Below are 178106 nucleotides of genomic sequence, written 5' to 3' on the forward strand. Positions count from 1 at the left end.
CGATATCGATACCGGCGACACCCTGACCCTGAGTACCGGCACCCTGCCCGGCTGGCTGCACTTTGATGCCAGCACCGGCACCTTCACCGGTACCCCCACCAACGGTGATGTCGGCACCACGCCGGTCACCGTCACCGCGACGGACTCCCACGGCGCATCCGTGTCCACCACCTTCGACCTGGTGGTCAACAACACCAACGATGCCCCGCTGCTGAAGCCAATTGTCAAGGTTTTCGTCGACGAGGACGGCACCACGGTCACAGGCCAATTACACGCCTCCGACCCCGACGTCGGCGATCACCTGAGCTACAGCCTTGCCCGTCCGGTCAGCGGCCTGACCCTCGATGCCAACGGCTCCTGGTCGTTCGACCCGGGCCATGCCGACTACCAGCACCTGCACGAGGGGCAGCAGCAGACCCTCAGCATCCCGATCACCGTGACCGACAGTGCCGGTGCCCGGGATACACAGGACCTGGTGATACACCTCACCGGAACCAACGACGCGCCGGTCCTGAGCCTGACGCAGACAAGCCATGCCACGGGTACCCTGCAGCAGAGGGATATCGATACCGGCGATACCCATACCTTCAGCACAACCGCAGGCACGGGCCTGTTCGGCAATCTGACGGTCGACCCGGACACCGGCGCCTACAGCTACACCCAGAATCCATCCGTGGCCGGCATGGCACTGGACAAGGCAACCGGTAACTACAGCGGCACCGACGTGTTCGAAGTCCAGGTAACCGACCATCAGGGGGGCGTCGACACCCTCTACGTAAGCTTCCACGCGCAAGCGCAGGTTTCGGCTCCGGTCACACCCGGCGGGCAGCCAACGATTATCACGTCGGTACCCGGGCCGGCGGTTATTACCACCTCCATGCCTGCCACAAGCAGCGCGGTTATGACGCCGCCCGTCAATAACGTGACCATCGACCTGGCGGTCTCGAGCGACAGCGGACAGTCTCAGTCGGACAATCTGACCCGGGATACGACGCCAACACTCACCGGTACCACGGACATTCCGTTTTCCCGGGTAGACATTCTGGACGGCAACCGGGTGGTTGCGACCACTACCTCCGATGCCAGTGGTCATTACCGGGTCGATAGCGCGGCGCTCACAGACGGAACCCACAACCTGGTCGCCGAGGCCACCGCGCCCTCGGCGACCCAGGCGGTCAGTTCCGGCACTCTCGATATCAATATCGATACCACTGCCCCGGTCCCGACCCTCGCGGTCGATGCCATCACCGCGGACAATGTCATCAACGCCTACGAAGCCGGCGGCAGCGTCGACGTTACCGGTACCGTCGGCGGCGAGTTCAACGCCGGTGACAGCGTCACCCTGTCCGTCAACGGCAGCCGCTACACAGGTGCTGTCGATGCCGCCGGCAAGTTCAGCATCGCCGTGCCCGGTTCGGATCTCGCCGCCGGCAGCCAGGTACAGGCGTCGGTCAGCACCACCGATGCCGCGGGCAACTCCGCCTCGACCAGTCTCGACCACGGCTATGCCGTCGATACCGGGGCCCCGGCGTTGACCGTCAATGCCGTGGCGCTGACCAACGACAACACCCCGGACATCACCGGCACCACTGACGATCCGGGCGCGACCATCAGGGTCAGCGTCGGCGGCCACACCTATACCGCCACCAACCACGGTGACGGCACCTGGACCCTGCCCGGCAGCCAGCTCACCTCGCCGATACCGGACGGGGCCAGCAACCCGATCGCGGTTACCGCCACCGACGCCGTCGGCAATAGCGCCCAGGCCTCGGCCACCGCGGCCATCGATACGACACCGAGCGGACAGCCAACGATCGTCACCCCGGTTAAATCGCCGATGATGACAAGCAGCGGAGCCCATGGCCAGTTCGGAGCTGTCGACCCCGATATCGGCGACCAGCTCCAGTGGGGGGCACAGGATATCGGGCAGCAGCACCCCAGCTCCGGGAGTACCAGCGGACACTACGGAACCTTCACCATCGATCCGCACACCGGAACCTGGAACTACCAGACAGACCAGAACCGCTTCCCGCAAAACTCGGCAGGTTCGTTTACCGACAGCTTCCTGGTCAAGGTGACCGACCAGCAGGGTAACACCGACTACGAGCGGGTCGATATCGTGGGCAACTACGAGAACGTCAAACAGGGCCAGGGACATAGTTTCGGCAACGTTCATTTCGAAGCACATATCACTCATGTCGACACCAGCCAGGTTCAGGACCCGTCGCTTATCGCGTCCGCGGACGAGGCCCAGGAATCGGACATTGAGGAAGCGAACGTCATGCTGCGGCCCGACCCCAGCGCTGACGTACCCGGGGATTCCTCAACCCAGGGTTCCGGATCGCCACTCGACGACTACCTGCAGTTTGCCAGCCCGGCGCCGGCTACGCCTGCGGATGAGACAGCCCCGTCGCCGCTTTCGGATTATCTCGACAGCGCAGGTGTCGACACGGCCGCCGCGCCGCCCCATGACCCCGGCGCGGACCCGGCCACCCAGGACCCGCTGCTGCAGCCCGATGTCGAGCTACATCCCGCGCATGAAAACGCCGACACCTCGGCCGACCATAGCGTCGATGTGCCGCTCGATCCGGATATTCAGCCCGCTGTCGACGATCAGCACCATAATGAACAGGGTGTGTAGCTCGCAGAACCCAGAAGGAATGACCCGCCGGCGTCAGCGGACCCGGCGGATACCGGATTCAATCAAGGACCCGATATGACAACGAGAATCCACAGCATGAGGCCCGATATACTGGCGATATCCTGCGCCATTCATGTGCTGGCGCTGGCATTGCCGATGTCGCTGCTGCAGATCTACGACCGCATCCTGCCAGCGCAGGCGTTCGGCACCACCACCGTACTGGTGATCGGCGTGGCGATCGCGCTGCTGCTCGAAAGCTTCCTGCGCTACGGCCGCAACGCCCTGTTCGCCCACCTGGGCGCCCACTACGAAGCCGACACCCGCCTGCAGATCGCCGACAAGCTGCTGCACAGCGACGTTCGGGAAGTGGAGCGGCGCGGCGCGGCCTGGATCAACGATGCGATGCGGGCCATTTCGGTGCTGCGGGATATTCGCACCGGCAACGCCTCGGTGGCACTGTACGAGATTCCCTTCGTCTTCATCTATCTGGGTATCATCGCCTACATCGGCGGCTGGCTGGCGCTGATTCCCCTGTCCCTGTTCGCCATCGCGCTGTTCGCCAACCTGATCATCAAGCGCGCGACGGAGCGGGAAATCGCCGCCCAGGAGCAGGTCGACGGCGAACGCCGCAACCTGCTCTGGAGCGTCTTCAGCGGACTCGGGTATTTCAAGACCCTGGGAATGGAGTCCATGCTCGGCCATCAGTACGCCCGCATCAATGCCGGATACATGGAGGCAAGCACGAAACTGCAGTCGACCACCGCCTGGGTCCGGGAGCTGTCGACCATGCTGAGCCAGATTTCTACGGTGCTGATCGTCGCCTTCGGCGCGCTCGAAGTCATGGCGGGTACCCTCACCACCGGCGCCCTCGCCGCCTGCTCGATGCTGGCGGGGCGCTCCATAGGTCCGGCGTTTGCCGGGCTTTCGTACCTCTCGCGCCTGGCCCAGGCGTCGGATGCCCAGAGGCGCGTCGACGAGCTCATGACACTGCCGCCGGTATCCATCGGCAGTACCCGCGAGACACCGCTGGCGACGGTCACCAGCGGCGAGATCCGTCTCGACGCAAGCTACACCGGCAACGAGGAACAGATCGCCACCGGCGAGATCGTGCAGCTGGTATCCGACGATTATCTGATGCCCTCCCGGCTGCTGTCGGATATCGCCGGCTTCTCGTCCATCGAGCCCGGCCAGATCAGGGTCGACGGGCATTCGATCACCGACTTCGCGACGGATGCCTACCGCGCGGCGGTGGCGCTGGTGACCGAACGCCCGGCGCTTTTCTACGGCTCGATCCTCAACAACATGACGCTGTTCGACGCCCGCTACAACCTGCAGATCCGGGAACTCAGCGATCAGCTGGGGCTCGACGCCTACCTGTCGACGCAGCGTTACGGCGTGCTGACAGACGTCGGCCCCCTGTCCGCCGCCGATCGTATCGACAGGGGCGTGGCACAGCGCATCGCACTGATCCGTGCGCTGGTCCGCAGTCCCCGAATACTGCTGCTTGACCACGCCGACAGCGGCCTGGATCTCGATGGTCTCAAGCGTCTTGCCACCCGGCTGGAAGCGTTGCGCGGCCACACTACCGTGCTGATTGTCACCAACAAACCGCAGATCGCCGCTATCTGCGACCGTACGCTGCAACTGACCGGAGACAGCACCCATGGATGAGGATGCCGTGAAGAGCACTGGCGGTAACGCTTACTGGAGCGAGCCCGAGCGCCTGCGCCAGTTCGAGGAAGTACTGGGTCAGACTCGGCTGCAGCGGTCGCCTATCGCCCGCTGCCTGCCGGCGCTCATGGTCTCGCTCGACTGGTTCGGTGCTCCGCAATTGCTGGCGTCGCGCCTTCCTCCGGCCAACGAAGCGCTGGACTTCGACGCTCTGCGCGACCTGATGACCGGCATTGGCTTTCGCTGCGACCGGCTTGGGCGTCACGGCGGTACCGGGTCCAATCGCCATCTTCCGCTCGCGACCCTGGCGCTGGAAAAAGAACGCTGCCTGCTGTTTCTGGGAGAGCAGGACGGTCGCTACTGGTGGTTCGACGGCACGGAACTGCTGCCCGACTGGGAGCCCGGGAACGCCACCCGCCTCTACCGTTTCGCGCGGGACCCGGCATTCGTACCGCCGGACGCACCGCAGCAGAAATGGCTGGCAGGTCTTGTGGCCCAGGTACGCAACGAGTTCACCGGCATTGCCGCGATCAGTCTCGTATCCAATATCCTGTTGCTGGCGATTTCGCTGTTCACCATGGTGGTCTACAACGACATCATTCCGTCCGGCTCCACCACCACGCTCTGGAGCCTGGTGCTGGCAGCGATGATCGCGATTCTGGGCAGCGCCGTTTTGCGTATCGGGCGCACCCGGGTGCTGTCGTCGATGAGCGGCTGGGCCGGCGATCGTATCGGCGCCACTGTCATGCGCAAAACCCTGGGGTTGCCGCTGGAGACCTCTACCCGCCTGGGCACCGTCAACAACGTGACCCGCATGCGCACGCTCGAGAACATACGCCAGTTTTTCGGCGGCGGTGCCGGCGCTTCACTGATCGACTACCCCTTCGTACTGGTGTTTCTGGTCGTGATCGCGCTGCTCGGAGGCTGGATTGTGCTGGTGCCGATTTTTGGCATGATACTGCTCTTTGTCGCGGCGAAATTGCTGCATTCACTGATCGATACCCGCTCGCGCCGGGTCGGTCGGCTTACCAACCGGCTGCAGGAGGAACTGGTCGGTATCACCACCAACCTGCGCGCGCTGCAGGGCATGAAAGGCGCCGACAACTGGTTACGGCGCTTCGCGGATCTCTCTGCCCAGGCGGCCGAAGCCAACCGCGACCTGTCGCTGGCCAATGCCTACCTGCAGAGCGTCGGCCATGGCCTTGGCATGCTGACCGTGCTCGCGACCATGGGCATCGGCGTGGTACTGGTGCTGGAAGGTGTCATGACCACCGGCGGGCTTATCGCGACCATGATGCTGATCTGGCGAGTGACCACGCCGGCACAGCAGTTCTTCATGGCCAGCATCAATCTGCGTCAGCTGATCGATGCCACTCAGCAGCTCGACCGACTGATGAACTCCATCGGCGAGCGCCTGCAGCCGCACATGGTCTCGCCGGTCGACCAGCTCGAGCCGAGAATCGGCGCCGACCGGCTGTTCTACCGCTACGCCGGCGAAACCGACGCGGCGCTCAACGGTATCAGCTTCGAAGCCCCGGCCGGCGCCCGGATCGCCGTCATCGGGCCTAACGGCGCCGGCAAGACCACACTGCTGCAATGTCTGGCCGGGCTGCGTACCGCCCAGAATGGACACGTCACCCTGGCCGGACGCGATATCCGCCAGTTCGACCCCAGCGACTACCGCGCCTGGATCAGCTATTTTTCCGATGAAACGCCCCTGCTGCCGGTGACCCTCAGAGAGTTCTTTCTGCTTCGTGATCCGGCCGCCGATGACGACAAGATCTCGGCAGCCATCGAGCGCGTCGCCGGATCGCAGTGGTGGACCCTGTTCGACGCAGATTCGGTGGAAGCGGCGCTGGAACAGCGACTCGATCCCTGGCGCCTGGATCAGAACGGACTGGGATTACGCCGGCTGATCGGTCTGTCCGTGGCCCTGCTCAACGAACCTGCCTTGCTGCTGCTCGACAATCCCAGCGGCGGCGTCAGTCCCAAGTTCGATGCGCGACTGCTGCCACTGCTGGATGAGCTGCACGGCAAAACCACGGTGATTATCGCCACTCACCGCCCCGATATCATCAAGGGCGCGGATATGGCATTGATTCTGGACCACGGCAACCTCGCCCACTTCGGGCCGGTGAATCAGGAAGAGCAGGCAACGGCGCCTGAAGTCGTACTTGAAGGAACCCCGACATGAACAAGCCCACCCCCGACATCACCTCGCTGGCCTTCGGCGACAACCGCCCGGTCCGGGACATCGCCACCCTGCTGGACAACGGTCAGATGACCAGCCCCCTGCGGCGCCTGCTGCTGCTTATCGTGCTGCTGGTACTGGTTTTCCTGGTCTGGGCCGCGCTCGCCGAAGTCGACGAACTGGCACGGGCGCGCGGCGAGGTACAGCCGATCACCGGCGCCCAGCTGGTGCAGAGCCAGGAAGGCGGCATGCTGACCGAAATCCTGGTACGCAAGGACGAGTTTGTCAGGGAAGGCCAGCCGATCGCCCGCTTCGCCGCCACCGACCTGCAGCGTGACCGGGCCCAGGCGCTTACCCGTCAGGCTGCAGTGCAGCTGGACCTGGAGCGCTGGGGTGCGATCGCCGAGGATCGCGAGCCCGACTTTAACCAGTTCGACCAGTATCCGGTGCTGATGACCGAAGGGCGCGCCCTGTACGAAAACCAGATCCAGCTGCAGGAAGCCAGAACCGACGCAAGGCGCCGGGCGTTGGAAGAACGCAAATCCAGTCTGCAGGGACTCGAAACTCAGTTGCCGGCGGCCAAGGCCGAGCTGGCAGCCGCCGTCAATGTGCTCAACCGCACCAAGGAAGCGGCGGTGCGAGGCCTGGTCCCCAAGATCCGCCTGGCGGAATCCGAGGAACACACGGCCAGCACCCGACGTCAGGTCAGCCAGCTGGAAGCCCAGATCGAGGACGCCCGCAAGGCGATCGCTACTTCCGAAGCGGAGCTGCAGTCGACCATCAGCGAATTCCGGTCGCAGGCGCGGGAAGCCCGCAACGAGCTGGTCGAAAAGCTCGACGAGCTGCACGCCGAGATCGTCGCGCTGGATACCCGACAGGGACGCAGTGAAGTGGTATCGCCGGTCGATGGCTTCGTTCAGGAGATCCCGCAATCGGAAGCCGGCGCGGTTATTGCCCCAGGCGGCACCGTCGCCCAGATCATTCCGAGCGACAGCGGCCTGCTGATGGAGGTAATGGTATCGCCGCGGGATATCGGTTTCGTCGAACCTGGCCAGGCTGCCAACATCAAGATCGATGCCTTCAACTACAGCCGCTTCGGCTCCCTGGAAGGCAGCGTGAAATCGATCTCGCCAACCGTATTCCGATCCCAGCCGGACAGCCCGCCCTTTTACAAGGTACAGCTGGAGCTGGCGCAGGAGTATGTCGGCAGCGACAGCCGCCACCGCCTGATTCCAGGCATGACCGGTGAGGCCGATATCGCCACCGGGCGCAAGAGCGTGCTGCAGTACCTGCTCAAACCGGTGTTCATCACCGCCGACACCGCTTTCCACGAGCGTTGATGGACGGAGCGGAGCCAATGCCGGCTCCCGGTCTGCGGGCGAACCGGAAGTCAGACCAGATCCTATTCGCCCGCAGGCCGTGCTCCTGCGATAGCGGCTCTGCAGTAGGACCAGCGTTCCTGCCCTGCCTGCTGATGCTGGTAACGGCAATGCTCGGGGGCTGTAGCAGCTATGCGCCGAACCCCGGCGAGACCGGTTATCTTACACGCGTCCAGTCCCAGGTGCAGGGCAACGTCAGAGTGGAAACCGCGGTGCTGTCCCGCGCCGAAAGCCGCCGGGTGTTCGGCGTCGATCTTGGACTTAGCCAGATCCAGCCTGTCTGGATCAGCATCGAGAACCGTGACCCGCACCCGTACTGGCTGATCTCGTCGGCACTGGACCCGGAGTATTTTTCGCCGCACGAGGTGGCCTACAGCCAGCGGCGCTGGCTGCGCAAGAACTTTAACGATGCGCTGGAGGCGTATTTCGCCAGCACGAGCTTCTTCAACCCCATCCCGGCCGAGTCGACCCATTCCGGCTTCATCTTCGTCAATCTCGACGAAGACGAAAAAGAACTGGACGTCGACCTGATCAGCAGGCACGAGACCAAGTTCTTCGATTTCTACGTCGAGCTTTCCGGGCTCAAGGCCCATTCATTGACGCGCGCCGAATCGCTGGTTCCGGAGTCCGACAAGGTCGACCTCGACGAAGCCGGCCTGAAGGAGGTGCTGCAATCACTGCCCTGCTGCACACGCGGCCAGCACGGAGAAGTCAACGGAGATCCGCTCAACCTGGTGATCATCGGCGATGCGTCCCAGCTGTTTCCGCCCTTTGTCCGACGCGGCTGGCACTATTCCGAGGAAAGCTACCTGGGTTCCGTTTGGAAGACCATCAATTCCTTCCTGTTCGGCAAACACTACCGATACTCCCCGGTAAGTTCGCTCTACTTCCGGGGCAGGAAGCAGGATATCGCGTTGCAGAAGGCCCGCGGCACCATCCACCAGCGCAACCATTTGCGACTCTGGATCACCGACTACCGTTACAACGGCAAGGATGTCTGGATCGGCCAGATCAGCCGCGATATCGGCGTGCGCTTCACCCTCCGTTCGCCGACCCTGACCACGCACAAGATCGATCCCGATATCGACGAGACCCGCACGGCCTTCATCGAGGACATGCTGTTCTCCCAGGGCCTTTCCAGAATAGGTTTCATCGAGGGCGTCGGCGCAAGGTCGCCCAGCGCACCGGGCGAAAATCTGACGGGCGACCCCTACTATACCGACGGTCTGAGGGCGGTACTGGAGTTCGACTCGCGACCGAACAATATCGAAGACGTGCGCTTTTTCGACTGGGCCTCACCGCCGAAAAGGAAAGTTTACGTCGACTAGAACCGCGCATCGGTGACGCCGCCGCTCTCCCGGAACTGACAAGAGACAAGACAGCGGCTAACCGCTACGCGGAAGCCGAAATTCCGGTGCAGGAACCCGGTCTTGGCCGAGCCGGATGCAAGACCTGCGGGTAGCAAGCACAACCTCATTCGCCCACAGCACCCGCGCCAGTGGGTCTGTCACCAGATCCTCGTGCGTTTCTCGGGCGCTCTCCACATCGGATCATCGGCACCGATATCGAACGCCTCGAAAAACGCGTCCAGATTGACCAGAGGGCCCGTAGCCCGCAGCGGACTCAACGCATGGTAATCGGTTTTGGCCAGCTCCCGCACACGTTCCGGCCGCGCCTTCGACATCCACAGCTGCGCCCAGCCGATAAAGCAGCGTTGCTCGGGACTCAGACCATCGATATCAGCGGGCCGCCCCTGCTTCGCCATGGCGCGCTCGAGCGCGTTGTAGGCCAGGGTGATGCCGCCAAGGTCCGCAGTGTTCTCGCTGATGGTCAGGGCTCCGTCCTGCACCACGCCGGGCATGACTTCGTATTCGTTGAACTGGTCGATCAACTGACCGGTGCGGCGCTCGAACTCGGCGGCGTCCGCCGGTGTCCACCAGTCACGCAGATTGCCTGCGGCATCGAACAGGCGGCCCCGGGAATCGAAACCGTGGGTCATCTCGTGCCCGATGGCAGCGCCGATGGTGCAGTAGTTGACGGCGATATCGAGGTCGGGGTTGTAGAATGGCGGCTGCACGAAGGCGGCGGTCACCTCGATGGCGTTGTAGTTGCCCTGATAGGCGGCGTTGACATCAACGGGCGTGGTTTTGCCGGGCACCGCGAAATGGTCGCGCCGTACCGGCTGCCCGAGCAGTTCCAGATTACGCCTGATGGTAAATTCAAGCGTGCGCTGAACGTTACCGAGATAATCGTCCCTCGCCACCCTGACGCCGCTATAGTCGATCCAGTCGTCGGGGTAGCCGACGTCTACCTGCATCGCATCGAGCTTGGCGAGCGCCTCGCCGCGGGTCCGCTCGGTCAACCACGGATTGGTTGCCAGGCGCTCGCGAAACTCGTCCTTGATATGGCCGACCATCTCTTCGACCTCGACACGAGTGGACGCTGGAAAGTAGCGCTCGACGTAGAGTTGCGACAGCGGGTGGGCCAGCAACGCCCGCAGCTGTCCAATGACCTCCCGCTCCCGCGGCAGCGAGGCGTCGAGCCCCTTACGCTGACGAGAGAATGACTCGCTGGCTTCCCGGTAGGGCGTCGACAACAGATCCGCGCCGTTGCGAAGTATTGTCGCCCGCTGCCAGGTCGCGATCTCGGACGCCGGGCGCTGCGTCAGCATCCGGTTGAGCGCCCCCAGGGCCCTGGGCTCCCTGACAATAAGCGTTTGCGGCGGCGTCAGACCCAGTGACCGCATCATGATCTCAAGGTCGATTGTGTTCAGCGCCGCATCGACCTCGTCAAAGTCTATCTTGTTGTAGAACGCCCTCGGATCCGCCGCCTGCAGCGGCGTCAGAGTTGCGTTGGCCAACGCGGTTTCGATATCCAGTACCGTGCGCGCACCGGCCCGTGCCTGCACTTCGCTGTCGCCCGCCAGCCGAAACAGCTCGGCGAGAAATCCGAGATAAAGATCACGTATCCCCTGCGCCGAGTCGTCAAAGTACTCATTGCGATTCAGGCCGAAGGTGCCGGGAGCCAGATAGAGCGCATTGATGTCGTTCTGCAGCAAATCAGGACCCACCGCCAGGTTGATCATCGACGAGCCGCCGAAGACCAGCTCGTGCCGGGCCACCAGTCGCGCCCTCGTAGCCGGTGCGGAGACGTCTGCGGCCATCATCAGGTCCTGCTCCAGTGGCTCCAGGCCAAGCGCATCCAGCCGATCGAGGTCCATCGCCGAATTGTAGAAATCCCCCACCAGCTGGCCGGGACCTTCCGAGTCCGGCGACTGCGCCGCCTCGTGCACGATGGTCAGCAGTTTACGGTCGACCTCATTGGCTAGCAGGCTGAAGCCGCCAACCCCGCTCTGGTCGGCGGGTATTTGCGTGCGCTCCAGCCAGCCGCCGGCGGCGTAATGATAGAAGTCCTCGCGCGGATCGACGTCGCGATCCATGTTTTCCACCGAGAAACCCAGCGGCGCTTCGTTCTGCACCGACTCGCCGGTTTTGACGTCACCGCCGCCGCAACCCACCAGCCCCCCCAGTCCCAGGATGCCGATCATCGTTCGGATTCGCATCTTTACCTCCGCCCCATCGATTCGACGCAGCCCTTAGGGCCGTCAGGATTCGTCCGCCGTCCTCGCTTGAAAATAGGAGCCGCCGCTGTCGGGCTCGGCAATCAGGCTGCTGACCTCACTGCAGAGCGCATCCCGATGATCGGCATGCTCGGCCAGCAGCACGCCGAACACCATGCCATAGTTACCAAGAAAGGCGCCGTTCCAGATGATGTGTTCTTTGTCGGTTAACTCACCCCAGTTCTCCGGCTGCAACTCCAGCATAGCATCGCGATATTTCTCCATATCGAGCTCCACATCTTCGCACAGGTCCACCGCCACGCTGTGATACGCCAGGTAGACCAGTTTCGAGGCGGCGTCCTCGGAGAAATGTCGCAACAGTGTCTCGTTGACGACCTCCCAGGCCGCGCCTTCATGCCCGGCAAAGGCGGCATCGTCCTGCTGAGTATCCCCGTCGTCCAAAGCGGCGGTGCTGCAACCGGCCAGCAGCAGCGCACCGATCCCGAATAGTACTGACTTCATCGTTCTTCCCTCCTAATGGAATTCCCGCCGGGTCCAGCGTGCGCTGTAACCAGAACCCGCCTGGTAACACTGGCGCAAATTGCGGTAGCAGGTGACGCCGCGTTTCGGGTGCCACTGCTTGGGACGATTACTTCGATGCCGGTCATCGTCGTGCCGATAGCGGTAGCTGCCATGGTAATGATGATCGCGATCTCCATGTCGGCCTTGCTCGTATCTGTGGCCGTAGCGGTGATCGTCCTGGTGTTTCTTTTTGTCCTTGCGATCCTTGTGCGCCTGTATCGCCATCGTGCCGATAATCACGGCGGTAATTGCGGCGGCGGCACCTGCCGCTTTCATGTTGTCGTCATCGTCGGACTCTGCCCGAACCGGCATCGCATTCAGGCTAGCGAGCACCAATGACACGGCTAGAATCGTACTGAGTAAAGTTCTCATCTTTGACCTCCGTTGAGTTCTGAGCGCCCCTCCTGGAGCCATCTCGAACAAGGGGTAACGCGGGCCTACTGAGCAGGGCTGCAAATACCGTTGGCCCCGCCCGGCGCCGTGTAGGACACATCCGCCGAACTGTCGGGCATCAGTGTCAGCGATATGGTCACGCCGTCTTGCTTGCCCTCGTAATAGGTATCGCTGAATTTTTTCATATCGGTTTCGTTACCGTTGATATAGATCGGCCCGCCTTTGGCGATGTGGACGTCGATATCGCCGGGACAGCTGTAATTGAGCAGCGGAATACCGCCGGACTGCTCTGAGCCCGCGGCAGGCTGGCAGATGCCATGGGCGCCCCCGGATCCTGTATAGGACACATTCGCAGTACCATCGACGTTCAGACTCAGCGAGATGGTGACGCCGCTGCCTGTGGCCTCGTAATAGGCGTCACTGAACTTTTTCGTTTCGGCTTCGCTGCCGTTGATGTAAATCGGACCACCTTCGTCAGTATGCAGCTCGATATCACCCGGACAGCTGTAGTTGAGTAAAGGGATACCCTCAGCCCGGGCACTCCCTGCCCATATCCAGCCAAGAGCGAACAGCAGAGCAAACAGCAACGTTTTTGTCATGGTCGTGTTCTCGATATCGGTCGATGGGGAATGGTGCCCCTGTAAGGGGGCCGCCGGTAGCGATGCAAAAAGGGTCTGTGCTTTCACCCGGCTGTGCATGGTTCAGCCGCCGAACAGCAAAGCATCGGGGATTTCGTAGCGTTCGACCCCGCCGATCCGGATCAGCGTCAGGTCGCCGCTGCGCTCGAACGACAGGTCGAGGCCGGGATCGGTACCGACCGGCCGGCCTTCGCGAAAATCGAGATAGCGTTCGCCACCCGTTGGCAGCGTGATCCAGACGCTGGCGGTGCCATTTTCACCGCGGGATACCCGGAACGCACAGCTGCCGGTCGGCTGGCCAGCGGCCGTCGAGCAGGGCACGACACCGCTTGCCTGGCGGCCGTCGGCCCCCGGAGGCGCCGATTCGACCAGGTAGTGACCGTTGACCCAACCGGAGAAACGCTGCTCGTCTCCGGCCTCGATGCGGCACCAGCGGGACGTGCCGACCATGGTGCAGCCGAGGTTGCGAACCCGGTCGCCATTGGCGAGCCCGCCGACGACCGGGTTGGCGGTGCCCGCGCCGGCACGCACGTTCAGCGTATCCCCGGCAGCGACATTCGCCACGGCCCAGTAGTCGGGGCCTCCTGCAAGACCGTCTGCATAATCGGCTGTGGGCTGGAGCTGCGCCAGTTCAGCATCGCCGATGCTGACCGACAGGCGAAAGTTCGCGGCCTCGTCGCGGCGGGCGGCACTGCGCATCAGGTACACCCGGATGCGATAGTCCCCATCCGCAGGCAGGACGCCTTCGTAGTGATTGCCCGCGTTGGAGCCGATATGGATGGCAGCAGGGTCATTGCCCTGCATCAGATTGAAATAATTGGCGTCGTTGCTGGTTTCAAGGGCGATACGGATCTGCTGGCCCGATTTGGCCCGAAGAAGATAATCCTTGATGGTATCGCCTGACAGCTTTCCTTCGATGACAGCGCCGCTGCTGCCTGTCGCGAACTGAACCCGCTCTTCGACGATATCGGCGGCTGAGAGTGAATCACAGGCAAATATGGCAAGCAGGGCCAGAATGCGCACGGTTCTCAAGGCAGTAACTCCCTGTGTCGACTAAAGACTAAGGGACTGCTATCCGGATACACCCGAAACCCTCGGTGGATAAAAAGAAGCGTAGACGAGAATCCGGAGACCGCGCCTGGCCTTTCACATTCGCGTTTCGGGCAAATTCAAACAACATCAATCCGGGTGAGCACCCATTTCCTCGGATTCGAGAATCTCCGTTTCGGCTTGCGCCGACTGCTCCCACTTCCCCACCGCATCCAGCCCCAGTATCTGATGCATGTAGGCTGTCGACACTTCGGACACCGCAATGCCGTAGGTCCGGAAGCGAAAAACAACGGGAGCGAACATGCAGTCTGCGATAGAAAATGCACCAAACAGCCAGGGACCTGCGTCCGCATAGCGCTGCCGGCATTGCGACCAGATCCGGTCGATTCTGGCGATCTCCCTTTGCAGGGATTCGGTCAGCTCCACCTGTCGCCCAAGCGCGCGGCAGTTCATCGGCAACCGGTTTCGGACCTCGGGAAATCCCGAGTGCATTTCAGCACTGACCGCCCTTGCCTGCGCCCGCGCCTCAGTCCCCCGGGGCCAGCCCTTACCGTCCAGGTAACGCTCGGAGACGTATTCGCAGATCGCCAGCGAGTCCCAGACCGTCAGGTCGCCGTCCCGCAGCACCGGCACCTTGCCTGCCTCGCTGAAAGCGGCGATACGGGTAGCCGTATCGGGCAGGTCCAGCGGGATCCGCTCTTCGTCGAACTTGATACCGTGGTAGGACAACAGCAGCCAGGGGCGCAGCGACCAGGACGAATAGTTCTTGTTACCGATAATGAGTTCCATTATTACCCCTTGCAGCAAATGCCACGACCGCCATCAAGAATAGCCGATGACAGCTACCCGGGCCTGGCGATGTTCATGCCGATGTCATGGACTTGACGCCGTCAAAGCTGCTAGAACTGAATACTGTTCAGCCAGCGACACAAGACACCCTGGTTATGGCGCCGTGAGGCCCGAATTCGTTCCGCCCGCGAAACGAGGAAACATGGAAGATGCGTAAACTGATCCTGACTCTTGCACTATCCCTCGGTTTTACGGCCATCGCCGCGAAAACCCCGTTCTGGGGCGATACCGAACCACTGCCACCGAACACTCCGGCCGAGCAGATCGGCGACGGCCAGTTCACCTGGATACCCGACCTGGCACCGCACGGCCCCATTGCGGTGGTCGTCAGCCTCGACGAGCAGCGCGTCTATGCCTATCGCAATGGCGTCGAGATCGGTGTCAGCAGCGCCAGCACCGGCAAGCACGGACACGAAACCCCAACCGGCGTTTTCCAGACCCTGCAAAAAGACAAGGATCACCACTCGAGTACCTACAACAACGCGCCGATGCCCTACACCCAGCGTCTGACCTGGGATGGCATTTCCCTGCACGCCGGTGGCCTGCCCGGCTATCCCTCGTCCCACGGCTGCGTACACCTGCCGTCGGAATTCGCCCGACTGCTGTTCGAGGCCTCCCCCATGGGCATGACGGTCGTCATCGCCAACGAGCACTCGGCGCCGCAGTCCGTCGCCCATCCCGGCATGCTGATGCCCGTAGACACACTTTCCGGCGAATCCCGCGAGAATACTGCGTTGAGTGATATGGAAATCGAACACTGGTCTCCGGAAAAATCGCCCGAAGGACCGATCAACATCGTCGTCAGCGGCACCAATCAGCGCGTTGTTGTACTGCGAAACGGTGTCGAGATAGGCCGGGCCCGCATCGAAGTCGTCAACCCGACGCTTGCGCTGGGTACCCATGTTTATGTAGCGGGCCACCATAACCCCGGCGATACGGTGCCCTGGCATGCCGTCGGGTTAATCGGTCACGAAACCGACGAAGACCATCAACTGGACGTCAGCAGTATCGAGCGTCTGCGCCTGCCGGAGCGTTTTACCGCCCGCCTCCTGCCTCTGATCGAATCAGGCACCACCTTGCTGATAACCGACGGGGCCATCTCGACCGACACCCACGCCGTCGAGATCCAGGTGGTCAATTCCGATCCTCCCCATGAGGACATCAGCTCCTGAAGCGGGGCTCTGTCATAGGACCATTTCGCTTTTCACTCGGGCAGGCCGGAAACGGCCGCCCGCTTTCACCGCACCCTGTTGCAGTCGACGGGGTCACTACGGATCCTGATAGCCGCCGCAGGAGCATTCTGGGCTGCCCACGGGTCGTTTGAAGGTATAGGCCGCGGGCTCGTAGATCAGCGCTTTGCGCGCTTCCTTTTCATTGCCGCCCGCCAGGCTGAACGGCAGCGACACCGCCCAGACCGTGGTGCCGATCAACGTGGCCACCAGCCCGGCCGGGCGGCAGATCAGTGTCTCGACCACCATATCGCAGGCATCGAGACGGTACGCCGCACCGCGCTCCTGCGCGCGTAACGGTAGAGAAGTGCTTATCCCCAGCAGCAGCACGACCAGCCACAGCGAGGGCTTGGGGCGTTTGCAAACGAAATGTTCCATCATGGTCGAGGCCTTTGCTTGAAGGTATTGCCGGTAAGCCGCCCAACGGGGCCGGTATCGGAAAACTACCGACATGGCGGCTCAATCCTGAATCACTCGATCTGGGCCAGCAACCCACGGATGGCATCGAGGTCGCAGTCATCTTGACCGAGGCTGCACACATCCTCGAGCATGCTGCGCGCATCTTTGCCACGCCCCTGTTGCAGCCAGAGCCGGGCGAGGCAAAGCAGCGCACGCACCTCCTGAGCACGGGCGCCGGTACGCCTGCCGGTCTCGATAGCCCGCTCGAAACAGGCCTGTGCCAGCAGCTCATCGTCAGCTTTGGCCGCTTGCTGCAACAGCAGTTCGCCTTCCAGCCGCTCGACTTCGGAACGATACATCCACTCGCCGGTTGTGGCTATCGACTGCCGGGCATCATCGAGTACACGCAGACCCTCCCCCGGCTCTCCCGCCCGACCAAGGGCTTCGGCCAGCAGTGCAAGAAAGTGCGAACACCAGAGCTCTGCGCCGGTGTCGCGAAATGCCAGCAAGGCTGCGCGAATCTCGGCGCTGCCGGCCCGGGCTCGCCCCTGCCGCGCGCGCGCGGCGCCCAGCAGCACCCGGGCCCAGGCCCCCCAGAACGGGTAGCCCTGCTCCCGGGCGAGTGCCGCGGCAGCGCCGGCGTGCTCGCATGCCCGGTCAGCGTCGTCGAGCTCGATATCGGTCTCTGCGACAAGCACCAGCGCGTAGTTTGTCACGTAGGATATGTTCAGCTCCCGTGCCAGTTGCAACGCTTCTTCGGCGCACTGACGCGCGGCTTCGCCGCAGCCGAGATGCGCCAGCACCCAAGCCAGATAACCCCGTGCAAAGACACCGGGATCGAGACCGTAGCGATAAAGGTGCGCCTGATGCTGCCCGCGGTCGTAGAGCGCCACCGCCTGCTCGAAATGGAGTCGGGCTGCCCTGGGATCACCGAGATTGAAGCAGCTGGATCCCATGGCCCGATGCGCCTCGAGCAACAATGACGGGTCCTGTCCGCGCCGTGCCAGCGCCAGCAGGCATTCGGCATAATCACGACCGCTGTGCAATTGCCCTCTGACGTGGTGGAAATTACGCAGCCCGATCAGCACCGGAAACAGCTGATGCTCGGTGCCGGCACCACCTTTGAGTTCAAGCGCACGACTGTAGTTGGTCCCGATATCGGGGGCAGCATATCCCTGGGCCGCTATGAGCGCCGGGCCGAAGTCGAGGCGGATGGCGAACTCGATGCCGTCGCGTTCGCCACTAGGGGGCAGTTTATCCAGCAGCTTCAGCGCCGACCCGAAGTGACCGACGGCTTCCGGGACAGACGACTGCAGCATCGCCTGCCGTCCGGCGCGGTGCAGATACTCGACTGCCTTGTCGAGGTTGCCGCTGCGGCTGTAGTGGTGCGCCAGTTCCTTGCAGTGCGCGTCGATATGTCCGTCGAAAAGGCTTTCGATCGCCCGCCCGATGCGCTCGTGAAGTTCGCCCCGCCGTTCACGCAGCATGGAGTTGTAGGCTACTTCCTGGGTCAGGGCATGCTTGAAGCTGAATTCGACCTCGGGAAACGCCGCGCGCTCATAGAGAAACTCGCCGCTTTGAAGACGGTTCAGCTGCTGACGCAGGCGTTGTTCCGGCAACCCCACCACCTGCAATACCAGGCTCCAGGGAAACTCCTTGCCGATCACCGCCAGGGTCTGCAACAGCGACTTTTCATCGGACGCAAGACGGTCCATGCGCGCGCAGAGCACACCCTGAACCGTGGTCGGGATACTCAGGGATGCCAGCTCACAGACCAGGCGGTAGTGTCCGATGCGGCCCTCGAGTACCTGTTCCTCAACCAGAGTTTGCACTACCTCCTCGAGAAAAAACGGATTGCCCTGTGTCTGCGCCTGTATTCTTGGCTTGAGTGGCGCCAGCGACGCATCGGTGCCCAACAGGGATTCGAGCATCTCGGCGGCTTCCCCCCGATCCAGCGCCTGCAGACGAATGTGCGCATAATGGACATCCGCCGGCCAGCGGTGGCGATATTCCGGTCGGTGGTTCAGCAATAGCAGAATGGGCGACGACTCCATCGCTTCGGCGAGGACGTCCAGAAACGTCTGGGTTTCGCCATCCAGCCACTGCAGGTCCTCGAATATCAGCACCAGCGGCTGCCTTGAACTCTCCTGCAGCAGTAGTTTCCGAATCGTTCCGAGGGTTCGTCGGCGCCGGGTCTGCGCATCCTGCTGCGACAGCTCCGAGCCGGGTTCTGCAATACCCAGCAAATAGCAGAGATACGGGAGGTGCGACCCGGTTGCCAATCCCAAAGCTTCCAGTCTGGACTCGATACGCTGGCGGCGCCGGGCCTCGTCATCCTCGGGGCCGAACTGCAGATACTGTTTCAGCAATTCGATCAGGGGCAGATAGGCAAAGGCCTTGCCGTGGGATACCGAAAAGGTTTCCAGTACCCGGCAGCCTCGTTGCGCCCGCCGCTTGAACTGCAGAAAAAGGCGCGACTTGCCAACGCCCGGTTCGCCAGTCACGGCAACGATACGGCCGTTTCCCGCTTCGACCTGCTGCAGTTCCGCCTCCAGCTGAGCCAGCTCCGGCCGGCGACCGACGAAACGCGCAAGACCGCGCCGTTCTGCCAGCTGCAACCGGGTATGCAGAGGACCGTTCCCGAGCACTTCATAAGCGTTGACCGCACAGCTCATACCCTTGACCACCTGAGGGCCGAGCTCACGGAACTCGAAGTACCCCTGAACCAGACGGAAGGTCGCTTCGCTGACGACGATACTGCCGGCCGGCGCCAGGCTTTCCATACGTGACGCCAGATGAATCGATGGCCCCACGGGATCGTAGTCGACCTGAAGGTCTTCGGTGCGCACCGACCGAACCACGACCTCCCCGGTATTGGCGCCGACGCGGATTTGCAGTGCAATCCCCTGCTCGGTCCGGATACGCCCGGCGTATTGCTGCATCGCCTGCTGCATCCGAAGCGCGGCGAAAAGCGCACGCTGCGGATGATCCTCGTGGCCAATCGGGGCCCCGAAAAGCGCAAGTATGCCGTCGCCGAGGCATTTGGCAACGTACCCCTCGTAGTGATGCACCGCTTCCATCATCAGCGCAAGAATGGGATCGATCAGACGACGGGCGTCCTCAGGGTCGAGATCCGCCACCAGGCTTGTGGAAGCGGCTATGTCGGCGAACAGCGCGGTGACGATCTTGCGCTCACCTGCGGTTGCCCCCGTAGCTGCCTGCTCGGCCCGGATACGGTCGACCAGGTGCGCCGGCGTATGATGGATGGGGGCTGTATCGGGGAGCCCGGCAGGAAGAGGATTACCGCAGTTATCGCAGAAACGGGCGCTTGCCCGCAGTGTCGTACCGCAGGCAGGACAGCACTTGGCCAGATCGGCTCCGCAACCGGTGCACCGGAGCACCGATCCTGGGTTGTCGCATCCACAACTCTGGCAGCGCATGGCGATTCGCCTGAAGGCCCTCCGGACAGCTGTGCCGGGGGTGATTCCCCGCCGGGCTCCCCCTCAGCATAGCGCAGGCTGCGGCTGCCGTTTGCAGCTGTCGCCCCCGACCTGCGAGCTCGAAAGGCTAAAACGAAAAAGCCATTCCCGGGAGAATGGCTTTATAAAGTGGACTTCTTACGCGAAGTGGGACTGGATCTCTTCGACGGAGGCGAAGGTCTTGCCCTCGAACACCGCCCGACCGGTATTTTCCAGGTCGAGAACCAGGCGATAAACAATATTTTCAGTCATATCCATCACTCACAGGACTCGGCAGGATCCCGCAGCCTTGTCCGATTAAAGATTGTAAAGGCGCAACCGGTCACTTCCTGTCACCGGAACTCGGAAAACTTGTATACAACAAAAGGTGCGACAAATGTAATAGTGACAAGATTACATGTCAACACTACCGTTATTTCCGATTTTAACCGACAGTTTACAGCAGGGATGCCGGCGGCGGTGTTGGGCTGGCTTGCGCCTAGTCGGGGCCTGTCGAGGTAGCGACGGTTTCGCACAGTGCGATGGCGTCGAAGAATACCGGCCCGTAGGACAGTTTCTCGCCGGCGCGCAATGGATGATCTTTGAGAACGCCAGCGATATCCTGGCTCTGCGGCGATCTGGCCGGTGTGTTGAGGGCGTACACCCCATCGCCCGAAATCAGGGTCAGACGCTTGGGGGGGAGGCAGCGCAATACCGCCCGTTCAACGGTAAAAGGCCAGGTTTTGTAGTCCTCGGGCGTAACCAGACGGGCGTTGTCGAAGGCGGAGGCGATATTGTCAAGGCGCCGGGCGGCGTCGGGATGAACCCTCACCTGATCGACGCAACGGACGCCATCCGGGCAGAGTTTGGTGCCGATGTGAATCTCGCGGTTGTGGTCATCGCGCCAGCTCAGGCTTTCGGCAGTCCCGCTGACAGCCGCCCCGGGCGTAACCACCTTCAGTTCCAGCAGCTCGAGCAGTTCACCGAAATCGCCGGCGGTCTCGACCTCGCCCGGCAGCGACGGGGTCAGAACACCGGTAAACCGATACAGCTCGTCACCATTCTCGGTGATGCTTAGAACGAAGCCTGCGTCGGTTTCGCGCTGCAACAGCAGTACTATCGCTACCGTCGCCGCCATGGCGCCGGCTGCGCCGTACATCCATTTTTTACCGCTGACCATTTGGGCTCCCTTTTTGCATCTGCACAGGCCGCTACTTTACCCTCTGATATCGGGGTAACGAAAGGCGCGGCCGCAATGACCGGCGTCCCGGCGCAGAATGCGACGGCCGGAGCCCACTGCAAGCTGCAAACGGGACTCCGGCTGTCGGGTGCCTTCTGGGGTGCGTTTACTCCGATGCGGCGATAAGGCTGGCGTTGCCACCCGCCGCAGTGGTGTCGACGCACAGGTGCCGCTCGATGACGTAACGCTCGGCGCCATCGCCACCGCCGAGCAGCGGCAGCAGAGCGCCGTCGCGCCGCGACAGCGCCACGCGGTACTGGCGCAGCCTGGCTTCTGGCGCCGAACTGACCACCGCTTCGAAACCGGCAACGGTTTCCAGCGCCTCGGGCTTTAGCAGACCGTCGAGACCAACGACCGGAATGCCGGTGGCGTTGGCCGACGCCAGTGCCGTTTCAGCCCCTGGCGACACGACGACAGCGGCATTACCCTGCGACAGGGCGACCCCGGCCTGTTTCATCGCGGCGTCCAGGTCGGGACCCAGGCAGACCACGACACCGCGCGGACAGCAGCGCAGCAGGTTGAGCTCGCCGGTCGGTCCCGGCAGTTCCTCGGGCCTGGCGTCCAGCGGCGCCGGCACATCCCCGAAGATCGGCTGCAGCCGCTGCACCCGCTCCTGCTCCCTGATCCAGACACTGCTGTCCAGACGCTCGATGGCTTCGCGCAGTTGCTCCGCGGTGACGTTCTCCGCGCCCGACGCCTGCACCGGCTCGGCTTCGCCGGCCTTCATGAAGCGCCGCACGTACATCGGGCCACCGGCCTTGGGACCGGTGCCCGAAAGTCCCTCGCCACCGAATGGCTGTGAGCCGACGATAGCGCCAATCTGGTTGCGGTTGACGTAGGTGTTACCCACCTTAATACGGCTGACGATGCGCTCGACACGTTTGTCTACGCGGGTGTGCAGACCGAAGGTCAGACCGTAGCCCCTGGCGTTGATACAGTCGACAACCTTGTCGATCTCGTCCGCCTCGAAGGTGGCGACGTGCAGCACCGGGCCGAAGATTTCCTCTTCCAGCTCGTCGATACCCTCCAGCCTGATCACCGTCGGCGGCACGAAGAGCCCCTCCGCCGGTGCCTCCAGACGTTTGAGCACGCGCCCCTTCTGCCGGAACTTCTCGCAATGTGCCTCGATGCCCTGACGGGCATTTTCATCGATCACCGGGCCGACATCGGTCGACAGCAGCCAGGGGTCGCCGATACGCAGCTCGTCCATGGCGCCGAACAGCATTTCCAGCAGGTGGTCGGCAATGTCCTTCTGTACATAGAGCATGCGCAACGCCGAGCAGCGCTGGCCCGCACTCTGGAAGGACGACGCCAGCACATCGCGCACCACCTGTTCCGGCAGCGCGGTCGAGTCCACGATCATGGCGTTGAGCCCGCCGGTTTCGGCGATCAGCGGCGCATCCGGTGCCATGGACGCGGCCATCACGCCATTGATGTGCTGCGCCGTGGCGGTGGAGCCGGTGAAGCAGACACCGGCAATGCGCGGATCGGAGGTCAGCGCCGCGCCGACAGTGCTGCCGCCGCCCGGCAGCAGCTGCACGGCCGCTTTCGGAATACCCGCCTCATGCATCAGCTCGACCGCGCGCGTGGCGATCAGCGCGGTCTGCCCCGCGGGCTTGGCGATAACGGCGTTGCCCGCCGCCAGCGCCGCCAGCACCTGACCGGCGAAGATCGCCAGCGGGAAGTTCCACGGCGAAATGCAGGCAATCACGCCCCTTCCGGCACCGAACGACTGGTTGCGGATAGCCTCGTTGGGATAGTAGCGGGCGAAGTCGACAGCTTCGCGAATTTCCGCCACCGCATCCAGCAGGCTCTTGCCGGCTTCGCGGGTCGCCAGCGCGAACAGCTCGATGGCATGCTCCTCGAACAGGTCGGCGACCCGGCGAATACGCGCGGCTCTCTCTTCCGCCGGCAGTGCTGACCAGGCCTGGAAGCCGGCCTGGGAAGCGGCGATGGCGCCCTCGATATCCTCCTGACAGGCCTGAACCAGGTGCCCGACCAGATCAGAGGGTTTCGCCGGGTTGCGGACTTCCGTGACCTGGTCGCTGCGGACCTCGCAGTCGAGCACGGGACCACCCTGCCACTGCCGGGTTTTGAACGCCGAGCGCGCACTCTCGATCGCCTCGATCTCGACCGGATCGGTGATGTCCCAGCCTTTGGCATTGCGGCGCTTGTCGCCATAAATCGCGCTGGGCAGCGCAATGGCCTTGCTCGACAGTTCATCCCCCAGCGCCTCGACGGTATCGAACGGATCGCGGGCGATCTCCTCGGGCTTGATGCGGGTATCGACGATCTGGTTGACGAAGGAGCTGTTGGCGCCGTTCTCCAGCAAACGCCGGACCAGATAGGCCAGCAGGTCCTGGTGCGCACCGACCGGCGCGTAGATGCGGCAACGCGCCTCACCTTTGCCGACGATGGCGTCATGCAGGGATTCACCCATACCGTGCAGGCGCTGAAATTCGAAGCAGTCGCGTCCCTGGGCCAGCTCGAGGATGGCCGATACCGAGTGCGCATTGTGCGTCGCGAACTGCGGATAGATGCGGTCGGTCATCGCCAGCAGCTTCTTGGCGCAGGCAATATAGGACAGATCGCTGTTGACCTTGCGGGTGAACACCGGGAAATTCGCCAACCCCATCACCTGGGCACGCTTGATTTCCGCATCCCAGTAGGCACCCTTCACCAGGCGCACCATGATGCGGCGATCCAGCTTCACCGACAGGGCGTACAGCCAGTCGAGCACATGCGCGGCGCGCTTTCCGAACGCCTGAACCACGATACCGAAGCCGTCCCAGCCCGCCAGCGACGGGTCGGACAGCACCGCTTCGATGACGTCCAGGGAAATATCCAGCCGGTCGGCCTCTTCGGCGTCGATATTGAAGCCCATGTTCGCAGCCCGGGCCTTGCGTGCCAGCTCCAGCGCGCGGGGAACCAGTTCCTCCATCACCCGGTCCTTCTGACCGAATTCATAACGCGCGTGCAGCGCCGACAGCTTCACCGAGATACCGGGGTTCTTGCGGATATCGTCGTGTACACAGGCCGGCGCCAGAGACTCGATGGCATTGGCGTAGGCCCGGTGATAACGCCTGGCGTCGGCATCGGTGCGGGCCGCCTCTCCGAGCATATCGTAGGAGTAGGTATAGCCACGGGACTCGTACTTCCTGGCGCGCTTGAGCGCTTCGCCGATGTCGCGGCCAAGCACGAACTGGCGACCCATTTCCTTCATCGCCTGCGCCACGGCGGTACGCACCACCGGCTCACCGAGGCGCTTGACCATGCCGCGCAGCGTCGTGACCAGCCCCTGCTGATCCAGCGGCGACAGCAAGCGTCCGGTGAGCAGCAAACCCCAGGTGGCGCTGTTGATCAGCGAGGATTTGGACTTGCCGCGGTGGCCGCCCCAGTTGCCGGACGAAATCTTGTCTTCGATCAGCGCATCGATCGTAGTCTTGTCCGGCACGCGCAACAGCGCCTCGGCCAGGCACATCAGCGCCACGCCTTCTTTGGTGGTCAGCCCGTACTGGGCGAGGAACTTCTCCATCACCGTGGGGGTGGAGTTGGCGCGCACATCCCGGACCAGGGCTGCAGCGCGGGCCGAAATACGGGCGCGGACGTCCGGGGAGATGGCGGCACCGGAAGCCAGTGCCTTGACGACCTGAGCCTCGTCCGCCAGATAGTGGCTGCGGATATTCTCGCGGCAAACGGCCATCGACAGTGTCTTGTTATTCATCCGCCCGTTCTCCTCTGTGATGAATTTTGGATTGATCCATTCTACGCATCCAGCAAAAGTCGATTTCCCTATTAACTATTATTTAGTAGATATCTTGTTTATTTTTACCCGACCAAAAATTACTATTTCACTACAAAAAATGATAAAAAAGACGTTTTTCCCATCGACACCCAACATCCCGGACAGGCTCCTTCAGCGCGCTCAGACGCACTGCAACCGGGGACGGGTGCGTACCGGCCCGACTACCCGATGAGACAAAGTATGGACAAGGTGGACAGAATAGACCTGAAAATCATTGATGAACTCCAGCGCAACGCCAGGATCACGGTGACCGAACTCGCCTCCCGCGTCGGCCTGTCGAAAACCCCCTGCCAGCTGCGCATCAAGCGCCTGGAGGAACAGGGCTATATCACCGGATATACGGCGCTGGTCGACCAGAGCAAGCTGGGGCTCGACCATATCGCTTTCGTCCAGGTGACCCTGAACAACACCAGCAGCAAGGCACTGGCGGCATTCAACGAGGCCGCCAGCAAGATCGCGGAAGTGGAGCAGTGCCACATGATCGCCGGCGGCTTCGATTATCTGCTAAAGGTACGCACCCGTGATATGGCGTCTTATCGAAGCGTACTGGGCGAGAAGCTGTCCACGCTGCCGCACGTGCTGCAGACGACGACCTTTGTGGTGATGGAAAACGTCAAGGAAAGGGGTCTTTAGGTGCGCAGGTCTGGTCTTTGCTCCGGCCGGGACGTCGGCCGGAGCCCCGGTCAAGCGCAGGGCAGCAGCAGCTCATGCCCCACCACCCTGTCGATCAGACAGTAGGAGACCCGGGATCAGCCTGCGGACACCCTGTTCGAGCGCCCCGAGATCCTGCGCCTGGATGGGTCCACACTGCCATTGCTGGATTTCGCCGCCGACCAACGCGGACTTGGCGGCCGCGCTGAATCTGAGCGAGAGCCACTTTTACCTTCTGTGCCAGCGCATGCTCGGCGTCACGCCGCAGCAGCATACGATGAAGCGCCGGCTGCTGCATGCCCGCAGACTGCTCCTGGAAAGCCGGCTGTCACTTGCCGAACTGGCCCTGGAAACGGGATTTGCCGACGCATCCAGCTTTTCCCGTGCCTTCAAACGCCATTTCAACGAGACGCCCGGCAGTGTCCGGCGCACGCCGCGATACAGGCCCTGAGGTCGTTTGATCGCCCCTGAGGTCGTTTGATCGCTAAGCCGCGAAAGCGCGGTCAGGCCGACGGGAGGGCCTGCGCCTTGCGCCGGTAACTGAGAATCTGGCCCTTGTAGGGCTTGTCGAGATAGCCCACATCGGTGGGTACCCTCTGACTATGACGGTAGCCCAGGCTGACCATCTTCTTGCTGAAACGGGCGTGATGCCCGCGTCCGGGATCGACCAGAATCACGTCGCAGGTCGGCTTGGCGTGGACATCGATAAAGCCGGACAACAACTCGACATGACCGGCCTCGTAGAGCAGATCGCTACCGATGATGATGTCGAAGGTCCCCAGTCCGCAGTCATCGTCCCCCCACCCGGTGCGCACGAAGGGTATACAGTCGCCCCCGTTCAGGCGCACGTTCTCGGCCAGAAAGGCCCCGGCCTCGGGATGGTAGTCGGTCGCGGTAATATCGGCGTGACGACTGTTGAGCAACAGGCTGCTGAGGCCGATGCCGCAACCCACCTCGAGAACGCGCTTGCCGTCGACGTCATAGTCCGCCATCAGGTGCGCCAAAACTTCGCTGGACGCCCAGACGATACCGAACAGGGCCCAGTTGGAGGAATGGATACCGAGTTTTTCGGCAACACCGTCGACATCCCGATACTGCTGACGGTCACGCAGGGTGCGCAGATGAATATCGACATCCCCGAATTCGAGGGTCTGGTAACGCAGGCGCAGTTTGGACATCGATCACCTTATTGCAGAATGATACGCAGCAGTGATCAAACGAACTGAGTTTCGCCACGGGAATACTCCACCATACAGCCTTTTACGTATGCTGTAACCCGCCCTGGCCTTAACCGTCCGGCGTCAGCTTTCGCTGCAGCAACTCGCAGGCCTGCGCCCAGGGTTCGAATGCCCCGGCATCCTTCAGATGGTCGAGCCCCAACCGGGTCAGCGTGTTGGGAGTGGCGATGCCGTCGCTCAGCTCCCGCAGTCCGAGATGGGATCTGCCGGCACCGAGTGCCGCTGCGCCCTGGGTGGCCGCCAGCGTCAGCTCGCGGGCCTGCTCCTCTGTCAGCCCTTGCTGTGCCAGCCAGTCACTCACCGTTGCGAAAAGATCCAGTAACCAGCCGTTGTAGCAGGCGGCGATGGTGGCGAGCTCGAACTGCTGCTCGTCTGCCATGCCGATAATGCTGCCCAGCGGCGCCAGCAGGTCCCGTATCCCGCTGTCATCGGGAAAGATCGGCACCGCGCCTGCGCCGAACTCGGCGCAGGACAGCGGCATGGCCCTGACCAGAGCGATATTGGCGGGAAAACGCGCGGCCGGTACCCCGGCGATACAGGATATCACCGCCTTGCCGTCGGGAAAGCGGCATTCGTCGAGCACCGCCTCGAGCGCCTCCGGGCGAACCGCGAGCATGACCAGGTCGGCGGCATCGATGACCGCCTGATTGCTGTCCATTACCTCGCACTGCAGGTCGGCGGCCATGGCCGCGGCCATGCCCCGGTTGCGGGGCGATATCAGGATGCGCCGGCGGTCGCCACCGCTTCGCAGCCCGGCGACCGTATAGCGGGCAAGATGACCGGCACCGATGATGCCAAGTATCGGAGTCAAGGTTGTGGTGCTCCTGGTTGGGGGTGAGTGGTTAGTGGTGACGCGTTAGGCGTTAGGCGTTAGGCGTTAGGCGTTAGGCGTTAGGCGTTAGGCGTTAGGCGTTAGGCGTTAGGCAGTCTGGTTGCGGGCTGTTCGCTGTCAACTGTTACCTCAAAACCGTTCGCACCGGGAAAGTGCCCGTAAGTTTGGGTGCGCAGCTGCCACACCAGGCGTAGGAGCCCACTCTGTGGGCGAACAGCCTTGCAGCACGCTGCCAATCTTCAGTTCGCTCGCGGAGCGAGCTCCTACGCCTCCATCAGCAACCGCCCCTTACGCCTGACGCCTAACGCCTAACGCCTCACATCATGCTCATGAGCACAAACGCCCGCCTTTATGGCGGGCGCAAGCGTTGCTCGAACAGGCGTATTACAGTACGCGGTCGGTCTCGCTGTACAGCGACTTGCCGTCCGGCCCGGCATTGTCGGAGTACAGCGTCACCGTCTGTCCCGAGCGCAACCGGATCGACAGATTCTTGTGCGAATCCGCCGTATCCTTGGGCAGCAGGTGCTCGATAACGGCCATTTCGTCCAGCAGTTCCTGCTCGGTTTTCTTCATCCGCTCGCGGCTGAAATCGCTGATTTCGAGGCCCTGGATGATCTGGTATCGCCCGTAGTTGCAGCGCACCGGGTAGGAATAGATGATGCCCTTCTCGATCCCGTAGCTGCCGTCGCTGACGATCCCCATGCTGACGAACTCGCCGGGCTCGGTACCCAGGCACCAGTCGCGCATATGGTCGGTGATGGCCTGTGCCGCGGAGGGGGCGCTGGACACGCCGCGGGCCTTGATGATATCGCCGCCGCGGTTCTGCACCTGCGGGATGTATTCGTCGGCATACCAGTCCTGGCTGATCTCGTCCATCGCCGGGTGTCCGTGGATGGTGGCGTGACTCAGATCCGGATACTGGGTCGGAGAATGGTTGCCCCAGATAATGACGCGGGCGATATCGCGCGGATTGGCGCCGGTCTGGGTCGCGAGGATGCCACGGGCGCGGTTCTGGTCGAGGCGCGTCAGGCAGGTGAACTGGGACGGACTCAGGTCCGGTGCGTTGCGGCTGGCAATCAGCGCGTTGGTATTCGCCGGGTTGCCCACCACCAACACCTTGACGTCACGGTTGGCGTGTTCGTTCAGCGCCTTGCCCTGGCGACTGAAGATTTCGGCGTTGACCTCCAGCAGGTCGCGACGCTCCATGCCAGGACCGCGCGGCCGGGCGCCGATCAGCAGCGCGTAGTGTGCGTTGCTGAAGCCCTCTTCGACATTATCGTGCAGCGTGATGGTGTGCAGCAGTGGATAGGCGCAGTCTTCGAGCTCCATCGCGATACCGCGCAGCGCCTCCATGGCCTGCGGCACCTCGATAAGCTGCAGAATCACCGGCTGATCCTTGCCCATCATTTCCCCGGCGGCGATCTTGAACAGCAGATTGCTGGCAATGCTGCCTGCGGAACCGGTAATGGCGATACGTACTGGTCTTCTCATTGTAGTCCCCTTGATTTGCACTCTCGGTCGAGCCTTTGCTCACTGGCACTCAGTCTAGGCGCTCTTGCCGACGCCTTGATGACAATATCCAACGGCATATAAAAAGGTAGTAGAATCAGCCGATTGCGCCACTATTCGGGGACAGTCGGTTCAGGCCGCCTTCCGAAACAGCCGGAAAAAGTTCTCGCTGGTGCGCTCGGCCAGCTCCTCGATACGAATTCCCTTGAGATCGGCCAGACACTGGGCGACCGCTGGCACGTAACGAGGCTCGTTTTTCTTGCCGCGATACGGCACCGGCGCCAGGTAAGGCGCGTCGGTTTCGATCAGCATGCGCTCAAGCGGCACCTGCCGCGCCACCTCGCGCAGCTCCTCTGCATTGCGAAAAGTCACGATCCCGGAAAACGAGATGAAGTAGTTCATCTCGATGGCGGCCATCGCCATCTCCAGGCTTTCGGTGAAGCAGTGCAGCACCCCGGCGCTGCGGCTGTCGCCGTGGGCGTCGATCAGTCGCAGCGTATCCTCGCGGGCATCGCGGGTGTGCACGATCACCGGCAGCTGCGCCTGCGCCGCGGCCTCGAGGTGACGCTTGAAGCTCTCCTGCTGCAATGACGCCGAATCCGCGTCGTAGTAGTAGTCCAGACCAGTCTCGCCAATCGCAATCACCTTCGGCCGCGCGGCTTCCGCCACCAGCCATTCGACGTCCACCAGCCCTTCATCCGAATGCAGCGGGTGGACGCCCACCGAGGCGTAGATCCCGTCCCGGGACTCGACGCTCTGATACAGCGCCGGAAAGGACGCCATATCGACCGACACGCTAAGCAGCTTGTCCACCGACGCCTCCCGCGCGGCCGCCAGCATGGCGTCGAAATCATTGTTGTACGGTGTCAGGTCGAGCTTGTCGAGATGGCAGTGGGAATCAATAAACATCGGATCTACTTGGCCGGGAAAACCGGCCGAAAAACTTTGCGAGTGAAACGTCACCGCTTGCGGAGACGCTGCGAATAGAGACTTTCAGAGCGTATGGGTGCGGCGCCCGCTGTTGAGCGAACCCGCCAGATAGGTTTCGATCTTGCGGACCAGTGCGGAATCGTCCTGCGACAGCTGGATGCCGATACCCGGCACCCGCCCGCCCTGAGCCGCCTTGGGCGTTACCCAGATGACCTTGCCGGTCACCGGCAGCTTGTCCGGCTCGTCCATCAGGCTGAGCAGCATGAAGACTTCTTCGCCGAGCTGATAGGCCCGGGGGGTCGGGATGAAAAGCCCGCCGTTGGTAACGAACGGCATGTAGGCCCTGTAAAGATCTTCCTTGGTTTCGATTGCCAAAGACAGTATACCGTGACTGATGCGCGGCACTACGGACATCGAACGACGCTCCCAATCAGTGTTTTATTGCCAGTTCTGACCACCGAAGCAAAATCCTTTCCAGCAACAACTGCCGGTTGGGGTTCTGGCGCTGCATCAGACTCAGCCGCTCCTCGTGCACCAGGTCCGCCAGCCGATACAACGAATGCGGACCCGCTCTGCGTGCCACTGCGAGCAGCATATTGCGAACATCCGTATGTCGCAAATAGCTCTCGTCGCCAGTGGCTCCGACCCGAACGATATCTAGAATCCAACCATACAACCATCCCAGCAAAAGCTCCAGGTCTTCTTTGGACAGCTGCTGCGCCACCTCCAGCGCGGATCGGCGCTGCTTGAGAATGTCGGCGAGCCCGGCAAGAAACTTGCGCCGCAACGTCACCAGATCCTGCTGCACGTACTCCAGCGCCCGGATCGGCGAACCGAGACTGATACCCAGCAGCTGACGCGCTTCAGCGGCGTCGATCTGCAGGCGCCCGGCCAGCCATTCGGCCGCCAGGTCCGGCACCGGCGGATGACAGTCGATGCGCTGGCAGCGGCTGCGGATCGTCGGCATCACCTGCCCCAGCCGGTGACTGACCAGCAGCAGCACCGTTTCGCGCCCCGGCTCTTCCAAGGTCTTGAGCAACGCGTTGGCCGCCGACACGTTCATCGCCTCCGCCGGCTCGAGCACCACCAGCCGGTAGCCGCCCTGCTGGGCCGTACTGTGCAGGAACACCGTGAGTTCCCGCACCTGGTCGATACGGATCGGCTTGCCGGGTTCCTCCGGCTGCAGCTCGTAGAGGTCGGGATGGCCGCTGCTGTCGTGCAGCACGCAGCTGCGACAGCGACCGCAGGCTTCCCCGTCCCGGGGCGCCTGACACAACAGGTACCTCGCGAGCGCGCCCGCGAAGGCGCGTTTACCAATGCCCTGAACGCCGCTGACGATCAATGCGTGCGGCAGGCGCCCGGCCTCATGCAGCCGGGTAACGTGACGCCAGCGCTCCTGCAGCCAGGGATATACCTCGACGCTGCGCGCCTCATCCATGGGCCGCCCCCAGCAGACGATCGAGCCCGGTCCCGATCTGCGCCTGAACAGCGGCCAGCGAAACCGAGGCATCGATTACCGCGAAGCGCTCAGGTTCGGCCTGCGCGCGCGCCAGATAGCTGCTTCTGACGCGCTCGAAAAACGCCCGCTTCTCCTGCTCGAAGCGATCCGGCGCCGAACGCGCCCGCGCCCGCGCAAGCCCCAGCTCGACCGGCAGGTCGAGCAGAAAGGTGCAATCCGGTCGCCGGCTTCCCTGCACCAGATCCTCGAGCACGGCGATTCGTCCGCTATCGATGCCGCGCCCGCCGCCCTGATAGGCGAAGGTGGCGTCGGTAAAGCGGTCGCATAGCACCCAGGCACCACGCGCGAGCGCCGGTTCGATAAGCTGTGACAGGTGCTGCGCGCGCGCCGCGAATACCAGCAGCAGTTCGGCATCCTCGGAAACGGCTTCCTCACGCGGCGTCAGCAGCAACTGGCGGATCTCTTCGGCCAGCGGGGTACCGCCGGGCTCCCGGGTCAGCACGACCTCGATACCGCGCCCCTCGAGGGTGCGACGGATGAAATCGATATTGCTGCTTTTGCCGGCACCCTCGGTGCCTTCGACCGTCAGAAAACGACCGCGAGCCATGGCCATGAATCAGTTCTCCGGCGTCGAGCGATAGTTGGTCCGGCGCTTGAGCTGAAAGCGTCGCACGGCGGAGTTGTGTTCCGACAGCCGGCTGGAAAAGTGGTGACTGCCATCGCCCTTGGCGACGAAATACAGCCAGGGGCCCGGTTCGGGGTTCAGCGCCGCCTCGATCGCATCCTTGCCAACCATGGCGATCGGCGTCGGCGGCAGACCGTCGATGACATAGGTGTTGTAGGCCGTCGCCTCGCGCAGGTCGGCGCGACGCAGGTTGCCGTCGTAGCGATCGCCCATGCCGTAGATCACCGTGGGGTCGGTTTGCAGACGCATGCCCTGCTGCAGGCGGCGCACGAAGACACCGCTGATACGCGGCCGCTCGTCGGCGACCGCGGTTTCCTTCTCGACGATCGAGGCCATGATCAGCGCTTCGTAGGGTTTGGCGTAGGGCAGATTCTGCTGGCGCGACTGCCAGGCTTCCTGCAATGCGGAATCGAGTGCCTCGTGAGCCCGCTTGAGCAGATCGAGGTCCGACATGCCGCGATAGAACTGATAGGTTTCCGCCAGAAACATGCCCTCGGCACGCGGCGTTTCCCCGTCTATCTCGGCCATGATCTCGGCTTCGTCCCTGCCTTCCAGGGTCTGCTCGAGGACAGCATTTTCCTCCAGCGCCGCGCGCAGCTGACCGAAACTGGTGCCTTCGACGATGGTAAAGTAATGCCGCAGAATGTCGCCGCTGACCAGCTTGCGAAGCAGATCCTCTGCGCTCTGGCCAGGCTCGACCTGATATTCGCCGGCCTGGACGCGGTGCGCCAGCCCCTGCAGCCGGGCATAGAGACGAAGATACAGCGGGTGCTCGATAACACCCTGTCCTGCGAGTGCATCGGCGATATGACGAAACCCCTGCCCTTTTTCGACCACGAAGGTTTGCGCCTCGTCGATCGGCAGCGGACGGGCGATTTCGCGGTTAAGGTGATGCCAGCCGCCGAGGGCGAGCACACCGGTGACCAGTGCACAGCCTGTCGCCGCGACCAGACTTTTTTTCAGCACGCGAGATAATCCTCCTTCAACAGCCCCTGCAGACGCCGGGTCACGGCGCCTGGGGCCCAGCTTCGCGCGTCGAGCGCGACCACCGGCCAGATATCGATCAGGCTGTTGCACAACATGACTTCATCGGCCGCTTCCAGCTGCGATAGCGGATAGCGGCCCTCTTCGACTTCGAGACCTATCTCAGACGCCCGACTGAGCAGGTGGTTCCGCACCACGCCCTCGACACCGCACAGATCCAGACGCGGTGTGCAAAGCCGCCCCTGACTCACCCACAACAGATTACTCATGGTGCCCTCGACCAGATAACGGTCCTGGTCCAGCAGCAGTCCTTCGCGAATGGCGGGATCGCGCCATTCGGCCCGGGCCAGCACCTGCTCAAGGCGACTGAGATGCTTGATCCCCGCCAGCCAGGGGCTCTGCGCCAGCCGCAGCTGACAAAGTCTGATGCGTACACCATGTTGCGCGGGATCGTCCGGATACTCCGGTCGCTGCGACAGCATCAGCACTCGGGTGGGCGCCGGGTCCGGCGGCGGCAGGTAGCCACGACCGCCGACACCGCGGGTGACCAGAATCTTCAGTACCCCGTAACGCGCCAGCTCGCCATCGCTTCCCAGACGGGCGATATCGGCCCGCAGGGAGGTCAGCAGCGGCTGCGGGGGAATCGCGAGACGCTCACAGCCGCGCCGAAGACGTTTCAGGTGCGCGTCCAGCAGCAGCGCCCGTCCGTCCAGCAGCTGAATGGTTTCGAACAGCCCGTCGCCGTAGGCAAGGCCGCGGTCGCCGAGCGGCAGGCTGTCGCCCACCTCGCCGTCGACCAGTGTCAGGGTATCAGAGATCATTAAGCTGTCCGGGCGCGCCTGGATGGCGCGCCCACTGCGGTCAGATGCGGCGGAACACCAGGGTGCCGTTGGTGCCACCGAAGCCGAAGGAGTTCGACATGGCGACATCGATTTTGCATGGCTGCGCGACGTTGGCCACGTAGTTCAGGTCGCACCCTTCGGAGGGGTTGTCGAGGTTGATCGTCGGCGGCGCGACCTGATCGCGAATGGCCAGGATGCTGAAGATCGCCTCGACCGCACCGGCCGCACCCAGCAGGTGACCGATCATCGACTTGGTCGAACTCATGCGCAGGTTGTACGCGGCATCACCCAGTACCTGCTTGGCGGCGTTGGACTCGGCGATATCACCCGCCGGCGTCGAGGTGCCGTGCGCGTTGATGTAATGGATCTCATCGGCGTTGAGGCCGGCGTCGCGGATGGCGTTCTCCATTGACCGTGCCGCGCCCTCGCCCGACTCCGGCGGAGCCGTCATGTGGTAGGCGTCGTCGCTCATGCCGAAGCCGACGACTTCCGCGTAGATATTGGCGCCACGGGCCTTGGCCGCCTCGTACTCCTCGAGCACCAGGATACCGGCACCGTCGCCAAGCACGAAACCATCGCGGTCGCGGTCCCAAGGACGGCTGGCGGCCTCAGGATCGTCGTTACGGGTTGACAGTGCGCGGGCAGCGGAAAAACCGCCGATGCCCAGCGGCGTATTGGCCATTTCCGCACCGCCGGCGATCATCGCGTCGGCATCGCCGTACTGGATCATGCGGGTTGCCTGACCGATGTTGTGGGTACCGGACGTACAGGCGGTGGTAATGGCGATATTGGGACCCCGCAGCCCGAAACGAATCGCCAGGTTGCCGGCGATCATGTTGATAATGCTGCCCGGAACGAAAAACGGCGAAATGCGGCGCGGGCCACTGGCGTTCAGGACATCGTGATTCTTTTCGATCAGCGGCAGGCCGCCGATACCGGAGCCAATCGCACAGCCGATACGGTGCGCGTTGCCGTCGTTGATTTCGAGACCGGCGTCTTCGATCGCCTGGATCCCTGCAGCCATCCCGTACTGGATAAAGAGATCCATCTTACGGGCTTCTTTGACATTCATGTACTGGCCGACATCGAACCCCTTCACCGGGGCGGAAAAGCGCGTCGCAAATTGAGTGGCGTCGAAATGCTCGATAGGCGCCGCGCCACTCTTACCTGCAAGGATGTTGTCCCAGGTGTCCTTTACCGTATTACCGACCGGCGTCAGCATGCCGATACCGGTAACCACCACTCTCCTGCGAGACATTGCGATCCTCCAGTTCCTCTGGCAGTAAAAAAGAAAAGCCGCACGATTCAGGAACCGATGCGGCTTTTCGGTTGTTCTGGTTCGGGTCGATTACTGGTGCGCGTTGATGTAATCGATCGCCAGCTGTACGGTGGTGATTTTCTCGGCTTCTTCGTCCGGAATTTCGGTTTCGAACTCTTCTTCCAGAGCCATCACCAGCTCAACGGTGTCGAGCGAATCGGCGCCCAGATCTTCGACGAAGGAAGCTTCGTTGGTCACTTCTTCCTCTTTAACACCCAGCTGTTCTGCGATGATCTTCTTAACGCGCTCTTCAATGTTGCTCATAACTAATCCTATATTCTTTTCAACCCACGCACCCCAAGATGCGAAACGGGATTTTATCGGGACCGCTCATCCCTAGCAAGGGCGGCGGCATTTATTATCGCCGTAAACTGACCGCCAATTATCAACAAATTGCCGAAAAAAACAATTCTTTGTGTGCGGTCAATTATTTAGGGGGATTGAAAGCAGGCCCGAGCAGCGGCTTCGGGACCTGCAAACAGGCCCCTAACCCATGTACATCCCGCCGTTGACCTGGATGGTCTCGCCGGTCACGTAGCCACCGCCCTCGCTCGCCAGGAAGCCCACCACCGAGGCGATTTCCTCCGGCTGACCCAGACGGTTCATTGGAATCTGCGCCTGCAGGTGAGCCTTCTGCTCGTCGGGCAGCGCCGCGGTCATGTCGGTTGCGATAAAGCCCGGCGCCACGCAGTTGACGGTAATGTTGCGCGAGCCCACCTCGCGCGCCAGCGCCCGGGTGAAGCCTTCCATGCCCGACTTGGCCGCCGCATAGTTGGCCTGCCCTGCGTTGCCCATTGAAGCCACCACAGAGCTGACGCTGACAATACGGCCCCAGCGCGCCTTGGTCATGCCACGCAGGCAGGCCTTGGCGACGCGGTAGATCGAGGTGAGATTGGTATTGAGCACCGAGTCCCACTCGTCGTCCTTCATGCGCATCAGGATATTGTCGCGGGTAATGCCGGCATTGTTGACCAGTATCTGGACCGCGCCGAACTCGTCCTGTATCGCCTTGACCACCTGATCGATGTCACCCGCATCGGCCACATTCAGCACCAGCCCGCGGCCCTTGAAACCGGCCTCGGCGAGATAGGCACTGATCGCCTCGGCACCTTTTTCGCTGGTCGCGGTACCGACGACCACGGCACCCTGACGACCCAACTCCTGCGCTATCGCCTTGCCGATACCCCGCGTCGCGCCGGTGACCAGCGCCACCTTTCCTTCAATACTCATCCTGCGGTCCCTTTTACTGATTACTCGCCAAGAGCCTTGGCAAAGCCTGCAGGCTCGTTGATGGCCGCCACATTCAGCGACCTCTGCACTTTCTTGTTGAGGCCGGACAGCACCTTGCCGGGGCCGCACTCCAGGGTCGTTTCCACGCCCTGATCGATCATCGCCTGTACCGATTCGGTCCAGAGCACCGGACTGTAAAGCTGCGCCAGCAGGTTGTCCTTGAGCTGCTCGACAGACTCCGGCACCCGGGCATCGACGTTCTGCACCACCGGGATCTGCGGCGCCCGCACTTCGATCTGAGCCAGATCGCGCGACAGCTGTTCGGCCGCCGGGCGCATCAGGGCGCAGTGAGACGGCACGCTCACGGGCAACGGCACCGCCCGCTTGGCACCGGCGGCCTTGCAGGCGTCGATGGCACGCGCGACGGCGTCCTTTTCGCCGGCGATCACCACCTGCCCCGGGCAGTTGTAATTGACCGGGGAAACCACCTGCCCCTGGGCCGCCGCTTCGCAGGCGTCGGCGATGGCGGCGTCATCCAGCCCCAGAATCGCCGCCATGGCGCCGGTGCCGGCCGGAACGGCCTGCTGCATGTAGCGCCCGCGCGCCTGAACCAGGCGCACGCCATCGGCGAAGCCGATAGCACCGGCACAGACCAGCGCGGTGTACTCGCCCAGACTGTGGCCGGCCATCACCGCGGGCAGGGCACCGCCCTGCTCCTGCCATAGCCGCCACAGGGCGACACCGGCGGTCAGAAGCGCCGGCTGGGTAATCTCGGTCTTGTTCAGCTCCTCTTCGGGCCCCTGCTGCACCAGGTTCCAGAGGTCGTAACCCAGCGCCTCGGAGGCCTCGGCAAAGGTATCCTGGATTACGGAATGGGATTCGGCGAGCTCCGCCAGCATACCCAGATGCTGCGAACCCTGTCCTGGGAATACGAAAGCAAGCGCTTGTGACATGGCGTCCTCATGATTGCTGTAATACTGCCATGCAAGCCCCCCTCGGGGCCCTGCACGGGTGCGGTAGTTTACATCAAACGGTCACGAATGGCAGGCGCTACGGGCGCCCTGGGGCAACCTGGGCTGCCCTGGGGCAGCCCACAAGGAGTATAGACAATCAGACCAGTGAGGCTGCGAGCTGCTCGCTGATACGGGAAGGAACGTCGGTTTCGACTTCGGCGACCGCCTGATCTATGGCGAAGCCGAAACATTTGCGATTGGCGCCGCCGTGACTCTTGACGACGATACCCTGCAGGCCCAGCAGACTGGCGCCGTTGCGGCGGGACGGATCGAGCTGCGCCTGCAACTCCCTGAGAACCGGACGCGCCAGCCAGGCCAGCAGGCGGCGGTAGGGGTTGCGGCTGAAACTGCTGCGCACCTTGCGGCTGATCAGGCGCGAAACGCCTTCGGCGCTCTTAAGCGCGATATTGCCGACGAAGCCGTCGCACACCACCACATCGGCGCGCCCGGCGAACACATCGTCACCCTCGATATAACCGATATAGTTGAGCCGGCCATAGTCCTCGATGAGGCGGGACGCCAGCTTGACCTGCTCGTTGCCCTTGATTTCCTCTTCGCCGATATTGAGCAGCCCCACCCTGGGAGCCTCGATGTGCTCGACAGCCCGGGTCATGATCGATCCCATGACAGCGAACTGCAAAAGGTGGCTGGCGCCGCTATCGACGTTGGCACCGAGATCCAGCATGTAGCAATGGCCGTGCGTGGTGGGCACCGCAGTGACGATCGCCGGCCTGTCCACGCCGGGCAGGGTTTTCAGCACGCGCCGCCCCATGGCCATCAGCGCACCGGTGTTGCCGGCACTGACACAGGCATGAGCGCGACCATCGGAGACCTGCTGCATCGACCTGTACATGGAGCTGTTACGCCCCTTGCGCAGCGCCAGGGAAGGCTTCTCGTCCATGCCGATCACGTCGTCGGCGGGCACGATTTCGAGACGCCCGGATAAGGAATCCGGAAGCTTCTTGAGATAGGGGGATATGGCATCGGGCTGGCCGACCAGGAGAATAGTCAGACCGGGGTAGCGCTTCAACGCCTCAACGGTGGCGGGAACCGTGACGCGGGGACCGAAGTCCCCGCCCATCGCATCGACTGCAATGGTGAAAAAGCGGGACAAACTTATTCGTCGTCCTGCTTGCTGATCACCTGACGACCACGGTAGAAACCGTCGGCGCTCACGTGGTGGCGACGATGGGTTTCACCGGTAGTAGCATCAACAGACAGAGTCGGGTTGCCCAGCGCATCGTGGGAACGACGCATGTCGCGCTTGGATCGGGACTTTTTGTTCTGCTGTACTGCCATGGTTGTGTAACTCCTGTTTCAACTCTTCTCAGAGTCCGACTTCAACTTCGCCAGAACACTGAATGGGTTCGGTTTTTGTGCCTTCTCGTCTTCCGGGGCGGGTTCCCCGAAAGAGGTCTGAATACTGCAGTCGTCGTGGTAAGGCACCACCGGGAGGTTGAGAATCAGCTCTTCCTCCACCACAGACCATAGCTCGACATCTTCTTCCTCAACGACCAGCGGATCGTAATAGCGCGGCAATTGCTTCGCCGCTTCCTCGCTGGGCGCGATTGCCAGATTGAAGCTGGCCTGGACGGCTACCTCGACGGGCTCCAGACAACGCTGACACGCCATGTGGACCCTGCCTTCGGCACTGCCCGTGACGGTGCGGATCCGCTGCTGATCCCGCGAAAACAGAAGGTCCACGCTGATATCACCCTCTTCGCAGTTTTCCACGAGATAGGATTTCAGACGCGGCAATCCGTCGACGCTGGCCAGACCCTGAATTCGCACCTCCCGCTCGGCAAGCTTTCGCGGGTCAACTTTTTTCGGTAATGGTCCGTACGACATAAGCGCGCAATTCTAGGGAGCGACTGATCGGGTGTCAATGAGTCTCTGGGGTTTTCCCTTCATAGATTCAACGACTTTTAGCGGATAAATCCGGGCTGCTATTCTACGCTGCCCGTAATGCCCTGCAACCTTTTAATGATGGCTTTTGATGACAAAAAACCTGATTCTCGGTTCCAGCTCGCCCTACCGACGCGAATTGCTCGACCGCCTCGGCCTCGAGTATCGCTGCGTCAGCCCCGATATCGACGAAACACCCAACCCCGGTGAGCCCCCGGAGGCACTCGTTCAGCGGCTGGCGCTCGAAAAGGCGCGTGCGGTCGCGAAGCAGGCCGACAACGCGCTGATCATAGGTTCGGATCAGGTCGCCGTGCTCGACGGCTCCATTATCGGCAAGCCGCTCTGCCACGACAACGCCGTGAAACAGCTCAGGCAGGCCTCCGGACGAGCGGTATTGTTTCTCACCGGCCTCTGCCTGCTGGACAGCGCGACCGGTGAGTACCAGCTCGAGGCGGTCCCGTTTCGCGTGCACTTTCGCAACCTCGACGACGCAATGATCGAACGTTATCTGCGCCGGGAACAGCCCTACCAGTGTGCGGGAAGCTTTATGTCCGAGGGCCTTGGCATTGCGCTATTCGAGCGTCTGGAGGGCGATGACCCCAACAGCCTGATCGGTCTTCCACTGATCCGGCTGATCCGGATGCTGGAACACGGCGGGATCGCGATACTCTGACCGCGCTGCGGCGGAGCCGCCTGTGGGAGCGGCGCCCCCGCCGCGAATATCCGACTGCGGTCAAGAGCTTCGCCGCGGGGCGCGGCTCCTACGGGCACATACGACCGCCCCACCATTCGTGGGACCGGCGCCCCCGCGGCGAATACCTGACTGCGGTCAAGAGCTTCGCGGCGGGGCGCCGCTCCCACGTTTCAGCGCAGTAGCGTATTGCTGTCGAGCCCCAGACGACTTGCCAGCGCCCCGCCGAAGCTGACGCCGAAGCGGTCGATCAACTCGTCAAGTGGTGACGGCTTGGGACCGTATTCGATCATCTCCTCGGCGCCGACCACATCCCGCGCCACCGCGCTGCTGCTGGCCAGGCCGTCGATCAACCCCAGCTCCAGCGCCTGTTCGCCTGACCAGACCAGGCCGCTGAACAGCTGCGGATCGTCCTTGAGGCGGTCGCCGCGCCCCTTGCGCACCTGGTCGATGAACTGCTGATGCGTGGTTTCCAGCACGCTGAGCCAGAACTCGCGTTCGCTTTCCTTGAGCGGGCTGAACGGATCGAGGAATGCCTTGTGCTCGCCGGCGGTCAGGGCCCGGCGCTCGACGCCTATCTTGTCGATCAGCTCGACGAAGCCAAACCCCGCCGAAGTCACGCCGATGGAACCGACCAGGCTGGCCTTGTCGGCATAGATCTCGTCGGCCGCCGCGGCAATGTAGTAGGCACCGGAGGCGCCGATATCGGCAATCACCGCATAGACCTTCTTGTCCGGATGCAGTGTGCGCAGGCGCTTTATCTCGTCATAGACGTAACCGGCCTGTACCGGGCTGCCGCCGGGACTGTTGATGCGCAGAATCACCGCCCTCGCCTTGGGCTCCTTGAAGGCATCGCGCAGTGCGCCGACCAGAACGTCCGCACTGGCATCCTCACCGTCCGCGATCGGCCCACGCACGTTGATCAGCGCTGTATGGGTCTTGGCCACCACATCCGGCGTAATGTCCCGTCCGATCAGAACGATACCCAGCAACGCGAACAGATAGACGAATGTCATCAGCTTGAAGAAGATGCCCCAGCGCCGGCTGCGACGCTGCTCGGCATGCAGCCCCATCAGCAGCTTTTCGATCAGCCGCCATTCACGCTGACCGCCTTCCTTTGCCCGCTCCAGGCTGGCGCTGAGTTTGTCATCCTTTTTTTCGTCCCAGGGGTTATCCGCCACCTTGCACTCCTGACTGTTAGCTTTGTAGGGATTGCGCCAGCATCAGACCAGTGCGCCGGATTCCCGGCCACGGGCCTGCGCCTGACCGATCAGACAATACGCGAATCGAGCCAGCGCTCCAGCTCCAGAAAATGATCGATTTCCAGTACTGGATTGTAGGGTCTCAGGCGGGAAATATGGTGCGCGCCGTAGCTCACCGCCACACCGGACACGCCGGCCCTGGCGCCCATTTCCAGGTCGTATTCGGTATCGCCAACCATCAGCGCCGCGGCCGCCTCCACTCCGGTGACGTGCAATATCTCGTGCAACATCTGCGGATGCGGCTTCGACGTCGTTTCATCCGCACAACGGGTAATCTCGAACAGCGGGCCGAGGCCGGTTTCCTCCAGCACACGATCGAGCCCACGGCGACTCTTGCCGGTCGCGACGGCCAGGCGAAACCCCTTGTCCCTGAGGCTCGACAACGACTCCCTGGCGCCGGGAAAAAGCGTCGCCGGGGTGGCGTCGGCGTTGAGGTAATAATGGGCGTAACGTTCGCGCATGCCGTCGACAAGCGACTCGGAAATACCCGGAAACAGCGTCCGGATCGCCTCCGGCAGGCCCAGCCCGATGATATTGTGTATCGCATCGACGCCGGGCGGCTCCAGGGAAAAATCCGTCGCGGTGCTCTGGACACTCGAGACGATTCGCGCCGCGGAATCGATGACGGTGCCGTCCCAGTCGAAGATCAGCAATTGGTACAAGGTCTCAACCTCTTTCCTGTTCTGAGCTCAAAGGCGCCAAAGCATGCAGCAAAGCCGCGGCACGTTCAAGACAACGCCGGGTTAAGGGTTACGGGTTACGGGTTACGGGTTACGGGTTACGGGTTACGGGTTACGGGTTACGGGTTACGGGTTACGGGTTACGGGTTACGGGTTACGGGAGCAGCGTCCCCAACGACCGGCAACTGGCAACTGGTAACTGGTAACTGGTAACCGGCAGCTTGTCGATGACAGCCGTATTAACGTATATTAGAAAAACATCTTATTCGGACAAGGCCATGCAGCTCAGCCGCTTCACCGACTACACACTGCGCGTGCTTTTTTACGTTGCGATGAACAACGACCGACTCAGCACGCTGAACGAGATCGCCGATTTTTACGGCATCTCGGTCGAACACCTGCGCAAGGTCGTGCATGCACTGGCCAAAAGCGGATACCTGAAGACCTTTCGCGGCAAGCACGGCGGCATCCGCCTGAACCGGACACCCGAGGACATCAACGTCGGCGCGGTGGTACTGCAGGCGGAAGGCGCCGAGCCGCTGATCGACTGCTCCGGGCTGGACTGCACCCTGAGCGGCGTCTGCAACCTGCAGCGCGCCCTGGCCGACGCCCAACGCGCCTTTATGCAGGAGCTCAACCGCCACAGCCTGGCAGACATGCTCGACAACACCGCCATGAAACAGCGCCTGATCGGCAAGGCGGTGTAGGTTGGGTGCAGCGGCGAAGCCGCGTAACCCAACACCCTGCCGTGCCGACTGACACCAATCGATCTGCACTACGATCGATATGACGGCTCCGCATGGTCGTGCTTTTGTAGGTTGGGTGCAGCGGCGAAGCCGCGTAACCCAACACCCTGCCGTGCCGACTGACACCAATCGATCTGAACTACGATCGATATGACGGCTCCGCATGGTCGTGCTTCTGTAGGTTGGGTGCAGCGGCGAAGCCGCGTAACCCAACACGCTCTCTGCCACCGGTGACCAATCGATCTGCACTACGATCGATATGACGGCTCCGCATGGTCGTGCTTTTGTAGGTTGGGTGCAGCGGCGAAGCCGCGTAACCCAACACCCTGCCGTGCCGACTGACACCAATCGATCTGCACTACGATCGATATTGCGGGTTCCGCGATGCCCAAACGAAGCAGATGACATTACGCTGGTGCCGATGCATCGCTAGACCCACTCTCCGATTCGAGGCTTCGGGTTCGCTGCGTGGTGCCATTCACCGCTCACTGCCCTTTTCTTCCCAGCCGCTTGAGTAACTGCGGGCTGGTAGTGGTGTACTGCAGCTGCGCCTTTTTGCCCGGTTCGAGCCGTTCCTTGATGGCAAAGGCCGCCAGTGCGGCCTCGTGGAAGGCGCTGAGGATCAGTTTCTTTTTACCCGGGTAAATATTGATATCGCCGACCGCGAACACCCCCGGCACCGACGTTTCGAAGCGTTCGGTATCGACGCGGACCTGATTGCGTTCCATATCCAGTCGCCAGTCCGTCAGCGGCCCGGGGTTCGGCACCATGCCGAAGAACACCAGCAACTGATCCAGCTCCAGCCAGCGCGTCTCGCCGTCGGCCAGCGTGACCTGCACGGCGTCGAGGCGTCCGGCATTTTCCCGGTAATCGCTGGCCTTGCCGAACAGGCACTGCATTCTGCCCTCGCGGCACAGCTGCTGCATCCGCTCCACCAGCGCCGGCTGGGCACGAAAACGTTCCGAACGGTGCACCAGCACCAGCGAGCGCGCCTCCCCGGCCAGCGCCAGCGCCCAGTCGAGCGCCGAATCGCCACCGCCGAAGATAACCAGTTGCCGGTCACGCAGGTTACTGCGATCGCGCACCGCGTAATGCAGTTGACGCCCCTCGAAACGGTCTATCCCGGGCAGTTTCATCCTCACCGGCCGGAAAATGCCGGCACCGGCGCAGATCACCACGGCTCCGGCATCGATTTCGACGCCGGCAGCGGTTCTGGCGTTAAGTCGCTCGCCGTCGCGATTGATCTCGGTCAGGGTATCGCCGAACAGAAAATCGGGGGCGAAGGGTTCGATCTGACGCAGCAGACTCTCGGTGAGTCCGGCGCCGCTGATCACGGGAATCGCCGGGATATCGTAGATGGGCTTGTCGGGGTACAGCTCGGCGCACTGACCGCCGGGCTGCGGCAACGCCTCGACCACCGTGCACGCGAGGCCCTGCAGGCCGAGCTCGAAAACCTGGAACAGCCCGGCAGGACCGGCGCCGATCACGAGGACGTCAGTGCGCTTCATTACCCTTCCCTCTGGCCGTCAGCAGGCCATCGGCACCGTATGCCCGCTGCAGCCACTCGAACAGCTCCTGCTCCTCGAACCGCACATGGGCCTTGAGACGGTCGGCAAAGGCCCTGCGCGCCTCAATCGCTTTCGCCGCCATCAGATCCCGCAACTCCCGGTGATCGGAGAGCAGGCGCCGCCGCAGGCCGGGCTCCGCGCCCAGCAGCGGCAGCAGCCACCGCTCCTCCTCATCGAAGTGCGACTGCAGCGACGGGATAAAGCTGTCTTCCAGACTAGCCCAGCAGTCGCCGAGTTCCCCGTCGGCGCAACGGGCGATCTTCGCCGCCACCGACAGCGCCCGGTGATGATCGCGGCTCAACGGCTTCAGGGCCTCGAATCGCTTCATGCCCGCTCAGCCTTTTTGCGCGGCGCCGGTTTCCTGTTGGGACGGTGCCGGACGCGGCCGGATCAGCGGCCGCCGGGGCGCGCCCTTATAGCCGCTGGCGCTGTGGACCGGATGCAATGCCGTGCCGGTGACGTCCATCCAGTTGCGATGCTGCCGATCATGATCATCGTTGCTTGCCATCCCGCCCTCCATAGATGTATTCAGATTATATCTTTTGGCAGTATAGACCCTGGCGGTGCCGGCGCTCAATGCCGGGCCGGCAGGGAGGGCGTCAGTCGTCCGCCAGCTCGAGCTTTTGCGGTGCGACCAGCAGGCCGTTGTTGTCGCCGTAGATGTAGTCGCCCGGGCGGAAGGTGACGCCGCCGAAGGTCAGCGGCACGTTGAGGTCACCAAGGCCGCGCTTCTCGGTTTTCATCGGATGGGTGCCCAGCGCCTGTACACCGATATCAAGATTGCCAATGGCATTGACGTCGCGAACGCAGCCGTAGATCACGATGCCTTCCCAGCCGTTCTGCTCGGCCTTCTCCGCCAGCATGTCGCCGAGCATCGCGCGGCGCATGGAGCCTCCGCCATCGACAACCAGCACCTTGCCGGCACCCGGCTGCGCGACCTGCTCGCGCACCAGGGAGTTGTCTTCGAATGCCTTGATGGTGACGATTTCGCCGCCAAAAGCCTCGCGGCCGCCAAGGTTCGCGAACATGGGCTCGACGACCTGGACCAGGTCGGGGAACTGATCACAAAGTTCCGGCAGAAGGTCTTCCACGCTTATCTCCTTATCGAATTTTGATTTCCTGAGGGGTTGCCACGTCCGGCATATTCATCGATTACGGCCACAATAGCACTACCACTTGCGAACGAAAACGCCGAAAATGCCCGCAAAACTGAAGGAGCCAACGCATGCATATCTGGGTCGACGCCGATGCCTGCCCCAAAGTCATCCGCGAGATTCTGTTCCGCGCCGCACAGCGCACCGGCACCCGGCTGACGCTGGTTGCCAACAGTTACCTGCCGACGCCGCCGGGTGCGCTGATCGACGCCGTGCAGGTCAGCCAGGGATTCGATGTCGCCGACAACACCATCGTGGCAAAGGTCCGGCCCGGCGATCTGGTCATCACCGCCGACATACCGCTCGCCGCCGAGGTGATCGATAAGGACGCTCAGGCACTCAACCCCCGCGGCGAGCTTTACACCAGGGAAAACGTGCGCCAGCGGCTGGGCATGCGGGACTTTCTGGAAACATTGCGCAGTTCCGGCATCCAGACCGGCGGCCCGGCGGCGATGAACGCCTCGGAGCGGGCGCAGTTCGCCAACCAGCTCGACCGGATACTGGCGAAAAAGCGTAATGGGTGACGGGTTACGGGTTACGGGTTACGGGTTACGGGGTGAGACCCCACGCCTTACGCCTTACGCCTTACGCCTTACGCCTTACGCGTACCCGGTCGCCAGGCCGGCCAGCATCGCCAGCGGCACCAGCCAGATCACGCCCAGGCGCAGTCCGCGCAGCAGGAAGAAGCCCAGTACCGCCAGCGCCATATCGCTCCCCGACGCCACCGCACTGACGAACACCGGCTGATAGAGTGCCGCCAGCAGCAGACCCACTACCGCGGCATTGACACCGGCCACAGCACCGGCCAGCGGCGGATTGGCGACCAGCCGGTGCCAGCGCCCCTGAACGCCCAGCAGCAGCAGGAAGCCGGGAAGAAACACCGCCACCGTCGCCAGCAGCGCCGCCACCACCGGCTGCCCCGACCCGAGCTCGTAGCCAAGGAAGGTGGCCAGGGTGAACATCGGCCCGGGCACGGCCTGAGCCGCCGCATACCCGAGCAGGAAACGATCCGGCGACAGCGAGTCGCCCACCAGTCCCTGCAGCAGTGGCAGCACCACATGGCCGCCGCCGAACACCAGGCTTCCGGCGAGGTAGAAGTCGCCGAACAGCGCGGCGAGCCCCGACGACGATATCAGCAGACAGAGCAGCAGCAACAGCACGAAGGCGCCCAGTGTCCAGACATTGAAATCTCCGCTGTCGGTGGCGCTGACGGCGCCGTTGCGGTCGGCCAGCAGCGCGGCGCCGATAGCCGCCGCCCCCACAAGCACCAGGAGCTGGGTCAGTATGCCGGGCAGCGTCAGCAGCAATACCGCACTCAGTACGGCGATCGCGGCACCGCCGCGACGGTTGCAGAAATTGCGCGACATGCCCAGCACGGCATCCGCCACGACCACCAGCGCCAGCAGCTTGAGGCCGTGCAGCACGCCGTCGAACCAGGCCTGACCGAGCAACCAGCCGCCACTGCCGGCCAGCAGCAGCATCAGCAACAGCGATGGCAGGGTGAAGCCGACGAAGGCACATAGCGCGCCGCCGAGTCCCGCACGGCGATAACCGATGGCAAAGCCCAGCTGACTCGAAGCAGGTCCCGGCAGAAACTGGCACAGCGCCAGCAGATCGGCGAAGCGTTTGTCATCGAGCCAGTTCAGGCGCTCGACGAAATGATTGCGAAAGTATCCGATATGGGCGGCGGGACCGCCGAAGCTGATGCAGCCGAGCATCAGAAACTGTAAGAACACCTGCCACATGCGTCTGTATCCATCCGTTCGCTTCAGAACCGGCTCTTATACCACAGTCGTATGAACCCCCGCTGTCCGGCAGCCGCGCCGCCACATTCTATACTGAAGCCATGAAGACCCGGCTGTCGCTCAGATCCCGTTTCTGGCGCCTGCTGCCGGTGATGTTGCTGCTGCTCGGCCTGACCGGCACGCTGAACGCCCTACCCGCCGCCGCTCCGGCCGCCGGTGGCGTATGGCTGCTTGACCTCAGGGGAGTCCTGGGGCCGGCCAACGCCGACTATCTCGGCCGCGGCGTCGAGGCGGCGGCAGAGTCCAGCGCCCGGGCGGTGATCATCCGCATCGACACCCCCGGCGGCCTGGATCTGTCGATGCGCGATCTGATTCGCACCCTGCTCGCCTCGCCCGTTCCGGTGATTGGGTATGTCACGCCGGGCGGCGCCCGGGCCGCCAGCGCCGGCACCTACATTCTGTATGCCTGCCACGTCGCGGCGATGTCGCCGGCCACCAATCTCGGCGCTGCGACGCCGGTACAGATCGCCTCGCCTTCACTACCCGCACCACAGCAACCCGAGCAGGGCGACCCGCCCGAGTCCCGGGAATCACCCGCGCCACAGCCTGGCAGCGCCATGGAGCGCAAGCTGGTGAACGATGCCGTCGCCTATATCCGCGGACTGGCGGAGCTGCGCGGACGCAACGGCGACTGGGCGGAACAGGCCGTGCGCCAGGGCGCCAGCCTGTCCTCGAGCCAGGCGCTGGAAAGGAAGGTTATCGACCTGATCGCCGAGGATCTCGATGACCTGCTGGCGCAACTCGAGGGCCGCGAAGTGATCATCGACGGTCAGACCCGGATCCTGAGCCTCTCCGGCGCGCCGCTGATCGAGCACAAACCGGACTGGCGCAGCGAATTCCTGGCGGTGATCACCGACCCCAACGTCGCCTACGTGCTGATGCTGCTGGGTATCTACGGCCTGATCTTCGAGTTCTCCAACCCGGGCATGGGCCTGCCCGGTATCGTCGGCGCAGTCTGCATCCTGCTGGCGCTGTACGCCTTCCAGGTGCTGCCGGTGAGCTACGCCGGCCTGGGACTGGTGATTCTCGGCCTGGCACTGATGGTGGCCGAGGCCTTCGCGCCCAGCTTCGGCGTGCTGGGCCTCGGCGGCCTGATCGCCTTTGTCGTCGGCTCGATCATTCTGATGGATACCGAGCTGCCGGCCTTCCAGATCGCCCTACCGGTCATACTGGCGCTCGCTTCCGCCAGCGCAGGTCTGCTGGTACTGGTGCTGGGCATGGTCTGGCGCGCGCGCCACCAGCCGGTGGTCTCAGGCCGCAGCGCCCTCGTCGGCCAGACCGGTGCGGTCGAGCAGCTGCACGACGGCCAGGCGCTGGTCCGGGCAGCCGGTGAGCTCTGGCAGGCGGATTCTGACGAGCCGCTGCAAACCGGGGACGAGGTGCGCATCCTTGACGCCGGCGGGGTACGCCTGAAAGTCGAAAAACTGCGGAGGCGAACATGACTTTTTACTTTACCGGCACGCTGGCGGTGCTCGTCCTGATGCTGCTGCTGTCGATGTTCCGGATACTGCGCGAGTACCAGCGCGGAGTAATTTTCCTGCTGGGACGCTTCTACCGTGTCAAAGGGCCGGGGCTGATCATCGTCATCCCGATCATTCAGCAGATGGTGCGCGTCGACCTGCGCACCGTGGTGATGGACGTGCCGACCCAGGACGTGATCTCGCGTGACAACGTCTCGGTGCGGGTCAACGCCGTGGTCTATTTCCGCGTCGTCGACCCGGAACGCGCCATTATCCAGGTGGAGAATTTTCTCGAGGCCACCAGCCAGCTGTCCCAGACCACGCTGCGCTCGGTGCTGGGCCAGCACGAGCTCGACGATATGCTGGCCGGGCGCGACAAGCTCAACGCCGATATCCAGGTGATCCTCGACAAGCAGACCGACGCCTGGGGCATCAAGGTGTCCAACGTCGAAATCAAGCACGTCGACCTCGACGAGAGTATGATCCGCGCCATCGCCCGCCAGGCCGAAGCCGAACGCGAGCGACGCGCCAAGGTCATACATGCCAAGGGCGAGTTCGAAGCCTCCAGGCAGCTGCTGGAGGCCGCCGAAATTCTGGCGACCCAGCCCCAGGCGCTGCAACTGCGCTACCTGCAGACGCTGACCGAGATCGCCGGCGAGAACAGCAATACCGTGGTATTCCCGCTGCCGCTGGATATCGTCAGCGCCTTCAAGCCGCCACCGCGCGAGTAAGCCGCCAACCTAGCTTTCACGACAGAGCGCTATCCAGCGCTCCAGGCCGGCGCTGCGATACTTCTGCCGGTGCAGCACGAAATAGAACAGGCGCCGGAAGTCGCGGCCGGGTACCACCAGCGGCACCAGGTCGCCGCGGCGGAAGCTGTCTTCGAGGGTCACGCGGGACAGGCAGCCGATACCCAGCCCGGCCTGCACCGCGCGCTTGATGGCTTCGGTGTGCTGCAGCTCCAGCAGCACCTTCAGCCGGGGCATCAGGCCGTGCATGGCGCGATCGAATGCCTGACGGGTGCCGGAACCCGATTCGCGCAGGATCCAGTCGGCGTCGAGCAGCTCGTCGTCACCCAGGCGACCGGCCGAGGCCAGCGGATGCCCGGCGGCGCAGAACACCACCAGTTCGTCCTCGCGCCAGGGCTGCACCTCGAGGTCCTGAAAATGCACCTCGCCTTCGATCAGGCCGATATCGAGCTCGAAATTGCGCACCTTCTCCGCGATGGTCGCGGTATTTTCGACGTCGAGGCTGATACGCGCGTCCGGATGCGCCGCCATGAACCGGGCCATGATGGCGACCGCCAGGTAGTTGCCGATGCTGAGCGTGGCGCCCACCTTCAGCGGCCCCGCCTCGGCATGCTGCTGGAACGCAAGCTCCAGTTCGCCGGCCTGTGCCAGCAGCGCCTCGACCCTCGGCTGCAGCAGGCGTCCAAGCTCGTTCAGCTGCAGGCGCTTGCCGACCCGGTCGAACAGCTTGATATCGAAATGGGTCTCGAGTTCGCGCAGCGCGCCGCTGGCGGCCGACTGCGACATCGCCAGCTCTTCGGCCGCCCGGGTGAGATTCTGGCTGTGTGCCGCGGCCAGAAATACCTGCAGTTGGCGCAGGGTGTATTTCATAATCGGATTTTCCGATAACGGTTATTGAAATTAACATTTTTACAGCGAGTTATAGATAACGCTACCCTAGCTGCCATTAGGTTATAAGCATCACCAACAGGTGCAGGAAAAGGCATAATGAGCAATCTCAATCGCGAAACCGTCACCAGCGTACACCACTGGAACGAAACCCTGTTCAGCTTCACCACCACCCGCGACCCGGGATTCCGTTTCAAGAACGGTCATTTCACCATGATCGGCCTCGAGCTCGAAGGCAAGCCGCTGATGCGCGCCTACAGTATCGCCAGCGCCAACTATGACGAACAGATGGAGTTCTTCAGCATCAAGGTGCAGGACGGCCCGCTGACCAAACACCTGCAGAAGCTGCAGGTGGGCGATGAGGTCCTGATCAGCCGCAAGCCGACCGGCACCCTGGTCGCCGACCATCTGCTGCCGGGCCGCCACCTGTACCTGCTCAGCACCGGTACCGGCCTTGCACCCTTCATGAGCATCATTCGCGACCCCGAGATCTACGAGCGCTACGACAAGGTCATCCTGACCCACGGCGTGCGCTACGTCTCGGAACTGGCCTACCAGCACACCATCATGGAAGAGCTGCCGAACAACGAATTCTTCGGCGAAGAGGTTCGGGAAAAGCTGCTGTACTACCCGACCGTCACCCGCGAACCGTTCCGCAACCAGGGCCGCCTGACCGATCTGATGCGCAATGGCAAGCTGTTCGACGATCTCGGCCTGCCGCGCCCGAACCTGGAAGACGACCGCTTCATGATCTGCGGCAGCCCGAGCATGCTCAAGGAAACCTGCGGCATCCTCGACGACTGGGGCTTCAGGGAGTCCCGTCACGGCGAAATGAGCCACTACGTTATTGAACGGGCTTTCGTCGAGAAATAAAGAGTGACGCGTAACAGGTGACAGGTAACGCGTTTTCATACTGAAAGGCGCCGGATCACTCCGGCGCCTTTTTTGTTTTGTCTTTGTAGGAGCTCGCTCCGCGAGCAAACAACCGTCGGGCAGCACCGAACGTTCGCCCACGGAGTGGGCTCCTACGACGGACCAAGTGCCACCGCAGGGACCGCGTCCCGCGGCGGGGCGCCACTCCCACAATTAAGGCCGCCCGCCGGGGTTGCTCATCGCATTGTAGGAGCACGCTCCGCGAGCGAACAACCATCGGGCAGCACCGAACGTTCGCCCACGGAGTGGGCTCCTACGACAGACCGAGCGCCACCGCAGGGACCGCATACCGCGGCGGGGCACCGCTCCACAATTCAGGCCGCCCGCCGGGGTTGCTCATCGCATTGTAGGAGCTCGCTCCGCGAGCGAATAACCGTCGGGCAGCACCGAACGTTCGCCCACAGAATGGACTCCTACGACGGACCAAGCGCCACCGCAGGAGCCGCGTCCCGCGGCGGGGCACCGCTCCCACAATTCAGGCCGCCCGACGGGGTTGCTCATCGCATTGTAGGAGCTCGCTCCGCGAGCGAATAACCATCGGGCAGCACCGAACGTTCGCCCACGGAGTGGGCTCCTACGACAGACCGAGCGCCACCGCAGGGACCGCATAGCAGGAGCGCGCTCCGCGAGCGAATAACCGTCGGGCAGCACCGAACGTTCGCCACGGAGTGGGCTCCTACGACAGAACGAGCGCCGCCGCAGGAGCCGCGTCCCGCGGCGGGTCACCGCTCCACAATTCAGGCGGCCCGGCGCGGGTTGCTGAGCTGTTCGAGCAGCGCCTGCAGCGGATGCGGGATCTGCTGCTCGTCGAAACGTTTGACCTGACTGCGGCAGGAGTAACCGGTGGCCACCAGCTTGCCCTGGTTGTCGGCGTCGTTGACCTGCTCGCGCCAGCTCAGGTCGTAGATACGGCGCGAGGTCTGATAGTTGCCGCTCTCGTGGCCGTAGGTCCCGGACATGCCGCAGCAACCGACCGACAATACCTCGAGCTTCTGCCCGAGGGCGGCAAAGATCGCCTGCCAGCTGCGAATCGACGGCGCCGCCGAGGTCTTCTCGGTACAGTGCGCCAGCAGCCGGAATTCGCCCGCCGGCAGTCCTGCGGCCAGGGTTTCGAGAACGGCACTCTGCTCCACCAGCCATTCCTGAATCAGCTTCACCTCCGGACGCTCGGCCTCCGGCAACGCATAGGCGTACTCCTGGCGGTAGGTCAGCGTCATCGAGGGGTCGATGCCCACCAGCGGCAGCCCGCTGTCGGCCAGCGCCCGGAGCATGCCGGCGTTGTCCCGCGCCGCCTTCTCGAATGCCGACATGAAACCGTGCACGTGCAGTGGCTTGCCATTGGGCTTGAACGGCGCCACCAGCACGTAGAAGCCTAGCCGGCCCAGCAGATCGACGACATCGAGCACCAGATGGCTCTCGAAATAGCTGGTGAAGGCGTCCTGCACGAGCACCACCGCCTTGGCGCGCTGCGACGCGGTCAACGTCCCGATGCGCTGCGGCGTCGCCAGCTCGACACCGCGGCGGCGCAGGCCCTGCAGCAGATCGTGGCGGCTGATCTCGGGGCTGTCGACCATGCCGATCTGGCGGCGGAACAGCCGCTTCATCACGCCGTTGCGCATCGCCCAGTTGTACGGTGCCGGGAAGCGCGCCAGCGCCGGGATCATGTATTCCAGGCTGCCAATCAGGTAGTCCTTGGCCGGACGCAGGTAGCGGCCGTAGTAGACCTCGAGAAAACGGGCACGGAAGTCCGGCACGTTGACCTTGATCGGGCACTGGCCGACGCAGGACTTGCACGCCAGACAGCCCATCATCGACGCATGGACCTCGTTGGAGAAGTCGTACTCGCCGCGCCCCTTGCGCAGACTGTTGCGCACCCGCGCCGGCAGGCTGCGGACAAAGGACGTCGACTTAAGCCTCTGGCTGGCGTCATTGAGATCGACGCCCTGACTGGCCATCAGTCGCAACCACTCGCGTACCAGGGACGCGCGCCCCTTGGGCGAATGAATGCGCTCGCGGGTGCCCTTCCAGGATGGGCACATGGCATCGTTGGGGTCGTAGTTGAAGCAGGCGCCGTTGCCGTTGCAGTTCATCGCCGAATCGTAGCTCGCGCGTACTTCGGCACCGATCTGGCGGTCGTGCTGGCCACGGGTCGGCACGGCGTCGATCTTCAGCAATTCGGCACCGTCGATCATCGGCGTCGCGATCTTGCCCGGGTTGAGCTGGTTGTGCGGGTCGAAGGCACCCTTGACGCGCTGCAGCTCCGGATAGAGATCACCGAAGAACTCGGGCGCGTATTCCGAGCGCACCCCCTTGCCATGTTCGCCCCACAGCAGCCCCTTGTACTTCTGCGTCAGGCGCACCACCTCGTCGGTCACTTCGCGGATCAGGCCTTCCTGCGCCTCGTCCTTCATGTCGATCGCCGGACGCACGTGCAGCACACCGGCATCGACGTGACCGAACATGCCGTACTGCAGCCCGCGCTCATCGAGCACGCCACGAAACTCCATGATGAAGTCCGCCAGGTTTTCCGGCGGTACCGCGGTATCTTCGACGAACGGGATCGGCCGGCGCTCGCCCTGGGCGTTGCCCAGCAGTCCCACCGACTTCTTGCGCATGCCCCAGATCTTGTTGATCTCGCCGGCACCGTAGGCCACGGTGTGGCCGAAGCTCCTGCCCGGCTGGCCGCTGACCGACTCGAGGTGTGCAACCAGCTTGTCGACCTTGGCGCGAACCTCCGCCTCATCATCGCCGGTGTACTCCACCAGGTTGATGCCCTGGATCTCCGGCTCGCCCTCCCCGTGCGGGAAGTAGTCGCGCACCGAGTCCCAGACGATATCGCCCATCGCCAGGTTCAGCACCTTGGAATCGACCGTCTCGATCGAGGTCGGCTCCCAGTCCGTCAGCGCCTTGGCATCGCGCAGCGAGGCTTCGAAGCTGTCGTACTTGATATTGACCAGCGCCGCGTGCTTCGGGATCGGCAGTACGTTGAGCTTGGCTTCGGCAATAAACGCCAGCGAGCCTTCGGCGCCACAGAGCACCGAATTGAGGTTGAAGCGGCCGGCCTCGTCACGGATATGCGCCAGGTCGTAGCCGGTCAGACAGCGGTTGAGCTTGGGGAACTTGGCCTCGATATCGTCACGGCGGGTTTTGTGGATCTCGTCGATCAGGCGGTGCACCTCGCCGACACGGTCGTCGCGCGACTTGATCGTCTCCAGCGCCTCGTCGTCGAGGGGCTTCGACTCCCAGAAGGTGCCATCGAGCAGTACCGAGCGCAGTTCCAGCACGTGATCGCGGGTCTTGCCGTAGAGGCAGGACCCCTGGCCGCTGGCGTCGGTGTTGATCATGCCGCCGATGGTGGCGCGGTTGCTGGTCGACAGCTCCGGGGCGAAGAACAGACCGTGGGGCTTGAGGGCGGCGTTCAGCTGGTCCTTGACCACCCCGCCCTGCACCCGTACCCAGCGCTCCTCGACGTTGATCTCGAGAATCCGGTTCATGTGCCGGGAGCAGTCGACGATCAGGCCATCGGTCAGCGACTGACCGTTGGTGCCGGTACCGCCGCCGCGCGGACTCAGGCCGATGCGGCGAAAACGCGGCTCCGACGACAGCCGCGCAATCAGCACCAGATCTTCGGCGCTGGCCGGATAGAGCACCCCCTGGGGCAACAGCTGATAGATGCTGTTGTCGGTCGACTGCACCACCCGGTTGGCGTAATCGGGGCTGACCTCGCCGGCGAACCCCTGAGTCTTGAGCCGCTCGATGAATTCGAGATACAGCGGTTGGGTGGTATCGGTATGCGCGATGCGTGGGATCATGGCGTGCTCGGACCTCGTCGCCGCCCCGCGCCATCCCTGTGACGCGAAGCTGAATTTGTCAGTTTGAGCGCTATGATGCAAAATCCTGATTTATCATTCAAACGGTAAAATTTTATTAATTAATCGCCTATGTCGAATAATCTATCGATCCGCCACCTGCGCGCCTTCGTTGCCGTGGCCCGACATGGCAGTTTTACCCGTGCCGCCGAGCATCTGCACCTGACGCAGTCCTCGCTGACCGCGACCATCAAGCAGCTGGAGCAGCAGAGCGGTCTCGTGCTGCTCGATCGCACCACCCGGCGCGTGCTGCTCAATGCCGAAGGCGAACGCTTTCTTCCGGTTGCCGAACGCCTGCTGTCGGATTTCGACACCGCCGTCGCGGACCTGCAGGCGGTGGCCGAGCATCAGCAGGGACAGGTCGGCATCGCCGCGTCACCGTCGACCATCTCGCGCCTGCTGCCACCGGTTGTGAAACGCTTTCATGATCGCCACCCGCAGGTGGGGATTCTGCTGCGGGACCACAGCGCGGCGGGTATCGAGCAGCATGTGCTTGCCAACGATGTCGACTTCGGTATCGGCGGCAACCACTCGGACCAGCCGGACCTGAGCTACACCCCGATCCTGAGGGACCGCTTCGGCGTGGTGCTGGCACCGGACCATCCGCTGGCGCGCGAGAACGGAACCCTGGACTGGCAGGCGCTGGCCGGAGAGGAGCTGCTGATGCTGTCGACCGACACCGGCATACGCGCCCAACTGTCGCGTTATCCGGCACGTCAGGACATAGGACTGCAACTCGACCGCCCTACTCTCGAGGTGTCGAATCCGGCCGGCCTCGCGGCACTGGTCGAGGCGGGAATGGGGCTGTCGGTTCTGCCGGCGCTGGCCGCCGGCACCCGCTCCTTTGCATCACTGCATTTCCGGCCGCTCGCCAACCCGGCGCTGCACCGCGATCTATATATCATCCGCCGCCGTGGCCGCTCCCTGAGCCCCGCCGCCGACAGCCTGCTGGCCATGGTCAGGGAAACGTTCTCGTCCATGACGCTGCCGCCTTTTGTCGAAGCGGTTCCGGATGACGGGTGACCCGGGGACATCTTAGGCAGGTTTCGTTTCTCTCAAAGTGCCCTACGACGGATCGAGCCCCGTAGGGCACCCGGAGAGTAGCGAAGCGTGCCGTTATCCATACGCCTTGGCCGGCAGCCACAGCACGAGCTCCGGCACGAATACCAGCACCAGCAGGCCGATCAGCTGCAGCACGATGAACGGAATCACGCCGCGGTAGATCTCGGTCAGCTTCACCCCCGGCGGGCAGACGCCCTTGAGGTAGAACAGCGCGAAGCCCACCGGCGGCGTCAGGAAACTGGTCTGCAGTGCCATCGCCACCAGCATCACGAACCACACCAGCTGCGGGTTGTCGACCACACCATAACCGTCGATGGCGATATCCAGCGCCGAGATCACCGGCGCCAGCAGCGGCAGCACGATCAGGGTGATCTCGATCCAGTCGAGGAAGAAGCCGAGCAGGAAAATCACCGCCAGAATAAAGAAGATGATGCCGTAGGGACCGAACGGCAGCCCGGTGAGGAAGGACTCGATCAGCTCGTCGCCGCCAAGCTCGCGCAGCACCAGGGCAAAACAGCTGGCGCCGATGAAGATCGCGAAGATGTAAGCGGTGGTGTTGGTCGTGCCGGCGACCACGTCCTTCAGCACCTGCAGGCTGAACTTGCGGTTGTAGACCGCCAGCAGCGTGGCGCCGAGGGCGCCGACGCCGGAGGCCTCGGTCGGGGTGGCGATACCGGTGAAGATCGAGCCCAGCACCACCAGGATCAGCAGCAGCGTCGGCAGCACCGCGCGCAGCACGTTGAACAGCACCGCGAGCGTCACCGGCCGGGCATCGGCCGGTACCGGCGCGGCAGCGGGCCTGAGCAGGCCATAGCCCAGGATGTAAATGATATAGAGCGCGCCGAGCATCAGTCCCGGCGCCACCGCCCCCATAAACAGGTCCCCCACCGACAGCGCCAGCTGATCGGCCATGATCACCAGCATGATGCTCGGCGGTATCAGGATGCCGAGGGTACCGGCCGAGGCGATGGTCCCGAGCGCCAGCGGCATGGCATAGCCCTGCCGCGTCATCGCCGGCAGCGACATCACCGCCAGCAACACCACCGAAGCGCCGATGATGCCGGTCGAGGCCGCGAGGATGATACCAATGGCGGTAACGGTGACGGCAAGGCCGCCGCGAACGCGGCCGAACAGCTCCTGCATCGAGTGCATCAGCTTTTCGGCCACGCCGGACTTGTCGAGCATGATGCCCATGAAGATGAACATCGGCAGCGCCACCAGGATCCAGTTGTCCATGATCTTCCAGAGGCGGTTCACGACCAGCCCCAGGGTGAGGAAATCCAGCCCGGTGAAGGTATCCAGATTGGCGTCGGCCCACTGGCCGACGAAGGCGAAGATGATGCCGATGCCGCCCAGCACCCAGGCCACCGGAAATCCGGTGAACAACAGCGCGATGAACGACAGGAACATCGCGATTACCAGAATTTCATTGGCTTCCATTATGTTTATTCTCCCGGGCCGTCGGTCACAGCAAACGACAGGAACCAGCCTTCACAAGCCACAAGAATGTCATTAGCGTCCATTGCGCCTACTCCCCCCGCACCAGCAATACCGCCTCACGGTACAGACGCGACAGCACCGCCAGCGCCAGAAGCGCCATTGTCAGCGGGATCGCGCTCTTGATCAGCCAGCGCCATGGCAGGCCGGAAGGCGCCGAGGAGCTTTCGTTGATACGCCAGGAGTCGGCGACGAAATCGAGGCTGTGGATGAAGATCACAGCGATAAACGGCAGTAACAGGAACAGAATGCCGAGAATCTCGATGATGCGTTTGGTTCGCGTTTTGAATGCGGCATGAAACAGATCCACCCGCACATGGGAATCGGTAGTCTGGGCGTAAGCCAGACCGAACATCACGCCAACGGCGTAAAGATGCCACTGCAGCTCCTCGAGGGCGATCAGGCCATGCGAGAAACCCTTGCGCAACACCACCTGCAGCATGATGACGAGCACCAGCAGCACGTAGCACCAGCCAATGCCGAGCGTGAGGCGACGTATGGCCGAGTCGATACGGTCCGACAGCGCAACCGCCGGCAGTTTGTTATTGTCGTGCACGGAAAATACCTTTGTTACGCGTGACAGGTGACACGTGACGGGGCACGGCGCCGCTTTTACGCGTCACACGTCACTTGTCACCCTGAGGTCAATTCGCCTGTTTGCGCGGCAGGAAGGCGTTGCTTTCCCACAGGTCATAACCTGCGCGGAACTGGCTCAGGTCATCCCAAACTTTCTTGAAGAACGGATCTTCGGCGGATTTCTCGGCCACGACCTCATTCCATTTTTCCTCGAAGGTATCGAGCATCTGCTGATTCCAGTAGCGGATCTCGACGCCGTTCTTCTTGGCGTCGGCCATCACCGGGAACTGCATCGCCTCACCCTCGGCGATGGAGTTGGTCACCGACGCCATGCAGGTGGTCTCGAGGGTCGCCTGCTGGCCCGGGGTCATCTCGCCCCAGGTATCCTTGTTGATCAGCAACTCGAAAATGGTCGCCTGCTGGTGCCAGCCCGGGAAGTAGTTGTACTTGACGATCTTGTTGAGACCCAGGCGGGTATCGATCGCCGGCTGCGAGAACTCGGTGGCGTCGATGGCGCCCTTCTCCAGCGCGCCGAAAATCTCGCCGCCGGGAATCTGCACCGTGCCCACACCGAGCTTTTCCATCACCGAGGCGCCGAGCCCGAAGAAACGCATGTTGAGGCCCTCGAGATCCTCGGGTTTTTCGATCGGCTTGGAGAACCAGCCCGAGGTCTCGGGCGACAGGATCGCGCAGGGAAGCACATGAACGTTATAGCCGGCGCTGTCGTACATTTCCTGGTAAAGCTTCAGGCCGTTGCCGTAGTACAGCCAGGCCATATACTCACCGGCCTCAGGGCCGAAAGGCACCGCCGAGAACAAGGCCGCCGCCGGTATCTTGCCCTGCCAGTAACCGGCGGTGGCGTAGCCGGAGTTGACCTTGCCGGAGGATACCGCATCGAGAATTTCCGGAGGACTCACCAGCTTGCCCGGCTCGTAGACCTTCATGCGGATCCGTCCGTCGCTGACCTTGTCCAGGTGATCGGCGACCCAGGTGATGGTGGTACCGAGCGCCGGCAGATTGGTACCGAAGGCAACCGGCGTTTTCAGCAGGACCTTGTCGGCGGCAAGGCTCGAGGTGGCGGTCGCCGCAACGGCGGTGGCAACGGCTGCGCTCAGAATCATCGATTTTATTGTTTTCACGTGTCGCTCCAGTTTGTAATTGTCGTATCCAAAGCGGGTCCGGGCTTGAGCTGCGCGGAACCAGAGTATTCCCGTATGGGAAATCGGTAAGTCGGTGAAGGCCCGCTCAGTGCGCGGTCCAGGCGCCGTCGATCGGCAGCGCCGCGCCGGTGATGCCGGCTGCGGCGTCGCTGCACAGATAGGCCGCCAGCTCGCCGATCGCCTGCGGCGCGATCAGCGAAGGATAAGGGGTTTTGGTGTGAATGAGCCCGAGTTTCGCTTCGTCGAAGCTGACGCCATGCTCTTTGGCGTAGTTCTCGAACTGCTGATTGAGCAGCGGCGTGTCCGTCCAGCCTGGGCAGATAGCATTGGCGGTAATACCGTCGGCGGCGTGCTCCAGCGCCATCACCTTGGTCAGCCCCACCAGTCCGTGCTTGGCGGCGCAATAGGCGGACTTGTTGGCCGAGGCGACGAGACCGTGAACGGAGGCGATGTTGATGATGCGGCCCCAACCGGCCCGCTGCATGGCCGGCAACGCCAGTCGGGAGGCATGGAAGGCGGCACTCAGGTTCACCGCCAGGATCAGGTCCCACTTCTCGGGGGGAAATTCGGCAGTCGCTGCGGTGAACTGGATTCCGGCGTTGTTGACGAGGATATCGACAGCGCCGAACTGCTCGACGCACGACCGGTACAGTCTTTCGACCTGACGCGTCCCGGACAGGTCCGCCTGGCAGTAATCGGTGCGAACACCGTGCTCATCGGCCAGCTTGCGGGCGATGAGCCCGCCCAGTTCGGCGTCCTCCAGACCATGCAGCATGATCTGGTAACCCCGCTGCGCCAGAACCCCGGCGGTCGCGAGACCGATGCCGCTGCTCGATCCCGTGACCAGCGCCGTGCGTGTCTTGCTCATTCCTGTCTCTCCGTTGTTGTTATCTTTTCGTATCCTTACAGCACAGGTTGGGCCAGAAAGTTTAAATCTTTGTTTTATCTTGATTTATTAGCATATTCTTTGAGAGAAGCAAGGCATAACTGTCAAATTTTACTTACATATCCGACAAACACATACAGACACTTCTGTCTGGATAACAGACAGTCGCCCGGCGGCTGCAGCGGATCGGGTTGCCTGTGTTTGCAACCGGCATGACCCGGATAACAGAGGGCTACTCAGCCTGCGCCTGGTCGCCTCGGCGTCACCGGCGTCAGTAATCAACCTTGCCCCGCAGCGCCTTGGTCTTGCCCTGGCGTGTCTTGCTGTCGAGCCGGCGCTTTTTCGAGGCTTTCGTCGGTTTGGTGGGACGGCGTTTCTTGCGCTCGACCATCGCCGCCAGGATCAGCTCGCGCAGCCGGTTCAGCGCGTCCTCCCGGTTGCGTTCCCAGGTCCTGTGCTGCTGCGCCTTGATCACGATGACCCCGTCCTTGGAAATCCGGGCATCGCTGAGCTGTGAAAGTTTCTGCTTGTAGGCGTCGGGCAAAGAGGAGTTGACGAAATCGAACCGAAGGTGCACGGCGCTTGCAACCTTGTTGACGTTCTGCCCGCCCGCCCCCTGGGCGCGGATGGCGTTGAGTTCGATTTCGTCGTCGGGGATGGCGACACTGCTGGAAAGTCTGAGCATGAATGGTGAGTTGTGAGTTGTGAGTTGTGAGTTGTGAGTTTGATTTCAGCCCTTGCCGCCATCATTCAGACGGTCCGTGTCGGCCGCGAGTTGCTGCAACGCATCGGACACCTGCACCACCGGCGAGGCCGGCTGATCCAGTTCGCGCCAGGGCGCCGGCAGCAGCTCGAGTTGTTCACGCACCCGCTCGCGGATTCTCTCGAGCGGTTCGGACGCCTGCAGCCGCCGCCCGTTGTTCATCACCGGCTGCAGCAGCGCAGCGCCGCCGCTGACCGGCTCGCGGGCGGTACACAGCCGGTCGAACCGCAGCAGGCCGCTCTCGTCGACGTAACGGTACAGCTGCTTGGCTCCCGGCCAGGTCGCCTTGCCGCTGGAGCGCTTACGCCTCGGTTGCCCGTCGTATTCCTCGAGCTTGTAGGCGCAGTTGAGATAAGGCGCGTCGGCGCAGGTGGTCAGATGGGTGCCGATACCGTAACCACCGATCGGCACCTCGCGTTTGACCAGGCTCCGGATCAGGTATTCGTCGAGGCTGCTGCTGACGAAAATACCGATTTCAGGATGCCCGGCCTGATCCAGGATGACGCGCACGCGACGCGCCTCATCCCCCAGCTCACCGCTATCGATGCGTACCGCCTTGATGCGCACGCCACGGGATGCGAGCTCGTCGGCCAGTTTTGCCACCCGACGCGCACCACGATCAGTGTCGTAGGTGTCGATCAGCAGCACCAGGTTGTCCGGCTGACTGTTTGCGAAAGACCGAAACGCCGACATCTCGTCGTCGTGCGCCTGCACGAAAGCGTGTGCCATGGTGCCGAACAACGGGACACCGAAGCGCTGCCCGGCCAGCACATTCGAGGTACCGTCGAAGCCACCGATATAGGCGGCGCGGGCGGCGTGCAGGCCCGCCTCGGCACCGTGGGCCCGGCGCAGGCCGAAATCGACCAGCAGCGCATCCCCTGCCGCCATGCGGCAGCGCGCGGCCTTGCTGGCGATCATCACCGGCAGTTGCAGCAGGTTGATCAGCCGGGTCTCGATCAGCTGCGCCTGCGGCAGCGGTGCCGTGATGCGTACCAGCGGCTCGTTGCCGAAGAACAGCGTCCCCTCCGGCAGCGCATGCACGGAACCGGTAAAACGGAAGTTAGCCAGATAATCGATCAGATTGCGACCAAAGAAGCCGCTTTGTCCGAGATAGTCGAGCTCGGCTTCGCTGAATCGCGCGCACTCGAGAAATTCGAGCAGCTGCTCGAGGCCCGCAGCCAGCAGAAAATTGCGGTTATCAGGCAGCTTGCGGACAAAGAACTCGAAAACCGCCTCGGCGTGCATGTCACGATCCAGATACCCCTGCAGCATGGTCAGCTGGTAGAGGTCGGTCAATTGCGGGCTGTCGCAGAGCAAATCGCGGTCAGACATTGGCATCCGCCAGGTCCTGCGAGCTGATCAGCTTCGCGCCGGCCACCCGCATCTGCTGCAGCGCGTGGTCAGCATCGCCGGCTTCGACCCCGACCGCCCGGATCGCATCCTCCAGCACCCGGGCATCGAATCCCTGAGCACAGGCGTCCAGCACCGTCTGCAGCACACAGTAATCGGTCGCCAGCCCACCGATAAAAAGTCGCCGCACCCCGGCCCGGTGCAGCCGGTCGGCAAGGTCGGTACCCTGGAACCCGGAATAAGCCTCCTGGGTTGCGGTATCGCCCTTGGACACGATCATCGCATCCTCCGGCAGCGCCAGCTCCGGAGCCCAGTCGGCGCCGTGGGTATGCTGCACGCAGTGCGGTGGCCAGGGGCCGCCCTGCTCGCGAAATGAGCAGTGGTTGAGCGGGTGCCAGTCGCGGGTCGCGACCACCGGCAGCCCGTGATTTCGAAATATCCCGATCATGCGGTTCAGCGGTGGGACCACCCGATCGCCCTCCTCCACGCCGAGATGGCCGCCGGGCAGAAAGTCCTGCTGAACGTCGACCAGCACCAGCGCGTCGCCGGCGCCCAGTTTCAGTTCATCTCGTACTCGCATTTCAGATTCCCCCAGAGCCGGATTGCTGTCGTCGACCGACTCACGTTAAGCCTAGTGCATGCGCACAAAACCGCGATCCGCTGGGCACCCCCTGCACACCCACAGGGCAGCGGCAGCAGCAACGCCAGTCGCACGCCACTTGCGGTCTGGCTGTCTGGACGTCAGCTCCCCAGCATCAGGATCAGCCCGGCGGTGACCAGTGCCACCAGCAGTGTGCGCAGGCCGCTGCGCCAGATCGAAACACCGGCAATGCGGCCAAGATAGACACCGAGCAGGAACATCAGGATCAGCGCCACCAGCAAAGACAGCACCAGCGGCGAGGCCGGCAGTGGCAAGCCGGCCTCGGCCAGCCACAGCGGCGTTATGATCAGCAATGCCAGCAGCAGCGGTGCGGCACCATTGGCCAGCGCCACCACCCAGGGTACCCAGCGCGCCGCCCGGCCATGGGCGCTGTCGCCAAGATCGCGGGCCATGGCCTGTTCGAGTTCGGCCAGCGAGCGCTGCCGTTCGGCCGACTCGCTGATAAGCGCACTGCTGACCCCGCTCACGGCAAGCGCCACGGTGGCGCCGACGCAGGCGCCGATCACCACCTGCAGCGGAGCCGGGTCGCTGACGGCAAAGCCCAGAATGATACCCAGCATCGTCAGCGCACCGTCGAAGCCGTTGACGATAAAATAACGCCGGACAATGCCGCTGGAGTGACTGATACGGAGCAGGAACGCCAGCTGTCTAACGTGCTTCAAGCCGTACTTACTCCGGTTCGGCTGCGTCGGGCGAGCCCTCGAAGTCGACCTCATCGACGCTGTGCAGCGACGCCCCGAGGTCACTGATCACCTGATGCACGGCGTCAAAATCGATACTCGGCGCGGATATCTCGACCGCCAGCGTCTCAGTATTCTTGTCCATCTCCAGAACCTGCAGCCGTACCCGGTAACCGCCGATATCCGACAGCACCCGGGCCAGTTCCAGAACGCTGGGATCCTGAGGTTTGAGCACATCCAGCACCACCCTTGTCAGCACCGCCATCGAGCATCTCCCGTCAACTTTGCACTGCCCGGACAATAAGCATAGTCACCCTGGCTGCACCGACCCGCGCCTGCGAGCGGCGCCGGCGGTCCTGCCGGCCGTCGTTGCCCCGGCCACGCCGGCTGTCAGCGTGAATCGCATCGCCTCCTCCATGGACATTTCTACCGGTCTGATGCGGCTACGCGGAATCAGCACCGCATAGCCGCCGATCATGTAACTCAGCGGCAGATACACCAGCACGCAGTCCTCGTCGCGGAAGGATGCGGGCAGCTTTTCGGTTACCGCCTGGGTCACGAAGCCGATCAGCTGCATATCGCCAAAGGTCACCGCCACCACCTGTTCGAACTCTTTGTGGGCGTCGGGGGAAAAATAATCGAAGAAGTCACGTATCGCCCGGTAAACCGATTTAATCAGCGGCATCCGGTAAAGCAGGTCTTCGGCGGCGGCGAAAAGCTTTTGCACCACATAGGCGTGCATCAGGATACCCACCGCCAGTGTCATCAGCAGGGCCGCAACCAGCCCCATTCCCGGCATATAGAGCGCGTCCGGCAACAAAAACCGTATCAGTCCGCCGAGCGCAAGCTCGATCGACATCAGCAACCAGTAGAACAGATACAGCGTGAGCATGACCGGCAGCAGCGTCAGCAGCCCGGTGAGAATGTTGCGACTCAGAAATTTCAGCATGGACAGGCTCCGACAGCGAGAACTCGTCACTCAAGCATAGCTGCTGTACCGGGCCGGATTACATGATCTGCGACAGCCTGACTGTCGCTGAAGTGCGACTCCCAGGCACCGGCGCCGGGCGAAAAAACATAGGATTAACAAAGGATTTCCGGAATTTTTTTGATGCTGATCTAAACTGACCCAAGACCGTAAAACCGTCTGTAGAAGGATCTTTTCCAACCGGCAGCCAGGAAGGCGCTTCGGCTGTAACCTGATGGCAGACATGCCGGGTTCGAGCGCGTTCTGCACTGCAAAATTTTCAGGAGTGCGAGATGAAAACGTCAGGTACCAAGGCAGGCAGACTCCTGCTGGCGGTTGCGACCGCGGTTCTGCTGCCGCTCGGCAGCGCGGCGGCCCAGACCGACAAGCCCAATATTCTGGTGATCTGGGGCGACGATATCGGCTGGCAGAACGTCAGCGCCTATGGCATGGGCACCATGGGCTACACCACACCCAACATCGACAGCATCGGCATGGAGGGCATACGCTTTACGGATCACTATGCCCAGCCGTCCTGCACCGCCGGACGAGCCGCCTTCATTACCGGTCAGTACCCGATTCGCTCGGGCATGACCACCGTCGGCCAGCCCGGGGACACCCTCGGTCTGCAGGCGGCCTCCCCCAGCCTCGCCGAGGTCCTCAAAGAAGCCGGCTACAGCACCGGCCACTTCGGCAAGAACCATCTGGGCGACCGCAACGAGCATCTGCCAACCGTGCATGGTTTCGACGAGTTCTTCGGCAACCTGTACCACCTCAACACCCAGGAGGAAGCCGAACAGCGCGACTACCAGCGTTTCGGCAAGGCCTTCTCCGGCGATCTCGAAACCTACGAATCGAAATTCGGCACCCGCGGCGTGATTCACTCGTTCGCCACCGACAACAACGATACCACCGAAGACCCGCGTTTCGGCGTGGTCGGCAGGCAGACCATCGAGGATACCGGCCCGCTGACCCAGGAGCGCATGAAGAACTTCGATGCCGGCGAGGTCATTCCCAAGGCGTTCGACTTCATGAAAAAGGCCAAGGATGACGACAAGCCGTTCTTCGTCTGGCTGAACACCAGCCGCATGCACCTCTATACACGCCTGAACGACGAGTGGCGCTACGCCGCGGAGAACTACACGTCCGAAGCCGATATCCACGGCTCCGGTATGCTGCAGCACGATCACGATATCGGTCTGGTGCTCGACTTCCTCAAGGATAACGAGCTCGACGACAACACCATCGTCTGGTACTCGACCGATAACGGCCCCGAGCATACCTCCTGGCCCCACGGCGCCACCACGCCGTTCCGTGGCGAAAAGATGACCACCTACGAAGGCGGCGTGCGTGTGATCTCGATGCTGCGCTGGCCCGGCGTGGTCGAACCCGGCCAGAAGCTCAACGGCATCCAGGCGCATCAGGACATGTTCACCACCCTGGCCGCCGCGGCCGGCGTCGAGAATGTGGCCGAGAAAATGAAGGAAGAGAAAAAGCAGTACATCGACGGCGTCAACAACCTCGCGTACTGGAAAGGCGAAAGCGACCACTCCGCCCGCGATCACATTTTCCATTACTACGAGAGCAAGCTCACCGCGGTGCGCATGGGGCCCTGGAAGTTCCACTTCTCCACCAAGGAGGACTACTACGCCAACGTCGTTCCGCGCACCGTGCCCCTGGTGTTCAATATCCGTATGGACCCGTTCGAGAGCTACGACAGTCCGGACGCCTACGGTCACCTGATGCAGAAGGTCTCCTGGCTGCTGCAGCCTATGGGCCAGCTGATGGCCCAGCACCTGCAGTCGCTGGCCGAGTATCCGCCGGTCCAGGGCGGCAAGAGCTTCGATATGTCGAACGTGGTGCAGGACTTCATCAACAAGTCGATGCAGTAACGACAGGCGCCATGCTTCTACAGCAAGCACCAGCGTGCCGCCTTCCCGGCGGCACGCATCTTTCTGGATCTGGCTCTGCTACCCTGCCTTGAATCCCGCCGACTCCAGCAACGCCACTCCCTGCCGGTAACCCAGGCCGCCATTGCCGTGCACCATGCCTAACCGCTCGGGCCCTTCGAGCAGCCGATGGTGCATGCTGATCAGGGCATTCAACGCCGGATTGTTCCAGGCCCCGCGACCAAGGTTCATGCCGCCGGTAATGGTAATACTGTGCTGTTCCAGAAATCCCGGAATATCGTCCAGCACGTCCACCAGGCCACTGGCCAGCAAAAACGCCATCGGCACCACCGGATAGCAGGTATAGGCCTCGAGCAGCGCCTCGCCGGCGCGAAATCGTGCGGCGAAGTCAAGGTCGGCAGCCTCGCAGCAGTCCCGGTAGGCCTCGCGCAGGTGACCGTAGCCGGCGATGTGCTCGATGTGCCCGGGACCGTCCGCATCGAGCCTGCCCAGACCCACCGCCCGAATCTCCACGGATGTTTCCAGCGCAACACCCAGTTCCCGCGCCAGCCTCTCGTCGACTATCAGCAGCCTTCCCTCGAAGTCGACCAGCGGGTTGGCACAGTCGACACCGCGGAACAGCGGCGTAAGCGGACGATACCAGCGCTCGTCCGGCAGCGCCTCGGGGCTGAAATCGCCCGCCAGCGCATTGCGATAACTAAGCTTGTAGTTCTCGAACAGGGCGCGGGATATCTCTCGAAAAAGGTCCGCATCGACCCCGTGGCGGCGCAGGAACTCACCGGCCAGATCGGTATAGGCCTTGGTCAGCGGGTAGTCCGGGCCGTACACCGACATCAGGCGCAGCCGCTCATCGCGCTCGTAACCGCTCTTGATGTGGTCCTCCCCGCGGATCAGCACCGCCCTCTCGCCCCCGATAACAAGCTCGCGGGCGCGGGCCAGGGCTTCGATCGGCGCACAGCCACTGCGAAAGTGATCCTCGGGCTCCGGGCTGTGCCAGTCGGCGCTGAGCGGTTCTATCACCAACTCCCGGATACGCAACCCCAGCGAACGGATACGGTCCTCCAGCATACGGCACTGTTGCTGACACCCGACGGCGTCGACGGTTTTGGCGGCGGCAACGATCAGGGTACGGGTCATCGACTGGCTCCTGGAAAATCCCACAGCATATCAGGGTTTACCCCTATTACTATCCTGATCGCCGGTCATCGACCTCGTACAGCTCCAGCGGCAGGCCATCAGGATCCTGAAAGAAGCAGAAACGCTTGCCGGTATAGGGATCCTGGCGGACCGGCTCGACCGCAACGCCGGCGGCCCGAAGATGCCGCACCCAGGGTTCTAGCGAAGCCACCGCCAGCGCCAGATGGCGCAGCCCCTGCGCTTCCGGGTAGCTCGGCCTTGGCGGCGCGGAAGGAAAGCTGAACAGCTCCAGCTGTCCGCCATCGGGCAGCGCCAGGTCCAGCTTCCAGGAATCCCGCTCGGCACGGTAGTGCTCTGCCAGTACCTCGAGACCCAGCAGCCCGGTGTAGAAGTCGCGCGAGCGCGCATAGTCCGAGCAGATAAGCGCCACATGATGTATCCGCAGCAGCGCAGGCACAGCGTCTTTCATGGTATCGACCTCAGCTCCATAACTGACGCAACGTGTTCACGCCGCGCTCGAACCAGTCCGCCAGCGCCAGTTCCGGCAGCCAGGCGAAGGCCGGGTGCCAGGCATCGGTATCCGGACTCAGCCAGATCCCCACCAGGGTCGCCAGCAGCAACCCCATCGAGGCCAGCGGCTGGCCCCAGTCGGTCAGCTTCAGCGCCGTGCCGAAGGAGCGCTTGACGCGCATACCGGAGAGGTCGACGCTGTAGATCTCGTCGAGCAGCAGGTGCACGGTGGCGCCGAAGAACACAAAGCCGGCGACGCCCCAGGCGGCCCGGGCCCCCAGCCCGAACAGGTGGTAGCCAATCAGCACCGAAACGGCGGCGAACAGCAGATTGGCCAGCAGGCTGTGCAGCAGTCCGCGATGCACCGTGTACTGCTCGAACAGCCAGCGCAAAGGGTACAGCACCAGCAGAAAGGCCGCAGCGGCCAGTATCAGCACCTGCCAGTGGGGCAGTGTCGTCATCCAGAACAGTACCACCAGCCCTGCGGCCAGAGCGCCAAACAGTCGAAACACCAGCCGGATTGAGATCGAATCGTCGGCATCGATATCGGGGAGGAGCCCCCCCAGCGTGCCGGCCAGCGCGTAGATGACGGCCTCGCGCATGTCGGCGAATCCGGTCATGGCGGCGGTGGCAGCCAGTGGTGCGCTCAGTGCCGCCGCGACGGTGGTATGGGTCTTGAAATCGGCCATTACTCCATCCCTGGTTCAACGATTACGGACCTATTGTACGCTGGCGGGGGCGCCGCCGCAGGTCCGGATATCGAAAAATAAATACATTTAACTTCAAAAGCTTAAAACCGGAAAGATGAACACTACTTTAAGTACTGTGGGGCGTTGGAAAGCGGTCTTTTTCGATGGACAGCAGTCGCTTGATGGCGCCTTTCGGTCCGGCTGCGCCGGGGACATCGCGGCGCGGACCACCAAAAGCCGCCGCTATCTCGCGGATGAAATCCGGGAATGGGGTCTACCGCCGGCTACAGCGAGCGTCCGGCCGCCGCCAGATAGTCAAGCACATCGAACACCCGTCCGACGTACTTCTCCCGCAGCTGAAAATCGCCTGGCCCATCCCGCGACAGGTCCTGCTGCACGGCTCCGAGCAACTTGCGCAGACGGCGCTGGTGCCACCCGAGTCTGGCCTGCACCGGATCGGCGACGGTTCCGATAAAGGTGGCGACCACGGACAGGGCCATCGCCACCCCCGCGACCGAGACCAGCACTGTGGTTGTCGAAGGGACGACCGGCACCATGGCGTAGAACCAGGAGCCGACAACGGGCCCAAGCCAGAACCCCGCCACCGCGGTGGACTTGGCGACCGAGGCCGCGATGGCACTGCCGGCCCCGAAACTGCCCCAGGCGGTCTGCCCCAGTGCAAGTTGACTCGACAGCACCACCATCAGATTGCCGGCAAGCTCGGAGGTGCCGGTACGGGACGCACCGTATTCGGCAAGGCGCAGATCGAGTCGGCGCCGAAAATCGGTATCGGCCTGACGCCCGGCCAGGCCGCCCAGTCGGGCGTCGATGAGGTCCTGGAGGAAAGGGTCGGCGAGTATTTCCGCCATCAGCGCATCGCGAGCTCTGCTGTCAGCTGCATCGCAGGGCAGCTCCAACAGCTCCGTCACCACCAGCCTGCCGATCTCACGGTCCAGACTGGTGATCAAACCCGGGGGCACCTGCGCCAGTTTCGCGGCGACTGTGCGCAGGCCGCAGATCCCGGCCAGCAGCCCCAGCACGGCGATCACGAAGCGGGGCAAGGACCAGGCGATATTGAGCGGAATACGAACCAGGTCCCAACCCAGGGCCTGCGCATGCAGCCTCAGACTGCCCCTGAAGGAAAAGTGACGCCTGACAAAGGGGTCAACGCGTCGCTGCCGTGCGTCCATGTAGCGGCCGATCGCCCTGTCGATCGCCGCCTCGACCCGCGCCTGGTCATCGGCGCTAGGTTCGTGCCGGGCCAGGTTCTCGACCTCGACATCAGACAGATCTTGATACCCCTCGCGGTACATCACTCACTCCCGAGGTTCGTTCTCCCACGACGGGGCGCCCTGCAGCCCCGCCGGCTTCTGCATGGGGACAGCGTCGCCACCTTGAAGTTTCGCAGCAGGGTGTGCCGCGCCCTGACCAGGCACATACCTCCCTGCCCCGGCCGCCTGGCTGCGGACACTGTGGCAGGAAGGTATGAGAGCCCGCGGATCAGTTGGGCCAGGCGGGGGTTAGCCTGATCACCGACTCGATGGCGCCGTTGAGGCCCGAACGCGTCAGCCGCATCGGCTTGTACTCCCAGGACTGGTAGAGCTCCAGCTGATCTTCGAAGTGCGGGCTTTGCGAGTCGCCGCTCTGGCCCGGAGCCATCACACTCTGACCGATGAAGTTGTTTCCGGGCCCGTGCTGAATGATGTAGTTGTAGGTACCACGATTCATCCAGACAGTGTCGGGCACTGCACCCAGGCCGATCGGCTTCCAGTCGATCGTTGCAACCGGCTGCAGCCAGCCACCGGGATCGGAGGAGGCATACTCGGTGGTTAACTGATTCAGGGCATCGACCAACGCGGCCGTAACGGCCTGCTCGGCTGATTCGCCATCCAGGTAGTCGTGCTGCAGCGGCAGGGCGACACCATCGACGAGCAGGCGATACACCAGGTTGCCCAGGGTACTACCGAGCGCAGGCATCACCTGCGGGCCCAGTTCATCGCCGAACACCCGTGTTGTCAGGGCCGGCCACCAGGTGTTGAAGATAGCCACTGCCGGACTGTCGTAGTAGCCATCCCCACCCATGGGCTCGAGGTCGAGCTGCTGCATATCCCAATTGCCCAGAAGCTCGGCAATGGCGGGCAGTCTCGGATCGGCGCCGGTATCCACACGGCTCAGAAGCTCTCCCAGCAAGGGCGGAGCGAAGATGTTGCGCGCGGCGTTGGAGGGTGTCTGGTTGGTCCAGCCGGCGAATCGGTTAAGTTCCTCCAACGTTTCGATGGTGGCGGTGCCGGGCTCGAGCTGCGACAGGTAGTCTGTCAGCGTGGAAGCCCGGTGCACCGGTCCCCAGTTCCAGAAGTCCATTCTGGAGTTCTGCCAGCCGGCGCGGGGTTTGTTGTTCCAGGCGCTGATCCAGCCCTGCTCGGGGTTTACGGTCCGCGGCATGTCTTCCCAGGGCACGAAACCCTGCCACTCGGCGTTTCCGGTGCCGTCATGTGGCAACCAGGGATTGTCGTCCGGCGCCCGGAGCGGTATTTCGCCCAGGTGCCAGTAGGCGATATTGCCGCGCCTGTCCGCCGACACGAGGCTGAGGTTGTACGGGAAGTTCTTCAGGGACTCCTGGGCCTCCTGCACCGAGCCGGCGCGGATCATGCCAAGGTAGGCCTCATGGCTCTGCAGGTCCTTGCCCCTTCCGGCAATCTTCAGACTGAAGGCGAGGCCCGGTGCGGTGCCCAGTACCGGGCCGTGGACAGACTCGCAGATGGTCTTCCCGGTATCGGGTGCACCTGCCACACCGAAGGTTTCCAGGCGGCAGTCGTAGTCCAGCCACTCGCCATTGAACCTGTACTGCTGCGGGTTATCCGGATTCACCACTTCGGCGTAGATATCCGAGTTGTCGGTACCGCCGGTCACCGTGGTCCAGGACATGTCCGTCGATACCCCGACAACCGTCAGCGGCAAGCCGGCAACCCCGACACCGAAAGTGTCATAGCCGCTATAGTGAATGCCCATCTCGTGGCCTAACTGGGGGCTGGAGTAGCCCACCTGTGGCCCGCCCATCAACAGCGGGCGTCCGGTGGCCGACAGTTTCGGTCCGATCACCGCGGCATTTGACGACGAGCCGCTACCCATGCCGACACGGCGCAGATTGGACCGCAGATCATCGAGTCGCGATTGAATCTTAGTAAAATCAGCGGCAGGCAGTACCGGTTTTCCGTGCCCAATCCCGGCACCCGGGTGAGCCGGGTTCAGGGCGCCATTGGCCGGCACTATGGTGGGCGCGTCCGGGTCCTCCAGCCAGTGTGTGTCGGCGAAAATCTTCGCCCCCTCTTCGGGTCCGTTGATCGCGATCAGCTGCTGCAGCTGGGCGGCATTGGCGAGCTCCTCGCCGCCGCCGGTGGCGACATCGAGCCACAGCATCTGCAGGATATTGATGCTGTCGGTAGGCGACCACTCCTCCGGCTCGAAGCCGAAAGCGGAAAACTCCTGCGGCAGCGTGCCGGTCCTGATGGCTTCGGCAATGTAGGCGTTGATGCCGTCGGTGTAGGCGGTGAAAATCAGTTTCTGTTCTTCCGTGGCGGCCTCGAATTGCGCGATTCGGCCTTCTTCGGGTCCGGTCAGGGTCCGCAGGGTGATATCCCCGCCGAGCGCCGGGGGGCCGAACAGCTCCGCTGTCGTGCCTCTTGCGGTACGACGCAGGAGCTCCGCCTGCCACAGGCGGTCCTGCGCCATGGCATAGCCCACGCCGTACCACAGCGAGGCGTCGGTGGAGCCGTAGACGCGCGGCGTGCCGTAGTTGTCGCGCAGGATGGTCACCTCTCCCTCTTTGGGCGTGGCCGCCTCGACGCCCGTTGCGAAAGCCAGTGGCAGGAGCGCACAGGAAAGCCGGACCAGAAATCCTGGCTTGCGTAGATGATCGAGCATATTCAACCTCCCGGTTGTTGTTATTGACAGGGAAACGACTGCACAAATGAGAGCCCTGCCGGGCTTAGCACCACTCTCCCAGAATCGCCACTAAGGCGGTTTGACCCTTGTTGGTCAGGGTCTGGGTGATCGGACCGTCATGCCAGATATGCGAGCCTGGCGAGAATGAGATAACCCGGCGGGAGCCGCCCGGTTCTGCGTATTCCACGTTCGCGTCGGAAATGGATACCGTCAGGCCGGAGAAGCCATAGGTAACCGGCCCGGTCGTCTCGCCGGGTTCCAGCTTGATCATGTAGAGCCGCAGCCGTTTGGCCCCGGACAGGTTGTCCAGCAGGCTATGGAAAGGCGCCTCCAGTGGCGCCTCTGCGACCGTCTCGGGCAGCTTTTTGACCTCCGCTCCGATCATGTGCATCGGACCACTGCCGTCATTGCGCACCCTGTGAATCAGGGGCTCGCCCTTGTGCGGCCGGCACAGTGAAAGTCCCGCCGGAAGGTTATGCACCTGCGCCTCTTCGGCTTGGTAGCCCTGGTCATGAACGATGACGTCGCGGACGGTGACATACATCGTGTCTTCATCGTGCCGGTGATAAAGCGAGTGCTCTCCCGGCGCGAAGCGAACGTCATAGACCCGCACGAACTCATTTTCGAAGCGGTGGAAATGCTGCGGCTCGTCGATGACATCCACATAATCGCCAGCCAGTTCTGCATCGGCACTGCGGCCCTTCAGGTAGCGGGGGGCCCGGGTGGTGGTATCCATGGTCTGCTCCGTTCACGCCATTTGGGGAAGAGGGTTTTTGTGCTGCACGTCGAGCGCGGCCGCCTGCCGCCGGTCGCGTACTGCGGCGAATTCGCCGAGCCGGTCGAGCGGGTAGTGTTTCGCGGCCTGTGCTTCCAGCAGATCCAGGGTCCGGCTATCCACCGGCGGCAGGTCCATGGCGGCGAATAGGCTGCCGACGATCTTCTCGACCATTTCACGAATTCCGCCGGCGCCACCGCCGAAATGGCACGCCAGCATCGGGCCGATGGAGGCCAGACGAACGCCGACCGAGTTCAGCACGACCTTGTCGATGCCGTCGATGTCGACGACGCCTTCACCCACGAGATGTATCGCTTCGCGCAACATCGCCATCTGTAGGCGGTTGACGACGAATCCGGCAACCGGCTTGTGCAGGCGGACCGGAACCCGGGCGTTACTCTGGTAAAAGGCATTCACCCGGTCGATAAGCGCCTCGTCGACACTCTCGGTTCCACAGACTTCAACCAGTGGCATCAAATGCGGGGGATTGAGCGGGTGGCCGATAAGAACGCGGGCCGGATTCTGCATTTTTTCGCCGATATTCGCGGGCGGGATCCCGGATGTGGACGAGATCAGCAATGCATCCTTGTCGGCAATGGCTTCCACTTCGGCAAAGATATTCTGCTTGAACCCGGGATTCTCGGGCCCGTTTTCCTGCACGACAGTGGCGCCTTCCAGTGCCACTTCGAGTGAGCCGTGAAAAGAAATGCGGCCCAAGGCAACATCGACCTCGTCGGTGAGCTGACCGATCATTCTGCGCAACGGCGCTATCGTATCGGATTCGAAGCCTTTTCTGACGTCGAACAGCCTGACCGAGTGCTGATTGACCGCAAAGAGTGCGGACCAGGCTATACCGATGGTTCCCGCTCCGATAACGGTGACGGTTTGACTGTTTTCTGACATTCTAAGGTTCCTGTACCAGGTTACGGGACGTCTCTGCTGAGGTTACGGTTACGACTGGAAGTGTCATTGTTACAGCGACGTCCGCCCGTATCTGTACGAAACGTCACAATGTGTGGAGGGGGGACTGCGCGACGGACTCGCACAGCCGGAGCCGAGCGCTGGATAGCCATACCGAACACCAAGGCCTTTAAAATAGGCCCCGATTTGCGCCCAAAATATGACAATGTGTCGATAAAAATTCGAATATGAAGAAAGTTAGCGCGCTGCACAGCTGGGTCGACAATCTTCCCACCGACGTCCGGGATGCCGTCTTGCAGCGTATGCGTCCCCGGCACTACGGTGACGGAGAAGCCGTTTACACCCAGGGAGAACAGGGGCGTGAGCTTTATCGGGTCGCGAGTGGTCTGATACGTTTCTGCCATTTCACCCTGAGCGGGAAGGAATTTCAGTCAGCGGTGTTTCGCCCGGGAGATTGCTTCGGCGAATTGAGCATGATCGACGGCCTGTACCGAGCAAACAGTGCATACGCCCAGGGGCCTGCTGAACTGCTGATATTGCAGGAGCATGATTTTAAAGCGCTCTATGCCGCGCATCCCGAAATTGCCGTTCAGATAAACAGACTGCTGTCCCATCGACTGCGGATGGCCTACTCCTTTATCGAGGACGCCAGCTTGCTGGCGATTCGCGACCGCCTGGTTCGACTCTTGACCCGCCTGGGATACAGTGTCGGAAAAGCGGATGCGCAAGGGGCAACAGTCCTGAAGGGTTTCACGCATGAAAACCTGGCGCGCATGCTCGGCACCACCCGTGAAGGTATCAGCCGGGAGTTGAAGCTCCTGGAGGACTTGGCGCTGATACGCCGAAACTATGGCAGGATCGTTATTCCCGATATCCAGGCACTCCTGGAGCATTGCGATGTGCTGGGCGTTGGAGAGATCATAGTCCCCTATTACGAAGAGTAGTGACCCAGTTCGGCGCCCGGCCGCATCAGGCGGCTCGGGACCGAGGTATCAGGCCGCCAGGCCCTATACGGAGTTACGCCCAGATTCATCGGGCGGATGCGCCCAGCGCCGGCGCGACTCCGGCCCGGCGGTCGTCGATGGGAGCACCGGGGACCGGGTCAGAGCAGGGCTGCCAGCATCAGGCCACCGAGCAGCCAGACCAGCGCCACCATGACCAGACCGTTCATCACTTTCTCGGACAGCGGCGCACCGTCGTGATGGTGATGATGTTCGCCTTCGCCATGGTGCTCGCAGTGACCGCCGTCGTCGCCGTTGTCGCCGTTGCCTGCGGATTGCCTGGACAGCACCACCAGCCAGGCAGATACGGCGATGAACACCAGATTCAGAACCAGGCCGTAATCGACGCGGAAAAAATCCCGTTCGGTAATCGCCGCTCCGCTCGCCTGCGGCAGCCGGTCGAACAGCGCGAAGCCATAGTGCAGCAGCAGCGATACGCAAACCAGCCCCGACAGCAGCAGCACCAGGATGTACAACGCCATTTTCCAGCCGTAGTAGGCGGCGTTGATGCGCAGCACCGGCAGCACCACCATATCGGAAAAAATAAACGCCATGACGCCGGCGAAACTGACGCCGCGATCGTACAGCAACGCCGCCAGGGGGATGTTCCCCATCGAACCGATAAAGGTGAAGAAGGCCGCGACCGGCCCGATCAGCGTCTGCGCCAGCACCTCGAAAAAGCTGGCATTGGCGCCGGTTTCACGACCGGAACCGACGAACAGAGTCTGGAAAAAACCGTCCGGCACGAAGGCTGCGATAATGCCGGCAACGGTAAAGCCGACCAGCACGTCCTTCCATACCATCTGCCATTCCATCACATAGGTGCGGCCGATCCGGCGCCAGCCCTCCCGTGAACGGATCTTGTCGCGCCAGCCGCCGTCGGCCTGTCCGTCCTGCTCCTCATCGCCGTCAAGTCTTTGCCGTGCCTCGCGAATCAGCATCTTCGGGCGCGTCAGCCTGACGAACAGCCAGGCAAACAGAATCAGCAGCAGCCCTCCGAGATACTCGCCGACCACGAACTGCCAGCCCAGAAAGATCGCTATCACGATACCGAGCTCGATGACCAGATTGGTCGATGCCAGCATGAATGCCAGTGACGGCACCAGGCCAGCCCCTTTCTGGAACAGCGCCCGGGTCGTCGACAGCGCCGCGAAGCTGCAGGAGCTGGACACGAAGCCGAACAGCGTACCCAGCGCAACGCTGCGCGGACCTGCCGTGCCCATTGCCCGCTGCATGCGCTCCTCGGTCACCAGCACCTGGATCAGACTGCTGATCAGATACCCCAGCACGAATGCCCAGAGCGCGCTCCAGAAAAAGCCGCTGCTGATCACGGCCGCCTGATGCCACTGCTGCAAAAGTGTCGTCATAGTGCCTCTGATGCAATGGGGTTCGCCGCACGCCGGCGTCAAAGTCCCTTAACCATAGCGCATCGCGGGATTGCGACGCCCTGCTGCCGTCAGACCCGCAGCAGCGATAGCCCGAGGCCTGCGACGGCGCCGATCACCAGCAGTAGAAAGCCTTTTCCGACCGGTGCCCGCAGCGCCTTGCCACCGACCACGACGACAATACCCAGTTTGAACAGCAGATTGGCGACGAACGCCACCACCACAGCGATCAGCGCGACGCTGGCGGATATGTTTCCCAACGAGTAAAGCCGCAGGTTCGACACCGTTATGGCGTCGACATCGGTCAGGCCGGAGAGGAAGGCGACGATATAGACGCCGGTATCGGAAAAGACATCGTTCATCCAGGCGACCAGCAGCAGCACCAGTGCGAAGCTGATGGCAAAACCCACCGCCACCTTCAGCTCTGCCGGGTTGCCGACTTCCAGCTCCGGCAGCTCGGATTGCGTACTGCCCCCGCCCAGCCGGCGATACATCAGCACCGCGTATACCAGCCCCGCCAGGAAGCCGGCGATGAGCCAGGGCAGCATCGGTCTAAGAAGCGAAAGCTGCAACACCGCCACGACGATGCCGATGCGGATGAAAAGCGTCAGATGGGACAGCAGGATAATGGTCGCCGACAGCTCGGTGAACCCGCTCTGACGTCGACAGTAGCGGGCGTAGATCAGGGTGGTGGCAGTCGTCGATACCAGTCCCCCTAGCAGCCCCAGAACAAGGATGCCGGTTTTGCCGCCGAGCAGCCTCAGCACCACGTAGCCGGTCAGGCTGATGGCGCTGATCAGCACCACCAGCCAGCCGGTCTGGTACGGATTCAGGACCGCATAGGGACCATAGGTTTCATCGGGCAGCACGGGCAGCAGAATAAACGCCACGGCGGCGAACTGAAAAAACGATGAAACGTCCCTGCGGGTCAGCCGGTGGGGTACCTCGTGGAGTTCTTCGCGGTAGTACAGCAGCGCGGTCATGGTGATCGCCAGCGACGCCGGCAACAGCTTGTGATCCCCCCACAGCATGTATCCAAGCCCGAAGGTGAGGATGGCCGCCAGTACCGTGGTGGTGTCGGGTTCATCCGAACGTGACTTGAACTGCGCCACCAGCAGGCTGGCGATCACCAGCGCCAGCATCAGCAGCACGAAAGAGGGTCGCTCAAGCTGCAGGCTGACGTAGCCGCCGACCGCGCCCGAGAGCGATATCAGGGTAAAGGTGCGCAGCCCCGCAATACTCTCGGCATGGCGCTCCCTTTCGAGACCGACCAGAAAGCCGATGCCAAGGCTCTGCCCAAACAGCAGCAGATGCGCCAGTTGCTCGCCGTAATCGCCGTTAACGTCCGTTCTCCCTGTTGCACAGGCAAGTGCCCGCTATCAGCGCTCCCGGGGCGGCCATTACCGCGCCGGGTCCCCGCACCTTGCCCCGCGGCGGGGCTATTCGGTTTCACCAAATTCCGAGCGGATCTCGAGTAACGCCGGAAGCGAGTCGACAAAGTGTGGTACCAGCCCCGGATCGAAGTGGCTGCCCGCCTCCTCCTGCAGAAGCGATACCGCACGCTCCACCGGCCAGGCATCCTTGTAGGGACGTTTGGTCGTAAGCGCATCGAATACGTCCGCGATTGCAACGATGCGCCCCTCGAGGGGGATATCCTCGCCCCTGAGCCCCTTCGGATAACCGCTGCCGTCCCACTTTTCATGATGGGTTTGCGCGATAACGCTGGCCATCTTCAGCAGCTCGGAGCCATGGTCGCCGATAATCTGCACGCCGAACTCGACGTGTTTCTTCATCGTCTCCCACTCATCGGCATCGAGCTTGCCGGGCTTTAGCAGCACGCGGTCCGGAATACCGATCTTGCCGACATCGTGCATCGGCGCGGCCTCGAACAGCCGTCGGGTCCACTCGTCGGGCATGCCGACCGCTTCAGCGAGGATTCGCGAGTAGTGGCTCATCCGAATGACGTGCCGGCCGGTTTCGTTATCCTTGTATTCAGCAGCACGACCGAGGCGGCGAATGATCTCCAGACGGGTCCGGTTCAGTTCCTCCGTGCGCTCAAGCACTTTCTGTTCGAGCGCACGGTTCTGATCGTACAGCGCCAGATGGGTACGAACCCGCGCCTCGACAATGGGCGGGCTGACCGGCTTGGTGATGTAGTCCACCGCGCCGAGTTCGAAGCCAAGCTGCTCATCGGCTACTTCGCTCCTGGCCGTGACGAATATCACCGGGATGCCGGCGGTCCTGGGATTGCTTTTCAGTCGCCGTATGACTTCGTAGCCGTCCATTTCGGGCATCATGATGTCGAGCAGGATCAGATCCGGCGCGGGGGTGCGTTCGGCAATCTGCAGCGCCTTGGCTCCGTTCAGCGCCGCCTTGACCCTGTAGCGCGACCGCAAAATGCCATTGATGATATCGATATTCTCGGGTGTATCATCCACAACCAGTACGGTTGCTGCCCCGTGCTCCTGATTCATGACGCCTCCACGCGTACCCGGCTCCACCCCCGATCCGACCCACGTTCGGGACACCGACATTTTAGCTTTAGTATAGAAACTTCAGCGCCGCGAACGAGCTGCGACCCTGCCGCCGGCTGGAGGCCGGAGTGGCAGCGTCGCAGGCGACCGAAGACCGACCACCGGTCGTCGGGCTCTGGCACTATGGCGCGCGACGGAACGGTCATGCCGACCCGGAATAGCCAACCCCTTCGGCGCCACCGCTACCCGAGGGCGGACCTCAGTGCCGAGAGCGCCTCGCCGGCCTCGTCGAAATCGTACTCTTCGAAGCACCTGGCAATTCGGTTCAGTGCCGCACCATGGCGCCCCATGCCCGGTAACGCGCGCAGGGTATCAAGCACCTCCACCGCCTGGGTATCGCTGTCGTCGATCAGCTCGCCGAGCTCGTCGAGCAGCGCCACGGCGCGGTCCCGGTCAACAGGACCCGACTGCCCGGCGCCCTCAGGAGAATCCGCCTCCTGCTCGCTACCGAATCCATCGAGCGCGGTCATAACCGTAGTCAGCTCCTTAGTCACCGGCTCAAGCAGCGCCTCCAGATCGGCCGGAGGCCGCTTCTCCCTGCACGCTTCCTCCAGCGTCGCCGCTGCGTTTTGAAGCCCCTTGGCACCCACATTCGCCGCAACGCCCTTGAGGGTATGCGCGAGCCGTTGAGCCAGGTCGGGGTCATCGGATGTCAGCGCAGCGAGAAAGCGGTGCTCGAAGTCACGCTGCCCGTTTCTGAACTTGAGCAGAAGTTTTCGGTACAGCGGCAGATTGCCCTGGGCGACGGACAGCCCCGACTCTGTATCGATACCGGACAACTCCGGCAGCGGCGTTTCCTGCTGCGCTTGCTCGGCGGGCTCTTCAGCCATCCCGGCGGGATCGGACGGGACTATCCACCTGGCCATCGTCGAGAACAGATGACTGACGTTGATCGGCTTGCTGATATGGTCGTTCATGCCGGCGGCAATGACTTTGTCACGGTCTCCCACCATTGCGTTGGCGGTCATCGCCAGGACCGGGAGTTTCGCCCATTTGTCCTTAGCGCGGATCTGGCGCGTGGCCTCGTACCCATCCATCACCGGCATCTGGCAATCCATAAGCACGCCGTCGAAATCGGCTTTTTCCAGCCACTCCAGGGCCTCCAGCCCGTTATTGGCAACGTCCACACGCAGCCCGTTGCTGGTCAGCAACTCTAGCGCCAGCTCCTGATTGACGTCGTTATCCTCCACCAGCAGTATGCGGGCGCCCCGCAGCTTCTTCGCGGCTTCATTTTGGCTGCTGTAGCGTCGCGCAGCCGTGGTGATGCCGACGCTTTCACGCCCGAGCGCCACCATGATGGCATCGAGCAGGCTGGAAGGCGTTACGGGTTTACCCAGAAAGCCACTGACCCGAACCCCGTCCGCGGCCTGTCTTGCCTCTTCGCGACCGTAGGCGGTCACCATCACCAGCGCCGGCAGCTCGGGCAGGCGGTCATCGTTCTGAATCGCCCGCGCCGTTTCGATACCATCAAGACCCGGCATTTTCCAGTCGAGCAGGACCAGCCGGTAAGGCCTGTTTGCGTCCTGTCTTTCCAGCAGACGCAGTGCGGCCTCGCCGCTCCGGGCCTCGCTGACGTGCATGCCGAAAGACTCCAGCATGGTGCGCATGACCTCCCTTGCGGCAGGATTGTCATCCGCCACCAGTACATTCATCTCGCCCAGTATCGCATCCTCCGTGACCGCCGGCTCAGCATGGCTCTGCTTGCGCAACCTGACGTTAAAGTGAAACCGACTGCCGCGCTCAGGCTCACTCTCGACCCAGATTTCACCGTCCATCTGCTCGACGAGGGTTTTGCTGATGGCAAGGCCCAGGCCGGTTCCGCCGTACTTGCGGGTAGTGGAAGAGTCGGCCTGTGTAAATGCCTGGAACAGCCTTCGCTGCTGCTCTTCGGTCATGCCGATGCCGCTGTCCTCGACGTCGAACTGCAGCCGGGCCTCGTCTGCGTTGTCGTCGATGAGGCGCACCCGAAAGACAATCTCACCGGCGTCGGTGAACTTCACCGCATTGTTGCCCAGATTGATCAGTATCTGCCCCAGCCTGAGCGGATCGCCGATAAAAGCCGTGGGCATCTTCGCCGGCATGTCGAACAGCAGTTCCAGCTCTTTTTCCTCCGCCTTAAGGCCCACCAGGTTGGCGAGATTGTCGAGCACGTCCTCCAGACGGAAGGCGATGGTTTCGAGCTCGAGCCTGCCCGCTTCGATCTTGGAGAAGTCGAGAATGTCGTTGATGATTCCGAGCAACGACTCGGCCGAGCGGTGCACCTTTTCAATGTAGTTTCGCTGCTGACGATCGAGATCTGTCTGCAGCGCCAGGTAGGACATGCCGATGATCGCGTTCATCGGCGTACGGATTTCATGTGACATGTTGGCCAGAAAGTTCGACTTCGCCCGGGTCGCCTCTTCCGCTACTTCCTTGGCATTGGCAAGTTCCATCTCCGCACGCTTGCGCTCGGTGATATCCCGCGACAAACCCAGTACGCCGTCTTCGCCCTGCCCGGCGGCAATGGAAAACGGCACTTTCATGGTGTCCAGCAGTACCTGACGGCCATCCGGGTAGGTAACCCATTCCTCGTTGCGGCTGATTTGACCTGCCTCCGTCATCGCCCTGTCGTGCTCGCGGAAACCGAGCGCCACCTCCCGGGGAAAAATATCGAAATCCGTCCTGCCGACGATCGCGTCACGCTTCAGTTGCAGAAAGTTCTGGAACGCCTCGTTCACCTCGATGTAAACGCCTTCGCCATCCTTGGCGAAAACAAGATCGGGGATATTGTCGAGCACGGCCCTGAGCAGATTTCGGCTTTCCGCCAGCGCTCGCTGCGCCTCCCTGCGCTCCGATATATCACGCAGCGAGCTTGCCAACCGCATGCCCTCGTCAGTCGGGATCGGACTGACGCTGACCTCCACCGGTATACGCCTGCCGCTTTTGGTCTGCGTCTCCAGCTCCAGACTCCGGCCGCGAGACCGAGAGGCCGTCTGGTCGCGGACGAGCGACTGATAAACGTCTCGGCCGGCATGCCATATCGTGGGAATCAGCAGCTCCACCGACCGGCCGATCATTTCCGTACGATCGTAACCGAACAGCTCCTCCGCGCGCTGATTCACCATGGTAATAAGACCCTGCTCGCTGGTAACCAGCATGGCATCCGGCGCAGACTCCATCAGCGTATGGAACTGCTCCTGACTTTTCTGCAGCTCCGCCGTGCGTGCTTCGACCTTGTCTTCGAGTTCATCGCGGGCGCGCAGCAGCGCGCGGTTGGCCCGGTCGCCGATCCAGGAGTTGAGCGCCATCAGCCCCAGCGCAAGAAAAAGCGAAATACCGAGCACCGAATACAGCGTGTTCCTGGAGACGCGGTAACCGGCCAGAGCCTCCGCCTGATCGATTTTCGAGGCGATGCCGATCCCGAGCTGCGGATCCCACAACCAGGCACTGAGCACCGGCTCACCGAAGTAATCGCGCTCCCCCGTCAGCCGGAGCCCCGACGTCTGCGCCATGATGCCCCGAGCCACCGCGGTCATGGGCAGTTCACCCGGTGCCGGCCGGGCTTCGTCCAGGCGCCTGCGATCCTGCCCGGGATCGACCAGGGGAAGGTTGAGGATGGACGACTGCCCTTCCCGCAAAAGGCCTGCCGTCACCAGCTGCTCTCGCAGCCGGCTCTCGGAAATCATCACGCCTTCCCGGTTCACCGCATAGGACTCGCCAGAACTGCCGATGCGTCCCTTGGCCAGAATGTTGGAAAACGCCTCGCGCGGGTCCATACGTGCGACAACGGCGGCAATTGTGCGCCCCCTGTAGTCCCTGACCGGCGCGGCGAAATAGAGACTCGCCCGGCCATCGTCGCTGTCACGGCGGGGCGGAATGAATACCCCCCCGGCTTCGTCAATACGATCGAAAATTTCTTCCTTCACCGACGTCACCGGGAAGCCGTTGTCGAATACCGGAGTTCCGTCGGCCAACACCATGGCCAGCTGCCAGTTGCTGTCGCTGAGCCCGGGCTCGGCCAGCAGACTTCTCAGGTTCGCCCGAAAGTCCCGGGTGCCGGAACCGGCGCCGCCCACTTCGGCAAACAGTGTCCCCAGATCCGACTCGCTGGCAATCAGAGACACCATCTGCAAACGCGAGTTGATCCAGTAGCGCAGGTTGTCATGGGTTGCATGGAGTACAGTCTCGAGCGCATCGCCACTTCGCTGCAGTGCGATATCTTTCTCGCGCTGCAACGAATACCAGGTCACGGCCATGATCAGCACCAGTATCGAGCAGATGGCGAGATTGCCGAACAGGCGCAACATACCGGACTGATAGAACTGCTGCGCATCCCCTGACCGTCGCCCTAAAAGCCAGGCAATCAGCAGAAACACACCGGCCAGTCCCAGGGTGATGGCGACCATCCGGAACAGCGGCAGCACCTCGCCGTGCTGCACGCCCGAGGCCGGGGCGCTCAGCGCCAGATCCGCATCGATCCATCTATTGCGAATGGCATCCCGCTGGGCCGGGGTAATATTCGCCAGCGCCCTGTTGAGAATATCGACCAGCTCCGGCCAATCCTTGCGAACGCCAATCCCAAGTACGTATTCATAAGCGGTGTTGAAATTGATCTTGAGGTTGTCGATGCCAAGACTCTTGACCCTGTCGAGCGCGGTAAACTGGTTGGCCAGCATACCGTCCAGAGTGCCGTCCGCTACCTGCAAAAGACCGTCACTTATGCTATCGACATGCACCGGCGCGACATCCGGGTATTGATCGCGGAGCCAGCCTGCAACCGCATAACCCTCGATCACGCCCAGTTTCAGCTCCCGGAACGCCTCCAGCCCCACGAGCGATTTCGTATCACGGCGCGTGATAACCGAGGTGGGTATGTTCAGGTAAGAGTCTGAGAACAGAAACCGCTGGCGCCGCTCAGCGGTCTGCGACAGACCCGGTATGACGTCGACCTCGCCCCGCTCGAACGCTTCCATGACCGCTTGCCAGCTCGCCCTTGGCCGGTACTCGATCTCGACGCCGATCTGATCGGAAATCAGGCGCATGTAATCGGCCACAAGGCCCCGGTATTGCCCCTGGCGATCGGCGTATTCGAACGGCCGCCAGTCGGGATCGCCGCCGATTCGCACCACCGGATGCTGCTGAATCCAGCGCCGCTCATCCGGTGTCAGCGCAACATCGCGCGCGCCCGCGCGCTCGACCGGGTCTTCGGCAAAGGCCGGCACTACTGCCGCTGCCAGCATAAGCGTCAGCCAAAGCAACAGGCCGCCAAACCGGTTCCTTCCCGCCTTCGGCGACCTCATGGCGGTGCCTCCGCGGCCGCAGATACGGCGCCGAATCCGTAGCGCTCCAGGATGTCGCGATAGGCGGGCTGGGTCAGAAAATCGTCAAGCGCGCTGTTGAGGCCGTCGCGAAGCGCCTCTGCCTGGGGGTAGCGACGCGATATCGCAATCGTTACGGGCAACTCGAAAACCGGCGGGGCCAGCACCCGAAAGGCCCGGGACACACCCATATCCCGCGCCTGGTGCTGAAAAAACTGACGATTGTTGAGTGCAATGTCGAACTGACCCGCCAGCAGTCCTCGCAGCTGATCGGACGAACTGTTGACGCTGACCCTCTCCAGATCCTCTGCGTTGTCGAAGGCGGGCCCGTAGGTCCAGCCAAAAATGGCGCCGAACCGGTAGTCCTTGAGCTTTTCCAGATCACCGTCATAGCGGATCGGACTGTCCGCCCGGACGATCAGATCCTGCGTTTCGACGATATGCGGCGTGGTGGTGAACAGCGCAACCTTGCGACGCTCTTCGGTGGCGGTCAGGTTGACCGTCAGATCCTCGCGGCCGGCATCGAGTTCCGCCAGCAGCGTACGCATACTGGGCAGCTGCGTGGCCTCGACGTCGTACCCGAGCTCACGCAGCAGATGCTCGACGATTTCGAACGAGACACCCCTGAAATCGCCATTGTCGTCGCGGTAGTAAAACGGCGGATAGTCGTCCGGAATTGCCACCTTCACGACAGGCCCTGCCTGCAAAACCGGCGACAGGCCAAAGCCGGCCACCTGTATCAGCGCCAGTAAACATACAGCCCGCCCTTTCCTGACCTTCACCGTCCCTGCCCCTGCTGTTACCGGCTTATCAGGTGATAATAGTCGCTTGGCTACAGCCGCGCTTATCGCAGCGACCCGGTTTAGTGTCCAACGGGCCTGTCCTTCAGGCGGTAACTGAGCTGCGCCCGGCTCATGCCCAGCATCCGCGCCGCCGCCGTAACGTTGCCGTCGCTGCGCGCCATCGCCTCGTCGATCAATAACGATTCGATGTCCGACAGAGAGGTCTCCAGGCTATCGTTGTCGCCGCAGAGAAAAGCGCTCAGGCGTGCCAGCGGCGCGTATTCGCCGACCTCCCAGGACTCGGGCATGGCGACATCCTGCTGCCCTCGCGGCGACCCGGCGCCGGCCGCGACGGGCGCCGGAGCTGGTGTTGCAGACGCCGGCGCGAAGGCGTCGTCCGCCACAGGATCCCGCCAGGACAGTCGTTCATTTTCGCCGCCAAGGGCGAGGTGGTTGATATCCAGCGCCTCGCCGTCTTCGGCGACGATCACACCGCGTTCGATCAGGTTCTGCAGCTCACGGATGTTGCCGGGAAACGGGTAGCTCAGCAGCGTATTGACCAGCCGGGTGGTAAAGCCGGTCAGGCGCCGTTCGTACTGGCGGCAGTAGTGCTGCAGGAAATGGCTCATCAGCAACGGCAGGTCCTCGCGTCTTTCCCGAAGCGGCGGCAGGTGGATCGGGAAGACGTTGAGGCGGTAGAACAGGTCCTCCCGAAAGCGTCCCGCGACGACCTCGCTGCGCAGATTCAGGTTGGTCGCGGCGACGATACGCACATCGACGCGAAGCGTCTTGCTGCCGCCGATACGCTCCAGCTCCCCTTCCTGAATCACGCGCAGTATCTTGCCCTGCGCCGACAGGCTCAGGGTCGCGATCTCGTCGAGAAACAGGGTTCCGCCGCTGGCACGCTCGAAGCGTCCCCGGCGCTGACGGTCGGCTCCGGTAAAGGCGCCTTTTTCCACCCCGAAAAGCTCCGCCTCCACGAGATTCTCCGGCAGCGTGGCGCAGTTGAGCGCGATCAGCGGCTGCTCCGCGCGGCCGCTCTGCCGGTGCAGCGCGCGGGCGAACAACTCCTTGCCGACACCCGACTCGCCGGTCAGCAATACCGTGGCATTGGTCGGCGCCACCCGTGACAGCAGGCGGGTGGCGGCAAGAAAGGCCGGCGAGCCGCCCACCATGTGGCGATGCGACGCCGTCGCACCCCGGGGCTCGGTGTACAGCGCCACCTCGGTTTCGGCGAACATATCGTCATCGGTAGCGCCCCACTCCTCCGCCGGTTTGCCGATGATGCGGCAGTGCTCCTGGCCGCAGCCTCTGCACTCCACCTCGTGAAAGACCACGTCACGGCCGAGCAGCGTGGAGGCGTAACCGCTGGCGTAGCCCAGCTGCATCCAGCATACCCCCTCGCTGCTGACGCCGTAGCTGGCCAGGTGTTGCATCGCTTCCATCGAGTCGTACCAGAGGAATTCGCCGTAGAATCGCCCCCGGGCGTTGTCGATTTCGAACTGCACCACTTCGATATCGATCACGCCCTTGAGCTTGTGCAGGCGCGGACCGGCGGAAAACAGACTCACGTCGTCCCCGTCAGGCCAGAGCGCGGTGACCTGGGCCGCGTCGCGCGCGCCGGCCTGCCAGCCCATCTGCTTGAGAAAACGCCGCGTTGCATCCATGCCCAGGCGGTCAACCAGCTCGCGTCTGATCGTGCCGAAGACGTCCGCCTGCATCAGCATCACCTGCTGGCCGGCCAGCCAGATGTCGTTGCCGGCGTCACCGATGCGAAAGCTCGCCGCCAGATCGTCGGCCGAGGGCCTGCCGCCTTCGGTGAACTGGCGTTGACTGTGGACCTTGAGCCGGGCGTTGCGCTGCCTCAGGTGAGCCAGAAACTCCGCTTTCAAGCCGGTGTCACGCTTGGGCTTCATGTCGATTTTTATCCAATCATTAACGTATTTTATTAATAAAATTCTACCACTAGGTTACAAGCAGCGCAGAACCTTTTTCACTTCCAATCGTTATCCTTTGATTTATATGGATATTTAAATTACCCATCGATCTGGCATCTCATTTGCTTAACAGCCTGTTGGATTGACTGATCCCATTCAGGGCTGGCAGGAACCCATGCTCAGGTTCAACGACGCCAGCGCCCTATAAGAAATCGCAACGGGCCTTATGTGGGGGTACACCCACAGCCCTGCCGGAGACGCCCCGGCAGACCGGCCCGGAACCCGAGAGATGCCAATGAACGTGACAACCAACGCCTACCAGAACCTCGAGCTGCAGCCCATCGCCGGCGAATGGCGCCGGGGCGGCAGCGACCGCACGCTTACGCTGACCAACCCCTACGATAACGCCAGGCTGCTGGAGATACCCCAGGCCAACCGCGCCGATCTGGACGCCGCCTTCGACAAGGCGCAGGAGGCACAGTCCGTGTGGGCCGCGCAGCCCGCGGCGGAACGCGCACAGGTGCTGCACGAGGCGGTGCGGATTTTCGACCAGCGCCGCGACGAGATCATCGACTGGCTGATCCGCGAGTCCGGCAGCACCCGGCTGAAAGCCAGCATCGAGTGGGGCGCAGCCCGCGCCATCACCCTGGAGTCCGCCAGCATGCCAAACCGTGTCCACGGCCGCATTCTGGAATCGGGCGTGCCCGGCAAGGAAAGCCGCGTCTACCGCAAGCCGCTCGGCGTGGTCGGCGTCATCAGCCCGTGGAACTTTCCGCTGCACCTGACGCAGCGTTCGGTGGCACCGGCGCTGGCGCTGGGCAATGCCGTGGTGGTCAAACCCGCCAGCGACACACCGGTTAGCGGCGGCCTGCTGCTGGCGCGCATCTTCGAAGAGGCCGGCCTGCCGGCGGGTCTGTTCAGCGTGGTGGTCGGCCAGGGATCTGAAATCGGCGATGCCTTCGTCGAGCACCCTGTCCCGGCACTGGTGTCCTTTACCGGCTCGACCGAGGTGGGCCGCAATATCGGCCGCATCGCCAGCGGCGGCAGCCACCTCAAGCACGTTGCGCTGGAGCTCGGCGGCAACAGCCCCTTCGTGGTCCTCGCCGATGCCGATCTCGAGCAGGCGGTCAACGCCGCGGTGTTCGGCAAGTTCCTGCACAACGGCCAGATCTGCATGGCGATCAACCGCATCATCGTTGAGCACCCGCTCTACGACGCCTTCTGCCAGCGCTTCGCCGCCCGGGTGCGCGAACTTGCCGTCGGTGATCCGAACCTGATGGAAACGGCCGTCGGTCCGCTGATCAATGCGCGCCAGCTAGAGGGTCTCCAGGCCAAGATCGCCCTGGCCCGCGCCGAGGGAGCCCGCACGCTGGTATCCGGGGAGGCCCGGGGCAATATCCTGCCACCGCATGTCTTTGCCGACGTAACCCCGGCGATGGATATCGCCCGCAACGAGATCTTCGGCCCGCTGGTCGGCATTCTGCGCGCAGACGACGAAGCCCATGCCCTGGCGCTTGCCAACGACTCCGATTACGGCCTCTCCAGCGCCGTTTTCACCGCCAGTGCAGAACGCGGCGCCCGCTTCGCCCGGGGCATCAGGGCCGGCATGACCCATATCAACGATATCCCGGTCAACGATGACGCCAATGCCCCCTTCGGTGGCGAGAAGAACTCCGGCATCGGGCGCTTCAATGGCGACTGGGCGATCGAGGAATTCACCACCGACCACTGGATCACGCTGCAGCACTCGCCGCGGCATTACCCCTTTTGACGGGCGGGAGACGACAACATGATGACGACAACGAAACCACAGCCCCTGCGCCAGCTACTGCTGGGTTGCGCACTGCTGCTGAGCGCGACTGCCGCTGTGGCCGAGAGCAACCGGGCCGATGGCGAGCAGGTTTACACCAGGGTCTGCGGCCACTGCCACGAAGCGGGCGTCGGCCCGGTAATCAAGGGTCGCAACCTGCCACCGAGCTACATTACCGCGATCGTGCGCCATGGCTTTCGGGCCATGCCCGCCTTCCGCTCCGCCTTCATCGACGACGCCTCGCTGCAGGCGGTCGCCGAGTACGTCGGCAACAGCCCGGCTCCCGGAAACAAGGGCAAGGGCAAGGAGTGAACCATGGATCCTAAACGTCGCTTCCTTCTCAAGGGCATGCTGGCATCCGGTGCCGGCGGCGCCCTGCTCGGCAGCGCCGGGCTCGCCCAGGCGGCGCTCGGCGCCAATCGCACCGGGCGCGTCCCGACCCTGCTGCTAAGCGGCAGTACCGAGATCGAAAACAGCTTCGGTGCCGGCGTCAGAGCCGCGCTGCCGCCGGGGGCCGATTTCCGCCCGCTGCGAGCCGGGCATGTCGATGCATTTGCCGAGGCGTGCCGGTCCCTTAGCGGCAACCGGCCCTTGCGCCTGATCGGCATGCTGGACGATGCCAGCGGCGAACTGCTGATCGCCCGGGCAAGACATGCTGGCGCCCGCGTGAGCTGGCTTGGCCTGCACGCCGTCGACAACCGCCAGACCCGGCATCAGATCGTCAATGCACCGGGCACCCGGACTGCGGTACTGGCTCTGGGCGAGCAGCTCGGAACATCCGCGGCCGGCTTCGCGCTGAAATCCGAACAGCCGTTTTCCGAGGGCCGCGATCTGTCCCTGGCAGGCCGGCGCGCCGGCGCCACGACCAGCGACTGGGCGACCCATCTCGGGCATGCGCTGGCAGAACCCGGACGGCCGGTCGACAGCGCCGCTCTTGCGGCCCGAAGCGCGCGCCTCGAAGGCCGCTTTGTCTCATTCGTAATCGAGGTTTGAAACCATGAGTCAGCAAACCAACAAGGTACTGCCCCAGGGCGTCGCAGAATCCGACTTTCGGGCGGCGCTTGAACAATTCCGCGCCCTGCTGGGCGCCGAGAACGTGCTGGTCGAGAGCGAACAGCTGGTCTCCTACACCAAGATCATGATGCCCGGGGATGTCGCCCGCAATACGCCGTCGGCAGCGGTCACCGCCACCAGCGTCGAGCAGGTACAGGGCGTGGTGCGGATCTGCAACCGGTACCGCATCCCGGTCTGGACGGTTTCCACCGGCAACAACTTCGGCTACGGCAGTGCCGCGCCGGGCCAGCGCGGCCAGATCGTGCTGGACCTCAAGAAAATGAACCGCATCCTCCATATCGACGCCGAACTCGGTACCGCACTGGTCGAGCCGGGGGTGACCTACCAGCAGCTCTACGACTACCTGCAGGAGCACGACATTCCGCTGATGCTGTCCTTCCCCGCCCCCTCGGCCATTGCCAGCCCGCTTGGCAACACCATGGACCGCGGCGTCGGCTACACGCCGTACGGCGAGCACTTCCTGATGCAGTGCGGCATGGAGCTGGTTCTGGCCAACGGCGAGATCTACCGCACCGGTATGGGCGGCGTCGAAGGCGACAACGCCTGGCAGGTGTTCAAATGGGGCTACGGCCCGACGCTGGACGGCATGTTCACCCAGGCCAATTACGGCATCTGCACCAAGCTCGGCTTCTGGCTGATGCCCAAACCGCCGGTGTCGATGCCGATCGAGATCAAGTTCGAGGAAGATACCGACATCAGCGATATCGTCGAGTTCATCCGCCCGCTGCGCCTGGCCCAGGTCATCCCCAACGCCGTGGTGATCGCCGGTGTTATCTGGGAGGCCGCGACCTGCAACACCACCCGTGCGCAATACACCACAGAGCCCGGCGCCACGCCGGACTCTATCCTCAAGCAGATCCAGAAGGACAAGAACCTCGGTGCCTGGAACGTCTACGCCTGCCTGTACGGCACCCGGGAACAGGTCGAGGTCAACCTGAACATCGTCAGGGGCGCGCTGCAGCAGCTTGGCAAAGGCAAACTGGTTACCGAGGAGGAAGCCGGCGGCACCCAGCCGTTCGACTACCGCGCCAAACTGATGACCGGCGTACCGAACCTGCAGGAATTCGGCCTCTACAACTGGCGCGGCGGTGGCGGCTCGATGTGGTTCGCGCCGGTGAGCCAGGCCCGCGGCAGCGAGTGCGACAAGCAGTATGGCCTTGCCAAGCAGATCCTCAACAAGCACGGCCTGGACTATGTCGGCGAGTTCATCGTCGGCTGGCGTGACATGCATCACGTTATCGACGTGCTGTACGACCGAACCGACGACGATGAGCGTGCGCGTGCCGAAGCCTGCTTCAACGAACTGCTGGACGAATTCGAGAAGCGCGGTTACGCGGTTTACCGCGTCAACACCCAGTTCCAGGAGCGCGTGGCGCAAAGCTACGGCACCACCAAGCGTCGCGTCGAGCACGCCCTCAAGCGGGCCCTCGACCCGAACAACATTCTGGCGCCCGGCAAGTCGGGCATCGATCTGAACAACGGCTTCGAGCTCTGACCCTCGAGGTCTGTACAAGCACTGAGTTCACGCAATAGTGTCGCCGCGATGTTCGCGTTCCGCCGCCGGGCGGCACGCGGCCTTCGCGGCCGCAATCGGGACAATAACGAATACAATGAAAACCAGAATTCTTCCCACTGCCCTGGCGGCTCTGCTGCCCCTGAGCGCCAGCGCCGGCCACTACAGTCCCGGCGTCGAGGCCCTGCGCGCCTCTGTCGTGCCGGGGCCAGGCCTTTACTACAAGGGCTACGCCGTCCACTACAGCGCCGACGAGCATTCGGCACTGCCGGCCGACAGCAAGGTCGAGGTCAATGCCATCGCCAACCGCCTGATCTGGGTGACCGACCACAAAGTCCTGGGCGGCGACGTGGCGCTGGAAACCATCATTCCGGTAATCCGCACCGATCTCAGCATCGCCGGCGGCGCCGTCGAAAGCGACGAATGGGGCCTTGGCGATATTATGCTCGGCTCCGTCCTGGGCTGGCACGGCGAACGCTGGGATACCGTCGCCGGCGTCGGCGTCTGGACCCGGACCGGACAGGACGACGAGCCCGCGGACCCGGGCCTTGGCTATACCGAAACCATGATCACCCTGGGCGGCAACCTCTACCTGAACGGGGCCCGGGACCTGGCGTTCAGCGCACTGAGCCGCTACTCGCTCGCCGATGACAGCGATATCGACGACGAATTCCTCGTCGAATGGGGACTCAGCAAACAGCTGCCGGGCGGTCTGGAGGCGGGACTCGCCGGCTACGACCGCTGGCAGGTCGAGGGCGGCGACCGGGAAAAACACGGTATTGGCGTGGCAGCGGCCTACTTCTGGCCGCAGCTCATGGCGGGACTCAATATCGCCGTCTACGACGAGTACGACGCCGAACAGGACTTCGAGGGCTACCAGCTGCGCGCTACCTTCACCAGGGTGTTCTGACCTTTCCTGAACAGAGCACAGGGACGTGCTCAACGCCGACAGCAGGCCCGCAACCGCGCAGCCCCCCCACACCAGGCACTACAGCAACGCCGGCCCACGAAAATGTCACAGGCGCCCGCTACCCTGGCCGAACACTGCATCTGCCCTTACAAGGTTGCAAAGCGCCATGAACCGTTCGCCACTGCTGGACAGCCTTCGTATTCTGGCCATAGCGCTGGTCCTGATTGCCCATATCGGGCAGCTGCTGGGCCATGCCAGCGGCGATTTCTTCGGTCTGAAGAACTTCTATTTCGTCAGTCTCGGCGGCCTCGGCGTAAGCCTGTTTCTGGTGCTCTCCGGCGCTCTCGCGGGCCTCGGCAATGCATCACGGCGCAACGGTTACCCGCATTACCTGCTGAAAAAAGTGATGCGGATATATCCGCTCTACTGGCTGTCCGTGCCGCTGGCGATGCTGGGTTACGCGCTCGGGGCCGGGCTGCTTGCGGGCGACGTACCCGAGATGTTTCCCAACGGCTTCGCCACCGACCTGCTCGGCAGCCTATCCGGGTTCTACGCCTGGATCGGCCTCTGGGGCGGTCCCTACAACCCGCCGAGCTGGTATATCTCACTGATCATGAGCCTTTACGTACTGGCGCCGGCGATGCTCTGGTTTATGAAACGCTGGCCGCACCGGACCCTGGGCGCACTGCTGGCCATCAGTCTGGCGGCGCGCTATTACGTCGGTCAGTGGGGACTGCCCTTTATGGTGCCATCCCTGTTCGAGCAGGTCGAAGGCTGGCTCTATCGTCAGTATGGATTCATGCCCGGACGCCCCGGCGACTGGTTCCCGCCCTGCCGCCTGTTCGAATTCGGTCTTGGGATTTATCTGGCGCAAAACCTGCCGCAGGCCCTGTGGTCAGGATCTCGATTGCCGTTCGGCAACGCCACGCGATTGCTCGCCGATCTGTCGTTCCCGCTGTTTCTGATCCACTACCCCTTTCTGTTTCTGGTGCCGTCGTTGATGGCGCAGGGGCTGAGCGAATGGCTCGCCATTGCGGTTTATCTGGCGCTGATCCTCGTGGCTGCATTTCAGATCAACACACTCGAACAGCGAATCAGGAGCGGCCCCCTGTTCAGTAGGCGGCAACCGCAGTCATTCCGGGCACCGGAAGCCAGGCGCTAGACTGTTAACAGAGTTGCCTGGAGGATCGACCTATGACCGCTCAGCTCCCGGCCCGTCCGCGCTGGCGGCGGGCAGGCCTGCAACTGTGCCTGATGATGCTGGCAGCTGTCAGCGCCGGCTGCAGCCTGATGCCGCAGAATGGTGATAACCGTTGCGCTACCGCGTTCGAGAAGTCCGACCGGCAGATCGCCAGCGCCGGCGCCCGGGATTCCGGTCCCACGCCCATCCCGGGATTTCGCTACCTGCGCACCGACCGTTTTCTTGCGTCCTTCCGCGATGAAGTCGATCAGGCCGCAAAGGCCGAGGCCTGGATACGACGCCTCGCCGATCTGGACCGCCGGACCCGGCGTCTCGAGCTTCGCAACGCCGGACTCCAGAGCCAGCAGTACAACCTCGACGCATGTCGAGAGCAACTGGTCGACGAGTTGCTGCGCTCGGAGGCGCAACTGGCACAGCTAAGCCATCGGGTACGGGTACCGGATGATTACGTAACCGCCTGGCAAATCCTGGGACTGGCGCCGTTGACAGCGCTGCCTGTTTCGGCGCGCATCGCCCTCTGGCATCGGGAAACCAGGACAGCATTCGCCACCGCATCGGCAGCCATGCCGAGCCGTAAACCTCTGTTACGCTGGTATAGCGGCAAGGAACCGGGCCCAAACCGGTCTGCGCTGCCACGCGACGCCCTCGGTATTCCCTTTATCGATGGCGCCGCGCTGGATGCGCTGTTCGAACGCCATGCGCCGGTGTGGGAGGTGGAGCAGAATGATGACAACGACCGCATCGGCACTGCGGTCTGGCACGGGCGGGCGCAGGTCGATCCCGCCACCGCCACGGAATACAGGCGCCTGTCCTTTACCCGGTACGGCGGCCAGACTCTCCTGCAGCTCAATTATATTGTCTGGTTTCGAAGTCGCCCCGGGAACGATATCTACGCCGGCAATATCGACGGCCTGACATGGCGTGTGACGCTGGGGCCTGAGGGCGCGCCACTGCTCTATGACAGCATTCACAACTGCGGCTGCTATCATCTTTTCTTCCCGACGCCCCGCATACGCAGGCGACCAAGTCTGGCGCCCGGCGAACCCCCACTGGTACTGCCGTCGGTACCGGGCAACGGGACTCTGGTGGTGCGTCTCGACAGCGGCCGTCACTTTATCCGGGGGCTCTACAGGACTGGCGGCACCGTCCCTCACCTGCCGCTGGCAACGGCCAGTTACGACCGCTTGCGCAGCCTACCGGCGGATCCATCCGGGCCACGCAGCTTCTTCGGAGTTCATGGCATCGTTGCCGGCAGCGAACGGCCGGAACGTTTTCTCCTCTGGCCAATGGGCGTACGGTCGCCAGGCGCGATGCGCCAATGGGGTCATCACGCCACTGCCTTCGTCGGCCGGCGTCATTTCGACGACCCTTTCCTGATCGAGCGCCTTTTCGAAGAGGTGAAGAGGTAAAGCAATTGAACTGAGCCGCCCCGGCTGCCGACTCCTGTGCCAACCGGGCCCGTTCGTCGACATTTCCTGAGCCCCGGGCTCGGCCCTGAGGTTCCGACACGCAAACCAGACGCAAGAGCAAGAGCAAGAGCAAGAGCAAGAGCAAGAGCAAGAGGCAAGAGGCAAGAGGCAAGAACCGATCCGAGCCTCCTGACCCAAGCTTCCAAAAATGACAAAGGGCCCGGAAAACGGGCCCTGGATGGCTAGGGTCGACAGCGTTGCCCTCCCATCGGCAAATCGCGCTTACCGTTGAATCAACAGCATGTCGACGCCAACCGAGTTAACCGGCACAGAGGTGATCGGCGTGTCGTCATAGAGGTAACCGACCAGGTACAGCGGGCCCACTTCATCACCCTTCACGAGCGGGCCATAGGTAGAGTCGAGAAGCGTAGCAACATCCGGCGCGTAGAACACAGCGTCGAGATCGTCGTAACCGTCCGGGTTCAAGGTATGGAGCTCTTCGCCCGTCGCCGGATCGATCGCGCAGCTGGCGGCGCCGAGGTCGCTGGACGGATCGCCACGATCGGCAATGCTGTAGCTGTGCACGCCTGGAGCCGTGCAGTCGGTACCCGCAGCGTCGGTGCACAGCTGCAGGGTATCGACATCGATATCGGCAACGTCTACACCGTTACCGAAGATGGTGACCGGCAAGCCGCCTTTCTTTTTCTGGTTGAAGGCATTGGGGTCGCTGCAGAACTTGATATCGATGTCCACCTCCGCAACATCAGCTGTATCGACTCGAAAGTACGCCGCACCGCCACCGAAGGGGCTGACGGTGACGTTGAGGCCGATTGAGTGGTCGCCCCCGGCCAGCGGATAGACACGGGAACTCGAAGCCGGGTCCGGCAGGCAGACTTCCGGGTCGCTACCGCAATTGCCACCTACCGGCACGAGCGGAGTCAAGCCGAGCGAAACGTTGTGGTCAAAGACCTCGAACTGGTCACCGTAGTCGAATGCGTCGGTTACCGTCAGGGTGCCGCCGCCGAAGGGCAGCGTGAAGGTCCATTCCGGCGGGTCAACAAGGTACACCGAATTGCCGCCGCTGCTCGGGACGCAGGTTACACAGGGGCCTACGGAACCGGCAGCCCCAAACGAGAACTCGAGCCAGGGGCCGTTGATCTGGGTATCGATCGGGCCAATGAAGGCCGGGCCCGCTATGGCCGCACCGGCGGCGGCGCCGTCCACACCGTTAGCCGAGTCATCTGCCTGCGCCGCCAGCGGCAGCCCGAGTGCAACCAGGGTGGAGAGACAAAGTATCTTTCGCGACATAAGAAGCTCCTAGATGCGCCACGGCATCCTGTTTTTTATTTATCGACTGGACCGGGGCAATCTCGGATAGCTTCGCGGGCAGGAGTTTGGGGTGAACCGTGCATCCTTGCCACTTCACACTACAGGCCGTGAGTTTGTCCCTCGGAAAACAAGAATAGTTTGATATTTCCCGATCGCAAGCCTGAAAAATTTACAAAGCCGAAATTTCAAAAAATACTGTTCTTTAAGAATACGTCTGGAACGATTCCTCAGGCGCCCCGCTCATCTCACAATGTATAAGAACTGGTCCAATCATCTAAAAAAAGCTATAGAAAGTAAATCTAACTAATTGATATATATAGCTTTAATAAAGCCACCACCGTTTTCCCTATCTACTTCAATCCCTTATACGCCCTGAGCGGCACCTACTTTATCGGTAGAGCTCACTTTCATTCAGCTGTCGATGTATTGAGTAGATAAAGATCTAATCATCATGTCGCTTTTAAGCAACAGCTGCCTGTCAAAGTATTTATGTCGCTTTTTGCCAACACTTACCCTGAGATAATAAACCGTCATATCCGCTCTAACCCCGAATCCGGAAAACCAGGTATTGCTTTTTCACACGCCGGATAAAACGAAAGACAATCACAAGACATTCCCATTGAACCGCATGGCTATCGACGATAACCATTTACACCGCCGGGACCACTTTTCAGAACGGCCGTAACCCGCTAAGATCGGCCGATCCTGAACGCTTCGTAATCATGGAAAGGGCCCCCCACCCCGCCAGCGCCTCCCGCCGTAGTCACCCGCTATGACTCCGCCTGTCACCAAGGCGGGGGGTCAGTCCGACACAATTTTCCATAAACAGGTTCATAACAGCATGACACTGGCATTTCTGGCCATTCTGGCCGGGCTCGGGCTCCTTGTCTGGAGCGCCGACCGCTTCGTCGAAGGTGCGGCCTGCACCGCGCGTTATTTCGGGATGCCGCCGCTGCTGATCGGTATGGTCATCATCGGCTTCGGTACCTCTGCGCCGGAGATGGTGGTCTCGGCGCTGGCCGCCTCCCAGGGCAATCCCGGCATCGCGCTGGGCAACGCCTACGGCTCGAACATCACCAATATCGCGCTGATACTGGGCCTGACGGCACTGATCAGCCCCATCGCCGTCCACTCCCAGGTGCTGCGCCGGGAGCTGCCAATCCTGGTGCTGGTCACGGCCTTCGCCGCCTGGCAGCTGCTTGACGGCGAGCTGAGCCGACTCGATGCACTGGCGCTATTGGGCGTTTTCGCCGGTCTGATGGTCTGGACGCTCCGGCAGGGCATGCAGCGCACCAGGGATACCCTGGCCCAGGAAATGGATCGGGAGCTACCGAGTCACGGGATGCCGCTTGGGCGCGCGCTGTTCTGGCTCGGTCTCGGACTGGCGCTGCTGATCCTGAGCTCCCGCGTACTGGTCTGGGGTGCGGTGGAAGTCGCGCGAGGTTTCGGTGTCAGCGACCTGATCATCGGCCTGACCATCGTCGCGGTCGGCACCTCGCTGCCGGAACTGGCATCGTCGATCATCGCCACGCGCAAGGGCGAGCACGATATTGCGCTGGGCAACGTGCTCGGTTCGAATCTGTTCAATACCCTGGCCGTCGTCGGCATCGCTGGCCTGATCAGTCCAATGGCGGTCAGCCCCGAAGTACTCGAGCGCGACGTCCTGGTGATGGCGGCGCTGACCCTGGCGCTGGCGGTTATCGGTGTCGGCTTCAGGGGCGCCGGCCGCATCAACCGCGTCGAGGGCGGCGTGCTGCTGCTATGTTTCGCAGGCTATACCGCCTACCTGCTCGGCACCCAGTTCTGAGAAAGAGTGTATTCACCACTATTCAGAGCCAGAATAGCGGGCCGATGAATAAACCCCAAAGGCATGACGCAAACTGTCTCTGTCTACTCGACGTTTTGCTTGAATCATTTAAAATACGAAATGGTTGCCAGCAATCAAAGCAAGACAGGATGGCGTCGGAACGGATGACCGGTCTGCGTCCTTTAGGGTCTTCCAGGCTTCTTTTTTTACCACTTCCGATATTACCAACTTTTCTACAACCCATTGCCGAACTTCCGATTTTTCTCACTATATGCCCTTGATTGTCCGGCAAGGCAAGGCGATTCATAGAGACAACCTGTCTCTACTCTAGGAATTTTTCCTAAAACCGTTCCAGACCGATACTTTTCAATTGCCTTATGGTATAAATATCCAGCGATTTTAGCTGGAGAGCAGAAGGCATCATTCAGGTAACCAGGCTCTATCGGCTGATACCGTCCCTGGTTAACCCCTATACGGTCTACTAAATATCACATTCGTTATAGAAAACGTAAAAAAATATAAACAAAAGAAGTTGATCTGAAATAACATGAATATGCTTACACGGCCGTCGATGCCTGAAACAATCGACAAGGCCATTGCCATCGAAACCTCTCATATTAAACGTTACAGAAAATGGTCTTTGCGATTTCGTACATTTGCTCCCGAGCTCGCGGTCATACTGCAGGCTCAGGCAGACGAAATGGAAGAGCATAGGGAATTGCTAACGCAATATGCCGGCAAATCGATGTATGAGACTGTAGCGTTTCATGAAGCCAACAGAGAAGATGACACCATCAGCGACCGTCATTTTTTCATCGTCGATACCAGGTCAGCAAAAGACGCTCTGGCGAAAGCGATTGTGCTAAAGAAGGAAGCTCGTGACTTCTATAAGGAATGCACGATAAACGAGCTTGGCGATTCAAGCCTGATAAATCTTTATAGCAACCTCTTTACCTCCAAGGAAATCCATACCCAGATACTGGTTGAGGCGAAAGATCGCTTCCGCGCAAGAGGCTGCAGCACCGAACAGGCTGAGGCGCTGGGATAACCGTCTGATTTCAGGGTTTATCCGAACCTGTACGTTCTCACACCCTGCCTCTAAGGAAATGCGTATGTCCCGAACCTGGATGACTGGCAGAAGGCGCTACAAGCGCTTTCTCCTGATGCTGGTGATGATGGCGCAGTTTCCCGTGATCACCCATGCTGAGGACAGTCTGGTCTGTAGTCATTCCGTTTGCATCGGTGACAGCATAGAAACACTGGTCAGGTCTGCCGGGCGCCCACACCACGTAGAACGTAAATTGGAGTGTCTCGGCTCACCCTGTAAACAAATGGGATTTCTCGAGCAATGGACCTACCTGCGCGAGAACAGCCGATTTACGGTAGAACTCTTCAATGACCGTGTCACGTCGATCTTGCGCGAGACCGCACTGTAACGATCAGACATAGCGGGCGCGCGTGGAGCAGAGTGCCCCTCGCCCAGTCCATTCTCGATAAAACAATGCCGCACCCTTGCCGGCAGCGAACGGCTTCACGGCGGGGCCTTGCAAAGCCCTGCTAAACTTACTTCCTGTCTGCGGTTCCGCGTTACAGGAGGACGGGGTGATGCAGGACCCATGGAGCCAGCTGTCGATCTCGTCACGCCATGCGCTGCAGTGGGCTGCGGCGATGGCCCGCTACCGGGCCGAGCGCAGCGGTGGCGACCCGGAGTCGTCGGCGGTCGATGCGTTCGATCTGCTGGTCGGGATGCTGCTCGAACACCCCTTGGACGCCGAGCCGCTGGTGCTGCTGCAGCATTTCCAGCTGGTGCCGGGCCAGCTGCTTCCGCCGGACTATCCCCGCCCCGCTCTCGAAACACTGGAACGCCATCTGGACGGGGTCTGGCCCGACAGCCAGCCGCCGCTGGAGCAGGACGTCCAGATGATCGTGCAACAGGGCACCGAACTCGGGCTCTCCACCGGCAACCCGGACGTGGCGGAGATGCGCGCCCTCTTCGCCGCAATGCTGGAATCCTCCAACCCGGTGGCCTCGGCCATTGGCGAGCTGCTGTCGCAGCGCAAGAGCAGTCTGAGCGAAATCGCCCGCTCGCTGCGCGAGTTTATCGAGGGGGCGACCGGCACGGATAGCTACGGCGAATTCCTGCGCCAGCGTCATCCCTTCGTGGCGCAGCCTGTCGATATACCGAACTACAAGGCCGACCACGGCATGCAGATCGAGGCGACGGACGATCGTGTCGATATCCGCGCCGAGGTCGATGCCTTTGCCTATCTGCTGGCGTCCCGTGGACTGAATCCGCCGCTGGCGGTGGGGCTCTTCGGCGACTGGGGGTCGGGCAAGTCGTTTTTCATGGAGTCGCTGTGCAATCGCATCGACGCTCTGACCGCCGACCCCGCCATTGCCGACCGGCCACAGCGCAAGGTGCCGTTCTGGAAGCGCATTATTCAGATCCGCTTCAATGCCTGGCACTACGTCGAGGGCGAGCTCTGGGCCAGCCTGGTCGATCATATCTTCAACCAGCTGCGGCTGCGCGACGAGCCGGAGGACCTGGTGCAGCAGCGGCGGCGCCACTGGCTGGAAAAACTCGACCACGTGCGGGCGCGCATGATCCGCCTCGAAGCCCAGCGCAGCGAGGCCGAGCGCGAACTGAAGGCAAAACAGCAGCAGGCCGAGCTGCTGCGGCGCCAGCGCGATTCCGAGCAGGCGAATCTGGAACGGCTGCGTCATCGCGCCACCGCGGATATTCTGATCAGCGACAGCCTTTCGCAGGTCAAGCAGGCGCTGGCGCCCTACTGTCTGTCACTGGGCGTGCCCACCGCCGACGAGGTCTACCGCAAGTTCGACGAGGCCCGCAGCGAGCTGGGCCGGGCCCATACGCTGCTTGGACTGATGTGGCGCGACTCCGACCATCGCGCCTTGCTGATCACGGCGCTGATCGGCGTACCGGCGCTGGTCTGGGTGCTGTCGCTGCTCGATTTCCCGGCGGTCACCACCGCCTTCGGCGGCCTCGCCGCAACGGCGGCGGCGGCGCTGAAGGTGCTGGACCGCGCCACCGTGCTGACCCGCAGCCGCCTCGACCGGCTGGAGCAGGTGCGCGGACAGGTCCGGGGCGAAGTCGAGCGGGAACAGGCGGCTATCAACAGCCGGATCAAGGCCGCGGAACACAGCATCGAGCAGGCCGACGGCTGGCTGAAGAAAGTGCTGGACGAACAGCAAAGCCTCGCCGACGAGCTCGAGTCGCTTCAGCAAGCACTGGCGCAGGAAACTCCCACCCGGGTGCTGAATGACTTCGTCGCCGAACGCGTCGGTTCGGGCGACTACCGCAAGCATCTGGGAATTCCGGCGCTGATCCAGCGCGATTTCGAGCAGCTGTCGCGGCTGGTGGCACGGCAAAACGATGAAATCCTCGCCGACGACAGCGGCATCCTCGAGCGTGAGGCCCAGTGTTTCAACCGCATTATCCTCTACATCGACGATCTCGATCGCTGCCCGGATGACCGGGTTATCGAGGTACTGCAGGCTGTTCACCTGATGCTGGCGTTCAAGCTGTTCGTGGTCGTGGTGGCGGTGGACTCGCGCTGGCTGCGACACGCACTGACCAAGCATTTCAAGGCACTGACGGGTAACCAGGCGGGGAAGCGTCATGCCACGCCGGACGACTATCTCGAGAAAATTTTCCAGATTCCCTTCTGGATACAGCCGATTGGCGAAACCGCCCGGCGCAACATTATCCAGGGCCTGCTGCGCGATCACCTGCAGGCCGCCGACGGTGACGGCGACGACAGCCGCAGTGGTGACAAGCCGACGCCGGGAGACGCGCAGTTACAGGCGCTGAAGCTGCTGGATCCGGCCAGCGCACCGCCCGCGCCGGCAGCTGCGGCGCTGTCGATCACCGCGCAGGAACTGAAGTTTCTGGATCAGCTTGCGCCGCTGCTCGGCGAAACCCCGCGCTCGACCAAGCGTTTCGTCAATCTGTATCAGCTGGTCCGCATCATCTACCGCCTGGATCCGCAACAGCCATCCCCGGCTTTGCCGCCGGAGCACGAACTGCTGGCGCTGGTGCTGGCGCTTGGCGAGGGACTGCCCGACCTCGGGCCCCGGGTGCTCGAGGCGGCGCGCGCTACCACCGACCAGACGCCGCTTCACATTCTGATCGACGGTATACGGACACAGGCCGGCGCAGACGAACTCGAACGGCTGGAACTATGGCTGGCGTCGCGCGACGACTGGCGGCAGATACCGGCCAGCCGGATCGCCGACGCCCTGCAGAAGGTCGACCGCTTCCTGTTCCGAATCGAGGGCAATTGAGCCGTTCAGTCGATGGCTTTCTTGACCGCCTTTTTCACCGAGGGCTCATCCTTGTGGCCGAGCTTGTCCATCGCCTTGCCTGCACCCTCCGGGGCCATATCTTCGACCTTGTCGGAAGCCATATCCTTGGCGGCTTCCGCCGGCGTGCAGCGCCCGCCGACGCCGATGGTGGACTTGGCGACGGCACTCTTGGCGGCCTTCTCGGCGGTGCAGTCGGGATCGAGCAGGCCGGCCGATGCCGACGATGCCATCAGCGTTGCGGTCAGTACCAGAGTCAGTTTTTTCATGGGGCCTCCTGGGCCTGAAAGGCTATACCTGAGTATCAACAGCGGTCTCGCCGGACGCCCTCAGGCGTCCACCGGTGTCTCGCGCCGCGCCGGCTCCGGCTGTGCGCTGCCACGTTGTTCTATCGCCGCCACCAGCCGGTCGATATCCCGCAGATGCAAATCGCGCTGCGGGAACGGAATCTCTACGCCGGCATTGTTCAGTTCAGCGTAGACGTAGAATAGCAGGTCGGACTTTACCGCCATGACCTCACCGATATCCTTGAGGAAACAGCGCAGCTCGAAATCCAGCGAGCTGTCGCCAAGCCCCATAAACAGCACCTGCGGCACCGGATAGGCACGGATGCCGTTGTGCGAGCGGGCCGCCTCCAGCAGTATCTCCTTTGTTTTTTCGAGGTCGCTGCCATAGGCCACACCGACCGGCAGGATCAGGCGACCCATCTTCGACGACAGCGTCATGTTCTTCACCACGCCAGCGATGAGGTCCGAGTTCGGTACTATGACATCGTGGCTGTCGAAAGTTTCGATGCGAGTCGATCGCACCGAAATCTTGCGCACGTAGCCGGCGTAGCCGGACACCTCGATCCAGTCGCCCTCCTTGATCGGCCGTTCGATCAACAGAATGATGCCGGAGACGAAATTCGACACTATGGTCTGCAGCCCGAAACCGATACCGACCGACAGCGCACCGGCGACGACGGCGAGGCTCGCCAGGTTGAGGCCCGCGGATGACACCGCCACCAGCGCCGCCAGGGTTATCCCGAGATAGCCGACACCGGTCACCAGCGCGGTCCGGGCCCCCGTGTCGAGTCGTGTTCGCGGCAGCACCGAGGTCCGCAGCAGACGCTGCGCCCACCTTGTGATCAGCAGACCCGAGGCGAAGACCACCACCAGCATGATGATACTGTCGAGCGACAGGTTTATGTCACCAAGCTGAACCCCGCTGGTCAGCAGACGCCAGGCCTCGGCGATATCGGTCAGCCTTGCGCCCCAGGTCAGCGCCAGCACCGGCAACATCGCCAGCGACAGGAAAAATATCACGATGATCGGCAGCAGTGACGTCGAGCCTTCCCTGGAATCGCCATCCTTGCCGACCAGGGCGTCGAGCACGATCATCACCAGCCGGTACAGGAACAGCGCAATACCGAGCTCCGCCATCGTCATGATCAGCGGCACGGCCATCTGACGTGAAAGGTTGACGTACCCCAGCAGCACCACAACCGGCGCCACCACGGCTGAAACTCTCATCAACGTGGCGATAAACCTCAGGAAACTCTGCTCGGGATGATGCTCTTCCTGTTCCTGAGTGTCCGTGCTTGCGTCGCTATCAGGCCGCTCCGTCTCGGTGCCCTGGCGCAGCAGCACCGCAAAACGCCAGAGCATCGTGCTGGCGATGAAGATCACCGGCACCGACATCACCGACAGCGTCAGCTCCTGGAAGTCGTAGTCGTACGACTGGGCCTTCATGGTCATGTCAAGAGCCAGCACAACTCCGAGCCAGTGACAGAGGCGAACACCCCGGCGGGCGAGCCGGTCGTCGAAGGGCAGCAGGCGGTTGGATGGCTCTTGCGGTGAGAACAGCGTATGTCCCAGCCAGTGCGCCACCACGATGATCAGCGCCAGAACCGGCAGCAGGGTGACGGTGGTACTGAGGGAAGCGGGCGTCACATCCAGCAGCGGCACGACCTGCACCAGCATCAGCGCGCCAAGCGCCGGCAGCAGGAAGCGCATCAGATTGAGCAGGGTCGAAAAGAACCAGCGCCGCGACAGGCCCACGGCCCGGCTGGCGGCGTCCTCCAGCCGGTTGACTGCCCGGGGCTGCACGACGATCAGCACCAAAAGCCCGGCTACCGCCAGCAGCAATGCCTGCAGGTAAACAGCCTCCAGGTGGGCACGCTTGGCCTCGCTCTGCAGATTGCCCTCGAACTCGCTGCCCAGCACCGAGACATAGGTCAGCAGTTCGGCTCCAGCCTCGGCCCAATGGGTCGGCACCAGCGGCGACGGGAAGCGCTTGAGCAGTTTCAGCGCTTCCTGTTTGCGAATCTGGCTGTCGATTTCGCGAATCAGAAAGTCGGCGCGCTTGAGCGTTTCCCGCGCCCTGCGCACAGGCTCGTTGGCCTGCGCCAGCCTGTTCTCGAGCTCGGCTCGCCGCGCGGCGATATCCTCCGCTTCGGTTTCGCCCTCGGCGGGCGCAGGACCCAGGCTATCGAGCTGAGCCTGCATGACCCGCGCTTCGACACTGCCCCCCTGGACCAGATTCGTCGCGGCATCGCGCAGCCTGACGACGTCGGCACGCTGGGCATTGAGCTGCTCGACCGTCGCCGTGCCGCTGTCGAGCAGCGTCTGGGTCTCCTGGACGATCGCTTCCTGCTGCGCCCGGTCAGGACTGGCCTGGGACACCGCCGCCGCGGTCTCCTCCGCGATTGCAGGCGCCCCGCTCAGCGTCAGGCATAACAGGCACAGTACAGCCACCAGTAGCGAAAAGGGGCGAAAGGAATTCACGGTATCCGAACCGAAACGGCGCTCGCGCATGGGGTCATCCTCCAGAAACTGCACCGAAAGCTTATACCCTGCGATCAACCCCCGACAAGGCAACCGGTCGCCCAATCCCCTTCCCCGACGGCTCGCCGGCTACCAGAGCAGCAGCGCCGTATCGCCACTGGCCCAGTTGAGATAGAGCCGTACACGCAGCACGTAACGGCGTCCGCGCTGCAACCGCACATCGATACGGGAGTTCAGGCCAGTGCCGCTGTCGTCGTCCGCCGTGACATACCGCAGGTCACTGCCGACCTCCTCGAACAGCACCATAAGGGTGTCGGACTGACCGAAGGTCTGAATATGATATCGGCCGGTGGCGCGGGGCTCGATAACGTAGTTTTTCTGCTCCCCCGGGTTCAGCGACAGCATTTCCAGCCGGAAGGGTTCCAGCCGCGGGTTGCGGTCGTCGTCCTGCGGCGGATAGAAGAAGCGCGCCTGGCTGACATCCTTTTCCGACAGCCCGAGCGCCGGCCTGAGCCCGGCGCGGTACTGCTCGGGCCGCTCGATCAGCCCGGCCGGAAAGCCATAGTGCATCACCGAATCCGGATCCCATTCCGAACCCTCGACCTCGTTTTCCGGCAGCTTGCGCAGAACGTTGTGGAAGGTGGTTTCGCGCGGCCAGTTGTTGGGCTCGCCGCCGAAGAAGTCGTATACCGCCTCCTCGTCCCAGACGATGCCGGCGAAAGGGTTCTGATGCTCGTGGGGAAAGCCCAGGGTGTGCCCGATTTCATGCACCGGCGTATCGACACCGCGCGGATCCCGGGTCAGATCCCAGCCGAAATTCATGGTGCGCTCGCGCTGCCCCGGAATGTCGAGAACGTCGCGCCCGACATAGGACCAGGCGCCGTCCCCGGCGAGAAAGCCGATGCGAATTTCGGCATCGTCGATACTCGAGACCTCCTCGAACTCGAGGCCTATACCGACATTGCGCCAGACGTCGAAACCCTCGCGCACCATATCCTGCTGATCGGCGCCGCCGGCATAGCGGCCGGAATCGAAGAAGTAATAGTGCAGCCGCGTGCCGTTGACCCACTTTTTGTCGATCCAGCGTATAAGGCGGGCGCGGTGCGGCGATACCTCTGCGCCGAAAACGCGCTCCGGCACCGACGGCATGGCGCAGAAGCGTTGTACCTCGCCGCCCTCTTCCCTGCCCCCGCCCGAGCCCGTTGCTTTGTTGCCAACGCGGTTCTCGAGACTGTCGATGCGCTGTGCCAGCTCATCCAGACGACTGGCAATCGATTTGTTGGTGTCAGCCATGACCTTAGCCTCCTGGCCAATGCCCTCCGATGGCAGCTCGAAAGCGGATCTGTGTTTGCGGTTGGCGCCGCCACCGAACGGCTATCTGTTGAGGCGAGTGCACCGGCACCGGCGCAGATCGCCGCCTTTTCGAGGCTCATCGCGTAGTTGCCGGAAAAAACTAAATCACAGGATGGTTGTGAGCGACGCATCGGTACGCCGGTTCCGTCACTGATGCGGCCAGGGCGTCGCTCCAACCATCCTACTTTTGGCCCGTGGTTTCACGCTAACCTGCGAAGAACCTTTTTTAACAGTAGGTAACGACAGCGGGCCTGGTGGCCGGCGAGTAGACAGTGTTCTTCTAGTGGGATTTAAAGCGGCAATAAAAAGCGAAAACGCGGCGGGTATTGGCGACACCTTGAGCTCTGTCGCGCGAAAGACAGGACCGGGGGGCGGCGGCCGCGCCCGTCCCGGTCCCTGTTCGGTCAGTTCAGCCCGGCCCTCGCGGCGCGGGCGGCGTGCAGTTTCTTGTAGCTGTCGATCAGGCGCAGGTGCTTGTCGAGCCCCTCCAGCTTCATGCTGGTCGGCGTCAGACCGTGGAAGCGAACGCGGCCGTCGACCGAGCCCACCACGGCGTCCAGGGTCTCGTCGCCGAACATGCGTCGCAGGTTGGCGCTGTAGTCGTCCAGCTCCAGTTCGTCGTCCAGAGCGATTTCCAGCACCGCGTTCACCGCGCGGTAGAACAGCTGACGCTCGACGGTATTGTCGTTGTACTGCAGGAACGCCTCGACCCGCTCCAGCGCCTCTTCGTGCTGCTGCAGCGCCAGATTGATCAGCAGCTTGAGCTCGAGGATATTGAGCTGGCCCCAGACGGTGTTCTCGTCGAACTCGATTCCGATCAGGGTGATGATATCCATGTAGTCGTCGAGCTGGCTCTCTTCCAGCCGCTCCAGAAGATCGGCCAGCCGGTCGTCGTCCAGGGCATGGATATTGAGAATGTCTTCCCGGTAATCGAGCGCCTTGTTGGTGTTGTCCCAGACCAGGTCATCGACCGGATAGACTTCGGAATAGCCCGGTACCAGAATCCGGCAGACCGGCGCGCCCAGATCTTCGTAGACCGCCATGTATGACTCCTTGCCCAGATCGGCGAGAATGCCGAACAGGCAGGCGGCCTCCTCCTGGTTGCTGCCCGAGAAATCCCACTCGACGAAGTCGAAGTCCTGCTTGGCGCTGAAAAAGCGCCAGGACACCACGCCGGTCGAGTCGATGAAGTGCTCGACGAAGTTGTTTGGCTCGGAAACGGCAAGGCCGTTGAAGGTCGGCGGCGGCACATCGTTGAGACCTTCCAGACTGCGCCCCTGCAGCAGTTCGGTGAGGCTGCGCTCGAGCGCCACGTGCAGGCACGGATGGGCACCGAAAGAGGCGAAAACGCCACCGGTCCTCGGGTTCATCAGGGTGACGCAGGCCACCGGAAAACGGCCGCCCAGGGAGGCGTCCTTGACCAGCACCGGAAAGCCCTGGGCTTCCAGCGCACGCACGCCTTCGAGAATATCGGGATACTGCTCCAGCACGCTCAGCGGCACGTCCGGCAGCGCGAGTTCTTCTTCGATGACCTGCTTCTTGACCGCCCGCTCGAAGATTTCCGACAGACACTGCACCTGCGCCTCGCACAGGGTGTTGCCGGCGCTCATGCCATTGCTGAGAAACAGGTTCTCGATCAGGTTCGACGGAAAATAGACCGTCTCGCCGTCGGACTGGCGCACGAAGGGCAGCGAACAGATGCCGCGGCTTTCGTTACCGGAGTTGGTATCGATCAGGTTGGAGCCGCCAAGCTCGCCGTCCGGGTTGTAGATGGCGAGGCAGTGGTCGTCGAGAATCCCCTCGGGCAGCTCGTCACCGGGGCCGGGCAGGAACCACTTTTCGTCCGGGTAGTGCACGAAGGCGCTGTTGGCGATCTCGTCGCCGAAGAACTGGTCGTTGTAGAAGAAGTTGCAGCTCAGGCGTTCGATGAACTCCCCGAGCGCCGAGCAGAGCGCGCTTTCCTTGCTGGCGCCCTTGCCGTTGGTGAAGCACATCGGCGAGGCCGCGTCGCGGATGTGCAGAGACCAGACATGGGGCACGATATTGCGCCAGGAGGCGATCTCGATCTTCATGCCAAGCTGCGCCAGGATGCCGGTCATGTTGGCGATGGTCTGCTCCAGCGGCAGGTCCTTGCCGGTGATGTAGGTGGCGCTGTCATCGGACGGCGCCGCCATCAGCAGCGCCTGGGCGTCCTCGTCGAGATTTTCGACGGTTTCGATCTCGAAGCCGGGGCCCGTCTGCACCACCTTCTTGACCGTGCAGCGCTCGATCGAGCGCAGGATGCCTTCCCGGTCCTTGTCCGATATGTTCTCGGGCAGCTCGACCTGAATGCGGAAGATCTGGTTGTAGCGGTTTTCCGGGTCGACGATATTGTTCTGCGACAGGCGGATATTGTCGGTGGGAATATCGCGCGCCAGACAGTACACCCGCACGAAATAGGCCGCGCAGAGCGCGGACGACGCCAGGAAATAGTCGAAGGGACTCGGCGCCGACCCGTCGCCCTTGTAACGAATCGGCTGATCGGTAACGACGGTAAAATCGTCAAACTTGGCTTCAAGTCTGAGATTTTCGAGAAAGTTGACCTTGATTTCCATTGAACCTGTACCGGATAGGTGGGTTGCGGCGCGCCTGGGCCTCGAATGGGCGCCATTATCCAGTTTTTGCCGCCAATAGTCTTGGGTATCCGCGCGCAATTGTCCTCCCCGTCAACCGGATTCGGTATTCGGGCACGGAAGGCGCCGACGGGTTATACCGCATCGCGGATCCAGCGGATGGGGCCCGCCAGGAAGCAAAAGAAAAGGCGCCCGAAGACGCCTTGAAATGCAAGCGCCGCCCGTTACAGCGGCAAAGGTAACGCACCGTCATATACCTGACGGCAGGGGAACTTTCGCCAACACCCAGCGGCCGGTTACACCCGCCAAGGTCCTGCCGATGAGCGCAGCGAAAGGGAGACGGGCGGCCCGCAGGGACCGCCCGGAGGTCTGCGGCCTCAGTCTTCGCGGTAGGCGTCGACCGACGGGCAGGAGCAGATAAAGTTACGGTCACCGTAGACATTGTCGATACGGTTGGCCGCAGGCCAGAACTTGGCGCGACGGGTCGCTTCGGTCGGGAACACCGCCTCGTCGCGGCCGTACGGACGATCCCACTCGCCGACCAGGTCCGCCTGAGTGTGCGGGGCGTGGTGCAGCGGGTTGTTGTCCGCACTCCACTCGCCGGCCTGGACGCGGGCGATCTCGGCGCGGATCTGCACCATCGCCTCGATGAAACGATCCAGCTCGGCCTTGGACTCGGACTCGGTCGGCTCGATCATCAGGGTGCCGGCCACCGGGAACGACATGGTCGGTGCGTGGAAGCCGTAGTCCATCAGACGCTTGGCGATATCCTCTTCGGTGACGCCGGACGCCTCCTTGATCGGGCGGATATCGACGATGCACTCGTGCGCAACGCGGTCGTTGCGGCCGCGGTACAGGATCGGGTAGTGCTCGCCCAGCTTCTCGGCCAGATAGTTGGCGCCGAGAATCGCGATCTGGGTCGATTGCTTCAGGCCCGACTTGCCGAGCATGCGCACGTACAGGTAGCTGATCGGCAGGATCGCGCCGGAGCCGAAAGGCGCGGCCGAAACGGCGCCGTTCTGGTTCTCAAGGCCCGGTACCGCGCTGACCTGGTGGCCCGGCAGGAAGGGCGCCAGATGGCTCTTGACGCCGATCGGCCCCATGCCCGGACCGCCGCCGCCGTGCGGGATGGCGAAGGTCTTGTGCAGGTTCAGGTGCGATACGTCGGAGCCGATCAGGCCGGGCTTGGACAGCCCCACCTGGGCGTTCATGTTGGCGCCGTCCATGTACACCTGCCCGCCGTGCCGGTGCACGATATCGCAGATCTCGACGATCTCCTGCTCGAACACGCCGTGGGTCGACGGGTAGGTGATCATCAGGCAGCTGAGATCGTCGCTGTGCTGCTCGGCCTTGGCGCGCAGGTCGGCGACGTCGACGTTGCCGTTGGCATCGCACTCGACGATCACCACCTTCATGCCCATCATCGCCGCGGACGCCGGGTTGGTGCCGTGGGCGGACGACGGGATCAGGCAGATATTGCGCTCGCCCTCGCCGATCGACTCCTGGTACTTGCGGATCGCCAGCAGGCCCGCGTACTCGCCCTGGGCGCCCGAGTTCGGCTGCATGGAAACGTTATCGTAACCGGTGATCTCGACCAGCATCTGCTCCAGTTCGTCGATCATCCGGCGGTAGCCTGCGGTCTGGTCGGCCGGCGCGAACGGGTGAATGTTGGCGAACTCCGGCCAGGTGATCGGGATCATCTCGGCGGTGGCGTTGAGCTTCATGGTGCAGGAGCCCAGCGGGATCATGCCGTGTACCAGCGAGTAGTCCTTGTTCTCGAGCTGCTTCATGTAGCGCAGCATCTCGGTTTCGCTGTGGTAGCTGTTGAAGGTCGGGTGCGTCAGGATGGCGTCTTCGCGACGCATGTCCGCGCTGATGCCGGTGGCGTCGCCAGCGACGATGCGGGCGTCGATCGCGGCAACGTCGAGGCCGTGTCCTTCGCCCAGAATGATATCGAACAGTTCGGCGACGTCGGCCGCGGTGCTGGTTTCGTCGAGGCTGACACCGATGCGGTCGTCACCGACCAGGCGCAGGTTGCAGCCGGCATCCAGCGCGCGCTGATAGATGGCGCCCTGCTGCTCGCCGACGGCCAGCGTCAGGGTATCGAAATAGGTCGCGTTGGGCGCAAAGCCCTTGTCTGCCAGACCCCTGGCCAGGATGGCGGTCAGACGATGAATGCGCTCGGCGATGGTCTTGAGACCTTCCGGACCGTGGTAAACGGCATAGAAGCTGGCCATGTTCGCCAGCAGCGCCTGGGCGGTACAGATGTTGGAGGTCGCCTTCTCGCGGCGAATGTGCTGCTCGCGGGTCTGCATCGCCATGCGCAGTGCCTGGTTGCCGCGGACGTCGACGGACACGCCGATGATACGACCCGGGACCGAGCGCTTGAGCTTGTCGCTGGCGGCGAAGAAGGCCGCGTGCGGGCCGCCGAAGCCCATCGGCACGCCGAAACGCTGCGCGGAACCCAGTACCACGTCGGCACCCAGCTCACCCGGGGACTTCAGAAGCACCAGCGCCATCGGATCGGCGGCCACCGCCACCATCGCCTGCTGGCCCTTGGCGGCATCGATGACCGACTTGATGTCGGTGATATCGCCGTAGGTGCCCGGGTACTGCAGCTGCACACCGAAGACATCGTGCTGGTCGAGTTCCGCCGGGCTTGCAACGACGACGTCGTATCCGAAGTATTCGGCGCGGGTCTTGATCACGTCGATGGTCTGCGGATGGACGTCATCGGCGACGAAGTAGGTATTGCACTTCTTGCGGTTGGAGCGTTTGCACAGCGTCATGGCCTCGGCCGCCGCGGTGGCTTCGTCGAGCAGGGAGGCGTTGGCCAGGTCCATGCCGGTCAGGTCCATCACCAGCTGCTGGTAGTTCAGCAGCGCCTCGAGACGGCCCTGGGCGATCTCCGGCTGATACGGGGTGTAGGCGGTGTACCAGGCCGGATTTTCGAGTACGTTGCGCAGGATGACGTTCGGCACCAGGGTGTTGTGGTAACCCATGCCGATATACGACTTGTTGACCCGGTTCTGCTTCGCCAGCGCGTGGAGGTAGGACAGAGCCTGAACCTCGGTTTCACCATCGGCCATATCCAGGGCATCGTCCAGACGGATGCTGTCCGGCACGGTCTGGCGGATCAGCTCCTCCACCGACGCCACTCCCAGCGCCTCCAGCATTGCCTGCTGCTCGGCCGCATCGGGACCAATATGACGACGGGTGAAATCCGTGCGCTGTTCGAGTTCAGTCAAAGTACGGGGTTCAACAGCCATTACGCTAACCTGTGTGCTCTGTGCCGTCCGCGCAGGAGACGCGGCCGGCAACGGGTTCAGTAAGTGCGGGGCGCCTCAGCCCCCCGCGTTTTGCGGGAAAACCGATCCGGGGACAGTAGGATCAGCCTTCCTCCGCAACCGTGGCCTCGTAGGCATCCGCTGCCAGCAGTGCGTCGAGCTCCGACGCATCGCTGAGTTTCAGTTTCGCAATCCAGCCATCCTCGAAGGCCGACTCGTTAAGGGTCTCCGGGGCGTCTTCGAGCGATTCGTTAACGGCGACGACTTCGCCGGAAACGGGGGCGTAGATATCGGATGCGGCCTTGACCGACTCGACCAGCGAGAACTCCTCGCCCCGGGCCACTTCACGACCCACTTCCGGCAACTCGACGAATACCACGTCGCCGAGCAGTTCCTGGGCGTGGTCGGTGATACCGACGGTCACGGTGCCATCGCCATTATCCAGTACCCACTCGTGAGATGCAGTATATTTCAGGCTGGACGGAACGTTGCTCATATCAAAAAATCCTTCAGACAAACAAGGGGGACGAGCGGAGCCGCGCTGGCGGCCCCGCAAACGGAATCACTTCTGTTAACGGTAGAGCGGGAAACGCTGGCACAGCGCCTCGACGTCGGCGCGCACCCGGGCCTCGACGTCCGGGTTGCCCTCAGGCCGCTCGACCAGTCCATCGAGGACGTCGTTGATCAGGTTGCCGATCTGGCGGAACTCGTCGGCGCCAAAACCGCGGGTGGTGCCGGCCGGGGTGCCAAGGCGGATGCCGGAGGTGACCATCGGCTTCTCCGGATCGAACGGAATGCCGTTCTTGTTGCAGGTAATACCGGCCCGCTCCAGCGCCTCCTCGACCTGATTGCCCTTGAGCCCCTTGGGACGCAGGTCCACCAGCATCAGGTGGGTATCGGTGCCGCCGGTGACGATGTCGCAGCCACGCTCGACCATCACTTCGGCCAGCACGCGGGCATTGTCGACCACTCGCTCGATGTAGGCCTTGAATTCCGGCTGCAGCGCCTCGCCGAACGCCACCGCCTTGGCGGCGATCACGTGCATCAGCGGCCCGCCCTGCAGGCCCGGGAACACCGCCGAGTTGATCTTCTTGCCGATCTCGGCGTCGTTCGAGAGGATCATGCCGCCACGGGGACCGCGCAGGGTCTTGTGGGTGGTGGTGGTCACCACGTGGGCGTGGGGCAGCGGATCGGGATGCTGGCCGGTAGCCACCAGGCCCGCGATGTGCGCCATGTCCACCATCAGGTAGGCGCCGACCTTGTCGGCGATGGTGCGAAAACGCGCGAAATCCAGCTGACGCGGAATTGCCGAACCACCGGCGATGATCAGCTTCGGCTTGTGCTCTAGCGCCAGCTTTTCGACGGCATCGTAGTCGATACGCTGGGTATCCGGCGACACGCCGTACTGCACCGCGTTGAACCATTTACCGGACAGCGCCGGACGCGCACCGTGGGTCAGGTGGCCGCCGGCGTCCAGCGACATGCCGAGGATGGTGTCGCCCGGCTGCAGCAGCGCCAGCATCACGGCGCCATTGGCCTGGGCGCCGGAGTGCGGCTGCACGTTGACGTAATCGCAGCCGAACAGCTCCCGGGCGCGCTCGATGGCCAGCGCCTCGGCCTTGTCGACGTACTCGCAACCGCCGTAGTAGCGGCGTCCCGGGTAACCTTCGGCGTACTTGTTGGTGAGTACTGTGCCCTGCGCCTGCATCACCGCTTTCGAGACGATGTTCTCGGAGGCGATCAGCTCGATCTGGTTGTCCTGGCGGCTGAACTCCTCGTCAACCGCCGCCTGCAGCGCGCTGTCCGCGTCTTTCAGGTCGCGGGTGAAGAAGGCCGCGCTTGCAGCATCACGGTAGAGGTCTTGCTTGCTCATGGCTCGATATTCTCTCGCTTCGGTGATACCCACCCGGCCGCCGGGGCCGGAGACCATGACGTGCGGACAACAACCGTCGCCCGCGACGCCACCTGTTCACAATATACTCAGCAGGCCACCACGTTGACCGCCAGACCGCCGGTCGAGGTTTCCTTGTACTTGTCCTGCATGTCGAGTCCGGTCTGGCGCATGGTTTCGATCACGCTGTCGAGGGAGACGTGGTGCTCCCCGGTGCCGCGCAGCGCCAGCCGCGCGGCATTGATCGCCTTGACCGCGCCCATGGTGTTGCGCTCGATGCAGGGCACCTGCACCAGCCCGCCGATCGGGTCGCAGGTCAGACCCAGGTTATGCTCCATGCCGATTTCGGCGGCATTCTCGACCTGCTCGATGGTGCCGCCGAGCACCGCGCACAGTGCCCCCGCCGCCATCGAGCAGGCAACGCCTATCTCGCCCTGGCAGCCGACTTCGGCAGCGGATATCGAAGCGTTCTGCTTGTACAGCATGCCAATTGCCGCGGCGGTGATCAGAAACGTCTTGACGCCCTCGATATTGCTGCCGGGTATAAAGCGATCGTAGTAGGCCAGCACCGCCGGAATCACGCCGGCGGCACCGTTGGTCGGCGCGGTGACCACGCGACCGCCGGCGGCATTCTCCTCGTTCACCGCCATGGCGTACAGATTGATCCAGTCCATCACCGTCAGATGGTCCTGCAGACTGCGCTCGGGATGCTTGACCAGGTCCTGCCACAGCAGGTGCGCACGCCGCTTGACGTGCAGACCGCCCGGCAGCTCGCCCTGATGCTCGCAACCCTGACGAATGCAGTCGTCCATCACCTTCCAGATATTCAGCAACCCCTGGTGGATCTCCTCGTCGGAGTGCCGGATACGCTCGTTCTCCAGCACCAGCTCGGCGATGCTCAGCCCCGCCTCTCTGGCGCGCGCCAGCAATTCGACGGCGTTGCGAAACGGATAGGGCTGAACCGGGCCTTCGGTGTCCGGTGCGCCACGGCCCTGCTCGTCCGCTTCGGCATCGCTGAGCACGAAGCCGCCACCGACGGAATAATAGACATTGCTGTAAAAGATGAGACCGGCGTCGTCGAGCGCGTCGAGGCGCATGCCGTTGGGGTGTTTGGGAAGCGACTCGCCGAAATGGAATTTCAGATGCGCGCTCTCGACGAAGGCGATCTCCCGCTCGCCACCAAGCAACAATGCACCGCTGTCACGAATCCGGCTGACGTACTCCGGAATCAGGGCGGCATCGACGCTGTCCGGCTTCTCGCCGAGCAGACCGACCAGCACCGCGGTATCGGTGGCGTGCCCCTTGCCGGTCATCGCCAGGGAGCCGTACAGGCTGATCCGCACGCCCTGAACGCGCTCCAGGGCATCGCTCTGCCTGAGCTCTTCGATAAAGCGGTTGGCGGCGACCATGGGGCCGACGGTGTGCGATGAAGACGGCCCCACACCTATCTTGAACAGATCGAAAATGCTTAGTGACATGAATCGCCTCCCATCCGCAAACCGCAGCACAGTGCAGCCGTAAGAGCCATTCAGAGATGACCGCAGCCGCAGGACACACAGCACGACACGCCTTCGGAAAAACGCTATTCGCGTTACCGGACGCGTCACTAAAAACGTAGCGCGTTTTCGGCATCCCCGTTGACTGCTGCAAGACTAGCAACAGAGTTTCCACGTTTCAACACAAAATTTCCTATTGGAAACTTACATTCACGATCCGGCGCCCAACCCGCGGGCAGGCGCCTTTCTTTCCATCAATACGGGCGTTGTGTAGTATCGGGGAAAAACGAATCGCCGGATCATCAAAATCCTGGCACAACGCGACACCGCGCCCCCCCGGCCGGCCTGTCGCCACGAAGCGGAATCCAGGAGTTCAGCCATGCCCGATCAACCCCGCTTCCTGCAAAGACGGGAACACCAGGAAATCGAGATTAGCCGAGGCGACTCGCGTGAGGCCACGGTCGAACCGCTGCAGCTGGGCAAGCGCGTTCGGGAAATCCGTCTGAGTCAGAACCTGACACTGGAAGAAGCCAGCAAGCGCACGGGACTTGCACGCTCCACGCTTTCCAAGATCGAGAACGAGCAGATCTCGCCGACCTTCACCGCCGTCCAGAAGCTCGTCCAGGGACTGGGCATCGACATACCCCAGCTGTTCACCCAGCCAAGACAGAGCCGCAGCAGCGGCGGGCGCCGGGACATCACGCGCAGCGGTGAAGGCAAGCCCCACCCGACGCCGACCTACGAACACGAAATGCTGGCCGACCAGCTCACCAACAAGCGGATGATTCCGTACCGTACCACGGTGCGGGCCCGCAGCTTCGACGAGTACGGCGACTGGGTCCGCCATAATGGCGAAGAGCTACTCTACGTGATTTCGGGAAGCATCCGCTTCTACACCGAATTCTACGAGCCCATCGAACTCCATGAGGGCGACAGCGCCTACTACGACTGCGAGATGGGACACGCACTGGTGTCCACCAGCGAAGAGGACGCGGTGATTCTTTGGGTGACCGCCTGAGAAAGATCGGTGACGCGTTAAGCGTGTTACCGCTTTCCACGTCTCCACCGAGTGCAATCCCGACACCAGTCGCTCTGTAATGCGCTCGATTTGACGGGTTCCCTGGAAAGCGCTCCTGCATTTTAAGGCCGGCCGCGTCCGGCATTTCCACCGTCCCTGACGGTTTCGCGACGCCCAAACCCAGTGCCATCCGGATCGGATATGCCACTGCATCGCTCTACCCATCCTCTGATGCGACACTCTGCTGCCCCGCTGCGACACCGAAGGTCTATTTTTATATTGCAATCACGGATACGTTCCGCTACTTTCGTTTCCTATTGGAAACTTGATCCACCGAAACGTCACCACCACTGAGGCAACGGCCTTGCGGTTGGCGACGCGGACCGACTAAGACTCAACGGAGGCATTCCATGGCAGAACAACAGACCGGCGACCTGCTGAAAACCCCGCTCTATGATCTTCACCTGGAACTGGGTGCCAAGATGGTCCCCTTCGCGGGCTACGAGATGCCGGTACAGTACCCGCTTGGCGTCAAGAAAGAGCATCTCCAGACCCGCGAACAGGCTGGCCTGTTCGACGTGTCTCACATGGGTCAGGTGCTGCTGACGGGCGAAGGCGCGGCTGCCATGCTGGAGTCCCTGGTACCCGTCGATATCATCGACCTGCCTGCCGGCAAACAGCGTTATGCCCTCTTTACCAATAATGAAGGCGGTATTCTCGACGATCTGATGGTCACCAACTACGGCGACTGCCTCTATGTTGTCGTCAACGCTGCCTGCAAGGCTCAGGATATCGCCCACATGCGCGCCCATCTGACCGATGGCGTCGAACTGACGGAGCTGAATGATCGCGCTCTGGTCGCGCTGCAGGGCCCCAAAGCCGCCGAAGCCCTGAGCCGCCTGGCTCCCGAAGTCGCCGAGATGGTGTTCATGGACTCGCGTCGCATGAAGATCGACGGCGTGGACTGCTTCGTCAGCCGCTCCGGCTACACCGGCGAAGACGGCTTCGAAATTTCCATCCCGAGCAGCGACGCCGTGCGCCTGACCCGCCTGATGCTGGACCAGCCCGAAGTCGAAGCCATCGGCCTTGGCGCCCGCGACTCCCTGCGCCTGGAATCTGGCCTGTGTCTGTACGGGCACGACATCGACACCACCACCACCCCGATCGAAGCCAGCCTGATCTGGGCGATCTCCAAGTCCCGTCGCGCCGACGGCGCCCGTGCAGGCGGCTTCCCGGGCGCCGAGATCGTGCTCGGCCAGATCGCCAGCAAGGACTGCGCCCGCAAGCGCGTCGGTCTGATCGGCGAGGGACGGGCACCGGTGCGCGAGGGCACCGAACTGTTCGACGCCGATGGCAACAACATCGGCCGCGTCACCTCCGGCACCTTCGGACCGAGCGCCAGTGCCTCCATCGCCATGGGTTACGTCGCAACGGCGTTCAGTCCGCTGGAGACCGTCGTTTACGCCGAAGTCCGCGGCAAGAAACTGCCGATGACCGTCAGCAGGATGCCGTTCGTCGAGCAGCGCTACTACCGCGGCTGAGTTCAGGGGAGACAGGGCCCATGCAGACTGCTTTTGCGACCCCCGGCAGCACCAACCCGCTGGTCCACCTCGAACTCAGACGCCGCCTGACGGACTCCGGCATGCGCCTGGAGCTGTCCGAGCAGCCTCTGGTCAGCGAGCTGGCGCTGGAGGTCGACGCCGACGAGGCGTTGCTGATTGCGCTGGGAGAACTGCTGATGATCGATCAGCCGCTGCGGGTTCAGGCCATCGCCCACTGCGCCGACCTGACCCTGCTTTGGCTCGACAACCGGCATTGGCTGCTGCTGCCGACACCGGGCGACGAGCGAGCGGCGGCCGAGCGGCTGTCCGCCCGGCTCTTGCCCGACGCCGTTCGCGAAGACGGGGAAAAGCTGCAGCTGTCCGATGCCTGGCTGAGCGAGCTGCCGGACAGCTTCCAGCTCTGGCAAAGCACCGCGGGCGCCCTGCCGGTCGGCAGCAGCGCCAGCCACCCGGTAATCGTGCCCGGCGGCGACGAACACTACCAGCTGCTGGTCAGGCGGGCCGGCGCCGAGCTGTTGCAGCGCTGGCTTCAACCCCACTGACACTCAGGTGCCGGCCTCCGGGCCGGCGCCTGTCGTTCATGCCCCGTTCAAGCGATATGCGCCAGAGTCACGGGATGGTTTCCAGCGCCACGCCATGACTCCGGCCTTGCTAACGCGGAGATTCGAAGGTACATTAAATCCGCTTTATGCATCACGAGAAGGGCTGACGTCCTCGCCAACCTGCCAACCTGGGCAAGGTGGTTGCCGCCAAGCGGCGATGCGGTCGATACCGACAATCAAACAGGTATCCGCAGTCAAAACGTCAGCTCCACGGACAGCCTTCGCGGCACGCGAAGACAGAGGAGCACGACATGTTCGAAGCACACTTTCATACTTTTCCGGAACAACCGGCCTTCAGCGATTTCAGCCCGCCGAGCCTGACCCGGCGCCTGCGCAGCCATCGCCACCAGTGCCCCGTTCACGCCTGGGCGGCCCACGGCAAACGCAAGGACGAGGCCGGCATCGCGCAGCCGCACTGGTTTGTCTACATCGAGTACTGCCGCCATGACGGCGCGCGCGAGTGGGTGCTTATCGAGCGCCCGTGCAGCACCGACCTGGACGAGCTTTTCGCCGCGGCACAGTGGCGCGAACTTCCCCGAATCGACCCCGCCGGCACCCGGGCCTGGCTGGACAAGGACGACTGACCGGGACCGAATGGCGCCGCAGAACGGTCATGGTCGTGCCCGGACGGGTCATGGTCTGAACAACTCGACACTGACACCCTGTTCGTCGCGCAGCATCTGCAGCAGGCCGTCGGGCCCGACCAGGTGCGCCGCGCCGACCAGGACCAGCTCGGTTGGCCCGGACGCAACCAGCGCCTGCAACGTCGGCCACCAGAGCGCATTGCGCTCCACCAGCAACTGCTCGTACACCGGCGGATAACCCTGCAGCTCATCCACCAGCAGACGCTCGAGTTCGGCCTCGTCGCCGGCTCTCCAGGCCGCGATCAGCGGCGATAACAGCGACTCGCTGGACTCGAACTCCTCGATCATCTGGCGCAGAAAAGCATCGGCGTCTTCGGCCCCCATACCGATCAGATACCCCAGATGCTGCTCCAGCGGCTCAAGCCCGGAGGTCGGCTTCTCGTCGACGGCGGCCCGCCGGTACAGCTGCAGGTCGACCCCCTCCTCGGTCGCCCCGAGACGCGCCATTTCGACGCCCAACAGCGTCAGCACCACCCCGCCGGGACGCAGCATATCGAGCATTTCCGGCGCCAGACCGCGGCTGCGAGCAAAGTCGCTCAACGCCTCCCAGGTGCCGGGCGTCACCCGATCCGAAATCCGCTGCCCGTCCGGGGCTTGCAGATAACGGGCCAGCAACAGCTGGGTGGCCGGATTCATCAGCGTCGCCAGGTCGGTTTCGAACACCAGCGCGTCGGCCTGCGCGTAAGCGATGTCATAGGCATCCGGCAACGGCAGATCCTGAGGCCTGAGCAGGTGCACGGTACCGGCCAGAAACAGTTCACTGCCGCCGCTGCCCGTCACGCGCCAGATCGAGGCGTCGGCCAGCAACAGCGTTGACGAGAGCGTCAGCAGACCCGCCAAAAGGCCGCTCAGATACCGTTTACCCGGGGATCTCATACTCGCTCCTCAGCGCTTGCCGTAACCCGGCAGATTCATCACCACAGGCGGCTGTGCGACGCAGTCGATATTGCGCGCCCGCAGTTGCAGGCACACCTTCCCGACATTGTCGGGACGATAGCCGATCAGCAGCGCCTTCCAGGACGTCCCCCTTTCCATGTCACGCTCAAGCAACAGCGCGCGACCGCGCGGCAGGGCGCCGAGCTGGGCGCGCGCCCTGGCGATGGCGCGATTGCCCTCCCCGCGACTGCCGTATATGCCCAGCAGCACACCCCAGCTTTTGATCGGCCAGACCGACCCTGACGAGGCACGGGCCACCGAACCGCCGCACACCGAGGGTCCCAGCACCACCGGCGCCGGCCCCGTCGCATGCGCGGGCCTCGCGTCGAGCGGCGACCCTGCCCCGCCGGTTGCGCCGAAGCCCCGGTCGAGCAGCGCCCTCGCCTCCCGGTTGCGACTGTTACGATCTTCGGCGCCGAGCACCACCGCGATGAGCCGACGCCCATCGCGTCTTGCCGTTGCCACCAGGTTGTAGCCGGAGCCGCAGGTAAAACCGGTCTTGAGGCCGTCTGCACCGGCATACTGTCCGAGAATGGCATTGTGCGTGCTGTGGCTCGCGCCGTTGAACACGAAGGAGCGGGTGGCGAACACATCGGTATGGCCGGGAAAGTCGCGGTACAGTCGCTGCGCCAGAATCGCCATATCCCTTGCCGTGGTCACCTGAGCGCTGTCCGGCAGACCGGAAGCATTGCGAAAACGGGTATCGCGCATGCCCAGCGCCGCCGCCTTGGCCGTCATCCGCTCGGCGAACGCCGCTTCGCTGTCGGCAAGGGCTTCCGCCAGCACCACCGCCACATCGTTAGACGATATCGTCGCCAGCGCCTTTATGGCCTGACTGACGCTGATACGGGATCCGCTGCCAAGCCCCAGCTTGACCGCGGGCTGGGCCGCGGCATGGGACGACACCTTCAGTTGCTGAGCCGGCTTGAGCCGCCCCTCGTCCAGCGCCTCAAAGGTGAGGTAAAGGGTCATCAGCTTGGCCAGCGAGGCGGGATACCAGAGCCGGTCGCTCGCGCGTGCATGCAGCACGCGCCCGCTGCCGACGTCCAGCAGCAGCAGTGGCGGGGACAGGTCAGGCGCTGCGGCGACGGGAAGTCCGCACATCAGGACAATCAGCAGGACACAACCGCCGGACCGCCATGCGGATTTCGGGGCTCGGGCAACCATGGCGCCAGTCGGTAAGGTTGTACAGTCAATACAGAACAACGATAGGCCAAGACGGCCCAAACCGACAGCACGGGCAGTATTCAGTCTCGCGGTATCGCGCGCTTGACGCCCGACTCGTCGATGGCAACGAAGGTGAAGGCCGCCTCCGTGACCTTGAAGCGCGGGTCGCTGTCACCACCGTGACAGCCTCTTGGCCGAACCCAGACCTCGAGCCTGAGCGTCACCGAGGTGGTGCCAAGCCGCACCCGGGAGCCGTAGCAGCAGACGACATCGCCGACCTGGACCGGTCGGATGAACTTCATCGAGTCGACGGCGATGGTCACCACCGGCCCCTGGGCGATTTCCTGCGCCCGGATACCGCCGGCAATGTCCATCTGGGACATGATCCAGCCGCCGAAGATATCACCGTTCGGATTGGTGTCGCCGGGCATGGCAAGGGTACGCAACAACAGTTCACCCCTGGGTTTCTCGACTGTCTCGGTCATCTCGGTCTCCGTCTGACGATTGGCGCAATTATAACTGCCGGAAACCAACTCGTCCCACCGTGCAGCGGCGCCAACAGCGACTATAATGGACGACGGCGCGAAAAACATATATAATTTGCGCCCTTTTTCCACCTTTTGGCTCGGCAGCCTTCTGTTGCCGCCGCCTTCCTAGCTTCACAGGTACCTTTTTCTATGTCAGATGCTGGTGAACAGCTCTCCTTTGACTCCCTCGGACTGTCTGAACCGGTTCTCCGGGCGCTGGCCGACGTCGGCTACGAAAGCCCCTCCCCGATTCAGGCCGCCAGCATCCCGCACCTGATCAACGGCAAGAACCTGCTCGGCATGGCACAGACCGGCACCGGCAAGACCGCGGCCTTTGCGCTGCCGCTGCTGTCGCGTCTCGATACCAGCCGTCGCGAACCCCAGCTGCTGGTGCTGGCGCCGACGCGGGAGCTGGCCATCCAGGTGGCCGAAGCCTGCCAGACCTACGCCAAGCATCTGCCGGATTTCCACGTTCTGCCGATCTACGGCGGCCAGGCGTACGACACCCAGCTGCGGCAGCTGCGACGCGGCGCCCAGGTGATCGTCGGCACGCCGGGACGCATCATGGACCATCTGCGCCGCGGCTCGCTCAAGCTCGACAACCTGACTTCGCTGGTGCTGGACGAAGCCGACGAAATGCTGCGCATGGGCTTCATCGACGACGTCGAATGGATCCTCGAGCACACCCCGCCGACGCGCCAGATCGCACTGTTTTCGGCCACCATGCCGGCGCAGATCAAGCGCGTGGCGCAGAAATACCTGCAGGATGCCGAAGAGGTGAAAATCGCGTCCAAGACCGCGACCGCCACCACCATCACACAGAAGTACCTGCGTGTCAGCGGCCACCACAAGCTCGAGGCGCTGACCCGCATTCTCGAAATAGAATCCTTCGACGCCCTGCTGATCTTCGTGCGCACCAAGTCGAGCACCGAGGAGCTGGCCGAGAAGCTGTCGGCGCGTGGCTATGCCGCCGAGGCGCTTAACGGCGATATTTCTCAGCAGCAGCGCGAGCGCATCGTCGAGCGCCTCAAGAGCGGCAAGATCGATGTTCTGGTCGGTACCGACGTGGTTGCCCGCGGCCTCGATGTCGAGCGAATCAGCCATGTCCTGAACTACGACATCCCGTACGACACCGAATCCTACGTGCACCGAATCGGCCGTACCGGCCGCGCCGGCCGCAAGGGCGAAGCGATCCTGTTCGTGGCGCCGCGCGAAACCCGCATGCTCAACGCTATCGAAAAGGCGACCCGCCAGCCGCTGCAGCGCATGGAGCTGCCGAGCGTCGGTGCCATCAACGAAAAACGCGTCGAGCGCTTCATGCAGCGCATCACGGACACCCTCGACAGCGACGAGAGCCTGTCGCTGTATCTGGAACTGCTGAGCGACTATCAGAAAGAACACGACACCGATCCGATGCGCATCGCCGCAGCCCTGGCCGCCCTCGCCCAGGGCGAAACGCCGCTGCTGCTCGACGAGCGCGAAATCCCCGCGCCGCGCGAGATCCGGGACGATCGTCGCGACGATCGCCGCGAACGCCGGGGACCGGTCAACGTCAACCCCAACGCCCGACCGCTGAAGGACCATCCGGAAATCGCGATGAAGCGCTACGTGCTGATGGTCGGCCGCATGCATGGCGTGATGCCGAAGAACATCGTCGGCGCTATCGCCAACGAAGCCGGCATCGCCGCCAACCTGATCGGCCAGATCGATCTGTACGACGACTTCAGCACCGTCGACCTGCCGGACGGCATGTCCAAGGAAGTGATGCAGGCGCTGAAAAAGGCCTTCGTCTGCGGCCAGCGCCTGAATATCCACGCCGTCGGCGAAACACCCGAAGCGGCCCCGCGCGCCGGACGACGCCCCGGTGCCTTCAAGGGCAAGAGCAAAGGCAAGGGCACCCGACGCCCCAACAAGCCGGCGTAAACGCCGGCTCCGATAGCAAAAAGCCCGCGCGGGTTATCCCCCGCGCGGGCTTTTTTGTGGCAGTCATTCCCGCGTAAGCGGGGAACCAGAGCTGTCCGCTGTTTATGGATTCCCGCGTTCGCGGGAACGACGTTTCCCTTAGGGTGATTTGACCCCGAATTCAGATCGTATGACGCTCAATTCGTAGGGCACCTTGGGAACCTATGAACAAGTCCCAGTTGTCCTCTGCGGGTCCTGAAGCGTGCAGCTGCTAGGCGCAGTGCGCAGGCAATGGCCTTAGTCCTTGTCAAGCACTGCAACAACGCAGATGCATGCTTCAGGGCCCGCCCTGCGGGGCTTTCAGCGCGAACCGGACTCATTGTTGCAGCTTCTCGACAGGCCACCAGCATGCCTTCAAAGCTGCGCCTCGATTCCGGCTCGCGCTGAAAGCCAGAGACTCATTGGGACTTATTCATAGGTTCCCTTGAGTGTAACGAAACGTGCCGCACATCGGGCGCAGTTCGCTTCGCTCAGTGCGCCCTACGTGAATCGGCCCGGCACCAGGCTATTCGTAAACCCGCGGCACGCGCGGCGTCAGGCAGGTCAGCAGCGTATAGGGAATGGTGGAACAATGAACCGCCACTTCCGATACCGGCAACTGCTTGCCCCAGAGCTCCACGCGGTCACCGATTCCGGCACCCGGGATATCGGTGATATCGATCGTCATCATATCCATCGATACGCGACCGGCGGTGACGGTGCGCTGCCCGTTGACGACCACCGGCGTGCCGTTGGCGGCGTGGCGCGGATAGCCGTCACCATAACCCATGGCCACGGTGGCGATACGGCTTGGACGTTCACAGACGAACCCGGCGCCGTAACCGACGGCATCCCCGGGCTGCAGGTCGTGGATGGCGATAATTTCGCTGGTCAGCGTCATCGCCGCTTCCAGCCTGGCCGCCTGCTCCTGCTCGACCAGGAACGGCGTGGCGCCGTAGAGCATGAGCCCCGGTCGCAGCCAGTCACGGTGCGCTTCGGGCCACGCCAGCGTGGCCGGCGAGTTGGACAGACTGTGGGGGGCATCGATGCCTTCCACTGCGCGGTCGAAACAGGCGATCTGCTGACGGGTGGTTTCCAGATCGAGCTCGTCGGCGCAGGCAAAGTGGCTCATCAGGGTGATCTCGGCCACCTGCCCGAGCGAGCGCAGCCGGTCGTAAGTGGCGCGCAGATTTTCAGGCTCGATACCGAGACGATGCATGCCGGAATCCATTTTCAGCCAGACATTGACCGGCGCCGGCAGTTGCGCACGGGCCAGCGCTTCGACCTGATGAGGGCTGTGGATCGCGGTCCAAAGGTTGTGGCGGGCGATATACTCGAGTTCGTCCGCCTCGAAAAAGCCCTCCAGCAGCACTACCGGCTGCTCGATACCGGCGTCCCGCAGCTCGATGGCTTCCTCGATGCAGGCCACCCCGAAGGCATCGGCCTCGGCCTTGAGAGCGCCGGCTACGGCGACGGCACCATGGCCGTAGGCACCGGCCTTGATGATGGCAGCCGCGCGCGCGGCGGGCGCCTGGGATTTGGCTAAACGATAATTGTGACGAATGGCGTCCAGATCGATACTGGCGCGTGCTGCTCGGCTCATACGACTCCTCCGATGCCGACAAGCGGTAAACCCGGCATTTTTACGCCGGGTTTACGGCGCCGGGAGCAGAGCTTCCGGCAGATTGCACTGTTACTCGGTGACCATCACCGCTTCGATTTCGATATCGACGTCTTTGGGCAGCTGCTTCACCGCGTAGGCGGCGCGTGCCGGGTACGGCTCGTCGAAATAGCGCGTCATGATCTCGTTCACCTGAGCGAAGTTGGCCAGATCCGACAGCAGGATGGTCAGCTTTACGCAGTGGTTCAGGGAACCACCGGCTTCCTCGGCGACCGCCTTGAGGTTTTCGAATACGCGTACCGCCTGCGCTTCGAAGGACTCGTCAACAACTTCCATGGTCGCCGGATCCAGCGGAATCTGGCCGGACATGTAAACAGTATTGCCTACCTTGACCGCCTGGGAGTAGGGACCGATCGCCGCCGGCGCCTTGTCGGTTTTGATAACGCTGCGATTTGCCATGTCGTTTCCTTAATATGCAGATAGAACCGACCGGATACGGCCTTGCGGCTTCGCCCGCACAGCGGGCCCCGGGCCATCCGGATACGGTTGTTGGACACTTACGGGCGCAGTCCGGCGGAGGAGTCCCGAACCGCGCTCGTAAGTGTCCACGATTTAGGTCGAAAAGTCAGTCGTGGATGCGACGCAGCTGCGACAACGGAGGTCGCAGCTGCGCAGCCCAATCAGCTGGCGTAGGCGTACGGGTAGCGATCGATGCCAAGACCCGTCGGATCGATGTCGGTCTCACGGCCGCTGATCAGGTCGCTGACGAACTTCGCCGATCCCAGCGACATGGTCCAGCCCAGAGTGCCGTGGCCGGTATTGAGGTACAGGCTCGGATAACGGGTGCCGCCCAGCACCGGGGTGCCGTCCGGCGTCATCGGGCGCAGGCCGGTCCAGAATTCGGCCTTCGCCATATCGCCGCCACCACCGAACAGGTCGGAGACCACGAAGTCGACGTTGGCGCGCCGCTTCTCGGGCAGGGACAGGTCGTAACCCGCAAGCTCGGCACTGCCACCGACGCGAATCCGATCCTGGAAGCGGGTCACCGCGACCTTGTAGGTCTCGTCCATGACGGTCGATACCGGCGCACGCGACTCGTCGACGATTGGCAGGGTCAGGGAGTAACCCTTGACCGGATAGATCGGCAGGCGCATATCGACCTGCTTGGCCAGCAGCGGGCTGTAGCTGCCCAGGCAAAGCAGATAGCGGTCCGCTGTCATCACCCCGGCGCTGGTCTTGACGCCGACGATATCGCCCTTGTCGGTCAGCAGGCCATCGATCGAGGTGTTGAACAGGAACTTGACGCCAACTTCCTCGCACTTCTTGGCTAGCGCCTGGGTGAACTTGAAGCAGTCGCCGGTTTCGTCGCCCGGCAGGCGCAGGCCGCCGACGATCTTGTCCTTGACGTACTGCAGCGCCGGCTCACGCTCGGCACAGCCGTCGCGGTCGAGCACCTCGAAGGGCACGCCCAGCTCTTTCAGGACCTTGATGTCCTTGGCCGCGCCGTCGACCTGCTTCTGGGTGCGGAACAGCTGCAAGGTGCCGTTGGTGCGGTGTTCGTAGTCGATCTCGACCTCTTCGCGCAGCGCCTTGAGGCAGTCGCGACTGTATTCGGCAATACGCACCATGCGACCCTTGTTGATCTGGTACTTGCCCTCGGTGCAGTTGGCGACCATCTTGGACGTCCACTGGTAGAAGTTGTAGTCGAGGGTCGGCTTGATCATCAGCGGCGCCAGGTCCTGCATCAGCCACTTGATAGCCTTGACCGGCACACCGGGGGCCGCCCAGGGGGCGGAGTAACCGGGCGAAACCTGACCGGCGTTGGCATAGCTGGTTTCCATGGCCGCTGCGGACTGGCGATCAACTACGGTGACTTCGTGACCTGCGCGAGCGAGATACCAGGCGCTGGTGACTCCGACTACGCCGCTTCCGAGAATGAGAATGCGCATGTGCTGCCCCCTGCTTGTTGTTTGGTGGGTAACGAGAATATGTTTTGCAGTATAGGGACTTTTGCGCGGGATTTTTTTGCGTATTTAGCTATTTTGCGGTGTATTATTCTGTTTAATTAAGCATTTACGGGAGTAAATATGGCCAACAACCAGACACCTCAGAAAAAACGCAAGCTCGACCGTATCGACATGAACATCCTGCGCACGCTGCAGTTCGAGGGCCGCATCTCCTATACCGAACTGGCCGACCGTGTCGGGCTTTCGACCACACCCTGCATGGAACGGGTCAAGCGACTGGAAAAGGAAGGATACGTCGAGGGCTACTACGCCCGGATCAACCCCCAGGCCCTGGGCTACAGCATGCTGGTATTTGTCGAGATCGCGCTGTCATACCAGTCGCCGGACGCTTTCGACCGCTTCAACAAGGCGGTAACCTCCCTGCCCTACATACTCGAGTGCCACCTGGTCTCCGGCGATTCGGACTATCTGCTCAAAGCCCGCATCAGCGACATGACCGAATACCGCAAGCTGCTTGGCGAAATGCTGCTGACACTGCCCGGCGTCAAGAACTCCAAGAGCTGGATCGTGATGGAGGAAGTGAAGGAGTCCCTGGCGCTGCCGATCGATATCAACAAGCCGGGCAGTTATTGAAGTATGGTGAGGCGTGAGGCGGTTCCGTTCAGCCACGGCTCACCGACTGTCCGGCAACCCGCGCAGCCAGTCATAGAACACGCGAATGCGCGCATCCTCGAGCACCCCGGCCCGGTGCACAAGATAATAGGCGCAGCAGGAATCAACGGCCGGCAACGGCGCCACCAGCCGCCCGGACTCCAGATCGTTGTCGATCAGGCTGCCACGGGCCAGCGCCACGCCGAGACCCGCCGCCGCCGCTTCGATCGCCAGGTCTGCGCGGTTGAAATAGTGGCCTCGCGCGCTGTCCACCGTCGTCAGCCCCGCCTGATCCAGATAGTAGCGCCACTCGGCGTCCCGGGCCGCGTCGCGCCAGGGTCTGGAATCGTGCAACAGCGTCGCGTCGCGCCAGCTCGATGGATCGCGCCAGTCCCGGCCGCCGGCGTAGTCGGGACTGACAACGGGAAACAGCGTTTCCGCGAGCAAGAGCTCGGACTCGAGACCGCGGTATTCGCCAAAGCTGTAATCGATGGCCAGGTCGTACGCCTGCGGCTCGGTTTTGAGCAGAGATTCTTCTGCAAAGGTCTCGACATGGATATCGGGAAAGCGGGCGTGGAAGCGGTGCAACCGAGGTACCAGCCACTTGAACAGCAGCGACGGCGTCGAGCGGAAGCGGATCTGCCCCTCCAGCAATTGATGCTGCAGGCGTTGTACGCAGCTGTCGAGGTCCAGCAGGCAACGGTGCACCACGGCAAAAAGCTGCTGACCCTCCGCCGTCAGCCGCAGCCCCCGCGGCAACCGGTCGAAGAGCCGAAACCCCAGTTGGTCCTCGAGGTGCTTGATCTGCTGACTGACCGCCCCCGTGGTCACGCTAAGGCGCGCCGCGGCACGGGTAAAGCTGAGCTCGCCGGCGGCTGCCTCGAAGGTGCGCAGCGCAGCGAGGATCTGGGCGTTGATCATTTTCATTTCCGCCTGGGTTTGGTGCAAGTAAAGCAAACCCGGGGCTCTTTGCGAAGCACAACAACTATTTTTAAGGGATTTCGCCAGCGATCACTTTAGCCGGTCTATAGTCAACTATAAAAAGAATGCATTGTGGCCTGCGGACACCGAATCCAGAATACCGCCCCATCAAAAAGAAGGGTTTGGGGATGGCAACAGCGAACGGGAACTCAGTGAAACAACAGCTTTCAGAGGCCAGCCCCCTGTTCTGGCATAACCCGGCATGCGCGCCCTGCCAGCCGGCAGAGGATGCCGAACTCGTTGCGGCCTGCGCGCGCCTCGAGCGTTGCGCCCCGCTTCTCGCCGAACTGTTTCCGGAACTCGCTTCCGAAGGCGGCCTGATCGAGTCGCCTCTGCTTGAGCTGCCAACGCTCAGGCAGCAAATGGGCATTACCGGGCGCCTGTTGCTGAAAGCGGACCATGCCCTGCCGATTGCCGGCTCGGTCAAGGCCCGGGGCGGTTTTCACGAGGTGCTCTGCCATGCCGAACAGCTGGCGCTGTCCGCGGGCCTGCTGCGCGATATCGCCGACGACTACCGCCGCCTGGCCTCGGACGAGGCGCGCCGCCTGTTCGGCAAGCACAGCCTGGTGGTCGCGAGCACCGGCAACCTGGGGCTCAGCATCGGCATGATCGGCGCGGCCCTCGGGTTCCGGACCCAGGTACACATGTCGAGCGACGCCAAGGCGTGGAAGAAAAAGCGCCTGCGCGATCGCGGTGTCGAAGTGATCGAGCACGAAAGCGACTACAGTGCTGCGGTCGCCTCAGGGCGGGCTGCAACCGCTGCCGACCCACTCGGCTACTTCGTCGACGACGAGAACAGCCCGCGCCTGTTCTTCGGCTACGCCGTGGCCGCGCTGCGGCTGAAGCGCCAGCTCGACGAAGCCGGTATCCGCGTCGACGCCGATCACCCGCTGCTGGTCTATATACCCTGCGGTGTTGGCGGCGCACCCGGTGGCATCTGTTACGGCCTGCGCCGCCTCTTCGGCGATGCCGTGCACTGCTACTTTGCCGAGCCCGTCGCAGCGCCCTCGGTACTGCTGGGTCTGCTCGACCCGGCGATCCCCTCGGTTTACGACATCGGCCTCGACTGCCGCACCGAAGCGGACGGCCTGGCAGTCGGCCGTGCCTCGGAATGGGTCTGCGAACGGGTCCGCGCTGACGTGGATGGCGTCTTCACCGTCAGCGACGAAAGCCTGTTCCGTGACCTTTACCGTCTCCACCGGGCCGAGAACATCGCGGTCGAGCCCTCCGCGGCCGCGGGTATCCAGGGGCCGGCACGCCTAATGCATGAAATAGCTGAACAGCGCGGCAGCCCAGCCCTGCAAGGCCATCTCGGAAGGGTCACCCACATCGTCTGGAGCACCGGCGGACGACTGGTTCCGGACGTAGAGTTTGAAAAATTTCTCAAAAGAGCAGAAATTGCTTTAAAGGAAACAAACTATCACTAAAATAGACCTGGTTTCTCACAGGAAACAGATACTGATCGGCCGGCCCGACGCGCAACCGCGACGGGGATGGTCGGGGGTTGTCCCCCCTCGCTGATCGCCGGGGGATGCACACTCATCGGTTCCCCATCCGGAACCGCATGAAAACAATAACAAGCTGGAGGTTTCCGCATAATGGAGTCGATCACGTCAATCATCGGTGCGATAAACGGTATCGTCTGGGGCCCAATGATGCTGGTCCTGATACTGGGTGTCGGGCTGTTCCTGTCCCTGGGACTGCGCCTGATGCCAATTCTGAGGCTCGGTACCGGTTTCAAGTTGCTGTGGCGGGGCCGCAAGGCCGCCAGCGATGAAGAGTCCGCCGGGGAAATCTCCCCCTTCCAGGCCCTGATGACGGCCCTTTCGGCCACCGTGGGTACCGGCAACATTGCCGGTGTCGCCACCGCCGTTTTCCTCGGCGGCCCCGGGGCCCTGTTCTGGATGTGGATCACCGCACTGGTGGGCATGGCCACCAAGTATTCCGAAGCCGTACTGGCGGTCAAATACCGTGAAGTCGACGAAGAAGGCAACCACGTCGGCGGACCGATGTACTACATCAAGAACGGACTCGGCCGTAAATGGGGCTGGCTCGGCATGGCCTTCGCGATCTTCGGCGCCTGCGCCGGCTTCGGCATCGGCAATACGGTGCAGTCCAACTCCATCGCCAGCGTCATGGAGTCCAACTTCGGCCTGCCGACCTGGATCAGCGGCGTTATCGCCATGGTGCTGGTAGGCGCCGTCCTGATCGGCGGTATTCGCCGTATCGGCCACGTCGCCGGCGCCCTGGTACCGGTCATGGCGGTCTCCTATATCGCTGCGGGCCTGGTGGTCCTGGCGATCAACGCCGATCAGATCCCACACGCCTTCAACCTGATCTTCACCCATGCCTTCAGCCCGATTGCCGCCGAGGGTGGTTTCGCCGGTGCTGCGGTCTGGGCTGCGATCCGCTTCGGTGTCGCCCGCGGCATCTTCTCCAACGAAGCGGGCCTGGGCTCCGCGCCGATCGCGCATGCCGCGGCGCAGAACAAGAGCCCGGTGCGTCAGGGTCTGGTGGCGATGCTCGGAACCTTCATCGACACCATCATGATCTGCACCATCACCGGCCTCGTAATCGTCACCTCCGGCACCTGGACCAGCGGTGAATCCGGTGCGGCTCTGACATCCGCGGCCTTTGCCGAAGCACTGCCCGGCGTTGGCAACTACCTGGTCGCCATTGCACTGGCCATTTTCGCCTTCACCACCATCATCGGCTGGTCTTTCTACGGCGAGCGCTGCGTCGAGTACATTTTCGGGGTCAAGGCCATCGCGCCCTACCGTATACTCTGGATCCTGGCCATTCCGGCCGGTGCTGTCCTGAGCCTCGACTTCATCTGGCTTCTCGCCGACACTCTCAACGCCTTCATGGCGATCCCCAACCTGATCGCCCTGGCGCTGCTGAGCCCCGTGGTATTCCAGATCACCCGCGAGTTCTTTGCCAACAACAAGGACCTCTAAGCGGTACCGATGAAAAGGGCCGGCAAATTCGCCGGCCCTTTTTTTTAAAGCTCTACCCCCGCGTCTCCGACCGCGGGGCCGTACTGCACCTTTACCCGCTGCGGCAGCTCGGGATCGAAGGCGCACATCAGCCGCACGCCGGCATTGTCGAGATAATATTCCAGTATGCCGTCACGGCGGGAACGCCAGCGCACATGGGTAAGCTCATCCTCGTCCCAGTACGACCACCAGCGCGGATCCCACTGCGCTGCCCGGGCGAACCCGACGGCGCAGTTGCGCTGGGCTCGCTCGCTGAATCGCTCGCCCCAGCACTCGAGATCCTTGCGACACTCTATCTCTTCGAGCCGGTACGATTGCGACTTGAGCCTGGCGATACACTGACTGACCACCAGAGGATTCATGTTCCGCTGGCAATCGCGAATGCTCTGCTCGCTGACCGCCTGGGCCTGAAACGGCATCCAACCGAGGGCGCCCAGCAGCGACGCCGCTATCCATCCGTATCCTTTCATCGACGAAGATCCATAATGTTTTCAGCAGTGTAGCTGAAAAAGAAGGTTACCAGTAACCAGTTGCCAGAGGCAGACAGCGCCGCTGTCAATGCTTGGCACCTTGGCGTACAGCGTCGATGCTGTTTAAGGTCCACTCCAAACTCACCTTCCGTTTCCGCAACCCCGTCATCCGCTTATAATGGCGCCCGGTTTCAATTTGCGGAAACGCCGATGCAACGACTCGACATGCTTCTCGTGGACCGGGGTGACGCCAGCTCCCGCACCCACGCCCAGCGGCTCATAAAGGACGGCCGGGTAAAAGCCCGTATCGGCGCTACCTGGCAGGCCATCACCAAGCCCGGTCTCAAGCTGGCAGCGGACACGCCCCTCGAGGTGACGCCTGACCCGCAGGACCGCTTTGTGTCCCGCGGCGCACTCAAGCTGCAGGGCGCGCTGGAGCGCTGCCGGATCGAGGTACGCGATCGCGTCGCCATCGATGTCGGCCAGTCCACCGGCGGTTTTACCGATTGCCTGCTGCAGGCCGGCGCCGCCCGGGTTGTCGGTATCGAGGTCGGCCACGATCAGCTGGACGCCCGTCTGCGTCAGGACCCACGCGTACTCTGCTACGAAGGCATGAATGCCCGCGAACTGCCTGCCGGGGAACTGCTGGCCCACTGCCGGGACGACCTGGGCTTCGACCTGGCAGTGATGGACGTGTCGTTCATTTCCCAGACCAAGATACTGCCGTCCCTGGCGCCGCTGATCCGGCCGGGCGGTCTTCTGGTCAGCCTGGTCAAGCCGCAGTTCGAAGTCGGACCCGGCGGCATCGGCAAAGGCGGCATCGTACGCGACGAAAGCCTGTACGCACAGGTTGAGCGCGATATCCGGGACTGTTGCGAAGCCCTCGGCCTGCGCGTGCGGGACTATTTCCCGAGCCCCATCAAGGGCGGCGATGGCAATACCGAATTTCTTCTGCAGGCGGAAAAAGCCGATGACTGAAAACAGCAAGGTCGAATTGAAGCGCGAGATCGAACAGCCCGTCGCCTGCGCGGTGGACTATCTCGCCCAGGAAAGCGGACTGCCGAAGAAGCGACTCAAGGATGCCATGGTGCGCGGCGCCGTCTGGCTGATACGCGGCGGTCAGGAGCGCCGGCTGCGACGTGCCACCAGTCCGCTGCGCAAGGGTGACCGGGTCGAGCTGTACTACGATCCGGCCCTGCTCGCGCTCAAGCCTCCCCGCCTCAACTGCATCGAAGACCGGATGGGCTACAGCCTCTGGTACAAGACCGCCGGCGTGATGTCTCAGGGAACCCGCTTCGGTGACCATATGTCGCTGCCCCGCATCGCCGAAACGGCGTTCGAGAACAAGCGCGAAGTCTTTCCGGTACACAGGCTGGACCGCGAGACACGCGGCCTGATGCTGCTCGCCCACAACCGCAAGATGGCGGCGCAGCTATCCCGCCTGTTTCAGGAAGGCGCCATCGAAAAAGGCTACCAGGCGGTGGTACTCGGCGAGGCGCCGTTGTCGGGCTGCATCGACAGGCCGCTGGACGGCAAGTCGGCGACGACCCGCTTCGAACGGCTGGAATACGACCCGGTGCGCAATACCAGCCTGCTGGAGATTCGTATCGAACATGGCCGTACACACCAGATTCGACGCCACCTGGATTCGATCGGCCATCCGGTCATGGGCGACCCCCGCTACGGCCAGGGCAACAAGAACCGGGAAGGCTTGCTGCTGGTTGCTCACAGCCTCAGGTTCATCTGCCCGATGCGCCGGCAAGCGGTGGACTGGACGCTGCCGCAGCCATTCGTCGGCAGTGACAGTTCCAAAAGCTCGTAAACGCTTTGGCTGGAGCGGGTACACCAGCATGTGAACACGCGGGAATCATTAAGAAATCTGCCATTGCATCGCCAAACCCATGCTACCCGGCCGGATACCTCTGCAGCTAGCCGGCATTACTCTCCGACCAGTTGCTCGAGCATCCAGCGCCCCTGCTCGGGTGCCAGACGCTCTACCAGTTCCGGCAGTGCCTCGCGCAACTGCTCGGCGAGGGTCCAGGGCGGGTTGATCATGAACAGGCCGCTCGAGGTCATACCGTAGCCATCGCTGTCCGGCGCCAGCCCCAGCTCGGTCTGCCACAGGTTGCGGATACCCCCGCGGCACAGACCTCTCGCCATCTCGTCGATGCGCGGGCGCGCCACCACCGGGTACCAGATCAGACAGGTCATTGCGGGAAAGCGCCTATAGCCCTCAAGCACAGCGCGAACCACCCGCTGATAGTCTTCCTTCTGCTCATAGGGCGGATCGATCAGGACCAGCGCCCGCCGCGAGGGTGGCGGCAACAGCGCCTTGAGGCTGGCGAAGCCGTCACTGCCCTCGACGCGCACGCGCCGGTCGGATGCGAAATTGCGCCCGAGCAGCTCACGGTCGGACGGGTGCAGTTCGAAAAGCCGCAGGCGGTCCTGCGGGCGCAGCAGCTGCGCGGCGATCACAGGCGAGCCGGGATAGTACGCCAGCCTGCCGTCGGGATTGAGCCCGTCCAGCACCTGCATCAGCGGCGCCAGCGCCTCGATCTTGCCATCCCCCCAGAGGCGCCCAATGCCATCGCGATACTCCGCCTTTTTCTGCGCCATCGCATCACCAAGGCGGTAACCGCCGGCTCCGGCGTGGGTATCGAGGTAGAGCAACCCCTTGTCCTTGCGGATCATGTACTCCAGTGTCCGGGCGAGTACGAGGTGCTTGAGAACGTCGGCATAGTTGCCGGCATGATAGGCGTGGCGATAACTCAGCATCGGGGTTCCGACCAGAAAGAAATAGGCGCCAGCATACGCCGACGCCCGCCGTACCGCCAGCCCCGCTGGCAGAACCCTAATTTCAGTGACCCGCCGGCAGCGGCACTATCAACACCGGACGGTCACTGTGCTGCATCACGCGCTGGGCACTGGATCCGAGGAACATCTTCGACAGCGCCGAGTGGGTACGGGTACCCATGACAATGATGTCGGCGTCGATATCGCCGGCGGACTTCAGAATCATCTCCTCGACATTGCCCTTTTCGACGCGCACATCGGGCTTGCCCTGCGGAAACTCGACGCCTTCGGGCAACTCCTCGGTCCAGAAGCTTTCGATACGACCGACCATCTGGCTTTTCAGCTGCTCGGTGCCGCTGCGGCGCATTTCCTCCAGCACCTTGGGTTCGAAGTAGGTTTCGATCACCGCCTCTGCCGACGGGCTCATCGCCTCGATAACGTGAAGAAAGGTAATCTTGGCATGGTGCTCCGATGCCAGTTTGACCGCCATGCGAAAAGCGGGTCTGGAATTCTCGCCGAGATCGGAGGCGTAAAGAATGTGTTTGATTTCCGGCAACATGGTGTCTCTCCTTTGTTTAACGTCATGTCCTTGGCGCATTATTGCGGACCTGGCCACGGAAAACGTGAATCCAGATCAAGGGAAGCTGCAAACAGTTAGCAATCGCCCTCCTTTTAAGTTCAGTCTTCGGCCAGTGCCCTCTCGAGCGCAAACTCCGCATCCGCCGCCTGCTCGGGCGTAAGGCTGTTACCGCGTGACAACAGCCGCCTCGCCAGGCTGTGGTCGCGCGGCGCATTGATCGAATCGACGGCCAGCAGACGCCCGTTTCGAAACGAAAACAGCGAGAAACGATCCTTGGCGGGATCACCGCGCAGCACTTCCCTGTCCCGCCCGAGGGAAAGCCCCGCCATCTGCAGCCGCACGTCATACTGATGCGACCAGAACCAGGGCAGAGCATCGTAGGGACACGACTCTCCGGTCAGTGCTTTTGCCAGTGCCGCGGCCTGGTCGGTCGCGTTCTGAACCGATTCCAGCCGCACCCTGCAGCCTAGCCTGCGATCGGGATGACTGGCGCAGTCGCCGGCGGCAAAGATATCGCTATCGGAGGTACTTCCGAACTCGTCCACCGCGATGCCGTTGTCGCACTCCAGGCCGCAGGCGCTCGCCAGTTCCTGGTTCGGCTGCACGCCGATGCCCGCGACCACCAGATCCGCCGCCAGCGTCTCTTTGCCGCTGGTGACCAGAGCCGATACCCGGCCCTGGCTGCCGTCGATCCGCTCGAGCTGGCAGTCAAGACGCACCTCGACCCCATGTCGTCGATGCAATGAAGCGAAATAATCCGACATCGACGGTGTCAGCGCCCGCGCCATCAGGCGCTCCTGCGCCTCCAGCACCAGCACCTCGACGCCGCGCTCGCGCGCGACCGCCGCCACTTCGAGTCCGATGAAACCGCCTCCGACCACCGCCAGCCTGCGGCTGCGCTCAAACCGTGATTTCAACGCCCTTGCATCGGCCAGGGTGTGCAGGTAACAGACACCGTCCAGATCGCTGCCAGGCACCTGCAAGCGCCGTACCCGCGCCCCGGTGGTCAGTACCAGCCTGTCATAGACGAAAGCCTCGCCGCTTTCCGCCACCACGCGATGCCCGTTCCTGTCGATCGTCGCCGCCCGAATCCCGGCCAGGAAGCGCACACCGGCCCGGTCGTAAAAACTCTGCGGCCGAACACCCAGCCGCTTCTCGTCGTAGTCGCCCTGCAGGAACTCCTTCGACAGCGGCGGGCGCTGATAGGGCAATTCCGGCTCCTCCCCGAGCAACAGAATGGAGCCGCGCCAGCCAAGGCGATGCAACGCCTGAAGCAACTGCGCTGCAGCCTGCCCTGCGCCCACCACGATCAGATCGTATCGCCGCTCCGCCATCACCTCGGTCCTGCCTGCGCTCTTAGTACTGGGTATCGGGAATCTGCACGACAAGGCCCTCGAGCTCCGGCCCTACGGTGAGCTGGCAGCTCAGGCGACTGCTGGGTTTGCGCTCGGCCGCGACCAGCTCCAGCATATCCTGTTCATCCTCGGCAGGTTCGCCAACCTCGCCCGATACCACGTAGACGTGACAGGTGGCGCAGCTGCACTCACCACCACACTGCGCCACGATACCGTCAATGTCATTGTTGATAGCCCCTTCCATGACGCTCCAGCCATCGGGCACGTCCAGTTCATGACGCTTTCCGTCGGGTTCCAGGTAGGTAATCCTTGCCATAACGTCTCCTCGGCGCATCGTTTCGATAAGTGTAGTTGCAACTCGCGGCTTGTAACCACGGCGTCCCTGACATAGAATGCGCCTCGCTCTTGGGGGAGTAATCTTCCGGTCGCTGCGGCGACCGGAGCGGCTGTCAACAGACTTAAGCCTCATGCTTATGGCAGTCGCGTCCTGTGGGATTGATGAGACCTGAGACACGACAGACTGCTCCTGGCGGGCCGGTCTGCTGTGTCTTGGTTCGTCTGAATCAGCCCGCCGAGGATTATATCGACCATGGAAGCCCTGCTGTCCTCCACCTTCGCTGTCGCCATCGCCGAAATCGGCGACAAGACCCAGTTGCTGTCGCTGTTTCTGGCCGCCCGCTTCGTGCACCGCCTGCCCATCATCGCCGGTATCCTGGTTGCGACCCTGTTAAACCATGCCCTGTCCGCCTGGTTGGGCGCCTGGATCGGTGAATGGCTGCCGCCACACTGGCTGCCCTGGATCGTCGGCCTGAGTTTCATTGCCGTCGCCCTCTGGGTGCTGATTCCCGACAAGGAAGACGACGACGAGACCGGCGTGCTGCGCTATGGCGCCTTCGTCGCCACCTGCATCCTGTTCTTCATCGCCGAGATCGGCGACAAGACCCAGGTCGCCACCGTCGTGCTGGCTGCGCGCTTCGACGCAACCACCTGGGTTGTGATCGGCACGACCCTGGGCATGCTGGCCGCCAACGTGCCCGTCGTGTATGCCGGACGCTGGCTAATGCAGCGCCTGCCGCTCGTCTGGGCCAGACGCAGCGCCTGCGCGCTCTTTGCAGTGCTCGGCATCACCACCATACTCTTACCGTACTGATCGCTTTTGCGATAATGCGACCTGCGCCGGGTGTCGACACCCGGCCTTATGAAATAAATTTACAAATCAAGGTTAACGAGCCCTGAAATATTTGTAATAGTTACGTAAATTAACAACAATAAACTCCGTAACAGCCATTACAACAACAAGGAGCGCGTCATGCCCCACATCTCCGATTCCGATGCCTGGCAATTTCTGCAGCAGCACGCCGAGCAGATCCGGGATGTCCACCTTCGCGACCTTTTCGCGCAGGACCCGAATCGCTTCGAAAAGTACTCGCTGCAGGTGCAGAACATCCTGCTCGACTACTCGAAAAACCCGGTGACCGACGAAACGCTGCAAGGGCTGCTGAAGCTGGCCAGGGCGGCCGGCATCGAGAACTGGCGCGAACGGATGTTCCATGGCGACCGCATCAATTCCACCGAATCCCGCGCGGTTCTGCACACCGCACTGCGCAATCGCACCAACACCCCGGTTTACCTCGACGGCGAAAACGTGATGGACGCGGTCAACCGCGAACTTACGCGTATGAAGAGCTTCGTCAACGCGGTACGCAAGGGACAGTGGCGCGGCTATTCGGGCAAACGCATCACCGACGTGGTCAATATCGGCATCGGCGGCTCCGACCTCGGTCCGCGAATGGTGACCCAGGCGCTGAAGCCCTACGCCGACGATCGCATCAAGGTGCACTTCGTCTCCAACGTCGATGGCGTCGAGATCGCCAACGTTCTGCGTCCGCTCAATCCCGAACGGGTGCTGTTCGTGGTGGCGTCCAAGACGTTCACCACCAGCGAAACCATGACCAACGCCCAGACGGCGCGAAACTGGCTGATGTCGTCGGCCTTCGACGAACGCGCCGTCGCCAAGCATTTCGTCGCGGTATCCAGCAACACCGACGCCATCAAGGCCTTCGGCATCCGCCGCGAAAACAGTTTCCAGATGTGGGACTGGGTCGGCGGCCGCTTCTCGCTGTGGTCCGCCATCGGCCTGCCGATCGCTCTGTACCTGGGGTTTCGCCAGTTCGAGGAACTCCTCACCGGCGCCCACGAGATGGACATCCACTTCCGCGACCAGCCGCTGGAAAAAAACGCGCCTGTGCTGCTGGCGCTGATGGGTATCTGGAACAACAACTTCCTCGGGCGGCCATCCCACGCCATCCTGCCCTATGACTGGCCACTGGCTCGCTTCGCCGCTTACCTGCAACAGGCGGAGATGGAGAGTAACGGCAAGTCGGTCAACCGCCACGGCGAGCCGGTGCCCTACGCCACGGGCTCCATCATCTGGGGAGCGCTGGGCATAGACGGCCAGCACGCGTTCTACCAGTATCTGCACCAGAGCAACACCGTGGTGCCGGCGGACTTCATCGGCTCGATCGAAAGCAGCACCCCGGTCCGGGGCCACCACGAGAACCTGATGGCCAACTTCTTCGCCCAGACCGAGGCGCTGATGAACGGCATCAGCGAGGAAGAGGTGCGCCGTGACCTCGAAGGGCGCGGGCTGCAACCCGAGATGATCGACAAGCTGGTGCCGCACAAGGTGCACAAGGGCGACCGACCCACCAACGCCCTGCTGCTGGAGCGGCTCGACCCCCGCACCCTGGGCGCACTGATAGCGCTCTACGAGCACAAAATCTTCGTTCAGGGCGTTATCTGGGATATCTGTTCCTTCGACCAGTGGGGCGTGGAGCTGGGCAAAACACTGGCCAGGCAGATTCTGCCGGAACTCACCGGCGACGAGCTGTCGGATGGCCACGATGGCTCGACCCGCAACCTGATCCAGTACTTCAAAGCCCGCCGCCGCAAATTGGCCGAGGCCGCGAATTGAGGTTTCCATGCAGCAGAAACTGATCACCATGCCAGGGCGCAAGCGCATCGCGCTGATCGCCCACGACAACATGAAACAGGAACTCGGTGACTGGGCGCAGCAGAATCTCGAGCGACTGCGCCGGCACCGCCTGGTCGCCACCGGCACCACCGGCCACCTGCTCGAGCGCAACCTCGGCATCGAAATCGACAAACTGATCAGCGGTCCGCTCGGCGGCGATCAGCAAATCGGCTCGATGCTGTCCGATCAAAGCATCGACGTGGTGATCTTCTTCTGGGATCCCTTCGAGCCGATGCCGCATGACCCGGACGTCAAGGCACTGCTGCGCGTCGCCGCGGTGTGGAACGTGCCGGTCGCCTGCAACCGCAGCTCGGCGGACTTCCTCATAAGTTCGCCGCTGATGGACAGCGCCCACCCGTACCGGGTACCGGACTACGAGGCGTATATCCGTGAGCGCACCGGAGATTCCGGGGAGGCAGGCGACTGAGACCTCACGTCACCCGCTCAGTACCTGAACCGCTGCACCAGGCCCTCCAGGGTTCCGGTCAGGCGGTGCAGGCTCTGTGCCGCCTGAGCCGAGCTCGCCGCGGCCTCGGACGAGACCTGGGATGCCAGGTTGATGCTCTCGACGTTGCGGCCGATATCGCCAACCACCGACGCCTGCTCCTCTGTCGCCGCGGCCACCTGAAGGTTCATATCGGAAATATCCTCCACCTTGAGCGCAATGTCGCCGAACACTTCACCGAGCCGGCGCACCGCCTGCACCGAGCTGTCACTGAGCTCGCGTCCGATCCCCATCGCCGACACCGCACTGCCGGTCTCGCTCTGCAGCTGGTCGATCATCTGCCGGATCTCTTCGGTGCTCTGGGCGGTTCGCTGAGCCAGGCTGCGCACTTCGTCGGCGACCACCGCAAATCCACGCCCTGCATCACCGGCCCGCGCCGCTTCGATGGCGGCATTGAGCGCCAGCAGATTGGTCTGCTCGGAAATACCGCGAATCACATCGAGAATACCTCCGATCCGGCCCGAGTGGTCGGCCACCGCGCCGATCACCTGAGCCGCCTCGCCCATCTGCCCCGATAGCTGCTCGATCGCGTGAATATTGCGCTCGACCTCGGTACGCCCTTCCCCGGCCCGGTCCGCCGCTTGCTGCGCCATCCGTGCCGCGTTGGCGGCGCTGGCCGCAATCTCCTGCACCGTCGCCCCCATCTCGGTGATCGCCGCTGCCACCTGGGTCGTTTCGTCGCGCACGCCCGCCGATGCGCGGGAGCCGTCGTCAGCCGTCCGGCGCAGCTGGTCGGCGGTTCGTGTCTGGGCGCCGGAAGTATCGGCGATCTCGCCGATCATTGTCTGTAGCTGGGTTACAAAGCGATTGAACCCCTGCGCCAGTCGGGCCACCTCGTCACTGCCTTGCACGGGGATGCGTATCGAAAGATCGCCGCCACCCGCGGCGACAGCCTCCAGCCGGTCGGCCACCGCCGCCACGGGACCGGCAATCGAACCGGCGACCAGCACCGTCAGCACAAGACCCGCCAGTATCGCCGCAATGGCGATTCCAATGGACACCAGCGTGCTGTCATGCACCGCCGCCAGCGCTTCGCTCTCCGGCACTTCGGCAACCAGATGCCAGTCGACCCCGGGCACCCTGATCGAGGCAGCCATCCAGGGTTCGCCGTCCTTCATGATACGGCTTGTCCGCACGCCGTCGACGGACGGCAGCCCGCCGGCACTCCCGTGCTCTTCGAGCCGGGCTGCGCCGGGCGCCAGGTGCGGATGTACCTGAATCCGCCCGGCGCTGTCGGCAAGATAGACATAGCCGGTCTGCTCCAGACGGTATTCGCGAATTCGCTCGGCCAGCGCGCTGACGTTGATCCCCATCCCCGCGACACCCAGGTAGGCGCCGTCCGCGCCGCGCACGGCGATGTCGACGAAGAAGCGCGCCACGCCGGTATTGTCGACATCGAACACCAGGGCTTCGTCGACATTGCCATCCAGCATTTCGAAGAACCACTGAAAGCCCGGATCATGACGATCGAAAGAGGTCTTCTGCCCCTCCTCGTCATAGGCACTGTTAAGACCGGCGGTACGCAGGAACACGGTATCGGCGCCAAACCGCTGCCCCATCGTCCGCAATTGCTGCAGCATCAGCGTTTTTACCTGCCCCGGCGCCTCGCCGTTTTCGATCCAGTCGATCACGAACGGGCTGGTGGCAAGCTGTCGCGAGTTCGCGATGGCCGGTTTGATATCGGCGAGGATGTCGCTGCGAATCGCCTGCAGACGCGCCGGAAGCTCGTGGCTCAGCAGCCGCTCGGTAATACGCGCATTTTCCAGTTGGATAGTCAGCACGGTGGTCGCCGACATCGCCAGCAGCAGCAACAGGCTGACCAGAAAGATCAAGCGGTTGCGAATGGACAGTTTGCTCAGCACTCTCAATCCTCAGGTTGTTATCGGAATTTCCTGAGCGTGCTGTATCGGCGGCCGCCGGAAAAACTTAACCATTTGGACAGGTTGTTCTGCACACCGGGGTCTTGGCGAAGAAATGATTGCGAGGCGTGAGTGGTGAGTGGTGAGTGGTGAGTGGTGAGTGGTGAGTGGTGAGTGGTGAGTGGTGAGTGACGATAAAGGCCCCTGGGGGCCACTCAAGAAAATGCGCCGCCGCCGAAGCAGGCCGAAACCGGCCCCGACAGCATCTTCAGGCGTCTCGGCCTGAACCGGCCTGCGCGTCAGGCCACACGGTGCCCGCGCCCCGCTTCCAGCAGCGCGAACCAGTCCTGCCGGGACATGTCCAGCTCACAGCCAGCCAGGGCGTCGGCGATCCGCTCTTCGCTGAAACTGCCAAGCACCGGCACCGGCTGTCCCGGAATACGCCGTAACCAGGCCATCGCCAGTCCGACCGCACCGCAGCCGGCCTGCGCCGAAAGTTCCGCCAGGCGCTCGCCAAGACGCTCCTCCTCCAGCCGTCCGCCGGCCAGCGGCGACCAGGCCAGCAACTGCAGACCGTCGCGCTGCTGCGCCTCGGAAATTCCGTTGAACAGCGGCTGACTGGCGCGCAGCGACAACTCGATCTGGTTGCAGCAAAGGCGCGCACCCAGCGCCTGCTGCAACAGGCGCCACTGCTCGGGCAGGAAGTTGGACACCCCTAACTGAGCCACCTTGCCGCTGTGCAGCAGCCGCTCGAGCACGCGTGCCGTCGCTTCCGGATCCATCAGCGGATCCGGCCGGTGCAGCAGGAAAAGGTCCAGGCGCTCCACGCCCAGCCGCCCCAGGGTGCCGTCGACGGCGGCGACCAGGTGCTCCGCCGAGGTATCGTAATGCGACACCCCGGCAGCACCCGGCTGCGGTTTGACGATATCGGACTTGCCGATCAACCGCACCTTCGACCGCAGCTCGGGCCGACTGGCGAGGGCAGCGCCGAACAGCTCCTCACAACGGCCATCACCGTAGATATCCGCATGGTCGAACCAGCTGAGCCCCTGCTCGAGACGCCGCCCGATCCAGTCAGCCAGCGCCGCAGGCTGGCACAGCTGCTTCTGCTCACACAGACGCATCATGCCAAGCACCAGCGGCGTATCGACAACTCCGTGACTTACCAACATAGTTCCATTCGCTCCCGGTTCGGCGAGCGGTCGCCGCCCGGCGCCGTCGCCTTTGTTATATTCGGGTCCTGGTCAGGGCCCTGTGATCGCTTCCCGCCCGGGCATGCCGACAGGGCGTCTCTCAGGCCAGCGGCCCGACCGACAGTACCGTGCCGATCCGCCGGCTTTCGCCGGGCGCCAACCGCACCGGATCGAGCCCGGTGTTGGCTGCCTCGACGCAAACGAAACGCGGCTGCTGATCCATCCCCACATCGCTGAGACCGGCGGCCCCGACGCCGGGGTTCCAGACCACTGTAGACCCGCTGCCCGACTTTGCCACCCGCAGGCGGCGCTGCAGCACAGGATCCAGCACTTCGGTGACACCCGTATGACGATACACCCGATCCAGCGCCGACTCGACCCGCAGCTCGCCGTCCTGGCTGGCCCTGCGACCGTCACGCAGCTTGTCGAGGTAATCGCAGTCGCGCAGCCCCAAGATCTCGATCCTGCCAACGTCGGCAACCGCCAGATAGGAATGCAGCGCCTGGGTCAGCTCGACGGGCTGCTGTGCGACATTGCGGCTTTCCAGCAACAGCTCGATCGCAGACCCGCGCACCCTAACCTCGAGGCCGACCTCGAGCCCGGACCAGAGATTTCGCGTCGGCTCAGCGCGCAACTGCACGCCGTCAGCACCGGCATTCTGCAGTCTCCAGTCCCAGCGGGCGGTGCGGGCGACTCCGTGCGCAGGTTGCCCGGCTTGCGACGGGTGATCGCCGAACCAGGGCCAGCACAGCGGCACCCCGCCCCTGATCGGCGCCGGGGGCGCCTTGGCGCAGTCGCTGATCCACAGCAGCGGCGCCTCGCCGGCAGGGCGAAAATGCAGCACCTGGGCACCCTGGCGCGCGAGCGCCAGCTCGCCCCAGCTCCCCTTGATCAGCAACAGCTCGAAGTTCTGAAGCTGCTGTTCGTGTATGCCATCCGGCAAGGCGCTGAATAACGCCTCTATTTGCTGTCTCATCCGGTCACCGCCCTGCCAGCGAATTGTTGAGTCCCGCCGCCGCTCCGAGCAACCCCGGCATTTCGGCGGTGCAGAGCCACACCGGCACCTGCTTCATGTAGTCGGCGAAACGGCCCTTGGCCTCGAAGCCCCGGCGAAAATCGCTCGCCATCAGGCAGTCGCGGATGCGGGGCAGGATGCCGCCGCACAGATAGACACCGCCCCGTGCGCCCAGGGTCAGCACCGCATCGCCGGCCTGCTCGCCGAGGATTCGACAGAAACGGCTCAGGGTTTCCTCTGCCAGTGTATCACCCGCCTGCGCGGCCGCCGTAATCTCCGGCGGCTGAGACAGGGGCGCCGGCTGCGAATGATAGGCTGCAAGCGCCTGGTAGAGATTGACCAGCCCCTGGCCGCAGAGAATGCGCTCGACCGACACCCGCCCGTAGCGTTCTTTCAGGTGCCGCCAGATTGCCACTTCGGCTTCGTCGGTCGGCGCGAATCCGACATGACCGCCTTCGGTCGCCAGTGGCACCCACTCATCCCCCGCCGGCACCAGTGCCGAGACGCCGAGTCCGGTCCCGGGACCGATCACCAGTTTGGGGTTGCCCTCGAGCACCGAACCGCCTCCCAGTTCAAGCAGGTCCGAGGGCTCGATATGCAGCATACCCAGCGCCATCGCGGTAAAGTCGTTGAGCAGTCGCAGCTCGCTCAATCCCAGGCGTCGCTGCATCTCGCCGCGGTGAAAGGCCCAGTGATTGTTGGTCATGCGCAGCCGTTCGCCCTGCACCGGGCAGGCGAACGCCAGACAGGCGCGATCGACACCGGCGATACCCACCTCTGCCAGATAGGCAAAGCAGGCATCGTCGAGGTTCTCGTAGTCGGCGCAGGCCAGCGTACGCACCGCTTCCAGCGCAACCGATCCTGGCTTCACCAGCGCCAGACGGGCGTTGGTGCCGCCGATGTCACCCACCAGCGCGTATTCACTCATGTTCAGCTCTCCGTGGCGAAGAAGATGCTGGCGCCCTCTTCGGCGCAGTTTACCTGGCCACGCAACGGAGCGAACAGCTCACGCCCCATACCGGCCTGGTGACGCAGCACCTCGTCGCCGCAGGCGTCGCTGCGCGCCGCGAACTGCGCTTCGTCCACCAGCACCTCGAGCCGGCCGGCGCCGGCGTCGAGACGAATGATGTCCCCGTCCCGCACCCGCGCCAGCGCGCCACCCTTGCTGGCTTCGGGCCAGACATGAATCGCCGCCGGCACCTTGCCGGAGGCGCCGGACATGCGGCCGTCGGTGACCAGCGCGACCTTGAACCCTCGATCCTGCAATGTTCCCAGGTACGGGGTGAGCTTGTGAAGCTCCGGCATGCCGATGGCGCCGGGCCCCTGGAAACGGACGACGGCAACGAAGTCACGCTCGAGCTCGCCGCGTTTGAAGGCCTCGGCCAGCTGATCCTGATCGTCGAACACGATCGCCGGCGCCTCCACCAGCCGGTGTTCCGGCGCCACCGCCGAGATCTTGACCACACCGCGACCGAGGTTGCCGCCGAGCACCTTGAGACCGCCATCCTGGCTGAACGGCTCGGCCACCGGGCGCAGCACGGCTTCGTCGAGCGAGGTTTCGGGGCCTTCGCGCCACACCAGCTGCTTGCCGTCGAGGAAAGGCTCACGGGTGTAGTGCGACAGCCCGCGGCCCATAATGGTCGCGACGTCCTCGTGCAGCAGCCCTGCGGCCAGCAGCTCGCGCACCAGGAAGGCGGTGCCGCCGGCGGCCTGGAAGTGGTTGATGTCCGCTTCGCCGTTGGGGTAGATGCGCGCCAGCAGCGGCACCACTGCGGACAGGTCGGAGAAGTCGTCCCAGTTGATGACGATACCGGCCGCACGCGCCACCGCCACCAGATGCATGGTGTGGTTGGTCGAGCCGCCGGTGGCCAGCAGCGCCACCAGGCCGTTGACGATCGCTTTCTCGTCGACGACTTCGTAGAGCGGCGTGAAACGGCCGTTCTGGGCGGTATTACGCACCGCGCGCTGCGCCGACTCGCGGGTCAGGGCTTCGCGCAGTGGCGTACCGGGGTTGACGAAGGAGCTGCCGGGCAGGTGCAGCCCCATGAGTTCTACCACCAGCTGGTTGGTATTGGCGGTGCCATAGAAGGTGCAGGTGCCGGCGCTGTGATAGGAGCTCGATTCGCACTCGAGCAGCGCATCGCGCCCGACCTTGCCTTCGGCGTACAGCTGCCGGATGCGTGCCTTCTCCTTGTTGGGCAGACCGCTGGGCATGGGTCCTGCCGGCACGAAAACGGTGGGCAGATGACCGAAGCTCAGCGCCCCCATCAGCAGACCCGGCACTATCTTGTCGCAGACGCCGAGATAAAGCGCCGCATCGAACATATTGTGCGACAGCGCCACCGCCGTCGACATCGCGATGACGTCGCGGCTGAACAGGCTCAGCTCCATACCGGGCTGGCCCTGGGTCACGCCGTCGCACATCGCCGGCACGCCACCGGCGACCTGGGCCACAGATCCGAGTTCGCGCACCGCTTCTCGCACCTGCTCCGGATAATGCTCGTAAGGCTGGTGCGCGGACAGCATGTCGTTGTAGGCGGTCACCATACCGACATTGACGGCGTTGGTCAGTTTCAACGCCTGCTTGTCGCCCTGGCCGCAGGCGGCGAAGCCGTGTGCCAGGTTGCCGCACGAGAGCCGGCTGCGATGCACGCCCTTCTCTTCGGCCGCTTTCATACGCTGCAGATAGTCGCCGCGGCTGCTCCGGCTGCGGTCGATGATGCGCTGGGTAACTTGTTCGACGGTGGGGTGCATGGCAACTCCTGATGCTGGTTCCCGGCCGTCCATCATTCAGCGCCCGGAGCCCTTCCCCGGTTACGCAATAGATGAACGCCCTGTGTTTATTTTTTGTAAGTTTACCAATTTATAAAAACATTGTTTGCCTTTTTTACATTTTTCTCGTAAGTTTTACAAAAAATAATTCAAAACGACGATCTACAGAGAGCGAGGTACAACATGACCATTCGGGTTGCCATCAACGGTTTTGGACGCATCGGCCGCAACGTGCTGCGGGCACTTTATGAAAACGCTTACCGTGACCACATCCAGGTCGTCGCCATCAACGACCTCGGCGACGCCGCCATCAATGCCCATCTGTTCCAGTACGACAGCGTCCACGGACGATTCGCGGGCGTCGTCGAGCACGATGGCGAATCCATCAGCGTAAACGGTGACCGCATCCTGACGACCTCGCTGCGCGACCCGTCGGAACTGCCCTGGAAAACCCTCGGCGTCGACGTCGTGTACGAATGCACCGGACTGTTCACCAGCCGCGACAAAGCGGCGGCCCACCTTCAGGCGGGCGCCCGCAAGGTGATCATTTCGGCCCCCGGCAAGGAGGTCGACGCCACCGTGGTCTATGGGGTTAACGATAGCAGCCTGCGACAGAGGCACCAGATCATTTCCAACGCTTCCTGCACCACCAACTGTCTGGCGCCGGTGGCCCAGGTGCTGCAGCGCGAGATCGGCATCGAAAGCGGGCTGATGACCACCATCCACGCCTATACCAACGACCAGAATCTGTCGGATGTCTACCACAGCGACCTCTACCGCGCCCGCTCGGCCACCCAGTCGATGATTCCCACCAAGACCGGCGCCGCAGCCGCGGTGGGCCTGGTGCTGCCGGAGCTGGCCGGCAAGTTCGACGGCATGGCAGTGCGCGTCCCGACCATCAACGTTTCGCTGGTCGACCTGTCTTTCATCGCCGAGCGCGAGACCAGCGTGACGGAAGTCAACGCATTGCTCGAGGCTGCCGCCAAATCGTCATCGGTACTGGGTTACAATGAGTTGCCACTGGTGTCAGTCGATTTCAACCACTGCGCGTTGTCGTCCAGCTTCGACGCCACCCAGACCAAAGTTTCGGGCCGCCTGGTCAAGGTCATGGCCTGGTACGACAACGAGTGGGGCTTTTCCAACCGAATGCTCGACAACACCCTGGCCCTGATCAACGCGCCGGCCTGAGCCGGCGCCATTCCGAATACCAAGGCCGAAGGAGCGCTATTAATGCTACGCCGAACCAAGATCGTCGCCACCCTGGGACCCGCCACCAGCAGTCCCGAAACGCTCGAGCAGCTCATCCTCGCAGGTGCCGACGTCGTACGGCTCAATTTCTCCCATGGCGAGGCCGAAGACCATCGCGCCCGGGCCGAACTGGTACGCGAACTGAGCCGCAAGCACGGACGTTTCGTCGCCATTCTCGGAGATCTGCAGGGGCCCAAGATCCGCATCTCTCGCTTTCGCGACAACAAGGTGCTGCTGAAACAGGGCCAGGCCTTTGCCCTCGACGCCAGCCTGGACAAAGACGCCGGCGACGAGACCCAGGTCGGGCTCGACTACGAAGCCCTGTTCCGTGATGCCCGCCCCGGCGACATCCTGTTGCTGGACGACGGCCGGGTCGAACTGAAGGTCACCGAAGTCAAGGCGCAGCGCGTCGAAACCGAGGTGCTGGTCGCAGGCCCGCTTTCCAACAACAAGGGCATCAACCGTCTCGGCGGCGGCCTCTCCGCCAAGGCCCTGACCGACAAGGACCGCGCGGACATCAAGGTGGCAGCCGCGATTGGCGTCGACTACGTCGCGGTCTCCTTCCCGCGCGACGCCGCCGACATGGACGAAGCCCGCGCACTGCTGGAAGCGACCGGCTCGAAGGCCGGACTGATCGCCAAGATCGAGCGCGCCGAAACCGTCGCCGACGACGAAGTGCTCGACGGCATCATCCGCGCCTCCGAAGGCGTGATGGTGGCCCGCGGCGACCTGGCCGTGGAAATCGGCGATGCCGAACTGGTGGCGGTGCAAAAGCACATCATCAGCCGTGCCCGCAGCCTCAACAAGGTGGTGATCACCGCGACCCAGATGATGGAGTCGATGATCTCGAGCCCGATGCCGACCCGCGCCGAAGTCTCCGATGTCGCCAACGCCGTGATGGACTACACCGACGCCGTGATGCTGTCGGCGGAAACCGCCGCCGGTGACTATCCGATCGAAACCGTCAAGGCGATGTCACGCGTCTGCATGGGTGCCGAACGCCACCCGATCACCCATCGTTCCAAGCACCGCATCAATGAAAGCTTCGGCGAGATCGACGAGACCATCGCACTCAGCGCGATGTACGCGGCCAACCACCTGCAGGGCGTCACGGCCATCATCTGCATGACCGAGTCGGGCAAGACGCCGCTGTGGATGTCGCGCATCCGCTCCCCGCTGCCGATCTTCGCGCTGTCGCGGCGCGAGGACACCCAGAACCGCGTGGCGCTGTATCGCGGCGTGCAGACGATCCCGTTCTACAGCGAGGAAATCCCGCCGAACGAGATCAACCAGCGCGCCGTCGACGAACTGAAGTCGCGAGGCGTCGTCAGCGACGGCGACCGGGTCATCATCACCAAGGGCGACTACATCAACGCCCAGGGGGGCACCAATACCCTCAAGGTGGTGACCGTCGGTCAGCTGATACCCTGAACAAAGGGCGCTCCGGCGCCCTCCGGGCACCGGGATTTCCCGGTGCCGCTACCTCACTCTCCTCGGAGTGACCCCAGGTCCGGTCTGATCACAGGCTCTTATTGGTTGCACTTTAAGGTTCACGGACACAGGGTCTTTCACGCGGGCGCCGGACGGATTCCCCCGGCTGCCCGTTTTTTTTATCCTATTCGAAGGCAGGCGCGGCACCGCAGGTGACGTCGCTCCGGTCCGTTTACCGTTGGCGCCTCGAAAGACCGCCCTCTCATAAGAATAAAAGGGACTGACGATGACCACCGACATCGCCGTGCAATTGAAAACTGCCCGCAAACTGCGCTGCCCACCGCTGCCGAACGACAGCCTGGAGCGCCCCCGCCTCGCGGAACGCCTGCAGGAACCGCTCGAGGGACGCCTGCTGCTGGTGCGCGCACCCGCGGGGTACGGCAAAACCACGCTGATAAACAGCTGGTCCCAACGCCGCGAACTCGACACGCTCTGGTACAACCTGGATGCAACCGACAACCAGGCCGAGGCCTTCATGCGCTACCTGGGTGACGGCATGCGCGAGCGCCTGGACCTTACGCCGGCGCCGGAGCCCGTCGCGACGGATGCCTGCGCAATGATGATCGAGCTGCTCAATGCTCTGCCTGAACAACACGAGCCGCTGCTACTGGTGCTGGACGATTATCATCATATCGACGACCCGCGTATCGACGCCGCCATCCGGTTACTGCTTCGCCATCTGCCGCCCTATCTGAATGTCGCCGTCCTCAGCCGCAGCCAGCCACAATTCGGTGTTGCCCAGCTGCGTGTTCAGCGACGGCTGATCGAAATCGACAGCGGCGAGCTCGCTTTCGACAGCGACGAGACCGCCGCGCTGCTCGAGCGCGAACTGCCGTTCGAAGTGAGCCGGGAACAGGTGGAGCGGCTCGCCCGCCGGACCGAGGGCTGGGCGTCGGCGCTGCAGCTGGCCTGCCTCAACGGCCAGACGCCGGCGCTGCTGGATGCGTTTATCGATGCACTGAAGGATGGCCAGCCCCACGTGCTCGACTATATCGCCGAGGAAGTGCTGGCGCCGCTGCCCGAAACGCCCCGCCGCTTCATGCTCGACACCGGCATACTTGAACGTTTCGACAGCGGCCTTGCTTCACGGGTCAGCGGCAACGACGATGCCCCCGCACTGCTGGCGCAGCTCGAGCGCGAAGGGCTTTTCCTGCGCCCCTGTGACGATGCCCCGGGCTGGTATCGCTATCAGTCGCTGGTTGCCCGCAGCCTGCAGTTGCTGCTGCAGCGTCAGTCGCCCAGGGAAACCAGCGAGCGACACCTGCGCGCCTGCGATGCCTGGCTCGATCTCGGCGCCCCGATACGGGCCCTGCACCACGCCCTCGCCGCCCGCGACGAATCGCGACTGCTGGCACTGCTGCTTCGCTACGGGCGGCAACTGTTCGACGAGGGCCAGCTGGCGCTGTTGCAGCAGTGCCTGCAGCGCCTGAGCCCCGCCAGCGTCCATCGCCAGCCTCTGCTGACGCTGCTCAGCGCCTGGGTGGCCCAGAGCCAGCACCATTTCGAGGAGGCCGAGTCGTGGTTGCAGCGGGCCGAGGAAACCCTCAAGCCGATCTACAACGAAGACGAATGGCAGACGCTGCAGGGGGATTTCAGTGCCATTCGGGCTCAGATGGCGATGAATGTCGGCGCCACGGACGAGGCCATCACACTCGCGGAGACCGCACTGTCGCTCAACCCGGAGCTGATGCGCCGCTCCCGGACCACGGCGCTTTCGGTGCTTGGCGAGGCGCATTTCGTGCGCGGCAACCTCGACGAAGCCCAGCGCCGCATGGGCGACACCGAACAGCAGGCGCGGGCCCAGGACTCGTCGCAGCTGGTACTGTGGACCCTGATCCAGCAGTCGGAGCTGGCGATCGCCCGCGGCCATCTGCAGCAAGCCTACAACCTTCAGGAACGGGCCTTCAGCTACGCCGAGTCGCAACGACTGCCCGCCAATCCCATGCTGGAGTTCCTGCACCGTATCCGCGGCCAGATTCTCTGGGAATGGCACCACCTCGAAGCTGCCGAACAGTGCGCCCTGCAGGGTATCGAGATCCTCGAACCCCAGGGCGAGCGCTGGTTGCTGCAGTGTTACACCCTGCTGGCCAAGGTCGCGCACAGCCAGGGACGGCAAAGCCTGTGCGCCGACTACATCCAGCGCATGCAGAAACTGCTGGCGCGCTGGGACTACCACCTGGACTGGGTCGCCAACGCCCAGGCGATGCTGATTACCTACTGGGAGGAGACCAGCGATCGCGACAACCTGGCGCGCTGGGTCGATACCGCTCCGGTGCAGGGGGCGCTGACCAATCACTTCGGGCAGTGCAACGCCCGCAACCGGGCGCGGGCGCTGCTGGCACTGGAACGCTACGATGCTGCCGCCGGACTGCTGAACGACTGCCTGACGAACGCCGAGCGCTGCGGCCTGATCATGGATCAGAACCGCAACCACCTGTATCTGGCGCTGCTGCACTGGCAGCAGCAACAGCGCGAGGCGGCGCTCGGCCACCTGCACCGAGCACTGACGCTGGCGACCACCACGGGGGTCATCAGCAGCTTCCTGCGCCTGGGCAAGCCGCTGATCGTGATGCTCAAGGCGACCCTGGCAGAGCGCGATCTGTCGGACCTCGAACGCCAGCGGGCGGAACGCCTGATCGGACTCAGCCAGCAGCAGCGCCAGTTCAGCCGCGCCATCCGCATCACCCTCGACGAAGCCATCATCCAGGACATCATCAACCGCCCGGATGTGCCCGAGCTGATCCGCACCTCGCCGCTGACCCGGCGCGAATGGCAGGTCCTGAGCCTGATTCACGGGGGTCTGCCGAACGAGCAGATCGCCTCCCAGCTCGACGTCGCGCCCACCACCATCAAGACCCATATCCGCAGCCTGTACCAGAAACTCGGTGTCGCCAGCCGCGCCGAAGCCATCGATCTGGCAACGGATCTGCTGTCCAAGATCCAGGGGGAGTAGCGGTGCTACCCCTGCCTCCTCCCCGCGCCTCAGCGGCCGATACGCCCCCGAAAGACCGGCCGGGGAGGATGTGACGGCGTTAGCGAATCGCGATTATGGCCCCATCACCCGGACCCAAACGGAGCAGGCCATAACATGATCCACAAGAACCCCGACTGGTGGCGTGGCGCGGTCATTTACCAGATCTACCCGCGCAGCTTTTTCGACAGCAACGGCGACGGTATCGGCGACCTGCCCGGTATCACCGCCAAGCTCGACTACGTCGCCTCGCTCAACGTCGACGCCATCTGGCTCTCGCCCTTTTTCCGCTCGCCGATGAAGGATTTCGGTTACGACGTTTCCGACTACCGCGACGTCGACCCGCTGTTCGGCAGTCTGGAGGACTTCGATTGCCTGGTGGCGCGCGCCCACGAACTGGGGCTCAAGGTCATCATCGACCAGGTGCTGAGCCATACCTCCGACCAGCACGACTGGTTCCGCGAGAGCCGGCAGAGTCGTGACAACGCCCGCGCCGACTGGTATGTCTGGGCCGATCCGCGCCCGGACGGCACGCCGCCGAACAACTGGCTGTCGGTATTCGGCGGCTCCGCCTGGACCTGGGACAGCCGTCGTCGCCAGTACTACCTGCACAACTTTCTCAGCAGCCAGCCGGACCTCAACTTCCACAATCCCGAGGTCGTCGACCAGATTCTGGCGGACGTCGAATTCTGGCTGCAGCGTGGCGTCGATGGCTTCCGCCTCGATACCGCAAATTTTTACTTCCACGATGACAGGCTGCGCGACAACCCGGCCAGCGATGCCGCGCGCCAGGGCGGTATCGGTGTGCGGCTCGACAACCCCTACGCCTTCCAGAGCCATGTTTACGACAAGACCCGGCCGGAAAACCTCGGCTTTCTGCGCAAGCTGCGGGCGCTGCTGGACCGCTACCCCGGCACCACCAGCGTCGGCGAGGTCGGATGCGACCGTTCGCTGCAGACCATGGCCGACTACACAGCCGGCGGCGACAAACTGCACATGGCCTACTCCTTCGATCTGCTTACCGAGCAGCACAGCGCCGCGTTCATCCGCCATACCGTCGAGACCATCGAACAGGCCCTGGACGACGGCTGGCCCTGCTGGTCTATCGGCAATCACGACGTCGAGCGCGTAATGAGCCGCTGGGGCGACAATGGCGCCCCCGCCGCCCAGGCACGGCAACTGATGGCCCTGCTGCTGACATTGCGGGGCAGCCTCTGCGTCTACCAGGGCGAGGAACTCGGCTTGACCGAGGCGCAGCTCGCCTATGACGACCTGGTCGATCCCTACGGCATCACCTTCTGGCCCGAATTCAAGGGACGCGACGGCTGCCGCACCCCGCACCCCTGGCAGGCCGGCGTGCCCGGCGCCGGTTTCAGCAGCGCCAAGCCCTGGCTGCCGGTACCGGCCGAGCATCACGAGCGGGCCGTAAGCCGTCAGCAGAGCGACGAGACGTCCGTGCTGAACAGCTACCGCCGCTTCCTCGCCTGGCGACAGCAGCACCCGGCACTGATCCGCGGCGACATCGAAATGCTCGATAGCGGCGACAAGGTACTGGCCTTCACCCGCTCGCTGGACGACGAACGGTTGCTGGTGATCCTGAACCTCGATGCCGAACCGGGCCGGATCGAACTGACCGGCGACTGGCGACTGCTCCCCCTGCCAGTGGCATTCAATGCCGGCACACTGCTCGATGGCACTGCCGAGCTGCCGGCCTACGGCGTGCTGATCGCCGCTCCCAGACAACAATAATACGGAGTTCCCGATGTCCACCGTAACGCTGAAAAACGTATCCAAGAACTATGCCGGTGTGCCGGTATCGCAAAATATCGACCTGCAGATCGACAATGGCGAATTCGTGGTCTTCGTCGGACCCTCGGGCTGCGGCAAGTCGACGCTGCTGCGCATGATCGCCGGCCTCGAGGAAATCAGCTCGGGTGAGCTCTATATCGGCGACGTCTGCGTCAACGACAAGCCGCCGTCGGAGCGCTCGGTCGGGATGGTTTTTCAGTCCTACGCCCTGTACCCGCACCTGACGGTGGCGGAGAACATGGCCTTCGGGCTCAAGCTCGCCAAGACCGAACGAGCCGAGATCGAGCGCCGCATCGAGAGCGCCGCCCGCATCCTGCAGCTCGACAAGCTGCTCGAGCGCAAACCCAAGGATCTGTCGGGCGGGCAGCGTCAGCGCGTGGCAATCGGCCGCACCATGGTACGCGAACCCAAGGTGCTGCTGTTCGACGAGCCGCTGTCGAACCTCGACGCCGGTCTGAGGGTGCAGATGCGTATCGAGATTGCCAGCCTGCACCGGCGCCTTCGCTCGACCATGATCTACGTCACCCACGATCAGGTCGAGGCCATGACGCTTGCCGACAAGATCGTGGTGCTGGACGGCGGCAGAATCGCCCAGGTCGGCGCGCCGCTGGAACTCTACCACTATCCCGGCAACCGTTTCGTCGCCGGATTCATCGGCTCGCCGCAGATGAACTTCATTGACGTCAGCCTGCACCGCCCCGGCGAGCGACTCACCGAGATACGTCTGCCCGGCGGCCAGCTGCTGGCGATACCGGTCGACAGCCGCGGCATCGAAGCTGGGGCGGCGATGACGCTGGGTATCCGTCCCGAGCACTGCCTCGACCCCGAACAGGCCGAAGCCCGCCTGCCCGGCACGCCGAGAGCGGTGGAGCGCCTCGGCGACCAGACGCTGGTCTACCTCGAGCTCGAGGGCGTCGGCCCGGCCACTCTGCGACTCGAAGGCGACGTCCCGATCGATGAGCGCAAGCCCATGGCGCTCGGACTCGATCCGAACCGTTGTCACCTCTTTAGCAGCGACGGTAACGCCTGCCCGCGCCACTATCGCGAGGCCGGCTTCGCCGACTGAAACCTCACCCCGCCTCCCTCTGCGCGGCGGTCTCGCCGCGCATTTCACGCCCGATTCCGCTCCCGGAAACGGCTACCAGGCGACCCGCCACGAACCCAAGGTTAAACATCTCCACCCGGCTGCAAGCCCATTTCGCTGCGAGGGCGCAGCTCCTACGGGTGCTTTGGCGACCGCGGCGTGCATCGAGCGTTCCGTCCCGCCCGTAGGAGTGGCGTACCCAAACTTACGGGCACTTCACCCGCCGCGAACGCAAGGTTAAACAACTCCACCCGGCTGCCCGCCCATTTCGCTGCGGGGGCGCAGCTCCTACGGGTGCTTCGGCGACCGCGGCGCGCATCGACCGCCCCGTCCCGCCGTAGGCGTGGCCTACCCAAACTTACGGGCACTTCCCCGCCACGAACGCAAGGTTAAACGGGTTCACCCGGCTGCCAACCCTTTTCGCTGCGAGGGCGCAGCTCCTACGGCTGGTAGTCTGCACCCATCGGTGTCCTGACCTGTCGTTGTGGATGCTCACAAGGGGCGACCGATAAATCGTAGGAGCGGCGCCCCGCCGCGAACACAAGGTAAAACATATCCACCCATCTGCAACCCTTTTCGCTGCGAGGGCGCAGCTCCTACGGCTGGTAGCCTGCACCCATCGGTGTCCTGACCTGTCGTTGGATGCTCACAAGGGGCGACCGATAAATCGTAGGGGCGGCGCCCCGCCGCGAACACAAGGTAAAACATATCCACCCATCTGCAAGCCATTTCGCTGCGAGGGCGCAGCTCCTACGGCTGGTAGCCTGCACCCATCGGTGTCCTGACCTGTCGTTGTGGATGCTCACAAGGGGCGACCGATAAATCGTAGGAGCGGCGCCCCCGCCGCGAAGCTTTTTACCCACGTCCAAAGCGCCCGCAAAACGGACATTCCTGGACAGAAGCCTGCACAAGCCCCGTTTATCGGACCACGATAGCGTTCAGCCAGGCACAGACGCGCATCGGCGGACGTCGGCCCGGTGCGCTTCGTTACCCTCAACGGCACCCTGCATTCAGGTTTCGGTATGGCGCATACAACGAAAAAAGGCGGACCTGCTCCCGGGGAGCAGATCCGCCTTGTTGCCGCGGCGCAAAACGCCGCGTCATCGCTCGGTGTAAGCGGCTAGCCCTTGACCCCGCCTGCGGTGAGTCCGCCAACCAGCCAGCGCTGGCAGTACAGGAACACCAGCGTGATCGGGAATCCCGAGAGCACCGCGGCGGCGGCAAAGTCGCCCCAGAGATAGTTCTGCTCGTACAGATACTGCTGCGCCCCGACCGCCAGCGTCAGCTGGTCGACGTCGAGCAGCAGCACCGACGCCATCGGATATTCGGTAATGGTGGTGATGAAGGCCAGAATAAACACCACCGCCAGGATCGGCACCGACAGCGGCAACAGAATGTAGAGGAATGCCTGCCAGGTCGTGGCGCCGTCGATGATCGCGGCCTCCTCCAGCGACCTGTCGAGGGTGTCGAAATAGCCCTTGATGGTCCAGATGTGCAACGCCATGCCGCCAAGCGATGCAACGATCAGCGCGCCATGGCTGTTGATGCCGAGCCAGTCGACGTACTGCCCGAGCTGGTCGAAAAGCGCGTAGATGGCCACCAGCGACAGTACCGGCGGAAACATCTGAAAGATCAGCATCGATTTCAGCAGCGTGGTCTTGCCGGCGAAACGCAGCCGTGCAAAGGCGTAGGCGCTGGTCGTCGACAACAGCAGGATCAGCACCGACGAGATGGTGGCCACCTTGATCGAGTTCCAAAGCCAAAGCAATACCGGGAACGGCGGTTCAACGACGGTCCCATCCGGCAGGCTGTAGTTGAAACCCAGCGCCAGCGCCCAGTGCTCCAGGGTCGGCTGCTCCGGCAGCAAACTGCCGGTGGCGAAGTTACCGGCACGAAAGCTGATCGATATCACCATCATCAGCGGAAACAGCGCAATGCCGAGAAAGGCGATCAGGCCCGCGTGGCTGGCCCAGACGCGGTAACGGGTGGAGCGGGAACGTACGATAGCCATATCAGACCTCCATCTTGCCAAGACGCATCTTCAGCAGCGACAACCCGCCGACCAGCAGGAATATCATCGTCGCGATGGCCGCGGCGAGACCGAAGTTCTGGCCGGAGTCCTGGAAGGCGATGCGGTAGGTGTAGCTGACCAGAAGATCCGTCGTGCCGGCCGGCGTGCTGGCACCGATGATGTCCGGGGAGCCGCCGGTCAGCAGCGTGATAAGCACGAAGTTATTGAAATTGAATGCGAAGCAGGCGATCAGTAGCGGCGTCAGCGGTTTGATGATCAGCGGCAGCGTGATCTTGAACAGGTTGTCCAGGGGACCTGCGCCGTCCATCGCCGAGGCTTCGTAGAGATCCTGCGGAATCGACTGCAACAGCCCCATGCACAGCAGCATCATGTAGGGATAGCCGAGCCAGGTATTGACGACCAGAATCATGGTTCGCGCCATGGCGGGATCGCTGAACCAGTCGGGGCTCAGGCCGAACAGGCCCTGCAGCACCAGATTGATCTCACCGAAGTTCTGGTTGAATAATCCCTTGAAGACCAGGATCGAAATGAAGGCCGGTACGGCATACGGCAGGATCAGCAGGGTCCGGTACAGCGCCTTGCCCCGCATCAGCTCCCACTGCAGCAGACTGGCCAGTACCAGTCCGAGCATCAGCGTGAACACCACCGTGCCGCCGGCAAACACCAGGGTCCAGACGAAAATCTCCAGGAAGGGACCGCGGATGCTGGGATCGGTGACCACCTTGAGGTAGTTGTCCCAGCCGATGCCGACCACGAATCCGGGCGGTACATGCTCGCCGTCGGCGCGCTGATAGAAGCCGGCATCCTGGTCGATGGTCAGGCGCTCGCCGTTGCGGTTGTCGATCAGACTGCCATCATCCTGCAGCGAATAGACCGGCAGGCGCGCGGCAAATTCGCGCAGACCGCTGAGGCTCAGTTCGTCCCCGTCCGGGAGCTGCAGACGCAGCCCGGAGAGTGGCTTGCGCAGTTTGATGATATCGCGCATCGCCAGCGGCTCGCCGCTCGTCACCCCGGTGTCCGGCTCGAGCACCAGCCGGTCGCTGCCATCGAAGTCGAACGGGGCGGTTTCCAGCGTTCCGTCCGGCCCGTCGAGCAACAGCCGATAGCGGCCACCCTCGTCGTACAGCCGGAACGGGAAACGCCCGCTGTCGCTCTGGTAGGTTTGCGACAGGTGGTAGGCCTGCACCCGCTCCAGGTCCAGCAGGTTGCTGGCGCTGTAATTGGTGAAGCCGATACCGACGGTGTACAGCAGCGGAAAAATAACGAACACGCCCATGCCGGCCACCGCCGGATAGGCGTAGCGGTGGGCATAGGCACGGCGGCTGAGGTAGACGTAACCGGCGGAGCTCACCACCACCAGCGCCAGCAGTGCGAACGCCAGTTGCTGCTGGGCGTAGAGCGCGACCACCAGGTAGAAGCCGGCGAGCGCCAGCGCCAGCCCCGCGGCGAGCTTGAAACCGATCTTTACATTGAGGGTGCCTTTGCCCGCGGCAAAGTTTCTCAGAGCATAACTCGACATGACCAGACCCTTCAGGTATTGACGGCGGGACCGGCGCCGCGGGTGGCACCGGCCCCGGCTGCGTTAATTGAGAATGCGCTTGGCGGCGTCGTCGAGGGCATCCTTGACGGACTGGCGACCGGAGGTGATGTTTTTCAGCGCCGGCTCCATCGACGACCAGAAAGCCCCCATTTCCGGCACGTTCGGCATCGGCTCTCCCATCTCGGCATTCTTGAAGGTGGCGTAGATATTCGGGTCCTGCGACAGCTCCTCCATCAACTCGCGGTTGGCGACCGCGCCCAGCGGCACATCCTCGTTGACCGTTTTAAGGCCCTCGACGCGCAGCAGATAGTTCTCCAGGAACTCGACCGCCAGATCCCGGTTCGGGCTGGCGGCGTTGAGGGTCGCGGCCAGTACACCGGTCAGGGGTTTGCCGGGCTGCTCGCCGACCGCCGGGATAGCGGCGACGCCGAAGTCGATGCCGCTTTTCTTGAGGTTGGCCCAGGACCAGGGACCGTTCAGCATCATCGCCACCTCGCCCTTGTTGAAGGCGGACTCCATGGCGCCGTAATCCGCCCCCCTTGGCATCACTCCGGTGTCGATGAGATCCTGCAAAAGACCCGCGGCGCGCAGACTGCCCGGGTTGTTCACGCCGGTGTCGGAGACATCATAGCCGTCCGCGGTTTTGCGAAACGGATAGCCTCCCTCGGCGGCGAACAGCGGCCAGCTGAAGTAGGTGTTGTTGTAATCCCACAGAATCGCCTTCTTGCCCTCGGCTGCGAGCGACCTGTCGAGCGCCACCACGTCGGCGAAAGTCGCCGGCGGGGTATCGATCAGCGCCTTGTTGTAGATCAGCCCGATCGCCTCCACGGCCATCGGATAACCGTAATGGCGGCCATTGACGGTCACCGCATCCCAGGCGAAGTCGACGATGCCGTTCTTGACCTCGTCGCTGGGCTCCACCGGGACGATCAGGCCGCTGGCGGCCCATTCGCCGAAACGGTCGTGGGGCCAGATGAAGATATCCGGCCCGTTGCCGGTCGCCGCGGCCTGCTGAAACTTGTCGGTAACGTTGTCCGGATGGGACACCTCGACCGCGATGCCGGTCTCGTCGGTAAACCTTTTGCCGACCTCGGCCAGCCCCTTGTATCCCTTGTCGCCGTTGATCCAGACGACGAGCTTGCCCTCTTCGATCGCCGCCTGGGCGGCGGCGCCGAAGCCGCTCGCGGCGAATGACAGAGCCAGTGTGGCGATGAGTTTGTTCTTATTCATGGTGCGTACTACCCGTAAGCTTGTTTTTCTTTTAGCCCCCGCAGGGGCACAGTCTGAGGAACCTCACCATCGTCGTCGAGACGTGCCCGCGCCGCATCCTCCCCCGCCGAAGTGGTCCGGGCGTAGTGGGGAGGAGTAGCCCGGGCATCAACCCTCGAGCCCCGACTGAAGCCGCTCCAGCAGATGGCTGCGCGCGCCCTCTGCCCCGGCTTTTCGGGCCTCTTCCGCCAGTCTGAGCGCGCGGTCCAGATCCCCGCTGCTTAAAGCCGCGTCGATGGCGCCACGAAAATAGCGCTCGGTCTCGGGCAACGCGTCTTCCTGCGCAGCTTCAGGGGGCGCCACTGTCCCCTGCGCCGCTTCTGCCCCAGCCGTCCCGGCCACCGCCAGCAACGGCTGCAGCAACCGTTGCCCCGGCGCAAAGCCGCCCTGCGCATCGAGCCTGATTTCAATCAGGCCGGTGTCGCCGTGGGGCACGACCGGATCCGGAATGCTGGGCGGCTCATTGCCGTGAGCCCGGGCGAAGGTCTTGGCCGGATGCTCCAGGCGCGTGGCGCCGCTTCGCTGATACGGCGTGGTGTAAACGATCAGGTAACGCTCGCCGTCGATACGCAGGCGTCCCTGCAGCGCGTCGGGTGCGAATCCCCGTGCCGGACGATAGGGAAAGGCGTCCGCGTCGAACACGCGGGTCGGGCGCATGGCGCTATCGAGCAGGAGTACCCGGGGCTGAAATACTTCCTCGGCCACCAGGCTGGTCAGTGTCACTTCGAAGGAGCGGCCGGCATCCGGCAGGCGAAACGCCACAAAACGGCTGTCACCCTCGTCAAAGCGAAAACGGGGCGTATCGTCCGAGATGCTGATGGACAGCTTCGCTCCGACCGGCAGATCACGAAACGGCAGGGTCGAGAGCGTCTGGCAGCAGGATGCCGGGGCCGAGGACGGCACTGACGGCTGTGCCTGGACCGGTGTCGCCAGCCAGAGCCCGATGCAGAGGAGCGGCAGGCTTACTAAGGTTTTCATGATATTTCTCCCACGTCGGGCCCGGGGAACCCCCGGGCCACAACGAAAAAAGCCCCCGGCACGCGCCGGCCCGGGGGCAAAAATCATGCTGAAGGGGTATGGGCGACTGCGGCAAGGCCGCGCCCGCGACCGACGTCTACCACCAGGCTTCAACCTGAAAGCCGAAGGTGAGGCCATCATCCTCGCCCATATCGATCGATTCGCTGGCGGCGTTATAGACATCGCCATCCCAGCGCGCGTAGGTCACGAAGGCTCGCAGTTGCGGCCGGGCCCAGAAGCTGCGGCCGGCCGACCACTGCTGCGCAAGCGTCAGCTTGACCAAATCTGCATCGTCACCGTCACCCTGTGGCTCGACGAGGTCATATCCCAGCTCCAGCGCGGTGCTCATGACCTCGTTCCAGTTGTACACCGGCCGCACACCGAACGACGTCCAGGTCTGACCGTTACCGGCGTCCAGATCCTTGTCCTCGTAGATGGCCACGTACATCATCTCGGTATTGGCGCCAAGCTTGACCACGCCCTGGTCGACCAGGCGGAACATGTCGCCGTCGCCGGCGGCGCTGTTGTTGTGCCCGGTTCCGACCATGCCGTCGGTGGCGTACTGCAGCGCCAGCTTGTTGAAGCCGCCGAACCAGTTGCCCTGGGTATGCTCGACGGTGAACAGATATCCTTTCTGATCCTCGAAACCGGGATCGTCCCGCTGAATCTCGCTGAGATTGGCGCTGCCGTAGTCGAATCCGAGCTCCAGCATGCCATCCTTGTTGACCTCGAGGTCGCCGAGACGGACGTCGACGGTATCGTTGGCGACATTGGTACCGGTCCCGGCACCGTCATAGACCCAGGTGCCGTCGGTATTGCGGGTCCAGGCCAGGGCCAGCTTGCCGAAGCCCAGGTCGATGTCCTCGATACCCGCGCCCGGACCGGACAGGTCCCAGTAGTAGTAATCGTTGATATGGACGTCGTGGCGCTTGTAGTAACGCTTGCCGGCCCACAGCGTGGCGCCCGGCAAGGCATCGATCACATTCTTCGCCTGCACGTTGAACTGGCGCACCGATGCGACCGAATTGTCGTAGGGATTGCCGTCGTCACCGTTGTCGCCGAGCGCCGCTTCCCAGTCGTTGGCCTGGTTCGACTTGTAGGCGATCATGGTGTCGAGGTAGAAACTGCGCTCATCCTGATTGTAGAGCTCAGCGCCGAACCCCACCTCGGCATAGGTTTCGCATTCATTGCCAAGACGATACTTCGCCGGCGCCCCGGCAGCCTGGAAGCACGCCTGATCACCGCCACCGGAGGTGGCGCCGATTCCGGAACGCAGATACCCGTGGAAGTCGACCGCGAAAGCCGCGCTGGAGAAGACGGTCGCTGCAATTGCGGCGCCAAGCATTGGCGCTCTCATGAGCATGCGGGATTCAGATGCCATCTGTCTGTCCTGTTGTTGTTATCGGAAGCGACCCGGGCAAACCGCTGTGCCGGGCCTGTCCGGCCCTTCGCCGGAAGGCCTACAGGATGGCGCCGGGCGCGCTACGCCACATCCTCCTGCCGGCGATTTGTTCAGGACGACCCAGGGGGATTAGAAAGAGGCTGATAGCGGGACAGACTCGGACATCGGCTGTATCTGCTACTTTTATTAGCGTTTAACCAAGCGGAGTGCCGTTATGTCCCAGCGTATCCTGATGGTCCTGACGTCCCACGACCGGCTGGGCGACAGCCAGCACAGAACCGGCTTCTGGCTGGAGGAGTTCGCGGCCCCCTACTACGTGTTCAGGGATGCCGGTTGCGCCATCACCCTGGCGTCACCGGCCGGGGGGCAACCGCCGCTGGACCCGAGAAGCGACGAGCCCGAAGCCGCAACAGCGGCCACCGACCGCTTTCGCGCCGACAGCGACGCCACCGACGCTCTGGCCAACACCCGCAAGCTTGAGGATCTGGACGCCGGCGACTACGACGCCGTCTTCTTTCCCGGCGGACACGGCCCGCTCTGGGACCTGGCCGAGAATGGCGACTGCATCGCGCTGATCGAGGCGCTTTACTCCAGCGGCCGGCCGGTCGCCGCGGTATGCCACGGCCCCGCGGCACTGCGCCATGCTTTCAGCGCCGGGGAGCCGCTGGTTCGGGGTCTGAAGGTGACCGGTTTCTCCAATCAGGAGGAGGACGCCATCGGCCTGACCGGCATCGTACCTTTTCTGATCGAGGACATGCTGCGCAGCAACGGCGGGCACTACAGCCGTGCAGACGTTTGGCAGGAATACGTCGTTAGCGACGGTCGCCTGGTTACCGGACAGAACCCGGCCTCCTCGGCAGCGACCGCCCGGGCACTTCTGCAGCTGCTGGGCTGAGTCGTTTGCCTGCGTACCCCTTGCCCGATCTGTAACAGCATTCGCGACGCGGCACCGCTTCTACACGCCACCGGATCGTACACCGGAACGGTCGTACAGCAGCAGACCGCAGGCTGTCAGGGCGGCGAACAGCGCGCCGGCGAGGAAGCAGGCCTGAGGTCCGAAGCCGTCCCACAGCCAGCCTGCGATCAGGCTTGCCAGCAGCAGCGCAATACCGGTAACGAAATTGAACAGGCCAAATGCGGTTCCCCTGAGCGCCTTTGGCGAGGTATCGGCGACCAGTTTTGACAGCAGCCCCTGGGTGAAGGCCATGTGCCCGCCCCAGAGTGCGGCACCGGCAAAGGCCATGACGGGCGTGGCGGCCCGGGCCAGCACCAGGTCGGCGGCGATCAGCAGCACAAGCCCCAGCAGAAGCAGGTGCCGTGCCGGCATGCGGTCGGCGGCCGCGCCGGCCGGATAGGCACCAAGCGCATAGCAGGCGCTCATCACAAGCATGACCAGCGGTACCCAGGCGATATCGAGACCGACATCGCGGGCTCGCAGTACCAGAAAGGCTTCGCTGAAGCGCGCCAGCGTGAACACCGCCCCCAGACCCACCACCAGCCAGTAGCGCACCGGCATCTGCGCCAGCGCTGACAGCCGCGGCAGCGGGCCCCGCTCGCGCGGCAGCGCCTTTTCCGGCTCACGCACGAAACCTGCCAGCAGCAGCACTGTAATCAGCGCCGGAAACAGCGCAACCCACATTGCCGCCTGAATATCGTCGTCGAACAGCAGCATGCAGACCACCGCAAGCCCGGGGCCGACGAAAGCACCTACCGAGTCCAGTGCCTGACGCAAGCCATAAGCCGCTCCGCGTTGCGCCGCCGGCGTAATGTCGGCGATAAGCGCGTCGCGCGGCGCTCCGCGTATTCCCTTGCCAAGCCTGTCGATAAATCGGGCTGCGAAGACCCAGGCGGCATTCGGCGCCAGCGGAAACAGCGGTTTGGTCAGCGCCGCCAGGCCGTAGCCGGTCACCATCAGCCACTTGCGACGCCCGAGGGCATCGCTGAGCGCACCGGAAAACACCTTGGTAATCGCCGCCGTCGCCTCGGCCACCCCCTCGATCAGCCCGACGGTGATCATCGAGCTGCCCAGCACCGTCACCATGAACAGTGGCAGCAGGCTGTGTATCAGTTCCGAGGATATGTCCATGAACAGCGAACCAAACCCCAGCACCCAGATGCTGGACGGCAGGGCCTTGCGCATCGCTTCTCTCCGAACGACCGGGATAACGGACAGTGTAGTCGGCTATACTGGCCTCCCCGGCAACCGAAGAACCCAGGAGAAGCAGGTGCAGCACCCGGATACGCCAATGATGCCGATCGCCGCCGCCAGCGCGGTCGTCATCCGCGACGGCGAAGCCCTGATGGTCAAGAGAGGGCGCGCGCCCAACAAGGACCTGTGGAGCTTTCCCGGCGGCAAGATCGAACCCGGCGAGACGGTGGCTCAGGCGGCGCTGCGCGAACTGGTCGAGGAAACCGGCGTCCGGGCCGAGGCTCGGGAGCTGATCCGGGTTCTCGATATCATCGCCCGCGACGATGCGCAGCTTCAGTACCACTATCTGCTGGTGGTGATGCGATGCGACTGGCTCGGCGGCGACCCGGTCGCCGCGGACGATGCCGCCGATGCCCGCTGGATTCCGCTGTGGCAACTGCGCGAGGGGCACTACCCGCTGACCGACACTGTTCTGCCGATCCTGGAGCAGCTGGATGCCTGCTGAGTGCCGACCCGTTACCTGCAGGGCAAAGCCCGATAGAATGTGACTTTCTCCGGCTTTGGCATGACAACGGAACATGGAGATCATCCGAAAACGTATCGAACGACAGGTCTTTGCACTGACCGGACTGGCGCTTGGCGAAATCGACTACGAACATCCCGCCGGGGATCCCGGCCTGTTCGGCCCCGAAAGCATCTGCTGGCGGGTGCATGGCGATTTCCCCTCGATGCTGTGCGGCGGCATCAGCGCCCTGATGCTGCAGATGCTTCACCCCGCTGCCCTGGCGGGGGTATGGGATCACTCACGCTTTCGCGACGACATGCTCGGCAGATTGCGCCGCACCAGTCAGTTCATCGCCGCTACCACTTTCGCCACCACGCCCGATGCCCAGAGGCTCATCGCCAGGGTCAGGAACATTCACTCGGCGGTATCCGGCACCACCGCCGACGGGCAGTCCTACGCCGCCAGCGATCCGCAACTGCTGACCTGGGTGCATGTCGCCGAAGTCAGCAGCTTCTTCAAGGCCTATCAGCGCTACTGCGATCCGGCAATCAGCGCCAGCGACCGGGACCGCTACTACGACGAGGTCGCCCGTATCGCTGAGGCGCTGGGCGCGACCGACATCCCGCGCACGGGGCCGGACATCGATGCCTACCTGCAGCGCATGCGCCCCCGACTGCGCTATGACGAGCGTACCGCGCAGGTGTTGTCGCTGTTGCTGAAGGCGCCTTCGCCCAACCGCATGACGCAACCGGTCGGCCGCCTGATGACGGCCGCCGCCATCGACCTGCTGCCGGACTGGGCCGGCCGGATGGCGAATTTGACGCCGGGGCCGGCAAGGCGCCGGCTCACCCGCGCAGGTATGGATCAGATGGCGAGCACGCTCAGATGGGCCATTCGCAACGGCGCCTCCCATCGCGCCCGCCGCCGCATGGGCATAGCCGTATAGCAGGGTGAGCGGATTCTCTGTTCGCCTCCCGGAGTGAAACCGGCCTCGAAACGCTATGCTGGATGTAGGCGCCAGCACGCCTGCTGCCGCTGCGACGGAGCGACGGAGCGACCATTTTTTCGTCCTGTCGAAAAAGTACAAGACAATAAGGGGAAGTTGCATACCCTTTGCCGGCCGAAAAAGGAATCATGACACTATTCCCGCTCAGGGAGCGTCAATTCACATTCGAGGTAAATGCCCCATGAAAACCATAAAAACCCAGGTAGCCATCATCGGCGCAGGTCCCTCCGGTCTTCTGCTCGGCCAGCTGCTGGCCAAGCAGGGAATCTCGAACATCATCGTCGAACGTGTCACCGGCGACTATGTACTGGGCCGCATTCGCGCCGGAATCCTGGAGCAGGGCTTTGTCGATCTGGTACGCGAAGCCGGCGTCTCCGAGCGCATGGATGCGGAAGGTCACGTGCACGAAGGTTTCGTCATTTCCAATAACGGCAACGCCACCCGCATCGACCTCAAGGAGCTGACCGGCGGCGATGTGGTCGTCTGCTATGGCCAGGTCGAGATTACCCGCGACCTGATGGCAGCCCGCGCCGCCGCGGGCCTCGAAACCTACTACGAAGCCAAAGAGGTTCAGCCCCACGACGTCAAGTCCGATCAGCCCTACCTCACCTTCGAACGGAACGGCGAGCAATACCGACTGGAGTGCGACTTCATCGCAGGCTGCGACGGTTTCCACGGTGTTTCCCGACAGACCATCCCGGCCGAGATCCGTACCGAACACGAGCGCGTCTATCCGTTCGGCTGGCTCGGTCTGCTGGCGGACACTCCGCCCTGCCACGACGAGCTGATCTACGCCAAGAGCGATCGTGGCTTCGCCCTTGCCAGCCAGCGCTCCGCCACCCGTTCGCGCTACTACCTGCAGGTGCCGCTGACCGACAACGCCGAAGACTGGAGCGACGACGACTTCTGGACCGAGCTGAAACGCCGACTGCCGCCGGAAGCCGCGGCCAACGTACAGACAGGTCCGAGCCTGGAGAAAAGCATCGCGCCGCTGCGCTCGTTCGTCTGCGAGCCGATGCAGTACGGCAACCTGTTCCTGGTCGGCGATGCCGCCCATATCGTGCCGCCGACCGGCGCCAAGGGCCTTAACCTTGCCGCCTCCGACGTGGCGACGCTGTACAAGATCATGACCCGCGTCTACGAAAGCGGCGACCGCAGCTGCATCGAGCAGTACTCGGAAATCGCCCTGCGCCGCGTCTGGAACGGCGAGCGTTTCTCCTGGTGGATGACCAACATGCTGCACGACTTCGGCGCAGAACTCGGTGGCAACGGCCTCGAGGGACAGACCTTCAATCGCTTCATGGAGTCGGAGCTGAACTACTACCTCGGCTCCGAAAACGGCCGCAAGGTGATTGCCGAACAGTACGTCGGCCTGCCGTACGAAGACCTCAAGGACTGATGCCGTAGCCCCCTCGCCCCGCCTTCAAATAGCCCCGGAACTCCGGGGCTTTTTTGTGGCTGGCCGTACGTGCGCGGGAACGCAAAGGATGAGAGATAACGCAGGCGCAGCGTGCCGGTCACCGCATACGTCTATGCGGTGCGCTTCGTTGCACTCAGGGCACCCTACGTCCCCTTCCCGCTTCAGCACGATGAAACAGGCGCTTCGCAGATTAGCGTGAAGCCAGAGGCCAAAAATAGGTTGGGTCTAGCGGCGCTGGCGACCGCATTGGACTGCAGAAATGCCGGTATTGCAGGAGCAAATGCCGGCCGCGTAACCCAACATGCGCGGTACCCATTTCAGGCTGCGGACTGCGCCCGGGCGATCTACGGGCTGAACTTAAAACAGGCCCCGGGGCATCCTACCGAAGCCTGTGGTATCGCGTGCTTCGTAGGATGTGGTGGAGCGCAGCGCAACCCATCGCCCTGAGTGCAACGAGGCGCACCGCAACGATGCGCTGCGGTGCGCTTCGCCTGAGTGAAGCGAACGGCACCGTAACATCTCGGCACGCTTCGCTGCACTCAAGGTGCCCTACAGGCTTTAAAAAAAAGCCCCGGGGCGCAAACCCCGGGGCTATTTAGTGCTTGAGCTGTACGGCGGTCCGTTACTACACCAGGCCCAGCGCCAGCACCGGGAACAGGATCAGCAGTGCCAGGCGCACGATGTCGGAGAGCACGAACGGGAATACGCCCTTGAATATCTGGCCAATGCCGACATCCGGCGCCACGCTCTTGATAACGAAGACGTTCATGCCTACCGGCGGCGTGATCAGGCCAAGCTCGACGGTGATAACGGCAACGATACCGAACCAGACCGGATCGAAACCGGCTTCCAGCACCAGCGGCAGCACCACCGGCACCGTCAGCAGCAGCATCGCCAGGCTATCCATCACGCAACCGAGCAGGATGAACAGCAGCAGCACGCAGAACAGTACCGCGTAAGGCGACAGTCCAAGCCCGCCAACCAGGTCGGTCAGGTAAAACGATATCCGCGAAACCGACAGGAAGTAACCGAAGATCTCGGCACCGACGATCATAAAGAAAATCATCGCCGACAGCGCCAGGGTCTCCTCCACCGCATCGATCAGGTCGCGCCAGCCCATGCCGCGGAACAGCGCCACGACCAGGGTTGCGAAGGCCCCAATGGCCGCCGCTTCGGTCGGCGTAAACAGACCGCTGTAGATACCGCCGATGATGACCGCGAAGATGAACATGAACGGCAGGAAACCGCGCAGTCCGACAATTTTCTGCTTCAGGCTGGTCGGTTCACCGGGCTGAGCCAGATCCGGGCGGTAGTGCACCAGCAGGGCAATGGTGATGCAGTAGAGCACCAGGCCCAGGATCCCCGGAATCAGGCCGGCAATGAACATGTCGCCGACGGACTGCTCGGTGATCAGTGCGTACAGCAGCAGCGCGATGCTCGGAGGAATCATGATCCCCAGGGTACCACCCGCCGCCAGCGTACCGGTGGCGAGGGAGTCGGCATAGCCGTGGCGGCGCATCTCCGGCAGCGCGACGCGGGACATGCTCGCAGCGGTCGCTACCGAAGAGCCGGAGATCGCCGAGAAGGTGCCGCAGGCCGATACCGCCGCCAACGCCATGCCCCCGCGCCAGCCGCCGAACAGCGAACGGGCGGCATTAAACAGCTCGCTCGACATGTTCGCCTTCGACGCCAGCACACCGAGCAAGAGAAACATCGGAATCGGACTGAAGCTGTAGTTGCTGAGGGTTTCGAACGGGCCCGCCTCGAGAATCGCGACCGCCGGCTCGAAAGCCACTATGGTGCCAAAGCCAATCACACCCGCACCGGCCATTGCCAGCGCAATCGGGCAACGCAGCGCGATCATCACCAGCATCACGGCGACACAGAGTAAACCGATTACCGGTGCGCTCATGATGTACGCTCCTTACGCCCGAGAAGTTCAAGAATGCCACTGATAAAGCCACGCAGCGCCAGCAGCGCCAGCGCCCCCGAGGCGACCGCATAGATCGGCGCCATCGGCAGCAGTAGGTCCTGCGTCAGTTCGCCGCTCATCCCGGCAGCACCGGCGGCATGGTAGAAGCGCCAGCATAGCAAGGCACCGAAAACACCGAAGCAGACGGTGTAAAAGCCGTCGAACAGCTGAAGTGTGCGCTCGTGCAGGTTGTGGGTGAAGAGGTCAACCACGATCTGTCCTTTGTCGACCGCGTACGGAAAGGCAAACAGCATCGAGAACAGCAACCCGAACTTCACCAACTCGATCCCGCCGACAAAGGTAAGATCGACGCTGCCGTCGGTCACGGCAAACAGACTGCGGGCAGCGACATCCACCACCACCGTCAGCATCATCGATATCAGCAGCAGGCCGCTGATCCGGTAGAGGATCAGCGAGACTGCGTCTACAGCTTTTACCAGCCAGTTCATCATCGGACCTCTTAGCTGCCGCAGCTAGCACTCAGTTCGCGGGCGCGGGCATAGACATCACGCGCCGGCAGACCGCGTTCCTCGAGTTCGTTCAGATACTTCTCGGCGGCTGCGTCCAGAACCGGTTTCCAGGCCGCATTCTCGGCGCCGCCTTCCAGGGTGATGATCTCGTGGCCCGCCGCCGCTGCTTCCTCGCGGCCCTGGCGGTCCAGTTCGTCGAATGCCGTCGCCAGCTTCTGGGACCAGACCTGACCGGAGTGCTCATCGACGATTTTCTTGAGCTCTTCCGGCATGCCGTCGTAGATCCCCTTGTTCATGGTGACGACGAACGACAGGGTATAGAGACCGACTTCGGTGTGGTGCTGCGTCTCTTCGTTGAGGCGGAAGCTCTTGATACCCTCCCAAGGCATCGCGACACCGTCGATTACGCCACGCTGCAACGACGGATAGGTTTCCGGTGCCGGCATGCCAACCGGCTGAGCGCCCAGCCCCTCGAGCAGTTCCGCAACGACGGTGGTCGGGCGGCGAATCTTCAGGCCTGCCAGATCTTCGGGCTTGTGGATCGCCTTTTCCTTGGTATGGATATCGCCCGGACCATGGGTGAAGACGTAGAGAACGTGGGTATCGTCATATTCGCCGCTGATCTTGCCTTCGTCGTACAGCGACTGGATGACGCAGGAGCCCTGAGCGGCGGTTTTGGCCATGCCCGGCAGTTCGACCACCTGGGTCAGCGGGAAACGGTTGGCACTGTAGCCCTGCACCGTGGCGGTAACGTCAGCAATGCGGTTTTTCACGGCATCGTAGCTCTGGGGCGCTTTCGTCAGCGTTTGTGACGGATAGAATTCGACTTCGATACGCCCGTCCGACGCCTCTTCGAGAGCCTGTCCCCAGGATTCGAACGCAGTATGTATGCCCGAGGTTGCGGGCCAGAAATGTGCAAAGCGCAGGTTGTATTCCGCAGCCTGGGCGCTGGCTAGCGGCAACAGACCGAGCAGGGTGGAAGCGGCAAGAGTGGTCAGTTTGTTCATCCGTTCACCTTTCGTTCTTTTTATGGCACGCACTCGACCGAAAGTGTGGTGTGGACGTTCAGGCGATTCAAGAAAGCGAAAACGTCCGTCAGTCAGGCGCGTACCGATTGGTTCAAGTCTAAGATATAGACTCGAAACGATATCCGAAAATGACTTTTGAAGCTTTTTTCATATCGTATTCGATATATGAAGCCAGGTATCCGGATGCTCAGTAGATATCCAGGTCATTGGCAAGTACCACCTTGCCAGCGTAACCCTGCTGCACCTCGCTGAGTGTCGACTCGATCGGCGCGCTGTAATGCAGGATATGGGTCAGCACCAGCAGCCCCGGCTGCGCTTCGCTGGCGATCTTCGCCAGCTCGCTAGTACGGGTGTGGGACGAACCGTGATAGCTCTGCCAGAAATCCGACAGCTTGGAGAGGCCCGCCTCGTTGATGACTTCGTGCACCAGTACGTCGGCGCCTTTCGCCATTTCCACCAGCTTCTCGCTGTAGGCCGTATCACCGGATATGACCACTACCCTGTCAGGCGTGGTGATGCGATAACCGAACGCCGGCTTGATCTCGCCGTGCTCCACCTCGAAGGCTTCGATTTTGACATCGCCATCGGTGACGACCCAGCCACCCTTGTCATGCTCTTCGACCTTTACCTGATAGAAGGTGGGATTCTTTATCGGCTGATGACCGGCGGTGCGCAACTTGATATCGGTATCGAGCATCTCGTAGTAGCCATCGGTCATCGCCTGGAGCCCGCTCGGGCCGTATGCGCTAAGCTGCTCGGTTCGGCGCCACCAGTAAGTCGCAGCCAGTTCCGGATAGTCGAGCACGTGGTCGCTGTGCAGGTGGGTCAGAAACAGGTGCTTGATATTGGTGGGATACAGCGCCTCGATGCCCTTTTTCTGCGCCGCCTCGATCGCGCGCTGCACCATGCCGCCGCCGGCATCGAAGACGTAGGCCTGACCGTTGTATACCACCGCTGCGGCGGGACCGGAGCGATCGGCGTCTGGAACAGGGGTACCGGTGCCGAGAATCACGACATCGGTCTGGGCCGACGCGGTGATGGGGAGAGACGTGATAGTGGCGAGCGCAAGCGTCGCCAGGCGGGATTTGAAAGTTTTCATTGTTATCACCCTTGGGGTCGATTCATAGAACTTTAGACCAGCACTGCCCTGCTGGCAGAGGTACGGGGCGGTTTAATACCCGCCCATGCTGCGCGCCGGCACACCGCGAAACGGCTGCGGCTTCGGTCTGCGACGACGCCGGTTATTGCACTGACGCGTGGCGGTGCGATGCGGTCGAAGCACGCGACCTGTACATTCCGCTGCAGCGTCAGATCGACAACCGGCAAAGGGGCTATAATCACGGCCACACAATAATTAAGATATTCACTTTTCGATTAAATAATTGTACTTTTCGCACGTTCCAGGCGATCCTGCCCCCAGACGTACGCGCTACCGCCCGGCGCCCGGACTTCAGAGGGCCATCGTTTTGAAGAACAGTCAGACAGACAACAGCAACGAGACATCCCCGATTCCCCTGTTCGCCCTCTACGGCGAAAGCGGTGCTATCGAAGACCCGGGGTTCGTGCATATCGAGAACATTTTCAGCCGCAGCAGCCTGCACGGCTGGGTTATCAGGCCACACCGCCATGGCCGCATGTTCCAGACCATCTGCATGTATCGCGGTGCAGTGGAGGTGCAACTGGACGAGACGGTGCACCGCCTCGAGCATCCCTGCGCCATTACCCTCCCCCCCGGCGCAGTGCACGGTTTTCGGTTCGCGCCGGACACCGAGGGCAGGGTTCTGACGCTGGCCGAGCCAATGCTGACCGGCGAGCACTACAGCCGGTGCGCCCCCTACTTCGCCCCCCTTTTCGAGCGCCCGCACACCTTTGCGCTCGAAGCCCCTCTGCTCGGGCAACTGCAACAGCTGCTCGAGCAGATAGAGTGCGAGCTCAATCGCTCCGACACTGGCCGTGCCCTCATGTGCGAATGGCTGTCACGCGCGGCACTGATGACGCTGAGGCGCCAGCTCGACCAGCAGGGTCTGGCGAGTGAATCCGGCAGCACACCGAGCAATACCCTTGTCGGCTTCAGACGACTGATTGAAAATCATTTTCGCGAGCACTGGACCATCGAGCGCTACGCAGATGCACTTGGCACCTCTCCGGCGAGACTGAACCGGCTGTGCAAGCGCCTTCTCGGCAAAACCGCCAAGACGCTGCCACAGGAGCGCCTGCTGCTGGAAGCCAAACGCCGTCTGATCTACACCAGCAGCAACCTCGACGAAATTGCCTACGCACTGGGCTTTCAGGATCCCGCCTATTTCTCCCGCTTTTTCAAGCGCACTACCGGCGTCACCGCCGGCCGTTTTCGCAGCGACAACAACTTCGATACCACTCAGGAGTCACCCTGATCCCGTCACCGACATGAAAATCACATAAAATACACAATACGTATCAAATAATAAGAGAGCCGTGCGACCAAGGGTGTCAGGCGGGTATTGACGGGCTTTCCGAACCGACGAGGCGCAACCAGCGCCAGAAGAACTTTTAAGCCGATTATTTCTTCTTTACACTTCTTTTTTATATTTATACTTCTATATATAAAATACCCTATATTATTAACAGCATCGCCGACCGGGAAATGCCTATACTCAATCTTGCAGGCAGACCCGCCCCCGCCACCCAGGGGCTCAATGACCTTCAGGGAGTGCTTTACCCTATGCAGAACCGCCCGACAGTGACCGAAGACGAGGCAGGGAACCTTATCATCGAAGGCCTGGAATTCGTCGAGTTCGCCGTATCCGACCCGACCGCTCTGGTCGATATCCTGCGACTACTGGGTTTTCGCGCCACCGCCCGGCATCGCAGCAAGGACGTGACGCTGTACCAGTCCGGGGCCGTCAACTTTATCGTCAACGCCACAGCCGGAAGTTTCGCCCAGGAGTTCGCCCGCCAGCACGGGCCATCGATCTGCGCCATGGCGCTTCGCGTGCCGAACGCCACAACCGCCTACCAGCTGCTGCTGGACCAGGGTGCCTGGGACGCCAGCACCTCCGCCGGCGCCATGGAACTCAACATTCCTGCCATCGAAAGCATAGGCGGCACCCAGATCTACCTCGTCGACCGCTACGGTGACGACCTCAGTATCTACGACGTCGACTTTCGTCCGCTCCCAGCCCAAGACACTCAGCCCCACGCCGTTGCGGGCCTGTCCGGCCTGACGCTCGCGACGGGCGCTGGACGTGGTGACGAATGGCGGGACTTCCTGTGCCGCCTGTTCGGCTTCGAAACACAGGGCGACGCCAGCCTCAAAAGCCCCGACCATAGCTTCATGATCGAAATCGCGGAAAAGGCCGGATCGGCGTTCGATCTCGCCGACGAGGGGATTTCGGCGCTGCGACTGACGGCAGCGGATCCGGCTGCACTGATTCGCCACCTGCAGGCCAACGGAATACAAGCCGACGCCCTGAACGCCGGCGCATTTTCCCTGCGCCTTCCAATCGGCGACGCGGCGTTCGACATCCAAATTGCTCCCCAGGCGTGACGCAGGACCCTATCAGGATGACAGCTCCCAACTTCGCGATCAGCACACTGAGCCTGACCGGCTCGCTGGAACAGAAACTCGAGGCCATCAGTAATGCCGGCTTCAATGCCATAGAACTGGGCGCCCGTGACCTTTCCGGCTCACCGGACGGGGTCAGCGGCGCCATCGAACGGGTCCGCAACAGCGGACTGCGCATCAGCGCGTTGCAGGAAGTGAAAGACTTTGGCGGACACTCCGGTCGCATCCTGGCCTACAAGCTTGAACTCGCCAAAGCCTATCTGCGCCAGATGCAGCGACTCGGCAGTCGCCAGTTGATCGTGACGCCTGCCACCTCCGCCCATGCCGCGCCCGATATGGAGCGCACCGCAAAAGACCTGCGCATTCTGGCAACACTGGCAACGCCGCTGGGCATCTCCATCGGTTTCAAGCCGCTGTCCTGGGCGCCTGCGGTGTACAGCTGCCGTCTGGCCTGGGAGGTCATCGAACGGGCGGGTAACCCCAACCTGAACCTGGTGGTCGACAGCTTTCACCTGCTGGCACAGGCGGAACGGCCGCAGGATCTCGCCGGCATACCGGCCGAACGCATCGGACTGGTGCAGCTCTCGGATTTCGCCATGAGCGCCATTCCTGCACTCGAAGACCAGATCGACATCGCACGCCACTATCGCCTCTACCCGGGCGAAGGCAACCACGGCGAAGAAATCCGCGAACTGGTGAGCTATTTCCAGAACGCCGGCTACCGGGGCGACTATGTCTTCGACATTTTCAATGACAAGTACCTGGCACTGTCAACCGACGAGGCGCTGCAACACGCCACCCGCTCCCGGCAATGGCTGCTGGACGGACTGTCGTAGGGGGCGCGCGCGTACCGTGCGAAAAAATCGGCACCGCAGAAAAGCATTCGCGGCGGCGCGCCGCTCCTACAGAGAACCGCTCCCCCCCAAAAAGGTTGTTCGCGGATTAGTGGGAAAGTTAAGTGTGAGTTAGCGGCTGTTTTTCATCATTCGAAATGAAATCACCTTAGAGGCACCGCCAGCCCCGAGGCGCCGCCTTTCCCGCGAATGCGGGAATCCATAAACGCCGGGAACTGCTGGATCCCCGCTTGCGCGGGAATGACGGCAAGAAAAAAAATGCCAGCCGGCAAAGCCGGCTGGCATTTTCCCATTCAGGGCGACCCGAAAAGGGCCGCCGCAATCGCGATCTTAGTGGCTGAGGGCTTTCAGCAGCGCATCGACGCTTTCCTTGGCATCGCCGAACAGCATCCGCGTGTTCTCCTTGTAGAACAGCG

General features: G+C 62.9%; 147 protein-coding genes and 1 riboswitch. Of the genes, 53 read left to right on the plus strand and 94 right to left on the minus strand.

The genetic code is table 11. The features are described 5' to 3' along the window. The 5 genes from IEX85_RS19575 to IEX85_RS19595 form a co-directional block, all read left to right on the plus strand. A partial coding sequence (locus IEX85_RS19575; protein WP_188862319.1) for a cadherin-like domain-containing protein occupies positions 1–2641 on the plus strand: 2641 nt, incomplete at its 5' end. 75 nt (positions 2642–2716) lie between these two features. Continuing rightward, complete coding sequence (locus IEX85_RS19580) at positions 2717–4312, plus strand: ABC transporter transmembrane domain-containing protein (RefSeq protein ID WP_188862320.1); 1596 nt, start codon at positions 2717–2719, stop codon at positions 4310–4312. Further along, a complete protein-coding gene (locus IEX85_RS19585) occupies positions 4305–6506 on the plus strand; it encodes an ATP-binding cassette domain-containing protein (RefSeq protein WP_188862321.1) in 2202 nt (733 codons plus the stop codon). The genes IEX85_RS19580 and IEX85_RS19585 overlap by 8 nt, the downstream gene beginning before the upstream one ends. Then, the gene (locus tag IEX85_RS19590) at positions 6503–7843 is read left to right on the plus strand and encodes an HlyD family type I secretion periplasmic adaptor subunit (protein ID WP_188862322.1); all 1341 of its coding nucleotides are present in this window, start codon (positions 6503–6505) and stop codon (positions 7841–7843) included. The genes IEX85_RS19585 and IEX85_RS19590 overlap by 4 nt, the downstream gene beginning before the upstream one ends. Before the next feature lie 149 nt (positions 7844–7992). Continuing rightward, on the plus strand, positions 7993–9210 hold the full coding sequence (locus tag IEX85_RS19595; RefSeq protein ID WP_188862323.1) for an LssY C-terminal domain-containing protein: 1218 nt from the start codon (positions 7993–7995) through the stop codon (positions 9208–9210). Positions 9211–9389: 179 nt separating this feature from the next. On the opposite strand, the gene IEX85_RS19600 is transcribed toward IEX85_RS19595, so the two are convergent. The 6 genes from IEX85_RS19600 to IEX85_RS19630 all read right to left on the minus strand — a co-directional run bounded on the left by IEX85_RS19600 (position 9390) and on the right by IEX85_RS19630 (position 14893). Beyond that, positions 9390–11444 carry a M13 family metallopeptidase gene (locus tag IEX85_RS19600; RefSeq protein ID WP_188862324.1) on the minus strand — a complete coding sequence of 685 codons (2055 nt, stop codon included), beginning with the start codon at positions 11442–11444 and terminating at the stop codon, positions 9390–9392. Between the two features lie 42 nt (positions 11445–11486). Then, the gene (locus tag IEX85_RS19605) at positions 11487–11963 is read right to left on the minus strand and encodes a hypothetical protein (RefSeq protein ID WP_188862325.1); all 477 of its coding nucleotides are present in this window, start codon (positions 11961–11963) and stop codon (positions 11487–11489) included. A 12-nt stretch (positions 11964–11975) separates the two neighbouring features. Continuing rightward, positions 11976–12395 carry a hypothetical protein gene (locus IEX85_RS19610; protein WP_188862326.1) on the minus strand — a complete coding sequence of 140 codons (420 nt, stop codon included), beginning with the start codon at positions 12393–12395 and terminating at the stop codon, positions 11976–11978. Between the two features lie 65 nt (positions 12396–12460). Then, positions 12461–13102: a hypothetical protein gene (locus IEX85_RS24065; protein WP_229722021.1), complete on the minus strand. Its 642-nt coding sequence runs from the start codon at positions 13100–13102 to the stop codon at positions 12461–12463. A 15-nt stretch (positions 13103–13117) separates the two neighbouring features. Next, the gene (locus tag IEX85_RS19625) at positions 13118–14077 is read right to left on the minus strand and encodes an SH3 domain-containing protein (protein ID WP_229722031.1); all 960 of its coding nucleotides are present in this window, start codon (positions 14075–14077) and stop codon (positions 13118–13120) included. Between the two features lie 156 nt (positions 14078–14233). Further along, positions 14234–14893: a glutathione S-transferase family protein gene (locus IEX85_RS19630; protein ID WP_188862328.1), complete on the minus strand. Its 660-nt coding sequence runs from the start codon at positions 14891–14893 to the stop codon at positions 14234–14236. 209 nt (positions 14894–15102) lie between these two features. Here IEX85_RS19630 and IEX85_RS19635 point away from each other — a divergent pair, with 209 nt between their 5' ends. After that, the gene (locus IEX85_RS19635) at positions 15103–16125 is read left to right on the plus strand and encodes a L,D-transpeptidase (protein WP_188862329.1); all 1023 of its coding nucleotides are present in this window, start codon (positions 15103–15105) and stop codon (positions 16123–16125) included. A gap of 96 nt (positions 16126–16221) precedes the next feature. Here the strand turns inward: IEX85_RS19635 and IEX85_RS19640 are convergent, their stop codons facing one another. From IEX85_RS19640 to putA, 4 genes are all read right to left on the minus strand, one after another. Next, positions 16222–16563 carry a multidrug transporter gene (locus IEX85_RS19640; protein WP_188862330.1) on the minus strand — a complete coding sequence of 114 codons (342 nt, stop codon included), beginning with the start codon at positions 16561–16563 and terminating at the stop codon, positions 16222–16224. 89 nt (positions 16564–16652) lie between these two features. Then, complete coding sequence (locus IEX85_RS19645) at positions 16653–19982, minus strand: adenylate/guanylate cyclase domain-containing protein (protein WP_229722022.1); 3330 nt, start codon at positions 19980–19982, stop codon at positions 16653–16655. Positions 19983–20538: 556 nt separating this feature from the next. After that, entirely contained in the window at positions 20539–21219 is a 681-nt protein-coding gene (locus IEX85_RS19650; RefSeq protein WP_188862332.1) for a DUF2511 domain-containing protein, read from the minus strand. 166 nt (positions 21220–21385) lie between these two features. Then, positions 21386–25003: a bifunctional proline dehydrogenase/L-glutamate gamma-semialdehyde dehydrogenase PutA gene (gene putA, locus IEX85_RS19655; protein ID WP_188862333.1), complete on the minus strand. Its 3618-nt coding sequence runs from the start codon at positions 25001–25003 to the stop codon at positions 21386–21388. A gap of 249 nt (positions 25004–25252) precedes the next feature. Here putA and IEX85_RS19660 point away from each other — a divergent pair, with 249 nt between their 5' ends. Next, positions 25253–25717, plus strand: a complete 465-nt coding sequence (locus tag IEX85_RS19660) for an Lrp/AsnC family transcriptional regulator (protein WP_373290932.1) — start codon at positions 25253–25255, stop codon at positions 25715–25717. Positions 25718–25880: 163 nt separating this feature from the next. Further along, a complete protein-coding gene (locus IEX85_RS19665; RefSeq protein ID WP_188862334.1) occupies positions 25881–26186 on the plus strand; it encodes a helix-turn-helix transcriptional regulator in 306 nt (101 codons plus the stop codon). 52 nt (positions 26187–26238) lie between these two features. Here the strand turns inward: IEX85_RS19665 and IEX85_RS19670 are convergent, their stop codons facing one another. The 16 genes from IEX85_RS19670 to IEX85_RS19745 form a co-directional block, all read right to left on the minus strand. Beyond that, entirely contained in the window at positions 26239–26913 is a 675-nt protein-coding gene (locus IEX85_RS19670; protein ID WP_188862335.1) for a class I SAM-dependent methyltransferase, read from the minus strand. A gap of 109 nt (positions 26914–27022) precedes the next feature. Continuing rightward, positions 27023–27784, minus strand: a complete 762-nt coding sequence (locus IEX85_RS19675; RefSeq protein ID WP_188862336.1) for an NAD(P)-binding domain-containing protein — start codon at positions 27782–27784, stop codon at positions 27023–27025. A 405-nt stretch (positions 27785–28189) separates the two neighbouring features. Continuing rightward, positions 28190–29296 (minus strand): malate dehydrogenase, encoded by a 1107-nt coding sequence (locus IEX85_RS19680; protein WP_188862337.1) that lies wholly within the window; start codon positions 29294–29296, stop codon positions 28190–28192. Positions 29297–29446: 150 nt separating this feature from the next. Continuing rightward, positions 29447–30223, minus strand: coding sequence for a TatD family hydrolase (locus IEX85_RS19685; protein WP_188862338.1), 777 nt, complete (start codon positions 30221–30223; stop codon positions 29447–29449). A gap of 84 nt (positions 30224–30307) precedes the next feature. Next, positions 30308–30658, minus strand: coding sequence for a PilZ domain-containing protein (locus IEX85_RS19690; protein WP_188862339.1), 351 nt, complete (start codon positions 30656–30658; stop codon positions 30308–30310). A 16-nt stretch (positions 30659–30674) separates the two neighbouring features. Continuing rightward, positions 30675–31682, minus strand: a complete 1008-nt coding sequence (locus IEX85_RS19695; RefSeq protein WP_188862340.1) for a DNA polymerase III subunit delta' — start codon at positions 31680–31682, stop codon at positions 30675–30677. After that, the gene (gene tmk, locus IEX85_RS19700; RefSeq protein ID WP_229722032.1) at positions 31675–32310 is read right to left on the minus strand and encodes a dTMP kinase; all 636 of its coding nucleotides are present in this window, start codon (positions 32308–32310) and stop codon (positions 31675–31677) included. The genes IEX85_RS19695 and tmk overlap by 8 nt, the downstream gene beginning before the upstream one ends. 9 nt (positions 32311–32319) lie before the next feature. Next, positions 32320–33354 carry an endolytic transglycosylase MltG gene (gene mltG, locus IEX85_RS19705; protein ID WP_188862342.1) on the minus strand — a complete coding sequence of 345 codons (1035 nt, stop codon included), beginning with the start codon at positions 33352–33354 and terminating at the stop codon, positions 32320–32322. Then, positions 33348–34193, minus strand: a complete 846-nt coding sequence (pabC, locus tag IEX85_RS19710; RefSeq protein WP_188862343.1) for an aminodeoxychorismate lyase — start codon at positions 34191–34193, stop codon at positions 33348–33350. Before pabC ends, mltG begins: the two co-directional genes overlap by 7 nt. 40 nt (positions 34194–34233) lie before the next feature. After that, entirely contained in the window at positions 34234–35472 is a 1239-nt protein-coding gene (gene fabF, locus IEX85_RS19715; protein WP_188862344.1) for a beta-ketoacyl-ACP synthase II, read from the minus strand. A 90-nt stretch (positions 35473–35562) separates the two neighbouring features. After that, on the minus strand, positions 35563–35796 hold the full coding sequence (gene acpP / locus IEX85_RS19720; RefSeq protein WP_188862345.1) for an acyl carrier protein: 234 nt from the start codon (positions 35794–35796) through the stop codon (positions 35563–35565). Between the two features lie 222 nt (positions 35797–36018). Beyond that, positions 36019–36762 (minus strand): 3-oxoacyl-ACP reductase FabG, encoded by a 744-nt coding sequence (gene fabG / locus IEX85_RS19725; RefSeq protein ID WP_188862346.1) that lies wholly within the window; start codon positions 36760–36762, stop codon positions 36019–36021. 20 nt (positions 36763–36782) lie between these two features. Next, a complete protein-coding gene (gene fabD / locus IEX85_RS19730; protein WP_188862347.1) occupies positions 36783–37715 on the minus strand; it encodes an ACP S-malonyltransferase in 933 nt (310 codons plus the stop codon). Between the two features lie 157 nt (positions 37716–37872). Next, positions 37873–38889: a phosphate acyltransferase PlsX gene (plsX, locus tag IEX85_RS19735; protein ID WP_188862348.1), complete on the minus strand. Its 1017-nt coding sequence runs from the start codon at positions 38887–38889 to the stop codon at positions 37873–37875. 2 nt (positions 38890–38891) lie between these two features. Further along, positions 38892–39074, minus strand: coding sequence for a 50S ribosomal protein L32 (gene rpmF / locus IEX85_RS19740; RefSeq protein WP_188862349.1), 183 nt, complete (start codon positions 39072–39074; stop codon positions 38892–38894). Positions 39075–39092: 18 nt separating this feature from the next. After that, positions 39093–39623: a YceD family protein gene (locus IEX85_RS19745; RefSeq protein ID WP_188862350.1), complete on the minus strand. Its 531-nt coding sequence runs from the start codon at positions 39621–39623 to the stop codon at positions 39093–39095. A gap of 148 nt (positions 39624–39771) precedes the next feature. Here IEX85_RS19745 and IEX85_RS19750 point away from each other — a divergent pair, with 148 nt between their 5' ends. Next, entirely contained in the window at positions 39772–40353 is a 582-nt protein-coding gene (locus IEX85_RS19750) for a Maf family protein (protein WP_188862351.1), read from the plus strand. A gap of 191 nt (positions 40354–40544) precedes the next feature. Here IEX85_RS19750 and IEX85_RS19755 read toward each other — a convergent pair whose 3' ends face one another. Beyond that, a complete protein-coding gene (locus IEX85_RS19755) occupies positions 40545–41552 on the minus strand; it encodes a S49 family peptidase (protein WP_373290933.1) in 1008 nt (335 codons plus the stop codon). A gap of 89 nt (positions 41553–41641) precedes the next feature. Continuing rightward, positions 41642–42295, minus strand: a complete 654-nt coding sequence (locus IEX85_RS19760) for an HAD-IA family hydrolase (protein WP_188862352.1) — start codon at positions 42293–42295, stop codon at positions 41642–41644. 296 nt (positions 42296–42591) lie between these two features. On the opposite strand from IEX85_RS19760, the gene IEX85_RS19765 reads away from it, so the two are divergent. Then, positions 42592–43020, plus strand: coding sequence for an RrF2 family transcriptional regulator (locus IEX85_RS19765; RefSeq protein WP_188862353.1), 429 nt, complete (start codon positions 42592–42594; stop codon positions 43018–43020). Positions 43021–43544: 524 nt separating this feature from the next. Here IEX85_RS19765 and IEX85_RS19770 read toward each other — a convergent pair. The 4 genes from IEX85_RS19770 to rraA all read right to left on the minus strand — a co-directional run bounded on the left by IEX85_RS19770 (position 43545) and on the right by rraA (position 45718). Next, positions 43545–44567 carry an NAD(P)/FAD-dependent oxidoreductase gene (locus IEX85_RS19770; RefSeq protein WP_188862354.1) on the minus strand — a complete coding sequence of 341 codons (1023 nt, stop codon included), beginning with the start codon at positions 44565–44567 and terminating at the stop codon, positions 43545–43547. Continuing rightward, entirely contained in the window at positions 44554–44955 is a 402-nt protein-coding gene (locus IEX85_RS19775; RefSeq protein ID WP_188862355.1) for a hemerythrin domain-containing protein, read from the minus strand. The genes IEX85_RS19770 and IEX85_RS19775 overlap by 14 nt, the downstream gene beginning before the upstream one ends. 6 nt (positions 44956–44961) lie before the next feature. Next, a complete protein-coding gene (locus IEX85_RS19780) occupies positions 44962–45135 on the minus strand; it encodes a hypothetical protein (protein WP_188862356.1) in 174 nt (57 codons plus the stop codon). A 91-nt stretch (positions 45136–45226) separates the two neighbouring features. Continuing rightward, positions 45227–45718 (minus strand): ribonuclease E activity regulator RraA, encoded by a 492-nt coding sequence (rraA, locus tag IEX85_RS19785; RefSeq protein ID WP_188862357.1) that lies wholly within the window; start codon positions 45716–45718, stop codon positions 45227–45229. A 134-nt stretch (positions 45719–45852) separates the two neighbouring features. On the opposite strand from rraA, the gene IEX85_RS19790 reads away from it, so the two are divergent. Beyond that, positions 45853–46305 (plus strand): YaiI/YqxD family protein, encoded by a 453-nt coding sequence (locus IEX85_RS19790; RefSeq protein ID WP_188862358.1) that lies wholly within the window; start codon positions 45853–45855, stop codon positions 46303–46305. A 75-nt stretch (positions 46306–46380) separates the two neighbouring features. Here the strand turns inward: IEX85_RS19790 and chrA are convergent, their stop codons facing one another. After that, positions 46381–47526, minus strand: coding sequence for a chromate efflux transporter (gene chrA / locus IEX85_RS19795; protein ID WP_188862359.1), 1146 nt, complete (start codon positions 47524–47526; stop codon positions 46381–46383). Positions 47527–47627: 101 nt separating this feature from the next. Between chrA and IEX85_RS19800 the strand changes: the two genes are divergently transcribed. Both IEX85_RS19800 and IEX85_RS19805 read left to right on the plus strand, forming a co-directional pair. Beyond that, a complete protein-coding gene (locus IEX85_RS19800; RefSeq protein ID WP_229722023.1) occupies positions 47628–49028 on the plus strand; it encodes an NfeD family protein in 1401 nt (466 codons plus the stop codon). Beyond that, positions 49025–49777, plus strand: a complete 753-nt coding sequence (locus IEX85_RS19805) for a slipin family protein (protein ID WP_188862360.1) — start codon at positions 49025–49027, stop codon at positions 49775–49777. The genes IEX85_RS19800 and IEX85_RS19805 overlap by 4 nt, the downstream gene beginning before the upstream one ends. 9 nt (positions 49778–49786) lie before the next feature. Here IEX85_RS19805 and IEX85_RS19810 read toward each other — a convergent pair whose 3' ends face one another. Then, complete coding sequence (locus tag IEX85_RS19810) at positions 49787–50665, minus strand: LysR family transcriptional regulator (protein ID WP_188862361.1); 879 nt, start codon at positions 50663–50665, stop codon at positions 49787–49789. 117 nt (positions 50666–50782) lie between these two features. Between IEX85_RS19810 and IEX85_RS19815 the strand changes: the two genes are divergently transcribed. Further along, positions 50783–51556, plus strand: a complete 774-nt coding sequence (locus IEX85_RS19815) for a ferredoxin--NADP reductase (protein WP_188862362.1) — start codon at positions 50783–50785, stop codon at positions 51554–51556. A gap of 797 nt (positions 51557–52353) precedes the next feature. On the opposite strand, the gene ydiJ is transcribed toward IEX85_RS19815, so the two are convergent. Further along, on the minus strand, positions 52354–55428 hold the full coding sequence (ydiJ, locus tag IEX85_RS19820) for a D-2-hydroxyglutarate dehydrogenase YdiJ (protein WP_188862363.1): 3075 nt from the start codon (positions 55426–55428) through the stop codon (positions 52354–52356). 129 nt (positions 55429–55557) lie between these two features. Here ydiJ and IEX85_RS19825 point away from each other — a divergent pair, with 129 nt between their 5' ends. After that, on the plus strand, positions 55558–56508 hold the full coding sequence (locus IEX85_RS19825) for a LysR family transcriptional regulator (protein ID WP_188862364.1): 951 nt from the start codon (positions 55558–55560) through the stop codon (positions 56506–56508). A 93-nt stretch (positions 56509–56601) separates the two neighbouring features. On the opposite strand, the gene IEX85_RS19830 is transcribed toward IEX85_RS19825, so the two are convergent. From IEX85_RS19830 to IEX85_RS19875, 10 genes are all read right to left on the minus strand, one after another. Then, positions 56602–57987 carry a TRAP transporter large permease gene (locus IEX85_RS19830; protein WP_188862365.1) on the minus strand — a complete coding sequence of 462 codons (1386 nt, stop codon included), beginning with the start codon at positions 57985–57987 and terminating at the stop codon, positions 56602–56604. A gap of 88 nt (positions 57988–58075) precedes the next feature. After that, positions 58076–58600 (minus strand): TRAP transporter small permease subunit, encoded by a 525-nt coding sequence (locus IEX85_RS19835; RefSeq protein ID WP_188862366.1) that lies wholly within the window; start codon positions 58598–58600, stop codon positions 58076–58078. 88 nt (positions 58601–58688) lie between these two features. Then, the gene (locus IEX85_RS19840; protein WP_188862461.1) at positions 58689–59741 is read right to left on the minus strand and encodes a TRAP transporter substrate-binding protein; all 1053 of its coding nucleotides are present in this window, start codon (positions 59739–59741) and stop codon (positions 58689–58691) included. Between the two features lie 124 nt (positions 59742–59865). Further along, on the minus strand, positions 59866–60648 hold the full coding sequence (locus IEX85_RS19845) for a 3-hydroxybutyrate dehydrogenase (protein WP_188862367.1): 783 nt from the start codon (positions 60646–60648) through the stop codon (positions 59866–59868). 289 nt (positions 60649–60937) lie between these two features. Beyond that, positions 60938–61351 carry an alternative ribosome rescue aminoacyl-tRNA hydrolase ArfB gene (arfB, locus tag IEX85_RS19850; RefSeq protein ID WP_188862368.1) on the minus strand — a complete coding sequence of 138 codons (414 nt, stop codon included), beginning with the start codon at positions 61349–61351 and terminating at the stop codon, positions 60938–60940. Between the two features lie 45 nt (positions 61352–61396). Beyond that, positions 61397–62761, minus strand: coding sequence for a nicotinate phosphoribosyltransferase (locus tag IEX85_RS19855; protein ID WP_188862369.1), 1365 nt, complete (start codon positions 62759–62761; stop codon positions 61397–61399). Further along, positions 62754–63359, minus strand: a complete 606-nt coding sequence (locus IEX85_RS19860; RefSeq protein ID WP_188862370.1) for an isochorismatase family protein — start codon at positions 63357–63359, stop codon at positions 62754–62756. The genes IEX85_RS19855 and IEX85_RS19860 overlap by 8 nt, the downstream gene beginning before the upstream one ends. Positions 63360–63520: 161 nt before the next feature. Further along, positions 63521–64102, minus strand: coding sequence for a VIT1/CCC1 transporter family protein (locus IEX85_RS19865; protein ID WP_188862371.1), 582 nt, complete (start codon positions 64100–64102; stop codon positions 63521–63523). Positions 64103–64109: 7 nt separating this feature from the next. Beyond that, on the minus strand, positions 64110–64385 hold the full coding sequence (locus IEX85_RS19870; protein WP_188862372.1) for a DUF211 domain-containing protein: 276 nt from the start codon (positions 64383–64385) through the stop codon (positions 64110–64112). Between the two features lie 45 nt (positions 64386–64430). Then, positions 64431–65069, minus strand: coding sequence for a DUF502 domain-containing protein (locus IEX85_RS19875; RefSeq protein WP_188862373.1), 639 nt, complete (start codon positions 65067–65069; stop codon positions 64431–64433). Between the two features lie 311 nt (positions 65070–65380). On the opposite strand from IEX85_RS19875, the gene IEX85_RS19880 reads away from it, so the two are divergent. After that, positions 65381–66979 (plus strand): arylsulfatase, encoded by a 1599-nt coding sequence (locus IEX85_RS19880; protein ID WP_188862374.1) that lies wholly within the window; start codon positions 65381–65383, stop codon positions 66977–66979. 78 nt (positions 66980–67057) lie between these two features. Here the strand turns inward: IEX85_RS19880 and IEX85_RS19885 are convergent, their stop codons facing one another. From IEX85_RS19885 to IEX85_RS19915, 7 genes are all read right to left on the minus strand, one after another. Further along, positions 67058–68134 carry a hypothetical protein gene (locus tag IEX85_RS19885; RefSeq protein ID WP_188862375.1) on the minus strand — a complete coding sequence of 359 codons (1077 nt, stop codon included), beginning with the start codon at positions 68132–68134 and terminating at the stop codon, positions 67058–67060. A gap of 49 nt (positions 68135–68183) precedes the next feature. Further along, positions 68184–68603 (minus strand): SMU1112c/YaeR family gloxylase I-like metalloprotein, encoded by a 420-nt coding sequence (gene gloA2, locus IEX85_RS19890; RefSeq protein ID WP_188862376.1) that lies wholly within the window; start codon positions 68601–68603, stop codon positions 68184–68186. A gap of 10 nt (positions 68604–68613) precedes the next feature. Continuing rightward, entirely contained in the window at positions 68614–69333 is a 720-nt protein-coding gene (locus IEX85_RS19895) for a metal-dependent hydrolase (protein WP_188862377.1), read from the minus strand. Positions 69334–69617: 284 nt separating this feature from the next. Then, complete coding sequence (locus IEX85_RS19900) at positions 69618–70646, minus strand: DUF6635 family protein (protein ID WP_188862378.1); 1029 nt, start codon at positions 70644–70646, stop codon at positions 69618–69620. A 187-nt stretch (positions 70647–70833) separates the two neighbouring features. After that, entirely contained in the window at positions 70834–73254 is a 2421-nt protein-coding gene (locus IEX85_RS19905) for a penicillin acylase family protein (RefSeq protein ID WP_188862379.1), read from the minus strand. Between the two features lie 64 nt (positions 73255–73318). Next, positions 73319–74011 carry a cupin domain-containing protein gene (locus IEX85_RS19910; RefSeq protein WP_188862380.1) on the minus strand — a complete coding sequence of 231 codons (693 nt, stop codon included), beginning with the start codon at positions 74009–74011 and terminating at the stop codon, positions 73319–73321. A gap of 12 nt (positions 74012–74023) precedes the next feature. Further along, positions 74024–74953: a 3-hydroxyacyl-CoA dehydrogenase NAD-binding domain-containing protein gene (locus IEX85_RS19915; RefSeq protein WP_188862381.1), complete on the minus strand. Its 930-nt coding sequence runs from the start codon at positions 74951–74953 to the stop codon at positions 74024–74026. Positions 74954–75198: 245 nt separating this feature from the next. Here IEX85_RS19915 and IEX85_RS19920 point away from each other — a divergent pair, with 245 nt between their 5' ends. Then, positions 75199–75915, plus strand: coding sequence for a Crp/Fnr family transcriptional regulator (locus IEX85_RS19920; RefSeq protein WP_188862382.1), 717 nt, complete (start codon positions 75199–75201; stop codon positions 75913–75915). Between the two features lie 158 nt (positions 75916–76073). Here IEX85_RS19920 and IEX85_RS19925 read toward each other — a convergent pair whose 3' ends face one another. From IEX85_RS19925 to IEX85_RS19950, 6 genes are all read right to left on the minus strand, one after another. Then, entirely contained in the window at positions 76074–77339 is a 1266-nt protein-coding gene (locus IEX85_RS19925; protein ID WP_188862383.1) for a permease, read from the minus strand. An 89-nt stretch (positions 77340–77428) separates the two neighbouring features. Continuing rightward, the gene (locus IEX85_RS19930; RefSeq protein ID WP_308425673.1) at positions 77429–78676 is read right to left on the minus strand and encodes an MgtC/SapB family protein; all 1248 of its coding nucleotides are present in this window, start codon (positions 78674–78676) and stop codon (positions 77429–77431) included. Between the two features lie 120 nt (positions 78677–78796). After that, complete coding sequence (locus tag IEX85_RS19935) at positions 78797–79831, minus strand: HD-GYP domain-containing protein (protein ID WP_188862385.1); 1035 nt, start codon at positions 79829–79831, stop codon at positions 78797–78799. 242 nt (positions 79832–80073) lie between these two features. After that, positions 80074–85170 carry a response regulator gene (locus IEX85_RS19940; protein WP_188862386.1) on the minus strand — a complete coding sequence of 1699 codons (5097 nt, stop codon included), beginning with the start codon at positions 85168–85170 and terminating at the stop codon, positions 80074–80076. Then, a complete protein-coding gene (locus IEX85_RS19945) occupies positions 85167–85877 on the minus strand; it encodes a substrate-binding periplasmic protein (protein WP_188862387.1) in 711 nt (236 codons plus the stop codon). Before IEX85_RS19945 ends, IEX85_RS19940 begins: the two co-directional genes overlap by 4 nt. Before the next feature lie 173 nt (positions 85878–86050). After that, positions 86051–87886: a sigma-54-dependent Fis family transcriptional regulator gene (locus tag IEX85_RS19950; RefSeq protein WP_188862388.1), complete on the minus strand. Its 1836-nt coding sequence runs from the start codon at positions 87884–87886 to the stop codon at positions 86051–86053. Positions 87887–88202: 316 nt separating this feature from the next. On the opposite strand from IEX85_RS19950, the gene IEX85_RS19955 reads away from it, so the two are divergent. The 7 genes from IEX85_RS19955 to IEX85_RS19985 all read left to right on the plus strand — a co-directional run bounded on the left by IEX85_RS19955 (position 88203) and on the right by IEX85_RS19985 (position 95824). Continuing rightward, positions 88203–89678 (plus strand): aldehyde dehydrogenase family protein, encoded by a 1476-nt coding sequence (locus tag IEX85_RS19955; protein ID WP_229722025.1) that lies wholly within the window; start codon positions 88203–88205, stop codon positions 89676–89678. Positions 89679–89696: 18 nt separating this feature from the next. After that, entirely contained in the window at positions 89697–90029 is a 333-nt protein-coding gene (locus tag IEX85_RS19960; protein ID WP_229722026.1) for a c-type cytochrome, read from the plus strand. A 3-nt stretch (positions 90030–90032) separates the two neighbouring features. Then, a complete protein-coding gene (locus IEX85_RS19965) occupies positions 90033–90710 on the plus strand; it encodes a hypothetical protein (RefSeq protein WP_188862389.1) in 678 nt (225 codons plus the stop codon). A 4-nt stretch (positions 90711–90714) separates the two neighbouring features. Beyond that, complete coding sequence (locus tag IEX85_RS19970; RefSeq protein WP_188862390.1) at positions 90715–92286, plus strand: FAD-binding oxidoreductase; 1572 nt, start codon at positions 90715–90717, stop codon at positions 92284–92286. 115 nt (positions 92287–92401) lie between these two features. Next, positions 92402–93214 carry a SphA family protein gene (locus IEX85_RS19975; RefSeq protein ID WP_188862391.1) on the plus strand — a complete coding sequence of 271 codons (813 nt, stop codon included), beginning with the start codon at positions 92402–92404 and terminating at the stop codon, positions 93212–93214. Between the two features lie 166 nt (positions 93215–93380). Beyond that, entirely contained in the window at positions 93381–94376 is a 996-nt protein-coding gene (locus IEX85_RS19980; protein ID WP_188862392.1) for an acyltransferase family protein, read from the plus strand. Positions 94377–94408: 32 nt separating this feature from the next. Beyond that, the gene (locus tag IEX85_RS19985; protein ID WP_188862393.1) at positions 94409–95824 is read left to right on the plus strand and encodes a hypothetical protein; all 1416 of its coding nucleotides are present in this window, start codon (positions 94409–94411) and stop codon (positions 95822–95824) included. 282 nt (positions 95825–96106) lie between these two features. On the opposite strand, the gene IEX85_RS19990 is transcribed toward IEX85_RS19985, so the two are convergent. Next, positions 96107–97132 carry a hypothetical protein gene (locus IEX85_RS19990; RefSeq protein ID WP_188862394.1) on the minus strand — a complete coding sequence of 342 codons (1026 nt, stop codon included), beginning with the start codon at positions 97130–97132 and terminating at the stop codon, positions 96107–96109. 862 nt (positions 97133–97994) lie between these two features. On the opposite strand from IEX85_RS19990, the gene IEX85_RS19995 reads away from it, so the two are divergent. From IEX85_RS19995 to IEX85_RS20010, 4 genes are all read left to right on the plus strand, one after another. Continuing rightward, positions 97995–98960: a calcium/sodium antiporter gene (locus IEX85_RS19995; RefSeq protein ID WP_188862395.1), complete on the plus strand. Its 966-nt coding sequence runs from the start codon at positions 97995–97997 to the stop codon at positions 98958–98960. A 547-nt stretch (positions 98961–99507) separates the two neighbouring features. Then, positions 99508–100008, plus strand: coding sequence for a ferritin family protein (locus IEX85_RS20000; protein ID WP_188862396.1), 501 nt, complete (start codon positions 99508–99510; stop codon positions 100006–100008). Between the two features lie 64 nt (positions 100009–100072). Then, positions 100073–100396, plus strand: a complete 324-nt coding sequence (locus IEX85_RS20005; RefSeq protein WP_188862397.1) for a hypothetical protein — start codon at positions 100073–100075, stop codon at positions 100394–100396. A 169-nt stretch (positions 100397–100565) separates the two neighbouring features. Continuing rightward, positions 100566–103265 (plus strand): P-loop NTPase fold protein, encoded by a 2700-nt coding sequence (locus tag IEX85_RS20010; protein WP_188862398.1) that lies wholly within the window; start codon positions 100566–100568, stop codon positions 103263–103265. A 5-nt stretch (positions 103266–103270) separates the two neighbouring features. Here the strand turns inward: IEX85_RS20010 and IEX85_RS20015 are convergent, their stop codons facing one another. From IEX85_RS20015 to IEX85_RS20050, 8 genes are all read right to left on the minus strand, one after another. Then, positions 103271–103552, minus strand: coding sequence for a hypothetical protein (locus tag IEX85_RS20015; RefSeq protein WP_188862399.1), 282 nt, complete (start codon positions 103550–103552; stop codon positions 103271–103273). A gap of 60 nt (positions 103553–103612) precedes the next feature. Next, positions 103613–106081, minus strand: a complete 2469-nt coding sequence (locus IEX85_RS20020; protein WP_188862400.1) for a DUF3772 domain-containing protein — start codon at positions 106079–106081, stop codon at positions 103613–103615. A 99-nt stretch (positions 106082–106180) separates the two neighbouring features. Further along, positions 106181–107344, minus strand: coding sequence for a M12 family metallopeptidase (locus tag IEX85_RS20025; RefSeq protein WP_188862401.1), 1164 nt, complete (start codon positions 107342–107344; stop codon positions 106181–106183). A 464-nt stretch (positions 107345–107808) separates the two neighbouring features. Beyond that, the gene (locus IEX85_RS20030; RefSeq protein WP_188862402.1) at positions 107809–109998 is read right to left on the minus strand and encodes an OsmC domain/YcaO domain-containing protein; all 2190 of its coding nucleotides are present in this window, start codon (positions 109996–109998) and stop codon (positions 107809–107811) included. Between the two features lie 395 nt (positions 109999–110393). Beyond that, entirely contained in the window at positions 110394–113285 is a 2892-nt protein-coding gene (gene gcvP, locus IEX85_RS20035; protein WP_188862403.1) for an aminomethyl-transferring glycine dehydrogenase, read from the minus strand. A gap of 121 nt (positions 113286–113406) precedes the next feature. Next, the gene (gene gcvH / locus IEX85_RS20040) at positions 113407–113799 is read right to left on the minus strand and encodes a glycine cleavage system protein GcvH (RefSeq protein WP_188862404.1); all 393 of its coding nucleotides are present in this window, start codon (positions 113797–113799) and stop codon (positions 113407–113409) included. A 75-nt stretch (positions 113800–113874) separates the two neighbouring features. Then, positions 113875–115176 (minus strand): serine hydroxymethyltransferase, encoded by a 1302-nt coding sequence (glyA, locus tag IEX85_RS20045; RefSeq protein WP_188862405.1) that lies wholly within the window; start codon positions 115174–115176, stop codon positions 113875–113877. Positions 115177–115283: 107 nt separating this feature from the next. Beyond that, entirely contained in the window at positions 115284–116672 is a 1389-nt protein-coding gene (locus IEX85_RS20050; protein WP_188862406.1) for an L-serine ammonia-lyase, read from the minus strand. Between the two features lie 397 nt (positions 116673–117069). On the opposite strand from IEX85_RS20050, the gene IEX85_RS20055 reads away from it, so the two are divergent. From IEX85_RS20055 to IEX85_RS20070, 4 genes are all read left to right on the plus strand, one after another. Then, positions 117070–117708 carry a helix-turn-helix domain-containing protein gene (locus tag IEX85_RS20055; protein ID WP_188862407.1) on the plus strand — a complete coding sequence of 213 codons (639 nt, stop codon included), beginning with the start codon at positions 117070–117072 and terminating at the stop codon, positions 117706–117708. A 410-nt stretch (positions 117709–118118) separates the two neighbouring features. Next, the gene (gcvT, locus tag IEX85_RS20060) at positions 118119–119249 is read left to right on the plus strand and encodes a glycine cleavage system aminomethyltransferase GcvT (RefSeq protein WP_188862408.1); all 1131 of its coding nucleotides are present in this window, start codon (positions 118119–118121) and stop codon (positions 119247–119249) included. 20 nt (positions 119250–119269) lie between these two features. Next, complete coding sequence (locus tag IEX85_RS20065; RefSeq protein ID WP_188862409.1) at positions 119270–119812, plus strand: sarcosine oxidase subunit gamma family protein; 543 nt, start codon at positions 119270–119272, stop codon at positions 119810–119812. A gap of 143 nt (positions 119813–119955) precedes the next feature. Next, a riboswitch (SAM-I-IV-variant riboswitch) is annotated at positions 119956–120062 on the plus strand. Between the two features lie 61 nt (positions 120063–120123). Continuing rightward, positions 120124–120456 (plus strand): hypothetical protein, encoded by a 333-nt coding sequence (locus tag IEX85_RS20070; RefSeq protein WP_188862410.1) that lies wholly within the window; start codon positions 120124–120126, stop codon positions 120454–120456. A 48-nt stretch (positions 120457–120504) separates the two neighbouring features. Here the strand turns inward: IEX85_RS20070 and IEX85_RS20075 are convergent, their stop codons facing one another. The 3 genes from IEX85_RS20075 to yciA all read right to left on the minus strand — a co-directional run bounded on the left by IEX85_RS20075 (position 120505) and on the right by yciA (position 123104). Continuing rightward, on the minus strand, positions 120505–121392 hold the full coding sequence (locus IEX85_RS20075) for a TraB/GumN family protein (protein WP_188862411.1): 888 nt from the start codon (positions 121390–121392) through the stop codon (positions 120505–120507). A 9-nt stretch (positions 121393–121401) separates the two neighbouring features. Continuing rightward, the gene (locus IEX85_RS20080) at positions 121402–122556 is read right to left on the minus strand and encodes a D-alanyl-D-alanine carboxypeptidase family protein (protein WP_229722027.1); all 1155 of its coding nucleotides are present in this window, start codon (positions 122554–122556) and stop codon (positions 121402–121404) included. 143 nt (positions 122557–122699) lie between these two features. Continuing rightward, positions 122700–123104 (minus strand): acyl-CoA thioester hydrolase YciA, encoded by a 405-nt coding sequence (gene yciA / locus IEX85_RS20085; protein ID WP_188862413.1) that lies wholly within the window; start codon positions 123102–123104, stop codon positions 122700–122702. Between the two features lie 192 nt (positions 123105–123296). On the opposite strand from yciA, the gene IEX85_RS20090 reads away from it, so the two are divergent. Then, entirely contained in the window at positions 123297–125069 is a 1773-nt protein-coding gene (locus IEX85_RS20090; protein WP_188862414.1) for a DEAD/DEAH box helicase, read from the plus strand. Positions 125070–125613: 544 nt separating this feature from the next. On the opposite strand, the gene alr is transcribed toward IEX85_RS20090, so the two are convergent. The 3 genes from alr to IEX85_RS20105 form a co-directional block, all read right to left on the minus strand. Continuing rightward, on the minus strand, positions 125614–126690 hold the full coding sequence (alr, locus tag IEX85_RS20095; RefSeq protein WP_188862415.1) for an alanine racemase: 1077 nt from the start codon (positions 126688–126690) through the stop codon (positions 125614–125616). 90 nt (positions 126691–126780) lie between these two features. Then, complete coding sequence (ridA, locus tag IEX85_RS20100; RefSeq protein WP_188862416.1) at positions 126781–127167, minus strand: deaminase RidA; 387 nt, start codon at positions 127165–127167, stop codon at positions 126781–126783. A 221-nt stretch (positions 127168–127388) separates the two neighbouring features. Then, positions 127389–128657, minus strand: coding sequence for a D-amino acid dehydrogenase (locus IEX85_RS20105; RefSeq protein WP_188862417.1), 1269 nt, complete (start codon positions 128655–128657; stop codon positions 127389–127391). A gap of 138 nt (positions 128658–128795) precedes the next feature. Here IEX85_RS20105 and IEX85_RS20110 point away from each other — a divergent pair, with 138 nt between their 5' ends. Further along, the gene (locus tag IEX85_RS20110; protein WP_188862418.1) at positions 128796–129308 is read left to right on the plus strand and encodes an Lrp/AsnC ligand binding domain-containing protein; all 513 of its coding nucleotides are present in this window, start codon (positions 128796–128798) and stop codon (positions 129306–129308) included. A gap of 39 nt (positions 129309–129347) precedes the next feature. Here the strand turns inward: IEX85_RS20110 and IEX85_RS20115 are convergent, their stop codons facing one another. After that, positions 129348–130247, minus strand: a complete 900-nt coding sequence (locus tag IEX85_RS20115; protein ID WP_188862419.1) for a LysR substrate-binding domain-containing protein — start codon at positions 130245–130247, stop codon at positions 129348–129350. Positions 130248–130459: 212 nt separating this feature from the next. On the opposite strand from IEX85_RS20115, the gene dsdA reads away from it, so the two are divergent. Both dsdA and IEX85_RS20125 read left to right on the plus strand, forming a co-directional pair. After that, positions 130460–131734, plus strand: coding sequence for a D-serine ammonia-lyase (gene dsdA / locus IEX85_RS20120; RefSeq protein WP_229722028.1), 1275 nt, complete (start codon positions 130460–130462; stop codon positions 131732–131734). Between the two features lie 171 nt (positions 131735–131905). Beyond that, positions 131906–133264: an alanine/glycine:cation symporter family protein gene (locus IEX85_RS20125; RefSeq protein ID WP_188862421.1), complete on the plus strand. Its 1359-nt coding sequence runs from the start codon at positions 131906–131908 to the stop codon at positions 133262–133264. Positions 133265–133308: 44 nt separating this feature from the next. Here the strand turns inward: IEX85_RS20125 and IEX85_RS20130 are convergent, their stop codons facing one another. After that, complete coding sequence (locus IEX85_RS20130; protein ID WP_188862422.1) at positions 133309–133773, minus strand: hypothetical protein; 465 nt, start codon at positions 133771–133773, stop codon at positions 133309–133311. Between the two features lie 210 nt (positions 133774–133983). Here IEX85_RS20130 and IEX85_RS20135 point away from each other — a divergent pair, with 210 nt between their 5' ends. Beyond that, complete coding sequence (locus IEX85_RS20135; protein WP_188862423.1) at positions 133984–134751, plus strand: TlyA family RNA methyltransferase; 768 nt, start codon at positions 133984–133986, stop codon at positions 134749–134751. After that, positions 134744–135595 (plus strand): RluA family pseudouridine synthase, encoded by an 852-nt coding sequence (locus IEX85_RS20140; RefSeq protein WP_188862424.1) that lies wholly within the window; start codon positions 134744–134746, stop codon positions 135593–135595. Before IEX85_RS20135 ends, IEX85_RS20140 begins: the two co-directional genes overlap by 8 nt. A gap of 116 nt (positions 135596–135711) precedes the next feature. On the opposite strand, the gene IEX85_RS20145 is transcribed toward IEX85_RS20140, so the two are convergent. From IEX85_RS20145 to IEX85_RS20160, 4 genes are all read right to left on the minus strand, one after another. Then, the gene (locus IEX85_RS20145; protein ID WP_188862425.1) at positions 135712–136548 is read right to left on the minus strand and encodes a 23S rRNA (adenine(2030)-N(6))-methyltransferase RlmJ; all 837 of its coding nucleotides are present in this window, start codon (positions 136546–136548) and stop codon (positions 135712–135714) included. Positions 136549–136630: 82 nt separating this feature from the next. After that, positions 136631–137125, minus strand: coding sequence for a universal stress protein (locus IEX85_RS20150; RefSeq protein ID WP_188862426.1), 495 nt, complete (start codon positions 137123–137125; stop codon positions 136631–136633). A gap of 119 nt (positions 137126–137244) precedes the next feature. After that, positions 137245–138480, minus strand: a complete 1236-nt coding sequence (locus IEX85_RS20155) for an NAD(P)/FAD-dependent oxidoreductase (RefSeq protein WP_188862427.1) — start codon at positions 138478–138480, stop codon at positions 137245–137247. Positions 138481–138502: 22 nt separating this feature from the next. Further along, positions 138503–138817, minus strand: coding sequence for a 2Fe-2S iron-sulfur cluster-binding protein (locus IEX85_RS20160; protein ID WP_188862428.1), 315 nt, complete (start codon positions 138815–138817; stop codon positions 138503–138505). A gap of 273 nt (positions 138818–139090) precedes the next feature. On the opposite strand from IEX85_RS20160, the gene IEX85_RS20165 reads away from it, so the two are divergent. The 3 genes from IEX85_RS20165 (at position 139091) to IEX85_RS20175 (ending at position 141962) form a co-directional block, all read left to right on the plus strand. Beyond that, complete coding sequence (locus IEX85_RS20165; protein WP_188862429.1) at positions 139091–139651, plus strand: TMEM165/GDT1 family protein; 561 nt, start codon at positions 139091–139093, stop codon at positions 139649–139651. A 159-nt stretch (positions 139652–139810) separates the two neighbouring features. Beyond that, entirely contained in the window at positions 139811–141475 is a 1665-nt protein-coding gene (gene pgi / locus IEX85_RS20170; RefSeq protein WP_188862430.1) for a glucose-6-phosphate isomerase, read from the plus strand. A 7-nt stretch (positions 141476–141482) separates the two neighbouring features. Then, complete coding sequence (locus tag IEX85_RS20175; protein WP_188862431.1) at positions 141483–141962, plus strand: methylglyoxal synthase; 480 nt, start codon at positions 141483–141485, stop codon at positions 141960–141962. 17 nt (positions 141963–141979) lie between these two features. Here the strand turns inward: IEX85_RS20175 and IEX85_RS20180 are convergent, their stop codons facing one another. The 5 genes from IEX85_RS20180 to edd all read right to left on the minus strand — a co-directional run bounded on the left by IEX85_RS20180 (position 141980) and on the right by edd (position 148861). Beyond that, positions 141980–143902 (minus strand): methyl-accepting chemotaxis protein, encoded by a 1923-nt coding sequence (locus IEX85_RS20180; RefSeq protein ID WP_188862432.1) that lies wholly within the window; start codon positions 143900–143902, stop codon positions 141980–141982. A 296-nt stretch (positions 143903–144198) separates the two neighbouring features. Beyond that, complete coding sequence (locus tag IEX85_RS20185) at positions 144199–145071, minus strand: aldo/keto reductase (protein ID WP_188862433.1); 873 nt, start codon at positions 145069–145071, stop codon at positions 144199–144201. A gap of 121 nt (positions 145072–145192) precedes the next feature. Beyond that, positions 145193–146068, minus strand: coding sequence for a D-hexose-6-phosphate mutarotase (locus IEX85_RS20190; RefSeq protein WP_188862434.1), 876 nt, complete (start codon positions 146066–146068; stop codon positions 145193–145195). 4 nt (positions 146069–146072) lie between these two features. Continuing rightward, positions 146073–147035: a glucokinase gene (locus IEX85_RS20195; protein ID WP_188862435.1), complete on the minus strand. Its 963-nt coding sequence runs from the start codon at positions 147033–147035 to the stop codon at positions 146073–146075. A 2-nt stretch (positions 147036–147037) separates the two neighbouring features. Continuing rightward, positions 147038–148861, minus strand: a complete 1824-nt coding sequence (gene edd / locus IEX85_RS20200) for a phosphogluconate dehydratase (protein ID WP_188862436.1) — start codon at positions 148859–148861, stop codon at positions 147038–147040. A gap of 201 nt (positions 148862–149062) precedes the next feature. Here edd and gap point away from each other — a divergent pair, with 201 nt between their 5' ends. The 5 genes from gap to malK all read left to right on the plus strand — a co-directional run bounded on the left by gap (position 149063) and on the right by malK (position 157464). After that, positions 149063–150067 (plus strand): type I glyceraldehyde-3-phosphate dehydrogenase, encoded by a 1005-nt coding sequence (gene gap, locus IEX85_RS20205; RefSeq protein WP_188862437.1) that lies wholly within the window; start codon positions 149063–149065, stop codon positions 150065–150067. Between the two features lie 42 nt (positions 150068–150109). Further along, positions 150110–151558, plus strand: a complete 1449-nt coding sequence (pyk, locus tag IEX85_RS20210; protein ID WP_188862438.1) for a pyruvate kinase — start codon at positions 150110–150112, stop codon at positions 151556–151558. A 286-nt stretch (positions 151559–151844) separates the two neighbouring features. After that, positions 151845–154571 (plus strand): HTH-type transcriptional regulator MalT, encoded by a 2727-nt coding sequence (gene malT, locus IEX85_RS20215; RefSeq protein WP_188862439.1) that lies wholly within the window; start codon positions 151845–151847, stop codon positions 154569–154571. Positions 154572–154706: 135 nt separating this feature from the next. Continuing rightward, positions 154707–156338: an alpha-glucosidase family protein gene (locus tag IEX85_RS20220; RefSeq protein ID WP_188862440.1), complete on the plus strand. Its 1632-nt coding sequence runs from the start codon at positions 154707–154709 to the stop codon at positions 156336–156338. Between the two features lie 13 nt (positions 156339–156351). Next, positions 156352–157464 carry a maltose/maltodextrin ABC transporter ATP-binding protein MalK gene (gene malK, locus IEX85_RS20225; RefSeq protein WP_188862441.1) on the plus strand — a complete coding sequence of 371 codons (1113 nt, stop codon included), beginning with the start codon at positions 156352–156354 and terminating at the stop codon, positions 157462–157464. A gap of 1138 nt (positions 157465–158602) precedes the next feature. Here malK and malG read toward each other — a convergent pair. The 5 genes from malG to IEX85_RS20250 form a co-directional block, all read right to left on the minus strand. Further along, positions 158603–159493, minus strand: a complete 891-nt coding sequence (gene malG / locus IEX85_RS20230; protein WP_188862442.1) for a maltose ABC transporter permease MalG — start codon at positions 159491–159493, stop codon at positions 158603–158605. Between the two features lies 1 nt (position 159494). Continuing rightward, positions 159495–161033: a maltose ABC transporter permease MalF gene (gene malF, locus IEX85_RS20235; RefSeq protein WP_188862443.1), complete on the minus strand. Its 1539-nt coding sequence runs from the start codon at positions 161031–161033 to the stop codon at positions 159495–159497. A gap of 63 nt (positions 161034–161096) precedes the next feature. Then, complete coding sequence (gene malE, locus IEX85_RS20240) at positions 161097–162284, minus strand: maltose/maltodextrin ABC transporter substrate-binding protein MalE (RefSeq protein ID WP_188862444.1); 1188 nt, start codon at positions 162282–162284, stop codon at positions 161097–161099. 147 nt (positions 162285–162431) lie between these two features. Next, the gene (locus tag IEX85_RS20245) at positions 162432–163301 is read right to left on the minus strand and encodes a MalM family protein (protein ID WP_188862445.1); all 870 of its coding nucleotides are present in this window, start codon (positions 163299–163301) and stop codon (positions 162432–162434) included. 136 nt (positions 163302–163437) lie between these two features. Beyond that, the gene (locus IEX85_RS20250) at positions 163438–164721 is read right to left on the minus strand and encodes a maltoporin (RefSeq protein WP_188862446.1); all 1284 of its coding nucleotides are present in this window, start codon (positions 164719–164721) and stop codon (positions 163438–163440) included. A 235-nt stretch (positions 164722–164956) separates the two neighbouring features. On the opposite strand from IEX85_RS20250, the gene IEX85_RS20255 reads away from it, so the two are divergent. Beyond that, a complete protein-coding gene (locus IEX85_RS20255; protein ID WP_229722029.1) occupies positions 164957–165637 on the plus strand; it encodes a type 1 glutamine amidotransferase domain-containing protein in 681 nt (226 codons plus the stop codon). Between the two features lie 60 nt (positions 165638–165697). On the opposite strand, the gene IEX85_RS20260 is transcribed toward IEX85_RS20255, so the two are convergent. Continuing rightward, positions 165698–166882 carry an MFS transporter gene (locus IEX85_RS20260; protein ID WP_188862447.1) on the minus strand — a complete coding sequence of 395 codons (1185 nt, stop codon included), beginning with the start codon at positions 166880–166882 and terminating at the stop codon, positions 165698–165700. 85 nt (positions 166883–166967) lie between these two features. Here IEX85_RS20260 and IEX85_RS20265 point away from each other — a divergent pair, with 85 nt between their 5' ends. From IEX85_RS20265 to pobA, 3 genes are all read left to right on the plus strand, one after another. Further along, positions 166968–167396, plus strand: a complete 429-nt coding sequence (locus tag IEX85_RS20265; RefSeq protein WP_229722030.1) for an NUDIX hydrolase — start codon at positions 166968–166970, stop codon at positions 167394–167396. Between the two features lie 73 nt (positions 167397–167469). Continuing rightward, positions 167470–168342 carry an oxygenase MpaB family protein gene (locus IEX85_RS20270; RefSeq protein ID WP_188862448.1) on the plus strand — a complete coding sequence of 291 codons (873 nt, stop codon included), beginning with the start codon at positions 167470–167472 and terminating at the stop codon, positions 168340–168342. A gap of 250 nt (positions 168343–168592) precedes the next feature. Beyond that, complete coding sequence (gene pobA / locus IEX85_RS20275) at positions 168593–169801, plus strand: 4-hydroxybenzoate 3-monooxygenase (RefSeq protein WP_229722035.1); 1209 nt, start codon at positions 168593–168595, stop codon at positions 169799–169801. A 646-nt stretch (positions 169802–170447) separates the two neighbouring features. On the opposite strand, the gene IEX85_RS20280 is transcribed toward pobA, so the two are convergent. The 4 genes from IEX85_RS20280 to IEX85_RS20295 all read right to left on the minus strand — a co-directional run bounded on the left by IEX85_RS20280 (position 170448) and on the right by IEX85_RS20295 (position 174391). Then, on the minus strand, positions 170448–171734 hold the full coding sequence (locus IEX85_RS20280) for a TRAP transporter large permease (RefSeq protein WP_188862450.1): 1287 nt from the start codon (positions 171732–171734) through the stop codon (positions 170448–170450). After that, entirely contained in the window at positions 171731–172246 is a 516-nt protein-coding gene (locus IEX85_RS20285) for a TRAP transporter small permease (protein ID WP_188862451.1), read from the minus strand. The genes IEX85_RS20280 and IEX85_RS20285 overlap by 4 nt, the downstream gene beginning before the upstream one ends. Positions 172247–172254: 8 nt before the next feature. After that, positions 172255–173271 carry a TRAP transporter substrate-binding protein gene (locus IEX85_RS20290; RefSeq protein WP_188862452.1) on the minus strand — a complete coding sequence of 339 codons (1017 nt, stop codon included), beginning with the start codon at positions 173269–173271 and terminating at the stop codon, positions 172255–172257. 208 nt (positions 173272–173479) lie between these two features. Next, the gene (locus tag IEX85_RS20295; RefSeq protein WP_188862453.1) at positions 173480–174391 is read right to left on the minus strand and encodes an MBL fold metallo-hydrolase; all 912 of its coding nucleotides are present in this window, start codon (positions 174389–174391) and stop codon (positions 173480–173482) included. A gap of 367 nt (positions 174392–174758) precedes the next feature. Between IEX85_RS20295 and IEX85_RS20300 the strand changes: the two genes are divergently transcribed. From IEX85_RS20300 to IEX85_RS20310, 3 genes are all read left to right on the plus strand, one after another. After that, complete coding sequence (locus IEX85_RS20300; protein WP_188862454.1) at positions 174759–175685, plus strand: helix-turn-helix domain-containing protein; 927 nt, start codon at positions 174759–174761, stop codon at positions 175683–175685. 308 nt (positions 175686–175993) lie between these two features. Beyond that, complete coding sequence (locus tag IEX85_RS20305) at positions 175994–176818, plus strand: VOC family protein (RefSeq protein WP_188862455.1); 825 nt, start codon at positions 175994–175996, stop codon at positions 176816–176818. Positions 176819–176835: 17 nt separating this feature from the next. Next, positions 176836–177672, plus strand: coding sequence for a sugar phosphate isomerase/epimerase family protein (locus tag IEX85_RS20310; RefSeq protein ID WP_188862456.1), 837 nt, complete (start codon positions 176836–176838; stop codon positions 177670–177672). Positions 177673–178106: the final 434 nt, after the last annotated feature.

This window comes from Marinobacterium nitratireducens (genome assembly GCF_014645375.1).
GTDB classification, from domain to species: domain Bacteria; phylum Pseudomonadota; class Gammaproteobacteria; order Pseudomonadales; family Balneatricaceae; genus Marinobacterium_A; species Marinobacterium_A nitratireducens.

Bases quoted from the DNA above. Each gene is read 5' to 3' on its own strand.
- IEX85_RS19580 (WP_188862320.1), top strand. From the start codon at position 2,717: ATGACAACGAGAATCCACAGCATGAGGCCCGATATACTGGCGATATCC.
- IEX85_RS19585 (WP_188862321.1), top strand. From the start codon at position 4,305: ATGGATGAGGATGCCGTGAAGAGCACTGGCGGTAACGCTTACTGGAGC.
- IEX85_RS19590 (WP_188862322.1), top strand. From the start codon at position 6,503: ATGAACAAGCCCACCCCCGACATCACCTCGCTGGCCTTCGGCGACAAC.
- IEX85_RS19595 (WP_188862323.1), top strand. From the start codon at position 7,993: ATGCTCGGGGGCTGTAGCAGCTATGCGCCGAACCCCGGCGAGACCGGT.
- IEX85_RS19600 (WP_188862324.1), bottom strand. From the start codon at position 11,444: ATGCGAATCCGAACGATGATCGGCATCCTGGGACTGGGGGGGCTGGTG.
- IEX85_RS19605 (WP_188862325.1), bottom strand. From the start codon at position 11,963: ATGAAGTCAGTACTATTCGGGATCGGTGCGCTGCTGCTGGCCGGTTGC.
- IEX85_RS19610 (WP_188862326.1), bottom strand. From the start codon at position 12,395: ATGAGAACTTTACTCAGTACGATTCTAGCCGTGTCATTGGTGCTCGCT.
- IEX85_RS19630 (WP_188862328.1), bottom strand. From the start codon at position 14,893: ATGGAACTCATTATCGGTAACAAGAACTATTCGTCCTGGTCGCTGCGC.
- IEX85_RS19635 (WP_188862329.1), top strand. From the start codon at position 15,103: ATGCGTAAACTGATCCTGACTCTTGCACTATCCCTCGGTTTTACGGCC.
- IEX85_RS19640 (WP_188862330.1), bottom strand. From the start codon at position 16,563: ATGATGGAACATTTCGTTTGCAAACGCCCCAAGCCCTCGCTGTGGCTG.
- IEX85_RS19650 (WP_188862332.1), bottom strand. From the start codon at position 21,219: ATGGTCAGCGGTAAAAAATGGATGTACGGCGCAGCCGGCGCCATGGCG.
- putA (WP_188862333.1), bottom strand. From the start codon at position 25,003: ATGAATAACAAGACACTGTCGATGGCCGTTTGCCGCGAGAATATCCGC.
- IEX85_RS19660 (WP_373290932.1), top strand. From the start codon at position 25,253: ATGAGACAAAGTATGGACAAGGTGGACAGAATAGACCTGAAAATCATT.
- IEX85_RS19665 (WP_188862334.1), top strand. From the start codon at position 25,881: ATGGGTCCACACTGCCATTGCTGGATTTCGCCGCCGACCAACGCGGAC.
- IEX85_RS19670 (WP_188862335.1), bottom strand. From the start codon at position 26,913: ATGTCCAAACTGCGCCTGCGTTACCAGACCCTCGAATTCGGGGATGTC.
- IEX85_RS19680 (WP_188862337.1), bottom strand. From the start codon at position 29,296: ATGAGAAGACCAGTACGTATCGCCATTACCGGTTCCGCAGGCAGCATT.
- IEX85_RS19685 (WP_188862338.1), bottom strand. From the start codon at position 30,223: ATGTTTATTGATTCCCACTGCCATCTCGACAAGCTCGACCTGACACCG.
- IEX85_RS19690 (WP_188862339.1), bottom strand. From the start codon at position 30,658: ATGTCCGTAGTGCCGCGCATCAGTCACGGTATACTGTCTTTGGCAATC.
- IEX85_RS19695 (WP_188862340.1), bottom strand. From the start codon at position 31,682: ATGGATGAGGCGCGCAGCGTCGAGGTATATCCCTGGCTGCAGGAGCGC.
- tmk (WP_229722032.1), bottom strand. From the start codon at position 32,310: ATGGCTCGCGGTCGTTTTCTGACGGTCGAAGGCACCGAGGGTGCCGGC.
- pabC (WP_188862343.1), bottom strand. From the start codon at position 34,193: ATGATCTCTGATACCCTGACACTGGTCGACGGCGAGGTGGGCGACAGC.
- fabF (WP_188862344.1), bottom strand. From the start codon at position 35,472: ATGTCTCGCAGGAGAGTGGTGGTTACCGGTATCGGCATGCTGACGCCG.
- acpP (WP_188862345.1), bottom strand. From the start codon at position 35,796: ATGAGCAACATTGAAGAGCGCGTTAAGAAGATCATCGCAGAACAGCTG.
- fabG (WP_188862346.1), bottom strand. From the start codon at position 36,762: ATGAGTATTGAAGGAAAGGTGGCGCTGGTCACCGGCGCGACGCGGGGT.
- fabD (WP_188862347.1), bottom strand. From the start codon at position 37,715: ATGTCACAAGCGCTTGCTTTCGTATTCCCAGGACAGGGTTCGCAGCAT.
- rpmF (WP_188862349.1), bottom strand. From the start codon at position 39,074: ATGGCAGTACAGCAGAACAAAAAGTCCCGATCCAAGCGCGACATGCGT.
- IEX85_RS19745 (WP_188862350.1), bottom strand. From the start codon at position 39,623: ATGTCGTACGGACCATTACCGAAAAAAGTTGACCCGCGAAAGCTTGCC.
- IEX85_RS19750 (WP_188862351.1), top strand. From the start codon at position 39,772: ATGACAAAAAACCTGATTCTCGGTTCCAGCTCGCCCTACCGACGCGAA.
- IEX85_RS19765 (WP_188862353.1), top strand. From the start codon at position 42,592: ATGCAGCTCAGCCGCTTCACCGACTACACACTGCGCGTGCTTTTTTAC.
- IEX85_RS19770 (WP_188862354.1), bottom strand. From the start codon at position 44,567: ATGAAGCGCACTGACGTCCTCGTGATCGGCGCCGGTCCTGCCGGGCTG.
- IEX85_RS19775 (WP_188862355.1), bottom strand. From the start codon at position 44,955: ATGAAGCGATTCGAGGCCCTGAAGCCGTTGAGCCGCGATCATCACCGG.
- IEX85_RS19780 (WP_188862356.1), bottom strand. From the start codon at position 45,135: ATGGCAAGCAACGATGATCATGATCGGCAGCATCGCAACTGGATGGAC.
- IEX85_RS19790 (WP_188862358.1), top strand. From the start codon at position 45,853: ATGCATATCTGGGTCGACGCCGATGCCTGCCCCAAAGTCATCCGCGAG.
- chrA (WP_188862359.1), bottom strand. From the start codon at position 47,526: ATGTGGCAGGTGTTCTTACAGTTTCTGATGCTCGGCTGCATCAGCTTC.
- IEX85_RS19800 (WP_229722023.1), top strand. From the start codon at position 47,628: ATGAAGACCCGGCTGTCGCTCAGATCCCGTTTCTGGCGCCTGCTGCCG.
- IEX85_RS19805 (WP_188862360.1), top strand. From the start codon at position 49,025: ATGACTTTTTACTTTACCGGCACGCTGGCGGTGCTCGTCCTGATGCTG.
- IEX85_RS19810 (WP_188862361.1), bottom strand. From the start codon at position 50,665: ATGAAATACACCCTGCGCCAACTGCAGGTATTTCTGGCCGCGGCACAC.
- IEX85_RS19815 (WP_188862362.1), top strand. From the start codon at position 50,783: ATGAGCAATCTCAATCGCGAAACCGTCACCAGCGTACACCACTGGAAC.
- ydiJ (WP_188862363.1), bottom strand. From the start codon at position 55,428: ATGATCCCACGCATCGCGCATACCGATACCACCCAACCGCTGTATCTC.
- IEX85_RS19825 (WP_188862364.1), top strand. From the start codon at position 55,558: ATGTCGAATAATCTATCGATCCGCCACCTGCGCGCCTTCGTTGCCGTG.
- IEX85_RS19830 (WP_188862365.1), bottom strand. From the start codon at position 57,987: ATGGAAGCCAATGAAATTCTGGTAATCGCGATGTTCCTGTCGTTCATC.
- IEX85_RS19840 (WP_188862461.1), bottom strand. From the start codon at position 59,741: ATGATTCTGAGCGCAGCCGTTGCCACCGCCGTTGCGGCGACCGCCACC.
- IEX85_RS19845 (WP_188862367.1), bottom strand. From the start codon at position 60,648: ATGAGCAAGACACGCACGGCGCTGGTCACGGGATCGAGCAGCGGCATC.
- arfB (WP_188862368.1), bottom strand. From the start codon at position 61,351: ATGCTCAGACTTTCCAGCAGTGTCGCCATCCCCGACGACGAAATCGAA.
- IEX85_RS19855 (WP_188862369.1), bottom strand. From the start codon at position 62,761: ATGTCTGACCGCGATTTGCTCTGCGACAGCCCGCAATTGACCGACCTC.
- IEX85_RS19860 (WP_188862370.1), bottom strand. From the start codon at position 63,359: ATGCGAGTACGAGATGAACTGAAACTGGGCGCCGGCGACGCGCTGGTG.
- IEX85_RS19870 (WP_188862372.1), bottom strand. From the start codon at position 64,385: ATGGCGGTGCTGACAAGGGTGGTGCTGGATGTGCTCAAACCTCAGGAT.
- IEX85_RS19875 (WP_188862373.1), bottom strand. From the start codon at position 65,069: ATGCTGAAATTTCTGAGTCGCAACATTCTCACCGGGCTGCTGACGCTG.
- IEX85_RS19880 (WP_188862374.1), top strand. From the start codon at position 65,381: ATGAAAACGTCAGGTACCAAGGCAGGCAGACTCCTGCTGGCGGTTGCG.
- IEX85_RS19885 (WP_188862375.1), bottom strand. From the start codon at position 68,134: ATGACCCGTACCCTGATCGTTGCCGCCGCCAAAACCGTCGACGCCGTC.
- gloA2 (WP_188862376.1), bottom strand. From the start codon at position 68,603: ATGAAAGACGCTGTGCCTGCGCTGCTGCGGATACATCATGTGGCGCTT.
- IEX85_RS19895 (WP_188862377.1), bottom strand. From the start codon at position 69,333: ATGGCCGATTTCAAGACCCATACCACCGTCGCGGCGGCACTGAGCGCA.
- IEX85_RS19900 (WP_188862378.1), bottom strand. From the start codon at position 70,646: ATGTACCGCGAGGGGTATCAAGATCTGTCTGATGTCGAGGTCGAGAAC.
- IEX85_RS19905 (WP_188862379.1), bottom strand. From the start codon at position 73,254: ATGCTCGATCATCTACGCAAGCCAGGATTTCTGGTCCGGCTTTCCTGT.
- IEX85_RS19910 (WP_188862380.1), bottom strand. From the start codon at position 74,011: ATGGATACCACCACCCGGGCCCCCCGCTACCTGAAGGGCCGCAGTGCC.
- IEX85_RS19915 (WP_188862381.1), bottom strand. From the start codon at position 74,953: ATGTCAGAAAACAGTCAAACCGTCACCGTTATCGGAGCGGGAACCATC.
- IEX85_RS19920 (WP_188862382.1), top strand. From the start codon at position 75,199: ATGAAGAAAGTTAGCGCGCTGCACAGCTGGGTCGACAATCTTCCCACC.
- IEX85_RS19925 (WP_188862383.1), bottom strand. From the start codon at position 77,339: ATGACGACACTTTTGCAGCAGTGGCATCAGGCGGCCGTGATCAGCAGC.
- IEX85_RS19935 (WP_188862385.1), bottom strand. From the start codon at position 79,831: ATGAATCAGGAGCACGGGGCAGCAACCGTACTGGTTGTGGATGATACA.
- IEX85_RS19940 (WP_188862386.1), bottom strand. From the start codon at position 85,170: ATGAGGTCGCCGAAGGCGGGAAGGAACCGGTTTGGCGGCCTGTTGCTT.
- IEX85_RS19950 (WP_188862388.1), bottom strand. From the start codon at position 87,886: ATGAAGCCCAAGCGTGACACCGGCTTGAAAGCGGAGTTTCTGGCTCAC.
- IEX85_RS19955 (WP_229722025.1), top strand. From the start codon at position 88,203: ATGAACGTGACAACCAACGCCTACCAGAACCTCGAGCTGCAGCCCATC.
- IEX85_RS19960 (WP_229722026.1), top strand. From the start codon at position 89,697: ATGATGACGACAACGAAACCACAGCCCCTGCGCCAGCTACTGCTGGGT.
- IEX85_RS19965 (WP_188862389.1), top strand. From the start codon at position 90,033: ATGGATCCTAAACGTCGCTTCCTTCTCAAGGGCATGCTGGCATCCGGT.
- IEX85_RS19970 (WP_188862390.1), top strand. From the start codon at position 90,715: ATGAGTCAGCAAACCAACAAGGTACTGCCCCAGGGCGTCGCAGAATCC.
- IEX85_RS19975 (WP_188862391.1), top strand. From the start codon at position 92,402: ATGAAAACCAGAATTCTTCCCACTGCCCTGGCGGCTCTGCTGCCCCTG.
- IEX85_RS19980 (WP_188862392.1), top strand. From the start codon at position 93,381: ATGAACCGTTCGCCACTGCTGGACAGCCTTCGTATTCTGGCCATAGCG.
- IEX85_RS19985 (WP_188862393.1), top strand. From the start codon at position 94,409: ATGACCGCTCAGCTCCCGGCCCGTCCGCGCTGGCGGCGGGCAGGCCTG.
- IEX85_RS19990 (WP_188862394.1), bottom strand. From the start codon at position 97,132: ATGTCGCGAAAGATACTTTGTCTCTCCACCCTGGTTGCACTCGGGCTG.
- IEX85_RS19995 (WP_188862395.1), top strand. From the start codon at position 97,995: ATGACACTGGCATTTCTGGCCATTCTGGCCGGGCTCGGGCTCCTTGTC.
- IEX85_RS20000 (WP_188862396.1), top strand. From the start codon at position 99,508: ATGAATATGCTTACACGGCCGTCGATGCCTGAAACAATCGACAAGGCC.
- IEX85_RS20005 (WP_188862397.1), top strand. From the start codon at position 100,073: ATGTCCCGAACCTGGATGACTGGCAGAAGGCGCTACAAGCGCTTTCTC.
- IEX85_RS20010 (WP_188862398.1), top strand. From the start codon at position 100,566: ATGCAGGACCCATGGAGCCAGCTGTCGATCTCGTCACGCCATGCGCTG.
- IEX85_RS20015 (WP_188862399.1), bottom strand. From the start codon at position 103,552: ATGAAAAAACTGACTCTGGTACTGACCGCAACGCTGATGGCATCGTCG.
- IEX85_RS20020 (WP_188862400.1), bottom strand. From the start codon at position 106,081: ATGCGCGAGCGCCGTTTCGGTTCGGATACCGTGAATTCCTTTCGCCCC.
- IEX85_RS20025 (WP_188862401.1), bottom strand. From the start codon at position 107,344: ATGGCTGACACCAACAAATCGATTGCCAGTCGTCTGGATGAGCTGGCA.
- IEX85_RS20030 (WP_188862402.1), bottom strand. From the start codon at position 109,998: ATGGAAATCAAGGTCAACTTTCTCGAAAATCTCAGACTTGAAGCCAAG.
- gcvP (WP_188862403.1), bottom strand. From the start codon at position 113,285: ATGGCTGTTGAACCCCGTACTTTGACTGAACTCGAACAGCGCACGGAT.
- gcvH (WP_188862404.1), bottom strand. From the start codon at position 113,799: ATGAGCAACGTTCCGTCCAGCCTGAAATATACTGCATCTCACGAGTGG.
- glyA (WP_188862405.1), bottom strand. From the start codon at position 115,176: ATGAGCAAGCAAGACCTCTACCGTGATGCTGCAAGCGCGGCCTTCTTC.
- IEX85_RS20050 (WP_188862406.1), bottom strand. From the start codon at position 116,672: ATGTCACTAAGCATTTTCGATCTGTTCAAGATAGGTGTGGGGCCGTCT.
- IEX85_RS20055 (WP_188862407.1), top strand. From the start codon at position 117,070: ATGCCCGATCAACCCCGCTTCCTGCAAAGACGGGAACACCAGGAAATC.
- gcvT (WP_188862408.1), top strand. From the start codon at position 118,119: ATGGCAGAACAACAGACCGGCGACCTGCTGAAAACCCCGCTCTATGAT.
- IEX85_RS20065 (WP_188862409.1), top strand. From the start codon at position 119,270: ATGCAGACTGCTTTTGCGACCCCCGGCAGCACCAACCCGCTGGTCCAC.
- IEX85_RS20070 (WP_188862410.1), top strand. From the start codon at position 120,124: ATGTTCGAAGCACACTTTCATACTTTTCCGGAACAACCGGCCTTCAGC.
- IEX85_RS20075 (WP_188862411.1), bottom strand. From the start codon at position 121,392: ATGAGATCCCCGGGTAAACGGTATCTGAGCGGCCTTTTGGCGGGTCTG.
- IEX85_RS20080 (WP_229722027.1), bottom strand. From the start codon at position 122,556: ATGTGCGGACTTCCCGTCGCCGCAGCGCCTGACCTGTCCCCGCCACTG.
- yciA (WP_188862413.1), bottom strand. From the start codon at position 123,104: ATGACCGAGACAGTCGAGAAACCCAGGGGTGAACTGTTGTTGCGTACC.
- IEX85_RS20090 (WP_188862414.1), top strand. From the start codon at position 123,297: ATGTCAGATGCTGGTGAACAGCTCTCCTTTGACTCCCTCGGACTGTCT.
- alr (WP_188862415.1), bottom strand. From the start codon at position 126,690: ATGAGCCGAGCAGCACGCGCCAGTATCGATCTGGACGCCATTCGTCAC.
- ridA (WP_188862416.1), bottom strand. From the start codon at position 127,167: ATGGCAAATCGCAGCGTTATCAAAACCGACAAGGCGCCGGCGGCGATC.
- IEX85_RS20105 (WP_188862417.1), bottom strand. From the start codon at position 128,657: ATGCGCATTCTCATTCTCGGAAGCGGCGTAGTCGGAGTCACCAGCGCC.
- IEX85_RS20110 (WP_188862418.1), top strand. From the start codon at position 128,796: ATGGCCAACAACCAGACACCTCAGAAAAAACGCAAGCTCGACCGTATC.
- IEX85_RS20115 (WP_188862419.1), bottom strand. From the start codon at position 130,247: ATGATCAACGCCCAGATCCTCGCTGCGCTGCGCACCTTCGAGGCAGCC.
- IEX85_RS20125 (WP_188862421.1), top strand. From the start codon at position 131,906: ATGGAGTCGATCACGTCAATCATCGGTGCGATAAACGGTATCGTCTGG.
- IEX85_RS20130 (WP_188862422.1), bottom strand. From the start codon at position 133,773: ATGAAAGGATACGGATGGATAGCGGCGTCGCTGCTGGGCGCCCTCGGT.
- IEX85_RS20135 (WP_188862423.1), top strand. From the start codon at position 133,984: ATGCAACGACTCGACATGCTTCTCGTGGACCGGGGTGACGCCAGCTCC.
- IEX85_RS20140 (WP_188862424.1), top strand. From the start codon at position 134,744: ATGACTGAAAACAGCAAGGTCGAATTGAAGCGCGAGATCGAACAGCCC.
- IEX85_RS20145 (WP_188862425.1), bottom strand. From the start codon at position 136,548: ATGCTGAGTTATCGCCACGCCTATCATGCCGGCAACTATGCCGACGTT.
- IEX85_RS20150 (WP_188862426.1), bottom strand. From the start codon at position 137,125: ATGTTGCCGGAAATCAAACACATTCTTTACGCCTCCGATCTCGGCGAG.
- IEX85_RS20155 (WP_188862427.1), bottom strand. From the start codon at position 138,480: ATGGCGGAGCGGCGATACGATCTGATCGTGGTGGGCGCAGGGCAGGCT.
- IEX85_RS20160 (WP_188862428.1), bottom strand. From the start codon at position 138,817: ATGGCAAGGATTACCTACCTGGAACCCGACGGAAAGCGTCATGAACTG.
- IEX85_RS20165 (WP_188862429.1), top strand. From the start codon at position 139,091: ATGGAAGCCCTGCTGTCCTCCACCTTCGCTGTCGCCATCGCCGAAATC.
- pgi (WP_188862430.1), top strand. From the start codon at position 139,811: ATGCCCCACATCTCCGATTCCGATGCCTGGCAATTTCTGCAGCAGCAC.
- IEX85_RS20175 (WP_188862431.1), top strand. From the start codon at position 141,483: ATGCAGCAGAAACTGATCACCATGCCAGGGCGCAAGCGCATCGCGCTG.
- IEX85_RS20185 (WP_188862433.1), bottom strand. From the start codon at position 145,071: ATGTTGGTAAGTCACGGAGTTGTCGATACGCCGCTGGTGCTTGGCATG.
- IEX85_RS20190 (WP_188862434.1), bottom strand. From the start codon at position 146,068: ATGAGACAGCAAATAGAGGCGTTATTCAGCGCCTTGCCGGATGGCATA.
- IEX85_RS20195 (WP_188862435.1), bottom strand. From the start codon at position 147,035: ATGAGTGAATACGCGCTGGTGGGTGACATCGGCGGCACCAACGCCCGT.
- edd (WP_188862436.1), bottom strand. From the start codon at position 148,861: ATGCACCCCACCGTCGAACAAGTTACCCAGCGCATCATCGACCGCAGC.
- gap (WP_188862437.1), top strand. From the start codon at position 149,063: ATGACCATTCGGGTTGCCATCAACGGTTTTGGACGCATCGGCCGCAAC.
- pyk (WP_188862438.1), top strand. From the start codon at position 150,110: ATGCTACGCCGAACCAAGATCGTCGCCACCCTGGGACCCGCCACCAGC.
- malT (WP_188862439.1), top strand. From the start codon at position 151,845: ATGACCACCGACATCGCCGTGCAATTGAAAACTGCCCGCAAACTGCGC.
- IEX85_RS20220 (WP_188862440.1), top strand. From the start codon at position 154,707: ATGATCCACAAGAACCCCGACTGGTGGCGTGGCGCGGTCATTTACCAG.
- malK (WP_188862441.1), top strand. From the start codon at position 156,352: ATGTCCACCGTAACGCTGAAAAACGTATCCAAGAACTATGCCGGTGTG.
- malG (WP_188862442.1), bottom strand. From the start codon at position 159,493: ATGGCTATCGTACGTTCCCGCTCCACCCGTTACCGCGTCTGGGCCAGC.
- malF (WP_188862443.1), bottom strand. From the start codon at position 161,033: ATGTCGAGTTATGCTCTGAGAAACTTTGCCGCGGGCAAAGGCACCCTC.
- malE (WP_188862444.1), bottom strand. From the start codon at position 162,284: ATGAATAAGAACAAACTCATCGCCACACTGGCTCTGTCATTCGCCGCG.
- IEX85_RS20245 (WP_188862445.1), bottom strand. From the start codon at position 163,301: ATGAAAACCTTAGTAAGCCTGCCGCTCCTCTGCATCGGGCTCTGGCTG.
- IEX85_RS20250 (WP_188862446.1), bottom strand. From the start codon at position 164,721: ATGGCATCTGAATCCCGCATGCTCATGAGAGCGCCAATGCTTGGCGCC.
- IEX85_RS20255 (WP_229722029.1), top strand. From the start codon at position 164,957: ATGTCCCAGCGTATCCTGATGGTCCTGACGTCCCACGACCGGCTGGGC.
- IEX85_RS20260 (WP_188862447.1), bottom strand. From the start codon at position 166,882: ATGCGCAAGGCCCTGCCGTCCAGCATCTGGGTGCTGGGGTTTGGTTCG.
- IEX85_RS20270 (WP_188862448.1), top strand. From the start codon at position 167,470: ATGGAGATCATCCGAAAACGTATCGAACGACAGGTCTTTGCACTGACC.
- IEX85_RS20280 (WP_188862450.1), bottom strand. From the start codon at position 171,734: ATGAGCGCACCGGTAATCGGTTTACTCTGTGTCGCCGTGATGCTGGTG.
- IEX85_RS20285 (WP_188862451.1), bottom strand. From the start codon at position 172,246: ATGATGAACTGGCTGGTAAAAGCTGTAGACGCAGTCTCGCTGATCCTC.
- IEX85_RS20290 (WP_188862452.1), bottom strand. From the start codon at position 173,271: ATGAACAAACTGACCACTCTTGCCGCTTCCACCCTGCTCGGTCTGTTG.
- IEX85_RS20295 (WP_188862453.1), bottom strand. From the start codon at position 174,391: ATGAAAACTTTCAAATCCCGCCTGGCGACGCTTGCGCTCGCCACTATC.
- IEX85_RS20305 (WP_188862455.1), top strand. From the start codon at position 175,994: ATGCAGAACCGCCCGACAGTGACCGAAGACGAGGCAGGGAACCTTATC.
- IEX85_RS20310 (WP_188862456.1), top strand. From the start codon at position 176,836: ATGACAGCTCCCAACTTCGCGATCAGCACACTGAGCCTGACCGGCTCG.